The organism is Raineyella fluvialis, assembly GCF_009646095.1.
GTDB classification, from domain to species: Bacteria; Actinomycetota; Actinomycetes; order Propionibacteriales; family Propionibacteriaceae; genus Raineyella; species Raineyella fluvialis.
On sequence record NZ_CP045725.1, the window covers coordinates 2,617,593 to 2,845,786 of the forward strand.

Sequence of the window (228,194 nt, forward strand, 5' to 3'; positions counted from 1 at the left end):
TCCGCGACGTACGTCGACTCCATCGTCACCCAGGCGTTCACCGCCGTACGTCCTGACGTGATGGCGTCGTCGACCCGGTTCGTACGGAGCATCGGTGGTCCTCTCGATCCGCGGGGAACCGCGGCCTTCGCGAGCCCCTCCCAGGACCGGCGGCTGAGCGGCCCCGCGATATCTTACCGCTTGTCGGAGTGGGGTACCCCGCCTGCGAGTCCGGTGGGAGGCCTTATTAGGCTTAGTCATGTCCGTCAGGGTGGACGGGCTCACCCCTCATCCACCAGTAGTCTTTTCTAGGAGACACACACATGACCGTCAAGGTTGGCATCAACGGTTTCGGCCGCATCGGCCGTAACTTCTACCGAGCCCTGGTCGCCTCCGGCGCTGATGTCGAGGTCGTCGGCGTCAACGACCTGACCGACAACAAGACCCTCGCCCACCTGCTCAAGTACGACTCGATCCTCGGTCGCTTCGACGGCGAGATCACGTACGACGACGAGTCCCTCACGGTCGACGGCAAGAAGATCATGGCGTACGCCGAGAAGGACCCGACCCAGCTCCCGTGGGGCCAGATCGGTGCCGACATCGTCATCGAGTCGACCGGTCGCTTCACCGACGCCACCAAGGCCCAGGCCCACATCCAGGCCGGCGCCAAGAAGGTCATCATCTCCGCCCCGGCGAAGAACGAGGACAAGACCATCGTCATCGGCGTGAACGACGGCGAGTACGACGCGGAGCAGCACAACATCATCTCCAACGCGTCCTGCACCACCAACTGCCTGGCGCCGATCGCCAAGGTGCTGAACGACGAGTTCGGCATCGTCAAGGGCCTGATGACCACCATCCACGCCTACACCGCCGACCAGAACCTGCAGGACGGCCCGCACTCCGACCTGCGTCGCTCGCGCGCCGCCGCCCTGAACATCGTCCCCACCAAGACCGGTGCCGCCCAGGCCGTCGCCCTGGTCCTGCCGGAGCTGAAGGGCAAGTTCGACGGTTACGCCCTGCGCGTGCCGACCCCGACCGGCTCGGTCGTCGACCTGACCTTCGAGGCCGGTCGTGAGACCACCGTGGCCGAGGTCAACGCCGCGGTGAAGAAGGCCGCCGAGGCCAACCCGGGCGTCATCGCCTACACCGAGGACCCGATCGTCTCCAAGGACATCGAGACCGACCCGCACTCGACCATCTTCGACTCGGGCCTGACCAAGGTCATCGGCAACCAGGTCAAGATCGTCACCTGGTACGACAACGAGTGGGGCTACTCCAACCGCCTCGTCGACCTGGCCGTCCTGGTCGGTTCGAAGCTCTGATCTGATTCGGTCCCCGGCCGACAGTGCACACCGCAACGGGGTTGGCCACCGGCCAACCCCGTTGTTGCACGTCCACCCCGGCCGTATGCCCGTCCGTCGTCACGCGCGCGGGAACCACAGCAGCTCCCCACATTCCTGAGGAAGGTTCGAAGTGAAGTCAATCGAAGATCTGGGTGATCTCCAGGGCAAGCGGGTCGTCATCCGCTGCGACCTGAACGTGCCCCTGGACGGTGACACCATCACCGATGACGGCCGCATCCGTGCATCCCTGCCCACCCTCAACGCGCTGCGCGAGGCCGGCGCCAAGGTCGTCGTGCTGGCTCACCTCGGCCGCCCCAAGGGTCAGGTGAACCCCAAGTACTCCCTCGCTCCCGCCGCCAAGCGGATGGCCGAGCTGCTCGGCGTCGAGGTGAAGCTGGCCGAGGACGTCGTCGGCCCCTCCGCCCAGGCCCTCGTCGACGGCATGTCCGCCGGTGACGTGGTCATGCTGGAGAACGTCCGCTACGAGCCGGGCGAGGAGTCCAAGGACGAGGCCGAGCGCCAGGCGCTGGCCGAGAAGTACGCCGCTTTCGGTGACGTCTTCGTGTCCGACGGCTTCGGTGTCGTCCACCGCAAGCAGGCCTCGGTCTACGACCTCGCCAAGAAGCTCCCGAACGCCGCCGGCAAGCTGGTCAAGGCTGAGATCGACGTCCTCAAGCAGCTCACCGAGGAGCCGGCCCGTCCGTACGTCGTCGTCCTCGGCGGCGCCAAGGTCGCGGACAAGCTCGCCGTGATCGACAACCTGCTCAAGACCGCCGACACCCTGGTGATCGGCGGCGGCATGGCCTACACGTTCCTCAAGGCCAAGGGCTACGAGGTCGGCACCTCCCTCCTCGACGAGGAGAAGGTCGAGGTCTGCAAGCAGTACCTGGAGCAGGCCACCGCCGCGGGCAAGCAGATCCTGCTGCCCGTCGACACCGTCGTCTCCCCGGCGTTCCCCTCGGGTGAGGGACCGTTCGAGTCCACCGTGATCGACTCCGACAAGCTCCCCGCGGACCAGATGGGCCTCGACATCGGCCCGAAGACGGCGGAGCTCTTCGCCGAGGCCGTCAAGGGCGCCAAGACCGTGTTCTGGAACGGCCCGATGGGCGTCTTCGAGGTCGCCGACTTCTCCAAGGGCACCAAGGCCGTCGCGCAGGCGCTGACCGAGGTCGACGGGCTGTCCGTCGTCGGTGGCGGCGACTCCGCGGCCGCCGTGCGTGAGCTCGGCTTCAGCGACGACCAGTTCGGCCACATCTCCACCGGCGGTGGCGCCTCGCTGGAGTACCTCGAGGGCAAGACCCTGCCGGGTCTCGACGTCCTCGGCTGAGAAAGGAACCACACCATGGCAGCACGCAAGCCCCTGATGGCGGGCAACTGGAAGATGAACCTGGACCACTTCGAGGCCACCGCCTTGGTCCAGAAGCTCGCCTGGGCCCTCGCCGACGCGAACTACGACCCCCAGCAGGCGGAGGCCGTCGTCCTGACGCCCTTCACCGACATCCGTTCCGTGCAGACCCTGATCGAGTCGGACAAGCTCCCGCTCGGCTTCGGTGCGCAGGACGTCTCCGAGCACGACTCGGGCGCCTACACCGGTGAGGTGTCCGCGACGATGCTGAAGAAGCTCGACTGCACGTACGTGGCCGTCGGCCACTCCGAGCGCCGTCAGTACCACGCGGAGACCGACGAGATCGTCAACACCAAGTCCCGCAAGGCTCTCGAGGCCGGCATCACGCCGATCGTCTGCGTGGGTGAGGGTCTGGACATCCGCAAGGAGGGGCGCCACGTCCCCTACACGGTTGCCCAGGTCGAGGGTGCCTTCGCCGGCTGGACCGCCGACGAGGTCGCCAAGGTCGTCATCGCGTACGAGCCCGTCTGGGCCATCGGCACCGGTGAGGTCGCCACCCCGAGGACGCACAGGAGGTGTGTGCGGCCATCCGCGCCAGCCTGGCTTCGTCCTTCGGGGCCGATGTCGCCGACGCCGTCCGCGTGCTCTACGGCGGCTCGGTGAAGGCAGGCAACGTCAAGGAGATCATGGCCCAGGCCGACGTCGACGGGGCTCTCGTAGGCGGCGCCAGCCTCAAGGTCGACGACTTCGTGCCGATCGTCACCTTCTACGCCTGAGCAATCGGCCTGATCCGACGTAGGCCCGGGGCCGTGACTGGCCCTCGGGCGCGTCAGGTCTTTCGGCTCGTCGGCTCGTCGGCTCGTCGGCCCATCGGCTCGTCGGCCTGTCGGCCTGTCGGCCCATCGGCCTGTCGGGTCCGAGGCGGGTGCCCGGTTCTCCGGGTGCCCGCCTTCGTCGTATCGGCGGGAGTGGACAGACACATTTGCTCAGCTCTGCATTTCGCCCGTGCAAAAGTGCGGGTCATTCAGCAACTTTGCACGGGCAGGGGCGCTCAGTGTCCACACCCGTCTGACGCGGGAGGGCCCGGCTCCACACACTGGCGCCACAGCGGCCCACCCCGTACCGCCGCGTCTCACGCTCATCGCATGAAACGACCGGCTCAACCCTCATCGGCGCTCACCGACATCATCCGCAGCCAGAACGGCGTCATCACTGTCCGGCAAGCCCTCGACGAGGGATTCCCGTACGCCTCCATCCGTCGTCACGTCCGGTCCGGCACCTGGCAGCGCATGGCACCGGGGATCCTGCTGACGGGCCAGGGCGAACCCACCCTGGAGCAGCTCTGCACCGTCGGCGTGATCCGAGGTGGCCCGGGCGCCGCCATCGGTGGCCCTGCCGGCGCGAAACTCTGCGGCCTCAGGCCGACGGGCGAATTGCCGACAACGATCGACGTCTGGGTACCCGAAGGGTGCAACCGACGCCCGACGGGTAGATGGCGGTTCCATGAGGACGGCCAAGGGAGGCTCGCCGGCGTCTCCGGACGGCCACCCGTCGTTCCCGTTGAACACCTGGTCTGTGACCTGACCGTGGATCTCAGCGAAACAGAGATCGTCGCCCTCGTGACCAGCTGCCTGAGTCAGCGCCTGACGGACGAACGTACGCTTCTCGCGGTGGTGGAACGCCGGCCGCGGTTGGCCGGGCGGAGGTTCCTCCTCGACCTTCTCCGCGAGAGTGGGGGGCTCGACAGCGTCCTCGAGTACCGGTTCGATGACCGGGTGCTCAAACCCCATGATCTGCCCGTGGGGGTACGGCAGGCGGCCCGTTCCGGCTTCTTCCACGACCTCCTGTACGAGGCATTCGCGCTCATCGTCGAGCTCGACGGGCGGCTGGGGCACACCGGGGCAGGGAAGTTCCGCGACTTCCGCCGTGACAATGTCGGTGCGGTGAACGGCTGGGTGACCTTGCGGTACGGATGGGACGACGTCATGTCGCGGCCATGCGCTGTGGCTGGCGAACTCGCCACCGTGCTCCGACGCCAGGGCTGGGAGGGCCGTCGAGGATGCTGTCCCCGCTGCCGATAAGTTCCAGGTGCACTCGGACACAATTGGACTGCTCTACGTTTCGCCCGTGCAAAGGTGCGCGTCATTAAGCAGTTTTGCACGGCCAACCACCCATGGGGGGTCGGCCAACCACCCAACGGGAGTCGGCCGGGTGCCGGGCGGGAGTCGGGAACACCCGCCGACCCCGACGAATGTCATCGTCCGTCGGGACCGCCGTTTTCTGGCCGGACCACCGGCTGGGTTAGGGTATTCGCTATGTGGTGGCCCATCCTGACGCTCTCCATCGTGCTCGTGATCCTGAGCGTGATCCTCACCGGGTTCATTCTCCTTCACAAGAACCGCGGTGGCGGATTGTCGGACCTCTTCGGCGGAGGTATGTCCTCGTCGATGGGTGGTTCGTCGATGGCCGAACGCAATCTCGACCGATTGACCCTCGTCATCGGCATCATCTGGCTGGCGTGCATCGTCGGTCTGCTGGTGCTCTACCGCACCCACCCGGGCGCGTGACGGGGCGCACGAAACACCATGGGACAGGGGAGTACATCAAGTGATCGGTGGTAGCGCGATCCGCGGCAGCCGTGTCGGGGCCGGACCCATGGGGGAGGCCGATCGAGGGGACACCGCACCGCGGCGGTACGTCTCCTACTTCTGCGCGAACGGGCACGAGACCCGCCCGGCGTTCGCCGCGGAGGCCGAGATCCCGGCGGAGTGGGACTGTCCCCGGTGCGGCCTGCCGTCCAACACCGATGAGCTGAACCCGCCGCCGCCGCCCCGGACGGCCGTCTACAAGACCCACCTGGCGTACGTCAAGGAGCGCCGCTCCGACGACGAGGCCAAGGAGATCCTCGCCGAGGCGCTGCAGTCGCTCCGCGCCCGACGGGCCGCCGGCGAGGTCATCTACTGACAGGTAGCAGTCCCCTCGCGAAGCGCAACGGTAGCGCCCGGGACGCACTGATCGACTGTTCGAATCACCCCGAGGGTGTTGTCACCCTCGGGGTGATTCGCGTCGCCTGGCTCTCGACGGCCTGACGGTTCGACGTCCGAGCCCGGTCTCGGCCTCCCGGCCCCGTCAGGCGGACTGCCCCGTCAGGCGGACTCCCGCCGTCCCAGGTCGAGGGCACACTGGCCCTCCTGCCGGACCATTTCCGCCAGCACTTCGGCCAGGACGACGTCATCGTCCATCCGCCGCAGTTCCTCGGTGATCAGCTCGTCGACAGCGCGACGGCGCAGGGCCACCGTCCGCTCGGGCTGTCCCGGCATCCGGTAGACGGTCTCCTCGACGGCGGTGCGGACGATCTCGACCGTGCCGGCCGGGGTCGCCAGCCGGGCGGCAGTGATGCCTGGCCCTTCGGTCTGGATCACCTTCACGTCCACGCCCAGCCTCAGGCGCAGCCACGCGGCCAGCAGGCTGGCCGGGGCGTTGTCGGTGGCGGCCTCGACGGTGGCCGCCGTCACCGGCTGGCGCACCTGGTCGAGCCCCGCCGCGAGCAGCGCCCGCCAGGTGGTGGTCCGCGTCCACGCCAGGTCGGTGTCACCCGCGGAGTGGTAGTAGGCGCGGTGGATGATCGCCTGGGTGGGATTCTCGGCTCCCAGCGCATCGGTGATCCGACGGTTCGCCAACTTGCCGATCCGGTCCGTCAGCAGGTCCTCGGGGGCCTCGTTCGGCCACCACACGACGACCGGCAGATCGGGCACCAGCAGCGGGCGGAGCACCGACCCCGGATGCTCCACGGTGCGACCCCGCATGGTCAGCACCAGGACGTCACCGCGCGCCTCTGCCTCGGTGTGGATCTCCGCGTCCAGGCCGTCCTCCGCCTCCGGCTCGCGGACCACGATGAGGATCCGCGAAGGGTGCTCACGGTTCGCGGCCAGCGCCGCGCCATAGGCCTCCTGGTAGTCGTCCCGGTCGGTGGCGACGATGAACGTGTGCACCATGCCGGTGCCCACGTTGCCCAGCTCGTGGTGGTGGTCCAGGAGGGCGCGCGTCACCTTGCCGGCGGTGGTGTTCTTCATCTCGATGGTCATCACGGACTCCTCGTCAGCAAGCGGTGGTCAGGGCCGGCGCCACGCGACGCCGTCGCGGGCCAGCATGTCGATAGCCGACTTGGGCCCCCAGGTGCCGGGACGGTACGGCTCCGGCTGGGTCTTCAGACCGGCCCAGTAGTCGAGGACCGGATCGAGGATGCGCCAGGACTCCTCGACCTCCTTGTTCCGCGGGAAGAGCGGCGGATCGCCGAGCAGCACGTCGATGATCAGGCGTTCGTACGCCTCCGGGCTGGACTCGGTGAAGGACGAGCCGTACTCGAAGTCCATGTTGACGTCACGCACCTCCATCTGCGTGCCCGGCACCTTCGCGCCGAACCGCAGGGTGACGCCCTCGTCGGGCTGGATCCGCAACACCAGGGCGTTCGCGCCCAGGGTGGCGGTGTCGTGCGCGTTGAACGGGACGTAGGGCAGCGGCTTGAACTGCAGCGCGATCTCGGTCACCCGGGTCGGCATCCGCTTGCCGGTGCGCAGGTAGAACGGCACGCCCGCCCAGCGTCGGTTGTGCACGTCGACGCGGATGGCGGCGTACGTCTCGGTCGTGGAACCCGCGGGGATGCCGTCCTCCTCGAGGTAGCCCTTGACGAGTTCGCCGCCGGACCAGCCACCCTCGTAGATGCCGCGCGCGGTGTGTTGGTCGAAGCGGCGGGTGGCGCTGGTCGCCTCGAGCACCTTCTCCTTCTCGACGCGCAGCGCATCGGCGCCCATGCCGGTCGGCTCCTCCATCGCGGTGAGCGCGAAGAGCTGGAGCAGGTGGTTCTGGATGACGTCGCGGGCTGCCCCGACACCGTCGTAGTAGCCGGCCCGGCCACCGATGCCGATGTCCTCGGCCATGGTGATCTGCACGTGGGAGACGTAGTTGTTGTTCCACAGCGGCTCGAACATGGTGTTGGCGAAGCGGAGGGCCAGCAGGTTCTGCACGGTCTCCTTGCCGAGATAGTGGTCGATCCGGAAGACCTGCTCCTCGGTGAAGCCCGACGCCACCACACGCTCGAGCTGCTTGGCGCTGGCCAGGTCGTGGCCGAACGGCTTCTCGATCACCACCCGCTTCCAGGAGCCGTTCGACTCCTCGGCCAGGCCGTGCTCCTTGAGCTTGTTGATCACCACGTCGAAGAACTTGGGCGGCACCGAGAGGTAGAACGCGTGGTTACCACCGGTGCCCTGGGTGCGATCGAGGTCGTCGAGCGTCGCCTTGAGGCGGTCGAAGGCCTGGTCGTCGGTGAACTCCCCCTGGACGAAGCGGATACCGGCGAGCAGCTGCTGCCAGACCTCTTCCCGGTACGGCGTGCGGGCGTGCTCGCGTACCGCCTCCCCGACCACCTGGGCGAAGTCCTGGTCCTCCCAGTCGCGCCGGGCGAAGCCGACGAATGCGAACCCCGGCGGTAGCAGGCCGCGGTTGGCCAGGTCGTAGACGGCGGGCATCAGCTTCTTGCGGGCCAGATCGCCGGTGACACCGAACATCACGAGGACCGAGGGTCCGGCGATGCGGGGGAGGCGCCGGTCGCGCGGGTCACGCAACGGGTTCGTGTACGGGGCCTCCTGCGGCGTGATCACCGCTGCGCTGTCCTGGGTCATTCTGCTCCTTACGTCGGAGGGTCGCTCCCACCGTACAGGTGATTCAGTATTCAACAACGTTCGGTTCCGCTGGATCTGCTCTCGGGCGGAGCGCCGGGTCGGTCTACCGCCGGGTACGCCACAGGGGCTGGCACCATCGTGCCAGCCCCTGTGGTGTCGGGCGAGGGTCAGGCGTTGACGAGAGCGTTCTCCACGGTCTCGAGCAACTCCTTCCAGGAGGCGATGAACTTGTCCACGCCCTCCGTCTCGAGGACGCGGTAGACGTCGTCCATGTCCACGCCGGCGGCGGTCAGGTCGTCGAAGACCTGCTGGGACTCCGCGTAGTGACCGGTGATGGTGTCGGGCTGGGTCTCCCCGTGGTCGCCGAACGCCATCATGGTCTTCTCCGGCATCGTGTTCACCACGCCGTCGACGATCAGCTCGGCGACGTACATCGTGTCGGGGTAGGCCGGGTTCTTCACCCCGGTCGAGGCCCACAGCGGCCGCTGCGGGTTGGCTCCCTGCGCGGCCAGGGCCTGCCAGCGGTCCGAGGCGATGGTCTGCTCGAACAGCTGGTACGCCAGCCGGGCGTTGGCCAGGCCGGCCTTGCCCTTGAGCGCGGCGGCGGCGTCGGTGCCGATGGCGTCGAGGCGCTTGTCGATCTCGCTGTCCACCCGGGACACGAAGAAGGACGCCACGGAGTGGATCTTCGACAGGTCCTTGCCCGCGGCGGCGGCCTGCTCCAGGCCGGTCAGGTACGCGTCGATGACCTGCTCGTAGCGGGTGACGGAGAAGATCAGGGTCACATTGACGCTGATCCCCTCAGCTGTGGCGGCCGTGATGGCCGGCAGGCCGGCGAGCGTGGCCGGGATCTTGATCAGGACGTTCTCCCGGTCGACCAGGTCGTGGAGCTCCTTGGCCTGGGTGATGGTCGCGTCGGTCTCGTTCGCCAGGCGCGGGTCGACCTCGATCGAGACGCGGCCGTCGAAGCCCTTCGAGGAGACGTACAGGTCGGTGAACAGGTCGCAGGCGTTACGGACGTCGTCGGTCGTGGCGACGCGGATGACGCCCTCGACGTCGTGGCCCGCGGTCTTCAGCGCGGAGACCTGGTCGGCGTAGTCGTCGCCCTTGGACATCGCGGCGGCGAAGATCGTCGGGTTGCTGGTCACCCCGCGCACAGAGTAGTTGTCGATCAGGTCCTTGAGGTTGCCCGACGTCAGCCGGGCGCGGGACAGGTCGTCGAGCCAGATGGACACCCCGGCGTCAGCCAGGGACTTCAGTCGTTCGTTCATGGTCTTCCTTCGTGATGGAGTCGTGGGCTCAGGCGCCGAGGTGAGCGCGGCCCGAGGGGGCGCGCAGGTTGCGCAGGACGTTCCCGGCGGCCGCTGCCTCGAGGGAATCCTTCGCCGCGCCGACGACCGCCTCGGGGGTGAAGCCGAACTTCTCGAACAGCAGCTTCCCGTCGGCGGAGGCGCCGTAGTGGTCGAGCGAGACGGTGCGACCGGCATTGCCGATCAGGCTGTGCCAACCCTGGGCGATGCCGGCTTCGACGACCACGCGGGCGTGTACCTCGGTCGGCAGCACGGAGTCGCGGTAGGCGTCGGTCTGCTCGTCGAACCATTCGCGGCAGGGCATCGAGACGACCCGGGCGCGGATGCCCTCGGCGGCGAGCTTCTCCTGTGCTGCGACGCAGTACTGCACCTCGGAGCCGGTGCCGATCAGGATCACCTGGGGCACACCCTCGCAGTCCTTCAGCACGTAGCCGCCCTTGGCGACCATGGAGGCGTCGGCGAAGCCGTCGGTGCCGCGGGGGACGGTCGGCAGGTTCTGGCGCGAGAGCACCAGGGCGGCCGGCCGATCGTTGTTGCGCAGTATCTGGGCCCACGCCTGGGCCGTCTCGTTGGCGTCCGCGGGGCGGACGACGTCGAGACCGATGATGGCCCGGACGGCGGCCAGCGTCTCGATCGGCTGGTGCGTCGGGCCGTCCTCGCCGACGCCGACGGAGTCGTGCGTCCACACGTAGGTGACCGGCAGCTTCATCAGCGCGGCCAGCCGGACGGCGGGGCGCATGTAGTCGGAGAACACGAAGAAGGTGCCGCCGTAGACGCGGGTCCCGCCGTGGCTGGCGATGCCGTTCATGATGGCGCCCATGGCGTGCTCGCGGATGCCGAAGTGCAGCACGCGTCCGTACGGGCCGCCGCTGAACTTCTTCGACTGGCGGTTCTCCGGCAGGAAGCTCGGCTGGCCGTCGGGGGTGGTGTTGTTGGAGCCGGCGAGGTCGGCCGAACCGCCCCACAGCTCGGGCATCACCGGGGCGAGGGCGGAGAGCACCTTGCCGGAGGCGGCGCGGGTCGCGACACCCTTGGCGTCGGCCGGGAAGGTCGGCAGGACGTCCTCCCAGCCGGCCGGCAGCTCGCGCTCCTGCATGCGGTCGTAGAGGGCCTTGTTCTCGGGGTTCGCCTCGGCCCAGGCGTCGAACTTCTCCTGCCAGGCGGCGCGGGCGGCCTGCCCGCGGGCGACCAGGTCACGGGTGTGGCGGATGACGTCGTCGTCGACGGCGAAGTGCTGGTCGGGGTCGAAGCCCATCAGCTCCTTGGTGGCGCGGACCTCGTCCTCGCCGAGGGCGGAGCCGTGCGAGCCGCCGGTGCCCTGCTTGTTCGGGGCCGGCCAGCCGATGATGGTGCGCAGGCGGATGAAGGACGGCTTGTCGGTCACGGCCTTGGCGGCATTGATGGCTTCGTACAGGCCCTGCACGTCCTCGACGTAGTCCTCGCCGGGCTTGCGCCAGTCGAGGGTCTGGACATGCCAGCCGTACGCCTCGTAGCGCAGGGCGACGTCTTCGTTGAAGGCGATGACGGTGTCGTCCTCGATGGAGATCTGGTTCTCGTCGTAGATGACGACGAGGTTGCCCAACTGCTGGGTGCCGGCGATGGAGGAGGCCTCGCCGGACACGCCCTCCTCCAGGTCGCCCTCGGAGCAGATCACGTACACGTGGTGGTCGAAGGGCGATTCACCCGGCGCCGCCTCGGGATCGAACAGGCCGCGCTCGCGACGCGTGGCCATCGCCATGCCGACGGCGTTGCTGATGCCCTGCCCGAGCGGGCCGGTGGTGGTCTCGATGCCGGACGTGTGCCCGTACTCGGGGTGACCCGGGGTCCGGGAGCCCCAGGTGCGCAATGCCTCCAGGTCGGACAGCTCGAGGCCGAAGCCACCGAGGTAGAGCTGGATGTACTGGGTGAGGGAACTGTGTCCGGCGCTCAGGACGAAGCGGTCACGACCGGCCCAGTCGGTGTCGGCCGGGTCGTGCGTCATCACCTTCTGGTAGAGGGTGTACGCGACCGGGGCGAGGCTCATCGCGGTGCCGGGGTGGCCGTTACCCACCTTCTGCACGGCGTCGGCGGCGAGCAGGCGGGCAGTGTCTACCGCCTTGTCGTCCAGGGCGCTCCATTCGAGAGCAGTGGGGGTGGAGGTAACGGTCATTACTTCGTCCTTCTTTCCGGCGGCCCTGCCGGGGGTGGTGTCCCCGACGTCACACCCCGAGCCTACGCAGCCCCTCGAAACACTCGACATGGGGTTGCCAGGTATTGCGAGCGCGCGGTGCGCAGCACTTTGTGAGATGGCCGGAACGACCCGTGACCGGGCGTGCCGCAGGTGGTACGAACGGTGGGGCCTGTCGGGCCTTCCCGGGTAGGGTGAACCGGAGCAGGTCCGCCGGTCGCGGACCGCCGGAAGGGAATCGTGACAGTAGTGGATGCCCAGTCGAGGCCGGACTCCCACGACGGGGGGACATTGACCGTTCCTGCGCGGGCCGGTGTTGTCGATGTCGTCGGGGCGTACGTACGGCTCACGAAACCCCGGGTCATCGAACTGCTGCTGATCACCGCGGTGCCCGCGATGTTCCTGGCCGCGCGAGGACTGCCGCGATGGCAGGACGTCCTCGTCGTCCTCGTCGGAGGCTACGCCGCCGCGGGGTCAGCCAACGTCTTCAACAACGTCTACGACCGCGACATCGACGAGCAGATGCGCCGGACCCGTCGCCGTCCGATCCCGCGCCACGAGATCTCCGGCCCATCCGCGCTCGTCTTCGGGGTGGCCCTCGGGCTCGTCGCCCTGGCCGTGCTCGGACTGGGCGGCAATCCCTTGTCGGGCGCACTCGGACTGGCCGCGATCCTCTTCTACGTCTTCGTCTACACCATGCTGCTGAAGCGTCGTACGGCCCAGAACATCGTCTGGGGTGGCATCGCCGGCTGCTTCCCGCCCCTGATCGCGTGGACAGTGGTCACCGGCTCGGTCGGCTGGGCTCCGCTGGTGATGTTCCTGATCGTCTTCTTCTGGACGCCGCCGCACACCTGGGCGCTCGCCATCCGCTACCGCGAGGACTACGCGACGGTGGACGTGCCGATGCTGCCGGTGGTCAAGCCGGCCACCGCTGTGGCCGACCAGATCGTCGTCTACTCCGTCATCACCGTCGTGACCACGCTCGCCCTGTGGCCCATCGGGAGCACGGGTTGGCTGTACCCGGTCATCGCCACGGCCGGCGGGGTCGCCTTCCTGTGGGAGGCGGTCGCCCTGTGGCGGCGAGCGCATCGCGGGCTGACCGACGCCGCCCTCAAGCCGATGCGGTTGTTCCACTGGTCGAACTCCTACCTCGCGCTCGTCTTCCTCGCGCTGGCACTCGACCCGCTGCTCTTCTGAATCTCCCCGGATCGGCCCCACAGGGCGCGATCGGACGGCCCGGCTGCTGAGCACCGGGCCGTCTCGTGGCTCCCGGAGGCCTGGACCCGCACCCGTCGGCAGGGGCCGAATCGGTGCGTCGAGATGGCACGCCCGGTTTCCTGTGGAATAATTGCGCCCAGGTCGGGGCACCGCCGGTGCCCCAGGCCGGTGAGGCAGTGCCCGTGGTGACAGGACGGGCCCCGCTCCTCGAGACCGCGACGACCACGATTCGGATCGACCGCGGCGGGGTAGGCGGGCCGCCGTCTCCCGGAGACCACCAGCTTGGTGACGCGTCCCACGTCCGCCCGCCGAACCCGATCGGTGCCGGTGCCGGAGACAGCTCGCGACACCCGTCTCACCGGTGCGCCCAGCGCTCCGGGTGAAGGAGAGCCATGCTCGAGAACGAGCACACCCCCACCGCCGATGATCTGCCCAAGCCGCCGGCGGGACGCCGATCCCGCCGCCGCCCTGCCGGACCACCTGTCGAAGCCCAGATTCCGATCGCGCCCACCGCCGAGATCCCGGCCGCGCAGGAGGCCGAACCGGAGGGCGCTGCGCCCGAAGAAGTCGCGCCCGAGGAAGCCGCACCCGAAGCGGGCACCGCGCAAGCGGTCGCGCCTGCGGAGGCCCCCCGGCGCCGGACACCAGCCTGACCTCCGAGGTCGAGGCCAATGAACTCCTCGAGATCGAAACGGTCGCCGAGCACGCCGACGAGGCCGCCACCGAGCAGCCCGATGACGAGGCGGAGGCGCCCCACCGCGTCCCCCAGGCCGCTGAGCCCGAGGCCGACGACGAGGGCGCGGCTGATGAGGAGCCGGACGAGATCGAGGCCGGCGACGAGGAACGGGCCCAGTCCGGTCAGCCTCGTCGGCGTCGTCGTCGCCGCGGTGGGCGACGCCGCCACGGTGCGGAGGGCGGTCAGCCGGGAGCCGGCGCCGAGGAGGGCGAGGAGCCCGAGGAGACCGAGGGCGAGGAGTCCCCGGCGGAGCCCACCGGCGCCGCCGAGGCCGATCGTGCCTCGACCGAGGTCGAGGAGGAGGAGTCCGGCGACCAGACAGACGAGGAAGGCGCGTCCGGCGCCTCCCGGCGTCGCCGGCGTCGTCGCCGCCGTCGCGGTGAGGACACGAGCACCGGCGCCGAGGACGATCCGACCGAGGTCGTCGTCAAGGTCCGCGAGCCGCATGCTGCGGCCGACGACCAGATCCACGCCGTCCAGGGTTCGACCCGGCTGGAAGCCAAGCGCCAGCGCCGCCGCGAGGGACGCGCCGCCGGCCGTCGCCGCGCCCCGATCGTGTCCGAGTCGGAGTTCCTGGCCCGCCGCGAGTCGGTGCGTCGGCAGATGGTGCTGCGCCAGGGCGAGGAATACTCACAGATCGCGGTGCTCGAGGATGGCGTGCTCGTCGAGCACTATGTGGACCGGGAGTCGTCCTCCTCGCTGATCGGCAACATCTACCTCGGCAAGGTCCAGAACGTGCTGCCTTCGATGGAGGCCGCCTTCATCGACATCGGCCGGGGCCGCAACGCCGTGCTGTACGCCGGTGAGGTCGACTGGGATGCCTACGGTGCCGCGAACTCCGAGCGGCGCATCGAGAGCGTCCTGAAGTCGGGTCAGCAGATCGTCGTCCAGGTGACGAAGGACCCGGTCGGGGCCAAGGGCGCCCGGCTCACCAACCACGTCTCCATCCCCGGCCGCTACGTGGTGTACGCGCCCGGTGGCCACCTCTCCGGGATCTCTCGCAAGCTGCCCGATGTCGAGCGCAAGCGTCTGAAGCACATCCTTGCCGAGCTGATCGAGGAGAGCGCCAGCGTCATCGTGCGGACGGCCGCGGAGGGTGCCACCCGCGAGCAGTTGGTGCACGACGTCACCCGACTGAAGTCGCAGTGGGACGCCGTCGAGAAGCGCGCCAAGAGCGGTGGCGCCCCGCAGTTGCTCTACAGCGAGCCCGACCTGACGATCCGGACCGTGCGGGACCTCTTCACCGAGGACTTCGCCGAGCTGATCGTCGATGGCAACGGTGAGGAGAACGACGCGTACGACGCCCTCGCCGACTACCTGGAGCGGGTGGCGCCCCATCTGCGCGAACGCCTCGTCGAGTGGGACAGCGAGGCCAAGGGGGACGTCTTCGCGCACTACCGCCTCGACGAGCAGATCGCCAAGGCACTGGAGCGCAAGGTGTACCTGCCGTCCGGTGGGTCCCTGGTCATCGACCGCACCGAGGCGATGACCGTCATCGACGTCAACACCGGGAAGTTCACCGGCCACGGCGGCAATCTCGAGGCGACGGTCACGGCCAACAACCTCGAGGCGGCGGAGGAGATCGTCCGCCAGCTGCGGCTGCGTGACATCGGCGGCATCATCGTCGTCGACTTCATCGACATGGTGCTGCCGAGCAACCGGGAGCTGCTGCTCCGGCGGCTCGTCGAGTGCCTCGGCCGAGACCGTACGCGTCACCAGGTGGCCGAGGTGACCAGCCTCGGTCTGGTCCAGATGACCCGCAAGAAGATCGGCACCGGCCTTGCCGAGGCCTTCACGGAACCGTGCGAGGCCTGCGACAACCGCGGCTACCTCATCCACGACATGCCGGTGGCCACCCAGGCCCCGGCCGACGGTGGGGACCGCCAGGGTCGCAACAGCCGCAAGCGCAACCGGGGCAAGTCGGCGGCGTCCACCGCGGCGGTTCCCGCTCCGGTCAAGGAGGCCGACAAGGAGTCGATGTCGGTGGAGGCCAGGGCCGCCGCCCAGGCGGCCATGAGCGCCGTTGCGCACGCCGGGTCGAAGCCCCGGGCCGAGGAGCCTGAGGTGGCCGGCGGCCTGCCCGCGGCGGCCGAGTCGATCCAGGATGAGCGAGGGACGCAGCCGTCGGCTCCCGCCACCGCTGCGACGACGTCCGGCACGGCGGAGCCCCGCGCTCGGCGATCCGCGCGTTCACGCGGCAGCCGCCGCGCCGCCGGTGCCCCCGCGACGGAGTCGGTGGAGGTCGGCGTGACCGCCGCCACCGAGGCGCCGCTCCTCCCGGCAGAGCCCGCCCGCGAGGCGCCGTCCGCGACGGAACCACAGGCCGTCCCTGGCGATGCCCTGGCCGAGATCGTGGCGGCGCTGGTCGCCTCCGACGGTGAGGCCCCGGCCGTGCCCGAGGCGTTCGGGGAGCCTGAGTCCGTGACCGCTCCGACAGCCAAGAAGACGACCCGCAAGACCGCGGCCAAGAAGACGACCGTCACCAAGGCGGCCGCCACCAAGGCGCCGGCCAAGAAGACGACGACCCGCAAGACCGCCGCCTCGAAGGGCGCGGCCCCGGAGGCCGTCGCCGAGGAGGTCCCGGCGGACCAGACGCCGACAGCAACGGCGGGAGCCGAGCCGGCAGCCGCCGCGAAGGCGCCGGCCAAGCGCGCGTCCACGAAGCGTGCGACGGCCAAGCGGACGACGACCAAGCGGGCCTCGGCGGCGCCGTCCGACGCCACCGCGACGGCGGAGGATGCCGAAGCATCGGTCACCGCACCCTCGGTCCGGAGCCCCCGCAAGGCGGCGGCCAAGAGCACAGCAGGGACCGGGACGCGGTCCCGGACCCGTAAGTCCGCCTCGGCACCGCAGGGTGAGACGGCTGGTGCCGCCCCGGTGAGTGAGCCGGCAGCGGACGCCGTCGTGCCCGAACCGTCCCCGCAGGAAGCCTCCTCGGAGGCGTCCGCCGACTGAGCGGTTTGACCGGGACCGTCCCGACTGCGTAGTCTTGACCCTCGGTGCACTGAGGATCCCAGGGCTGTTCCAGTCGGGAGTTCCGGTCGCCGCACGACGGATTGATGACAGCCGGGCCGTTCCGACCCGGCATGACGTAAGTCTCCGGGCCCCCGTACGGATGCGGGCACGGCGGGACGCGGTCCGGGTGAGACAGATTCGACGAAGAGAGAAGGATAGGCGTGTACGCGATCGTGCGCAGTGGCGGCCGCCAGCACAAGGTTGCCGTGGGTGACGTTGTCGAGATCGACAAGGTCACCGACGAGGTCGGTTCCTCCGTTCAGCTCCAGCCGATGCTGGTGGTCGACGGGGACAAGGTGACCTCGGATTCGGCCGCCCTCGGCAAGGTCAAGATCACCGCCGAGGTGCTCGCCGAGACCAAGGGCCCGAAGATCCGGATCCTGAAGTTCAAGAACAAGACCGGTTACACCAAGCGCCAGGGGCACCGCCAGCGGTACACCCAGGTCAAGGTCACCGACATCAAGGCCTGAGGGAGGACCGAGCATGGCACACAAGAAAGGCGCGTCCTCGACGCGCAACGGTCGTGATTCCAACGCGCAGCGCCTCGGCGTGAAGCGCTTCGGTGGCGAGTCCGTCAACGCGGGCGAGATCATCCTGCGCCAGCGCGGCACCCACTTCCACCCCGGTGACGGTGTGGGCCGCGGCAAGGACGACACGCTGTTCGCCCTCGTCCCGGGCAAGGTCGAGTTCGGCACCCGTCGCGGGCGCCGCGTGATCAACGTGATGCCGGTGGAGGTCGCCGCGAGCGCCGAGTGAGGCGACGCAGGCTCTCTCCAGCACACACGGAAGGGTCGTCCCCGCGGGGGCGGCCCTTTCCGCTGTTTCCCCCTCGTCCCTCGTCCCCGTGTCCCGTATTTCCCCCTCGGCCGGCGCCGCCCCCTTGGTAGGCTGGCGGCCCGTCCCCTCCCAGTCAGGAAGTCCCATGGCGATTCCCTCCTTCGTCGATCGCGTCACCCTCGAGGTGGCCGGCGGTAACGGGGGCCACGGGTGTGCCTCCATCCACCGCGAGAAGTTCAAGCCCCTGGGGGGCCCCGACGGTGGCAACGGCGGCGACGGAGGGTCGGTCATCCTGCGCGTCGACCCAGGACTGACGACGCTGGTCGAGTTCCATCGCCAGCACAAGCGCCATGCCCCGAACGGTGAGCCGGGCCGCGGTGACCACCAGAACGGGTCCAACGGTGACGACATCGTCCTGCGTGTCCCGCAGGGCACCGTCATCAGCGACAGGGCCACCGGCGAGATGATGGCGGACCTCTCCACCCCCGACGCCGAGGTGGTCGTCGCGCAGGGCGGCAAGGGCGGGCTCGGGAACGCGGCGCTCGCCTCGTCGACGCGTAAGGCCCCCGGCTTCGCCCTGCTGGGCGAGGAGGGCGATGCCCGGGAGGTCGTCCTCGAACTCAAGGTGGTCGCCGACATCGGTCTGGTCGGCTTCCCCAGCGCCGGCAAGTCCTCGCTCGTCGCCGCCATCTCCGCGGCACGTCCCAAGATCGCCGACTACCCCTTCACCACACTGGTCCCCAACCTCGGCGTCGTCGTCGCGGGGGACATCACGTACACAGTGGCGGATGTCCCGGGCCTGATCGAGGGCGCCTCCGAGGGTAAGGGACTCGGCCTGGACTTCCTGCGGCACATCGAACGCTGTGCGGCCATCGTGCACGTCATCGACTGCGCCACCTTCGAGCCGGGGCGTGACCCCCTGAGCGACCTGGACATCATCGAGGGCGAACTACGCGCCCACGGCGGACTGGAGGATCGTCCCCGCCTGGTCGCGCTGAACAAGATCGATGTGCCGGACGCCCATGACCTCGTAGACCTCGTCCGGGCCGACATCGAGGAGCGCGGCCTGCGCGTGTTCCCGATCTCCACCAAGACGGGCGAGGGACTCACCGCCCTGCGCTTCGCGATGGCCCAGCTGGTCGCAGAGCGTCGCGCGGCCCAGCCGGCACCCGCGGCACCGCGGATCGTGCTGCATCCGCCAGCCATCGGGGAGACCGGTGAGCAGTTCACCGTCCGCAAGATCGGCGACGGCGCGGGCGGTTTCCTCTGGCGCGTCCGTGGCGCGAAGCCCGAACGCTGGGTCCGCCAGACTGACTTCAAGAACGCCGAGGCAGTCGGCTACCTCGCCGATCGCCTCAACCGCCTCGGCATCGAGGAGAAACTGCTCGACCTCGGGGCCATCGCCGGGGACGCCGTCGCCATCGGCGGCGACGATGCGGTGATCTTCGACTTCGCCCCGCAGGTCGACACCGGCGCCGAGATCCTGGCCCGGCGTGGCCGCGACCAGCGACTCGAGGAGCAGCGGCCCGCAGTCTCCCGTCGCCGTGACAAGGACGCCGCCTACCACGCCGCCCAGGACGAGGAGGCGTACGTCTTCGGCCCCCGGACCGTGCCCGAACACCCCGAGCCGGTCGACGAGGCGGATGCCGAGGAGCCCGAGAGGTGAGCAACGGCGCGGAGTCCTCCCTCGACCGGACCGCCCTCGCCTCCTGCGGCCGGCTGGTGATCAAGGTCGGCTCGTCGTCTCTGACCCGCGAGGACGGCCATCTGGACGTCATGCACATCGCCATCCTGGTGGACGCCATCGGAGCCGCCCGCGCCCGAGGGCAGGAGGTGGCCCTGGTCTCCTCCGGCGCCATCGCCGCCGGTCTGCTGCCCCTCGGCCTCACCCACCGCCCGTACGACCTGCCGACCCAGCAGGCCGCTGCAGCCGTCGGCCAGGGCCAGTTGTTGGAGCTCTACACCGCGTTGTTCCGCCGGTTCGGTCTCTCCGCCGCCCAGGTGCTGCTCACCACGGCCGATCTGGAGTACCAGGAGCGCTACCACAACGCCCGGGCCACGATGGATCGGCTGCTCGAACTGGGCGTCGTGCCGATCGTCAACGAAAACGACACCGTGGCCACCCAGGAACTGCGGTTCGGGGACAACGACCGGCTGGCGGCCCTCACCTCCCACCTCGTCCACGCCGACGCGCTACTGCTCGTCTCCGACGTGGACGCGCTCTACACCGCTCATCCGGAGACGCCGGGCGCCCGGCGCATCGGCGTCGTCCGCTCGGCCGACGACGTGGCCGGCATCGACATCTCGCGCCGGGGCAGCGAGGTGGGCACCGGCGGCATGGTCACCAAGCTCGAGGCGGCCCGGATCGCCACCGGTGCCGGGATCGCGGTGGGCCTGACCGACCTGGAGCACCTGCCGCGGCTGCTGACGGGCGAGGACGTGGGAACGTTCTTCGTCCCCACCGGCAAGCGCCGGCCCGCCCGGCTGCTCTGGCTCGCCCACATCAGTGATCCGGACGGCGCCCTGGTGCTCGACGCCGGAGCGGTCCGCGCCGTCACCGAGCGCAAGGCCTCGCTGCTGCCGGCCGGCATCACCGCCGTACGAGGCAGCTTCGACACCGGTGACCCCGTCGATCTGGTCGACGAGCGCGGCAAGGTCGTCGCCCGGGGGCTGGTCACGTACGCCTCGGCTGACCTGAAGAGCATGATCGGTCACCACACCTGGGACCTCGCCGCCTCGTACGGGGAGCGGTTCCAGCGGGCCGCCGTCCATCGCGACTCCTTGGTGGTGCTGCGTTGATCCGAGCACGGGCGGGGCTGGCCGTCCTGGCCGGCACCCTGCTCGTCGGGCTCTCCTCCTGCGCCACACCGGGCACCACGCCGGCCCCGTCCGGCAGTGCCGCCGCCACCGGCCAGGGCACCTTCGTCGTCGCCGCGGCCGTCGACCCCTTGTCCCTCGATCCGGCTCTGGTCAGCGATCCCGACAGTCTGAGGATCACCCGGCAGATCTTCGAGACCCTGGTGACCCTGCCCGAGGGCGCCACGGCTGCGACGCCCTCGCCGGCCGCCTCGACCACCACACAGACGGGCGGCGCGCAGGCCGATCCGAACGCCTCGGCGGCCGCCCAGGTCGACGACGCGGTCGCCCCCGGACTCGCCACATCGTGGAAGGCCACCCGCGGCGGCCGGACCTACACCTTCACCCTCCGGCAGGGGGTCAAGTTCCAGGACGGCACCGCTTTCGGTCCCTCGGCCGTTTGCGTGAACGTCGACCGCTGGCTGACCCTGTCGGGGCGGGCGGCGGACACGGACGTCTCCGCCGCCTACCAGGAGGTCTTCGGCGGCTTCATCGACCAGCAGGGGACCCGGCTCGCCGGCTGCACCGTGCTCGGCGCCCAGCAGGTCCGGATCGATCTCACCACGCCGATGCCCGGTCTGCTCACGCAGCTCGCGCGCCCGCAGTTCGGCATCCAGAGCCCGACGGCGATGGCGACGTACGGGGCGTACGACACCGGGGCGGACCCGCGGGCGAGCGCGTACGCCACCGCTCATCCCACCGGCACCGGACCGTTCCGCTTCGCGGCCTGGGAGCCCGGCGTCCAGGTGGTCCTGGTGCGCAACGCGGACTACTGGGGCGCCAAGGCGAGCGTCGAGCGGGTGCTGGTGAAGACCATCAATGACCCCAAGGCACGTGGCGACGCGCTGACCAAGGGCACCATCGACGCCTACGACCAGATCACGCCGCTGGAGGCGGGTTCGCTGACGACGGATCCGAAGACGAACACCCGGGTCACCTCCCGGGCCCAGCGCGACCTCACCTACCTCGGTATCGACCGGAGCGCCAAGGCCATGCAGGACACCCGGGTGCGGCAGGCGATCGCGATGGCGATCGATCCCAAGGCGCTGGTCGTGCGCACCATGCCGCCCGGTTCCCAGGTGGCCGACGGCCTGATGCCCGGCCGCGCCCGCCCACGCGCCTACAGCTACGACCCCACCGCAGCCAAACGGCTGCTCGCCGAGGCCGGGGTGAGCGGACTGAAGGTCCGGATCGCCTACCCCAGCGGCGTGCAGCAGAGCTACCTGCCGGCTCCCGAAGACCTCTACGTGGCCGTGGCGGACCAGCTGAAGGCGGTGGGCATCACCGCCGAGCCGGTGGCGATGTCGTGGCCGGCGTACCTGCAGATGCTCGGGACCGCGTCGGACACTGCCAACCGGCCCGACCTCCAGCTGATGGGGGTGGCGATGGACACCCCGGAACACTCCTCGACGCTCACCCGGTTGCTGTCCGGGGGGGCCGAGGAGTTCGGGCTCGCCTCCACCTGGACCGGCTCGACACTCGACGGGATCGACGGGCTGCCCGCCGGGTCCGGGCGAGACTCCGCGCTCGCTGCCGCGGAGGACCGGCTGCTGACCGATCCGGTGGTGGTGCCGCTGGCCGTCCCCGCGGATCGCCTCGCCGTGGGCCGCAGGGTCAAGGAGTTGGGCGTACGCCCCTATGCCGACGAGGTGTGGACCTCCGTCCGGCTCAGCGGCTGACCTGTTCGAGGCCGGCGGGTGGGGGAGTGGATACCCGACGGACCGGCGATACCGGCGGATTATCCTTGCCGGCATGGAGTTCCGTGACCAGGCCCTTGCCGCTCGTGACGCCGCCCAGGTGCTCGCCGTGACCCCGACCGGGGTGAAGAACGCCGCCCTGCACGCGATGGCGGATGCCCTGCTGGCCTGCACCGAAGCGATCCTGGCCGCCAATGCCGAGGATGTCCGTACGGCTGAGGCCAACGGCACCTCGGCCTCGCTGATCGACCGACTCCGGCTCACCCCGGAGCGGATCGGCGGGATGGCCGACGGACTGCGCCAGATGGCGGGTCTGGCCGACCCGGTCGGTGACGTCGTCCGCGGCTGGACCGCTGACAACGGACTGCGGATCCGCCAGGTGCGGGTGCCGTTCGGCGTCATCGGCATCATCTACGAGGCGCGTCCCAACGTCACCGCGGACGCCGGCGGCATCTGCCTGAAGTCCGGCAACGCCGCCCTGCTGCGCGGTTCGTCGTCGACGTACGCCTCCAACCTGGCGGTCGTCGAGGCGCTGCACCAGGGCCTTCGTGCGGTCGGCCTGCCGGAGACGGCCGTCCAGCTGGTCGCCGGGCCCCGCGAGGTCACCGATGTGATGATGACCGCCCGCGGTCTGGTCGACCTGTTGATTCCTCGCGGTGGGGCGGGCCTGATCAACCACGTCGTGCAGGGGTCCACCGTGCCCGTCATCGAGACCGGCACCGGCAACTGTCACCTGTACGTGGACGTGGACGCCGATCTGGACGTCGCCTACGCGATCATGCTGAACGCCAAGACCCAGCGGCCCAGCGTCTGCAACGCGCTGGAGACGCTGCTCGTCCACCGTGACGTGGCCGACGCCTTCCTGCCGCGGGCGCTGCGGGGACTGGATGAGGCCGGCGTCACCGTCCACGGCGACGAACGGACGGCGCGCGTGAGCAAGGCTGTCGTTCCGGTGGAGGAGGGTGACTTCGAGGAGGAGTGGCTGTCCCTGGACCTGTCGGTGAAGGTGGTCCATTCGCTGGACGAGGCGATCAGTCACATCCGCCGCTACACCTCCGGGCACTCCGAGACGATCGTCACCGACTCTCGGACCGCGGCGGACCGTTTCGTCGCTGCCGTCGACGCGGCGGCCGTGCTGGTCAACGCGAGCAGCCGTTTCGTCGACGGCGGGGAGTTCGGCTTCGGCGCCGAGATCGGCATCTCGACCCAGAAGCTGCACGCCCGCGGTCCGATGGCGCTGCTGGAGATGACCTCCACGAAGTACGTGGTGGAGGGCAACGGGCAGGTCCGCGCCTGAGTACGCGTGGGCGGCCCTCGGTGTTCCGCCCCCGGGCCACACCGGGACACCTTCGCGGCGAGCCGCTAGCATGACCGCCATGACCAATGTGCTCCTCATGCCGGCGGCCGAAGTCGTCAACACGCTGCCCATGCCCGAGTGGGCGTTCTTCCTGATCCCCTTCGCGATCCTGGTGGGACTCCTGCTCGCCGTCCAGCTCATCGGCCGGACACACCCGCACAGCTGACCACTCGATTGGCCACTACCCAGACCGGCCTGGCGCGCCGCCGTGACGTTGCGTACGGACGGCGGTACCGCCTGGGCGTGATGGGCGGCACGTTCGATCCCATCCACCACGGCCACCTGGTCGCGGCGAGTGAGGTCGCCGCCCGGTTCGCGCTGGACGAGGTCGTATTCGTCCCGACGGGCACACCTTGGCAGAAGAAGGACCGCAAGGTCTCCTCCGGCGAGGACCGCTACATCATGTCGGCGATCGCGACGTCGTCGAACCCCCGCTTCACCGTGAGCCGGGTCGACATCGAGCGACGCGGCGACACGTACACCGTCGACACGTTGAAGGATCTGCGGGCCGAGCGGGGGGACGACGTCGACCTCTTCTTCATCACCGGCGCCGACGCCCTCGCCCAGATCCTCACCTGGCGCGGGGCGAACGAACTCTTCGAGTTGGCCCACTTCATCGGCGTCAGCCGGCCGGGCATGTCGCTCGAGGCCCGTCGGTCGAGCACCTGCCGGCCGATCGCATCACTCTGCTCAACGTGCCCGCGCTGGCGATCTCGTCCACGGATTGCCGCCAGCGGGTCCGCGACGGGCTGCCGATCTGGTACCTCGTACCCGACGGCATCGTGAACTACATCAACAAACGTGGTCTCTACCAGGAGCTGTGATTCTTTGACCGCCACCGACCAGTCCGTCCACCTCGCCACGATCGCCGCGCGGGCCGCCGCCGACAAACTCGCCACCAATCTGGTGGCGTTCGACGTGTCGGAGAAGTTGGCGATCACCGACATCTTCCTCGTCGCCACGGCGGCCAACGACCGTCAGGTCGGCGCCGTGGTCGAGGCGATCGAGGAGGCGCTGCATCGGCAGAACGTGAAGCGGACCCGGATCGAGGGCGACCGGGAGCAGCGTTGGGTCCTGGTCGACTTCCTCGACCTGGTCGTCCACGTGATGCAGCCCGAGGAGCGGTCGCTCTACTCGCTGGAGCGGCTCTGGGCCGACTGCCCACGGATCGCGCTGGACGTCGAGGAAACGCGGTGACCGCCGCTCGGCTGATCATCTGGCGCCACGGCGAGACGGACTGGAACGTCACCGGGCGCTTCCAGGGACACCACGACATCCCGCTGAATGCGGTGGGGGAGCAGCAGGCCCGGACGGCGGCGCCGTTCCTGGCCGAATGGGGGCCGACCTCGATCGTCTCCTCCGACCTGTCGCGGGCGAAGGGTACGGCGCAGGCCCTGGCCGAGCTGACCGACCTGCCGATCACCCTCGACGAGCGGCTCCGGGAGATCAACGTCGGCGACTGGGTCGGCCGTACGATCCAGGAGATCGTCGACGAGGACCCGGAGATCGGCGAGCGGATGCGCAACGGCGAGGACGTCCGGCGCTCCGCCACCGGTGAGACCGGCGCCGAGATGGGCGAGCGGATCGCGGCCGCTCTCGGCGACATCGCCGAGGAGGCTGAGGACGGCGAGACGGTCGTCGTCGTCACCCACGGCATGGCCGCCCGGATCGGGACGGTGTCCTTCGTCGGGGGGTCCTTCTTCGACACCAGGCTCTTCGGCGGCATCCGTAACTGCGCCTGGATCGTGATGGACCCCGGTCGCGACGGCGTGTGGCGGATCCGCCAGTACAACGTGCACGTCTGACCCTTCGCCGGGCGCCCGCACTGATTTGGCGCGATGGGCGATCCGCGCTAAGGTTCTCTGGTCGGTCCGGGCCGGATCGGCGCCTGCAAGGGGCATTGGCGCAGTTGGTAGCGCGCTTCCATGGCATGGAAGAGGTCAGGGGTTCGAATCCCCTATGCTCCACTCTCTGTCTGTTCGGAGCTGTCTCCGAGCGGCGGTCTGGTCTCCACTGGGGACCGCCGGTGGCAGACGTGCGGGGCATTGGCGCAGTTGGTAGCGCGCTTCCATGGCATGGAAGAGGTCAGGGGTTCGAATCCCCTATGCTCCACCACAGTGATCAGGTGGGTTTCCGGGCGGCCAGGATGGCCGCCCGTTGTGCGTCACTGAGTGGCTTGACCGCTTCACGTACGGTCACCCCGGAGGCGCGCGACGCGCGGGGCAGTAGCCACGCGTAAACCAGATCGGGGCGGCGTCGTCCGGTGTCGCGGAGCACCCAGCCGATGGCCTTCCGGATGAAGAACTCCTTCTCCGCCAGCATCGCATCGGCGTAACGGCCGAAGCGATCGAAGTCCCCCGCGCCCTGGCGCAGCGGGACCAGTAGCGCCAGGAGCGCGGCCCGACGGATCCAGTGGTCTGCGTCCACCGCCCACCGGTCCAGGACGGGGCCCATTCCAGGGGCCCGCTCGACCAGCGGCCCCACCACGTTCGCCGCCAGACCGTCGACGAGCGCCCACGTACGGCTCTCCCGCAGAAGCCGCTCGAGAAGATCGACGTCGTCGGTGGAGAGCAGATGGACGTAGGAAGCCAGGAGTTCAACCGCGGCCACCCGGCATTCGTGCACCGGCATCGCCCACAGGGCCGCCACGAGCGTGCGCAGGTCGTCGTGGTTGAGACCCTCAACGCCCACGGTCCGGCGTACAGTCGAGCGGATCGCCGGCACCGAGGTGCCGTAGTGCCGCAAGTGGCTCTTGAGATAGGCCTTCTCCGACGCAGCTCGCTCGGGCCGCGCCTCGGCTCGCAGGCCGGCGTCGACCTCGTGCGCCAGCGTCAGGGGATCGGTCACGCTGCCATTGTTCATCGCGGTCAGATCCTTGCCGAACGTTCCCCGCCGGTTTCCGATTCAGCCTCCGGGGACCTGCTCTGGTCCGGTCAGATCCTGAGCCCCTGCCCGGCCTCGGCCTCGACAGCGATGGTGCGGTAGCGCCGGTTGCGCGCGATGAGTGTGATCGAGGCCAGCGCGGCCGCGATCACGGAGGCGCTGAGGATCGCGACCTTGGCGTGATCGTGGGCCGTGCTCCCAGGAGCGAAGGAGAGCTCGGCCACCAACAGGGACACCGTGAAGCCGATACCGGCCAGCTGGCCGACCCCGACCAGATCGACCCACCGCAGCGTGGGGTCGAGCCGTACGCGCAGCACTTTGGTCATCACCCAGGTCGTGGCGAGGATACCGAGGGGCTTGCCCACCACCAGGGCTGCCACGATCGCGTACGTCACCGGGTCGCGCAGGGCGGAGCCCAGACCCTGGAGCCCGCCGAGCGCGACACCGGCGGAGAAGAACGCGAAGATCGGTACGGCCACGCCCGTGGACAGTGGCCGGAGCTGGTGCTCGATCTGTTCGGCGAGACCGGGACCGGCGAGGGGCCCCCGGTCGCGGCGATGGTGCAGCACGGGGATCGTGAAGCCCAGCAGCACCCCGGCGATAGTCGCGTGTACGCCCGAGGCGTGCATGAACCCCAGGCGACGGCTCCGATCGGCAACAGGACGAGCCATACGGCCGCCGGGTGGTCACCGAGGAACCTGCGTCGTGTCTGGGCAACCAGGCCGTAGAGCGCGATGGTGGCCAGGGCGAGCAGCAGCGGCTGCGGATGGATGGCATCGGTGTAGACGATCGCGATGATCCCGATCGCGATCAGATCGTCGACGACGGCCAGGGTGAGCAGGAAGATGCGCAGCGAGTTGGGCAGGTGCGAACCGATGAGCGCGAGCACAGCCACGGCGAAGGCGATGTCCGTGGCGGTCGGGATGGCCCAGCCGTGCCGCAGGGCCGGGTCGCGCCCGATCAGGGCAAGGTAGATCAGGGCGGGGACGGCCACCCCTCCGGCGGCCGCGGCGATCGGCGTGACGGCGGTGCCGAAACGGCGAAGATCCCCGGCGACGAACTCGCGTTTGAGCTCCAGTCCGACGAGGAAGAAGAAGACGCTCAGCAGTCCGTCGGCTGCCCAGGACCCCAGACTGAGGTCGAGGTGCCAGGGCGCATAGCCGATCATGAGGTCGCGCAGGGCGACGTACGTCATCCCGGCGGGGGAGTTGGCCCACACCAGAGCCACGGTGGCCATGGCGACCAGTAGTGCTCCGCCGACGGTCTCCTTGCGCAGCAACTCGTCGACTCGCAGGGCCTCGGCGGCGCTACTGCGCCACGGGAAGAGCCAGGCGAGGCGGGGGTGCACGTGCGCGCGGCGGAGGTTCATCGGGCGAGTCTCCCAGGGGTCGGTCGAAGGGATGCCGACCAGACTTCCCGACGCACCGCAGCCCACTCTACGCGAGTGTCCCCGTCAATGGGTGGCTCAGGTAGGCGCCCCACTGCGTTCCGCGGTGGGGGCGGATGCGTCACCGAGAGATCGAGCGAAGTCACGGACAGCTCGCTCGAACTCTGCGGGCCGGGTGGCATACGTCGCGTGACCCGCTCCTTCGAGGGTCTGCAAGCGGGCGCCGGGGATGGCGCCCGCGACGATGGCGGCAATGTCGTGGAACCAGGAGAGGCTCTCCGAGCCGGAGAGCACCAGGCAGGGACGGTCGATCCGGGCCAGGTCGTCCGTGCTGAGCTGATAGGTGGGCATCTGCAGATCGGCCATCATCGCCGGGAGGTTCTGGCGGTACATCGCCTTGCGTTCCTCGGGGGCGGAGGACCAGAAGGGTGGGTCGATGATGCCGAAGAAGGCATCGAGCGCCGAGCTGGGGTCGTCGCTGCCCAATGCCTGGCCGACGGCGGGCTTGACCCGTGCCATGAACGCTTCGCCGATGGCGGGGGAGAGGGCGAACACCGGCGGTTCGGAGAGCACGGCGCCACGGACGAGTTCGGGGTAGCGGCGCAGGATGTCGAGGCAGATCCGCGCCCCGCCGCTCGAGCCGACCAGGATCACCGGTGCCAGTTCAAGGGCTCGGATCAGAGCGGCCGCGTCATCGGCGTGCAGCTCGACCGACTCGGCGGGGGAGTCGGCGGGCTTGGGGCTGCGGGTGTGGCCACGTCGGTCGTACGCCACGGAGTGGAACGCATCGCTCAACCTGGCCTGCTGGTCCGCCCACACTCCCGCAAATCCCGCCATCCCGTGGATGAAGAGCATTGCCGGTCCGCTGCCCGCCCCCTCGTAGTACAGAGTGGTGCCGTTGACCTCGACCCTGCTCATGGCGACTCCTCCGCTGACGGGGCGTTCCGGTACTGGTTGTGTCCCCCTTCAGATTGTGACCCACCTCACGAAGGTTCGGCTGAGTCCTTTGGGTAGCCGGAGGGCGTGAGCGACCACGGCGCGGGGCGCGGCGGCCGCGGCCTGGCTCGGGCCGGGCCTTATCACCCGCCCATGCCCTCGGCCCAGTGGACGACCTTGACCCGGGTGAACTCATCGAGCAACTCCGGGCCGTAGCCGAATCCCGACCCGCTGTCGCCTCGGGGCTGGGCCGATCCTCCGGGTGCCCCGCCGAAGACGGCGTTGACCTTGACCGTCCCGACCGGGAGTTCAGCGGCGGCACGCTGGGCATGCGTCAGATCGGGGGTGAGCACCGTTGAGGCCAGACCGTACCTGCCGGTGGCCGCCGCGGCGAGTCCGTCGTCGAAGCTGTCCACCACCATGACCGGGGCCACGGGACCGAACGTCTCCTCCACCATCACCTCCATCGTCGGGGTGCAGTCGGCCAGCACCGTCGCCGGGTAATGCGCCCCCGGACCTGGGGGCACCCGACCGCCCTCGAGGCGACGGGCGCCACCCTGGATGGCCGCGTCCACCTGTGCGGCGACTGTGCGGCGGAGCCGCCGGTCGACCAGCGGTGCCATCGCCCGGGTCTGGTTCAGCTGACGGGCTCGCGCGGCGAGTTCACTCAGGAAGGCGTCGGCCACCTCCCGGTGGACGTAGATCCTCTCCACGGACGTGCAGATCTGGCCGCTGTTCGCGAAGGCACCCAGGGCAGCCTGCGAGGCGGCCCAGGACGGATCGACACCGGCATCGACGAGCAGCGGATCCTTGCCGCCGTTCTCCCGGATCACGTGGGCTCCGGTGACGACGGCAGACTGGCTGATGTCTCGGCCGCTGGCGGTCGACCCGACATGGGCGACGACACCGATTCCGCGGTGTGCTGCCAGCAGCTCCCCCACCTCCGGGCCGCCGAGGACTGTCGTCATCACGCCCTCGGGGAACACCGGTCCCAAGATCTCGCCCAGCAGGCGGCCGAGGTGCGGGCAGCGCTCGCTCGGCTTGTGCAGCACGGTGTTGCCGGTGACCAGGGCGGCGCCGATCAGTCCGGCGGCGACTGCGACGGGATCGTTCCATGGGGTGAAGAGCGCCGCGACCCCGTACGGCTCGGCGATGCTGTAGTCGACGGCGCCGTAGTCGCCGAGGAGGCGGTGCCCTCGGTGCAGGGGACCCAGTTCGGCGTACTGACGCAGCGTCGCGGCGGCGGCCGCGATGCCACCCTCGGCCTCCTCGACGGGACGGCCCGTCTCCCTGAGGTTGAGGACGGCGAGGTCGTGGCTGTGCTCCTCGACCGCCTCAGCGGCCCGGGTCAGCAGTGCCCCGCGCTCTGCGGGAGCCGTCCGTCGCCACGTCTCGCAGGCCGCCCGCGCCCCTCGCACGGCTTCGTGCACCTCCGTCCGTGATGCCGACTCGACGGTGCCGACGACGGCACCGTCGCGCGGGTCCAGGATCGTCATCGCCGTGGATGACGGATCCTCCCACCCGGACATGGCGTCAGGGACCAGATACAGCATCAGGCGGCCTCCCGCCCGGGGCTCTCCAGCTGGAAGAAGACGCCCAAGGGGTCGCCGTGCTCGGTACCTTCGGCCCCGGCGGGCGTCGTGCCGCGGGTCTCGGCCCACTGGCGGATCACGTCACGATGCGTGGTCACAAGGCTGCGGCCGGGGTGCTCGGGATCCTGGTCGGGGGAAGAGATCTCCTGGGAGTACGTGAGGGAAGAGGACGACTCCGGGCCCGTACGGACCTTTCCCTCGTCCGGGCCCGCGTCCGTGTGCTGTGAAGTGTTCTTGGTGTCATCACCGCGTCGGTCCGCCATGGGTGTCCCTTTCGGCTCGGTTCTCGTGATGGTCTGGACTGCATCATCCGGCGGCCGTTCGGCCGCTCGATTGCTCTTACCCAGCACCGCAGGGGTCACACCATCGGCCCGGGTTCAGCCCTCAGGACCCTGCCCGGCTCGGAACGCCCGGCTGTAGCGCCCCTCGGCCTCTTCGAGGAGGCCCTCGGACAATCGGGCGACGGGCACGGCCTCCCCCAGAAGGGCTCGGCCTCCGGACCCCGCCCGACCGGGCGACCGGTCAGCACCCAGGCGAACCGCTCAGGGTTCTGCGGAGCCGCCGACCCCCTCCCCATGATCACCGTGTTCGACAAGCATCTGACCCTGCGGACGGGCCAGTGCAACGTCCGGCACTGGGTCCCCGACTTGCTGCCGCTGGTCGAGGACCCGGCCGACCCTTTGGGCACCCAGGACCTGGTCACGCACCGGGTCCCGCTGGAGGAAGCGCCCCGGCGGTACGACGTCTTCCGGCGCAAGGCCGACGGCTGTGTGAAGGTGGTGCTGACGCCGCAGTGATGGCCAGCGTGAGCCGGCCTCAGAAGTCGTCGATCACCAGCTTCTTCATGCCCATCATGTGCTGGTAGGCGTTGGGGCGGCTCAGGAGCTCGTCGAAATGGGCGGGGACGATCTGCCAGCTGACTCCGAACTGGTCCTTGCACCAGCCGCACGCCTCCGCCTCGGGGACGCTGGACAGGTGCTCCCAGAGGGTGTCGATCTCGGCCTGGTCCTCGCACTTCACCATGAACGAGACCGCCTCGTTGAAGGTGAACGGCTGCGGGGCTCCCGAGTCCATCGCGGCGAACCAGACGCCGGCAAGCTCGATGTCGCCGAACATCACCGAGCCCACCTCGGCGGGTCCCGCCGGTTCGGTGTACGGCACCAGCTGTCCGGGCCGGGAATCGGGGAAGACCCTGCCGTAGAACTGCAGTGCCTCGCGGGCCCGGTTCTGCGCGACGTTGCCGAACAACAGGCAGGGAACGATGGTCGGGCGCCAGTCTCCCTCGGGGTTGCCGAGGATCAACTGCCAGGTCAGCCCGAAGCGGTCCTGCACCCATCCGTAGTACTGGCTGAACGGGTACTCCTGGAGCGGCATCAGCACCTCGCCGCCGTCGGCCAGTGCCCCCAGAGGGCGTCCAGCTGCTCTCGTGCCCGGGGGTCCTTGCCGGTGTCGAAGCCGACGAAGAACGAGATGGCGGGCGTGAAGGGGAACTCCGACCCGGCGTTGATCGCCGTGAAGGGCTGGCCCGCCAGTTCGAACTCGACGGTCAGTACCTGGCCGGCGTAGTCCTTCTGGAAATCGGGGAGGTCCTCCGTCGGGTAGCGCATCAGGTTGACGATGCGGGCGTCGGGGAAAACAGAGGTATAGAAGGTGACGGCCTCCTCGGCCGCATGGTCGAACCACAGACAGGGGACGATCTTCTGCACGGCCACTCCTCGGGGCTCGCGGTCAGGTCTCCTGTGACCCTACTGGCCGCCGGCTCTGTGCGGCAGGGGCGGATGCTGTGGATCGCGGGATGGTGAACATCCGGGCTGCCCCGACAATTCACCCAAGCGGCTGATCCCGGCCTCTGGCAGGTCGCGGGTTCGCTCGCTTAGAGTGGACACGGGCCCTTCCCGCTGGGGCCCGCTCGGCACCGTGGGTGCCGGGGAGCGTGTCCCCCCTCGGTCGCTCCGGGGCCCGGGTCCTGCACCGATCGCGCTGCCGAAGGCGTGACGATCGATGTCCCCTTATCGATTGCCGTCGTGCGACCCGAACGGGACACACTGATGAAGCTTCCACGACCCGACCTCGGCGCCCTTCGCCGCGGCGTCGCCCGGACCGGCGCCGCGCTCGTTCTGGTGCTGACCGGTGGTGCGATGCCACTCGCGCCGGCGGCCGTGTCCACCAACCTCCGGCCTGCCGATGGTAAGGCGTCCACGACGCCGGCGTCGGTCGTGTACTTCGCGAGCCCGCGCTGGGGCGTCCCTTGGGAGGTCGCCCCGACGGGAGGCTTCTCGGTGACGTCGTCGCCGTTGGGTGTGGGAGTCTCCGGCTCGACGATGCCTGCCGCGGGCTCCGCGGTGGCTGCTGGTGGCACCTTTTCGTTGGCCGATCCGCTCCTGCCGCAGGTGCCGAGTGTCCTGGCGCAGGCGTACGCCTCGGCCGTCCGCTCGGCGCCGGCCTCCTGCCACCTGCCGGTGACCTTGCTGGCTGCGATCGGGGAGGTGGAGTCGGGCTCCGTTCGTGGGCACGGCATCACCGCGGACCATCGTGTCGTCCCGGGCGTCTATGGGCCGATCCTCGACGGGAACGGATTCGCGGCGATCCCTGACACCGACCATGGTGTCCTCGACGGCGACCCGGTGTGGGACCGTGCCGTGGGGCCGATGCAGTTCATCCCGTCGACCTGGCGCGCCTATGGGGTCGACGGTGACGGTGACGGGAGGGCCGACCCGCAGAACGTTTACGACGCCGCGGCCTCGACCGGTCGCTACCTCTGCGTGGGGGGCCGCGACCTGTCCACGGATGCCGGGCTCAGGTCGGCGATCCTCTCGTACAACTACTCGCAGTCCTACCTGCAGACCGTGTTGCGCTGGAAGGCGACCTTTGAGCGTGGGGGGTCGACGGCCGTTGCGGCCGCATTGCCCCTCGTCGTGGCACCCTCGACGCCCGTGATGTCGGGGGCGCCGTCACCCGCGGCGAGCCCCTCGCGTACGCCGACGCCTTCGCCCACGCCGAGCCCGAGCCCCACGCCGTCACCCGCGGCGAGCCCCTCGCGGACGCCTTCGCCCACGCCATCGCCGAGCCCGAGCCCGAGCCCGAGCCCGAGCCCGAGCCCGAGTCCCAAGTCAACTCCGAGCGTCGGTCCGACCCCGACGACCTCGCCGTCGCTCGGCCCGAGCGCGTCGCCGAGTACAACCGCCGTGGCTTCGCACGCACCGGGCCCCACGGCCACCGAGACGTCTGCCGCGGGGACGACGCCGAGTGTCGCGGCTGCCTCCTGCTCGCCAACCCCGACACCGACACCGACACCGACACCGACACCGACGCCCTCTCCGTCCCCGACACCGTCGCCCTCGCCGAGTCCGACCCCGACACCGGCGCCGCCGACTGCTGGATGCCCGTGACGTAACGCCTCCGTTACACGAGGTCAGCGTCGCCGAAATACCCGCGCGGCAGTCTGTCCCCAAGACAGTCGGAGCCCGTCCGCGCGATGGGCCGGCAGGGAGGGGTTGCCATAGCCATCACCGCCGCACCAGTCGGCTCGCCCACGGACCCCCTGACTGCGCTCGACGACCGTTGCGTACGCCGTTCGCGGCTGCCTTCCCAAGGGGAAGGGTCAGTGGCGCGGGGACACGTCCTCGCCGTACCGGTCAATACAGAACGTCTCGAGGCGACGACACAGCGACTCCAGTTGCCCGCGCGCATGGTGGTGGGGATCCCACGCGCCGCACAGGTGGATCCGCAAGGGCCCCTCGGGCGTGAGGATCCGCAGGGCCTCGAGGCCGAAGCGCGGGTCATCGGTCACCACCGCGATTCCCCGCCCCGCGGCCGCGACGGCCATCGCCACCTCCGGGCTGAAGAACCGGTGGGTCCGGCGTGGGGCGCTGCGGATCAATTCCGCCGCCGAGTCCAGCGCACGGCGCGCCGGGAAGTCCTTGTCCAGGACGAGCAACTCGTGATCCAGGAGATCGGCGAGCTCCACAGCTCCCCGCCCTGACAAGGGATGGTCCGCGCGGACGCAGGCGAAGACCGGCAGTTCCGCGATCGGGCGCGACTCGAGCCAGGGCGGTGGGGCCGCGGCGGCGATGTAGAGGTCGGTGCTGCTCGGGGCGTCGAACAGCCTGTCCAGGCCGACGGTGCGTACTGACGGCATCGGGTCCTCGGGCGTGAAGGTGACCAGGAACGGAGCGATGACGTCGGTCAGCGTCGTCCCCAAGGTGGTGATCGCGATGTCCTGCATGGCACCGCTGGCGAGATATCCGGCCGCCCTGCGCGCCTTCTCCTCACGGGCCAGTAGGTCCCGCGCCATCGGGAGGAACGCGCGTCCTGCCGCGGTGAGCTGCAGCCGACCACCCTGGCGGCTGAACAACGTCAGGCGCAGCTCCCGCTCCAACGCCTGGATCTGGCGCGAGACCGACGGCTGACTCACGTGCACGGCCTGTGCGCCCGCGGTCACGCTGCCGCCGTCCGCGGCTGCCACGAAGTACCTCAGAACGGTGAAGTCCACACCCACCTCCATACGTAAACCGTATGAACTACATGATCAATCGGCATTGGACAGCATAGGACTCGCCAGTCCACTCTCTTGTCATTCCACCTTGCGGGATATCACTTGACCCGCATGACCCCCACGCCACCAGCGGTGACGTGCAGACGGGAGCCACTCAATGACCAACATCACCCAGCAACGAAAGATCGTCACCGAGGTCCCCGGGCCCCGTTCGCGTGAGCTCCATGCTCGGACCACGCGTGCGGTGAGCGCCGGTGTGGGAATCGGTTTCGCGGCCTACATCGAACGGGCCGGCGGCGGGCTCCTGACCGATGTCGACGGCAACGAACTCATCGACCTGGGGGCCGGAATCGCCGTCACCACGGTCGGCAACGCGGCCCCGCGCGTCGTACAGCGGGTCCAGCAGCAGGTCGCGGACTTCACCCACACCTGCTTCATGGTGAACCCGTACGAGGAGTACGTGGACGTCTGTGAAGCGCTCAACGAGCTCACCCCCGGCGACCACGAGAAGCGCTCCGCTCTGTTCAACTCCGGCGCCGAAGCCGTCGAGAACGCTGTCAAGGTCGCGCGCTCCTACACCGGACGCGACGCTGTCATCGCGTTCGACCACGCCTACCACGGCCGGACCAACCTCACGATGGCTCTGACCGCGAAGAGCCAGCCGTACAAGCAGGGCTTCGGGCCGTTCGCCGGGGAGATCTACCGCGCACCCATGGCCTACCCCTACCGTTGGGCCGGCGGCCCCGAGGCGTGCGCGGAGGAGGCCTTCTCCACCTTCGTCGCGCAGGTGCACACCCAGGTGGGTGAGCAGAACGTCGCCGCGGTGGTCCTCGAGCCCATCCAGGGCGAGGGAGGCTTCATCGTGCCGCCGCCCGGCTTCCTCGGCGCGCTGGCCGAGTGGTGCACCAGGAACGGCATCGTCTTCGTGGCCGATGAGGTCCAGACCGGCTTCTGCCGCACCGGCGACTGGTTCGCCTGTGACCACGAGGACATCGTCCCCGACATCATCACCACCGCGAAGGGAATCGCCGGCGGCCTGCCGCTCTCGGCGGTCACCGGTCGAGCCGAGATCATGGACGGCGTCCAGTCCGGCGGGCTGGGCGGAACGTACGGTGGCAACCCGATCGCCTGCGCCGCCGCCCTCGGCGCGATCGAGACCATGCGTGAGGACGACCTGGTCGGCCGGGCCCGCGAGATCGGCGACATCCTCAGCCTGCGCCTGGGTGAGCTGGCGGAGCGGTTCCCGGTCGTCGGTGAAGCGCGGGGACGCGGCGCGATGCAGGCGATCGAGCTGATCGCCGGTGGCGACGACCACAGCCCGAACGCCGCCCTGACCAAGGCCGTCAGCGCATACGCCCAGACCGAGGGGGTCGTGACGCTCACCTGCGGCACGTACGGCAACGTCATCCGCTTCCTGCCGCCGCTGGACATCACCGACGATCTCCTCCACGAGGGCCTCGACGTCGTCGCCGCCGGTCTGGAGAAGCTCGCATGACCGCTGAGCTCCAGACCCAGGCCCCGGACTTCCTCGGCGACGTCCCCACCGGCCTACTGATAAACGGCCAGTGGCGGCCCGCCGCCTCCGGGGAGACCCTGCCCGTGCTGGACCCGGCCACCGGCGCCGTGCTCGCCGAGGTCGCCGCGGCCGACGCGACGGATGCGCTCGAGGCGCTCGCGGCAGCCTCCGCCGCCCAGCCCGCCTGGGCCGCGGTCGCGCCGCGGGAGCGGGCGGAACTGCTGCGTGCCGCGTACGAGGCGATCATCGCCCGTGCCGAGGAGTTCGCCCAGTGCATGACGTACGAGATGGGCAAGCCGCTGGCCGAGGCCCGTGGCGAGGTCACGTACGGGGCGGAGTTCTTCCGGTGGTTCTCCGAGGAGGCCTGCCGGGTCGACGGACGGTGGACGACGGCGCCGGACGGCAAGACGCGGCTCCTGACGATGAAGCAGCCGGTGGGTCCCACGCTGATGATCCTGCCGTGGAACTTCCCCCTGGCCATGGGCACGAGGAAGATCGGACCGGCCATCGCCGCCGGCTGCACCATGGTGGTGAAACCCGCCCAGCAGACCCCCTTGACCACCCTCCTGCTCGCCAAGGTCCTGCAGGAGGTGGGCCTGCCGGACGGCGTACTGAACGTCATCACGACGCGCCGGACCGGCGAGACGATGGCGCCGGTCATCGCCGACCGTCGCCTGCGCAAGGTGACCTTCACCGGGTCGACGGCCGTCGGCACCCGCCTGCTGGAACAGTGCGCCCCGCGGGTCCTCCGCGTCTCCATGGAGCTCGGCGGCAATGCGCCGTTCATCGTCTTCGAGGACGCCGACATCGACAGCGCCGTCCGGGGCGCCATGCTCGCCAAGATGCGCAACACCGGCGAGGCCTGCACTGCCGCCAACCGATTCCTGGTCCAGGACACGGTGGCGGAGGCCTTCTCGGCCAAGCTCACCGCCGTCATGCAGGAACAGCGCCTCGGACACGGCGCCGCGGAGGGCACCCAGGTGGGCCCCCTGATCGACGGGCGGGCCCGCGACGGCGTGGACGCGCTGGTCCAGGACGCCGTGGCGCACGGCGCCACGCTGCGCACCGGCGGCGCGAGTGTCGAGGGTCCCGGTTACTTCTACGAGCCCACGGTCCTGACCGACGTCCCCTCGGATTCACGTATCGCCGTCGAGGAGATCTTCGGTCCCGTCGTGGCGATCTCGACGTTCGCCACGGAGGAAGAAGCGATCCGGCGGGCCAACGACACCGATTACGGGCTGGCCTCATACGTGTTCACCAAGGACCTGGGCCGGGCGGTCCGGGTGAGCGAGGCACTGGAGTACGGCATGGTCGGCGTCAACACCGGGATCGTCTCCAACCCCGCCGCACCCTTCGGCGGAGTCAAGCTCAGCGGCCTCGGCCGCGAGGGCAGCCACGAAGGGATCGAGGAGTACCTCGAGACCAAGTACGTGGGCCTGGCCACATGACAGCCGGCCCGCTCTCCGTCCTGGCGGCGCAGGTTCCTCTCCTGCGCGGCCAGGACGCGGTGGACCAGTTCGCCTCCGAGGTCGCGGCCATGGCCGACGACTTCCCCCGGGCCGGGCTGCTGGTCTTCCCGGAGCTGCACACCGTCCCGGCCGCCGGTGGCACTCCGGAGCACCTGCGTGCTGCGGCCGAACGTCTCGAGGGGCCCTGGGTCGAGGCCATGAGCGGGATCGCCCGCCGCCACGGCATCCATCTCCTGCCCGGTTCCTTCTGCGAGGCCGGTCCGGACGGGGAACTCTTCAACACCGCCGTCATGTTCGGTCCCGACGGGGACATCCTGGGGACCTACCGGAAGATCTTCCCGTGGCGGCCGAGCGAACCGTTCACCCCCGGTGGCGCGTTCACCGTCGTCGACGTCGAGGGCGTCCGGATCGGGCTGTCGATCTGCTACGACGCCTGGTTCCCCGAGCACAGCCGCCAACTCGGCTGGCTGGGCGCCGACGTCATCGTCAACATCGTCCACACCACGACCTGCGACCGTACGGCCGAGGTCGTCCTGGCCCAGGCGAACGCCATCACCAATCAGGTCTACGTGGTGAGTGTGAACTCCGCCGGCCCGGAGGGTGTGGGCCGCAGCCTGATCGTCGATCCCGAGGGGATCGTCCGCACTGCGGCACCCGCCGCCGAACGCCTGATGCTGACCGACGTCCTCGATCCGGCTGCCTGCCGGCGGGTGCGCCGCTTCGGGACCTCGGGTCTCAACCGTCTGTGGTCCCAGTTCACTCCAGCCGACCATCCGCTCACACTCCCGGCCTACAACGGGCAGATCGAGCCCGAGCGGTGGTCGATCAACCAGAAGGGAGACTGAAGTGACGAACTCATCCCACAAGCCCCCCACCACCCGCACCAGTCGGCACCTCGAGCGCCGCCTGGGCCTCGGCTCCGTTGTCCTGTTCGGGGTGTCGTACATGGCCCCGCTGATCGTGCTCGGCACGTTCGGCATCGTCGCGGTCGCCACCCACGGCACCGTCGCCGGTGGCTACGTACTGGCCCTGGTCGCCATGCTCTTCACCGCCCTCAGCTACGGCAAGATGTCCCGCGTCTTCCCTGCCGCTGGATCCGCCTACACCTACGTCCGCAAGACCCAGAACGGCCATCTTGGCCTCCTGGTCGGCTGGGCGGCACTGCTCGACTACTTCTTCCTGCCGATGGTCATCTGGCTGATCGGGGCGTCGTTCCTCAACGCCGAGTTCCCGGCCGTCCCCAACGCGGTGTGGATCCTCGGCTTCATCGTGACCACCACCATCCTCAACCTGCTCGGGATCGTGGTCGCGGAGCGGGCCACCCTGCTGCTGATGGCGTTCCAGGTCCTGGTCATCGTGATCTTCCTGGCCCTGTCGATCGTCCACCTCAGCCAGCACCACGCCGGCTTCGTCGATCCGGCACCCTTCTGGCACGCGGGAACGACACTGGGGGCGGTCTCCGCCGGTGCCGCCATCGCCGCCTACTCGTTCCTCGGGTTCGACGCCGTCACCACGATGGCCGAGGAGACCCGCAACCCGCAGCGGGTCATCCCCCGCGCGATCCTGCTGGTCGCCCTGATCGGCGGCGGCATCTTCATCGTCATCAGCTACGCCGCGCAACTGGTGCATCCCGGCGCCCAGTTCGCTGACCCCGACTCGGCCTCGTTCGAGATCGCCAAGCAGATCGGCGGCGACCTCTTCTCGGCGCTGTTCATCGCCGGCCTCGTGGTCACCCAGTTCGGCTCGGGCATCGCCGCGCAGTCGAGCGCCGCCCGCCTGACGTACGCGATGGGCCGCGACGGCGTCCTGCCGAGGCGATTCTTCGGCTACATCCATCCGCGCTACCACACGCCCGCGCTGAACATCCTCCTGTCGGCCCTGGTCGGGCTCCTGGCCCTGTTCATGAACGTCACCACGTCCACGTCGTTCATCAACTTCGGCGCCTTCACCGCCTTCACCATGGTGAACGTCTCCGTCGTCGCCTACTGGGTCCGGGAGCGGCGAGCGGGCCGGACGCACAACCCATGGGGCTACGTGGTCGCGCCCGCGGTCGGCGCCCTGATCTCCTTCTTCCTGCTGACCCAGTTGGACCGCAACGCCCTGACGCTGGGGGTGAGCTGGCTGTGCATCGGCGTCGTCTGGACGGCCATCCTGACCAAGGGCTTCCGTCAGGCCCCGCCCGAGATGCACTTCGAGGAGGTCGACCCGGAGGCCACCCTCGACCGGGTCGAGGATCCCCTCGAGGGGGACCTGACCCGGTGAGCTCCCGCAGGTGAGCTCGCCTGGATGAACTCGCCTGGATCAACACCGCGCGCACACAGCGGGGCCGGTCGTCCTCGGACGACCGGCCCCGCTGTGCCTCGTGCTCCGCGACGGGCTGGAGCCCTCAGCTGCCGGCTGGGGTCACTGGCCGTAGACGTTCTGGTAGCGGTCGTACAGCCGGTCGATGTCGGCCTGCTCCATCGGCACCGGGGTGCCGAGCTGACGGGCGAAGTGCACCGTGCGGGCGACGTCCTCCAGCATCACGGCGGCCTTCACGGCCTCGCGGGCGCTCGCGCCGATGGTGAACGGGCCGTGGTTGGCCATCAGCACCGCGCGGGAACGGCTGGCGCGCAGCGTCTCCACGATGCCCTGACCGATCGAGTCGTCGCCGATCAGCGCGAACGGGCCCACCGGGATCTCCCCGCCGAACTCGTCGGCCATCATCGTCAGCACGCAGGGGATCGGCTCGCGCCGGGCCGACCAGGCGGTGGCGTAGTCGGAGTGGGTGTGCACCACGCCGCCGATCTCGGGCATGTGCCGGTAGACGTACGCGTGGGCCGCGGTGTCGGAGGAGGGCTTGCGGTCGCCCTCGACCAGGGTCCCGTCGAGATCGCACACGACCATCGCCTCGGGGGTGAGGTCGTCGTACGACACGCCGGACGGCTTGATCACCATCAGGTCGGCGCCGGGAACGCGCGCGGACACGTTGCCCGCCGTCCACACGACGAGGGCGTTGCGGGGGAGTTCGGCGTGCAGCGCGGCGACCTCGGTCTTGAGGCGGTCGACGACGGCGCGCAGCTCGTCGGGCACTCCGTCGGGGGCTGTCGAGCTGGCCGCGGTGGTCTGGGACATGGGTGCCTCCCTGTGCCGGGCTCCGATGCCCGGTCTCGTATCGGTCCGGGACGGAGGCGGCCCCTGCACTTCTTGTCCGGGGGACTGTTCCTCCGCTCATGTGAACGGTAACATTGTCGACGACCGAGGTCCAGTGCACCCCTGTGCAGAACGGGTGTGCCGACGTGACATGCTCGGACCACCGGCCGACCACGCGGCGCCGGCACCAGAACGACCAGGAGGATCAACGATGATCGACCCCACCACCGACCGCGCCCGTGAGGCGATCAGCGCGGGGACGGCAGTGCTCGGCATGGAGCTGGGCTCGACCCGGATCAAGGCCGTGCTGATCGGTCCCGACCACGAGCCGATCGCCGTGGGGAGCCACGCCTGGGAGAACCAGTTCGTCGACCGACGATGGACGTATTCCCTGGACGCCGTGTGGGAGGGTGTGCAGGCCTGCTACGCCGACCTTGCCGCGGACGTCCGGCGCCGCTACGACCTCGAACTGACCGCGCTCGGCGCGATGGGCGTCTCGGCGATGATGCACGGCTACCTCGCCTTCGATGAGGGCGGCGAACTGCTCGTCCCCTTCCGCACGTGGCGCAACACCTCCACCGGGCCGGCCGCGGACGAACTGACCCAGCTCTTCGACTTCCATGTCCCGCAGCGGTGGAGCATCGCTCATCTGCGCCAGGCGATGCTCGACGGCGAGGAACACGTCTCCCGGGTCGCCCAGCTGACCACGCTGGCCGGTTACGTGCACTGGCGCCTGACTGGGCAGCGGGTGCTCGGCGTCGGGGACGCCAGCGGCATGTTCCCGATCGACTCCACCACCGGGTCGTACGTGGCCGCGATGGTCGACCGGTTCGATGAGGTGGCCACCGCCGAGGGAATGCCGTGGCACCTGAGCGACCTGCTGCCGAGGGTGCTGTCGGCCGGTGAGGACGCCGGTGCCCTGACCCCCGAGGGGGCTCTCCTGCTCGACCCGACCGGTGCCCTGCGGCCCGGAGCCCCGCTCTGCCCGCCGGAGGGTGACGCCGGCACCGGCATGGTGGCCACTGGTTCGGTCGCTCCGCTGACCGGCAACGTCAGCGCCGGCACCAGCATCTTCGCGATGGTGGTGCTCGACCACGCGCTGGGTCAGATGCACCCTGAGCTGGACATGGTCACCACCCCCTCCGGCGACCCGGTCGCGATGGTGCACTGCAACAACGGCGCCAGCGAGGTCGACGCTTGGGCCGGGGTCTTCGGCGAGTTCGCGACCGCGCTGGGCGTGCAGGCCGACCCGTCGCAGGTCTTCGGCACGCTGTTTCGGGCGGCGCTCACCGGTGACGCCGACGGTGGCGGCCTGCTGGCCTACAACTTCCTCTCCGGGGAGCACAACGTCGGGCTGGCCGAGGGACGCCCGATGGTCGTCCGCACTCCCGACAGCACCCTCAACCTGGCGAACTTCATGCGCGCCCAGCTCTTCGGCATGCTGGGGACCCTGCGCCTCGGCATGGACGTGCTGACCGGCGAGGGCGTACGGATCACCTCGATGTTCGGCCACGGCGGGTTTTTCCGGACCGAGGGCGTGGGGCAGCGGATCCTCGCCGCGGCCCTCGATGCGCCGGTGACCGTCGGCTCGAGTGCGGGTGAGGGTGGAGCCTGGGGCATCGCCGTGCTGGCGGCCTTCCTGCGCGATCGCGGCGCCGAGGAGTCGCTGCCGGACTACCTGCGGACGAAGGTCTTCGCCGGAGCCCACTTGGCGGCGATGGACCCGGACCCGGCCGACGTCGCCGGCTTCGCGGCATTCATGGAGCGCTTCGAGCGTGGGCTCGAGGTCGAGCGGCTGGCCGTCGAGCGGCTCTGACACACCACGGCTGACACACCACGGCTGACTCCGCAGGGCCGCTACGCGTGAGCCCTGCGGAGCACCGCGGCCTCAGCGCCAGAACTCGGCGAGCTGCTCGGCCCGTGCCAGGCCCTGTCGCTGGCCGGCGCGAGCAGCTGCCGGCCGTAGCGACAGGTCCATGGCGTGGGCGCCGAACAGGTGCTCGGAGTCGGCGTCGGGGAAGATCGTCTCGACCCTGCTGCCGTGCGCTCGCAGGTCGTCCACCTGGGTCGACAGATGCGTGCCCCACTCCTTCGGATGGAGCGACCTGCCACCGAAGGGCGACAGCACCAGCACCCGCGCACACCCGGCCGCCAGATCGGCGTTCTCGGCGTTGGCTCGGTAGCCGCCGTCGATGTAGCGGCCGCCGCCGATCCCGTAGGCGAAGCCGCTGGAACAACTGGCGGCCACGGCGTCCACCAGGTCGATCCCGCTGTGGCGGTCGAACACGACAGGGACGCCGGTACAGGCATCGACTGCGGTGATGAGCAGCGGACGTTCCGGCCAGTGCCGGCTGGGCAGCCGAGCGGCGACGGTCGCGCGCCAGCGTTCCTGCTGGGAGCTGTCCGCCGCGTCCTCCCGCTCGAGCGCCGCCGCGCCCATCCGGCGGCGCAGGTCGGCGGCATCCTCGGCGGCAGCGATGAGGGCTGTCATCCGCTCCAGATGGTCGCTCACCGGGCGAACGCTCCCGCGTCCACCGGAGGATCCTCCCGACCTGGCCGGTGGCTGCTGTGGTGCGGCGGTGAGGATGGCGTCCAGCATTTCGGTGGGGGTCGCGCCGGCGAGCTGCGCCGCGGCCGTTGAGCCGGCCGACGTGCCGATGGTCAGATCGGCGCCGGTCACGTCCAGACCGGCTTCGTACAGACCGGCGACGACGCCGATCAGCCAGGCGTTGCCGGTGGATCCTCCGCCGCCGAGGACCAGTGCGCGTTCGCCGTGGGGCACTCGCCCGGTCGCGTCGACCTGCGGCTTGTTCTGGCCGGGCGTCGGCGCGTGGGAGGTCCCTCGCTCGGGGCTTGTCGAGCCGCCGTGCGGGACAGGAGAAGGTGTGGTGTTCATGGGAGTCGCCTTTCGCGAGGTGCCTGTCGGGCGCTCCCGGTGGCGACTACCTCAGTCGCGCGATCGTGGCCGGCGGGGGAGCACCCACTGCGGAAACTGCGTTCATGGGTCTCACCTCCTACCGATGCATCACGATCGTCGAAAAGTTAGCACGCCGGCGACGCCGTACGCCACTGTCGGCAGGCCGGTGAGGGGCGATCCGCGCACCGCGCACTCGGCGCCACTACAGCACCCGGGTGGACTCCCGGATGACCAGGGTGGGATCGATCCGGCGCGGCATCGCCGGGACGTCCTCGCCGAGCAGTGCGAGCAGCACGGCCACGCCGGCGACACCCAGCGTCTCGAAGTCCTGGTGGACCGTCGTCAGGGGCGGGCGGAAATGTGGGCTCTCCGGGATGTCGTCGAAGCCCACCACGCTGATGTCCTCGGGGATCCGCAGTCCTCGGTCCGAGAGCGCGTGGATCAGCCCCAGCGCCATCTGGTCGTTCGCCGCGAAGACCGCGGTCAGGTCGGGGATCTCCAGCAACTGGTCGGCGGCGGCGTAGCCGGCGTCGGGGCTCCAGTCCCCGCGCACGGGCGTCGGGGTCGCCAGCCCGGCCTGCTCCAGGACGAAGCGCCACTCCGCCTCACGGGCGCAGGAATCGAGCCAGTCCACGGGGCCGGTGACGTGGCCGATGACCTGATGGCCCTGGTCGAGCAGGTGCTGGACCGCGAGCCGGGCGCCCTTGGCCTGGTCGACACCGACGCGGGGGAGCCCGAGGTTGCGGGCCGGGTCGTTCGCCCGGCCGGGGAGCGAACCGAGGAGTACGCAGGAGTCCGGCAGGTCCAGCTGGCCGAGCAGCTCAAGCGTCTCGGTCCTGGGCACGATCACCACCAGCCCCTCGACGTCCTGCCCGGTGAGGAAGTCCACGCCCTCCCGGAAGTCCTCGATCGAATCAGGGGTGACCGTGTACGTCGTGGACGAGTAGCCGGCCTTGCGGGCGGCGACCTCACTGCCGCGGAGCATGCTCACCGGGCCGTAGTGGCTGGAGGATTCGATGATCATCCCGATCCGGCGGGTCCGGCCGTGGGCGAGGGCCCGGGCGACGGCGCTGGGACGATACCCGAGCTCGTCGATGGCGGCCTGGACCCGTTCGCGGGTCTCCGGCCGGATCCGTGGGCTGTCGTTGATCACCCGCGACACCGTCTGGTGCGAGACGCCCGCCACGCGGGCGACGTCGCGCATGCTCGGTGCCCTGCCACCCTCAGCCGGCATCGTACGATCCTCTCCCTGAGCGGGCGGGCCCCGGAGCGTCAGTCGACGCGCCGGGACCCACAGGTTGTTGTCACATTACGCGATACCGGCCGGCGTCGGGCCGCCTCGGAAGGTCGCTTCCAGCTGCAGGCTCCGCTCGAACACCGGCATGGTGGTGTGCTCATCGATCAGCGCGATCTCGACTCCGGCCATCCGAGCGAAGTCGACGAACACCTCCGGGCTGAGCGCGGTGCTCATCACGGTGTGGTGTGCCGCGCCCGAAGCGAGCCACGCGTTCGCCGAGGTGACGAAGTCCGGCAGCGGCTTCCAGAGGGCCCGGCCGACGGGCAGCTGGGGGAGTGCGGCCCGGGGCTCGACCAGGTTGATGGCGTTGGCGATCAGCCGGAAGCGGTTGCGGACATCGACCATCGCCACGACGACGCCCGGGCCCGGATCGGCGGTGAAGACCAGCCGGCACGGATCCTCCTTGCCGCCGATACCCAGCGGGTGGATCTCCAGGGTCGGGCGGGCCGTGGTGAGGTTGGGCGAGACCTCGAGCATGTGCGCACCGAGGATGACCTCGTCACCGGGGGTGAGGTCGTACGTGTAGTCCTCCATCAGGGAGGCGCCGCCGGGCAGCCCGGCACCCATCACCGCGGCGAGGTGGATGAGGATGGCGGTCTTCCAGTCGCCCTCGGCTCCGAACCCGTAGCCGTCGGCCATCAGTCGCTGCACCCCGATGCCGGGCAGCTGGCGCAGCGTGCCGAGGTCCTCGAAGCTGTCGGTGAACGCCTGGAAACCGCCCTCCTCGAGGAAGTCCCGCAGACCCAGCTCCTGCTGGGCGGCGACGCGCAGCGACTCGCGGCGATCGCCGTCGGGCCCGAGCTCGGGGACGACGTCGTAGAGCTCGTCGTACTCGGCGACCAGCGCGTCGATGCGCTCCTCGCTCACCGCGTCGACGCGGGCGATCAGGTCGTTCACCGGCCAGGTGTTGATGGAGGCACCGAAGATGGTCTCCGCCTCGGTCTTGTCACCCTCGGTGACGGCGACGTAGCGCATGTTGTCGCCGAACCGGGCGACCTTCATCCCCTTGAGGGCGGCCAGGCCGGCGGCGGCCCGGGACCAGGCACCGATCTCGGCGGCGACCCGCGGATCGGAGGCGTGGCCGATGACCGACTTCCGCTGCACGCCGAGGCGGGACAGGATGTAGCCGAACTCCCGGTCGCCATGGGCGGACTGGTTGAGGTTCATGAAGTCGAAGTCGAGGTCGGCGTACGGCAGCTCGATGTTCGCCTGGGTGTGCAGGTGCAACAGCGGCTTCTGGAGCGTACGCAGCCCGCGGATCCACATCTTCGCCGGCGAGAACGTGTGCATCCAGGTCATCACGCCGATGACCTCGGGATCGGCGTTCGCCTCGCGGACGGCCGCGACGATGCCCTCGGTGTCCTTGAGGACGGGCTTCCAGATCACCTCGACGGGGATCTGGGTGGCGGCGTTGAGCTGGGCGACGATCGCCTGGGACTGCTCGGCCACGCGCCGCAGCACATCCTCCCCGTACAGCTCCTGACTACCGATCAGGAACCAGACCTTGCGCGTCGACAGATCCGGGATGATGCTACGTCCGGCCATGGGAAATTCCTTCGTCAGTTGGTTGCACCGCGGCCGGTGGTCTCGGCCCGCTCCGTGCGGGCGGCCGTGCCGCAGCGACAGAGGCCGCGAAGGGGCCCGGGATGATGGTCGTGCAGCCAAAAGGACGCGTCGCGGATACCCTCGCCGGGTTGCGACGCATGACTGACTCCCTTGTCCGGACCCTTGCGGGGCCTGCGTCATCTGCGATGTTACCGGTAACATTTTCTGCGAGTCAAGCGTCCTCGAGGGGCTTCGCCACAGAACTGCCGCTGACTCGCCGCCACGGCCGGACACGGGGATGGGTTGCGCCGCGAGGTCATAGGGCAGGCCTATGACCCAATCGAGCAAGGAATACCTGGGTCGCCGCGCCAAAGGCCCCGGCCCACAACGCAGGCGGCAGGCGCTGAGGGTCAGCCGGAAGGAAGCAAGAAACCCCTGGCCGAAGGCATCTGACTTTCATCAAGATGCCCCGGGCCAGGGGTTCCGTTCGTGGCGGGGACAGGATTTGAACCTGCGACCTCTGGGTTATGAGCCCAGCGAGCTACCGAACTGCTCCACCCCGCGTCGGCGACAAGACACCACTGTAGTCCGGATCCGCCGTAGGACCAAACCGGCGGTCTCCGTGGTCCCGGGAGGCTCCCTCGGCCCTATCCCGCTCCGAGGTCGACCGCGAGGATCCGGTCGTCGTCGGGTCCTGGGCTGCCGCGGCCGTCGGTGTTGTCGGTGAGGATCCACAGTCGGCCGTCGGGGGCGGCGGTGACGTCGCGGAGGCGTCCGTACGTGTGGTCGTAGTACGGGGTCGAGGTCGACGGGGCAGCGACTGGGATCGCGCGCAGGACCTGGCCGCGCAGGGTGGCCAGGAACAGCGTCCCGCCGATCCGGGTGAGGCCACTGGGACTCGCATCGCCCGGATGCCATTGCTGGACGGGATCGCGGAAGCCGCGGTCCGTCCCGCCGCGGCCCTCCACCACCGGCCAGCCGTAGTTGCCCCCGGCGACGATGACGTTCAGTTCGTCCCAGGTGTTGAGGCCCAGCTCCGAGGCGAACATCTGCCCGTCCGCGGTCCAGGCGAGGCCCTCCACGTTGCGGTGGCCGTAGCTGTAGACGAGCGAGCCGGGGAAGGGATTGTCATGCGGGACCGTTCCGTCGGGGGTCATCCGCAGGATCTTGCCGCCGAGCGAGCCGAGGTCCTGGGCCAGGGCGCCGTTCCCGGTGTCCCCGACGCCCGCGTACAGCATGCCGTCGGGCCCGAACGCGAGGCGGCCGCCGTTGTGGATCGCGCCGGACGGGAGGTGGTCCAGGAGAGTCTGTGCCGGCCCCAGCCCGTACGATCCCGGCGTCCCGGTGAGCCCGAAACGCTGGATCCGGTTGCCATTTGGGCCCGTCGAGTATGCATAGAGCCGGTTCTGGCTGTCGACGGCGAGCCCCAGCAGCCCGCCCTCACCACCGTGCACCACGCCGGGAACGCTGCCGACCTCGCGGTGCGACCCGTCGGTGAGGAGCTCGACGATGCGGCCCGAGTCCCGTTCGCTCACCAGGGCGGTCCGCCCTGCGAAGGCGATCGACCACGGCGACTGCAGGCGGGAGGCGATCACCTGGGGCTCGCCGCGTGGTGCCTCGGCGGTCGTGCTTTCCGGTGCGGGCGTGGAGGGTGCCCCGGGCGTGGTGCAGCCGACGAGGAACACGATCAGGGCGACGACCAGGAAGGCGGCCGCCCTGACCCCCGGGCGGACCGACCTACGCGATCGAATCGTCATGCTTGGAGTATGGGCCGGGCGGTCACCCCCTGGGGAGTCAGATGCGGCTCAGAAGACGAGCACCTTGTCGGGCGCCAGGACGTGCCACCCCGGGCGGGCTACCGCTTCGCCCTGCCGGCCCGGTCGTCGCTGCGCTCCGCTGTGCGGGGGCGGTCAGTTCTGCGCTCCGGTGCGGTCTCGGTCTCCTCCGGCGAGGAGTCCGCTGCCTGCTCGGCGTGCTGGAGCCGCAGGTCGCGACCGGTCGCCTGGAGCCGGTCCCGGGTCGCCTTCATCTTCTCGACCATCCGGGTGTCGCGCGGGGGCAGCAGGATGTTCGACTCGGCCTCGATGCCGCCCTGCAGTTCGCGCGCCCGTTCCACCTCCGCGTCCACCTCGGCCCCGAGCAGCAGCATGATGTTGAACATCCAGAGCACCAGCATCAGCGCCATGACCGAGCCGATCGCTCCGTAGGAGCTGTAGGCGGCGAACTGGGTGAGGTAGATCGACAACAGCACTCCGGTCACCGCGATGCCCACGATCGCCACGCCGGAGCCGAGGCTGACCCACTTGAACTTCGGCTGGCGCACGTTGGGGGTGAAGTAGTAGAGCACGGCGACCATCACGACCACCAGGATCAGGATCACCGGCCACTTCACCCAGGCCCAGATCGGCAGGAAGGTGCCCATCAGGAAGTTCAGGGTCCCGGTCAGGCCCAGCGGTGCCGCGATGGGCCCCAGTACTCCGGCGACCAGGGTCTGGTTCGCGGCGAGGGCGATCAGGATGAGGACGATCCCGATCAGCATGACCAGCGTGGTCAGGAGCATCGTGCCGGTCTGCTTCACCAGGCTGCGGCCCTCTACCCGCCCGTAGACGGTGTTCATGCAGCGGGAGAACGCCTTGACGTAGGCAGAGGCCGACCACAGGGCGACGGCGGTACCGATGATGAGGGCGATCACGCCGCCGGAGGACGACCCCGTGATGCTCTGCACCAGATCCCCCACCTGCCCCTGGTACTTCGGCGGCACGTACTGCTGGACCAGGCGGTCCACTGCGGTGGTCACCGTGCCGGCGTTGTTGCTCAGGACCAGGGAGATGATGGAGAAGGTCGCCAGCAGCGCGGGGGCCAGGGACAGGACGGTGTAGTAGGTGAGCATGGCGGCCAGGTCCGGTCCGCCGTCGCTCAGGAATTCCCTGCCGGCGCGCTTCGCCGCGTACTTCCGGCTGGGGCCGGTAAGGCGGTGCGGCGTCGGCGGCTTTTCCTTGGCATCCGGGGGCGGTGCATCCGAAGCGCCGAGGGTCAGGTCGATGAAGTCGTTGGGTGGCACTGGAGTTACCTCTCGTCGTCCTGGCGCTGTGTGGTGGGGATCGGGCGTTCTCTCGGTCAGGGCCAACTGCGGTCCCTTTGGTGCGACGGGCACTCCTGCCTTACCCAGTCCCTCCGGGTGCATACCTGTCCAGACTGGTTGAGGGCTGGGAGGGGTGCCGAGGCACGCCGGTGGTCTCTTGACCGAGAAGGAAGGGTAGCCTAACCTAATTCTCAGGAACAGCGTGTATGGCCGGTTGTCCGGCCGTTCCTCCGCGTGCAGTTGGTGTGTGGTTTCTCGACGGTGGGGGGTCGGGATGACGTCCTCAGGACCTGCTTCAGGGCCGGCGGCGTCGCCGAGCGCCTGTATCGCCGATCAGCCTCGGGGCCCACCGATCACGGGCCAACGTGTCCACCGCAGTTGCGAGCCGGCATGCCGTCGTCACCGAGACGCTTGGGGGGTCCCGGCGTCGAGGGTCCTGCTCGTCAGGCATTCCCCCTGCTCCGGCGGAACCCAGAGTTCCGCGACGTTTTCTCCGATGTCGTCCCGTGTCAGAGGCATCCGTAGGGCGGCATCATCGCGCGGGTCCGGTTGGAAACTCCCATGTCCAAGAAGTTCATCAAGCTCCTCACCTCACTCTTCGTCGCCCTGGTCGCGACGCTCAGCTTCTCCGCGACGGCCGCTTACGCGGACAGCCCGCACTACGTCAAGGGACCGACTGCCACGGTCAGCGGCAACAGTCTCGTCGTCGCCTGGAAGGCGGCGGGACTGGGCAACGCCCAGTACGCCGACTTCACCCTCACCGGCACCGTCACCGCGACGGCCCAGTGCTTCACCAAGAGCGGTAACCCTGTGAATGGGGTTCCCAAGAGCGACACCACCAGCGTCAACGCGTCGGGGACCTTCCCCGTGCGCAACGGCCAGGTGACCGGCTCCTTCACGGTGTCCCCGCTCACCACGCTCAAGTGCACTGGTAATCAGCAAGTGCGCATCCTCAGCGTGTCGTACGACCTGTATCTCAACGGTGCCGGATTGCCGCAGGTCCACCTGGTCTCCTGATCCGCAGTGCCCCATCCCCTGGGTCGGCCAACTGGTCTCGTTCTCGAGACCAATGGCCGGCCCCTTCGCGTCGGGCTCCGCGTCGATGACCCCCACCATGATCGGGCAGGACAATGGTGAGCAGAGTCACCGACACTGACGCGCCCGGCCTCCGCATCGGTGACAAGGAAGGGATCAGCAATGACCCAGAAGCAGCCCCTCATGGGGGACGATCGGACGGTCCTGGTCGTCGGGGCGACCGGCGACGTCGGCGGCAAGGTTGTCCGTGCCCTGTTGACCCGGGACACGACCCTCCGGGCGCTCGTACGGCCGACGACCGATGCCAGCACCCTGGAGGCGCTCGGTGTCCGGATCGCCCGCGGCGACATGCTGGACCTCGAGTCACTGGTGGCGGCGATGACCGGAGTGGACGCAGTGGTGACGACGGCGGCCGGCTACACCCGCCGGCTTCCGAACGCGCTCGAGGTCGACACCGTCGGCCAGGCGAACCTGGCCGAGGCCGCTGCTCGGACAGGGGTCCGCCGGTTCGTGCAGACCAGCATCCTGACCTGCGACCAGACACCGGACGTCCCCCACTTCTGGCACAAGAAGCTGGCCGAGGACGCGCTGGAATCCCGCGGCGTGCCGTTCGTCGCGCTGCGGCCGGGAGCGTTCCTGGACAACTTCACCCGTTACGGCGGGGATCCGTTCGCGTCCGGTCGGTTGGCGCCGATGGGGCCGGTCTCGACGCCGATGACGTACGTCCTCATCGCCGACCTGGCCCGCTATCTGGCGGAGGCCGTCGACGTTCCCGGGGTGGAGGGGGAGCGAATCGACATCGGCTGGACCAGGCCGGTCACCGTCGAGGAGGTCGCCCGGATCGCCTCCGACCTCCTCGGGCGGCAGATCGAGGTCGGTGGTGCTCCCGATGCTGGTCGTACGCCCGGCAGCGGGGTCGGGGACGAGCGTTTCCGGTCCATGGATGCGGACATGAGGGCGATGGTCGAGTGGTTCGGGTCGGGGAGGTATGTGGCCGACACGACCCGGCAGGGGGAGGTCTTCGAGCATGTGCCGACGCCCGAGGACGCGATAGCCAGGTTCCTGACCGGTCTGGGGCACACGGTTCAGCGCTGACGTCTCTGTGAGACCCTGCGGCGTCAGGGCCGTCAGCGTGTCGCGGCTGTGGCCGTGTTGTCAGTCGAGGAAGGCGTCCGGGACAAGGTCCTCCTCGGCGACGCCGGGGGAGTAGCGGGACAGATCGGTGATCCCTGCCTCGGCCAGCACGTCCTCGACCAGCAGCGTCCGGCCGGTCTGGCGGAGCGGATCGGTGAGAACGAGGTAGGCGGCGTCGGCATAGATGTCCGGTGTCCGGCTGTGCCGCAGTACCTCATCGCCACCCAGCAGGTTGGCCACGGCGGCCGTGCGGATGGTCGTGCGCGGCCACAGGCAGTTGGCTCTCACTCCGGCGTGCTCGAACTCGGCAGCCAGTCCGAGCGTGGCGAGGGTCATGCCGTACTTGGAGATCATGTAGCCGGGATAGGCGCCGAGCCAGTGTGGGCTGAGGTTGAGTGGTGGGGAGAGGCTGAGGATCTGGGGGTGCTCGGCCTTCAGCAAGTGGGGGAGTGCGGCACGGGAGAGTTGGAAGGTACCGCGGACGTTGATGTCCTGCATCAGGTCGTAGCGCTTGGGGTTGAGCTCGAGCGAGCCGGACAGGTCAATGGCGCTGGCGTTGTTGATGACGATGTCGATGCCGCCGAACTCGGTGACCGTCGCGTCCACGGCTCGGGCGATCGCCTCGTCGTTACGTACGTCCCCGACGATCGGCAGGGCTCGGCCGCCCGCGTCCCGGATGGCAGCGGCAGCGGTCTGGATCGTGCCCTCGAGGCGAGGGTGCGGTCGGTCGGTCTTGGCCAGCAGGGCGATATTGGCGCCGTCTTGAGCGGCGCGGAGGGCGATGGCGAGGCCGATGCCACGGCTGCCGCCCGACATCAGGAGCGTACGCCCGGCGAGTGTCTCGGTCATGGCATCTCCCTTGCCTGTGGATCAGCGTGGCGACGGCTCCCTCTCACCATTCATAGTGCCCCGCGGAACCCCTGCGGTCGGCAATCGGCCCACGTGACCCCCGCATCTCAAGCCTTCCCACGGGGCGCCCAAGTTCTTGAGCACACGATGAAGCTGCAGAGGGCGACCTGTGAAGGAATGGGTAGATCGCCATTGCGATGAAAGAGACTGTCAGAATAACTGTGTGTAGGGGCCCGGTCTGATCAGAGAGGAGATGGCCATGTCGGACCCGACCGGAGCAGACCGGAGGAAATGATCGATGTCGGCGGCAATCGATCCCGTGCCCGGGGCGATCATCGATCAGACCGGCTTGGCCTTGCTGCTCGCGCAGGCCAGGGATACGGGCGTGAGATTCGACAATCTCGCGGGGCCGAACAGCGAACCGAGGTGACGAGAATCAGTCGGTCCCGATGAGCTGCAGCATTCGGGTACGGTCCGTTGTGTACGTGATCGTTAACTCACCAACAGAAAGCACGTCCCCCTCGAACAGCGTCCCCGTTGCCCGCTCCACTCCAGACGAGGCGCGCACGGAGACTCCCATCTGCCCGTCGGCCCCCTTGGCAGGAAGCAGACCGATCGATGCCAAGCCGTCGCCAAGATTCAAGGACGACTTGCGGCCGCTGAGCAAGCGCTCGTCGACCACCGCGCCATTTCGCAGGAGCGAGAGTGTGCCTGTCATGCGCGGGCGGGTTGCCAGCCAGCCTCCCCATGCGCCGCCGATCAGCACCATCACGACGACCCCGATGCCGCCCACGCGAACGAGCGGGCTATCCATGACCGCTCCGGCCTCCGCGGTGGCATTGGGGGAGACGGTGAGACTCAGGCGGGAAGGCTTGACATCTGCCTTCCATGTAAGTCCCAGATCATTCGTGATCACGTGCTGCCAGGGGCTGCCGACCTTCCCCATGACCTGCAGGGAGACTATGCCACGAAGCTGTGCGGAAGCGCTCAACTGCACGTCCGCCTTAACGGTTCCACCGGCGGGAATGTCGAGGGATCCTGGGACACCGGTAACTGTGACGGCTGGATTGGGCTCCGACGTGATGGCCAGATCCGTCACCTGGACGGGTACAACATTGTTGGCGTTGTGAAGGGTCAGTGTCGCGGAGCCACTGGAGAGTTCCAGGGGCTGGTCGATAGACACGTTGACCGACTCTGCGAGATGGTCCTGCAATTGGCTGACGGCGGCCGCCTTCATTACATCTGTCGATACCTGTGGCAGGAAGGTGCCCAGCTCGGACGATGACACGTCCTTGACGTTGGAGAACACCTGCTTGAGAACGGCGGCATCGGTGTTCGATGTCAGCGCGATCGCCAGGGGGCGATGTCGTGACTGTCCTGCAGCTTGACAGCTCGTTGCTTCAGTGGCCCCCAGCCGGATGAGTTGACCGTTGCATACGGAGACGACGGATTGGTGTCTATCTGGCCGTCCGTGAAGAGCAGCACTGCGCCCCGCTTCTTGATCTCTCCCCGCTCCATGACATCGAGGGCGGTGGCGAGGGCAGCACCGATGTCCGTGGCCTGACCTGTGGGGGCGGCTGGCAGCGAGGATATGCTGCCCTGCCTGTCGGATCCCAGAGCGGTGAGCGATCGTCGGACCTGGGGCGTCGAGTCGAAGGTGATGAGGGCGACTCGATCGTCTGGGCCGAGAGCCTTGACCATGTCCGAGAGTCCAGACCGTACGCGCTGGTAACGACCTTGGTCCGTCATGGACGCGGAAGTGTCCACGATCACGACGTAGTCGGCGGGCTCCTGTTTCACCGACAGGGCGGTCAACACGTCCTGGAGGGATGACTGCTCGGGCGCCGCCAAAGCTGGAATGGGGCCGAAGAGCACCACGGCCACCAGCAGCGGCAGGAGGAGGGCGGCCGTGATCGATCGGGCGATCCGACGTCGCTGTGCCTGACGTCTCATGCTCCGTACCCCCTGACAAACCGACGTTGGCGGCAGGCTAGCAGGCCGAGGGGGAGCCGCCTGTCGGCGACGGTCGAATTCTGGGCCGGTTTCAAACCGCTGGTCCGCCGCGGACATACGCGACCTGTCCGCTCGCGGCGACCTTGGCGCTCCGATGTGAGTCCAGGACAACCTCCAGGTCGATGCTTTCAGATGACTACGAGTACGTCATCGGTCCTGCCTCGGACAGGGACACCATCGACCCGGCGGTACTGGACACCGTCACCGGCGCGCCCGCGCACATAGGGCCTCGGCGGACCCAACGGGTGTGCGCGGTTGATCGCTGCGGTTGCCGCCCACGCCCCGGGTGGGGTCTGGGTAAGGAAACGAACTGGGGGTCTCGCGGCTGGGCTGGCCGACCCATTGACCAGGTCCGGTGGGAACGGCCGCAGTCGATCACGGGATAACCACCCTGAGGTATGCAGTCGATCACTGCCCCGACCCGGTTCCTCACGGAAGGCTCGAGGGGGTTCCAATCGGTTCTCCCCGGTCGAACGACAGAAGCAGCATCATTCTGCACTTTCGGTTGGGAACATCCATGTCCACCGAAATTCCGTACAGCTCATCAACTCTCTCTTTGTGGCCCGCAGCGCGAGGTACGAATTCGCCGCGACCGCGGCCTAAGCGGGCTCTTCGCAGTTGAGGGTGTAGGTGCGCACTGAACTGGGGCCGACTCTGGGACATGGGCGTGAAGAAGGGCCCTGGGTTGGAAGATGGAGGTTCTCTACGCCGTCATCGCCAAGCCCAAGGCCCGTATGTCCCAGCCTACGTCACCCCTGTCCACTCCTTGCCTGGACGAGTTCTGCCGCCTCGATCGTCTCGGCCTGACGGTGGTCGGCCAGCAGGTCGCTCCCGACCACACCGTTCTGGTCTGCCACGTCGTCGCGCCCGGTGACGTGTGTCCCGCGTGCGGGCAACGCGGGACTGCCCGCGACATGGTGACCCGCCGACTGGCGCATGTCCCGTTCGGCTGGTGGCCGACGATCCTGCACGTGCGGGTGCGCCGCTACCGGTGCTCGCAGTGCCGCAAGGTGTGGCGCCAGGACCTGCGGCCGGCCGCCTCGGCGCGGGCGAAGCTGTCGCGTGACGCGGTGACGTGGGCCTTGCGCGCGTTGGTGATCGATCGGATGTCGGTCGCCCGGATCGCCCAGGCGCTGGGCGTGGCGTGGAACACCGCGAACAAGGCCGTCCTCGCCGCAGGCCGCCAGCTGTTGATCGCCGACCCTGCCCGTCTGGGCGGGGTGGAGGTGATCGGGGTCGATGAGCACGTGTGGCGCCACACCCGCCACGGCGAGCGCTACGTCACGGTGATCATCGACCTGACCCCGATCCGTGACCACACGGGCCCGGCGCGCCTCCTCGACATGGTCGAGGGACGTTCGAAGAAGGTGTTCAAGGCCTGGCTCGCCGACCAGACCGCAGCGTTCCGCGCCCGGGTGGAGGTCGTCGCGATGGACGGGTTCACTGGCTTCAAGACCGCCGCTGTCGAGGAACTGCCCGACGCGGCGGAGGTGATGGACCCCTTCCACGTCGTCGCCCTCGCCGGAGACAAGCTCGACCAGACCAGACAGCGGATCCAGCAGGCCACCCGCGGGCATCGGGGCCGGTCGGGTGACCCGCTCTACGGCATCCGCCGGGCGTTGCGGACCAGCGCCGGCCTGCTCACCGACAGGCAGATTGCCCGGATCGGAGCGGTGTTCGCCGACGACGCCCACGTCGCCGTCGAGGCCACCTGGGGCGTCTACCAGCGGGTGATCGAGGCCTACCGACAGCCGTCACGGGCCGACGGCAAGCAGATGATGACAGCGCTGATCGCCTCGATCTCCCACGGGGTCCCGAAGGCGTTGGGTGAGGTGATCACGCTGGGACGGACACTGAAACGCCGCCGCACCGACATCTTGGCCTACTTCGACCATCCCGGCACCTCGAACGGGCCGACGGAGGCGATCAACGGCCGACTGGAACACCTACGCGGCACCGCCCTCGGCTTCCGGAACCTTGTCCACTACCGGCTACGAGCACTGCTCGACACCGGGGGCTTCAGACCCCGACTCCACTCTCTTTTGTGAAGAGCCCCTAAGCGGCCACCCGACGAGGCCAATGGCCGACGGGCACGGTCAGCGGCAACAGTCTCGTCGATCGCCTCAGGCTGGTCGTGCAGGCCAAGACTACGACACGGCTTCGGTGAAAATGAAGTCCGGGGGCTCGGGGTTCCATTGGTGCGTACCACATGCCCGCCAGGACCGCGCGAGCACGACGGTCGTTTATCCTGAATGAATACCCGTCTCGGCCTCGGCGATTCACGGCAACGTCGGAAGTCAGGGCCGGCCGCACAGTGCCCAAGAACTCACGCAGCTTGCGCTGCGAGGTTCCGTCTAACCATCGCATCCACGACCACGCGGGGGCTTGGTATTGACTCGTCAAGCGGCTTTGGCAAGTTCATAAGAATGTGCTTGAGAACTACCGAACTGTGAGTATCGCATGTCTTCAAGGAGGAACGGTTTGGCAAAGATTGCGCGTCATATTCCCGGATGAAGCTTCCGCAGAATGAGCGGCCAGGTCGAGCAAGTGAGTAATCGCAAAGAGGGGAGCGGATTCCAGAATCAGAACAGGCCGGGAACGAATCTCTTCGTCCATGTCATATACTCTGCGTACTCTGGAAGGTGTGCTGAAATCAGACGCTCCTCCTGAATGGCGCGATACATCTGGAGAGTCACAATCATTATCAGGATCGCCATCTTCTGCCACGACGGCCCCATCAAAACGGCGCCGATCAAAACGACAGTCTCACCGACGTAGAGGGGATGCCGAATATATCGATACGGGCCCTTCCGTACCAGCGTGCGAACTTGAGGAGCAACGCCGAAGTTCCTGCGTAAGGCGGCCAGCGAGTAAAGCGTGAAGCCAAGCCCCAGGGCCTGAATGGACACCGCGATCACCGACAGACTTGGCGGAACCGTCATACTTTCAGCGAATGCAAGCAGGAAGGGGGCGAACGTCCCCGCATAGGCGGCGATCCGTGGCAGGATCTCTGGGCTCGCCGCCTTGGCATCACTTCGCGTGAGCAGCAATGCCACAAACAACACATAGAAGGCGACTAGCATGCCCCCATATAGCATTGTGAGAACTTTGACGATGCCCCCTGTGTGAAGCGAAGCGCTCCCTTGAGTCAAGAGGTTACGGGCAGAAATAACAATCATGCCTGAGAAGATCGGGGTTAAGGCGATCCGTTCTAGGTCCATCGATCTCAAGGATTCCCGTAGCGCCATTGGGTGACGGCCTTTCTAAGAAGACACACCTTGTTGGAGTGGCGTCCTGCCGAGCTTGTTCAATCACCAATCAGTCGCCCTCGAAAGCTCCCTGCCGGCATGAGACGAGCGGACCAGTGGCATCCGTAGGAACGCAGACCTTCCGAGGCGGATGGCTACAGGTCGACGAGCGAGACGCTGGCCCGAGCCACACCTCATGCCTCATTCTTACGACGCCTTCGTGATGACGGCAGGGTAGCACTCGCGAACCTGTGTGACTGATGATCAAATCTGTGAACGGCGGCTGACAGTCACGGCAGGGTGAGGTTGAGCACAGCTGTTTGACAGGAGCCCGTTGGGCGCGCAAGAGTGAGTCCGAACCCCCATCCGGGGGAGAGCCGCACGGGGGGTCGAGCTCTCGACCCGGAACCAGAGAGGGTATCTTAATGACGAAGTTCGCCGCATTCATGACCACCACGCTGTTCATGCTCAAGCAACGCCACGAGGACAACGACAAGGGCGCCACGCTTGTCGAGTACGCTCTGCTGGTCGGGCTGATCGCTCTCGCTGTTATTGTCGGCGTTACGGCCTTCGGTAATCAGGTTAACACCTTCTTTAACGGCCTCGCTGCCAAGCTTGGCATCGTCGCCGGCTGAGCCGTCGAGTGCTCGGTCTCTAGGAGCGGACGGCGGCGCCGTCCGCTCCTACTCACTTGCTGGCGCGACGGTATGGGGGTTCATGCGTAAGTCAGATCGCGGTGCTGAAGTGGTCGAGTTCGCACTCTTGGCGCCGATCCTGATGGCTTTGATCCTGGGGACCATCGAGTTCGGGTTCGCCTTCCTGGCTCAGGCTACGATTGCTGGGGCGGCACGCGAGGCCGCCAGGGACATGGCGATCCACAACAACCCTGATCAGGCCCGAATGGTAGCAGTGAATGCGGCAGTTCCTGTCGTAGTCTTTGCCAACCCGACTGAGGAGATTGGCATCGCCGCGACCTGTCCTACGGGAGCGGCCGGACAAGTCGTGGTGACCATCAACCACCCTTACGTGGGCCTCACCGGTTGGTTGGCGACCGTCGCCCCGACTGGAGTCACACTCGGGGGCAAGGGAGTCATGAGATGCGGTGGCTGAGGGGGCAAGCGTCTGATCGCGGGGCGACGGCCATCCTGGTGGCAATCACCATGGTCGTCCTGGCCAGTTTTACAGCGCTGGCCATCGATGGCGGGGCCCTTTGGAGCGACAAGAAACAGCTCCAGAACGGCGCGGACGCGGGGTCCTTGGCGATTGCTCAGAGCTGCGCAAAGGGCGATTGTGGTGCTTACACAACGACGGCGGACGAATACGCCAAGGCAAACAAGCTTGACGCAAATGCGGCTGGTGAGGTCACTACCCTCGACACCTCTGCAGGTACCGTTACCGTCCGCGATTTCTCGACTCGCAGCCTCTGGTTCGCACCAGTCTTGGGTATCAACACGGCCGATGTTGCTGCTGCGGCGACGGCTAAATGGCGGACGATGACGTCCGGCACTGTGCTGCCGCTGGCGCTGTCCCTTTGCTCGTTCTACCAGCAGTCCGGCACCGTGATGGGGGATCCTGGCGAGTCGGGTACGGAGATGGTTCTGTACTACAAGACCAGCAGCTCTGCGACCACGGCCATCACCTCCGACAACGCCTCGACAATGTGTGTCCCTCCAGCGAACATGGCTGCCAACGACGTCTCGGGTGGTTTCGGCTGGCTCGGCGTGGACCCCATTACCTGTGAGGCGGCCGTCAGTGCCGGTGGGACGGTGCCTGTGTCTCCCGGTCTGGCTCCGCCTTCGTGCTTCGATCCCACGAAACTGCAAAACGCCATCGTCCAGGTCCCCGTATTTTCGGACTGCAACCGTGCCACCACCGGCGTCGACAAAGGTCAATGTACCAATGGAAACAACGGCAAGTATCAGATTTATGGCCTAGCGAGCTTCTTGGTGACGGGTTATTGCTTCAGCCCGAATACCGAGGAATGGAACGTCGGCGGCAATTGCACGAGCGCCAAGGATTCCCCTCAGGGTCCCAGGATCGTCGGGAAGTTCGTGGGATTCGCTTCGCTTGACTCGTCGAGCACCAACCCACCTGGCCCTGACATGGGGACCGATCAAGTTGCCCTCATCCAGTAGGAACAAAGAGATCTGAGTATGACGAAACGTCGCATAACAGCCGCAGTCGTCGCGGGCGTCCTCACTGTGATCGCCCTGGTCGTCCTGATCGCCTACGTCGGTGGGGCGGATAGGCGCGCCCTTCGCACACTGCAACCGGAGTCCGTGTTGGTTGTCGTGCAACCGGTCGCCAAGGGCACGGCGGCGGATGCGCTGGGCAATGCTGTGCAAGTGAAGCAAATTCCGCACTCAGCCAAGGCTCAGGGCGCAGTCTCCGCCGTCAGCGAACTCGGCAAGCGCGTCTCAGCGGTAGATCTCGTTCCCGGTGAACAGGTCCTTAGCTCGCGGTTCGTGGATCAAGCCAACCTTCAGTCCGCTCAGGTGCCAGCCGGTATGCAAGAGGTTACTGTGCTCCTGACCAGTCAGCGTGTCTACGGTGGCCGACCAACGCCCGGAGACAAGGTCGGCATATTCCTGACCGACAATCAGGCGAAGACGACCAAGCTCGGGTTGAACGGGGTGCTGGTCACTAGGGTCCAAGGAGGTGCACAGTTGCAGGCGTCCACTCCAGCCGCAGGGTCGGCATCCGCGGCACAGTCTAGCTCGGCCTCGGAGGTGAATATCATGATCACTGTAGCGCTGAACACCCACGACGCGGAGCGGCTCGTTTGGGCCGCCGAGAACGGTAAGGTGTGGATGTCCCTGCAGAACAAGGCGACCGATACTGCGGGCTCGAGCGTCGTCAACCCGGATAACTTTGCCCGATGAGCCGCTTTCTTGTGGTCACCAACACACCTGACCTCGCCCGGAATGTCGCCTACGCGACAGGGGCTGCTGACGTCGCCACACGCCCGGCCACCCCGATGCCGTCCCATTGTGCCGAATTGCTAGGGCGTGACCCGGAACGTCCGATCGTCGTGCTCGACGCACGTCCCGACTCGGAGGCGGCACTGCGTCTGACCAGCCGCTGCACCGAGGCCGGCATCGTCGTGGTCTTGGCCTCGGACGTGCCGGAACAGATTGGTTTTTCGGCCCTTAAGGCCGGTGCCACGGACGTGGTCTCCGCCTTCGCGTCCATTCCGGAATGGCGAATCTCGCTGTCCCGAGCCGAGAGCTTCGCTGGACAACGAGCCCTCGCCGAGCGTGGCGAAAGGGTCGGCGCCCCAGCGCAACAAACCACCCTCGGGCGCGTAATTACCGTCACCTCACCCAAGGGAGGCGTCGGCAAGACTACGGTTGCCACAAACCTAGCCGTTGGCCTAGCCCGGCGCTTCGCGCAGTCGACTGTTCTGGTCGACCTTGATGTCCAGTACGGGGACGTGGCCACGGCCTTGGGGCTGGCACCTCAGTACACATTGGTAGACGCCACCCGGGGCCATACTGCGACAGATCCGCTCTCTTTGAAGAGCCTGCTCACCCAGCACTCGACCGGGCTCTTCGTGATCCCGGGATCGGAATCGCCCGGTGACGCCGAGGCCGTGGGCGCCCGCGAGGTCGGCGTCCTACTGCACACCCTCGCTGGTGCCTTCCAGTACGTGGTCGTCGACACCGCTCCCGGACTCAGCGAGCACACGCTCACGGCGCTCGACAACTCGAGCGATCTGGTGCTGGTCACCAGCCTCGACGTTCCCGGCGTCCGCGGGCTGCGGAAGGAGATGGACACTCTGCGTCAGGTCGACCTTATGATCTCGCACCATGTGGTCCTCAACTTCACAGATCCCCACCGTGGCATCACGGTCAAAGACGTCGAGGCCAACATCGGTGAAGCCGTTAGTGTGTCCCTTCCGGTGGCCAAGGAGGTTCCTTTGTCGGTGAACCAGGGCATTCCACTGCTGCAGGGTAACGGGCGTGACCAGGCTTCCAAGCAGCTTCAGTTCCTCGTCGACCTTGTCGTGGGAGTGGAAGAGGCTACGAGCTCGAAGCACACGAGACGTTGGGGTAGTAGGGCATGAGACTCTCAGATCGGCTCGCAGCAAACCATAGTTCGTCTGTGGAGGGACGCGCCCCATCCGAATCTGAACCCGTCGTGGCCGCGGATGCCGCCGCTTTCGTGGCACCGGAAGTTCCGATTGCGCTGCCTATCCCACGAACACCCGCTCGGGGCTTTCTGGACTTTCCCCGATAACCCATCCGCCCCAGCGAGCCATGGGACCGGACCCACTCGCCGCCCTGAAATCAGCTGCGGCCGACACGCTGTACGAGCGCCTTGGCGCGCGGCTGAGTGACTCGAGTCTGGACGAGCAAACACTCCGGACGCTGGTTCGCAACGAACTGAATACGATCATCGAGTCGTCAGGTACACCGTTGACAGTTGTCGAACGTCGCCGGGTAATCGATGAGGTCCAAGCCCAAGTGCTGGGTCTCGGGATCCTGGAGCCGTTCTTGGCTGACGACACCGTCACCGAAATCATGGTCAATGGCCCCGACAACATCTACATCGAACGGGCGGGGCGACTGGCCCCTGCCGACGTCACATTCGAGAACGAATTGGCTCTGCGTCGGGTAATCGACCGGATCGTCTCCAGGGTTGGACGCCACATTGACGAGGCAACTCCTCTGGTCGATGCCCGCCTGGCGGACGGTTCACGTGTCAACGCAATCGTTCCGCCACTGGCTGTCAGCGGCCCAACTTTGACGATCCGGAAGTTCTCCACAGAGGTGCTGACGGTGCCGGACATGATCGGGCTGGGTACTCTCATCCCTGAAACGGCTGAACTGTTGGAGGCCTGTGTCCGTGCACGACTCAATATTCTCGTCTCGGGCGGCACTGGTACTGGTAAGACGACCATGCTTAATGTCTTGTCGTCGTTCATTCCTAACGACGAGCGGATAATCACAATTGAGGACACTGTCGAACTGCAGCTCCAGCAGCGACACGTGGTACGCCTCGAGGCGCGTAACGCCAACACCGAAGGTCGGGGCGCAGTCAGTATCCGGGATCTCGTGCGCAACTCTCTGCGTATGCGGCCCGATAGGATCGTCGTCGGCGAGGTTCGTGACGCCGAGGCCCTCGACATGCTCCAAGCTATGAACACCGGCCACGACGGTTCACTATCTACCGTGCACTCTAATTCGCCGCGTGACACGCTCGCCCGCCTCGAGACCCTGGTGTTGATGGCTGGCATCGAGTTGCCTCTGCGGGCCATCCGCGAGCAGGTGTCTTCGGCGGTCGACCTGATCGTTCATCTCGGACGGCTGCGTGACGGCACCCGCCGAGTCGTGAACGTGACCGAGGTGCTCGGTATGGAAGGCCAGACGATCACGTTACAGGACATTTTCGAGTTCGACTACGCTGCAGGCGTGGATCGTGACGGACGATTCCGCGGGCACCTTAAGCCCACCGGCGTACGCCCACGGTTTATGGACCGGTTCGACGAGCTCGGCATCGCTCTCCCTTCCGCCGTCTTCGGCGGCTACTCACCCCGATAGGCGCCATGTCACTCTTCGACTCTCCCGCCATCATGTGGATGGGAATCAGCCTGCTTATCGCGGCTATAGCCCTAGCCTTTGCAGCGTTGGCTCCTCGACGTTACGACCTGCCCATGTCGCGCCGTCGGCCTGACGTACCGCCACCACCCGGACTGCTGGCCCGGCTGACTGCAGCCGCCACCCGGGGCGTCGGTCGTCTCATGGCTGGGCGCGGCGACGGACTCCAGGAGATGTTGTACCTGGCAGGAGTCCGGTCCGACCCCCGGGACTTCGTCCTCCTAGTCCTGAGCGCCTCCGTCCTCGCACTTGCCGCAGGACTGGTCGCTGCCAATTTCGTCATTGGCCTGCTGCTGGCGTTGATCGTCCCAGTTGTGGCTCGCCTCGGAGTTTCTTTTCAGGTGTCTCGCAGGCGTGCTGCCTTTTCCAATCAGCTCGATGAAATCTTACAGACGCTGGCAGCCAACCTCCGAGCTGGCACCTCATTACCACAGGCTATGCAGGTACTGGCTCAGGAGGCGGATGAGCCGGCTCAGGGCGAGTTCGTTCGCGTCGGCAATGAATTGCGGGTGGGTCGACCGATGAACAGTGCCCTGGAAGCTGTGGCGGACCGGATGCAGAGTACAGACTTCTCTTGGGTGGCGCAAGCCATATCCATCAACCGCGAGGTCGGTGGTAATCTCGCTGACGTTCTCGATGGCATCGCCGAGACAATGCGTCAGCGCGGTGCATTACGTCGCCAAGTGGATGCCCTTAGCGCCGAAGGGAAAATGTCCGGGTGGGTGCTGATGGCTCTACCTTTCGGAATGTTCCTTCTTGTCTCTCTGACCAACCCGCACTACTTCGATTCTCTTATCCATGACCCTCTCGGTTGGCTGATGATAGCTGCAGGTGTGGTTCTGCTGGTTATCGGCGGCGTATGGCTTCGAGCCGCCACCTCGGTGAAGTACTAGGAGACAGTATGAATCCGGTATTGATGTTGACGATCGTCGCCGCCTGCTCGGGGCTCGGACTGCTGAGCTACCTGGTGATTGCCGGTCCAGACCCAACCCGATCGCGGACCCTGAGGAACCTCAGCTTGGGTCGTCGCGCCGAGGTCGACGAACTCAAGATGTCCGAAGGGTTGTCGAACCGAGACCGACACCGTCTCTCGGGGGCCCGCTGGGTACCCCGCGGGGAACTCAAGCTTTTGGACCGCCTGCTCTCGGAGGCAGGACGGCCGGCCGAATGGCCACTTGACCGCGTTGTGGCCCTCAAAGTGTGGACCACACTCGTCGTCGCAGTGCTGGCGCTCTTGACTGTGATTCGTATGCCTACCGGCCGCACGTTCATCGTGGCCATCGCCTTTGTGGTCTTGGTCTATGCCGCTCCCGAGATTCGGCTCCATGGGATCGGCGCGTCTCGCAGAGAGAAGATCGGCCGCGAGCTTGCCGACATTCTGGACCAAATGAGCATTGCTGTCGAGGCCGGGCTGGGCTTCGAGGCGGCGCTTGTGCGCGTGGCTCGGAATAGTGATGGCGTGCTGGCCGGGGAACTGCAACGCACGGTGCAAGACATGCAGGTCGGTCAACCCCGCAGGGAGGCTTATTTGTCGTTGGCTGACCGGACCAAGGTTCCGGAGTTGCGCCGGTTTATCCGAACCATCATCCAGGCCGAGCAGAGCGGCCTAGCCCTGACTGACGTGCTTAGGACCCAGGCCGATGAGATGCGGCTCGTGCGTCGACAGAAGGCGGAGGAGAAGGCACAGCGGATCCCAGTCAAAGTGACTTTTCCACTGGTGTTCTGCATCATGCCGACGATCTTCATCGTGGTCCTAGGCCCTGTCATGTTGAACATTCTGGCCGCCTTCAACAAGTGATGGGTCCCTTGCCGCTCCTTGCTTATATCGGGACCGCTTCAGTGGCCTCGCTCGCTGGCTGGTTCCTGTCCGGTTGGGGCCGTCGCGTCTGTGACTCCACCAGCAGTTGGTTAGTGGGCTGGGTTGTCGGTCTCGTGGCCAGTCTGCTAGCGGGTGCCGCTGCGACCCGGGCTGGCAGTTGGTGGGAGGTTCCCGCTTTCTGGACCCTCGGCGTCGTTTGCGCCCTGTTGGTTTGCTGCGATCTCGCCGTGATGCGCCTGCCAGACCCCGTCATGGTGTGGGCCTATCCCGCCTTCCTAGGGCTGCTGGTGATGGCGGCTGCGGGGGCCGGTCAGTGGGTCAGGTTGGGCTGGGCGCTCCTCATGGGTCTCGCCCTGTTGATCTTTTACCTGATCAATGCCTTGGTCTTCCCAAGCGGGATCTATCTCGGCGACGTGAAGTTCGCCGGCCTGCTCGGGACGTGGCTGGGTTGGTTCGGTTGGCTGTATGTGGTCTGGGGGACGTTGCTGGCGGCGATCCTCGGCGGAGTTGTCGGTTTGGCGGTCATCATCTCCCGCAAGGGTGGACGTAAGACCGAGTACCCCTACGGCCCCATGATGGCCGCTGGGGCGTGGATAGCCGCCTTATGGTTGCTTTGATCGCTGACCTTAGACATCGACCGGCGGCTGGGAACTGCGGACCATCGCTCTGAAGTACCGGTGCAGCCGAACATCCGCCGTCAGTTCCGGATGGAACGACGTCGCCAACAGGTTCCCCTGACGTACGGCCACCACCGGCCCGTCGCCACCGGTCCGCGCCAGCACCTCAACGTCCGGCCCCAACTCGACCACCTGAGGTGCCCGGATGAAAACGGCCGGGAAGGCAGGTCCATCCATCCCGGCCACCGAAAGATCCTCGGTGAACGACGCCAACTGACCGCCGAACGCATTGCGCCGCGCCGTGATGTCCAGCCCACCGACGGTCGCAAACCCGTCCAGTGCCGCGCCGTCCTCGACCCGCTCGCTGAGCAGGATCAGCCCCGCGCAGGTGCCGAAGATCGGGAGCCCCGCCGCCCGCCGCGCCGCCAGCTCCTCGAACAGCCCCACCTTCGCCGCGGCGCGGGCCATCGCGGTGCTCTCACCGCCCGGCAGGACAACCCCGTCGACGCCCTCCAGTTGGTCCGGCGTACGGACCTCGCGGACGGATGCGCCGAGGGCGGTGAGCATTGCGACGTGCTCGCTCACCGCCCCTTGCAGTGCAATGACGCCGATCAACGTCACCAGCCACGCTCCGCGAGCCGGTGCGGCGCCGGGACGTCGGCGACGTTGATGCCGACCATGGCCTCACCGAGCCCGCGGGAGGCGTCGGCGATCACCTGGGGGTCGTTGAAGTGGGTGGTCGCGCGGACGATGGCCGCGGCACGCTTGGCCGGGTTGCCGGACTTGAAGATGCCCGAGCCGACGAAGACGCCATCGGCGCCGAGCTGCATCATCATCGCGGCGTCGGCCGGGGTGGCGATGCCGCCGGCGACGAAGAGCACGACCGGGAGCTTGCCCTCGCGGGCGACCTGGCGGACCAGCTCGTACGGCGCCTGCAGCTCCTTGGCCGCGACGTAGAGCTCGTCGTCGGACTTGGCGCCGAGGCCGCGGATCTCGCCCTTGATGGTGCGCAGGTGCTTCATCGCCTCGGACACGTCACCGGTGCCGGCCTCGCCCTTGGAGCGGATCATCGAGGCGCCCTCGGTGATCCGGCGCAGCGCCTCACCGAGGTTGGTCGCGCCGCAGACGAAGGGGACGCTGAACTGGGTCTTGTCGATGTGGTTCACGAAGTCGGCGGGGGAGAGAACCTCGGACTCGTCGATGTAGTCGACCTTGAGCGCCTCGAGCACCTGGGCCTCGACGAAGTGGCCGATCCGGGCCTTGGCCATCACCGGGATGGAGACGGCCTCGATGATGCCCTCGATCAGGTCCGGGTCGCTCATCCGGGCCACGCCACCCTGGGCGCGGATGTCGGCAGGGACCCGCTCCAGAGCCATCACCGCGACGGCGCCGGCCTCCTCGGCGATCTTCGCCTGCTCGGGCGTGACGACGTCCATGATGACGCCACCCTTGAGCATCCGGGCGAGTCCGGTGTTGACCGCGACGCGGTCGTCGAGGGTCGGGGCGCCCGTGGTGGGGACGGTCGGGGAGAGCGTGTCAGTCATGGGTCCTCGTCGGATCGAGCGGTCTACGTACGGTGCCCCATGATTCCGTACGCATCTGGCCCACAACAGAGCCAGTTCATAGTAAGTTCAGTGGGCCAGTTGCTAGGCTGGCGGTCATGGAACGTACGGTGCGGGACTGGAGCCTCGCGCTCGACCCCGCCTCGGCCCTGAACCTACCGGCCCAGATCGCCGCGGGGGTCCGCCGGGATGTCGGCGCAGGCACGCTGCGCCCCGGCGAACCGATGCCCTCCAGTCGCGCCCTGGCCCAGACACTCGGCGTCTCCCGGGGGACCGTGGAGGCGGCGTACGACCAACTCGTGGCGGAGGGCTACCTGCTGTCGCGGCCCCGGTCCGGGATGCTGGTCAACCCCCGCTTGCGGGCGACCGTCCCCGCACCGCGTGAGGGCGCCGGGCAGTCGCGCGCAGAAGACCCCGCACCCGGCACCGACCTCGACCTGGTGCCAGGTCACGACAGCAACAGTCCGCTGGTCGACCCCGCCTGGCGATCGGCCTGGCGCAGGGCTGCCGACACCGAGCGGTTGCCCGATCAGCGCACCATCGACCCGACGGGGGACCCGGTCCTGCGTCGCGCGGTGGCCGAACATCTTCGCCTCATGCGCGGCCTGCTGGTCGATCCCGCGCAGGTGGTGGTGACGGCAGGCTCTCGAGAAGGCCTGGCCCTGCTGTTGGCCGGGCTCGTGGCAGACGGTCGATCCGGGCCGTTGCGGGTCGGGGTGGAGGATCCAGGCTTCCCTGGGCTCCGGCGGACCCTGGCCAGGCTTGGTGTGGCCACCGTGCCGCTGCCGGTGGACGGCTCGGGCCTGGTGGTGCCGACGGCCGACGACGTGCCCGGTGTTGTCCTGGTGACGCCGAACCACCAATACCCGTACGGCTCCGCGATGCCCGCCACCCGGCGGACGGAACTGTTGGACTGGGCCTCCACCACCGGCACCTTGGTGGTCGAGGACGACTATGACAGCGAGTTCCGTTACGTCGGCTCCCCGCCTCCGGCCCTCTACGGGCTGTCGCCGGGGGCGCCGGTGGTCCACCTGGCCACGTTCTCCGCCGTGCTGTCGCGCGACGTCGGCACCGGGTACCTGCTGCTGCCCGAGTCGTTGGTCGGGCCGGTGACGAGGATCAGACAGGACCTCGGCTGCCCGGTGGCGCCGATTCTGCAACGCGCGGTGGCTCACTACCTCGACGACGGGGGACTGCGGCGCCGACTGCAGCGCTCCCGGCGGCGGCTGGCCGCCACGCATCGACTGGTCGCCGAGGTCCTGGAGCGGATACCCGGTGCGGTGGACCAGGGGCGGATGCTGGTGGTCGAGCGCCCCCCCGAGGTCGCCGCGGCCGTCCTGGCCGGCTGTGCCGAGCGTGGCCTGCTGTTGGGGGACCTGGCCGATGGATGGTCGGGCACCCCGCACAGCACCGGCGTCGTCCTCGGCTACGGCGCCGTCGACGAAGCCCCGCTGGCGCGCGGCCTCACGATCCTCGAGGACGTGCTCGCCACGACTCCCGATCCGGTCGCCCCGACTCATCGGCGAAGCGACATCCCGGAAACCTTGTGAGCCAACTCACATCTGATGAGACTGGAAGGACGAGAATGCCGGCCGCCCTCGGCCGGTGCCCGGACCCGAAGGAGTAGTCGTGACAGCAGAGAACGATCCCCTGGAGCAGGACCCGACCACGCGGCGCGGAGACGGCGGTGCCGACTCCGGTGCCGACGCCGGCGGCGACGGTGGTGCCGACGGGGGCGCGGACCTCGGCGGCGCAGTCGGCCAGTGGGGTGCAGGCCAGGGACACGGAGACGGCGGGGCGGATTCCGATGCCGGAGCATCGCGAGGCGGTGACGGCGGGGCCGACGGTGGTGCCGACTCCGGCGGCGATGGTGGTGCTGATGGTGGCGCTGACGGTGGTGCTGATGGTGGCGCGGACGGCGGCGCTGATGGTGGCGCGGACGGCGGCGCTGATGGTGGCGCGGACGGCGGCGCACGCTGACCACTGAACGCCCCGCGCGTTCGTCGGATCCCTCCCGTTCGGCGCTCGACCGTCTCGTCCCCTCCGGAGGAGCGGTCTTCGCCGAGCGGTTCTGGGGACGCGCGCCGCTGCTCGCCACCGTGGAGGAACGCTCCGGTGACACGTTCGCGGACCTCTTCGACGTCGCGGCGGCCGACGAACTGCTCACCCACCGGGGGCTGCGCACACCCTTCCTGCGGATGGCCAAACAGGGCACCACGGTGCCGGAGTCCGCGTTCACGGCGCGTGGGGGCGTTGGGGCGGGGATCGCCGATCAGGTCGATCCGGACAAGGTGCGGCGGTTGTTCGCCGACGGCACCAGCATCGTGCTGCAGGCATTGCACCGGACCTGGGAGCCGGTGGCCCGATTCGCGCAGGACCTGGCGGCCGAGCTCGGCCACCCCACCCAGGTCAACAGCTACATCACTCCTGCAGACAACCGCGGGTTCGAGGCCCATTACGACGTCCACGACGTCTTCGTACTGCAGATCCACGGGACCAAGCACTGGGTCATCCACCCGCCGGTGCTGGACCGCCCCCAGCGCGACGAGCCCTGGAACGATCGCGCCGGACGGGTGCGCGAGGCCTCTAGCGCCGCACCGCTGCTGGACACGGTCCTCCGCCCCGGCGACGTGCTCTACCTCCCCCGTGGCTTCATCCACTCCGCCCGGGCCTGCGGAGGGACGAGCGTCCACCTGACCATCGGCATCCACCCCTGGACCGGCCAGCACGTCACGTCGGCACTGCTGACGGCGACGGGCCGCCGCCTGCACGATGACCCACGCGTCCGCACGAGCCTGCCGGTAGGGATCGACCCCGGCGAGGGCGAGGCGCTGCGTCCCGAGGTGGAGCGTCTTCGCGAGGTGCTCCTCGACGCCGTGCGTACGCTCGACGCCGATGCCGTCCTGGACACCCTCGCCGAACAGGCCCGCGACGCCCAGCGGGCCGACGCCCTGCCCCCGCTGGCACAGCTCGACGCCGCGGATACGCTGGCGCCCACCTCGCGCGTACGGCTGCGGCGTCACCTCCTGGTGCGCCTCGAGGACACCGATGACGGCACGCTCGTCACCAGCCGGATCGGCGTCGTACGCCTCGAGGCCGACGCGGCTGCGGTGCTGCAGCGGCTCCTCGAGGGCCGGGAGCTGACCGCGCGGGAGGCCGGACACGGCGGGGGCATCAGTGCCGTCGCCGACCTGGTCCGCCAAGGGCTCCTTGAGGTGCTGCCGTGAGCGAGGCTCCGTGCTCTGACGCCGCCCGTCGGCGCGGCGACCGGTGGGTGGGTACGGCTCCGCCGGCCCGGCGCTGGTTCCTCGTCACTAAGACGGGCGACTGGGATGTCGACGCCTGGCAGGGCCTGCACGCCGACCCGGACACGAAGGCCGTGCTGCGCGAGATGCTCGCCGCCGCCGGCGCTCGGCTGATGCTGATCCGTCGGCCCGGTCGCCACCAGGAACAGCCGTCCTTGTGGGGCATCGTCGATTCCGCCTCGACGCCTCGGATCCGCTGGGGCGCGCAGGGCGGCGACGATGACCTGCTCCTCGCCGCGCGCAGCCTGCTGGCGGCAGCTCCGCACCCCCACCCCGGTGGCTCCGGGAGTGAGGAGGGTCCGTTGCTGTTGGTCTGCACGCACGGCCGCAAGGACCGCTGCTGCGCGGTCCGGGGTCGTCCGGTCGCCGCAGCGGCCGCCGAGCAGTGGCCCGACGCGACGTGGGAATGCACCCACACCGGCGGTGACCGTTTCGCCGGCAACCTGATCGTCCTGCCCGACGGCGCCTGCTACGGCGGCCTCGACGCGTCCGACGTGGGTCCTGTTGTCGCAGCGCATCTGGCCGGGCGGGTCGACCCTGCCCACCTGCGTGGTCCCACCGGCATGACCCCTGCCACGCAGGCGGCCGTCGTCGCCGTCCATGAGCGCTGGGGGCCGCTGGCGTGGTCTGACGTCGTGGCCGCCCGCCAGTCCGGAGACGCGGCGCGGTGGAGTGTCCACCTGCGGGTCACCTCGATCGGCCGTGTCCGGGTCACCGGCCACACCGAACTCACCCCGCCACACCTACTCACCTGTGATGCCGTCCGGCCGTCGCCGATGGCGCTGCCCGTCGTCGACGCCGTGGAGCGCCTGACGTCCGAGGAGGCGGCGGAACGCTGGGTCAGGCCTCCAGTTCGGTGACCACCTGTGGCACCACCGCCAGCAACTCGTGCGCCAGGTAGCCGCGCCGCCCGTACGCCGAGGCCAGCCGTTCGCCGCATCGGCCGTGTACGTACGCCGCCCAGACGGCGGCCTGCTTCGGGTCCGCGCCCCGGGCCAGCAGGCCGGTGATGATCCCGGACTTCACGTCCCCGCTGCCGGCCACCGCCATGCTCGGGCCACCGGAGTCATCGGCCCAGGCTCGGCCTTCGGGGGTGACCACGTAGGAGGTGGCGGCCCCCGATACCACGACCGCACCCGTTCGTGCTGCCAGCTGGCCGGTCGCCGCGGCGAGGTCGGTGGGCCGCTCGCCGTCGAGACCCAGCGTGAAGGAGAGCTCGTTGGCGTTGGGGGAGAGGACGGCCCGCCCGGCCAGATGGGCCACCGCGTCGCCGTTCTCGGTCACGTACGCCATGCCCAACGCGTCGAGACACAGCGTCCCCTGCAGCGCCGGGATCACCGCGCCGGCCAACGCCACGGCCGCGTCCACGTCGTTCATCCCGGGACCGAACAGCACTGCGTCGACCCGCCCGGCCTCCTCGATGATCCGCTGCGCTCCCTCGACGGAGAGATTGCCGTCCGCGTTCGTGGGCAGCCCCAGCACGTACGCCTCGGGAAAGGTGACGGCCATCGTCGGTGCCACCTGGTGGGCGGTGAGAATGCGGACCTTGCCGGCACCCGCCCGGAAGGCCGCCTCACCAGCCAATCGGACGGCACCGGGAGTGGCGACGCTGCCGCCGACGACCAGCACGCGCCCCTGGCTGTCCTTGTCGCCGTCGCTGAAGGGCAGCGGCCACCGACGCAGCAGACCGGACGTGACCACCTGGGGTGCCTCGACGGTGCCTCCCTGCTCGGTGTCATGGGTCGCGCTCACCCGGGCGCCATCCCGGCTGCCGGCTCGCGCGTGGACGTGGCGGGGGAGCGCTCGATCGGGCCGCTGTCGGCGTACGACTCCAGCTCCAGCGTTCCGCCCTCCTCGCGTACGTAGGTGGTCAGCGAGCAGTTCGGCAACGGGACGGTGGAGTCGATCTCCAGCAGCGAGGCTTCCTGCAGGCCCTCGATCACCAGCCGGAAGGACATGATCACGGCCTGGTGGGAGAACACCCAGACGTTGGCGTCGTGGTACTCGGCGCGGATGTCGCCGAGCACGCTACGCACGCGCAGTGCCACGTCGGTCCAGCTCTCCCCGCCGGGTGGGCGGTAGTAGAACTTGCCGGTCCGGGCCCGGCGTGCGGCCTCCTCCGGGAACTTCTCGGTGATGCCCTTGTGGGTGTAGCCCTCCCAGCTGCCCAGGTCGCGCTCCCGCAGCCGCTCGTCCACCGCCAGCAGTTCCGTCATCCCGGCCGCGGCGAGGCAGATCTCGGCGGTGGTCCGGGCCCGCAGGTAGGGGGAGGACAACACCGCGTCGGGTCGCTCCGCGCGCGGCAGGGCCGCGAAGTAGGCGCCGAGGGCCTCGGCCTGTGCCCGCCCGTTGTCGGAGAGCGGAGTGTCCGGATCGCGTGTGGCCAGGTCCAACTGGCCCAGTCCGGCGGCGCCCGCCCGACGGTCGGCGACGTTGCCGACACTCTCGCCGTGGCGGACCAGCACCAGCCGCTCGGGGGCACGCAATCGACCGGCGGACAGGGGTGGGGTATCGGTCGGGTCGGACATGGTGCTCCTTCCTCGCCCGTACGGGCTGTCGTTGTGGGCGCACTTCCACGCAAGCACCCTCTGCCCACATCGGCACCGTCCCAAACGTCGCCCGCTCTAGACTGGCGACGTGCCCGTCGTGCCCCTGATCGTCCTGCCCGAGGACGAGTGGCGCTCTCGGGTCGAGGTCCATGAGATGCGGGTCGACGAACGTGTCGCCGGCCATCGGTGGCGTGCCGAACGAGGCATCGCCCACCCTGTCGACGACTTCCTGTGGCAGTACTACCGCTTCCGGCCGGCCGACCTGCGGCGCTGGCATCCGGGCCATGGCGTCGTCCTCGCCGGGAACGCTTCCGACGTCCTGACCCGGCCGGACTACCACCGCGTCGAGGGAGGGGTCGCCCTCGACAGTGCGGCCGTGCTGGAGCGCCGGGCCTCGACCGTCCGTCGGTCGCGTGACCTGCTCACCGCGGTCATGTCACGGCCCGGGCGGTACGGCTGCTTCGGCATGCATGAATGGGCGATGGTCCATGGCGCAGGCGAGCGGCGCCATCCGCTGCCGCTGCGTCTGGGACAGCGGGAGACCGATCGTGTCGTCGAGGAGCTCGGGGCCCGCTGCACCCACGTCGACGCCTACCGGTTCTTCACGCCCAGCGGCCGCCCGCTCAACGACCGTGCGCTGACCCGCGAGGACCAACTCGCCTACGAACAGCCGGGTTGTCTGCACGCGAACATGGATCTCTACCGGATCGCCTACAAGCTGTCCCCGCTGGTCGACTCCGGGCTCGTGTTCGAGTGCTTCGAACTCGCCCGCGCCATCCGTGACCTCGACATGGCCGCCTCCCCGTATGACGTGAGCGGCTTCGGCATCGCGCCGGTGCCGGTCGAGACCGCGGCGGGCCGGGCGACGTACGTCACCGCACAGCGTGCTTTCCAGCAGCGAGCCGAGCCCCTGCGCCGCCGCCTCCTCACCGCGGTCGACGGCCTGCTCACCCCGCAGGCTGTGGACCCGCTGTCGAACTGACCTCAGGTCTTGCCCGGCATGGTGCCGGCTGCTATGGGCCTGGTCCTCGTATGCTGGGGCCTCGGACGGACGTCGACCAGGGGTGGGGGAAGCGATGAGGAACGTCGGGGCCGCGATCGCGACGGGCCTTGCGCTCGTGACAGCAGTCGCGGTGACGGGCTGTGCCCCCGCGGTCAGGGACGCCGTCCCCGCCCCCCTGGCGGAGCAGCAGCTCGTCGGTTCGGAGGCCTCCCCGAGCGCCACGCCCTCGACCACACCCGAGGCCACCCGCTCCGCGACGCCCCTGTCGGCGGTGGCATTCAGGGCCACCCCCAGGCCGACGCCCAGCACCGAGGCGACCATGGACGCCGCCGCCAACGCCGCTGCCGCGGCCAAGCAGGCCGAGGCTGACAAGGCGAGGGCCGACAAGGCGCGAGCTGACAAGGCGAGGGCCGACAAGGCGCGAGCGGACCAGGCGAAGGCAGACCTGGCGAGGGCCTCCGCCAGCGCCATCCAGGCGGCCCCGGACACCGACCCTCGCTGCGGCTACGGCACCGTGATGTGCGTGTCGAAGAGCGCCCGGAAGCTCTGGTTCATGAAGGACGGTCAGATCATCCGTACGGTCGATGTGCGGTTCGGCCTGGAGAGTGACCCGGAGCGGCGTACCCGCGAGGGCAACTTCCTGGTCTTCCGCAAGGAGGCCGAGTGGACCTCCAACCTCTACGGCTCCGATATGCCGTACGCCATGTTCTTCTCCGGCGGCGAGGCCGTCCATTTCTCCTCCGACTTCGCTGCCCGCGGGTATGCCGGCAACTCGCACGGCTGTGTGAACGTCCGCGACAAGGCGGCCCTGGCCGCCATCTTCGACCAGGTCGAGGTCGGTACCACGCGCGTCGTCGTCTACTGACGTCGCCCGTCATCCCCTGGGCCGCCCGGCCCCACCCCCGGACCGAGCACACGGAGGACATCACCCGCATGGGTACGCGCATCATCGGATGGATCACCGGCCTGATGGACTCCGTGGGGGGCCCGGGGGTCTTCCTGGCGATCCTGCTCGAGAACGTGTTCCCGCCGATCCCCAGCGAGGTGATCCTTCCACTGGCGGGCTTCACCGCGGCCCGACCCGACGCACCGTACGGAGTGGTCGAGGCCATCCTCTGGGCCACCGCCGGGTCACTCCTCGGCGCGGTGCTCCTCTACGGACTCGGCGCGGCCATCGGCGCGGATCGGCTGCGCCGGATCGCCGAGCGGATGCCGCTGGTCGACGCCCGAGACGTCGACGCGTCGATCGACTGGTTCACCCGCTACGGGTCGATCGCCGTGCTGGTCGGGCGGCTCGTCCCCGGCGTACGATCCCTCATCTCGATCCCGGCCGGCATCGACCGGATGCCACCCCTCACCTTCGGGGCGTTCACCCTGCTCGGCAGCCTGCTCTGGAACTCCGCCCTCGTTGTCGCGGGCTACCTGCTGGGGGACAACTGGCACGTCGTAACCGACTGGATGGACCGCTTCTCCACCGTCGCGTACGTGCTCCTGGCACTGGGCCTGATCGGCGTCACCGTCTGGCTGATCCGCCGATCCGTACGCCGCAGGTCCGCGCCCGGCGCCGCGCAGAGGCCGCAGGATTCGCCGGAGGAGACCCCCGAGTCCCGCTGACGGCGACTCGGGCCGGATCGCGTCCTCGATCAGTCGATCCGCAGGGCCGCGACGGACTCGTCGCGATCATTGCGCAGCACCAGCGTCAGGGCCCCACTCGGTGCGGCGAAGGAGAGCCGTCCACTCACCGTCTCACCGGCGGCGAGGACCCCGGACTCCAGCCCCGCACCCGACCCTCTGCCCGCCTCCGGCAGGTAGCGGTAGCCGTCGTCGTCGTAGGCCAGCAGGTCGTACGACTGGTAGCCGCTGGTCGCGGCGAGCGTGACGTCCAGCTCGGTGAGCCGTCCGTTGCGCCGATGCCCGGTCACGGCCAGCCGACCGGTGCCCTCGGAGGACTGGTAGTCGATCCATCGGCCGGACGACGGCAGGCCCGTCGCCGATGGGGTGGCGGCGGGGAAGGGGCCGCGCGGGACAGCCCCCGCGCTCGGTCCCGCCGTCGTGGCCGGGCCGGCGGCGGACTGCGTGGTCGGCGCCCTCGACGGGATCGAGGACGATCGGTCCAGCCGGCTCCCGATCACGGCAGCGACGATGACCAGCGCGATCAGCACCGCACCGGTGAGGTAGGTACGGACGCTCGATCCGTCCCGAATGGCCACCGTTCGAGTCTAGGTGTCCACAGCCGACAGGCCACTGGTGTGGTTGTCCACAGGCCTTCTGGCTGGTGCCGTGAGGGGTGGTGCCGGTCCCATCCTCCGCGCATGGACCCGCACACCGCAGAAGCCACCGGCGCGCCCGACCCCGCCGAGACCGTCGTGCTCCGACCCCACGGACTCCAGGGCCTGCTGGCCACCGTTCCCTACCTGCTCGGCTTCCACCCCCGCGAATCGCTCGTCGCCGTCCTCTTCGAGGACCGCCGGGTGGTGCTGACCCTGCGGCTCGACAGCGACGACCTCGTCGCGCATCCACCCGACGTCGAGGACTTCCTGCTGACCCAGTTGCGCCGACTCGAGGCCACCGGGGTGCTGCTCGTCGCCTACACCGACGAGGAGGCACAGGACGTGGCCGCGGCCCTGACCGCCGTCTGCCTCGGCCTGGAGGTGGTCGGCCTCCTCGACCCCGACGGTGCGGAGGTCCTCGATGCCGTCCACGTCGCCGCAGGCCGCTACCGCTCACTCACCTGCGACGACACCACCTGTTGCCCGCCGGAGGGGCGCGACTATGCGAACGTCCTCTCCGACGCGGCCGCCGCCGACGCCGTCGTCCACGGGCTGCCGGCCTGGTCCGATCGCGAGGACCTGCGTCGCAGCGTCCTGCCCTCCGGATCCGGACCCGACGCGAGGAGCGAGGCCTTCGACCAGGCCCTCGTGCGTGCCCTGATGCAGGCCGGCACCCTCGGACCCCGCGACGTCGCCGAGGCGATGGACCGACTACTCACCCGGATCGAGACCACGGGCACCGACCCGGATCCGACCACATTGGGACACCTCGTCGCCCTCGCCGGCCTGTCCGACGCTCGGGACGTGGCGACCCTGCGGATCGAGCGGGAATCGGCAGCACTGTGGTCGCGGGTCTGGTCGGCCGCCGCCCGGCTCAGCACCGGCCTGGCGGCGGTGGCACCCCTCGGGCTCGTCGGTGTCAGCGCCTGGGCCCGGGGGACGGAGCACTGGTGTGCATCTGCCTCGAGGAGGCGGAGAAGCTCTGCGGGAAACACGGTCTGGTCGACCTGTTGCGCACCGTCGTGGAGCACGGGATCCACCCCGATGAGTGGCACCGGATGCGGCGCGAGAGCCTGGAGCGCTACGGTCCTCTCGGCCCGGCGTCGGCCCCTGAGCAGGAGGAAGGGGGAGAACGGGCGGTGGGCTAGAATCGCCGGGTGCCTGAGGACATGACGACGTATGACGCGGTAGCCGCTCAGGAGCGCTGGCAGGCGTTCTGGGAGCAGGACGGGACCTTCGTCCCCCTTGACGACGGTTCCCGGGAACGGCGCTACGTCCTCGACATGTTCCCCTACCCGTCCGGCGACCTCCACATGGGGCATGCCGAGGCCTTCGTGATGGGTGATGTGGTCGCCCGCTACTGGAAGCTGCGCGGCTACGACGTCATGCACCCCATCGGCTGGGACTCCTTCGGCCTCCCGGCGGAGAACGCCGCCATCAAGCGCAACGCCCACCCCGCCGAGTGGACCTACAAGAACATTGAGACCCAGGCGCGCTCCTTCAAGCGCTACGGCCTGAGCCTCGACTGGAGCCGTCGCCTCCACACCTCCGACACCGAGTACTACCGCTGGACGCAGTGGCTGTTCCTCCGCTTCTTCGAGCGGGGCCTGGCCTACCGCAAGGACTCGATGGTCAACTGGTGCCCGAATGACCAGACCGTTCTCGCCAACGAACAGGTCGTCCAGGGCCACTGCGAACGGTGCGGGGCGGCCGTCACCAAGCGCAAGCTCAATCAGTGGTACTTCAAGACCACGGAGTACGCCCAGCGGCTCCTCGACGACATGGAGCAGCTCGAGGGGCATTGGCCCGACCGGGTGCTGGCGATGCAGCGCAACTGGATCGGCCGCTCCGAGGGCGCCTACGTCGACTTCGACGTCGAGGGCCACGACGGGCCGGTCACGGTGTTCACCACTCGCCCCGACACCCTCTTCGGTGCCACCTTCTTCGTCGTCGCGCCCGAGTCCGAGCTCGCCGACCAGATCTGTGCCCCGGAGCAGCGCGGCGCCTTCGAGGAGTACCTCGAGGCGACCAAGCGGATCTCCGACATAGAGCGGCAGTCAACGGAGCGCCCCAAGACCGGTGTCTTCCTCGGCCGCTACGCGATCAACCCTGTCAACGACGAGAAGTTGCCGGTCTACGCGGCCGACTACGTGCTGGCCGACTACGGCACCGGCGCCGTGATGGCCGTGCCGGCGCATGACCAGCGCGACCTCGACTTCGCCCGCACCTTCGACGTGCCCGTTCGGATGGTCGTCGACACCGGCCAGCCCGATCCGGCCGAGACCGGCATCGCCACCGCGGGCGACGGGACGTACGTCAACTCCGGCGACCTCGACGGGCTGACCGACAAGGCCTCCGGAGTCACCACGATGATCGACCGGCTCGAGGCCGCCGGGCGCGGCCGACGGGCGATCACCTACCGCCTGCGCGACTGGCTGCTGAGCCGGCAGCGCTTCTGGGGCGCCCCGATCCCGATCGTACACTGCCCCCAGTGCGGTGACGTCGCCGTGCCGGACGATCAGCTCCCCGTCCAGCTGCCCGACCTGCGGGGCGAGGACCTGGCACCGAAGGGCACCTCCCCGCTGGCAGGCCCCGCGGCGACCGCCTGGCGCGAGGTGGCCTGTCCCTCCTGTGGTGGTCCCGCTGAGCGCGACACCGACACGATGGACACCTTCGTCGACTCGTCCTGGTACTTCTTCCGCTACTGCTCCCCGGGCTTCGCGGACGGCCCGTTCGACGAAGCCGACCTCGCGCGCTGGATGCCCGTCGACCAGTACGTCGGCGGCGTCGAGCACGCCACCCTGCACCTGATGTACTCGCGGTTCTTCACCAAGGTCCTCTTCGACATGGGCATGGTGACGTTCACCGAACCCTTCCGGCGCCTGCTCAACCAGGGCCAGGTGATCAACGAGGGCAAGGCGATGTCGAAGTCGCTCGGCAACGGGGTCGACCTCGGTGAGCAGATCGACCGCTTCGGCGTCGACGCCATCCGCCTCACCGTCGTCTTCGCCGGCCCGCCGGACGAGGACATCGACTGGGCCGACATGTCCCCGGCGAGCTCGCTGAAGTTCCTCCAGCGCGCCTACCGCCTCGCCGCCGAGGTGACATCGGCGCCCGGCACCGACCCCGCCGGCGGTGACAAGGACCTGCGCCACATCACCCACCGGACCATCGCGGACGTCACCCAACTGCTCGACGACCAGCGCTTCAACGTCGTCGTCGCCCGCATCATGGAGCTCGTCAACGCCGCCCGCAAGACGGTCGACACCGGGACAGGGACCTCCGATCCCGCCGTGCGGGAGGCCGCCGAGTTCGTCACGCTGGCTCTGAGCACCATCGCCCCGTACGTGGCCGAGGAGATGTGGGCGGCACTGGGCGGTGCGCCGTCGGTGGCCAACGCCAGCTGGCCCAGCGCCGATCCGGCACTGCTCGTGGTCGACTCCGTCACCTGCGTCGTTCAGGTCCAGGGCAAGGTCCGGGCCAAGCTCGCCGTCGCCCCCGACATCTCCGACACCGATCTCGAAGCCATCGCGCTCGCCGACCCAGGGGTCCAGCGATCCCTCGACGGCCGCGAGGTCCGCAAGATCATCGTGCGGGCGCCCAAGCTGGTGAGCATCGTCCCGGCCTGATCCGACTCCCTGTGGCCTCCGCCGCAGGTGTGACGAACAACCGCTCGAACGAAGACGACTTTGTTTTGTACGATGATCTTGTGAGAAAGACCGAGCCGGACGCCGACATGAGCGCCACGGTCGCCATGGGACCCCTGCCCGCGGCGATCGCGACGCCGCTGTCGAGCGCTCGCGCCGCCGTGCTGGCACAACTGGCCGAAGCGGACGGACAGCCGCTTCGGGCCCAGGAGATCGCCAAGGCGCTCGGGCAGCATGTCAACACCACGCGTGAGCACCTGGAGGGTCTGGTCGCCGATCACCTGGCCGAGGCGACGACCGAGAAGCCGAGAGGCCGCGGCCGGCCGGCCACGCTCTACCGGTCGCTGCCCGGGGCCTCCATGTCCCCGATCGGGCGTCAGTACGCAGCCCTGGCCGACGTCTTGGTCGAGCAGGTGCTCGAGTCGGTCGACAACCCCCAGCAGGCCGCCTTCCGGGCGGGCCAGCGGTGGGGTCGCAAGCTCCTCGACGGCGTGCCGGAGGGGGCTCCCCGCAGGAGGCGGTGGATCGACAGCTCGCCGAGGTCGGTTTCGCCCCGGAGCGCACCGCCGAGGGTGAGTGGCACCTGTATCGCTGTCCGCTGCTGGCGGCGGCTCGACGACATCCCGAGGTTGTCTGCAACGTGCATCGAGGGGTCGTCGCGACCATGCTCGAGGGACTGGGGGAGCCTTCGGACGTGCGGATCTTCCCCTTCAGCGAGCCTGGCGCCTGCGTGATCACCGCGCGACCCGAGGCGTCATCGGCCTGAGGGCCTGTCCACAGGTCCTGGAGCCTTCCTCGGCTCCTGTCCACAGGCCCGTCGGCCACCGCCGACGGGACCCGGTCCGTGACCACACTCGTGCATGAGTCCCCGACGGCTACCGCAACCCTCACCCGAGGCGACCCGCCAACGCCTGGCGGGGCTGATCGACGCGTCGCCCGACGCAGCCTGGGAGGAGAGCTTGCCTCCCGACCCTTCCGAGGAAGCCATTGCGACTGCGGGCGGACGGGGCCTGCCCTGGCGGCGTGAGTCGGTCCTGGTCGTCTGTTCGATCCTGCTCGTGGGTCTGCTGGTCGGTGGATTCACCCTGCTGCGCTCCCGACCCGTCGCCGTCCCTTCCACCACCGTCCCGCTCGCGGCTCCCTCCAGCGGCGGCTTCGCTGCCGCCCGTAGCTCGTCCCCCACACCGAGCCTCACCGCCACGCCCTCTCCCCGCGGCTCCATCGCCGCCCACGTGATCGGGGAGGTGAAGCATCCGGGCCTCGTCGCCCTGGCATCGGGTGCGCGCGTCGACGATGCGATCACCGCCGCCGGTGGGCTCACCTCCCGAGCCAACACCGGCGACCTCAATCTGGCCCAGCCACTCCTGGACGGCCAGCAGGTGCGCATCGGCTCGACGGCCGAGCCGGGCGGTGAGGTGAGAGGGCCTGCCGCCACTCCTGCCGTGTCCACGGCACCGGGGCCTCACGGCAGCACGCCGGCGGCGGCGACGATCCGGCTGAATTCCGCCACCTCCGCCGAGTTGGAGGAGCTGCCCGGCATCGGGCCGGCGTCCGCGAAGAAGATCATCGCGTGGCGGGACCAGCACGGTGGCTTCCGGACGGTCGATCAGTTGCAGGACGTTCCTGGGATCGGGCCGAAAACGTATGCCGACATCGCGCCCCGCGTCACGCTCTGACACCGCGACCGGCTCTCCTGCGATCGACCCCGCCGCGGTGTTTCCCGGATCGGGGCGTCCTCGGCTCGACCTGCGGCTCGTCCCGGTTGCCCTCGCCGCCTGGAGCGGCAGCTGGCTCGGCACTTCAGGACAGCACTGGTGGCAAGCGGCAGGGATCCTCGTCGCCGTGACCGGTCTGCTGGTCGCCCGACGCCGGCGCGGACCGTCAGTCCTCGCAACTACCGCAGCCCTGCTGGGCTGCCTTCTCGTCGGTGGTCTGCACAATCTCGCGGTCAGCACCGGACCGGTCGCGGCGCTCGCCACCGGTCATCGCACTGCCGAGCTGGACCTTGTCCTCCTCCACGATCCCGTCACCGTGGCCGCACCAGGGTCATCCGACGGCGCCGACTCCCGGGCCGGACGGATGTGGGTACGGGCTCGCGTCGTGGCGATCCACACCGGCGAGACCGCCATCCGGGTCCGGGCCCCGATCCTCGTCACCATCACCGCCTCCGAAGCCCCGGCCTGGAAGGAGGCCATCGCCGGCAGCACGGTGGCGGTGCGCGCCACGCTCGCCGAGCCCGACCCGGGATCAGACCTGGCCGCGATGGCGAGGGCCAGTGGACCCGTACGACGCGTGGCGGCCCCTTCCTGGGACCAGCGGGTCGTCCACCGGGTCCACGACGGGCTCCGCGAGGCGGTCGCGCAGCGTGCGCCCCGGGCGCGGGCACTTGTTCCCGCCCTCGTCGTCGGCGACACGAGCGGGGTCGATGCGGTGATGGAGCAGGAGTTCCGCGACGCCGGTCTGCTGCACGTGATGGCGGTCTCGGGCAGCAACCTCACGCTGTTGCTCGCCTTCCTCCTCACGGGCGCCAAGCTGCTCGGCGTCCGGGGCCGGTCCCTGCACGCCATCACCGTCGTCGGGGTCGTCGTCTTCGTCGCTCTGTGCCGCACCGAGCCGAGCGTCGTGCGGGCCGCCGCGATGGGCACGGTCACCCTCTCCGCCCTGATGACGGGTGCCGCCGACGGTCCCCGCCGGGGCCTGCGCTCCCTCGCGGTGGCGGTCATCGGCCTGCTGGTCCTCGACCCATGGCTCGCGCGTTCCGCTGGGTTCGTCCTGTCCACCGCCGCTACCGCGGGCATCGTGATCTGGGCCGGGCCCTGGGCGGAGCGGATGGCCCGCTGGGCGCCGCACTGGCTGGCCGATGCCGTCTGCGTTCCCCTCGCCGCCCAGTTGGCCACCGGCCCGTTCGCCGTCCCACTGTCGGGGACGGTCAGTCTGGTCGGGCTCCTGGCGAACATGGCTGTCGGCCCGCTGGTGGGCCCGGCGACCGTGGCCGGGTTCGCCGCAGCCGGGCTGGGCGTCATCTGGCCCGCGGCGGCCGTGGTCGTCGCCTGGCCCGCCGCGCTCGCCGCCCGCTGCATCGCGGCGGTCGCCTCGGCGGCCTCCGCGGCTCCCGGTGCGACCGTGTGGTGGCCACCTGGCCCGCTAGGTGTGCTGCTCCTCGTGGTCGCGACCGGCGCGGTGGTTCTCGCGGTCCCGGCCTGCCTGGCGCGCTGGTGGCTCTCGCTGCTGGTGGCCCTGGTGCTCCTCGCCCTGGTGCTACGAGGGCCGGTCCTGGCCGGCTGGCCACCGCCCGAGTGGAGCCTGGCCGTCTGCGACGTCGGTCAGGGCAACGCCATCGTGCTCTCCTCGGGACCCCACGAAGCCGTCCTGGTCGACACCGGCGGCGACGGGCCGGCGGTGCTCGGGTGCCTGCGTGAGCTCGGCGTCCGGCGCCTCTCCCTGATCGTCCTGAGCCACCTGCACGCCGACCACGCCGGAGCACTTCCTGATGTCTTGGCACGAGTGCCGACCGAGGCGGTGGTGACCGCGCCCGGACAGTTCCCCGATACGGGTCGGGTGCCACACTTGGAGTCGACCGCCGGCGACGTCGTCCGCGTCGGCGACGTGGTGTGGGAGTCCATCGCGCCACCGCCGGGCCAGCCGCCACCGCTCGACCCGGCCGACGAGAACGACGGCAGTCTCGTCGGGCGAGCCCGCATCGGCGCGATGGCCGTCCTGCTCCCGGGCGATCTCCAGGCCGAGGGTCAGGACCGGTTGCTCCGCAGCGGGGCCGACGTCGCCGCCACCTTCCTCGTCGTCCCGCACCACGGGTCTCGCGACCAGTCGGAGGACTTCCTGCGCGCCACCCGCGCCCGGGTCGCCCTGGTCAGTGTCGGGCGGGACAACCCCTACGGTCACCCCCACCCCCGCACGCTGGACGCCCTGACCCGGCTGGGGATGTCGGTGATCCGTACCGACCGCAGCGGTCACATCGCCGTCTCCTGCCGCGAGGACGGCTGCCGTGCGGCGGCCGTGCACTGACGGGGACGCGGCCAGCGCTCGCGACGCGACCACAGCAGCCCGAGTGTCGGTGGAGGCTGCAATAGTGGGTGGGTGGCCACCACCAGACAACTCCGCGTCGATGACCTCGGCTCCCCCTACGGCAAGGTCGTCCTGATCCAGGGGCCGGAGGAGATGCTTGCCGCGCGCCTGGTCGAGCAGGTCGTGGCCGTCGCTCGGGCCGAGGACCCGTCGGTCGAGGTGGTGCGTACCGGTGCTGCCGGTCTTGAGGGGGGCGACTTCGCCCAGATGACCTCCGGATCCCTGTTCGCCGCCAGGTCGGCCGTGGTGATCGAGGATCTGGCGGAAGCATCTGACTCCCTGGCGCAGGCCCTGCTCGCGGCGGCAGCCGATCCCGCGCCCGACATCGCCCTCGTCCTCGTCCACCGGGGCGGCAACAAGGGCAAGGGGGTGGTCGACAAGCTGAAGAAGGCGAAGGCCGCCCACTTCCCTGTCACCGCGCTGAAGCCGCGCGAGCTGGTGGGCTTCGTCGAGCACGAGGCCCGCACCCGAGGGGCGCGGCTCGACCCCCAAGTGGCCCAGCAGCTCGTCGACAGCGTCGGCACGGACCTGAGGTCCCTCGTCGGAGCGGTCGATCAGCTCGCCCAGGACAGCGAGGACGGCCTCATCCGCGAGGACCTCGTCCGGAGGTTCTTCCAGGGCCGCGCTGAGGTCAAGGGGTTCACCATTGCCGACGCCGCCCTGGCGGGTCAGACCACGCGAGCCCTGGAGGAGCTCCGCTGGGCGCTGGCGTCGGGCACCGCCCCGGTGCTCATCACCAGCGCGATGGCCTCAGGCGTACGCGGATTGGGGCGGCTGAGCGGGGTCCGGGGACGGGGAAATGACAACGAGGTGGCGGCTGACATCGGAGTGCCGCCGTGGAAGCTGCGGACCATGCGCCAGCAGCTCCAGCGGTGGGACGACCTGCGGCTGGCGCGGGCCGTCCGTCTCGTGGCGCGCGCCGACGCCGACGTCAAGGGCGCAGCGGACGACGCCGCCTACGCCTTGGATACGATGGTGCTCCAGGTCAGCCGGCTCGCCGGCCGCTGATCGCTCGGTCGCTCCGGCCAGCGATGCTTTCGCTACCCCGCCGGCCGATGACGGCCGCAGCGAGGACGCCGCCGAAGACGCCACCGAGGTGGGCCTGCCAGGAGATGCCCGAACTCGTCGGCAGCACCCCCAGATCATGCCGCCGTACACGACGACAAGACCGACGGCGATGAGGATCTGGCGCCAGTCCCGGGTCCACAGGCCCCGGACCACCAGGAAGGCGAACCAGCCGAAGATCAGACCGCTCGCCCCGGCGACGTACGCTCCGGCAGGCGTGAAGGCCCAGGCGAAGAGCCCGGAGACGACGACGATCAGCAGGGTGCTGATCACCCACTGGGCCCGCCCGGAGATGTAGACGAACCACCCCAGGACGAAGAACGGGACGGTGTTGGAGATGAGGTGCTCCCAGCCGAAATGCAGCAGGGGAGCGGTGAAGATGAACAGCACAGCCTGCGGGTCATGGGCACGGATCGCGAAGTAGTCCAGCAGGTTGCCGCTGAGCTGGTCGACCAGTTCGATCAGCCAGAGCAGTGCGACCCATCCGACCATGAACCGGGCTGCAGCCCCGGCCGTGACGCTGCGCCGGGCGACGGTCTTCGTCAAGGGACGGGGGACGGGTCGCTGACCGCCGTACATACTCATGGCCTCCAGTCTGCCAATAAGGGGCAATCGGGGAGAACCCCGAGGACGACGACCAGCGCCCCGACCTCCGAGGATCGGGGCGCTGGTGCAGCGTCAAGGAGGGCACGCACCCGAGGGAGACATGACCCGTGCGGGACGACAGCGTGCGGGACCGAGGCCCGGGCGTCGACACCGATGCCGCACTCCCGTCTGCGACACCGCGACGAGCGGGACGCAGGGGAGTGACGCGGCGGTCAGACCAGAGCGGCGGCCTTCTTGGCGATGGCCGACTTGCGGTTGGCCGCCTGGTTCTTGTGGATGACACCCTTGGTCACGGCCTTGTCCAGGTGACGCAGCGCGACGCGGGCGGCCTTCTCGGCCTTCTCGGTGTCACCGGCCTCGACAGCCTCGGAGAAGCGACGGGTGTAGGTGCGCAGGGCGGACTTGACCGCCTTGTTGCGCTGACGAGCCTTCTCGTTCGTCTTGATGCGCTTCTGCTGGGACTTGATGTTTGCCACGGGGCAGGCCTCTGTACTCTCGGACGTTAAGAATCTGTGTGGTGTGTGTCCGGTGGCCGGAACACAACGCAAGCAAGCACTCTACCAGTCGGCCTCTCAACCGCCAAAACCCCGGCTGGGCGCCGTTCGGGGGGCCTCCTCGTGGGATCGCGGGCGGGGCGCCGCCGTGAGAGACTGGGGATCCAGCCCGTACGTACGCTGGTACGCCCTCGTCCAGGAGAATGCACCCCACCGTGACTGACAGTGTCCTCGAGCCCGGCCGGACTGACCCGTCCCTGCTGCGCAACTTCTCCATCATCGCGCACATCGACCATGGCAAGTCCACCCTCGCCGACCGGATGCTGCAGTTGACGAAGCTGGTCGACGAACGCAGCATGCGAGCCCAGTACCTCGACCGGATGGACATCGAGCGCGAGCGTGGGATCACCATCAAGTCCCAGGCGGTTCGGCTGCCGTGGTCGGTCGACGGCCAGGTGTACGCCCTCAACATGATCGACACCCCCGGCCACGTCGACTTCACCTACGAGGTGTCCCGCTCGCTCGAGGCCTGTGAGGGCGCGCTGCTGCTCGTGGACGCCGCTCAGGGCATCGAGGCGCAGACGCTGGCCAACCTCTACCTGGCGCTCAACGCGGACCTGGAGATCATCCCGGTCCTCAACAAGATCGACCTGCCGGGCGCCGAGCCCGACAAGCATGCCGAGGAGCTCGCCGGGATCATCGGTTGCGACCCCTCCGACGTGCTGAGGGTCTCCGCGAAGACCGGTGTCGGCGTCCCGGACCTGCTGGACCGGATCGTCGAGCGGGTGCCCGCTCCGCAGGGAGCCGCCGACGGGCCGGCCCGGGCACTGATCTTCGACTCCGTCTACGACGTCTACCGGGGTGTCGTCACCTACGTCCGGGTCGTCGACGGGCAGCTGAGGGCGCGCGAGAAGATCCAGATGATGTCGACCGGCGCGACCCACGAACTCCTCGAGATCGGCGTCATCGCCCCCGAGCCGACCAAGGGCACCGCGCTCGGCGTCGGCGAGGTCGGCTACCTGATCACCGGCGTGAAGGACGTCCGTCAGTCCCGGGTCGGCGACACCGTGACCTCGGCCACGAAGCCGGCGACCCAGGCCCTCTCGGGCTACCAGCACCCGAACCCGATGGTCTATTCGGGCCTCTATCCGATCGACGCCTCCGATTATCCCGAACTGCGCGAGGCCCTGGACAAGCTCCAGCTCAACGACGCCGCCCTCGTCTACGAGCCGGAGACGTCGACCGCCCTCGGCTTCGGCTTCCGCGTCGGCTTCCTCGGTCTGTTGCACATGGAGATCGTGCGTGAGCGCCTGGAACGCGAGTTTGGCCTCGACCTGATCTCCACCGCCCCCAACGTCGTCTACCGGGTGGACATGGAGAACCGCGAGGAGCGTACGGTCACCAACCCGTCGGAATACCCGACCGACGGCAAGATCGCCGCGGTCCACGAGCCGGTCGTCGACGCGACGATCCTTGCCCCGGCGGAGTACATCGGCACGATCCTCGAGCTGTGCCAGACCAAGCGCGGAGTCCAACAGGGGATGGACTACCTGTCCTCGGACCGGGTCGAGATCCGCTACACCCTGCCGCTGGCCGAGATCGTCTTCGACTTCTTCGACCAGTTGAAGTCGCGGACCAAGGGCTACGCCTCGCTGGACTACCACGAGTCGGGGGAGCAGGAGGCGGATCTGGTCAAGGTCGACATCCTGCTCCAGGGTGAACCGGTCGACGCGTTCTCCGCCATCGTTCACCGCGACAACGCCTACTCCTACGGCACGATGATGGCTTCCAAGCTCAAGGAACTCATCCCGCGTCAGCAATTCGAGGTGCCGATCCAGGCCGCCATCGGTGCGCGGGTGATCGCGCGGGAGACGATCCGTGCCATGCGCAAGGACGTCCTGGCCAAGTGCTACGGCGGTGACATCAGCCGCAAGCGCAAGCTGCTGGAGAAGCAGAAGGAGGGCAAGAAGCGGATGAAGACGATCGGCCGCGTCGAGGTCCCGCAGGAGGCCTTTGTGGCGGCGCTCTCCACCACGGAGGCGGACAAGAAGGACAAGTAGGCACCGTTGGTGTGACCTGAACGTCGTGCCACCGCGTTTCGATACGGCGGGCCGACGTGGCAAGGTGGACGCACGGGGCCAACGGCGGTCCGCCTTCAGGAATCGATGAACGACGTGGGGTGCACCATTTCCATGAGGATGACCGGCCGAGACACGAACACGACCACGGCCCCCGGATCCACGGGCGGCGGCGATCAGGACGCCCCCCGCGGGATCCCGGAGGCCGCACCCTTCGGCTCCCCCTCGGCGTCATCCGCTATCGGTGCCCCGGCGCCGGACACCCGCGTGCTGACCAGGGTCGGTGCGGACCGGCCGGAGTCACCGACCGCGCCGCAGGCCGCTGAGCTGCCTCCCGCCACCGAGCCGCTGGCCCTGCCCGCCGGGCCCGGTGCGGCCGGCACGACCACCGGCAAGGCCAAGGACAACTCCGGCTGGACCCACCCCAAGATGACCAGCATCCTCGCGGGCGCCGGGGCTGCGGCGACCTCCACCGTGGTCGGCGGGCACCTCGGCGCCGCCGGGACGGTGATCGGTGCCGCGCTGGCCAGTATCATCACCACTCTGGCGCTCAACATCTACGAGAACACGTTACGCAACGGCACCCGCCGTCTGTACAGCGCCTGGCTCGCACGTCGTGGCGATCCGAAGGCGGCCGCCGCAGCGGCCGTCGCCGCGGGCAGCGCCGTCCCGGTCGCCACGGGGGCCGCGGAGGGCACGGCGAAGGGCGGCCTCCCGGTCCGGATCAGCCGGCGGATGGTCGTCGTCACCGGGCTGACCGCCGTCCTCGCCACCGCTCTGGGACTGGGCGTGATGGTCGGACTCGAACACAGCTCGGCGACCCCGATCACCCCGGGGACCAGCCAGCTCGCAGGCACCGGCCACTCGACCCGCACACCCGGCGACACCCCGACCACCACCGCGACGCGACCGAGCTCTACCCCCACCACCTCCCTGGGCGGTTCTACGACCACCTCGACCAAGGCGACGCCGTCCACGACCCCGAGGCCGTCGACGGCCACGTCGACCAGCTCGGCGACCGGCTCCTCCAGCACCGGGACGACGTCCGGCGGTGGCGGCACCGGCTCGGGAACGACCGGCTCCGGCACCACGGGGTCGGGTTCCGGCACCACCTCCGGCTCCGGGACATCTGGCACCACCTCGGGCAGCGGGACGACCGGCACTCTCGGCGGGACAACCAGCAGCACCGGCTAGCAGCCGGCCGAACTCACCCGACCGACCCCTGCGGCGGGACCGGCCCGGTCCGTTCGGTGAACGGGGCTGGATCGCGGGGCTAGCATGGCTGGCATGCCCGGCCTGCCCCGACACGTGCACATGCTGTCGATGCACACCTCGCCGATGGCCCAGCCGGGGGTCGGGGACGCCGGTGGCATGAACGTGTACGTCGCTCACCTCGCCGCCATGCTGGCCGCGCAGGGCATCGACGTCACCCTCTGGGCGGCCCGGCTGCACGACGGGGAACCCTCCCGGCGTCGTCTCGGCGAGCGCCTCGAGATCCGCCACGTGGACCTGCCTGGCGGCCCTCACCGGGACAAGAACGGCCTGCGCCACCACCTCGGCGCCTTCGCCGAGGCCGTCGTCGAGGGCGCCGGGCCAGGGCCGGGCCAGGTGGTCCACGCCCACTACTGGCTGTCGGCGATGGCCGGTGCCGAGGTGGCCGACCGGCTGGGGGCACCCCTGGTCACCAGCCTGCACACCAGCGCCTTGGTGAAGAACCTGCGCGCGTCCGTGGGGGAGAGGCCGGAGCCGGCGTTCCGGATCGCCGGTGAGCGGTCCGTCGTCGAGGCGTCGGATGCACTGGTGGTCAACACGCCGACCGAGGCCCGCCAGATGCACGAGCTCTACGGCGCGCCCTTGGACCGGCTGCACGTGATCACTCCAGGGATCGACCCGCACGTCCACCACCCGCCACGCAACGATCCGCGCGACACCAGGCCGGGGGTCGACGACCCGATCGAGATCCTGATGGCGGCCCGCCTCCAGCCGCTCAAGGGGCCGGAGCTGCTGATCGAGGCGATGCGGTTGCTGGCCCCCGACAGACTCCCCGTGCACGCCACCATCATCGGCGACGGCAACGCCGACTACCTGGCTCGGCTGAGGGAGCTGGTGGACCGTTATGACCTGGGGGCCGCGATCGCCTTCGAGCCGGCGGTCCCGGGAGCCGTCCTCGCCGAGCGGATGCGGGCGGCGGACATCGTCGCGGTGCCGTCGTCCTCCGAGACGTTCGGGCTGGTCGCGCTGGAGGCGCAGGCCTGCGGGGCGCCGGTCGTGGCGAGCCGGATCGACGGGCTCGCCGAGGCGGTTCGTGATCGCCGCACCGGCGTGCTTGTCGCGGACCGTACGCCCCGGGCCTGGGCCGACGCCCTGCGTGCCCTCGCGCTCGACCCCGCCCACCGTCGGGCCCTCGGCCGCGCCGGTGCCGTCCGGGCCGCCGGGATGACCTGGGCCGTCACCGCCGAGCGCGTCGCGGAGGTCTACTCCTCAGTGCTGCGCCACGGCCACCGGGCGGCTCCCGCCCTGGCCCACTGAGCTGCTCCTCCCGGCGGCAGGCCCGGACGCGACGCGGCGGCCACCCGGATGCTCCGGATGACCGCCGTACGTGGCGTGCTCGGCGAGGCCGACCTGCGGGTCAGCGGTCGCGCTCGCCCCGGATGTAGGCCTCGAGGTCGGCGCGCGCGATGTCGTCGGGGCGCTGCTCCGGCGGCGACTTCATCAGGTAAGCGGCCGCCGAGGTCAGCGGTCCGCCGATGCCGCGGTCGAGACCGATCTTCGCGGCCCGGATCGCGTCGATGATGACGCCGGCGGAGTTCGGTGAGTCCCACACCTCGAGCTTGTACTCCAGGCTGATCGGGGCGTTACCGAAGCCGTGGCCCTCCAGCCGGACGAAGGCGAACTTGCGGTCGTCCAGCCAGCCGACGTAGTCGGAGGGGCCGATGTGGACGTCCTTCTCGGCGAACTTGTGCTCGACGTTCGACGTGACGGCCTGGGTCTTGGAGATCTTCTTCGACTCCAGCCGGTCGCGCTCGAGCATGTTCTTGAAGTCCATGTTGCCGCCGACGTTCAGCTGGTACGTACGGTCGACCGTGTAGCCGCGCTGCTCGAAGAGGTGCGCGAGGACCCGGTGGGTGATGGTCGCGCCGACCTGGGACTTGATGTCGTCGCCGATGATGGGGAGCCCGGCGTCCTCGAACTTCTTCGCCCACTCGGGCGTCCCGGCGATGAACACCGGCAGCGCGTTGACGAAAGCGCACCCCGCGTCGATGGCGCACTGCGCATAGAAGAGGTCCGCCTCCTCCGATCCGACGGGGAGGTAGGAGACGACCACGTCGACCTCGGCGGCCTTCAGCGCGGCGACCACGTCGACCGGCTCGGCGTCGGACTCGGTGATGGTCTCGCGGTAGTACTTCCCCAGGCCGTCGAGGGTGTGGCCGCGCTGGACGATGACACCGGTGGTCGGGACCTCGGCGATCGTCATGGTGTTGTTCTCGCTGGCCGTGATCGCGTCGGCGAGGTCGAGGCCCACCTTGGCGTTGTCGACGTCGAACGCCGCGACGAACCGGACGTCATTGACGTGGTAGTCGCCGAACCTGACGTGCATGAGGCCGGGGACGGTGTCGCACGGGTCGGCATCGCGGTAGAAGTGCACACCCTGGACCAGGGACGATGCACAGTTACCGACGCCGACGATGGCGACACGGATCGGGTGATCGGACACGTTTCTCCTTGCAGTTCGGGGTTCCAGCGGTGCCCGGTCCCGGGCGCGGCCGATACCCCGGTCGATAGGATGCTCCAAAAGTGAAGTATCGCACGGTGTTTCGGGCGCGGCAGAATGGTCCGGATGAGGGAGGACTCCTGATGCCATCCACGCTGCCCGACGGCGATCCCGTCCCCGACGACGGCACCTTGCCGCCGTCCGCGCTCGCCGAGGTGACCCGCCGGCCGCTGGAGATCTACCTCCACGTGCCCTTCTGCACGACGCGCTGCGGCTACTGCGACTTCAACACCTACACCGCCGACCAGTTGGGCACCGATCCGGGCGCCACCCGGGCCGGCTACATCGACGGGGCCCTGACCGAGCTGGAGCTGGCCCGGCGCGTGCTCGGTCCCCAGGCCCCGGCGGTCTCGACGGTGTTCGTCGGCGGTGGGACCCCGACGCTGCTGCCCCCGCGTGACCTGGTCCGCTTCCTCGACGGTGTGCGCGCCACCTTCGGCCTCGCCGAGGGGGCCGAGGTGACCACCGAGTCCAATCCTGAGTCGATCGGGGCCGAAGGACTGGCGGAACTGGCCGAGGGCGGCTTCACCCGCATCTCCTTCGGTATGCAGTCCGCCGACGAGCAGGTGCTGGCGCTGCTCGACCGGGTGCACACCCCGGGACGGGCGGCCGAGATGGTCGGTCTGGCCCGCGCGGCCGGCTTCCGGCATGTCTCGCTCGACCTCATCTACGGCACGCCGGGGGAGAGCCTCGACTCCTGGCGCACCAGTCTGCGTACGGCCCTCGACGCCGGTCCCGACCACGTCTCCGCGTACGCCCTCATCGTCGAGGAGGGCACCCGGTTCGCCGCCCGGGTGCGACGGGGCGAGATCGCGATGACCGATGACGACGACCTGGCCGACAAGTACCTGCTCGCCGAGGAGGAACTCACCGCCGGCGGCCTGTCGTGGTACGAGGTGAGCAACTGGGCCAGGACCGAGGACGACCGCTGCCGCCACAACCTCGGCTACTGGCAGGCGGCCGACTGGTGGGGGATCGGCCCCGGCGCCCACAGCCACATCGGCGGCGTCCGGTTCTGGAACCGCAAGCACCCCGCCGCGTACGCGCGGGCGCTCGCGGAGGGGCGCACCCCCGCCCAGGGCCGCGAACTGCTCACCGGCGACCAGCGGCGCGTCGAACGGGTGCTGCTCGAGTTGCGCCTCGCCGACGGACTGCCGCTGGAGGTGCTCACCGGCTCGGAGCGGCGTCGGGTCCCGGACCTCGTGTCCCGTGGCCTGGCCGAGCTGCGCCCAGCAGAGGTCGAGGGTCCGGGGGGCGACGAGCGGCTCGTGCTCACCCTGCGCGGGCGGCTGCTGGCCGACGGCATCGTCCGCGACCTGCTGGACTGACCCACGAGCCGGCTGACGCACAGTCGCGGTGTGTCGCGCCCGAGCAGTGTCGGTGCAGGGGCTTAGCCTCAGGGCCATGCCCAGCAGTAGATATCCCACCGACGTGCTCGCCGCCGGGTTCGAACGGGCCAACCGGAAGAAGGCCTCCCGAGACCAGGTCCTGCGTGCCGGTCTGGTGGTCGAGGATCCGGCCAGCGGCTTCTGCGGTGCCGTCCTGCGCTGGGAGAACGGCCTGGTGATCCTCGAGGACCGCAAGGGCCGCCGCCGCTCGTTCCCGTTGGGTCCGGGCTTCCTGCTCGAGGGTGAACCGGTCACCCTCAAGGTCCCCCCGCGCACCTCGGCGAAGCCGTCGCACACCCGTTCCGGGTCACGGGTCGGGCCGGCGGAGGCCGCCAAGGTCGCCCTGCCCAGCCGGATCTACGTGGAGGGCCGCCACGACGCCGAGCTGGTCGAGAAGGTCTGGGGCGACGACCTGCGCCACGTCGGCGTCGTCGTGGAGTACATGGGGGGAATGGACGACCTGCCGGCGATCGTCACCGAGTTCGCCCCGGGCAAGGGGCGTCGGCTGGGTGTGCTGGTCGACCACCTGGTGGCGGGGACGAAGGAGTCGCGCGTCGTCGAGCAGGTGGCCGCCGGCCCCTGGGGCGACTATGTCTTCGTCACCGGCCACCGCTACATCGACATCTGGGAGGCGGTGAAGCCCGCCCGGCTGGGGTTGGAGGAGTGGCCGCGGATCCCCCGGGGCACCGACTGGAAGCACGGCATCTGTGCCGCGATGGGCTGGCCGCACAAGGACCAGGCCGACATCGCGCGTGCCTGGCAGTTCATCCTGTCGCGGGTCGGCAACTGGAACGACCTCGACCCCGGCCTGCTGCGCGAGGTGGAGCGACTCATCGACTTCGTCACCCAGGACCACGTGGGGCCCGAGGACTGACGGTCGGCCGCCCCTGTCGGGTCGTCCGTGACGTATGAAACAGTGGTGCCCATGGTCGCACCGCGTGAGCTGTCCACTGCACAGGTCCTCGAGATCATCCAGCAGGTCGCTGACGAGGTGATCCGGCCCCGGTTCCGGGCGCTGACCAGCGACCAGATCGCGGAGAAGGGACCGGGTGACCTGGTCACGATCGCGGACCGCGAGTCCGAGCTGCGACTCACCGAGATCCTCTCCCACGCCTACCCCGACGCCCTGATCATCGGCGAAGAGGCGACCGCCGCCAATCCGGGCCTGCCACCGCACCTGGTCGGCGCCGAGCACGGCTTCACCATCGACCCGGTCGACGGCACCAAGAATTTCGTCAACGGCAGCATCGACTACGCCGTGATGGTCGGGGAGGTCCGCCACGGTCGTACGGTGCGGGCCTGGATCTGGCAGCCGGAGCACCAGGTGGCGTACGTCGCCGTCCGCGGTGAAGGGGTCACCCGCAACGGCGAGCAGGTCGTCCGGGCCCAGCCCTCGCCCGATCCCGCCCAGTGGCGGGGGCGCTCGGCCAGGGTCGTGATCCGGGAGCGCGAGGCCGACGCGGCCCTGCCCCAGATCTCCATCAGCGCACTGTGCTGCGGCGTCGACTACCCCAAGCTCGTCACCGGTGAGACCGACTTCCTCGTCTACGGCCGGCCCCGCCCCTGGGACCACGTCCCGGGCCTGCTGATGGTCGAGGAGGTGGGCGGCACCGGCCTGCTCACCGACGGGTCGACGTACGTTCCGGGCGTGGACGGCTTCGGGATGGTCGTCGGCGCCACCGGCTCCGTCGCCGCGTCGGTCCGCGACGCCCTCGGGGCCCGGTTGGGCACCCGGCCGACCCGGACCCAGCCGGAGTGACACTCCTGCTCGACCGACGCGTCAGTCCTCGCGGATGTCCTTGCGGATGATCGGCAGCTGGGCACGCGGAGCGAATCCGCGCGCTGCCAGCACGTCGTAGGCGCGCCGTACGCCGGGGGCGATCCGTTCCCAGGGGAACGGCCAGTCACCGCGCGTCGCCGCCTCCTCGTAAGCGATGCCGTCGGAGACGAGGTTGGTCACCTCGCCGAGGATCGACGCGATCCAGCCACGCTGCAGGGTGATGTCGGCCATCTCCATCGGTTCGCCGTGACCCGGGTAGGCACGCCACCCTGGACGCAGCATCAGGCCGATCAGGTGGTCGAGGGCGCCCGGCCACGTCTCCGGGTCGGCGTCGGCGCCGATCTGAGGGCCGGCCGGCTCGATGATGTCGCCGGCGAAGACGATCTTCGCGTCGGCGACCACGGCGATCACGTCATGGTCGGTGTGGGCATGGCCGACCGAGAGCAGCTCCACCACCCGGTCGCCCAGGTCCACGGCCCGGGCCACCCCGAACGTCGCGGTCGGCTCCGGCAGCTCCCCGGCTCCCACGCCGTACGGCGCCAGGTCGGCCAGCAGTTGCTGATCGGCCAGATGCCCGCCGAGGTGCTCGTGCGCGACGATGGGGAGGTCCCGGAAGGCCGCCAGGCCCCCGACATGGTCGTAGTGCGCATGGGTGAGGGCCACCGCGACCACCGGTACCCCGGCCAGCGCCTCGGCGGTGCGCCGGATCTCCTCTCCTTGGGCCGGGGTGCTGCCGGTGTCGATGACCAGGGCACCTCCGGTCCCGGCGACCAGTCCCACGGTGACCGTCTCGGGTTCGGCGAGCGCGCGCCACGTACGGTCGCCGATCGGCTCCCACCTCCCGAGGCGGGCGGAAGGAACGGTAAGGGACGGTCCATCACTCATGGCGCTAGACTGGCACTCGGAGCGGCGGAGTGCCAACAGGGCCCCGCGGAGTCGGGAGGGTGAGGAGGGGACGTGCTCGACGATCGCAAGCTGACCGTGCTACGCGCCATCGTCACCGACTACGTCTCCAGTCAGGAGCCGGTGGGGTCGAAGGCGCTGGTCGAGCGGTACCGGCTCGGGGTCTCGCCGGCGACGGTCCGCAACGACATGGCCGTGCTGGAGGACGAGGGTTACATCACCCAGCCGCACACCAGTGCGGGCCGGATCCCCACCGACAAGGGCTATCGACTCTTCGTCGACCAGATCGGCGAGATCAAACCGCTGTCGACCCCGGAGCGGCGGGCGATCGAGACCTTTATGTCCGGCGCCGTCGACATGGACGACGTGGTGGCCCGCACGGTGCGCCTGCTCGCCCGGTTGACCCACCAGGTCGCCATCGTCCAGTACCCGGTGATCTCCGCGACGGTGATCCGTCACGTCGACCTGATCCGGCTCGGTGACGACGACCTGATGGTGATCGTGGTGAGCTCCAACGGGCACGTCGAACAGCACACCCTGACACTCACCGTCGACGACGAGCAACTGGCGCAGCTGCGCACCCGACTCGCCGCGGCTGTGGTGGACCGCACCGCCCAGCGAGCGGTCGAGGCACTCGCATCGATCGACGAGGAGTTCCCGCCGCAGGACCGGGCGGCGGCCCAGGTGGCCGTCGCCACCCTGCTCGAGCTGCTCGGCACCCCGCCCAGCACCCGGGTGGTCGTCGGCGGTGTTCCGAACCTGGCGCGTTTCGCCAGCGAGTTCGAGTCGACCGTCGGGCCGGTCCTGGAGGCGCTCGAGGAGCAGGTCGTGCTCCTCAAGCTCCTCGGCGAGGCCGCGACCTCGGACGACGTGCTCGTCCGGATCGGCCAGGAAGTCCCCTATCAGGGGTTGCAGTCGACCTCGATGGTCGCCAGTGCCTATGGCAGTCAGCAGGATGTCTGGGCCACGCTCGGTATTGTCGGACCGACCCGGATGGACTATCCGTCGATGATGGCGTCGGTGCGCGCAGTCGCACGCTACGTGGGCCGTTTCCTGGCCTGAGGATGACGAGGACATGAGCAAGGACTATTACGAGATCCTGGGTGTGGGCCACGATGCCGACGCCGAGACGATCAAGAAGGCCTACCGCAAGCGCGCCATGAAGGTGCACCCCGATGTGGCCCAGACCGAGGACGCTGCCGAGCAGTTCAAGGAACTGAACGAGGCCTACGAGGTGCTGAAGGATCCCCAGAAGCGGGCGATGTACGACCGCGGCGGTGATCCGATGGGCCCCGGCGGCATGGGCGGCGGATTCGGCGGGATGCCAGGTTTCGGTGGCGCCGGCGGGTTCGACTTCACCGATCTGATCGGGTCCATGTTCGGCCAGGCCACCTCCCGTGGTCCCCGGTCCCGTGTCCGCAAGGGCCAGGACGCCCTCGTCGGGATGTCCCTGACGTTGGCCGAGGCGGCTTTCGGAGTCACCAAGCCGCTCCAGGTCGACACCGCCGTGCTCTGCTCGCGGTGTGCCGGTTCCGGCTCGGCCGAGGGCAACGCGCCGGTCACCTGCCGTACGTGTCACGGGGCCGGCGAGGTGACCCAGGTGCAGCGGTCCTTCCTCGGTGACATCCGCACCTCATCGCCCTGCCCGGCCTGCCGTGGCTACGGCACGGTGATCCCGGACCCCTGCCCGGAGTGCTCCGGGGAGGGTCGCGTGCGCACCACCCGTACGCTCAACGTCAAGGTTCCGGCGGGCGTCGACTCGGGCAACCGCATCCACCTGGCGGCCCAAGGCGAGGTCGGGCCCGGCGGCGGCCCCGCCGGTGACCTCTACGTCGAGCTGCGTGTCGAGGCGCACGAAAACTTCACCCGCAAGGGCAGCGATCTGGAGACGGTCGTCCGTGTCCCGATGACCGCCGCCGCGCTGGGCACCTCCGTCAAGGTGCCGACACTGGACGCCGAGAAGGAGGGCGCGACCGAGGAAGAGGCCCTCGTCGACGTGGAGATCCCCGCGGGCACCCAGTCCGGCACGCGGATCACAGTGCGCGGTCGGGGTGTGCCGAAGCTGCGGTCCAACAGCCGGGGCGACATGGGCGTGACCTTCCTCGTCCAGACGCCGACGAAGCTGGATCCGGAGCAGCGCGATCTGCTGCGTCAGTTGGCCGATCTGCGGGGCGAGCACGAGGTCAGGGTCGGGCATGCCAAGGAGAAGGGCTTCTTCGGCAAGCTGCGCGACGCGTTCGAGGGCTGAGGCGGACCGGTGACCGATCCGGTCTTCCTGCACGACTTCGGGGCCGACCCCGCCCTCGGTGACGTGGTCACCCTGGCGGGGGAGGAGGGGCACCACGCCGCTGTCGTCCGCCGGATCCGGCTCGGCGAGGTCGTCGTCCTGACCGACGGCCAGGGCACGGGCGTCCGCGGTGAGGTCGTCGCGGTCAGCAAGAAGAGCATCGACGTGCGCGCCGACGAAGTGCTGCACGCCCCGCGATCGGCGGTCCACTGGATCGTCGCCCAGGCCCTGGCGAAGGGCGGCCACGACGAACAGGCCGTCGACATGATGACCCAGGCGGGCATGGACGAGGTGGTGCCGTGGCAGTCGGCCCGCGCCATCGTCCGCTGGTCCGGCGACAAGGCGGTCAAGGGTGCCGAGAAGTGGCGACGGACGGTCCGCGAGGCCGCCAAGCAGTCGCGTCGACTGCACGTACCGGCCGTGCACGACGTGCTCGACACCGCCGGACTGGCCCGCCTCGTGGCGACGGTCGACGCCGCGTACGTGTTGCACGAGTCGGCCGAGCGGTGGCTCGCCGCCCTGGACCTGCCCTCCGCCGGCAGCGTCCTGCTGATCGTCGGCCCGGAGGGCGGCATCGCCCCCGAGGAACTCGACGTCCTCGTCGCGGCCGGGGCGGTGCCCGTCCTGGTCAACGACGGGGTGCTGCGGAGCTCCAGTGCCGGGATCGTCGGGCTCGCCCAGGCCCAGGCCCTGGTGGCTCGAGCGGCGGGAGACTGAGCTCCTGGGCTCCCACCAGGATGGTGCGGTCGGAGGGTCGATCAGCCGCCGCGCCCTCGGTGAGCCGCCGCGGTTTCACTCAGGCGCCGCCGGTTTCCCTCAGGCGCCGCCCGTCGGCGCGCCGCGCCTGAATCGGACGGGGGCGGCTTCCCGAAGGCGCAGCGGCTGGACGCGACGCCTTGCGCCGGAGACCGAGCGCCACGCCGGTGATGGCGGTGGCCGGGACGAACGGCTGACGCCACACCCGGGAGTCGTCCGACTCCGCGACGTTGTCGCCCACGACGAACCACTGTCCGGAGGGGACCCGCCAGGTCTCGATGTAGGCACCGGAGGGCGGGGGCCCGTTCACGCTCAACCGGCCCGCCCCCATCCGGACCACGTCGCCGGGGCCCGCGGCCAGCCGTTTGACCAGCCGGCCGCCATCCGGGGCGGCGATCACCACGACATCACCCACCCGGAGTCGGCCGACCGGCGGTCTGGTGACCAGTACCCGGCCCGGCCGGAGGGTGGGCAGCATCGATCGGCCCTCCACCCGGACCAGCGGCGACCAGCGCCGCCGCCGAGACGATCTGCTCGAGTCAGTGCGCATGCTCGTGCTCGGCATGCTGGTGCTCGGCATGCTCATGCCCGTGGTGCTCGTGGCCGTGGTGCTCGTGCTCCTCACCCTCGGCGTACTTGAAGTAGCTGACGTAGGCGGCGACGAAGTCGCGGGCGGCGTCCACATCGTCGATGTCGAAGTCCTTCTTGGCCAGAGCGATCCCGAAGCGCCGATGCAGCTCGTCGCTGCGGGCGGCGGGTACGAGGCCGCGCACCTCGGTGTCGTCGCCGATGTCGAGGGCCCGGTCAGCCGCGACGACGACGGCGGGAAGCTCGGTGCCGGTGGGCTGGATACCGGTGAACCCGACGCCCTCGCCCATCCGGTGCAGGCGGACCAGCGTCTCGAGGAAGAGCCGGTCGGCGACCCATCGGGCGTCCGTCCCCAGCCGTCGGACGGCGAGGCTGCGCGTGAAGACCTCGACGAGTTCGGCCTCCGCGTCGGCCTGGATCCACTTGAGGGCGAAGTTGACGTTGCCCGTCTCAAGAGCGCGGCGTCCGTCGGTGACGGCGGGCCCGTCGGCGGTGTCGCAGTGTGCGCGGACGGTCGGGACGACCGTCTCGACGAGCGATCGGAGAAGCGTACGCAGGGACATGGCCGCAGCCTCCTGTGTCGGGGATCAGTGATGTCTTCGACGGTAGGACGACGGAAGGTCCGGCGCATTGATCCGGGTCAAGTCCCGCGACCGGGCCTCCTCACTGCGAGTCAACGTGCTTCCTGCGGCCATGTCTCGCGCGGGCCAACAGGACAAGGTAGACGACGGCGGTGGCACTGCTGGCGTACCCGAACAGCGAAGCGACGAGCACCACGGGATTGTTCAACGGCAGGTCGGCACCGAAGGCCCCCGTCGCGTAGTGGACGACGTAGAAGGCGACTTCCGTGACCAGGAAGGCGACGAGTGCCGCCCGGCCGCGCGACCTGCCCTGGAGGGTGGCCACGATCGCGACGCCGAACCAGATGCCGGTGAGGATCAGCGGTATCGACAGACCGGCCAACACGCCCCACCGGGCGCCGTATTGATGCAAGGCATAGGGGATCTGCCACAGGTAGTTGCCGGTGGTCACGACGACCAGAGGCCACCATCTCAGCGTTGATTGATGCGTACGTGTCTGCCGCGTTGCGTGCGGGACCTCAGGATGGCTCATCGAGCCTCTCTCTCCTCTACGGGGGGCACGCGCGAGCCGTCTGTGATGGACGGTTCGCCCTGTCCGGGTGCTCCGACAGCCGAGCAGCGTAGGCTATCGGGACTCCAGCCCGCTGGGCCGCAGGGCGGATTAGCATGAGTGCGCCCAACCATAGCCATCTCATCGGAGGAATCCTGTCCAGTCGCCCCGCCGCCGTCGAGTCAGGGGAATCCTGCGCGTTCGGCTTCCGCCCGCAGACCGAGCTGGCCAACGGCCGGGGCCGCACCGGAGTGATCGGCACACCCCACGGGGAGATCCACACCCCGCCTTCGTGGCCGTGGGGACCAAGGCCACCGTGAAGGCAGTCACCCCCGCGCACGTGGAGGAACTGGGCGCCCAGGCGGTGCTGGCGAACGCCTATCACCTCTTCCTCCAGCCGGGTGCCGACATCGTCGACGAGGCCGGGGGCCTGGGCCGCTTCATGAACTGGCCAGGGCCTACCTTCACCGATTCCGGGGGCTTCCAGGTGATGAGCCTCGGCGCGGGCTTCAAGAAGGTCCTCGCGATGGACACCTCCGGCCTGCAGAACGACGACGTGATCGCGGAGGGCAAGACCCGCCGGGCCTTCGTCGACGACGATGGGGTGACTTTCCACTCCCACCTCAACGGGGACGTGCACCGGTTCACCCCGGAGGTGTCGATGCGGATCCAGCATCAGTTGGGCGCCGACATCATGTTCGCCTTCGACGAGCTGACCACCCTGATGAACACCAGGGCGTACCAGGAGGAGTCCGTCGAGCGGACCCGCCTGTGGGCCGAGCGCTGCCTCGTCGAGCACCGGCGGCTCACCGCGGAGCGGGTCGGCAAGCCGTACCAGGCTCTCTTCGGGGTCGTCCAGGGGGCACAGTACGAGGACCTGCGGCGCTCCGCGGCGCGTGGCCTGGCGCAGATGGAGGTCGACGGGCAGGGCTTCGACGGCTTCGGGATCGGCGGCGCGCTGGAGAAGGCCAACCTCGGCACCATCGTCGGCTGGGTCAGTGATGAGCTCCCCGCGGACAAGCCCCGGCACCTGCTGGGGATCTCGGAGCCCGACGACTTCTTCACCGCGATCGAGAACGGGGCGGACACCTTCGACTGCGTCCAGCCCTCGCGAGTGGCCCGCAACGCCGCGCTCTACAGCCGCGACGGGCGGTTCAACATCACGAGGGCGGAGAACCGGCGCGATTTCGGGCCGATCGACGAGGACTGCGACTGCTACACCTGCACGCATTACACCCGGGCCTACCTGCACCACCTGTTCAAGGCGAAGGAGATCCTCTCGTCGACGCTCGCGACGATCCACAACGAGCGCTTCACGGTGCGGTTGGTGGACGACATCCGTACGTCGATCGAGGAGGGTCGGTTCGCGGAGTACCGCGCTGAGGTGCTCGGCCGGTTCTACGCGACACGACATCGGCACTGACGGAGGATCACCGTACGGCGAGGATCACCGTAGGGCGCCCGATCTCGGCGTTGGACAGCAGGGACCCTGACCACCAGGATCGGGACCGAACGGCGCCGATAACGCCGCAGGGCCCCGATCCGGGTGCCCCCCTCAGGGCTCAGACCGGGCGGGTGGCCAGGTCGAGCAGCTCCAGGATGTGGTGGTACGTCTCCCCGGTCGCCCGGGACATCCCCACCTCACAGGTGCGGTTGGCCGAGGCGTAGGCCGTCCGGCCGGTGCCGCCCTGCCCGGTCCGGGCCGCCACCTCGCCGGCTTCGGCCTTCGTCGCCGAGGCGGTCAGCTCCGGGTGGAGCATGCCACGGTCGCCGGCGAACGCGCAGCAACCCGTCGCCACCGGCACGATGACCGACGTCGCGATCTTCTCGGCGATGGCGCGAGCAGCGGCATTGAGGCCCAGATGGGTCATCGAGCACGTGTTGTGCAACACCACCGTGTCGTACGGCTGGGTGACGACGAGGTCGTCCAGCAGCTGGTCGGCGACGAACTCCACCGCGTCGATGATCGTCAGGTCCCCGTACTTCTGGTCGGGATCCTTGTGCTGGAACTTCAGCACCCCCTCGGTGCAGGACGCACCGTCGACGACGACGGGCAGCCGGCCGTGGTCGGTCGCCTCCCAGAGGATCGGCAGGGCCTTTTCCCGCATGGTCGCGTGACCGCGGGTGAAGCCCTTGGACGACCACGGAGTGCCGCAGCACAGCCCGTTGATCCCCTCCGGAATGTCCACACTGACGCCGGTCCGGGTGAGCAGGGCATCGATCGCCGGGCCGACGCCCGGACCGCCCTCCGCCGCGCCGAACAGGTTGTGGATGCAGGCGGGGAACCAGACCGCGGCAGCGCTGTCGGAGTGCCGCGGTGTGCGACGCCGTCCACCCTTGGGCAGGTCCTTGGTCCAGCGCTGGAGATTGTCGTGGCCGACCACGGCACGACCGACGTCGGTGGCCGTTGTGGCCAGCGGCGCGACTGCTGCGGCGACGTTCATCGCGATCCCGCCCACCGCTGTGAGGCCTCCCCAGTTGCGGGCGAGGGCGTCCCAGGCGGCCTGGCTGGCGTTGCCATGGCCCTCGGCCCGGAGCCGTCGGACCAGGTCTCCGGTGTTGATGTCCAGGGGGCAGTTGACCGAGCAGAGGCCGTCGACGGCGCACGTCTCGATGCCCTGGTAGCGGTAGGTCTTGCTCAGCTCGTCGGCCAGTCCCGTGTTACCCGCCTGCTGGGCGGCGGTGATCTCCCGGCGCAGCGCGATCCGCTTGCGTGGCGTGAGGGTGAGGTCGCGGCTGGGGCAGATCGGCTCGCAGTAGCCGCACTCGACGCACCGGTCGACCTCCTCCTCGACGGCGGGAGCATCCTTCAGGTCCTGCACGTAGGAGCGGGGGACCTCGGACAGCACGACGCCCGGGTTCAGCACGCCGTCGGGGTCGCACAACTGCTTGACCCCGACCATCACCTCGTACAGCTCCTGCCCGTACTGGCGGGCCACGAAGGGCGCCATGATCCGGCCGGTGCCGTGCTCCGCCTTCAGCGAACCCTGGTGTCCGAGCACGACGTCGACCATGTCATCGGTGAACGCCTCGTAACGCCCGGTGTTCCGGCCGCCCTGGAAGTGCTCGTTGAGCATGAAGTGGATGTTGCCGTCCTTGGCGTGGCCGAAGATCACCGATTCCTCGTAGCCGTGCTTGACGAACAGCTCGGCGAGCTCGGAGCAGGTCCGCCCGAGCGCGCCCACCGGCACGACGACGTCCTCGAGAAGTGCGGTCGTGCCACTCGGGCGGTGACCGGCGATGGCGGCGTAGAGGCCCTTGCGGACCGTCCACAGTTCGGCGGCGCGCTTCGCGTCCTGGGCCATCCCGAACGGCACGGCCAGCGGGAGCCCGTCGGTCAGCGGTCGGGCGGCGCTGACCATGTCGGCCAGTTCCTCCGGGGTGTGGCCGTGGAACTCCACCAGCAGGGCAGAGTGGTCCCGGACGTTCAGTGAGGTGATCGCCTGGGGGCTGCCGGAGAGTCGCTGGGCGACGCGCAGGCTGACGGAGTCCATCAGTTCGACGGTGGCGAATCCGGCCGCGACCAGGTCGGGGAGGGCGGTCATCGCCTCGTCGATGGTGCTGAAGACCATCAGGCCGGTGGTGACTGCGGGGAGCACCTCGATGGTGCGCAGCGTGGCGGACGCGACGAAGCCGAGGGTCCCCTCCGAGCCGATCATCAGGTGCGCGAGGATGTCGGCCGGCAGGTCGTGGTCGAGCAGCGAGTTGAGCCCGTAGCCCATGGTGTTCTTCATCGAGAACTGCTGGCGGATGGTGTCGACCGAGTCCTGGCGGGACCTGACCCGATCGCGCAGCTGGCTGAGGCCGGCGTAGAGGGCGGGCTCGAGCTGGCGGAGCTTGTCGTCAGCGTCTGCAGCCCCGGTGTCGAGGACGGTGCCCGAGGGCAGGACCAGGACCATCGACTCCAGCGTCCGATAGGTGTTGAACTCGGTGCCGCAGGCCATCCCGGAGGAATTGTTGGCCACCACGCCGCCGATGGTGCAGGCCACCTCGGACGCCGGGTCGGGCCCGATCTTGCGACCGTACGGACGCAAGGCCATGTTCACGGCCCGAACCGTGGCCCCCGGCTGGACGCGGACCCGCGCGCCGCCGTCGAGGACCTCGATGCCCCGGAAGTTGGCCCGGGTGTCGGCCAGGATGCCGCCACCCTGGGCCTGTCCGGAGAGGCTGGTGCCGCCGGAGCGGAAGGTCAGGGGCAGGCCGCTGCTGCGGGCCGCGCGGAACAATGTGCCGATGTCTGCGGCGGACTGGGGCGTGGCCACGATCTGCGGCACGACAAGGTAATGGGAGGCATCGTGTGCCAAGGCGCGCCGGTCGAACTCACTCTCGGAATACATCCCGGCCGTGCCGGGCAGAGTGGGGTGGGCGGCCGTCACCGTCGTCATGGGGACTCCTGGTCATCGTTGACTGAGATGACGTGAGCGTACCTCAATGGTCTGACCATCGGAAGGGATGGTCAGACCATTGAGGTGATGCTGGTCATCGGCTCAGCCGAGTGCCGGGACCGTCGCGTGGGCTGCGGATGCGCGACGGGCCGTGGCTGGCGGTGCCAGGGGGCCAGGACTGCACCCGGGATCGGATGGATCCAAACTCGGTGGACGGAGTTCAGTCCCTTCTCGACGGCCTCGCGCCGGGTGAGCGTGACCAGCGTGGGTGCCTCGTCCTGGTCCACCTCGACCTCGACCTGCACGTCGAAGCCGACCCGATTGATTCGCTTCACCCAGCCGCCCTGCTCGCCTGGGCGGTTGGTCGGGTGCACGCTCAAGCCGATGTCATGTGGGCGGATCAGCCTGCCTCCCAGCATCGTCACCGGTCCGAGGAATCCCATCACGAAGGCGTTGGCCGGCTCGTCGTAGAGCTCGTCGGGGCTGCCGATCTGTTCGATCCGGCCCTGGTTGACCACGACCAGGCGATGTGCCACGTCGAGGGCCTCCTCCTGGTCATGGGTGACGAAGACCGTGGTGACGTGCACCTCGTCATGCAGCCTGCGCAGCCACTCCCGCAGTTCCCGGCGGACCTTCGCGTCGAGGGCGCCGAAGGGTTCGTCGAGCAGAAGGACCCGGGGCCGGATGGCGAGAGCACGGGCCAGGGCCATGCGCTGGCGCTGGCCGCCGGACAGTTGGGCCGGCAGCCGGTCGGCGAACTGCTGAAGATGGACGAGTTCGAGCATCTCCTCGACCCGGGCGGCGATGGCCTGCTTCGACTGTCTGCGGATGGTGAGACCGAAGGCGATGTTCTGCGCGACCGTGAGGTGGCGGAACGCGGCGTAGTGCTGGAAGACGAAGCCGACGTCGCGCTTGCGGGCGGGGATCCCCGTCGCGTCGGTCCCGGCGATGGCGACGGTGCCGGTGTCGGCGGTCTCCAGCCCGGCGATGATCCGCAGCAGGGTGGACTTCCCCCCGCCGCTGGGACCGAGCAGGGCTGTCAGGTCGCCGGTGGGGATGGTCAGGTCGATGTCGGCCAGGGCGCGGAAGTCGCCGAAGTTCTTCGAGACGCCGCGGATCTCGATGCTCATGCTCGCTTCTCCTCGGACGGGCGCAGCACCGTCACTACGACGAGCGCCACCAGGGCGGTCACGGTGAGGAGCAGTGCGGCGGTGTAGGCGGTGGTGGTGTGGGCGGCGCCGAACTGCTGGTAGCGCTCCTCGACCAAGAGGGTGGCCGTCTGCGTACGGAACGCGACACCGCCGGAGACGATCTTGACGGCGCCGAACTCGCCCAGGGCGCGGGCGAAACTCAGTACGACCCCGTAGACGACGGCCCACCTGATGGTAGGCAGGGTGATGCGGCCGAAGACCTGCCAGCGGTTCGCCCCGAGAGTCTGGGCCGCCTGCTCGGCCTCCGTGCCCGCCTCGAGGAGGACCGGCACCACCTCGCGGATGACCAGCGGCAGGCAGACGAACGTGGTGGCCAGGACGATGCCGGGCGGGGCGTAGATCACCTGGAGGCCGGCAGCGCGCAGCGCCGGCCCGAACCAGCCGCTGGTCCCGCCGTAGACCAGCAGGAGGGCCAGGCCGACCACGACGGGGGACACCGACATCGGCAGGTCGACCAGCGCCGACAGCACCCGGCGTCCGGGGAACCTGTGCCGGACCAGCAGGAGGGAGATGCCGACCCCGAAGACGGTGTTCAGCGCGACGGCCCACACCGCAGTGACGAGGGTGAGTTGGAAGGCGAACACCAGCGCCGGGTCGCGGAGCGCGGCGACCACCGGACCGATCCCGCCGGAGAAGGTCTGCCGGGCGACGAGCGCGACGGGCCAGATGACCAGGAACGTCAGGTAGAGGACGACGACGGCCCGCAGCAGGTAGCGGGCCCAAGGCAGTCCCGGTGTCCTAGTCGACATGGCGGGTGACCTTTCCGGAGAAGACGTCGAGGAGCACGATGGCCACCAGCGCGACGAGCAGGAGGACGGAGGCCACCGCCGCCGCGCTGTGCAGGTTGTCACCCTCGACGTAGCCGAGGATGCGGACCGCGGCGACCTCGGTGTGCATCGGAAGGTTGCCCGACAGGAGCACCAAGGAGCCGAACTCGGACAGGCCACGCGCGAAGGACATCGCCGCACCGGAGGCGATGGCGGGCACGAGGCTCGGCAGGACGATCCGTCGGAAGACGGTCAGCGGCCCCGCACCGAGAGAGGCGGCCGCCTCCTCGGCTTCCGGCTCGAGTTCCAGCAGGACCGGCTGCACCGTACGGACCACGAAGGGGAGCGTGACGAAGAGGAAGGCCAGCGCGACGGCCATCCTGGTGTTCGCCCAGTTCACCCCGAGGGGTGAGCGTGGGCCGTAGAGGCTGAGCAGCACCAGTCCGGCCACGATGGTGGGCAGGGCGAACGGCAGGTCGATGACGACCTCGAGGATGCGCTTGCCCGGGAAGGCGTCGCGGACGAGCACCCAGGCGATGAGGGTGCCGATCACCACGTCGACGGCGGTCACCACGAGGGAGATCCCGACGGTGAGGCGGATCGCGGCAGCGGTCTGGGGATCGGTGAGGGCGACCCAGTAGGCGTGCCGGCCCCCTCCGAGGCCTTCACGAGCACCGCGATCAGGGGGAGCAGCACGAGCAGGCCGAACCAGATCATGGCCAGTCCGAGTCCGGTGCCGGACACCCGGTCCAGGGTGCTGGACCACGGGGGCGCACTCCGGGCCCGGCGCCCATGGGTGGCGTCGGGCCGGCGGGTGGAGAGGACCTGCGTCATCGGGTCTTCCCCGTCGCCTGCTGGATGCGCGGCACCAAGCCGGTGGACTCGGCGAAGAACTTCTTGTTCACCGCCGACCAGCCCCCCAGGTCATCGTTGACGGTGAACAGCCGGGCGGGCCGGGGGAACGGATTCCTCGGGTCGTTCGCTCCCTTCACCTCCGGGATGGTCACCCCGGATATGACGGGTCGGAAGCCCTTCGCGGCGAACTCGACCTGGCCCTCGGGGCCAGGACGAAGTCGAGGTAGGCCTTCGCCTTGGGGTCGGCGTTCTTGGTCACAGCGCCGGGGTTCTCGATCAGCACCGTGCTGGCGGGCACGATGTAGTCGAAGTCCTCGCCGGACTGGCGGGCCAGGATCGCCTCGTTCTCGTACGAGATGAGCACGTCGGCTGTGCCCTGCAGGAAGGCGTTGGTGGCATCGCGCCCGCTGCCGGGCAGCGCCACGACGTTCCTGAAGAACGACGTGAGGTAGTCCTCGGCCTGGGCGTCCGTGCCGCCCTGGCTCACCACCTGCTGGTAGGCGGCGATGATGTTCCAACGGGCCGAGCCGGAACTGGCGGGGTTGGGCGTGACGATCCGGATGCCCGGCCTGATGAGGTCGGACCAGTCATGGATGTTCTTGGGGTTGCCCTTGGGGACCACGAGGACGACCACCGAGTCGGAGACGATGCCCTTGGTCGGGCCGTTCTTCCAGCTCGGGTCGACGAGGCCCGCGTCGACAAGGCGGGTGACGTCGCCCTCGAGGGAGAAGTTGACGTAGTCGGCCGCCAGTCCGTTGACCACCGCGCGGCTCTGGTCACCGGAGGCACCGTACGACTCCTGCCAGACGACCCCGCGTCCGGCGTCCGTCGCGGCGAACTTGGCCTGGATGGCGTTGTTCGCCTCCTTGGGGACGGCGTACCCGACCAGGTGCAGCGTGGTCGCCGGCGCGGTGGAAGCGTGGCCGTCGGCACCGGCCGTAGTTGCTGCGCCGCCGACGCAGCCCGACAGGGTCAGACCGGCAGCGGCGATGCCGCCGAGAGACAGCAGCGTGCGGCGGGAGAACGTGGGCGTCATGGGGGTGTCCCTTCGTGGACTCGCGGACGAGCGTTGACGATTAAACAGGTAGGTTTGATAAGGTATAGGGAGAACTTATACATGAACGGGGTGCCCGTCCGCAAACTCCTGGGGGCATCGCATCGCGCCAAGCGCTCCACAGCAGCGGATCGAAAGGAGCACACTGAGGTCATGGCCACCAATGACGACGACAGCACCATTGATCCCTCCGAGGTCGTGGACCAGCTCGACCCCGAGCAGAGCCTGGTCGAGCGTGGTGTGGACGACCCTCTCGACGAGGGGATCATCGCCCCCGACGATTGGTCGGGCGCCATGACCGAGGCCCTGGAAGGTCCGGAGGGGCTGAGAGAACGGATCAAGCGCGAGGACCCCGAACGGGAGCGCTTCGAGGAGCCGGACTGGGACAGTGACGGACCCGAACAGGCCGAGTACCACCGGGCGGGTCGTCTCGTCGACGACAACTCCGGCTATGACGGCGAGGATCGCGAGGCCGGGCTCATCGGTCACGACGTCGGGATCTCCGGCGGTGCGGCGAGTGCCGAGGAGGCCGCTGTGCAGATCGTGGACGAGGACCTGCTGCGCGAAGCGGAACGACGTGACGACTGACCGTCCGCACGAGAGCCATCGGCTGTCCGACCGTCTACGCTGGATGTATCAGGTCGTCCCGTCCCGGGACGTCCAGTCCGGCGAACTTCGGAGGCATTCCTGTCCAGCGTGCGCACCCTCGACGTGATCGACGACGACAAGGGCCGGGGGGTCCGGACACTGATCGTGCCCGCTTCGATCGACATGGTGTCGGTCCTCGGCCCGCGTGACGAGTTCCTGCGGATCCTCGAGCGAGTGCTCGACGCCGACATCCACGTCCGTGGCAACGAGATCCACCTGTCCGGTGACGAGGCCGCCCTCCGGGCCGGCACGGAAGCCCTCACCGAGATGGTCACCATCGTCCGTACGGGGCAGGGCCTGACCAGTGACGCCGTCGAGAGGCTGGTGGGGATGCTCGCCGGCGAGGCCGAGGTGCGGCCGGCCGAGGTCCTGACCCATTCGATCCTGTCCAACCGTGGCCGGACGATCCGCCCCAAGACGCTCAACCAGAAGCACTACGTCGACGCGATCGACCGGCACACGGTCGTCTTCGGTATCGGCCCGGCGGGCACCGGCAAGACCTACCTCGCGGTCGCCAAGGCCGTCCAGGCGCTGCAGCGCAAGGAGGTCAACCGGCTCATCCTGACCCGGCCGGCGGTGGAGGCGGGCGAGCACCTCGGCTATCTCCCTGGCACGCTCAGCGACAAGATCGATCCGTACGTCCGTCCGCTCTACGACGCGCTCCACGACATGGTCGATCCGGACTCGATCCCGCGGCTGTTGACCGCCGGCACGATCGAGGTCGCCCCTTTGGCGTACATGCGCGGTCGTACGCTCAATGACGCGTTCATCATCCTCGACGAGGCTCAGAACACCACCGCCGAGCAGATGAAGATGTTCCTCACTCGCCTCGGCTTCGGCTCCAAGATGGTGGTCACCGGCGACGTCACGCAGGTCGACCTGCCCGGCGGCCAGCGATCGGGGCTGCGGGTGGTCAGCAACATCCTCCACGACGTGGAGGACATCGCCTTCTGCCAGTTGACCAGCAAGGACGTCGTCCGGCACCGGCTGGTGGGGCGCATCGTCGCCGCGTACGACCGGTTCGAGTCGGCCAACGCCCAGGACAACCAGGAGAAGGGGACCAAGCGCCGGTGAGCGTCGAACTGAACAACGAGTCCGGCGACGAGGCGGACGAGAAGGGTCTGGCCGCCCTGGCGACCTGGGTGTTGTCGGAGCTGCGGATCCATCCGCAGGCGGAGCTCTCTATCGTCCTTGTCGACGAGGAGACAATGACCGCCTACCACGTCAAGTACATGGATCTGCCGGGCCCCACCGACGTGCTGTCGTTCCCGATGGACGAGCTGCGCATCCCGGACCCGGACGAGCCCGAGACCGAGGGAATCCTCGGTGACATCGTGCTGTGTCCCGCGGTGACGGCCCGTCAGGCCGCCGAGAACAACCGGACGCCTGACCAGGAGGCGGAGTACCTGCTGGTGCACGGCATCCTGCACCTGCTCGGGTACGACCACGCCACGCCGGAGGAGCATGCCGAGATGTTCGGGCTGCACGACCGGCTGATGGCGGCGTACGAGAACCATCGGGCGGGTGACGTGCGTTCATGAGCGAGCCGGACGTCGTCCAGCTGGTCATCGCCCTCGTCCTCGCCATCGCCGTCGGCTTCCTCGCCGCGATCGAGACCGCGCTGCACTCCTTCTCCCATGCCAGGGCGCAGAACCTGGTCGAGGAGGGTGTGTCCGGCGCCAAGCGCCTCGAGCTGATCACCGAGGACCCTGCTCCCGCGGTGAACGCCGTGCTGTTCATCCGCACCATCCTCGAGGTCACCTCGATCGTCCTGGTGGCCCGGGTCGTGATGGGACTCAACCTCCGCGACTGGGCGGAGCTCCTGTTGGCGATCGGGTCGATGGTGATCGTCTCCTTCATCGCGTGGGGAGTGGCACCACGTACCCTCGGCCGCCAGCGTGCCGACAGCATCGCCACCCGATCCTCGGGCCTGGTCGTCCTGCTCACCACGGTGCTCGGGCCGGTCCCGCAGCTCCTGATCGCCATCGGCAACATCCTCACCCCGGGACGCGGCTTCGACGACGGCCCGTTCTCCTCGGAGGCCGAGCTGCGCGAACTGGTCGACCGGGCCGAGGAGTCCGACGTGATCGAGGCCGGTGAGCGCCGGATGATCCACTCCGTCTTCGAGCTCGGCGACACCATGGTCAAGGAGGTGATGGTGCCCCGGACGGACATCGTCTCCATCGAGGACTCCAAGACCCTGCGGCAGGCGACCTCACTGGCCCTGCGCTCCGGCTTCAGCCGGATCCCCGTGGTCGGGGAGGGCGGACTGGACAACATCGTGGGCATCGTCTTCCTCAAGGACCTGATGAAGCGGACCTACGACAATCCGCAGTCCCAGACGACGGAGCGGGTCTCCTCCCTGATGCGCCCGCCGATCTGGTGCCCCGACTCCAAGCCGGTCGACGATCTGCTCAAGGAGATGCAATCGACCCACTCCCACCTGGTCGTGGTGGTCGACGAATTCGGCGGCACCGCGGGCCTGGCCACGATCGAGGACATCCTCGAGGAGATCGTCGGTGAGATCGTCGACGAGTACGACGAGGCCGAGGTCGCCCCGATCGTACGGTTGTCGGAGGACCGCTACCGGGTGTCGGCGCGCCTGGCCGTCGACGAACTGGGGGAGCTATTCGGGCGCAAGCTCGACGATGAGGACGTCGACACGGTCGGTGGACTGATGGCCAAGCTGCTCAACATGGTCCCGATCGCCGGTTCCGTGGTCCGCTGGGAGGGCCTCGAGCTCGTCGCCGAACGCGCCCAGGGCCGGCGCAACCAGATCGGCACCATCCTGGTCACCCAGGTCGGTGAGGACGAGGAAGCGGGGGACGCCCGGGCGACAGCGGCCGTTCTCCGTGTCGCACAGACCAAGGAGGAGAAGTGATGGCTGAGCCGATGACCGCCGACGACGGCGATGAGTTCCGTTCCGGCTTCGTGTGTTTCGTCGGCCGGCCGAACGCCGGCAAGTCCACCCTGACGAACGCCCTGGTCGGGCAGAAGATCGCCATCTCTTCCGACAAGCCGCAGACGACCAGGCACGTCGTGCGGGGCATCATCACCCGGCCCGACGGCCAGCTGGTGCTCATCGACACCCCCGGACTGCACAAGCCGCGGACGCTGTTGGGGGAGCGACTGAACGACCTGGTGAGGGACACCTGGTCGGAGGTCGACGTGGTGGCTGTCTGCCTGCCCTCCGACCAGCGGATCGGGCCCGGCGACAGCTACCTCGTCGAGCAGATCGCCCACCTGCGCAGCCGCCCGACGCTGGTCGCGCTGGCCACGAAGTCCGACCTCGTCAGCGGGGAGCGGCTGCGACAGCATCTGGTCTCGATCCAGGGGTTGGAGGACAAGCTCGGCCTCTCCTGGGCCCACATCATCCCGGTGTCCGCGGTCACCGGGGACCAGGTCGAGGAGCTGGGGGACATCCTGCTGAGTCTGTTGCCGCCCGGGCCGAAGTATTACCCGGACGACGAGTTCACCGACGAGCCGGAGGAACAGCTCGTTGCCGAACTCATCCGGGAGGCTGTCCTGGAGGGGGTCCGCGACGAACTGCCCCACTCGATCGCTGTCGTGGTGGAGGAAATGCGCATGCGCGCCGATCGGCCCGAGGACAAGCCGTTGCTCGACATCTATGCCTCGATGGTCGTCGAACGCGACTCGCAGAAGGGCATCGTCATCGGTCACAAGGGGGAGCGACTGCGCCAGGTCGGCACCGCCGCCCGTCAGCAGATCGCTCACCTGCTGGGAGTCCCGGTCTTCCTGGATCTCAAGGTCAAGGTGATGAAGGACTGGCAGCGCGATCCCAAGTACCTGAACCGCCTCGGTTTCTGAGCCCTGGGTGGTCCGGACATCCCGCCGATGGTGTCGGCCGGGACGATAGGCTGACCCTCATGTCCAAGGTTCTGACTTCCCTGCCTGTCGGCGAGCGCGTCGGCCTCGCCTTCTCCGGAGGTCTCGACACCTCCGTCGCCGTCGCATGGATGCGCGAGAAGGGCGCGATCCCCTGCACGTACACGGCTGACATCGGTCAGTACGACGAGCCGGACATCGCTTCCGTCCCGGGACGGGCCGGAGCGTACGGAGCCGAGCTCTCGCGCTTGGTGGACTGCCGGGCGGCCCTGGTCGAGGAGGGCCTGTCCGCGCTCCAGTGCGGCGCCTTCCACATCCGCAGTGCCGGCAAGGCCTACTTCAACACGACCCCGCTGGGGCGCGCCGTCACGGGCACGCTGCTGGTCCGGGCGATGAAGGAGGACGACGTCAACATCTGGGGTGACGGGTCCACCTACAAGGGCAACGACATCGAGCGCTTCTACCGCTACGGGCTGATGGCCAACCCGCAGCTGCAGATCTACAAGCCCTGGCTCGACGTGGACTTCGTCAACGAGCTGGGCGGGCGCGACGAGATGTCCCAGTGGCTGGGCGAACGGGACCTGCCCTACCGCGACTCGAAGGAGAAGGCCTACTCGACCGACGCCAACATCTGGGGTGCCACCCATGAGGCGAAGCAGCTCGAGATGCTCGACACCGGCCTGGACATCGTCGAGCCGATCATGGGCGTCAAGGCCTGGGACGAGAACGTCGAGGTGAAGACCGAGGAGGTCACCGTACGGTTCGAGCAGGGCCGCCCGGTCGAGATCAACGGTGCGACCTTCGCGAATGCCATCGACCTGGTGCTGGAGGCCAACGCCGTCGGTGGCCGGCACGGGCTCGGGGCGTCCGACCAGATCGAGAACCGGATCATCGAGGCCAAGTCGCGCGGCATCTACGAGGCGCCCGGCATGGCTCTGCTGCACATCGTCTACGAGCGGCTGGTGAACGCGATCCACAACGAGGACACGGTCGCCAACTACCACAACGAGGGGCGCCGGCTCGGGCGGCTGATGTACGAGGGCCGCTGGCTCGATCCCCAGTCGCTGATGCTGCGCGAGTCGCTGCAGCGCTGGGTCGGCTCCGCCATCACCGGCTCGGTGACGCTGCGACTGCGCCGGGGCGACGACTACACCATCCTCGACACCGAGGGTCCCGCCCTGAGCTACCACCCGGAGAAGCTCTCGATGGAGCGGGTCCAGGACGCGGCGTTCGGTCCGCAGGATCGGATCGGCCAGCTGACCATGCGCAACCTCGACATCGCCGACTCCCGGGCCCGACTCGAGCTGTACGCCCAGCAGGGCATCGTCGGTGGTGCGACGGCCGACCTCGTCGGGGCGTTGGAGGGCGGCGGATCGAAGGCCATCGCCGGCGGCAAGGGACCCGACGACGAGGGCGAGGCGCTTGACCGCGCAGCCTTCGACCAGGGCACCGACTGAGCGGAGGCGGCAGGCGCCGCCGGAGCAGGCAGGGCGAAGCGGCCCACGGGTGAACCCGTGGGCCGCTTGCCGTTCCGCTGCCCCCCAACAGCGGAGGCTGTGGGATCAGGAAAGTGAGATCTTCTTCTCGGCCCCGAACATCCCGCCGCGCACACCGAGCTGGGTGGGCTGCACGTCCTTCGGAATGTCGAACACCAGCAGGCCCTTGACGGTGTTGCCCGGATTCACCTGCTCGAGAAAGGTGTGGTTCTGATCGTTCGCGTAGATCTCAGCGGTGCTGTCGGAGCTATATTCGATGGCGTCCTTGTCGTACAGCTTGACCAAGTTGGAGTCGAACGTCTTCGATGACTTGCCGGTGTTCTTGACGTTCACGCTGACGAGTACGTACTGGCCCTGCGCCGACTGGTTGAGGTAGTCGGAGCCGACCTTACTGACGCCCTTCTGGACCTTGGTCACGGTGTACTGCAGGTCGCCGGCGTCGACCGCCTCGTTCAGGCCGGCGAGCTTCTCCTCCTGCTTGGCCGCCGGCGCCACCGCCTGGGTGGACGCCTGGACCGGGGTGGTCGCGAGCGGGGAGGAGGCCGCCGCAGGGGCCTGCGACGCCGTGGAGCCGGCAGTGACCTTGGCGCCCTTGTTGCCACCGCCGTTCGCGGCGAACGCGATGATGACGATGACCGTCACGACCCACACCCACGGCCGCTTGTACCACTTCTTGCGCGGCTTCATCGGCGGCTGCGGGGGATAGGGCTGGCCCGGGACCTGCTGGTAGGGCTGGTTCTGGTACTGCGGGTTCTGCGACTGGGGGAAGGGGGGCTGGGACATTTCCGTCTCCTGTCTGGTGCTGCTGACAGGTTCCATGGAACCGGTCGGGCCACTGACGCCACATCGGCCGATCGGCGCGGCCGACTCAGCGATTCGGACGAGGCGAGAGTCGCGGCATCATCCGATCGGCTGATTCCCGGACGGGGAATCGAACGTATGATCAACCGCGTGCAGAAGCCCTCGGAAGTCCCGCCCACCCTGGTGACGGTGCGCCGCGTGGCGTGGACGGTCCTGGGCGGTTCACTCGCGGTGCTGGTGTGTCTGGTCGCTCTCGTGGGTTCGTTGAGCGTCGTTCCCGCCTACCAGTCGCATGTCGGCCTCGGTGGTCAGCTGACGAGTGTCGGTGTGCTGGCGCTGCTGGCCTGGCTCGTCGCGATGGCCACCCTGTTCGCCCGCCGCGCGCACCCCTGGGTGCCGATGGTGGCCGGTGTCCTGCTCACGGTGGTGCTCCAGCTCGACAGCCTGCTGCTGCTGTTCGGGGCGGCGTCGGTGGTCGTGCATCGCGGTCGCCGTCAGGGCGCCATCGCCTCCACCGTCGCAGGGGCGCTCACGCTGGTGGCAGGGCTGCGCGACGGGCTGCGCCCCTGGCGGGACAGCGCCTGGGCTGCCGCGTTGAGCTCGTCGTCCCCGCTGTCTGCGACGCCGGATCCGCAACTTCAACTCGGCGTGAGCCTCGGGATCGCCTTCGTCTCCGGTGTGGTGGTCCTCGGCAGCGCCTGGCTGGTCCGTTCGCGACAGGACCTGGGGGAGACAGAGGAAGCCCGGGCGCAGGCGGAGGACCGCAGCGAACGACTCGCGACGGCGACCGTGCGCCTGGAGGAACGTGAGCGTCTGGCCCGCGAGGTCCATGACACCTTGGCGCATCGCCTGTCGCTGATCTCGCTGAACTCGGGGGCGCTCGAGACTGCCGCCCTGGACGGCTCCCCCAGGTGGCGCAAGCAGCCGAGGCCCTGCGGGAGAGTGCTCATCGCTCGTTGGAGGATCTGCGTGAACTGGTCGGCGCACTGCGACAGCCGCCGACTCCCGATCGCGCTCCGATGGCAGGCGACCCGGACCTCGCTCCTCGGGTGGGGCTCGCCACCCTGCCCGAGCTGATCGAGTCGGCGAGGTCTTCCGGGGCTCGCATCGAGGCCACGATCATGGTCCAGGACGCTGATCAGGCGGGGGACCTGCTGAATCGAGCCACCTATCGCATCATGCAGGAGGCCCTGACGAACGCCTTCAAGCATGCACCAGGCCAGCCCATCCGCGTCGATCTCATAGCCGGCCCCACGACGGGCATCCACGTCACGGTGACGAATGCGCTCGGCCCGGATTCCGGCCTTCCCGGGTCGGGCAACGGCCTCATCGGCATGCAGGAGCGTGCTGCCCTCCTCGGCGGGATCCTCAGCGCTGAACCGGATGACCGAGGGAACTTCGTGGTCGAGGCATCCCTGCCGTGGCAAGGTCGAACGAGCCGCTGAGGAGGGGCGGGCCGAGCTGCGGGCGGCCGATGTCAGAGGCTTCTCCTAGCCTCATCGATGTGACACAGAGTGATGCGGGGGACACCCGGCCCATCCGGGTGATGCTGGTCGACGACGACGCGATGGCGCGCAACGGCGTTCGGATGATCCTGGAGAGCGCGCGCGATATTCGGGTGGTCGCTGAGGCTTCCGACGGTGGGAAGGTGATCGACGCCGTCCATGCCCACCACCCCGATGTGGTGCTGATGGACCTGCACATGCCGACGGTGAACGGCATCGCGGTCACGGCCCGCCTACAGCGAGAGATCAATCCGCCGAAGGTCATCGCCCTGACCTCGATCGACCTGGACAGCTACGTCTTCGACGCCCTGGAGGCAGGGGCGAGCGGGTTCCTGCTCAAGGACGTGGCGCCGGTCGATCTGCAGCAGGCGGTGCGTACGGTGCACCACGGGGATGCCGTTCTTTCCCCGCGCAGCATCGCCCACCTCATCCGGCAGTTCGTCGACGCAGGCCACCGCGAGCAGAACAGCCGCGCGCTCGGTCTGCTGGCGCTGCTGACGCCCCGGGAACTGGAGGTCGCCCACTGCGTCCACGAGGATCTGAGCAACCAGCAGATCGCCCGGAGACTCGGCTGCAGCGAGGCCACCGTGAAGACGCACCTCAGTCACATCATGGCCAAGCTCGACGTGCCGAGCCGTGTCCAGGTCGCCCTGCTGGTTGAGCGTGCGGCCTCCTCCCGCAGCGCGATGGTCCCCGCCCCGATGGGATGACCTGTTGACACAGTGGATCCATCAGCTAGAGTCGACGACGTGGTCAAGGTCATGATTCTCCTTCCTTGCCGCAGCGAGGCCTACTGAGTTCGGCCTCCTCGCTGCGGAGTCGAAGCGTGCCGTCCGCCACTCATGACAGCGAGGAAATGATGACCACCACCAATACCGTTCCCCAGGCCACCGGTCCGCAGTCGACCGTCGCCGCCCCCACGTTCACCGGAGCATTCGGCACTGTGCCGCAGACTCGCCCCGTGCAACAGCCCAGCGGTATGCCGATCCGGCGCTACCACGCTTTCGAGCCCGTCGCCCTGCCCGACCGTACGTGGCCGGACAACAAGCTGACCAAGGCCCCGCGCTGGCTCTCCACCGATCTGCGAGACGGCAACCAGGCCCTGATCGATCCGATGACGCCCAGCCGCAAGCAGAAGATGTTCGACATGCTGGTGCGGATGGGCTACAAGGAGATCGAGATCGGTTTCCCGTCGGCCTCCCAGACTGACTTCGACTTCGTCCGGCAGTTGATCGACAACGACCGCATCCCCGACGACGTCACCATCACCGTGCTGACCCAGGCGCGCGAGGACCTGATCGAGCGCACCGCTCAGTCCCTGCAGGGCGCCGCCCGCGCCAATATCCACATGTACAACGCGCTGGCGCCGATGTTCCGCCGGGTCGTCTTCAAGATGGACGAGGACGAGGCGAAGGACCTGGCGTGCCGCGGCACGGATCTGGTGATGAAGTACGCCGAGCAGTACCTGGGCGACGTACGTTTCGGCTACGAGTACAGCCCGGAGATCTTCACCCAGACGCCGACCGACTACGCCGTCGAGGTCTGCAACGCGGTGATGGACCGCTGGCAGCCGGACGCGGACCGGGAGATCATCCTCAACCTGCCCGCGACGGTCGAGATGTCGACGCCGAACGTGTACGCCGACCAGATCGAGTACTTCTGCCGCAACGTCAACCACCGGGAGTTCGTCACCGTCTCGCTGCACGCGCACAATGATCGCGGCACGGCCGTCGCCGCGACCGAGCTGGCGCTGATGGCCGGCGCCGACCGTGTCGAGGGCTGCCTGTTCGGGCACGGCGAGCGGACCGGCAACGTCGACCTGGTCACCATGGCGATGAACCTGTTCAGCCAGGGCATCGACCCGATGATCGACTTCTCCGACATGGACGAGATCCGTCGCACCGTCGAGTACTGCACCGGCCTGCCGGTGCACCCGCGCCACCCGTACGCGGGCGACCTGGTCTACACCGCCTTCTCCGGCTCCCACCAGGACGCCATCAAGAAGGGCCTGGAGGACCTGGAGAAGCAGGCGAAGGTCACCGGCACCCCCATGCGGGACAACGCCTGGGAGGCCCCGTACCTGCCGATCGACCCGCACGACGTCGGTCGCACCTACGAGGCCGTCATCCGGGTGAACTCGCAGTCCGGCAAGGGCGGCATGGCGTACCTGATGAAGGCCGACTACAAGCTGGACCTGCCGCGGCGACTGCAGATCGAGTTCTCCCGCGTCGTCCAGCAGGCGACCGATGCCTCGGGCGCCGAGATCAGCTCCCGGCAGCTGTGGGACATTTTCAACAACGAGTACATCGAGACCGCCGGGCCGCTGCAGGTCCTGGGCGTGCGCACCCAGAACAACGGTGTGGACACCATCGACGCGACCGTCACGATGAACGGCCAGGAGCTGGTGATCCACGGCGAGGGCAACGGCCCGGTGTCCGCCTACGTCGACGCGCTGTCGAGCTTCGGCACCCGGTCGGTCCGCGTCCTGGACTACTCCGAGCACGCGATGGCCGCCGGTGGCGACGCCAAGGCGGCCGCGTACGTCGAGTGCGAGATCGGCGACGGTGACGACGCCCAGATCATGTGGGGCGTAGGCATCCACGAGAACATCATCACCGCCTCCCTGCAGGCGGTCACCCACGCGGTCAACCGCGCCATCCGCTGACGGCACCGCACCCCTGGACTCCGGGCAGTCGCCACCCCTGACCCGCCCGGAAACACGAAGCCCTGCCTCCCACAAGGAGAGAGCAGGGCTTCGTGGCGTTCAGTGCCGTGTGGCGATCACTCGCCCTGGACGAGCCACAGGTCCGGGCCGAAGATCTCGTAGAAGACCTGCTCCGACGGGTGGCCCGACGAGATGACCTGCGAGCGGACGGCCTTCAGGAAGGGCAGCGGGCCACACATGACGACGTTCGCCTCCCACGGGATCGACACACCGCTGATGTCCATGTAGCCCTCGTGGTCGCCGTCGCCGCCCTCCTCGAACCAGGTCTCGATCCGCGCATTCGGCAGGTCCGCGACGAGCTGCTTCATCTCGTCCGCCAGCGGCCACTCGGCCGAGGACCGGTCGGCGTGCAGCACGATGACCTCGCGCTGCGACCCGCGCTCGCACAGGGCGTGGAGCAGGGCGAGCATCGGGGTGACGCCGATACCTGCCGAGGCCAGGACAAGCGGGACCTGCGTGTCGCGCAGGACGAGATCTCCATACGGGTTGGACAGGTCGTAGACGTCGCCGACCCGGAGCTTCTCGTGGATCAGCGGGGTCACCTCGCCGTTCGGGTCGAGCTTGACCGCGATCCGGCGGGTGCCGGCCGGGGCGGGAATCAGGGTGAACTGGCGCGGCTGGCGGATGCCGTCGGGCGTCGGGACCTCGATGGAGACGTACTGGCCGGGCCTAGCCGGTGCCACAGCGGTGTCATCGGCGGGCTCGAAACTGATCACGGCGACATTGCCGCCGGTCATCTCCTTCTTGGTCACCCGCCACGGGGAGAAGGGCTTGTCGTTGGGCTGGCTCGCGTAGAGGTTCTTCTCCATCGAGATGAGGGCGTGGGCCATCAGCCAGTAGACCTCGGTCCAGGCCTCGACGACCTCGGGGGTGGCGGCGTCGCCGAGATCGGCCGCGATGGCACCGAAGAGGTGCTCGTAGACGGTCGGGTACTCGTCCTCCTTGAGTCCCAGCGAGGCATGCTTGTGGGCGATCCGGGAGAGCACCGACTCCGGGTAGGAGTCCGGGTGCTGCAGCAGCCAGATCGCGAACGCGGCGATCGATCCCGCCAGCGCCTTCGGCTGCTCACCGGTGATCTGGTTCGAGCGGCTGAACATCCCGTCGAGCAGGTCGGGGCGTGCCCCGAACATCCGCTTGTAGAACTCCGGGGTGATGAAGGGGATGCGTTCCGCGACGACGGCAGCGGTGGCCGCGATGATCGGGCGGGAGGTGTCCGACAGCATGGGGTGTACTCCTTCGTTGGGGTTGCCGGAACAGTAATCGATTGATTCGGACTATCCGTTGAAAACGATCGTGATCCAGGTCACCGACGAGGTCATCGCTAGGCTTTGACCATGATCGTCAACGACCTGCTCATCGACGGCATCGAGCGCAGCCGGGAGGTCTGTCACGAGGTATTGCGCGGATTGACGCCCGATCAGGCGAATGCCCGTCCGGGCGGGGACCACAACTCGATCTCCTGGCTGGTGTGGCACATCGCTCGCGAACAGGACGTGCAGATCGCACCACTCTGCGGCACGCCACAGGTCTGGACCTCCCAGGGGTGGTTCGAACGGTTCGATCTCGACCTGCCGGCCCGCTCGATGGGGTACGGCCATGACGTCTCCACCGCAGGCAAGGTCGTGGTCGACGACACCGACCTGTTGCTGGGTTACCTGGACGCCGCGGTCGACGCCACCCGGGCCTACATCGCCTCGGTCGGGGCCGACCAGTTCGACGACATCGTCGACGACCGCTGGGACCCGCCGGTGACACGGGGGGTGCGGCTCGTCAGCGTCATCGACGACGCCGCCCAGCACGCGGGGCAGGCGGCGTACGTCCGGGGACTGCTCTTCGGCTGAACGGGCCCTGGTGCTCTGGGGCGTTCGGTCAGCCCAGCGCCCCGTCGTCGGGTTCGGCGTCCTCCTCCTCGGGGATGACGTCGGTCCGGACGCCCGGGGCCACCGGCTCCGCCCAGGCGTACGGCGTCTTGTCCACGTGCAGGGCGTTCGGGTGCAGGGCGCTTGCCTGCTCCGTCCGGCCCTCGATGTTCGGTACCGCGCCCCCGAGCCGACGATCCCGGCCGGCGAACGACTCGATGGCGGCCCACAGGTCCCGCCGGTCGAAATCCGGCCACAGGGTGTCGAGGAACACCATCTCGGCATAGGCGGACTGCCAGACCAGGAAGTTCGACGTCCGCTGCTCGCCGGAGGAACGGATGAACAGGTCGACGTCGGGGATGTCCGGTTCGTCGAGGAACCGGTGGAACGACGACTCGGTGATGTCCTCAGGGCGCAGCTGGCCGTCGCGGGCCAACCGGGCGATCTGCCGGGCGGCATCGACGATCTCGGCGCGCCCGCCGTAGTTCATGCAGAACTGCAGGGTGAGGGTGTCGTTGTCGCGGGTCCGTTCCTCGGCCGTCTCCAACTCACGGATCACCGAGCGCCACAGCCGGGGGCGCCGACCGGCCCATCGGATGCGTACGCCCATGGCGTCCAGTTCGTCCCGGCGCCTGCCGATGACATTGCGGTTGAAGCCCATCAGCCAGCGCACCTCGTCGGGGGAGCGTTTCCAGTTCTCCGTGGAGAAGGCGTACGCCGAGACGTACTTCACGCCGATCTCGATCGCACCGGCGAGCACGTCCATCAGCACCGCCTCGCCACGGGCGTGACCCTCGATCCGCTTCAGTCCGCGTTCCTTGGCCCACCGTCCGTTGCCATCCATCACGATCGCGACGTGGCGGGGAACCTTCCCGGCCGGAATCTCCGGCGGACGGGCGCCGGAGGGATGGGGTGGCGGAGGGGCCGGCGTGTGACGCGACATGGGATCAGCCTAGTGGGGCCGCGTCACCCGGTGCGGCCTCCGATCGCGCCGTAGAATGAAGCGGTGCCGACCTACCGCGACCAAGCCGTGGTGCTGCGGACGCACAAGCTCGGCGAGGCCGACCGCATCATCACGATGCTCACGCGCGCCCACGGCAAGGTGCGTGCGGTGGCCCGGGGGGTGCGCCGGACAGGATCGAAGTTCGGAGCCCGGCTCGAGCCGTTCAGCCATGTCGACCTGCAGTTGGCCAGCGGGCGCAACCTGCACTACGTCGACCAGGTCGAGACCATCCAGGCCTACGGCGGTCGGCTGGCGGCCGATTACCCGGCCTGGACGGCGGGGCAGGTGATGGTCGAGACGGCCGACAAGCTGGTCGGTGAAGAACATCAGCCTGCGTTGCAGCAGTACCGGCTGCTCGTCGGGGCCCTGGCGGTGCTGGTGCGAGGGACCACCGACGGCCCCCGCCCCGCCGCGATGGTGCTGGACTCCTACCTGCTGCGGTCGATGGCGGTGGCCGGTTACGCGCCCACCTTCACCGACTGCGCCTCCTGCGGCGCTCCCGGCCCGCACACCGCGTTCTCCCCGGCGGCGGGCGGTGTGGTGTGCCGCTTCTGTCGCCCCCCGGCCAGCGCCCATCCCCAAGTGGCCACCCTCAACCTGCTCAGCGCCCTGTTGGTGGGGGACTGGGCCGCGACGAGTGCGGTGGAGGCCACGGTCCAGCGGGAGGCGAGCGGTCTGACCGCGGCGTTCGTCAACTGGCACATGGAGCGTGGGCTGCGGTCCCTCTCCCTGGTCGAGAGGTAGTAGCTCCGCCGGGGTTGCGGCCGGCTCACGACTGGGGCTGGGCCTGCGGCTCGATCGGAAGGATCGCGTAGGCGGCCCGGATGTGGCTCTCCATCGCCGTCGCGGCCCGCTTCTGGTCCCGCGCGAGCAGAGCCTCGTACACCTCTTGGTGGTCCGCCATCGTCGCGCGCCGGAAGGCCGGCCAGTCCCGCATGTTCTTCTCCGCGGTCACGATCGGCCGGCGCAACGACTCGCGGATGGCGATTGTCATGTCCGTTGCGAGGGTGTTGCGGCCGGTGTTGGCGATGGCGACGTGGAAGCGGGTGTCGAGATCGTTGAAGGTGTCGGGGTCTTGGGCCACCGCCATCTCGTCGAGGATGTCGCGCAGTTCCTCGAGGTGCTCCTCGGTGATGTCGCGGCAGGCGGCGGCGATGGTCGTACGCTCCAACGCGATCCTCACCTCGGTGACGTCCTCGACCGGGAAGTCCGCCAGGGCGACCTGCAACCGCAGTACCTTCTTCAGCGCCTCGGTGCGGAAGGCCGCGACCCGCGTCCCGCCGCGGGGGCCCACCGAGGCGGAGAGCACACCCTGCGCGACCAGGGCATGGATCGCCTCGCGTACGGCGGCACGGCTCACCCCCAGTTGGGTCGCCAGGTCCCGCTCCGGCGGGAGCTGCTGGCCGATCACGAGGGAACCGCCGAGGATGGCTTCCTCGATGTGATTGAGGACCACCTCGTAGGCTCGGCTGCCTTCAGTCACGTCATCGCCTCTCGATACGGTCATGGGGAGAGTCTAGAAGACACACCTTGACCATTGGTCTGACCAATGATTACTGTACTTTCTGTTGGTCAGACCAATGCTGACCTTCCATGAACGTAGTGACAGAGGACAAAGGTGTTCCCTATGACTCCCTTCCAGCCGACGCTCAGCCCACTCGGCAGCGTCACCGCCTCCGCACTGGTGGCGCTGGTTCCCATTCTGGTCATGCTCATCACCCTGGGCGTGCTGAAATGGAAAGCTTATCTCGCGGGTCTGGCCTCGTTGTTGGCCGCGCTGCTGGTGGCGGTCCTCGCCTTCCACATGCCGGTGACCATGGCGGGGCTGTCCGCCCTCCAGGGTGCGGCGTTCGGTATCTTCCCGATCACCTGGATCCTGCTGGCCGCCATCTGGATGTACGACATCACGGTGGTCAGCGGCCGGTTCGAGGATCTCCGTTCGACCTTCTCGTTGATCACCGACGACCCCCGCGTCCTCGGCATCCTGGTGGCCTTCTGCTTCGGCGGCCTGCTCGAGGCGCTGGCCGGATTCGGCGCGCCCGTCGCGATCACCTCGGTGATGCTCGTCGCCATCGGCTACTCGCCGCTCCGCTCGGCCATGACCGTGCTGTTGGCCAACACCGCCCCGGTCGCGTTCGGCGCCATCGCCACCCCGATCATCATGGCCGGCAACGTCTCCGGTCTCGACTACCACCGGATCGGCGCCTTCGTCGGTCGCCAGACCGCCATCCTGGCCTTCATCGTGCCGTTCCTGATGCTGCTGCTGATCGACGGGCGCAAGGGGCTCAAGCAGGTGTGGCCCGCAGCCGTCGTCATCGGTGGTGTCTTCTCCGTCGCCAAGTGGATCACCTCCTCCTACGTGTCCGTCGAACTGACCGACGTGATCGCCTCGCTGCTCGGCATTGCCGCCGGTGTCGTCCTGATGCGCTTCTGGAAGCCCGCCGGCTCGGCCGAGGCGATGGAGCGGATCTCACGGCGGATGATGGGGGAGCCCGACTCCGTGCTGGAACGCGACTCCCACGCCCCCGCGGACCCCAAGAGCCTCACCGCCGGCAAGATCACCATGGCGCTGCTCCCGTACATCCTCGTGGTCGCCCTGTTCTCGATCGTCAATCTGATCCCGCCGATCGCCAACGCCCTGGCCGCGACCGACATCAAGTTCGGCTGGCCGGGCCTGGCCGGCAACATCCTGGACGCCGCCGGTCACAAGGTCACCCGCACCACGTTCAAGCTCGCGCTCCTCTCGTCCCCCGGCACTCTGCTCGCCGTGATCGCCATCATCACGGCTGCCATCTACCGGGTGCCCCCGCGCGCCGTGGTCGGGACCTTGGGCCGCAACGCCCACAAGCTGCGCTTCACCGCCCTCACCATCGCCTCGGTCGTCGCCCTGGCGTACGTGATGGACTTCTCCGGCCAGACCGTCACGATCGGCACCTGGATCGCCGGCACCGGTGCGGTGTTCGCCTTCCTCTCCCCGGTGCTCGGCTGGATCGGGACCTACGTCACCGGCTCCGACACGACGGCGAACGCCCTCTTCAGCGGCCTGCAGGCCACCGTCGGCAAGAAAATCGGCCTCGATCCCTTCCTCACCGTCTCCGCGAACGCCTCCGGTGGCGTGCTCGGCAAGATGATCAGCCCGCAGAACCTGGCGATCGCCGCCACGTCGGTCGGCCTGATCGGCCAGGAGTCACTGATCCTGCGCCGGATCGTCGGCTGGAGCTTCGCCCTGCTCGCCTTCCTCTGCGTGCTCGTCGGACTGATGTCCACGCCGGTCCTCGGCTGGCTGCTCCCGGCCTGACCCTCCGTTCCTCATCCCCATGAAGGAAAGACAATGACGTCCCCCTCCTCTACTGGTCTTCCCGGTGCCGGGAAGACGGTGGCACTCTTCGCCACCTGTGCCAATGACGTGATGTTCCCCGACACCCCCAAGGCGGTGGTCACGCTCCTGGAGCGGCTCGGCTGCCGGGTGGTGTTCCCCGAGGAACAGACCTGCTGCGGCCAGGTGTTCACCAACACCGGGTACTACCCCGAGGCCCTGCCGAGCGTGAAGACGTACGTCAAGGCGTTCAGCGACTACGACTACGTCGTCGGCCCCTCCGGCTCCTGTGTCGGCGCCGTCCGCCACCAGCACGCGATGCTCGCCGAGGAGGCTGGGGACCACGGACTGGCCCGGGAGGCCACCGCGGTCGCCGCGCGGACCTTCGACATCTCCGAGTTCCTGGTCAACGTGCTGGGCGTGACCGACGTCGGGGCCTACTTCCCGCACCGGGTCACCTACCACCCGACCTGTCACTCCATGCGCGTCGCCAAGGTCGGGGATGCGCCCCTGCAGCTGCTCAGGGCCGTCCGCGGCCTGCAGCTGATCGAGCTCGAGTTCGCCGAGCAGTGCTGCGGTTTCGGCGGCACCTTCTCGTTGAAGAATCCGGACGTGTCCCGGGCCATGGTCAACGACAAGGCGCGCCACGTCATGGACACCGGCGCCGAATACCTCGTCACCGGCGACAACCTCTGCGCACTCAACATCTCCGGAGTGATCCACCGCAACCGCGGCGGGGTCAAGCCGATCCATCTCGCCGAGATCCTGGCCCGGACCGAAGGAGGCAACCAGTGACCGCCACCGAGCAGCCGCGCCGCGACAAGGACGGGCGTCTCACCCCCGCGCCGCCCGAGTGGACGACGCGCCCCGCAGCGCCGTTCCCCGAGGCCGCCGTCAAGGGCCTGGAGAACCAGGTCCAGCGGGCCAACCTGCGCCACGCGACCGGGACCATCCGCGCCAAGCGCGCCCGGGTCGTCGCCGAGGTCGACAACTGGCAGGACCTCAGGTCGGCCGGTGAAGCGATCAAGAACCGTACGCTGCGCCACCTCGACCAGCATCTGGTGACGCTCGAGGAGTCCCTCACGAAGGCGGGTGCGACGGTCCACTGGGCCCGCGACGCGGCCGACGCCAACCGGATCATCGTCGACCTGGTCAAGGCGACCGGGGAACAGGAGGTGACCAAGGTCAAGTCCATGGTCACCCAGGAGATCGGCATGAACGAGGCCCTGGAGGAGGCCGGGATCGCCGCCTGGGAGACCGACCTCGCCGAGCTGATCGTCCAGCTGGGCCACGACTTCCCGAGCCACATCCTGGTGCCGGCGATCCACCGCAACCGCGGCGAGATCCGCGAGATCTTCCGCGAGGAGATGGGCGTCTACGGCACCCCGGCGCCCGAGGGACTGTCCGAGCAGCCCGCCGAACTCGCCGGCGCCGCCCGCACCCACCTCCGCAACAAGTTCCTCCGGACAAAGGTCGCCATCTCCGGGGCCAACTTCGCCGTCGCCGAGACCGGCACCCTGGTGGTCGTGGAGTCCGAGGGCAACGGGCGAATGAACCTCACCCTGCCCGAGACCCTGATCTCGGTCGTCGGCATCGAGAAGGTGCTGCCGACGGTCGAGGACCTCGAGGTCTTCCTGCGCCTGCTCCCGCGCTCCTCCACGGGGGAGCGGATGAACCCGTACACCTCCATGTGGACCGGCCCCTCCGCCGGTGACGGCCCCCAGGACGTGCACGTCATCCTGCTCGACAACGGCCGGACGAACGCGCTGGCCGACCCGAAGGGCCGCGAGGCGCTGCGGTGCATCCGCTGTTCCGCCTGCCTCAACATCTGCCCCGTCTACGAGCGGGTCGGCGGGCATGCGTACGGCTCGGTCTACCCGGGCCCGATCGGGGCGATCCTCAACCCACAGCTGCGCGGGGTGGAGAACCCGATCGACAAGTCGCTGCCGTTCGCCTCGTCGCTGTGTGGGGCCTGCAACGAGGTCTGCCCGGTGAAGATCCCGATCTCCGACCTGCTGGTGCACGAGCGCCACCGTGTGGTGGAGGAGAAGAAGCGTCATCAGCTGAACCAGTTCGAGCCGGCCATGATGAAGGCGGCGAGCTGGGTGATGGCCGACCACAAGCATCTCGAGGCCGCGGGCACCGCCAGTTCGCTGGCCGGCAAGTTGCTCCCGATCCGGACGATCGGCCCCCTGCCGGGACCACTGTCGCGATGGACGCAGAACCGTGATGTCCCGATGGTCCCGGCCCAGACGTTCCGCCAGTGGTGGAAGGAGAACCATGATGAGCGCGCGTGACGACGTGTTGGCCCGGGTGCGGGCCTCGTTGACCGATGTGGCCGAGCCGGACGGCCCGGTGGACTGGGCGTACGGCCTGCCCACGGCGATGGCCGACGTGGTCGACCGGTTCGTGGAGACGGTCACCGACTACAAGGCCACCGTCGTGCGCTGCGGAGCGTCCGAGCTGCCCGGCCAGGTGATGCGCGGGCTGATGGAGACCGGCGCCCGGACTGTCGTCCTGCCGGCCGGCACCGACGAGATGCTGCATCGTACGCTCGAGATGGCGGCGGACCTGTCCGTACGGGTCGATGACGGGTCCCTCACCGCGGCGGATCTCGACGCCACCGATGCAGTGGTCACCGCGAGCTCCGTCGGCATCGCCGAGACCGGGACGATCGTCCTCGACCACGGTCCGGGCCAGGGGCGCCGGGCGCTGTCGCTGGTGCCTGACCGGCACATCTGTGTTGTTCGCGCTGCGGACGTCGTCTCCGACGTCCCGGAGGCCGTCGCGAGGCTCGCGACGTCGGTCCGGGCGGGCCGGCCGCTGACCTGGATCAGCGGCCCGTCGGCCACCTCCGACATCGAGCTGAGCCGCGTCGAGGGTGTGCACGGCCCACGTCACCTGTGGGTCATCCTCGTCGAGGGTTGATTCAGGCAGGGTTGATTCAGGCAGGTTGATTCAGGAGCGGGCGGCCCAGCACTCCGCGCAGACGCCGTAGATCTCCAGATCGTGGCGGATGTCGTGGAAGCCGTGCTGGGCCCCCACCCGCTGGGTCCAGGCGTGGACGTCGGGATCCTCGATCTCGACCGTGCGCCCGCATCGGCTGCACACCAGGTGATGGTGGTGGTGTTCGGTCGTGCAGCGGCGGTAGGCGACCTCCCCGTCGTTCGTGCGCAGCGCATCCACCTCGCCGCCGTCCGCCATCGCCTGCAGGGTGCGGTAGACCGTCGTCAGACCGACCTGGTCACCCCGTTCCCGTAGCAGGTCATGTACCTGCTGTGCGGTGCGGAACTCCTCGACCTCGTCCATCGCCCGGCGCACCGCTTCACGCTGCCGGGTCGTCCGCTGGCCCACGGCCATCCTGTCTCCTCCTGCCGTTCCCACGGTGTCAGTGCTCGTCGTAGTGGTCGCCGTGCATCGCGTGCCGATGACCGTCGTGGACGTAGTCGAGGTGGTCACCGTGCTGCACCGTGGGGTGGTGACACTCGGGACCCCCGTGCACGTGGGGGTGCCCCTCCTCGTGGTCGTGCGGTGCCGGGACGGCCTCCGGGACCACCGGGAGCTCGCGTCCCGACCGTCGCCGCCGGGTCAGGACCTCCCCGATCGGCAGCGACACGATGAACACACCGATCGCGATCAGGACGATCAGCGCGCCGGGCGGGGCATTCCAGTAGTACGACCCGAGGATGCCACCGGTGGCGGCGACCACACCGACGCCCATGCCGACCACCATGGTCATCCAGAACCCCGTGACCAGATTGCGGCTGGCGGCGATCGGGACGACCATCAGGGCGCTCACCAGCAGCAGCCCGACCGTCCGCATGGACAGCGAGATCGCCACGGCGGCCAGGACGACGGTGAGGTAGTTGTAGAAGCGGATCGGCAGGCCGAGGGTGTGGGCGTACTCCTCGTCCGTCGACACCGCGAACAGCCGGTCCGCGAGCCCGACCGACACCACCAGGGCGATGACCGTGAGCACGACGATCATCACCAGGTCGCCGTTGCTGATGGTGGTGATCGAGCCGAAGAGGTACTGGTTGAGGCCACCGGAGCCGGCCAGTCCGGACATGAACACGCCTCCGGCCAGACCGCCGTAGAAGAGGATGGCCAGGCCGACGTCGCCCGACGCGCGCTGGTGCTGGCGCAGGTACTCGATCAGGACGGCGCCGATGGTGGCCACCGTGATCGCGACCGGCAACGGGGTGGTGCCGGTGAGCAGGGCGAGGCCGACGCCGGCGATGGCCACGTGGCCCAGACCGTCGCCGAGCAGGCTGAGCCGCTTCTGGACGATGTAGATGCCGATCGTCGGGGCGATCAGCCCGGTGAGGAGCGCCGCGACGAGCGCCCGCACCATGAACGGGTAGCTGAGGATCGTCGTCATCAGTCCTCCTGGTCGGGTTCGGCCACGGACGGGTAGGCCGGCACCCAGTCGTTGTGCGAGGAGACGTGCTCGGGCGGCAGGTGGTGCTCGTGGGGGAGGCGTGGGGTGGAGCCGGCGCTCTCGAACCCGGCGCCGTCGAACACCAGCCGACCGTCCTGCAGCAGCAGGCTGCGGCTGACGAGGTCGGCGAACGGGCCGTGCTCGTGCAGCACGACGAGCACGGTGAGCTGATGCGCGGCGGTCAGGGTCCGCATCAGCGAGGCCAGCGACTCCTGAGTGGCGATGTCCACCCCGGCCAGCGGCTCGTCCATCACCAGCAGATCCGGATCGGTGGCGAGTGCCCGGGCGATCAGCGCGCGCCGGCGCTGGCCGCCGGAGAGATGGGCCAGCTGGGATCCCGCCTTGGCCGACAGGTCCACCTCGGCCAGTGCCCGCTCCACCGCCTGCCGGTCGCGACGCCGCGTCAGCTGGAAGGGCCGTCGCAGCGGCAGCCGACCCGTCGCCACGACTTCGCGCACGGTGGCGCTGAGCAGGCCGGGGTCCACGTGTTGGGGGACATAGCCGATCCGGTGCCAGTCCCGGAAGGACTCCTGCCGCTCGCCGAACAACTCGATGGAGCCTCGTCGGCGGGGGACCAGTCCGAGCACGGCGCGCAGCAGGGTGGTCTTGCCCGAGCCGTTTGCGCCGAGGAGCGCGACGAACTCGCCTCGGCCGATGTCGGCGGTGACGCCACGGACGATCGGCAGGCCGCCGAGGGTCACCGAGACGTCCCGCAGGCCGATGATGGTCGTCGGGTCACCCGTCATCATCGGCACCCGTTCGCGGTGCGCAGGGACTGGAGGTTCGCCCGCATCACCCCGAGGTAGTCCGCGCCGCGAGTGGTGTCGGTGGGCTTGGCCTCGAGCGGGTCGAGGACGTCGGTCCGCAGGCCGGCGTCGCGGGCGATCGCCTGGGAGACGGCGGGCGAGACGGCCGTCTCGTAGAAGATCGTCGTGATGCCCTCCCGCTTGGCCAGGTCGGAGACCTCGGCGATCCGGGCGGCTGTCGGCTCGACGCTGGCATCCATGCCCGGATGGAGATCTGCTGGAGGGTGTAGCGGCGGGCCAGATAGCCGAACGCCTCGTGGGAGGTGACGAACCCGCGTCGCTCGCATGTGGTCAGGCCGGAGGAGTACTCCGTGTCCACCGCCTTGAGATCGGCCACGACGGCGTCGTTGTTGGCCCGGTAGGAGTCGGCGCCGGCTGGATCGAGCGCGGTCAGTTGGTCGCGCACGGCGTTCGCGACGGTGACCATGTTCGTCGGGTCGAGCCACAGATGCGGATCGGCCTTGGCGTCGTGCGGGTCGGTGGGGGTCTCGGTGTCGTGGCCCCGGCCGCCTCGGTGGTGTCGAGGTTCTGCACCAGGGTGCGGGTGTCCAGGGCCCGACCCTTCGTGCCCTGACCTACGGCGGCGTCGACCGCCGCCTGGAAGTGGGACTCGTAGATGACCAGGTCGCTGCCGGTGGTCACCTCGCCGACCTGCTGGGGAGTGAGCTCGAGGTCATGGGCCTCCCCGCCGGGTGGCAGGAGGCCCTGCACCGTGACCCGGTCGCCGCCGATCCGCTGGGCCAGCCACTCGTACGGGTAGATCGCCGCCGCCACCCGGACCGTTCCACCAGGCTTCGAGGCCGACGGAGAGGCGGTGCAGGCGCCCAGGAGGGCGACGGCGACGAGTCCGGACGCGAGGGCGAGTGGGCCTGACATCTTCATGACAATCATTGTCAACAAGGTGAGAATGATTGTCAAAACCAGACGGGTAGGCTTCCGCATGTGCTCGTCATCCATCGCTTCCACGTCCCCGAGGGGCGTACGGCGGACTTCGAGACCGCGGCGGGGGCCGCGGTCGCCCATTTCCGTACCCGGCCCGGGGTGGACGGGGTCGACCTCGTCCGCAACCTCGACGAACCGGGGCTGTGGGCCCTCGTCACCCGCTGGGCGGATCCCGGCAGCTACCGCCGCGCGATCAGTGGTGCGGCGGCGACGTACGCGCTGATGCCGGTGATGGCGTACGCCCTGGATGAGCCGTCCGCTTACCTGCCGGCCGAGGAGTTGGGGGAGAACGTCCCCCGGGGTGCCGACTGACGTCGGCCGGGGGCCGTTCGGCTAGGCTGACCGGCGGTGGCATCAGCCGGATGCCCCCGGACAGACAGACGGAGTGAACACACGTGGCCCCGAGCAAGCTCGACAATGTCATTTCCCTCGCCAAGCGGCGCGGCTTCGTTTTCCCCAGCGGCGAGATCTACGGTGGTACGAGGTCCGCGTGGGACTACGGGCCCTACGGCGTGGAGCTGAAGGAGAACATCAAGCGCCAGTGGTGGAAGTGGATGGTCACCGGGCGTGAGGACATCGTCGGGTTGGACTCCTCGATCATCCTGCCGCGTGACGTCTGGGTCGCCTCCGGCCATGTGGGTGTCTTCACCGACCCGCTCACCGAGTGTCTCTCCTGCCACAAGCGGATGCGCGCCGACCACCTGCAGGAGGAGCACGCCGCCAAGCACGGCATCGCCGACCCCGACCAGGTGCCGCTGGCCGAGGTGAACTGCCCGAACTGTGGGGTCAAGGGCCGCTGGACCGAGCCGCGCGACTTCAACATGATGCTGAAGACGTACCTCGGCCCGGTAGAGGACGAGTCCGGCCTGCACTACCTGCGCCCGGAGACCGCCCAGGGCATCTTCGTGAACTTCAAGAACGTGATGACCGCGGCGCGCAAGAAGCCGCCGTTCGGGATCGGCCAGGTCGGCAAGTCCTTCCGCAACGAGATCACCCCGGGGAACTTCATCTTCCGCACCCGCGAGTTCGAGCAGATGGAGATGGAGTTCTTCGTCGAGCCCGGCAGTGACGAGGAATGGCACCAGTACTGGATCGACAACCGCCACCGGTGGTACGTCGAGCTGGGGATCGACCCGGCCAACCTGCGTTTCTACGAGCACCCCAAGGAGAAGCTCTCGCACTACTCCAAGCGGACCGTCGACATCGAGTACCGCTTCGGTTTCCAGGGCTCCGACTGGGGCGAACTCGAGGGCATCGCGAACCGCACCGACTTCGACCTGGGCACCCACTCGAAGCACTCGGGCACCGTCCTGGAGTACTTCGACCAGGCCAAGGGCGAGCACTACACGCCGTACGTGATCGAGCCGGCCGCTGGCCTGACCCGCTCGCTGATGGCCTTCCTCACCGATGCGTACGTCGAGGACGAGGCCCCAATGCCAAGGGGGGCGTCGACAAGCGGACGGTGCTGAAGCTCGACCCGCGCCTGTCACCGGTCAAGGTCGCCGTGCTGCCGCTGTCCCGCAACGAGAACCTGACGCCGAAGGCCAAGGAACTCGCCGCCGAGCTGCGCAAGTACTGGAACGTGGACTTCGACGACGCCCAGGCCATCGGCAAGCGCTACCGGCGCCAGGACGAGATCGGCACGCCCTACTGCGTGACCGTCGACTTCGACACCCTCGAGGACCAGGCCGTGACCGTCCGGGAGCGCGACACCATGACCCAGCAGCGCATCGCGATCTCGCAGGTTGCCTCCTATCTGGGTGGCAAGCTCGTAGGCTGCTGACATGGCGCAATCGTCGAATCCGGCCCGTGAGGCCGAGAAGATGCGGGTGATGGGGGAGTGGCTCGACGCGGTGAGTGCCGAGCTCGGCCTCGATCCCGCGCTGCTGGAGCAGGTGCGTACGCCCATGCTCGACATGATCGCCGAGGTGGCGCACGGTCCGAGTCGGCCGGGCGCGCCGATGACGGCGATGCTGGTCGGGTTGGCCTCGGATCCGCAGGACCCGGCGGCGATGCTCGACCGTGTCGCCCGGATCCGTGAACTGGCCGCCGGGTGGGTGGTCGAGGAGGCCCAGCCCGCCCAGGACTGAGCCGGCGTCAGGTCAACGGTCCGAGCCGGGTCTCGGGGCGGTCCTCCAGGACCACCCGGACCCGGCTCGCGTGCACGTCGTCCATCGGCGGCAACCGGTCGATCGGGAAGAACCGGGCCTGGCTCGTCTCGTCGTGGTCGGGCCGGGGCTCACCGGAGACCCAGCGGCACCGGAAGGTGTGGTCGATGTACTGCGAGCGGTCCCCGTTCGCGTACGTGATCACGTCCGTCACGGTGAGCCAGGCCAGCCGCTCCACTTCCGCGACGATCCCCGCCTCCTCCGCGACCTCCCGCAGTGCGGCGTCGTGGGGTTGCTCGCCCGGATCGATGATCCCGGCGACCGGCGTCCACATGCCGTCGTCGGCCCGCTGGACCAGGAGAGTCTCCGGCCCATCGGCGCCGTCGCGCAACACCACGGCCGTGCAACCGGAGAGCCACAGCAGCTCGTGACCGAGCTTCTCGCGTTGTCGCAGGATGAAGTCCGGGGTGGCCATCAGCGCAGCCCCTCCACCAGGTCGACGGTCAGCGAGTCGAGATCCGCCACCACGGCGTCGGCCAGCGCCAGCGCGTCCCCCGCCGGGGGGAAGTCCGGACGCGGCACCGCGATCACTGCCATCCCGGCCGCGGCGGCGGCCCGCAGGCCGTTGCTCGAATCCTCGATCGCGACGCAGGTCGCCGGGTCGACGCCCAGCAGCTCGCACGCCCGCAGGTAGCCGTCGGGCGACGGCTTGCCCCTGCCGACCTCCTCGGTCGACACGGTGACGGTGAACGCGTCACTGATCCCCAATGTTTCCAGGCTGACGTCGATGAGTCGCCGCGGCGATGACGAGGCCAGACCCAACGGCCATCGTGCGGCGAGCCGGCGGACCGCGTCGACCGCTCCGGCCAACTCCGGCAGGTCGTGCGCGTAGCGAGCGACGAGGGCGTCGATCGTCCGGCGGGCGGCCTCCTCGGGGGTGCCACTGAGGCCGACGGTGCCGACCAGGTAGCTCGACCACTCCTGGGTGCTCATCCCCATCATCGCGAGGGTCGCCTCCGGCGGCCAGGGGATCCCCTCGTCGGCCGCAAGGCCTCGGCGCACCTCGTCCCAGATGATCTCGGTGTCGGTGAGGACGCCGTCCATGTCGAAGACGACTGCGCGGGGGCTCATGGTGCCATCCTGTCACGTGACGATTGCGGTCGATGCCGGGCGGTCGCGTAGAATCTGTCGGTGCCCCCGACCGCTCCGCCCAGCCTGACCGCCCCCCTGCGGCTGTCCGCGCCGTCCCGACCGGACGCTCTGGTCGTGGACGCCCCGGTGGTGCTCGCGCCGATGGCGGGGGTGACCAACGCCGCATTCCGTGAGCTCTGCGCCGAGCAGGGGCGGGACTGTACGTCTGCGAGATGATCACCTCCCGCGGCCTGGTCGAGCGGGACCGCAAGTCCCTGGAGATGCTGACCTTCTCACCCGCGGAGACCGTACGTTCCGTGCAGCTGTACGGCGTCGATCCCGCGACGATGGCCACCGCGACCGAGATCCTCTGCGGCGAGTTCGGGGTGGACCACGTCGACCTCAACTTCGGCTGCCCGGTGCCGAAGGTCACCCGCAAGGGTGGCGGCGGCGTGCTGCCCTGGAAGCGTGACCTGCTCGGGGAGATCCTCCGGGCGACGGTGCGGGCCGCCGACCGGTACGGCGTCCCGGTGACCATGAAGACCCGGATCGGCATCGACGACGACCACCGCTACTTCCTCGACGCCGGTCGCATCGCCGAGGATGCCGGCATCGCCGCGATCTGCCTGCACGGCCGTACGGTCGCCCAGGCCTACTCCTCGGACGCCGACCGCGACGCGATGGCCGACCTGGTGGCGCACGTCTCCGTCCCGGTGCTCGGCAACGGTGACATCTGGGAGGCGGCCGACGCCCTCGAGATGGTCGAGCAGACCGGCGTCGCCGGTGTCGAGGTCGGGCGCGGCTGTCTGGGGCGTCCCTGGCTCTTCCGCGACCTGGCCGATGCCTTCGCCGGCCGGGTGACGCGTACGCTGCCCACCCTGGGGGAGGTCGCCGCCATGTTCCGTCGTCACGGCGAGCTCCTTGCCGGCCTGATGGGGGAGCGTCGCGGCCTGACCGACCTGCGCAAACACGTCGCCTGGTACTTCAAGGGCTTCCCGGTGGGCGGTGATGTCCGCCGTGGACTGGCGATGGTCACCTCGTTCGCCGAACTCGACGACCTGCTCGGCCGGCTCGACCCGAGCGTCGGGTTCCCCGACACCGCCGTCGGCGCACCGCGCGGCCGCCAGGGCTCCCCGCGGGACAAGGTCGCCATGCCGGAAGGGTGGCTGGCCGACACCTGTGGACTCGGCCAGGACCTGTCCGCGGCCGAACTGGGCGTTTCCGGGGGCTGACATCTCGGGGAGGGGCAGCGTCGGAGGGTGCTGGCAGGATGGGGGCATGGACGTCGAGGACGTGCCCGTGGACCCTTCCGCACCGCTGCCGCGCGCTCGGCAGTGGGCCAGCACCATGGCCGGCCACAGCCGTGCCGGGCGTGACGAGGGGACGCGCGTGGTCCGCGCCCATGCCGATTCCTCAGCCCCCATCAGGGGTGGCGAGGTCATCGACCGTGAGGCGCGTGAGGCCTGGGAGCGGGTCACGCTACGTCCCGGGGCGGCGCTGTCCCACGGTGCCGGGGACCGTCCCCGCGAGGAGGAACCGGACGCCGAGCGGACCTGCTTCGAACGCGACCGGGACCGCATCGTCCATGCCACCGCCTTCCGCCGACTGGCCGGCAAGACCCAGGTCGTCGTCCATCCGACCGACCACCAGCGCACCCGGTTGACCCATGCCCTCGAGGTCGCCCAGGTCGCGTCGTCGATCGCCCGCGGAGTGGGTGCGAACGTCGCCCTGACCGAGGCCATCGCACTGGGCCATGACTGTGGCCACGGGCCGGGCGGGCATGCCTCCGAGGACGCGTTCGACCCGTACCTTCCGGAGGGTTACGACCACGGACCGTGGGGGCTGATGTGGCCCTCGCCGATCTGAACCTCTGCGCGGAGACGTCCGACGGCATCCGCAACCACTCCTGGTCGCGACCCGCCCCCGCACGATCGAGGGCGAGATCGTCTCCTGGGCCGACCGGATCGCCTACTGTGCCCATGATCTGGAGGACGCCGCCCGCGCCGGCATCGTGTCACCGGCCGACCTTCCGGCGCAGCTGGCGGCCGTCTGCGGCCGCGATCGCCGGGCCCAGATCCGTACCTTCGTCCGTGCGGTCGTCCGGACCGTCGCCGAGTGCGGCGAGGTGGCGATGGGGGCGGACGAGGCGGCGGCCCTGGCCGGCCTGCGCTCCTTCAATTACGAGCGGATCTACACCCGCCCCGAGTCGGTGGCCCAGTCCCGTGCCGTCGTCGACGTCCTGCGGGCGCTGGTCGAGCACTACGCGCACCGCCCCGAGCGGCTGCCCGGCGCACCGGATGCACCCGCCGACTCCCCCGAGGTCGTCCGCGCCGCCATCACCTGGATCGGCGGGATGACCGATCGGTACGCCTTCGACATCGCCACCCGTGAGCTGCGCTGGGACCCCGGCAGATTGCCGAAAGCGATCCGGGAACTTGCCTAGGTCCCTCGGTATGACGCGGCCGGTACTGTTCCTGGTGGACGAACCCCGTTCCGCATACGGGAACGGCTGTGGCGGCCGCCACACGGCTCGAGGACAGTTCTAGATATCGCACGAGGAGCGATCCTCCCGGATCTCTCGCAGCGTCGACGCGAAGGAGCGCCATGACGAAGGTTACTGTGCACCCCACCGGTGAGGTGGTCGAGGTGCGCGACGGTGAGACCATCATGGGCGCCTTCTACCGCACCGGCTACGCGATGAGGATCGGCTGCAAGCGCGGTGGCTGCGGCTTCTGCAAGATCGACGTCCATGACGGTGCCTTCGAGTACGAGCGGCCGGTGTCCGACGAGGTCGTCACCCCGGCCGAGGCGGCTGACGGTGTTTGCCTGCCCTGCCGGGCGGTGCCGACGGGGGACATGGTCGTCGAGTTCCGCGAGAACTCGCTGCGTCTGGTCAACCCGCTGATGCGTTACATGCTCTCGAGCAAGGAAGTCCCCGCTCGTCCGTCCCACCTCTCCACCACGGTGTGACGTACCTCTCGTCGCACCCCTGATCCCGATCCACCACCTAGCATCCGATTCAGTACCGCCACGACAACAAAGGAGTTACTCATGGCGATCATGCGAATGGGCTACGCACACGTCCGCGTCACGGACCTGGCCGAAGCCCGTCAGCACTACACCCAGACGCTGGGCCTGAACGAGGTCGCAGCCGATGGCAACAAGGTCTACTTCAAGGGCTGGGACGAGTGGGACCACCACTCGGTCGTCCTCGAAGAGGGCGGTGTCGGCCTGGTGAAGTTCGGCTTCAAGGCCCAGTACGAGGACGATCTGGCCGACATCGAGAAGAAGGCCCAGGCCTTCGGCGCCACCACCGAGCGGATCTCGAAGGGTGAGGAACTCGAGGTCGGTGAGATCCTTCGGATCCACACCCCCTCCAACCACATCTTCGACGTGTACCACGAGATGACCTCGGGCCAGGTCGACGTCGGCAACGTCAACCCGGAGGCCTTCCCGCGCGACCTGCGCGGCGTCGGCGCCCCCGCACTGGACCACGCTCTCATCACCGCTGAGGACGCCGGTCTGATGGAGCGCTTCCTGCACGAGTGCTTCGGCTACTGGACCGCGGAGAAGGTCGCCACCTCGCTCGATCCGGCCGATCAGCACACCATCGCCGTGTGGATGACCGCGACGACGCAGATCCACCAGTTGGCCGTCCTCGAGGGCCCGCAGTCCAAGCTGCACCACTTCGCGTTCCGACTCGAGGAGGGCTGGGAGGTCAACCGGGCCGCCGACCTGTTCGCCATGGACGACGTGCCGATCGATGTCGGCCCGACCCGCCACGGCATCACCCGCGGCAAGACCGTCTACTTCTTCGATCCGGCCGGCAACCGCAACGAGGTCTTCGCCGGCGGCTACCTCTCCTTCCCGGACCGCCCGATGGTCACCTGGACCCCGGACGTCCTCGGCAAGGCGATCTTCTACCACGCCCGCGAGCTGAACGAGCGTTTCACCACCGTCCTCACCTAGTCGGTAGCTGTGTCCGGCGCCCGGGGCCCCGCGACGGGTTCCGGGGCCGGGCGCGGACCCTCACCCACCCGTACGCCCCGGAAGGAGCCCCCATGTCCGTCACCCGCCCGCAGAGCGTCATCTCGCTCGAAGGTGCCCGCCGAGCGATCGCCGGAGCCTTCGCCAAGGCCACCGACCTCGGCGTCGCCGTCAACATCGCCGTGGCGGATGCGGGCGGCAACCTGGTCAGCTTCGACCGGATGGACGGGGCGGCGCTGATGTCGGCCTCGATCGCCCAGGACAAGGCGATCTCGGTGGTCTCCTTCAAGGGCCTGCCCACCCACGCCTGGACGGACCTCTTCGCCGGCGACGACGAGTCGGTCGGCGCGGGCATCCCGCACCGGCCCGGTCTGGTCATCTTCGGCGGCGGCATCCCGATCGAGATCGAGGGCGAGCTGGTCGGCGCCGTCGGCTGCTCGGGCGGCTCGTCGCAGGAGGATCGGCTGATCGCCGAGGCCGGTGCCGCCGCGGTGCTCGGTCGATGACGGCCGTGGTGAACAAGCCCGCACCGGGCGGGTCGGTCCCGAGCAGCCGGACCTGGGAGGTCACCACCCTTGCCCGCACCAAGGGGGACCGCCAGCAGTCCCGTCAGGGTGAGCTGAAGTCCGTCGGCACCGCGCTCGATGTCCTCGAGTGCTTCTCGGTGGACGGCGAGCTGGGCGTCTCCGACATCGCCCGTCGCCTCGACATCGCCAAGAGCACGGCCCACCGGCTGCTCACGACGATGGCGTCACGCCGGATCGTTGAGCAGAACCCGCACACCGGGCGGTACCGCCTGGGTGTCCACCTGTTCGAACTGGGCGCTCTGGCCCAGGCGCGGTTCGACCTGCGCCAAGTCGCGATGCCGACGATGCTGGAGTTGAGCCGCCAGACCGGTTACGTCGTCAACCTCTCCGTCCCGGACGGGCCGGACGTCGTCTACATCGAGCGACTCGAGACCGGACCCGGTGCGAAGCTGCTCGCGAAGTCCGGTCGTCGCCTGCCGAGCCATGCCACGAGCTCGGGCAAGGTGATGGCCGCCTACAACGCCGAGGCCGCCCGAGCCCGGGTGGAGGCGGGGTTCCCGCCGAGAGTGAGTCACACGATCCGCAGCCGCGCCGAGTGGGAGTCGACTCTCGACGAGGTCCGGCGCCTGGGCTACGCCCATGCCGACCACGAATCGTACGAGGGCATCTCGACGGTCGCCGTCCCGCTGTTGGATCTGCAGCAGCAGGCGTACGCCGCCCTCTCCCTGCTCGGACCGGCCGAACGCCTGTCACCCCAGGTGCCGAACCTGGCCCGACTGCTGCACACCGCGGCGCAGCGGATCAGCCGCTCGCTCGGGCGTTGACCACTCTCCCCATCACCGACAACCAACGGAAGGACACCAACGTGGATCCGATCAGCCGGACCAGTGCCGCGGAGGCGCTGCTCGAGGCCAACCGTAGTGGGGTGTCGATCCCGCCGTTGCGCGAGACCTACCCCGACCTCACCATCGAGGACGCCTACGAGATCCAGATGCTGACCGTGCGCAGCTGGCTCGCCGCGGGACGGACGGTGGGCGGTTACAAGGTCGGGCTGACCTCGCCGGCGATGCAGAAGCAGTTGGGCGTCGCCCAGCCGGACTTCGGCCACATCTTCACCGACCAGTTCTACCTCGAGAACATGCCGATGGACCTGAGCGGGCACATCCTGCCCCGGGTCGAGCCGGAGATCGCGTTCGTCCTCAAGGAGGACCTCTGCGGTCCGGGCGTGACCGTCGTCGACGCCATCCGCGCCGTCGACTACGTGCTGCCGGCCCTCGAAGTCGTCGACTCCCGGGTCCGCGACTGGGACATCCAGATCGGTGACACCGTCGCCGACAACGCCTCCGGCGGCGGCGTGGTCCTCGGGTCCACCCCGACCTACCTGGGTGACGCCGACCTGCGCCTGGTCGGCTGCACGATGTACAAGAACGGCCAGGTGGCCGGGACGGGTGCCGGTGGCGCTGTCCTCGGGTCGCCGATCAACGCCCTCGTCTGGCTGGCCAACACCGTCGGCCCGCTCGGCACCGTCCTCGAGGCGGGCAAGGTCGTCCTGCCCGGATCGGTCACCAAGATGGTCCCGGTCGCCCCCGGTGACCGTGTCACCGCCAACTTCGGCAGCGGTCTCGGTTCGGTGACCGCCCTGATCGCCACCACCTCGAAGGAGAACTGACCCATGGCCTGGGATTACGACAGCGTCGCCACGGAGCTGCTCGCCTGCGAGGCGGAGGTCCGTGAGCGCGAGCCGATCAGCGACGAGTGGCCGGAACTGGCCTCCGACATCGAGGGCGCGTACCGGATCCAGGACGCGAATCTCCAGAAGCGCATCGAACGCGGCGAGAAGCTGATCGGTGTCAAGCTGGGCCTCACCTCGCGGGCCAAGCAGCAGCGGATGGGCGTCGACACCCCGTTCGTCGCCTGGCTGACCGACCAGATGATCCTGCCCGCGGGTGATCCCGTGCCGCAGCAGCGCCTGATCCACCCGCGGATCGAGCCGGAGATCGTCTTCGTGATGAAGGACCGCCTCGAGGGTCCGGGTGTCACCGCCGCGCAGGCCATGGCAGCCGTCGGCCAGGTGCTCGGAGGTGGCGAGGTCATCGACTCGCGCTACCGCAACTTCCGCTTCACGGCTGGCGACGTGATCGCCGACAACGCCTCGTCGGGTGCCTTCTCGATCGGCGGAGTCTCGGTCAAGCCTGAGGACATCGACCTCGGCACCGAAGGGATCCTCGTCGAGGTCAACGGCGCCATCGTCGACACCTCCACCGGCGCGGCCGTCCAGGGACACCCGGGCGAGGCCCTCGCGCTGGCGGCGAACGACTTGGCCAAGCGCGGCCTGGCCATCGAAGCCGGATGGATCATCCTCACCGGTGGGATCACCGACGCCTACTTCGCCACGCCGGGGACCTCGATCGGCTTCCACTTCACCAACCTCGGCTCGCTCTACTTCTATGGCGGGGATGAGTGATGCCGATCATCGAGGTCACCCTCGCCGAGGGACGTACGCCCGAGAAGCTGCGGGCACTGATCCACGAGCTCACCGAGTCCGTGGTGCGCACCGGGGTCGCGAAGAAGGAGAGCGTCCGCGTCATCCTTCGCGAAGTCCCCTCGACGCACTTCGCCGCCGCGGACGAGACGCTCGCCGAGCGCGCCGTCCGCGTCGGTGAGGCCGAGAAGGCCTGACCCCTATCACTTCCGGGCACGAACATCCGGGCTCAGAAACACAAAGAACAGGAACACTGGGAATGCGCAAGGTCATCACCCCCCGCAACGTGGCCAACTTCATCAACGGACAGTACGTCGAGACGGGCGACACCTTCGACGTCCTCTACCCGGTGACCGGCGAGGTCACCGCCAAGGTCCACACGGCCGGTCAGGCCGAGGTCGACGCCGCTGTCGCCGCCGCCCGCGCCGCCCTCTGCGGCCCGTGGGGCCAGCTCAGCACCGATGAGCGCATCGGCATGGTGATCGACATCGCCAACGGCATCACCAAGCGCTTCGACGACTTCCTCGAGCTCGAGGTCCTCGACACCGGCAAGCCCTACTCGGTCGCCTCGCACGTCGACATCCCGCGGGGTGCCGCCAACTTCAAGGCCTTCGCGCACACCCTGAAGGAGCACGCCACCGAGGCGTTCCGGATGGACACCCCGGACGGCAACGGGGCACTGAACTACGGCGTGCGTCGTCCCCGCGGTGTCATCGGCATCATCTCGCCCTGGAACCTCCCGCTGCTGCTGATGACCTGGAAGGCCGGGCCGGCCCTGGCGATGGGCAACACCGTCGTCGTCAAGCCGTCCGAGGTCACCCCGTCCACGGCCTCGCTGCTCGGTGAGGTGATGAACGAGGTCGGCGTGCCCGCCGGTGTCTACAACGTGGTCAACGGCTTCGGCAAGACCGGCGCGATGATCACCTCGCACCCCGACGTCGACGGCATCACCTTCACCGGTGAGACCGTGACCGGCTCGATCATCATCAAAGCGACCGCGGACACCCTGAAGGCCACCTCGATGGAGATGGGCGGCAAGAACGCCGGCATCGTCTTCGAGGACGCCGACCTCGACATCGCGGTCAAGGAGCTGGGTCGTTCCTGCTTCCTCAACACGGGCCAGGTCTGCCTCGGCACCGAGCGCGTCTACGTCCACGAGTCGATCTTCGACGAGGTCCGCGACCGGCTGAAGGACTACGCCGAGAACGAGCTGAAGTACGGCTACCCGGACGACGACACGATGAACTTCGGCCCGGTCGTCTCCGACGAGCACCGCGACAAGGTGCTGTCCTACTACAAGCTCGCCGAGGAGGAGGGCGCCACGGTTGTCACCGGCGGCGGCGCCCCGAAGTTCGGCGACGAGCGCGACGGAGGCTCCTGGGTCGAGCCCACCATCTGGACCGGCTTGGGGCACGAATCGCGGGTCGCCACCGAGGAGATCTTCGGTCCGGCCGTGGCCCTCATCCCGTTCTCGGATGAGGACGAGGTGATCAGGCTGGCCAACGACACCCGCTACGGTCTGTCGGCGACCTTCTTCACCCGCGACATGTCCCGCGCGCTGCGGGTGGCCCCGCAGCTGGAGGCCGGCATCGTCTGGGTGAACTCCTGGTTCCTCCGTGACCTGCGGACGTCCTTCGGTGGGATGAAGCAGTCCGGCATCGGCCGCGAGGGCGGCGTGCACGGCCTCGAGTTCTACACCGAGATCTCGAACGTCTGCATCAAGATCTGACCTGATCGGTCCTCACCGACGCACACGGAAGGGCGGCCCCGGCGGGGCCGCCCTTCCGCACTCAGGGGCACAGAGCCTCCTTCAGGTCCGGCGGGAGCAGCTTCCCGGCGGCGGCGAGCCGTTCGACCAGGACCGCGACGCCGGCGTTGGCGGCCATGATGCCGATCAGCACCAGCACCTGGGAGGCGCCGGCCTGGAGGGGGGAGCCTCCCCCGAGCAGGACACCGATGAAGGCGCCGGGCAACGTCACCAACCCGACCGTGCGGGTGGTGTCGATGTTCGGCATCAGTGCCTCGCCCGTCCCGGCGTGGATGATCTGGCGGATCGCCCAGGGCCGTTCGAACCCGAGGGCCAGTGCGGCCTCGTACTGTCCTCGCTGGTCGCGCAGCGCGGGGAAGGCCCGACGGGTGACCAGGGTGTGAGCGTTCATCGCGTTGCCGACGACGATGCTCACGATCGGGATGATCGCCGCCCCACTCCAGGGGGAGGCGCCCGACAGGAACACCAGGGCCGACACCGGCACCACACCGCCGGCGATGGCCAACGCCACCCACGGGATGGCGTTGCGTACGCCGGCCCGCCCGGCCGCTGTCCACGTCGCGATGCAGAACATCAGCAGCACGAAGAGCAGGGCCGTCCAGACGAACCGGACCGCCCCGACGATGACGAAAGAGACGACGGCAAGCTGCAGCACGGCGCGCAGGGACGCCACGACCTGTTGACGGGCCAGCCCGAGTTCCCCCAGGCGTGACAGCACGACGGACAGCAGGACGAGTGCGACCAGCGCGATCGCCAGTCCCCACCCCAGATCGACAGTCACGGGGCCACCCTACTCACCGGGTGTCACTTGCTGGCGAGCGTCACCTTGACCTGCTGGCTGCCGCCGTTGCGGCTCACGTCCAGGGTGACGACATCGCCGACCTGCTGGCTGCGGACCCTCGCCGCCAGACTGACCGACCCGGTGATCGGCACCCCGTCCATCGCCGTGATGACATCGCCGGTCCTGATCCCGCCCTTGTCGGCGGCGGATCCGGAGGTGACGGACTTGACCTGCGCGCCGACGACCTGCTGGCCGTTGACGTTGCCGACCCCGTCGGTGGTGGAGACGCCCAGGAGGGGGGTGGTGGCGCTGCCCTTGCTGATCAGTTCGCTGGTCACCGAACGCACCTGGTCGGCCCGGATCGCGAAGCCGATGCCGATGTTGCCGGACTGGCTGCCGGACGAACTGCCGAGCGTCGCGATCGACGAGGTGAGGCCGATCAGCTGCCCGCTGGCGTTGATCAGCGCACCGCCGGAGTTGCCCGGGTTGATCGCGGCCGAGGTCTGGATGGCGTCGGTGACCACGGTGGTGTCCGTCGACTGGCCCTGGGAGAAGGGTGACTGCTGCTGTTGTTCGTTGGCGGAGGAGCGCACCGGCCGGTGCAGAGCCGAGACGATGCCGGTGGTGACACTGCCGGACAGGCCGAGCGGGTTGCCGATCGCCATGACCGGGTCGCCGACCGCCACCTTCGTCACGTCGCCGAAGGCGATCGGCGTGAGGTCACTGGGCGGATCGGTCAGCTTGATCACCGCCAGGTCGGTACCCGGGTCGGTGCCGACGATCGTCGCCTTGTGGATCGTGTTGTTGTTGAGAGTGACCTGGATCTGCCCGTTCTGGCCGCCGCTCACCACGTGGTTGTTGGTGGCGATGTGCCCCTGGGCGTCGAGGATGACGCCCGACCCTTCCGCGCCGCTCGATCCGCTGCTCACGGTGATGGAGACCACAGCGGGCTCCACGGACTTCGCCACGGTCGTCCAGTCCACGGCATTGCCGCTGCCCTGGACGACGGGGGTCGTGGTGCCGCCTCCGGTGATCACCTTGGACTGTGACCCCGAGACCGCCATCGTGGCCGCCGATCCGACGCCGCCGCCGAGCAGGGCGGCGATCAGGACGAGGGCGACGAGCCTGCCCGAACCGCTCCTCGGCTTACGGGGACCCGGAGCGGTGACCTGTCCGGGGGCGGGCTGCCAAGCCGGTGAGGAGGACCACGGCTGCCCGTACGGAGGCTGCTGAGGGGCCCCGTACGGTGCCTGCTGAGTGCCAGGGAGCGGACCGGGCCGGTCTGACGACGGCGACGAGCCGGCGGGGGGCTCGAACGACGGGGGACCGGGACGCTCCGACATGGCTCTCCTCAAGGATCGCTGACGCTTGCTGGTGCTGGTACCCACCATGTTCGCCGCTGATTCAAGGAAGCTGATCGTTTCCTGTGAGCGCCATGAGAACCGGGGACCCGCTCCGGCCACGTACACTGACACCTTGTGGCTGGCCGGATCAATGAGGAGGATATCGCTCTGGTGCGGGAGCGATCCCGCATCGACGACGTGGTGAGTCCGTACGTGACGCTACGCCGGGCCGGAGCGGGATCCCTCAAGGGCCTGTGCCCCTTCCATGACGAGAAGACCCCCAGCTTCCAGGTCACCCCAGCACGCGGTCTCTACTACTGCTTCGGCTGCGGGGAGGGCGGCGACGCCATCTCGTTCCTGCAGAAGAAGGAGAATCTCTCCTTCGTCGAGGCGGTCGAGCGGCTGGCCGACCAGTTCAACGTCCAGCTCCGTTACATCGACGACGGGAGTCGTACGGCCGAGACGGGTAACCGCCGCCGGATCACCGAGGCGAACCGGTTGGCGGCCGAGTTCTACGCCCACCAGTTGACCTCGCCGGACGCCCTCGTCGGCCGACGGTTCCTGGACGGGCGCGGCTTCGACCGGCAGGCGGCCGAACACTTCGGCATCGGGTTCGCGCCGCGAGGCGGCCGCGACCTGCACGCGTTCCTGCGCCAGCGCGGCTTCCGCGACGATGAACTGGTCCGGGCCGGCCTCGTTCGCGAGAACGGAGGCTGGGACTTCTTCCAGGGGCGCCTGCTCTGGCCGATCCGGGACGCCGGGGGCGTGGTGCTCGGATTCGGCGCTCGCCGGCTGTTCGACGACGACCGGATGCCGGCGAAGTACCTCAACACCCCCGAGACGGCGGTGTACAAGAAGTCGCACGTCCTCTACGGCCTCGACCTGGCCCGCCAGCCGATCGCCAAGAAGTCACAGGCGGTGGTGGTCGAGGGCTACACCGACGTGATGGCAGCCCACCTCTCCGGAGTCGACACCGCGGTCGCCTCCTGCGGCACAGCCTTCGGTGACGACCATGCCCGGATCCTGCAGCGCCTGCTGGGCCAGACGTCGGCGACCCAGGGCGAGGTGATCTTCACCTTCGACGGTGACGCCGCCGGGCAGGCGGCCGCGTTGAAGGTCTTCAAGGGCGACCAGAACTTCATCACCCAGACCTACGTCGCCGTCGAGCCACACGGCTGGGATCCCTGTGACCTGCGGATCAACGAGGGCGACGCGGCGGTCCGGGAGCTGGTCGGCCGGCGGGTCCCTCTCTATCGGTTCGTGATGGACAACGTTATCGGGGAGTTCGACCTCGACCGGGCGGACGGGCGGGTGGCGGCGCTACGTGCGGCCGCGCCGTTGGTCGCCGCGATCCGGGACCGCTCGCTGGTCGCGGCGTACGTCCACGAACTGGCCGGGCTGCTGGGGCTGGACCTGGAGGACGTCCGCCGCGAGGTGGCCCGCGCGGAGCGCGGTGGCCAGGGTGCCCAGCGGCAGGGCGGACAGCGCGACGGATCCGGGAGCGTCGACGTGGTCACCGAGCCGATGGTCGGTCAGCCGGGCCCGGCCGGTGGGATCCCTGGAGAGACCGCTGTCACGCCTCTGCTGCCACTGCCGGACCCTCGTGACCCCCGGCTGGTCGTGGAGCGCGGGACCGTTCAGCTGCTGGTCCAGGTGCCGTGGATGTTCAGCCCGGACTGGGGCGGGCTGGAGGCCGACGATTTCGCGCATCCCGCCTACCGCCGGATCGCCCAGACGGCCCGGCTGGTCTTCTCGATGTACGGCGAGCCGAGCGGTGAGGTCCCGGACGGTTTCGACCCGGCCGCCTGGATCCACCTGCTGCGCGAGGGCTGCGACGACGCCAACGCCGAGCAGGTGCTGATCGCGCTGTCGGTCGAGCCGCTGCTGCGTGACCCCGATCCCCTCTACGCCGACGCGTACGCCGCCAGACTGCAGCTGCAGCGGGTCAACGAGGCGATCGGCGCCCTGAAGGGCCGGATGCAGCGGACGAATCCGATCGAACAGGCCGAGGAGCATCGGCGGATGTTCACCGACCTGCTCGCCTGGGAGACTGCCCGCAAGGATCTCCAAGCCAGGTCCTTCGCGGTCCCGGACTGATCGAGCCATGCTCGATCGCGCCCGCGACGCCTTCGGCTCTGACCGCGATGACCGCGATGACCGGGACGACCGCGCCTGATCCTCCCTCGGGGAAGTTCTCCCCAGCCCCTCCTGCGCGGGCTCCGGCTCGTCCACAGGGCTGATCTGAGCGGGGTCGACACGCCGCCTGCGGTCCGAGGCTGGGGGCATGACGCAGCCAGAGAACCCTGTCCGGGACCGCCCCCGCCTGCTGACGGGCGACGAGGAACGCCGCCTCGCCCGCATGATCGAGGCGGGCGTCATCGCCCGTCACTTCCTCGACACCGCCACCCCCTGCCCCCTCGGTACCCCCGACGAGTTGCGCGCCGTCGTCGAGGAGGGTCTGAGGGCACGGGAGCGCTTCCTGTCGGCCAATATCGGGCTCGTCGTGCACCTCGTCCGTCGTGACGCCGGGACGTCGGCACCGGAGCGGGAGGACCTCGTCCAAGAGGGGTGTGTCGGCCTTGCCGAAGCGCTGGCCACCTTCGATTGGGCCCGTGGCACCCGCTTCTCCACGTGGGCGGTGCCGTACGTACGCTCCCGGATCGCGGAGGCCCGTCGGCTGGACCGCGGGGGAATCCGCATCCCGGTCCGACGGCTCCGCCAGGCCGCGGCCGCCGGCGAGCAGGTGCTCAGCACCTCCTCCATCCACGGGGTCGAGGAGTTGGAGACGACGTGGTGGCGCGACGACCCCCTCTGCGAGGACGATGGTCCGCCCTGGGAGGAGCTCGTGGCAGGCTGGCGGGACCTGTCCGATGAGCAACGGGCGGTGCTCTCGCATCGCTACGGTCTGGCGGGCGGGCCCGCCGGCACCCAACTCGCGACCGCGGCGGCACTCGGGATGCCGGTGAAACGCGTCCGGGCCACCGAGGCCGCCGCGCTCGAGTACCTGCGTGACGTGTGCCTCGCGGGCTTGTGACGCCGCAGCCTTTGCCGACAGCATCCTCGTGTCCGCGGTCATCGTCATCGTCCCCGGTTGCCTCCCGATGGTGGAATGCCCACGGCGGGGCTACTGTCAGGGCACTGTCCCGGCGCGGCGGAAGCCGGTGAGAACCCGGCCGGCCGCGCCGCTGAGCCCTGTCAGAGGGACGCGAGATGCCGTAGGAGGCCGTGATGTCATCCACCCCGCCGGCGCGGTCCCCAGGCACGTCAGCACCCAGCGTGTGGCAGACCCTGCTGACGTCGTGGACGCGTGCGGACCGGATGCGTGTCGCGGGGGTGCTGGCTGTGGTGGTCCTGATGCACCTGCTGGCGTTCGGGGTGCTGTTCGGCGTGCTCGTCCCGGCGCATTACCACGTGGGCACCCGAGCCTTCGGCGTCGGACTGGGACTGACGGCGTACACGTACGGTCTGCGGCACGCCTTCGACGCCGACCACATCGCGGCGATCGACAACACCACCCGCAAGCTCCGCGGCGAGGGTACGCGGTCCACCTCGGTGGGATTCTGGTTCTCCCTGGGACATTCCACGATCGTGGCGGTGCTGGCGGCCCTCGCCGCCGCGGGATCCCAGATGGTCACTGCGTTGACCAGGGACGGGAATGCGGCACCGCGGATCCTCGGGTTGGTCGGGACGACTGTCTCGGGCGGCTTCCTCTACCTCATCGCGGCGCTCAACCTGGTGGCCCTGGTCGGGATCCTGCGGGTCTGGCAGGCGATGCGGCGCGGCGAGTACGACGAGAGCCGACTGGAGGAGCACCTCGACTCCCGCGGAGTCGTGGCGCGCATCCTGCGCCGGTTGAACCGCACGATCAGCCATCCGGGGCAGATGTACCTGGTGGGCATGCTCTTCGGCCTCGGCTTCGACACCGCGACCGAGGTGGTGCTGCTCGTCATCGCGGGCAGCGGTGCGGCCTCGGGCCTGCCGTGGTACGCCATCATGGTGCTGCCGTTGCTGTTTGCGGCGGGGATGAGTCTGCTGGACACCCTCGACGGGCTGTTCATGAGCGTGGCGTACGACTGGGCGTTCCTCGATCCGGTCCGGAAGGTCTACTACAACCTCTCGATCACCGGATTGTCCATCGCCGTGGCCCTCGTCATCGGGACGATCGACTTCGTCGGGGTGCTGCACGACGACGTCGGCTGGGTGAACCCCTTCAGCACGTGGATCAGTGGCATCGGGCTCAACAATGTGGGCTTCGTCGTGGTGGGCCTCTTCGTCCTTGTGTGGGTCGTCGCTGTCGCTTACTGGCGCGCGACGAGGGTGGGGGATCGGTGGGTCGTCGAGGAGGAGGTCCGGCGCTGACCAGCCAGCTGGTCAGGCCCGCTCGATCGCGGCGAGTCCTCGGCGGAACGATGCCGCGACAGGTCTGCCGCCGGACAGCCGGATCATCCAGCACATCAGCCGTCCCCGCACGGTGCTGCCGGTTCGGTTCCAGGTGATGTGCACCGAACTGCCTCCGCCGGGAGTCGGCCGGATCGCAGCGGAGACATAGCTGCCGGGGCGGCAGAAGTTGCTTTCCCGCACCGTCCAACGCACAGTGACGGGATCGGACCAGTCGTAGTGCTCGAGAGCCCAGACGTTCCCGCCGGGGCCTCGGCTGCCCTCGCGGACATCGGCGGTGGTGTCACCGACCGCCACGACCTCGTACAGCGACGGCTCGATGCCGGGCCACAGCCCGGTGCGGTCATCGGAGAAATCGATCAGCGCGGCGCGCATCTTCTCGGGAGCCGCCGCCGTCTCCAGGTCAAAGGCGACCTCGCCACCCCTGGTCATCATGTGGCCAGTGTCACACGAGGCGGCTGTGAGCGAAGGAAGTCGTGAAACGAAGAACGCTCCGACAGGGCATTTACCCTTGTCGAAGCGTGTTTCGCGTGGCTCCCCCGACTGGACTCGAACCAGTAACCCTTCGATTAACAGTCGAATGCTCTGCCAATTGAGCTACGGAGGATCAGGCACCTGCTGGCGCTGGCGCCGAGAAAGAACACTAGCATCGGAACGCCGACCGGCCAAATCGAGGACGGTTCGTCCGGCCCGATCCGGACGGCTCAACGTCCCCCGTACGGGTCGTACTCCGACCTCAGCTCGGCCAGCGCCGCTTCGGCTGCCTCCCTGGCGCCCGGGTCGGACCACCGGGTGCCCTTGTTGACCGAGGCGTGCCACTCGAACACCGGCGGCTCCGCGCCCAGCACCCGCCGTCCGACGACCATGACACCGTGCTTGGTCCCCGGCACTACGACCTGGCGGCGGACCATGATGCTGGCCTCCACCCGTTCCTTGAAGAGCTCCGGCATGCTCCCGGGCTCCTCGAGGGCGAGATCGCCCCGTCCGCCGTCGTAGTCGACCCAGCTGAGCCGTTGGGTGTCCTTGTCCCAACCACCACGGAGGATCCGATGCCAGGCCAGCGCGTGCCACCCGTTCCCGTCGTCGTACACGAGGTGGCCCGGGAATCCGATGACGTACCGGTCGCCGTCGCGGCCCCAGGCGAGCAGGCGCGTACGGTCAGGACCGTCGTCCGGCACCATCGCGACGGCCGCCCGGCGAACCTCGACCGGGAGAGCCTGTCGACGCCACCTCATGCCTGTGGCCCTGACGACGGCGCCTGTGCCGGGGGAAGGGCGGCCAGGTCGTCGAGGAACGAGGTCGCCCAGGCGTCGATGTCATGGGTGAACACCTGACGACGCAGCGCCCGCATCCGCCGGCGCTTGTTCTGCACCGTGTCGTTCATCGCCAGGGTCATGCCGTGCTTCATGCTGTTGATGTCGTAGGGGTTGATCATGTACGCCTGGCGCAGCTCACCGGCTGCCCCGGTGAACTCGCTGAGCACCAGGGCCCCGTCCGTGTTGCTGCGGCAGGCGACGTACTCCTTGCACACCAGGTTCATCCCGTCCCGCAGCGGTGTGACCACGCAGACGTCCGCGGCTGTGTACATCGCCGCCAACTCGGCGCGGGGGAACGACGCGTGCAGGTAGGTGATCGCCGGTCGCCGGACGTCGCCCAGGTCGCCGTTGATGCGCCCGACCAGCATGTTCACCTCGTCGCGGAGGCGCTTGTACTCCTCGACCCGTTCGCGCGACGGCGTCGCCACCTGGAGGAACGCCACCTTCCTGGGATCGACGATCCCGTCGGCGACGAGCTCCCCGTAGGCGCGGAGCCGGTGGTAGATGCCCTTGGTGTAGTCGAGCCGGTCGACCCCGAGGAAGAGCACCTCAGGGTCGCCCAGTTCCCGGCGCAACTCGGCGGCCCGTTCAAGGGTGGCCTGGGATTGCGCGAGCGACTCCAGTCCTTTGGCGTCGATCGAGATCGGGTACGCCTTGGCGCGGGTCGAGCGTCCCGTGGGGAGGGTGACGACCTCACGATGGGTCTCCATCTTCAGCCGGTGACGGCAGATCCGGGTGAAGTTCTGGGCACCGCCGGGGGTTTGGAACCCGATGATATCGGCCCCGAGGAGACCCTCGATGATCTGGCGCCGCCACGGCAGCTGCTGGAAGAGCTCGATCGGGGGGAACGGGATGTGCAGGAAGTATCCGATCCGCAGGTCCGGGCGACGCTGGCGCAGCATCTGCGGCACCAGCTGCAACTGGTAGTCCTGGACCCATACCGTGGCGCCCTGGGCGGCCACCTGGGCCGTCGCCTCCGCGAATCGCTCGTTGACGGCGTGGTAGGCGTCCCACCATTCACGGTGGTACTCCGGCTTGGCCACCACGTCGTGGTAGAGCGGCCACAGGGTGCCGTTGGAGAAGCCCTCGTAGTACTCCTCGACCTCCTGCGCGCTCAATTGCACCGGGACGAGGTGATAGCCGTCGTAGTCGAAGGGGTCGAGCGCCTCGTCGGGGGCGCCATGCCATCCGACCCAGGCGCCCTGCCGGTCCCGCATGACGGGCTCGAGCGCGGTGACGAGGCCCCCCGGCGCCGTGCGCCAGGCGGTGCCGCCCCCACCGTCGCTCGCCCGGTCCACCGGAAGCCGGTTGGCCACCACAACGAAGTCGGCCGGGTGGGACTCTGCTGCTTCTGCTGATTCTGCTGACATGCGCGATCATCCTCCCATCGGTGTCACCCAATCTATCCCGTGCAAGAGTGGGACCCATGGACAAGCTCGACGCCGTGCTCGCCGCACCGGACCGTACGATCCTCGCCCTCGACTTCGACGGCACCCTAGCGCCGATCGTTCCCGACCCCGATCGCGCGTTCGCGGACCCGGTGGCGATCGCCGCATTGCGCCGCCTCTCGCCCCTGCTCCTGCGGGTCGCCGTCGTCACCGGCCGTCCTGCCCTGAAGGCCGTCGAGCTCGGCAGCCTGGCCGGCGGCGCTGGGCTGGAGCATCTCATCGTGATGGGCCAGTACGGCATCGAACGCTGGGAGGCGTCGAGCGGGGAGGTCGTCGCGCCCGCGTTGCCGGAGGAGATCATCGCCGTCAAGGAGGCGTTGCCGGCGCTGCTGGCCGCCGCTGGCCACCCCGACGCCTGGATCGAGGACAAGGGGAGAGCGGTCGCCGTCCACACCCGTCGACTGGCGGATCCCGCAGTGGCGCAGGCGGACCTGTCCGAACCGGTCCAACGGCTCGCCGAAGAGCACGGTCTGCGGGTCGAACCGGGTAAGAACGTCCTGGAGATCCGTGCCGGGGGTTTCGACAAGGGCGACGCGATCCGGGACCTGGTGCAGCGCTTCGATCCGGCCACCGTCGTCTACGCCGGAGACGATCTGGGCGACCTCGCCGCCTATGACGCGGTGGCCGCCCTTGCCGAGGAGGGGCGAACGCCGGTGCTGGTGTTCCCCCGGATGCCGGGGGAGGACAGTCCGCTGGCCGACCGGGCCGACATCATCCTCGAGGGCACGGACGGGATGGCGGAGTGGCTGACCGTGCTGGCCGATCGGCTGGAGACGCGACGGGAGACCTCACCCGACCCCCTAGAATCGTGAGGGCGTGCCAGTAGCTCAGCCGGTCAGAGCAGCGGACTCATAATCCGTCGGTCGTGGGTTCAAGCCCCACCTGGCGCACTCATCGTCTGCGTCGCCCGCCAAACGATCGCCTGCCGGTCCTGAGGATCGGCCCCGGCGTACGTGTGATCGGTTGATGTCTGTGGCCTGCCCTAGCGTTGGTTTCATGCAAGGAGAACTGTTCGACGGGCCCGATCCGGGCCCGGAGCGTACGGGCCGGGAGTTGGATACCGGCCCGGTCGACGCGGCCGATCCGACGATGCTGGACGTGGTCACCCCGCTGGCGTTGAGCCCGCAACGGCTGCTGCCCGCCACCATCGGGGAGGCGATGGAGGAGATAGACGCCCTACGCACCCTGCAGGCCACGGTGGAGGCCCGCCAGTTCGCGATCACCGCCCACCTCGCCGCCCTCACCCCCACCCCCGCGCCCGAGCAGGCCCTGCTGCCCGGCGGGGAAGCAGTGGTCGACCTCGGCGGGGACGGCTGCCCCCTGGTCGCGGAGTTCGCCGTCCTGGAGATCGCCGCCCTGCTCCACACCACCCACCAGGCCACCCGCGGCCAGATCGCCGACGCCCTCTCCGTGCGCTGGCGCCACCCCCGCATGTGGCAAGCCGTGATGGGCGCCCACCTACCCGTATGGCAGGCCCGCAAGATCGCCCAAGCCGTCCGCTGGGCCGGCCTCGACCGGGCCCAGGCCCTCCGCGTCGACAAAGCCATCGCCCCCGCCCTGGGCGCCCTGTCCTGGACCCGCCTGGAGCAGCTCGTCGAGGGCGAGATCGTCGCCGCCGACCCCGCCCGTGCCGCCCAGGCCGAGGAACGCGCCCGCACCGGCCGCTACGCCCACGTCCACCGCGACGAAACCGGCACCGCCGGCGTCCGCACCGTCCTCGCCCGGATCGCGACCCCCGACGCGACCCAACTCGACGCGACCCTCACCCGCCTCGCCACCACCATCGCCACCACCGACGAGGGGCACGGGGAGAGCCTGGACGAGCGCCGCGCCCGCGCCCTGGGCATCCTCGCCACCCCCGAACGCGCCGCCGCCCTCCTCGCCGGCAACACCACCACCGCCGACCGACTCAAAGCCCCCGTCCGTCTCTACGTCCACGTCAACGCCGACCGCCTCGGCCCCGACGGCGTCGCCCGCCTCGAAGGCGAAGGCGCCGTCCCCGTCGCGAGCCTGCGGGCGTTGCTCGCGGACTCCACCGTGCGGGTCACCGGCGTGATCGACCACCGCGCCTCCGAGCCCGTCGACGCCTACGAGATCCCCGAACGCATGCGCGAACAAGTCATCCTCGCCAACCCCTACGAAATCTTCCCCTGGGGATCACGCCGGGCCCGCCACACCGACCTCGACCACACCACCCCCACAGCCAAGGCGGAGAAACCAGCCCCGCCAACCTCGGCCCGCTGGGCCGGACCGCGCACCGGGCGAAAACCCACGCCGGCTGGCGCTGCCACCAAACCCGCCCCGGCCACTGGCTCTGGCGCACCCCCTACGGCCGCACCTACCACGTCGACAACTGGGGCACCCACACCCCCGACAACCCCACCACCGACCAGCACTCCACCACCGAACTCGACGCCCTCCTCCGCCTTTCGTCGGTGCGCGGCCAAAGTGGCGTCAGCCTCCCAGCTTCGCCCCCACGATCGCCCCGCCGCCGGCGGCCCAGGCCGGGGGCACGTAGGCGCAGCTCGGGTCGGAGGCGAGCGGGTCGCCCAGCATTGCGTAGGCGCGGGCCCGGGAACCGCCGCAGATCCAGTTGAACTCGCAGACGCCGCATTTGCCGGAGTACTGCGACGGCTTCCGCAGCGCCTGCATCATCGGCGCCTCGGCGTAGATCTCGTGGAAAGGCCGGTCCCGGACGTTCCCACAGTCGAAGGGAAGGAACCCGCTGGGATAGACGTCCCCCACGTGGTCGATGAACGCGAAGCCGCTCCCGGAGTTGACCCCGATAGCCGGGCGGGGCGGGCGACGGTGGCCGCCATCGCCGAGGAGTTCGATGGTGCGCTCCATCAGTCGGGCGTGGAGAGGGCCCGTCGCTGGCAGGGGAAGGCCCGCCTCGAGCGCGTCGTCCCGTTGGATCGCCACGCGCCGGTACGTCTGCCCTTCGGTGGTCTTGATCGCGATGCGGTCGGAGATGTCGTGCAGCCAGTGCATGACATCCTCCATCTCCTCGGGGGAGAGTCCCTCGAGGTCGGAGCCGCGGCCCATCGGCACGAGGAAGAGCAGGTACCAGAGGTGGGCGCCCATCCCCATGACGGTCTGGAGGATCCCGGGCAGCTCATCGAGGTTGTTGCGACAGATGGTCGTGTTCACCTGGAACCGGAAGCCGTGCTTCACCACCAGCTTCGCGGCCTCGAGCGTGGCGTCGAAGGTGCCCTCGATGCCACGGAAGGAGTCGTGCGTTGCGGCGGTCGCGCCGTCCAATGACAGCGAGAACGCCTTGACCCCGGCGGAGCGTACGGACGCCAGTCGCTCGTCTGTCAGCAGCGGGGTGACCGACGGTGACAGGGCGATCGGCAGCCCGATCGACGTACCGTACGCGATCAGCTCCTCCAGATCGGGGCGTTCGAACGCATCCCCGCCCGACAGGATGACGATGGGGCGTGGAGTCCCGTAACTGGCGAAGTCGTCGAGCAGCGCCTTGCCCTCAGCCGTGGTCAACTGCCGCGGATCGGGACGGGTGAAGGCGTCGGCGCGACAGTGGCGGCAGGCCAGCTGACAGGCTCGGGTCACCTCCCAGACCAGGACGTGGGGGCGCTCCCCGGCGTCGTGATGGAGTGTGCGGACGACGCCCGGGTGTGCGGCCGTGTGCATGGACATGCGTCCACGGTACATGTAGTACGAGGTTGGCCGTAGTCAGCCGTCGAGGTCGGCCAAGGGCTCGTGGGACGACACGGCCTCCGGGATGTGCGGCTCCGGACGGGGGATCGGCTTCATCCGGTGCGGGATCCGGTCGCGGGCGTAGGTGATCTCCGAGTAGCCGTGCTCCAAGGGGCGGCCCTGGTCGTCGAGGGACACCATGACGATCTTGTCGACCGTGATGATCGACTCGCGCGTCACCATGTTGCGGACGTTGCAGCGCAAGGTCAGCGAGGTCCGGCCGAACTTCACCGGGAAGATGCCCAGTTCGATGATGTCGCCCTGCCAGGCGGACGAGACGAAGTTGATCTCCGACATGTACTTCGTCACGACGCGCTCGTTGCCGAGCTGCACGATCGAGTACAGCGCCACCTGCTCGTCGATCCAGGAGAGCAGATGTCCTCCGAACAGGGTCCCGTTCGCATTGAGGTTCTCGGGGCGGACCCACATCCTGGAGTGATAACGCATCCCTTGCTCGTCCATGGGGTCAGTCTAGGGACGCCTGATCCATCACGCCGGTCAGCGTGCTCCCGCGGACGCCGTTGAACCATTCGAGGATCGTGCGCCCCACACCGTCCTCGGAGCAGGACCGCTCGACCGCCCGGCCGATGCCGGCCAGCAGGGGATGCCGAGGTGGCATCACGTACGCGCGACCCGCCCAACTGAGCATCTCCAGGTCGTTCGGCATGTCGCCGAAAGCGGCGACGTCGCCGGCGTCCAGCCCGAGCGTGGCACAGTAGCGGGCCAGCATGGCGGCCTTGTCCACGCCGCGGGCGCCGACCTCGACCAGCACCCGTTCCCCGGTGTCGGCTCCGCGCGTCGACCAGGTGAGGGTGAGTTCCTCCCCGGCCACCTCCCGCAACGCAGTCAGTACGTCGTCCAGCGGGGCACGGTAGGACTGCACCAGCACCTTGAGGACGGGGCCACCGACCAGCAGGTCCTCCAGCGGCGCGCAGCGATAACCCGGAACGGTAGGTGGGGACTCCAGGTAGCCCGGCTCGTAGCCGAACGAATCCCCACGTTGCAGCCCCAGCGTGACACCGGGCAGGACCTCGCGCACCCGCTGGCCCAGGGTCGCGATCAGCGCGGGGTCGATGTCCACGACCTCGGCGACCTCGCCCGTCGCCAGGTCATAGCGGATGGCCCCGTTGCACCCGATCACCGGCGCGGTGGGCAGGCCGAGGTCGGCGATCGGCTGCATCCAGGTCGGCGGCCGTCCCGTGGCGAACACCACGTGCACGCCCTCGTCCAGGGCTGCCCGGACGGCGCGCGCGTTGGTCTGGGAGACGACCCCGTCGGGATGGAGGAAGGTGCCGTCCAGATCGGTGGCGATGAGGCGGGGAATCACAGCTTCGACCTTTCAGGGATGCCGGACGCGGAGGCGGTCGGCGATGCCGAGGGTGATGCCGAGCGTGGTGACGGTGAGGGTGAGGGTGTCGCGGACGCCGACGACGGGGAGGGGGACGGCGATGCCGAGGCCGACTGCGGTTGCGGGGGCGGAGGGGACTGCGGGGGCTCGTGGCGGAACAGCAGGATGGCGATCGCTATCGCAAGAGCGGTCAGCAGCACCATCAGCAGCCAGGAGACGAAGAGCGTCACCCATCCCGCCCGGTCATGGCGTCCGGGCCAGGGCAGCGGCCACTGGGATGTACGTCCGGGTGTGGTGTCGTCGGCCCAGGGCAGCCGATAGTCGGGCCCGGCCGGCGGAGGCGTCACCGAGGGCAGAGCGAGGCCGACGTCGGCCAGGATCGACTCGGCGAGCGGTAACTGGCCGGCGGCCAGCGCCACCCAGGGGGCTTCGGGCTCGGCATCGGCGACCGGTGCGGCCGAAGGACGCAACCTCGACGTGAGGCGACCGCTGTCCTGGCCATGCCCGCCGCGGGCCACGACAAGATCGACGTGCAGACGGTCCACCCGACCGGTGAAGCGGTCGCGCGCCACCCGCTCGGCCGCTGCCCCCCGGGACAGCAGGACCAGCACCACCTCGCGCGGCCCGCCGTCCTGCCCCTCGCCTACCTCCCGCCCGCCGGACCGCTCATGGTCGCGGTACTCATGGGCGGCGTACGCCACCCCGGAAGCCTCGTCCGCCAGGCGCGCATCCAACCAGAACCCGCCGACTCGAGGCGGATCCTCAGGACGGAGGGGCCGGGCGAGCGGCTCGGGGGCGGCGTCAGTGGTCATCGTCCCCATCTCACCACACCCTGCCAAGCCCGGCGGTCTGCTTGCGCGGTGGCCGATGATGGACGTGCGGTCTGCGAGGATGGTCCGCACCGGACGACGGGAGGCAGAGGTGGACAACCAGGAGGCGGCCCGACTGGTCGACGAGGCCCTGACGCAGGTGCGGCGGGTCATCGTCGGCCAGGAGCACATGGTGGAGCGGCTGATGGTCGCTCTCCTCGCCCGTGGCCACTGTCTCCTCGAGGGGGTGCCGGGTACGGCCAAGACGCTGGCGGTGAGGACCTTCGCCACCGTCGTCGGCGGCGACTTCGCCCGGGTCCAGTTCACACCCGACCTGGTCCCCTCCGACATTGTCGGCACCCGCATCTACAAGCCCTCCGAGGAGGGATTCGACGTCGAGCTCGGCCCGATCTTCGTGAACTTCCTGCTCGCCGACGAGATCAACCGGGCGCCGGCCAAGGTGCAGTCGGCGATGCTGGAGGTGATGGGGGAGCGGCAGGTCTCCATCGGCGGGACGACGTTCCCCGCCCCGAGCCCCTACATCGTCATCGCGACCCAGAACCCGATCGAGTCCGAGGGCGTCTACCCCCTGCCCGAGGCCCAGCGCGACCGGTTCCTGCTGAAGGTGGACGTCCCCTACCCCCACGGCGACGAGGAGTTCGAGATCCTGCGCCGGATGAGCGTCGACGTGCCGGTGGCCCGGCCGGTGCTCGACAACGCCTCGGTGCTCGAACTCCAGCAGCGGACCAGCCACGTCTTCGTCCACCAGCTGGTCGCCGAGTACATCGTCCGGCTGGTCCTTGCCACGCGGTCGCCGGCGGACTTCGGACTGCCCGACCTCGCCGACGTCATCTCCATCGGCTGCTCGCCACGCGCCACCCTCGGGCTGGTCGGAGCCGCCCGCGCCCTCGCCCTCATCCACGGTCGTGACTACGTCCTGCCGACCGACGTCCAGGCCGTGGCCCGCGACGTGATGTCCCACCGGCTCCAGTTGGGTTTCGACGCCGTGGCTGACAACGTCGACCCGGCGGAGGTCATCGACCGGGTGGTGGCGATGGTGCCGGCGCCCACTCCGGTCTGGGAGGAGCAGCCGAGCTTCCATGGCTGACGATGCCGCCTCCTCCCTGGTCCGCCCCCCGGACCACCCGACGCTGCCGCTCGATCGGCTCGCGCCGGAGGCGGCTCTGCGCCGGCTCGAACTCACCGTCGTACGGCGCCTCGAGGGGTACCTCCAGGGCGACCACCTCGGCGTGCTGCCCGGACCGGGCAGCGACCCCAACGACGCGCGGCCCTACCGTCCGGGCGAGGACGACGTCCGCAAGATCGACTGGCCCGTGACGGCCCGCACCCAGGTCACCCAAGTCCGTGACACCATCGCCGATCGCGAGCTCGAGGTGTGGGCGCTGCTCGACATGACCCCATCGATGAACTGGGGCACCGCCGGCATCACCAAACGCGACCTCGGCATCGCCGCCCTCGCCACCTTCGGGTTCCTCTCGCAGCGGATGGGCGACCGGTTCGGCGGCATGGTGATGCGTCCCGAGGGTGTTCGCCTCGTCCCGGCCCGATCCGGCCGGACGGCCCTGTACGGGCTGTTGCGCTCGCTCCTCGAGGAACCCATCGTCCCCGACGCCACCGACCCGGGGCTGCCCCTCGCGGACGCCATCGATGACCTCGGCCGGGCCCAGCGGCGGCGTGGGCTGCGGATCATCGTCTCGGACTTCCTCACCCCAGGTGACACTGAGGTGGACCCCGACGTACCCCCGCCGTGGGAGCGCGCGTTGCGACGCCTCTCGGTGCGCAACCAGGTGATCGCCGTCGAGGTGATCGACCGCCGGGAGGTGGAGTTCCCCGACCTCGGCGACATCCTCGTCCGCTCGCCCGAGACCTCGTTCCAGCGCTACGTCAACACGGGTGACGCCCGGTTGCGACGGGCCATGGATGCCGCCGCAGCACGGCAGCGGGAACGCACCCGCCTCGCCCTGCGCCGAGCAGGCGTCGGTCACCTGCTGCTGCGTACGGACGGTGACTGGGTCTCCGAGATCGCGAGGTTCGTCCTCGGGTACCGGCGCACGGCCGGCTTCCTGCACCGGCCACCGCGCGGGGTGGCACGATGATTGCCGGGCGCCTGATGTGCGGGGGCGTCTGATGAAGGGACTGGCCGAGTTCTGGCGCGAGCTCGCCTTCGACCAGCCCTGGCGGCTGCTCTTCCTGCTGCTCGTGCCGGCGATCGTCGGCCTCTACGTCTGGGCCTCCCACCGGCCGGGCCGGCGTGGCGTACGTCTCACCACGACCGCCCTGCTTGATCTGGTCGGCGGCCGCCGCTCGCAGTGGCGGCGCCACCTGGCGGTCGCCCTGTCACTGCTGGCACTCACCGCGGCCATCGCCGGCTGGGCCCAGCCCACCACGCTCGCCAACGTGCCCCGGGAGCGGGCCACCGTCGTCCTGGTGATGGACGTGTCACTGTCCATGGAGGCCAAGGACGTGACACCGACCCGGCTGGCCGCCGCCGTCAGCGCCGCCACCACCTTCGTCGGGGACATCCCACCGGCCTACAACGTCGCACTCGTCACGCTGTCGGGCAATCCGTCGGTCGTCGTGCCGCCCACGCTCGACCACGCGGCCATCACCCGGGCCCTCGCCGGGCTGAAGCCCCAGGAGTCCACCGCCATCGGCGATGCGATCCTGGCCGGATTGCGCGCGCTGGAACAGGCCCGCGGGACCCGGCCCATCCCGGTCAGCTCGCGCCCGGGGCGATCGTGCTGCTCTCGGACGGCGACAACACCGCGGGGACCAGCGCGGTCCAGGGTGCCCAGAAGGCGGCCGAGGCCAAGGTGCCGGTGCACACCATCGCCTTCGGCACCGAGAACGGCTACGTGGACGTCGACGGCAAGCGGGAGTCGGTGCCGCCCGACCCGGCGGTCCTGGCGGAGGTCTCCCGGATCACCGGGGGCCAGACCTTCAGTGCGGACTCCACCCGGGGCCTCGACCGGGTGTACCGCAACATCCGTTCGGACGTGGGGATGGAGAAGAAGTCCACCGACGTCAGCTCGACGTTCGCCGGCTACGCCATGATCGCCGCCGTGCTCGCCACCCTGGCGGCCATCACCCTGGGGGCCCGACGCCGATGAGTCCGATGATCCCGATGATCCAGTTCCTCTCCCCGGGGCGCCTGTGGTGGCTGCTCCTCGTGCCGCTGCTGCTCCTCGTGCACCTCGTGGTCTCCGGTCTGGCTGCCCGCGGCCGAGGGGCCCACGACCCGCTGCTGGCCGCCGTACGCGTCGAACGGTCCTGGCAGGTGCACCTGGCGGTCATCCTCGCCGCGCTGAGCCTGGTCGCCCTGACCGTGGCTTTCGCCCGGCCCAAGCAGGACGTCCTGCAGCCCCGCGAGAGGGCGACGATCGTGGTCGCGATCGACGTGTCGTTGTCGATGCAGGCCGACGACGTCACGCCCACCCGGCTGGGAGCCTCCAAGGAGGCGGCCATGGACTTCGTCCGCTCCCTCCCGCCGAAGTTCAACGTGGCCCTGGTGTCCTTCGCCGGCACCGCGACGGTCGTCGTCCCCCCGACCCAGGACCGCGGGGTGGTGACCTCGGCCATCGACGGCCTGCGCCTGCAGCCCTCCACCGCGATCGGCGAGGGGATCTACACCGCCCTGAGCGCGCTGAACCAGGTCCCGCCCGACCCCGAGCACCCGAACGACCCGCCTCCCGCGCGGATCGTGCTGCTCTCCGACGGGTTCACCACGATCGGGCGCCCCGCGGCGGAGGCCGCGCAGCAGGCCCGCAGCCAGTCGGTGCCCATCTACAGCATCGCGTACGGCACCCTCGGCGGCTCGATCATGATCGAGGGCAGTCGCCAGCCCGTTCCCGTCGACTACAACGAGCTCGCCACGGTCGCCCGGATCTCCGGAGGCAAGGCCTATCGAGCCACCACCGCCAATCAGCTCAAGGAGGTCTACCGCGACATCGGTTCGTCGGTCGGCAAGGTGGCTGTCCCCGTCGACGTCTCCAACCGCTACGTCGGTGTCGCCGCGGCCTTCGCCCTGCTGGCGTCCCTCGGGGTGGTGTCGCTCGCCGCCCGCTGGCCGTGAGTAGGGTGCGTGCCATGGCAGAGGGTCCCACGACAGACGGTCCGGCGCCGGACGTACGCGGCAATCTCGTGGCGGTCCGGGCGCGGATCGACGCCGCCTGCCGTGCCGCGGGGAGGGATCCGGGCGAGGTCCGCCTGCTGCCGGTGAGCAAGACCCGCGGACTGGAGCTGATCCGCGAGGCGTACGACGCCGGTTACCGCCGGATGGGGGAGAACCGTGTCCAGGAGGCCCTCGGCAAGTGGGAGGGCAGCAAGGACTGGCCCGGAGTCGAGTGGGCGGTCATCGGCCACCTCCAGACGAACAAGGCGCGCGACGTCGCCCGTTTCGCGGCGGAGTTCCAGGCACTCGACTCGTTGCGGCTCGCCCGCGAGCTCGACCGCCGGCTGCAGGCCGAGGGCCGCGGGCTGGACGTCCTGATCGAGGTCAACTCCTCGGGTGAGCCGCAGAAGGCGGGAGTGGCCCCGAGGAGGCTCCGGCCCTGGCGCAGGAGCTGGCGGCGTTCGACTCCCTGCGCGTCAGGGGCCTGATGACGGTGGCGGTGCGCTCCGAGGACCTCGCCCAGGTGGAGGCCTGCTTCCGGGTGATGCGGCGGCTGCAGGAGCGCCTGCGACAGACCGACCGCGCAGCGGGCAGCTACGACGAGCTGTCGATGGGGATGTCGGGCGACTTCGAGGCGGCCATCAGGCATGGTTCCACCTGCGTACGCCTCGGCCGGGCGATCTTCGGGCCCAGGCCGGTCCACCCGGAACCGGGCCGACTGGCGCACTGACCCCCGTTCGGCAAGAATGGGCACTGTTCCGACGTGGACACGAGGTTGCTGGGGAAGGCGTATCTCGTACCAGGGAGGAACGAACATGACGAACACCAGGGGCGTCCTGTACGTCCACTCCGCACCGGCGGCTCTGCGTCCACACCTCGAGTGGGCGGTCGGCGGGGCCTTCGGCGTACCCGTCCACTTCGAGTGGTGCTCACAGCCCGCCGAGCCGGGCCTGCACCGGTGCGAGCACTCCTGGGTCGGGCCCGTGGGGCTCGGCGCCAAGGTGACGTCCGCGCTGCGCGGATGGGACCACCTGCGGTTCGAGCTGACCGAGGAACCCACCTCGGTCAGTGACGGGCAGCGGTGGATGTGGACGCCCCGGCTGGGGCTGTTCCGTGGCCAGGTGGGCCACAGTGGCGACATCGTGCTGCCCGAGGAACGGGTCCGCTGGGCGATGACCCAGGACAACCCCCAGACGGCCCTGCTCGATCTGCTCGGCGAGCCGTGGGATGCCGAACTGGAGGTGTTCCGCTGGGCGGGCGAGGGTGCGCCGGTGCGCTGGCTGCATCGCGCGGTCTAGCGCTAGGCCCGTCGCAGACCACGACCGACACCGCCCTCCCGTGGACCGTACGTGGTCCGCGGGAGGGCGGTGGTCTCAGCAGTCGATCAGCCGAGATCAGTCGATCAGTCGGTGATGTTGGCGCTGGTGAACGTCAGAGCGACGTTGTGGCCGCCGAAACCGAACGAGTTGTTGATCGCCGCGATGTCGCCCTGGGGCAGCTCGCGAGCGGTCGTGGCGATGTCGATCCCCAGACCGTCCTCGGGATCCTCGAGGTTGATCGTCGGGGGGACGAGGCGGTTCTTCAGCGCCAGCACGGTGAACATCGATTCCATCGCACCGGCAGCACCCAGCAGGTGGCCGGTCTGCGACTTCGTGCCGGTGAAGATGACCTCGTCGGTGGCGTCGCCGAGGGCGCGGCGCACCGAGTTCACCTCGGTGACGTCGCCGGCCGGGGTGGAGGTCGCGTGGGCGTTGACGTGCTTGACGTCGCTCGGCTGCAGACCGGCGTCCAGCACGGCGAGGCGGACCGCCTCCGACTGGCCGAAGCCGTCGGGGTCAGGGGCCACCATGTCGTACGCGTCGGAGCTGATGCCAGCCCCGGCGAGGGTGGCGTAGATGGTGGCGCCGCGGGCGATGGCATGCTCCAGCGACTCCAGCACGAGCACCGCGGCACCCTCACCGAGGACGAAGCCGTCGCGGTTCTTGTCCCAGGGGCGGGAGGCCTTCTCAGGCTCGTCGTTGCGGCGCGACAGCGCCTGCATCTGGCCGAACGCGGCGACCGGCAGCGGGTGGATGACGCCCTCGGCGCCACCGGCGACGACGACGTCGGCCCGGCCCAGCCGGATGATGTCCAGGCCCTGGGCGATCGCCTCGTTGCCGGAGGCGCACGCGGAGACCGGGGTGTGGATGCCGGCGCGGGCGCGCAGCCGCAGGCCGATCGTCGCGGCCGGCGCGTTGGCCATCAGCTTGGGGATGGTGAACGGGCTGACCCGGCGGGCGCCCTTGTCCTTCTGCACGTCCCACTGACCCAGCAGGGTGTGCAGACCGCCGATGCCGGTACCGACGGACACGGCCAGGCGGGTGGGGTCGAGGGTGTTCTCGTCGTCCAGCCCGAAGCCGGCATGCCGCCAGGCCTCGAGGGCGGCGACGGTGCCGAGCTGGGTGGAGCGATCCATCTTGCGGGCCTCGACCCGGTCGATCAGGGTGGCGGGGTCGACGGCGGCCTCCGCGGCGATCCGGGTCGACAGGTCCTGCGCCCAGTCGTACGACAGCGCGTGGACACCCGAGGTGCCCTTGACGACATTGGCCCACGAGGTGGCGGCGTCGCCGCCCAGAGGGGTCGTGGCACCGAACCCGGTGACGACAACGGTGGAGGACATGGTTCAGGCTCCTAGGATCGCGAAAGTGTTCTGCAGGCGTGGGACCGACCGGCAGCCGGCCCCACGCCGGGTGCGTGCGTCAGTTGGAGGCGCGCTCGATGTAGGCGACGGCGTCGCCGACGGTCTTGAGGTTCTTCGACTCCTCGTCGGGGATCGAGACGCCGAACTTCTCCTCGGCGGCGTAGATGATCTCGACCATCGACAGCGAGTCGATGTCCAGGTCGTCGGTGAACGACTTGTCCAGCTGGACGTCCTCGACGGGGATGCCCGCGACCTCGTTCACGATCTCGCCCATGGCAGCGGTGATCTCTTCGGTGGTAGCCATACTTGTCTCCTTGTGATGGGTGGCTTGGTCAGGTTGGAAGGTATCAGGGGAGGACGATGACCTGGCCCGAGTAGACCAGTCCGGCGCCGAAACCGATGATCAGGCACGTCTCACCCGAGTGCACCTGACCGTCCTCGTACAGGGCCTCGATCGCCATCGGGATCGAGGCGGCCGACGAGTTGCCGGTGTGCGCGATGTTGTGCGACACCAGCACGGACTCCGGCAGCTTCAGCGTGCGGACCATCGCCTGGGTGATCCGGTCGTTGGCCTGGTGCGGCACGAAGACGTCGAGGTCCTCGGGGGCCAGCCCGGCGGCGGCCAGCGCCTGCTCGGCGTAGTGGCAGACGGTGAACGCGGCCCACTTGAAGACCGGGTTGCCGTTCATCACCAGGACGGGATGCTTGCCCTCGGCGACGGCCTGGGGCCAGTGCGGCACCTGCTGGATGAGGTCGCCCTGCTCGGCGTCGGAACCCCAGACGACCGGGCCGATGCCCGGCTCGTCGGAGGGGCCGACGACGGCCGCGCCGGCGCCGTCACCGAAGATGAAGGCGGTGGAGCGATCGTTCTGGTCGGTCAGGTCGGAGAGTCGCTCGACGCCGATCGCCAGCACGTACTTCGCCGCGCCGGAACGCACCAACGCATCGGCCTGGGCCAGGGCGTACGAGTAGCCGGCGCAGGCGGCGGAGATGTCGTACGCCGCGGCCTTGCTGCCCAGGTCGCCGGCGATGACACAGGCGAGGCTGGGGGTCTGGGTGAACCAGCCGACGGTGGAGACGATGATCGCGCCGAGCTCCTCCACCGGGACGCCGGAGCGCTCGATGGCCTTCTTGGCGGCCTCGGCCGCCATGTACTCGACGGTCTCCTCACCGGTCGCCCAGTGCCGCTCGGTGATGCCGGACCGGGTGCGGATCCACTCGTCGGAGGACTCGATCCAGGTGCAGACCTCCTCGTTCGTGACGATCCGTGAGGGGGAGTAGCCGGACATCCCGTAGATCCGGGCGTACGGCGACCCTACGGACGCCTTGATCGGGTGGCGGGACTGGCTCATCGGGTGACCTCCGTGGCGTCGGCGTTCTCGGTGGACTGGGTGGCGTGCCGGGCGACGAACTCGCGGGCTGCGGGCAGTTCGTCGGGCGTGTTCAGGGCGAAGACCTCGACACCCTTGAGGTTGCGCTTGGCGATCCCGGTCAGGGTGCCGGCCGGCGGCAGCTCGAGAAGGCCGGTCACACCCAGAGTGCGCAGGGACTCCATGCACAGGTCCCAGCGGACGGGTGCCTCGACCTGACCGACCAGGCGCTGGAGCATGTCGGTGCCGGACTCGACGACCTGACCGTCACGGTTCTGCAGCAGCTTCGTGCGGGGTGCGTGCGTCGCGATCGCCCGGGACAGGCGCTCGAGGCGCGCGGTCGCCGGGGCCATGTGCACGGTGTGGAAGGCGCCGGCCACGCTCAGCGGGATGAACCGGGTGCGCTGCGGGAGGTTCTCCTTGAGCGCCTCGAGTTCCTCCATCGTGCCGGCGGCGACGATCTGGCCGGAACCGTTGTGGTTGGCCGGGGTGAGTCCCGCGGCCGCGATGGCGGCCAGGACCTCCTCCTCCTTGCCGCCGATGACGGCTGCCATCGAGGTCGGGCGTACGGCCGAGGCCTCTGCCATCCCCTTGCCGCGCTCGCGGACGAAGACCATCGCCTGCTCAGCCGACAGCACCCCGACGAACGCGGCGGCCGTGATTTCGCCGACGGAATGGCCGGCGACGACGCCGACCCCACGCAGGTCCTCGGGGAGGAGAACAGGGACGGGGCGGATGCCAGGCCGGCGGCGACCAACAGCGGCTGGGCGATCGCGGTGTCGCGAATGGTGTCCTCGTCGGCCTTCGTCCCGTAGTACTCGAGATCCAGGCCGCCGACCGCAGACAGCCAGTTCAGGCGATCGGCGAAAGCGGGGTCCGCCAGCCACGGTTCGAGGAATCCTGGTTTCTGAGCGCCTTGTCCCGGCGCGACGACTGCGAGCACGCTTCCACTCTCCCGCCTCGGGGCCACGGATGCGGCAGGCGCGGCAGACGAAATCGGACGTCCCAAGTTTGTCGGAATCCCACAAGGGCCCGCCATGGCGGGGGCTGCAGGGGTCAACCGACGTGGTCCCCGAACAGGCGACCCAGGGTGAGGGCCAGCCTCAGCGTGTACGAGTCGCGCGGGTCGGTGGGTGAATATCCGGTCACCTCGTGGATCCGCTTGAGCCGGTAGCGGACCGTGTTGGCATGGACGAAGAGCGCTCGTGCCGAGGCCTCGATCGACAGGCCCTCGTCCAGGAAGCAGGTGAGGGTCTCCAACAGGCCGCCGCCCGACTCCACCAGCGGCCCGTACACGTCCCGGGCCAGGGCCCGGCGGGCGTGCCCGTCTCCGGACAGCGCCCGCTCGGGCAGCAGGTCGTCGGCGTGGACCGGACGGGGGGCGGCCGGCCAGCCAGGGGCGGCGCGCAGTCCGGACAGTGCGGCCCGGGCGCTCCCACTGGCCAGGGACAGCTGGTCCACCCGGGGCCCGACCACCACCGGCCCGTCGCCGAAGCGGTCGGCCAAGGGGGCGACGATCGGTAGCGGGTCGGCGTCAGGGGCCAGGCGATCCCCACCCAGCACCACGACCAGACGGTCGCTGTGCACCGCGGCCAGGCAGTCCAGCCCGCGGGTGCGCGCCATCCTGCGGGTGTCCTCGATCTTGCCCTCCGCCTCGGCGCCCGGGGCGGAGCCGACCATCACCAGCGCTCCCGCGGTGGAGCGCCACCCGAGGGTGGCCACCCGTGACATCACGGAGTCGTCGACCTCCCCGCGCATGACCGCATCGACGACGGTCGCCTCCTGGCGGATATCCCAGGCGCCCCGCACCTCCGCCGCCGCCGCGTAGACCTCGGCGGCGGCGAAAGCGACGTCCCGGCTGTACTCGTTGAGCGCGGCATGCAGGTAGGGGCGATCGGCTCGCGGCATCAGTTCGTCGATCTGGGCGTCGACCGTGTCGATGACGCTGCGGGTCAGGTCGACCGTCTGCTTCAGGGTCACGTGGCGGGACAGCTCCCGCGGTGCCCGGTCGAAGATCTGGACCCGGGCCGAGCCCCCTCGCCGAACCAGTTGATGAAGCCGTCGACGCCCGCACGGGCGACGAGGGTCACCGAGGCCCGGTGCTCCGGACTGAGTCGTCCGAACCACTCGTAGCGCGCATCCACCTCCGCGATGGCGGCGGTCGTCATCTTGGCCGCCACCTGCCGCAAACGGCGGGCGATCGAGGCGCGGGAACGGGTCGAGGGGAGCTGGATCCAGGTCAGGGCCATGGTCAGGCGCCGGCGCCTTCCTGGGCGACGTGCGCCACCGCGGTCGGGTCGTCGATGCCGTACGTCGTGAACGCCTCGGCGGCGGCACCGGCGCGGTAGGAGCCCTGTGCCTCCAGTGCCTCCAGGGCCGCGACCACCATCGACTGGGCGTCGATCTGGAAGTAGCGGCGCGCGGCGGCACGGGTGTCGGCGAAGCCGAAACCGTCCGCGCCGAGCGAGGTGAACGGCCCCGGGACGTACGGCCGGATCTGCTCCTGGACGGCCCGCATGTAGTCGCTGACCGCGACCACCGGGCCGGTGGTCGTCGACAGCTTCTGCGTGACGTACGGGACCCGTCGTTCGGACGCCGGGTGGCCGAGGTTCCACTTGGCGCACTCGATGGCGTCGCGGTTCAGTTCGTTCCACGAGGTCACCGACCAGACGTCCGCGTCGACGTGCCACTCCTCGGCGAGGATCCGCTGGGCTTCGAGGGCCTGGGGGACCGACACGCCGGAGGCGAGCAGGCGTACCCGGGCATAACCGTGGTCCTCGGCGGGCCGGAACAGGTGTAGGCCCTTGAGCACCCCTCGACGTCGAGGTTCTCCTCGGGGCCGGGCTGCTGCACCGGCTCGTTGTAGACCGTCAGGTAGTAGATGACGTTCTCGCCGTCCGGATGCTTCGGGTCGTCGTGCCCGTACATCCGGCGCAGCCCGTCCTGGACGATGAGGGCCAACTCGAAGGCGAACGCGGGGTCGTAGTGGACGACCGCCGGGTTCGTCGACGCGATCAGCGGGGAGTGCCCGTCGGCGTGCTGCAGGCCCTCGCCCGTCAGGGTCGTGCGGCCGGCGGTGGCGCCGAGCAGGAAGCCGCGCGCCATCTGGTCACTGGCCGCCCAGATGAAGTCGCCCACGCGCTGGAAGCCGAACATCGAGTAGAAGATGAACACCGGGATCATCGGCTCGCCGTGCGTGGCGTACGCGCTGCCCGCCGCGGTGAACGAGCCCAGACCGCCGGCCTCGGAGATGCCCTCGTGCAGCAACTGACCCGCGGGCGAGGACTTCCAGGCCAGCAGCAGCTTGCGGTCGACCGACTCGTAGGTCTGGCCCTTCGGGTCGTACAGCTTGGCCGTCGGGAACATCGAGTCCATGCCGAAGGTCCGGAACTCGTCCGGGGCGATCGGGACGATCCGCTTGCCGATCTCCGCATCGCGCATCAGGTCACGCAGCAGCCGGACGAACGCCTGCGTGGTGGCGACCTTGGCCTTCGGGTTGCCCGGCGCCATCAGCTCCTTGTAGACGCTGTCGCCCGGCAGTTTGAGGGCGCGCGGCTTCACCCGACGCTCGGGAACGGCGCCACCGAGCGCGGCGCGGCGCTCGCGCATGTACTGCATCGCCGGGGAGTCATCCGCCGGCTTGAAGTACGGCGGGTGGTAGGCGTCCTCGAGGGCAGAGTCCGGGATCGGCAGGTGCAGCCGGTCGCGGAACGCCTTGAGGTCGGCCGAGGTGAGCTTCTTCATCTGGTGCGTGGCGTTCTTCGCCTCGAGGGCGTCGATCGTCCAGCCCTTCACCGTCTGGGCCAGGATCACGGTCGGCTGGCCGACGTGCTCCATGGCCGCCTTGTACGCCGCGTAGACCTTGCGGTAGTCGTGGCCACCGCGGCCGAGGCGCTGCAGCTGCCGGTCGGAGTAGCCCTCGACCATCCGCTTCAGGGTGGGGGTGTCGAAGAACTTCTCCCGGATGTAGGAGCCGTCCGCGATCGAGTAGGTCTGGAACTGGCCGTCCGGAGTGCTGTTCATCTTGTGCAGCAGCGAGCCGTCGTGGTCCGCCGCCAGCAGCGGGTCCCAGTCGCGCGACCAGAGGACCTTGATGACGTTCCAGCCTGCCCCGCGGAAGAAGGACTCCAGGTCCTGGATGACCTTGCCGTTGCCGTCGACCGGCCCGTCGAGCTGCTGCAGGTTGCAGTTGATGACGAAGGTGAGGTTGTCGAGCTCCTCGCGGGCCGCGCGGCCGATGGCGCCGAGGGACTCGGGCTCGCCCATCTCACCGTCGCCGAGGAAGGCCCAGACGTGCTGCTGCGAGGTGTCCTTGATGCCGCGGTTGTGCAGGTAGCGGTTGAACCGGGCCTGGTAGATCGCGTTCAGCGGGCCGATGCCCATCGACACCGTGGGGAACTCCCAGAACTCCGGCATCAGGCGCGGGTGCGGGTAGGACGACAGCCCGTTGTGCGGCCCGCGCGAGACCTCCTGGCGGAACCCGTCCAGGTCGTACTCGGTCAGTCGGCCCTCGAGGAAGGCGCGGGAGTACATACCGGGCGAGGCGTGGCCCTGGAAGTAGATCTGGTCGCCACCTCCGGGGTGGTCCTTGCCGCGGAAGAAGTGGTTGAAGCCCACCTCGTAGAGGCTGGCGGCGCTCTGGTAGGTGGCGATGTGGCCGCCGACCTCGAGGCCCTTGCGGTTCGCCTTGGACACCATCACGGCGGCGTTCCAGCGCAGGGCCCGACGGATCTCGCGCTCGGTCTCCTCATCTCCCGGGAACAGCGGCTCGTCGGCCGTGCTGATCGTGTTGATGTAGTCCGTGGACCGGAGCGAGGGCAGTCCCACCTGGCGCTGCCGCGCGCGGGCGAGGAGCTCAAGCATGATGTAGCGAGCTCGGTGGGGACCCTTCTGCTCGAGGAGCCCGTCGAAGGAGGAGATCCATTCCTCTGTTTCTTCGGGGTCCACATCGGGGAGCTGGCTGGGGAGGCCCTTGGCGCTGGGCGCCGGGCGGTCACCGGGATTGGCCATGCATCGTCCTATCCGTTCATGCCGACCTTGGTCGTCGTCCTGAAATGTCGATCCTTGTGCGATCAGCCACAGCGTACGTTCGGCGTGCCTCCCCAGCCTAGTGGTCCACTTCGGGCCGTGGGACGGCCTTGGGGACGGGGAAGTCGCGGAGGTGTGGGCGTGACGTCGGGCCTGGGGTCTGGCAAGGTGGTGTCCACACTTCGTGTGTGCCACTTTGACGTACCAATGAAAGGGGAAACCTCCGTGGCCAGCGACGCCGCAGGCCGTCTGGGCCTTGCCGCCGGCCAGCTCGTTCAGGAGCTGGGCTGGGATGAGGACGTGGACGACACGTTACGCATCGCGATCGAGGACGCCGTTGACGGCGAACTCGTCGAGGACGCCGTCGAGGCGGTCGATGTCGTGTTGTTGTGGTGGCGGGACAGTGACGGCGACATCGCCGACGGTCTCGTCGACGCGTTGACGGACCTCAAGAACGATGGGGTGATCTGGCTGCTGACCCCGAAGGTCGGTCGGGACGGGCACGTCGATCCCGCCGACATCGCCGAGGCGGCGCTGACGTCAGGGCTCGCCCAGACGTCCACCACCACCAGCATCTCGGGCGACTGGAGTGCCAGCAAGCTCGTGCGTCCGCGGGGCAGCCGGCGCTGATGCTGCCGCCGTCCCCGTGGTCGGGCGGGTGGTCCCGGAGTTCCACGGCTTTGACCAGCGCGGGGATGATTTCGATCTGAGTGCGTGGCGCGGTCGCCCGGTGCTGCTGTTCTTCTTCGCCTTCGCCTTCAGCTCCGTCTGTCGTGACGAGCTGGAGAACCTCCGCGACATGGCGTATCTGTTCGACGCGGCCGGCTGCCGGATCGTGGCCGTGTCGACGGACACCACGTTCGCCCTGCGCGAGCTCGACCGGCAGTTGGGGCTGGGGTTCAGCCTGGTCTCCGACCACTGGCCGCACGGGTCCATCGGGCGTGCCTACGGTGCGTTCGACGACAGGTTGGGCTGTGACCGTCGGCAGTCGTTCCTGCTCGGGCCGGACGGCACACTGGTCTGGAACAAGGAGGGGGACTTGCCGTCGATACGCGACATCGGCGAACACCTGTCCGCCGTCCACTACCATTTCCCGCAGTGATTGCGGTTATAGTTTCTGCTTGCCCATCGGGGTGTACGAATCGGGGCGCATAGCTCAGTTGGTCAGAGCGCCTGCCTTACAAGCAGGATGTCGGGGGTTCAAGTCCCTCTGCGCCCACCATTGCCGCGAGTGCTGCCTGCCTCCTCGTGTTTCGTTCGCGCTCAGGCGGGTCCGTCCGGGTGGGCTTATGATGAGTGACGGAGATCACACGAGTACGGGTGGGCCGTGGGGTCGTCTCCCACGCCACTCTGCCGAAGGCAGCCATCGCTGTCCTCAGGTCACCGCGTTCAGCGAGGCAACCATGTACGCCAGAGTGTCCAATCAGAAGGTTCCTTTCGACAGGGACGACATCGTCACGCAGATCCGCTCGGTCGTCGACAAGCTCAATGACCAACGGGGGTTCGTCATGTTCTCGAGCAGCTACGACCATGAGGCCGGGATCCTGGGTGCCATGAGCGTGTGGGAGACCGAGGACGATTTCCGGGCCAGCCTCGGCACGACGCTCGCCGCGCGCTCCGAAGCCCTGTCGGCTCTGGGTGGCCAGGCCCTCGACGAACCCCGTATGTACGAGGTCGTCTTCTCCGAACTCAATGGCGGGCCCGCTCCGGGGGCGATGCTCATGCTGACGCCGGGCAACGTGGAGGCGGCCAACTTCGACAGCGCAATGGCAGACTTCCGTGACCGGGTCGTGCCGAGGCTCAAGCAGTTGCCCGGATTCCTGGGAGTCCAGCAGCTCGTCGACCGGACCACCGGGGAAGGGATGACGGGCACCGTCTGGAAGGACTCCGAGTCGTTGGAGAAGGCCTGGGAGGCGACGGAACCGATGCGCGCCAAGAGCGCCGCCCAAGGGGTGGCCTTCGGTACGTCGTCACGCCGGGAGGTGCTCTTCGCGACGACCAGGTGACGGGCCTTTCTCAGCGGAGCCGTCCCGGTGGTCGGGTGCGTCACCATGGAGGTCATGACCACCGAATGGCCCGATATCGCCCCGATCCGCACTGCCGTCGCCCCCCGCTCCGAGGGTCCTGACGGGCGGCCCCTGCTTCTGCTGCTGCACGGCTTCGGGTCGAACGAGAACGACCTGCCCGGGATCGTCCCGCACCTGGGCGCCGGCTGGGACTGGGTGTCCTTGCGCGGGCCGTACGACACCGACGGAGGTGGAGCGGCCTGGTTCCCGATCAGCGTCCCGGGGCGCCCGGAGCGGGGCCCGGTGGAGGCTGCCGTGGCCGGATTGTTGGCCTGGCTCGACGCGGCCACGCAGGGCCAGCCGATCGTTCCGGTCGGGTTCTCCCAGGGCGGGATGATGGTCACCGAACTGCTCCGTCACCGTCCGGAGGCCTTCCCGGGTGGGGTCGTGATGTCCGGCTTCGTGGCGCCCGAGCCGATGCCCGGTGACGACCGGCTGGCGGAGCGCAGGCCCCCGCTGTTCTTCGGACGGGGGGAGGAGGACCGGGGCATCATCCCGCTCGAGGCGTTCGAACGGACCGCGGCCTGGGCCGAGGGCCACACCACCCCGACGGTCCGGGTCTACCCCGGACTGGGCCACGCCATCATCGGTGAGGAACTCGCGGACGTGGCGGCGTTCCTGGATGGTCTGGGCCTCACCGAGTGAGTCGCGAACGGCCGGTGGCGGACCTCCAAGGCCCGTCGCCGGCCGTTCAGTGTGACAGGAGGGTCAGAGGACGCGCATCCGCTCGCCGTTGATGTAGACGCCGGAGGAGGTGGGCTCCTCGGTGCCCTCCACCCGGTAGACCTTGGCCTCGGTGTCCTCGGCCAGGAAGGCCTTCGGCTTGCCGCCGACCCAGTGGATCGCCGCACCGTCGTCGACGCCGTAACCGCTGGGCAGGCTGCCCTCGCCGATCGCCTCGGCGAAGATCGGGGCGCGGTCGCCCTCGGAGTGGTAGTGCGAGCAGAAGGATCCGGGCAGCACGCCAAGGCCACCCTTCCAGGCCAGGATGGGGCCGAACGAATCCGTGGTGGACCCCTCGTAGAAGGCACCGCCGCCGGCGGCGTAGCCCGCGATGACGACATCGCGATCCGACTCGATCATCCGACGCAATCGGGCGGACACCCCGTGGGCCTCCCAGAGTGCGAGCAGGTTCACGGTCAGCCCGCCACCGACCACCACCACGTCGGCCTCCTCCAGGCGCGACACCGAGCGAGCCGCGTCATGCCAGAGCGTGGCGACGATCGGGCGAATGCCGAGGGCGCCGTACGCCGTGAGGAACCTGTTGATGTAGCGCGGGTCGTCGGCCGACGCCGTGGGGAGGAAGCAGACCACCGGATTCGGCTTGCCCGCAAGGTCCACCACGTACTTGTCCAGCTTCGTTGCTGCACCGGTGGGCGATGTGGAGAAGCCCCCGCCCCCATGGTCACGATGTGAGTCGTCATGGGGTCAGCTTCTCATGGGGCCGGCTCGCCGACGGCGGGAGTCGTGGCGGCGTTATAGACTTCACGTTCGTGGCAGCCGCAGACATCAACGAGACCATCGCCGACCTCGAGCGTGCCCTCGGGCAGATCGAAGCGGTGTCCGACCCGGCCGCCATGCGAGGCGAGATCGCCGAGCTCGAGGAGCAGGTCTCGGCCCCGACCTGTGGAACGACCAGGAGAACGCTCAGCGGGTCACGTCCCGCCTGTCGGCATTGCAGGCCGAGGTGAAGCGCCTCAGCGGTCTGCGCCAGCGCCTCGAGGACCTCTCGGTGATGGTCGAACTGGCCGAGGAGGAGAACGACGCCTCGGTCCTGGACGACGCCCAGAAGGAGGCCGACGCCCTGCGCGAGACCCTCGACGCGCTCGAGGTGCGCACCCTGCTGTCGGGGGAGTACGACGAGCGGGATGCGGTCGTGACCATCCGTTCCGAGGCCGGTGGCGTCGATGCAGCGGACTTCGCCGAGATGCTGATGCGGATGTACCTGCGCTGGTGTGAGCGGCACGCCTACTCGACCGAGGTCTACGACATCTCGTACGCCGAAGAAGCCGGCATCAAGTCCGCCACCTTCCAGGTGAAGGCGCCGTACGCGTACGGCACCCTCTCGGTCGAGCAGGGCACCCACCGGCTGGTCCGCATCTCCCCGTTCGACAACCAAGGGCGCCGCCAGACCTCCTTCGCCGGCGTGGAGGTGTTGCCGGTGGTGGAGGAGACCGACCACATCGACATCCCGGAGCAGGACATCCGCGTGGACGTCTTCCGCTCCTCGGGCCCGGGTGGCCAGTCGGTCAACACGACCGACTCGGCGGTCCGGATCACCCACCTGCCCACCGGCCTGGTCGTCTCCTGCCAGAACGAGAAGTCCCAGATCCAGAACAAGGCGGCGGCCCTGCGGGTGCTGCAGGCCCGGCTGCTGGAGAAGGCGCGCAAGGACCGCGAAGCCGAGATGAACGCGCTGAAGAGCGACGGCGGCAACTCCTGGGGCTCCCAGATGCGCTCCTACGTCCTCCACCCCTACCAGATGGTGAAGGACCTGCGCACCGACTTCGAGGTCGGCAACCCGGACGGCGTCTTCGACGGTGACATCGACGACTTCATCGACGCCGGGATCCGGTGGCGCAAGCAGCAGGAGCAGCTCACCGCCTGACCGCCGACGGCGTGACGCGCCCGGCGATTCTGGTTGCCGGGAAAGGGCGGCGTGCCCGGCTTAGACTCGGCGCGGGCCACCCTTCCCCCTGTCCTCCAGCCGGCCCGCCTGCCATGATTCGTTTTGACAACGTCAGCAAGAAGTACCCGGGGCAGACGCGCGCTGCCCTGAGGAACGTCACCCTCGACATCGACACCGGCGAGTTCGTCTTCCTGGTCGGCCGCTCCGGCTCCGGGAAGTCCACCTTCGTCCGGCTCGTCCTGCGGGAGCTACGGCCGACGCGCGGTGCCGTCCTCGTCGACGGCAGGGACACCTCCGGGCTGCCCGCCTGGCGCGTGCCCAAACTGCGCCGCCAGATCGGAACGGTCTTCCAGGACTTCCGTCTTCTGCCGGGCAAGACCGTCCGCGAGAACGTGGCGTTCGCCCTGCAGGTGACCGGCTACTCACGCCGTGACATCCGCACCCTCGTGCCCGCGTCGCTCGAGATGGTCGGACTGGCCGACAAGCAGGACCGGCTGACCGACGAACTCTCCGGCGGGGAACAGCAGCGGGTGGCCATCGCCCGCGCCGTGGTGAACCGACCGAAGATCCTCATCGCCGATGAGCCCACCGGCAATCTCGACCCGACCACGAGCGTCGGCATCATGAAGGTCCTCGACCGGATCAACCGGCTCGGGACGACCGTGGTGATGGCCACCCATGACTCCACCATCGTCGACCAGCTGCGCAAGCGGGTCATCGAGCTCGACGACGGTGACCTGGTCCGTGACCAGGGCAAGGGCACCTACGGATACCAGGCCTGAGGAGGGTGGGGATGCGATTCCGCCATACGCTGTCGGAGACCTTCTCGGGGGTCCGGAACAATGCCTCGATGATGGTCGCGATCATCGTGACCATGTGGGTCTCGCTGACCCTGTTCGGCGGCAGCCTGCTCGCCGCGCAGCAGATCCAACTGATGAAGGGGCGCTGGTACGACAAGGTCGAGATCTCGATCTTCCTGTGCACCAAGGACACGACGGGCAGCAATTGCACCCCCGGCCAGGACGCGACGCCTCAGCAGATCGCCACCCTCGAGCGGACCCTTCGCTCCGACCCGGAGGTGAAGGAGGTCTACCACGAGTCGAAACAGCAGGCGTACGACGATTTCGCCGCCAGCTATCAGGAGAGTCCGCTCAAGGGGACACTCACGGTGGACCAGATGCAGGAATCGTTCCGGGTGAAGTTGGTCGATCCCGAGCAGTACCGCAGCGTCGTGACCTCGGTGGCGGGAATGCCGGGAGTCCAGGCGGTGCAGGATCTTCGGGAGATCTTCGACCCGCTCTTCCAATGGCTCCGGACCGCGCAATATCTTGCCCTGGGCACCAGCGGACTGCTGTTGCTGGCCGCGGCACTGCAGATCGGCAACACCATCCGACTGGCGATCTTCGCCCGGCGCCGCGAGATCGCCATCATGCGCCTGGTCGGTGCCTCCAATACCTACATCACCCTGCCATTCGTCCTCGAGACGCTCATCGCGGGGGTCGTCGGAGCCCTCTTCGCGGGCGGGACTCTGGTGGCCGGCGTCTATTCGCTCATCATCCGAAAAGCTGAAGTCTCGATCCAGACTTTGCCCTGGATCGGCTGGTCAGAAACGGCAATTGCGGTCGCGGGACTTGCCATTGTCGCGATTCTGCTCTCTATCATTCCCACATTGATAGCAACCACCAAGTATCTGCGCGTGTGATGGGGCACCCGCGCGTCGAGGACAGGGGACAGACAGTGACCACGCCTTCACGGGTCCGGGGATGGGGCCGCCGTTTGGCGGCGGCCGGCCTGGTCGCGGCCCTGGGTCTGGGGTACGCGATCCCCGCCTCGGCCGACCAGCTCGACGACCGCAAACAGCAACTGACCACACAACTGGGCGACGCCAACGATGCCCTCGGCGAATCGAGCAAGGCGCTCGAGGATGCCCTCGCCAAGCTGAAGGCCTCGCAGGGCGAGCTCGCCGCGGCGCAGGCGGCACTCGCCGCGACGCAGGACAAGGTGAGCGCTGCCAAGGCGGAGGACGCCAGGCTCGCCGGTGAGCTGCGCTCCTCGCAGGCGGCATTGGACGAGGCGACGGGCGCCGTCGAGGCCGGCCACCTGGCCATCGACGCGCAGCGCTCGACGATCGGCGAGATCGCGCGCGATCAGGTCCAGCAGCAGCACAACCTGATGGGCGTCGCGGTCCTGGTCCAGCAGGGGTCCGTCGCGGGCTTGCAGACCCGGATCCAACTGTCGACCACGATGATGGAGACCAGCTCGGCCCAGCTCGAGCGGCTCAACCAGCTCCAGGCCCAGTTGGAGGCCGCCGAGGCGGCCCAGGCCGCCGCGACGGCGAAGGTCGCCGCCGACAGGGCCGCTGCCGCCCAGGTCGTGGTCTCGCTGAACGCGCTGATGGCGACCCAGACCGATCAGCAGTCGGCGCTGGCCGCTGCGGTGCAGAAGAACCAGTCCGCCCAGGCTGCCGCCCAGTCCGAGGTGGCCCAGGACACGAAGGCCTACCAGGACCTCTCGAGCGAGCGGGACAAGGTCAACGCCGATATCGCCGCCCGGGACGAGGCCGCCCGCAAGGCCGCCGAGGCGCAGGCCGAGGCGGACCGCAAGGCCCGTGAGGCGGCCGCGGCCCAGGCCGCCGCCGCTGCGGCCGCCGCCGCGAAGAGCAACTCGAGCGGCGGCTCGGGCGCCACGGCCACCGCGGGCAGCAAGTCGAGCAGCTCCTCAGCCACGTCGAGCAATCGCGTCTCGTCAGCCGGGCTGGCGTCGCCGATCCCCGGCGCGCCCATCACGTCGCCGTACGGCATGCGCGTCCACCCCATCACCGGGGTGTACAAGCTCCACGACGGTACCGACTTCGGCGCCGGCTGTGGAACGCCGATCCGGGCGGCGGCCGCCGGCAGGGTGACCCAGCGCTACTACAACGCCGGGTACGGCAACCGGCTCTTCCTCGACCACGGCTCGCTCGGCGGCGCCCGCACTGTCACCTCGTACAACCACCTGTCGAGTTACGCGGTATCGGTGGGTCAGTGGGTCAACCAGGGCCAGGTGATCGGGTACGTGGGGGCGACCGGCTACGCCACCGGGTGCCACCTGCATTTCATGGTGTGGCGCAACGGCCAGATGGTGAACCCTGCGACGGTTCTCTGATCCTCAGCCCCGTCTCCCGGCGTCGCTTGGCGGTTCTGGGATGATGGGGCCATGGTGAAGGAGACGGGGACGAAACTGGTGGCGCAGAACAAGAAGGCGCGCCACGATTACACGATCCACCAGACCTACGAGGCGGGGATCGTGCTGCAGGGCACAGAGGTCAAGTCGCTCCGCAACGGCCACGCCTCGCTCGTCGACTCCTTCGCGACCGTGGATGACGGCGAGGTGTGGCTGCGCCAGGCCACCATCCCGGAGTACAGCCACGGCACCTGGACCAATCACTCCGCCCGGCGCACCCGCAAGCTGCTGCTCAACCGCAAGGAGATCGACCGGATCGAGCGTGACCTCGGAGGCTCCGGGAGCACCTTGGTGCCGCTGAAGATCTACTTCAAGGACGGTTACGCCAAGGTCGAGATCGGCGTCGCGACGGGCAAGCGCGAGTATGACAAGCGGCAGGCGCTGGCCGAGCGCGATGCCCGCCGCGAGACCGACCGTGCACTGGCCGCCCGTCAGAAGGGCCGCCGATGAGCACCCCCGGACCGCGCCGAGTGCTGATGACCCGGCCGATCGGCCTGGTCGTCGCGCTGATGGCGGTGCTGGCCGTCGTCGTTCCGGGTGCGTTCGCCACCCCGGCCCGCGCCGCCGGTGACCAGATCGACTCCTACTCGCTGGACTACGTCGTCCACGAGGACGGCACGGTGGCGGTCACCGAGAAGCTCGTCTACCGCTTCGGCAGCTCCTCCGGACGCCATGGCATCCAGCGCCAACTGGTGACCCGCGAGCCGGAGAAGGACGACACCGCCCACGACATCGCCTACACCTACAGCGACATCAGGGTGAGCAGCCCGGACGCGCCCGCGACCGTCACCACGTCCACCCTCACCTCGTCCTCGGATCCCCGCCGCCAGGACCTGCTCATCCGGGTCGGCGACGCGAACCGTACGATCAGCTCGGCCACGGCCAGCTACGAACTGGACTACACGATCACCGGGGGGATGCGGCACCAGCAGGCCTACGACGAGTTCTTCTGGGACGCGATCGGGACCGGATGGACCGCGACGGTGAACAACATCGCGGTGTCGGTCACCGTTCCGGGCGGGGCGACCGACAAGGCGTGCTTCGCAGGCTCGACCCGGAGCACCACGCCGTGCGACCGGCTGAGCCTCGACGCGGGGGTCGTGCATGCCGGCCAGTCCACGCTGGCCCCAGGCCAGGGCCTGACCGTGTCCGCCCAGATCCGCTCCGGGCTGGTCTCCGACAACCAGCCCCATCTGGTGCCGAGCGCCACCGCGGAGCGCAACCGTGGCCTGGCTGCTGCGGGCGGCCTCACCGTGCTGGTCGCCGCCCTCTCGGCGTTCGTCGGGGCCCGCATCGTCCGCTCCCGCCGGGACCGGCGCTTCCTCGACCTCCCGCCGGGGGTGTTGCCGCCCACCGGGGTGGAGGGAAATGTCGGGGCCTCTCCCCGTGAGCTGACGATCCCGGTGGCGTTCGCCCCTCCCTCCGTCTCCGTCGCCGAAGCGGGCTACCTGCTCGACGGCAGGCTCGACACGCGAGAGACGGCCGCGACACTGATCGACCTCGCCGTCCGCGGCGCCCTCACCGTGTCGGGGGAGGCCGCGAGCGGCTACCGGATCACCCTCGTCGACGCGAGCAGGGCATCGGCCCCCATGAGCGCGCCTTGCTGCAGTCGCTGTTCGCCGGCTACGGGCCGGGCGCCACCGTCGACCTGGGTGAGCCCGGGGGAATGACGGCGGCCCACGACATGATGGTGGCGGTCGTGCGCCGCGAGGTCGGTGAGCGCGGCTGGTTCGTGCACCTGCCCGGGGGCCATGGCGCCCGGCGCGGCGGCGGTTTCGGGCGCGGCTGGCTCATTCTGGCCGTGGGTGGTGCCTTCCTGGGCTCGGCCGGTGGGACCGCCAGACTGCTGTTCCTGGTGCCCCTGCTGCCCGTCGTGATCGTGGCCCTGGTCGTGCGCAGCAGGCTCAGCCGCGGCCAGCGCAGCCCGGTCGGCCGGGCGCTCACCGACCAGGTCGAGGGCTTCCGCGAGTACCTGGCGACCGCGGAGGCCGACCAGATCCGCTTCGAGGAGGGCGAGGACATCTTCTCGCGCTACTTGCCCTGGGCGATCAGCTTCGACCTCGCCGACCGCTGGGCCAGGATCTGCCAGGACCTGGTGGCGGCCGGGCGGCTGCCCGAGGTGCACCCGCTGTGGTACGTCGGGCCGTTCTACCTGCCCGACTTCTCCTGGATCGGCTTCACCGACGCCGTCGCCACGACCGTCGCGCCGGTGCCGACCGTCTCCAGTGGCGACACCGGCTTCGGCAGCGGAGGATCGGCGTTCGGTGGGGGCGGCGGCTTCGTCGGTGGTGGCGGCGGTGGCGGCGGGGGTGGGTCGTGGTGAGCGCTCCCTGAGCAAGGTCAGGGAGGGGTTCAGGGCTGCACCCCATTGGGTCGACCGGCCGCCGGTGGCATCGTGGGGGCATGACCTCGGCGTACGAACACCCCAGTCTCAACCTCCTCGTCTCCGACGAGCAGCGTGACCGCGCCGTCGACTGGCTGCAGCGTGCGTACGCCGATGGCCGGCTGACCGAGATCGAGCTCGACCAACGGCTCGACCAGGTCTTCGCGGCCCGCACCCGCAAGGATCTCAACCTCGCCTTCTACGGACTCGTGCAGCCGTCGCCCACCGCCCAGGCACTGGGGACCCATCCCGCGTACGCGCCGCTGGTCAGCGCCCAGGCACGCGACTCCGCCGGGCGCGGGATCGCGGCGTTCAGCTACTTCTCGGCGCTGTTCACCTGGATCTTCGGCCCCCTGATCGGCTACCTCGTGGCGCCGATGGGATCGGAGGCGAAGCGGCAGGCCGCCAGCGCCTTCGACTTCACCCTCCTCAGCACCGGCGGCATGATCGCCGGCGGCATTCTCTCGGAGATCTGGTCACCGCTGGGAATCATCGCGGGCGTCTCGGCCCTCGCCTGGTTCCTGCTGATGATCGTCGGCGGCGCCAAGGCCGCGGCGGGCGAGCCCTGGGAGAACCCGCTGATGAAGATCTCGCCGATCCGGGTCCTGTCGAAGCCGGCGCCCCGGGCTCTCGGTCGGTGACCCCCAGATCCTGCCGGGGCAGCCGGGAATGAGGACACGCCGGCGTGCGTTATGATGGATGTCTCGCGTGGCTCGTCCTCACCTCAGGGTGCGGCGCACGGGAGCACAACTCAACAGGGGATGATCGGTTTCGACATGGGAGAGTTGTCCCAGGAGAAGCGGGCCGAGGAGCCAGGGTCAACTCGTTAACGACCCCTGGAAACCAATAAGTGCCAACAACAAGCGCACTGACTTCGCTCTCGCTGCCTGAGCAGTGATCGAAGGGTCAGCCCGGGAGTGTTTCCGACCCGGGATCTGGCCTCATCAAGGAGACTTACCCGTCATCTCGCGTCACAGGGCGTGAACGGGGACATTTACTGTGACTGGGCTCGTCCACCACTTGCTGGCGTGAGGGTGGGAGCCGAGCAGAACGTCTAGCCAGCTGCGCCCGGAGAATGTCTGAGCTGCCTTTCATGGACCGGGGTTCGATTCCCCGCATCTCCACCACCCTTGTTGACGAACGGGTGTCCCGCCTCGGCGGGACACCCGTTTCTTGCTGTCCGGCGGGCCGCACATAGAATCGCGCCGTGCCCGACTTCCTGGTCCTCGCTCCGCTCGTCGTCGCCGTCACGTTGGTGGTGGCAGCCGTCGGGAAGTGGCGCCATCCCGATGCCGGCCAGACCGCCTTCGAAGGGGCCGGCCTCCCTGCGTGGATCGGGTCGGGGTTCGTGCGGCGCTGGCATCCGGTCGCCGAGCTGGTGCTCGGCCTGGGGATCGTGCTCCTGCCAACGCCCTGGAACCTTCTCGCCGTGCTGGGTGGCGCCGTCCTCGTGCTCGCCTATCTCGTCCTGGTGATCATCGCCGTCCGGGCCCCCGGCCCGGTGTCCTGCGGCTGTTTCGGTGCCGAGGACACGGCCCCGGTCTCCGGGCGCACCCTGGCCCGCAACATCCTGCTCGTCGTCGCTGCCGTCATCGCCCTCGTCGATGCCGCCCTCGGTGGCTCGGTGATCGGTCGTCTCGGTTCCCTGGCCGTCTGGGGCTGGCTGCTGGGGCTGCACTGGCCGTCGCCGTCGCGGTGCTGGCGACGGCCTCCGGTCCCACCGGGGCAGCGGAGCCCGAGCCGATGGCGGTCGCCGACGTGGCGGACGACGACGAGGAACTCGAGGACTACGAGCGCGAGGAGATCCCCGACGTGATGGTGCAGGACCCCGACGGTCATGCTGTGCCGTTGCGGTCCTTGGTCGCGACCGGTGCCCAGCTGCTGCTCTTCCTGTCGCCGGGTTGCGGTTCGTGTGCGGGGATCGCCCGGGACCTGCCCCGCTGGCGGGCCCGGGAGCTGCCGCTCGGCATCCGCGTCGTGGTCTCCGCGGGTGCCCTCGACCTGCCGGGCGCGCCGGCCTGGGTCGAAACCGCACTGGTCGACCCCGCCGGCGAGGTCGGCCGTACGCTCGGGATCCACGGCACGCCGGGCGCGGTACTGCTCGGCACCGACGGTCTGCTCGCCGGGGGCCCGGTGCTGGGGTCAGGTCCCGTCCGGGAGTTCTACGTGCAGATCGCCGAGCAACTGGAAGAAGCGGCCAACGTTTCCTGACGCAGGCCACAATGGTCCGGTGGAGGTACGTCGACCGCGACGCGGTGACTTGTTGGTGTCGACCGTCGATGTGCGCGACGGCGGCGTCTTCGAGCAGTCCGTGATCTTCCTCGTCGACGCCGACGACGACGGCGCCCTGGGCGTCGTGCTCAACAAGCGGGCGGACCTCTCCCTGGAGCGGGTGCTTCCCGACTGGGTCGACGTGGTCAGCACGCCCCGCGTCCTCTACCAAGGGGGGCCGGTGCTCCCGGAGGGCGCCGTCTGCCTGGCCAGTGTGAAGGATCCCGAGGAGGAGCCGCCCGGGTGGCGGTCCGTGGTCGGCCGGATCGGGCTGCTGCACCTGGACACACCGGTGGAACTCGTCTCCGGAACGTACGACGACATCCGGATCTTCGCCGGCTACGCGGGCTGGTCTCCGTGGCAGTTGGAGACCGAGATCGGCCGCGGCCTGTGGTACGTGGTGCCCGCGACCTACACCGACGTCTTCGGTCAGTCCCCGTGGACGCTGTGGCGCGAGGTGCTGCACCGGCAGGGTGGTGACCTCGCCGTGTACGCCACCTGGACCGACGTTCCGCACCTCAACTGATCGGTCCGGGGAGGAGCCATGGCTTGCGCTTAGGATGGTGCCACCCGGCGGAGGACAAGGAGTACCAACTGTGGCGTACGGAGCCCGGCCTGCGGTGTCGCGGGCGACGATCCTGGTGGTCGACGACGACGCGGCGCTGGCGGAGATGTTGCAGCTCGTACTCCAGCAGGAGGGGTTCGCCACCAGTTGGGTCGGCCGCGGTGATGAGGCCATGAACACTCTGCGCGAGGTCCAGCCCGACCTTGTCCTCCTCGACGTGATGCTGCCCGGCAAGGATGGTGTCGAGATCTGCCGGGAGATCCGCGCGGAGTCCGACGTGCCGGTGGTGATGCTCACGGCGAAGTCCGACACCACCGATGTGGTCGCCGGACTGGAGGCGGGCGCGGACGACTACATCGCCAAGCCGTTCAAGGCCAAGGAACTCATCGCCCGGGTCCGGACCCGGCTGCGCCGGCTGCCCAGCGAACCCACCGCCGAGACGCTGACGATCGGCGACCTGGAGATCAGCGTCGAGTCGCACACGGTGCGACGCGGCACCACGGAGATCTCACTCACGCCCCTCGAGTTCGACCTGCTGCTGGCCCTCGCCCGCAAGCCGCGGCAGGTCTTCAGCCGCGAGGTGCTGCTCGAGCAGGTCTGGGGCTACCGCCACGCCGCGGACACCCGACTGGTCAACGTCCACGTGCAGCGGCTCCGGTCCAAGATCGAGAAGGACCCGGAACACCCCTTGATCGTTCTCACCGTCCGAGGCGTCGGTTACAAGGCCGGCGTGGCGGGCGAGGGGAACGACTGAAGCGATGACCCGCTGGCACGTCACCCGCGTGGCCACGGCGTTGCGATGGTTCGGCCAGGCGCTCCGCCGCTTCCTGCGCCATCCACTGGACGTCTGGCGCGGATCACTGCCGATGCGAGTGGTCACCAGCACCGTACTGGCCTCCATGGCGGTCCTGGTGGCGGCCGGATTCCTGCTGATGCAGCAGGCAAGTGACGGGGTCGTCCAGGGCAAACACCGCGCCGCCCTGGCGGAGGCCGAGGTCGCCTTCGACACCGCGCAGACGCAGATGCTGACCAGTGACCTGGCGGCAGGCAACCTCAACGAGATCCTCAGCAAGGTCACCATCGACCTCGACAACAGGGGCACGGTCAGCGGGCAGTACCACGTGCTGGTCCAGGGACCCGTGTCGAGCTTCCGGTCCGGCGGCATGCAGGCCCAGTCGGTTCCGGCGGCTCTGGCGGACAAGGTCTCGCGGAACAGCGGGGTGTGGGCCTCGCCCACTCTCATCGTCTACGAGGACGGCCATACGGAGCCCGGCTTCGCGGTGGGATCCGCGCTCAACGCGGCGGGGGCCGGTCGGTTCCCCGTCTACCTCGTCTTCCCGCAGACCCAGGAGATGCAGACGCTTCAGGTGCTGCGGAGCGCGGTGATCACCACCTGGGTGATCCTGCTCGTCGCACTGGGTCTGGTCTCCGCGTTCGTCGCGCGTCAGGTGGTCATCCCCGTCCGGGCGGCCCGGGAAGCCGCCGAGGCGCTTGCGTCGGGCAACATGGCCGACCGGATGCCGGTACGTGGCTCCGACGACGTTGCTCGCCTCGCGACCTCGATGAACAACATGGCCTCCGAGCTGCAGACCCGGATCAGTCAGCTGGAGAACCTTTCCCAGGTGCAGCAGCAGTTCGTCGCCGACGTGTCCCATGAGCTGCGCACGCCGCTGACGACGGTGCGGATGGCGGGGGACTTCATCTATGAGGCGCGTGACGAGTTCGACCCCGCGACCCGGCGGTCCACGGAGTTGCTGCACGATGAGCTGGACCGTTTCGCGTCGCTGCTGGACGACCTGCTGGAGATCTCCCGCTTCGATGCCGGTGCGGCGGTGCTCAACGCCACCAAGGCGGACCTGGTCGGCATCGTCCTGGCGGAGGTGGAGGCCCAGCGGCCGTTCGCGGAGAGCAAGTCCACCCCGATCGTGGTCCACGCCGAGGAGCCCGCGTACGCCGAGGTCGACCCGCGTCGCATCCAGCGAATCCTGCGCAATCTGATCACCAACGCCATCGAGCACGGCGAGTCGAAGCCGATCGAGATCACCGTGGTGGGCGACGACCGCTCGGTCGCCATCACCGTACGCGATCATGGTGTCGGATTCGCCGCCGATCAGGCGCGGATGGTCTTCCACCGCTTCTGGCGGGCGGATCCGTCCCGGGCCCGGACGGTCGGCGGGTCAGGGCTCGGGCTGGCCATCTCGATGGAGGACGCCCGCCTTCACGGCGGCACGCTGAACGCCTGGGGCCGCCCCGGGCAGGGGACCCAATTCCGACTGACGGTACCCCGCCGGCCCGGCGGTCTGGTGGAGGTGTCGCCGTTGCCGATCGTCCCCCGGGATTTCCTCCTCGCCCAGGCCGAGGCGGCTGCGCGGCAGCACGCAGCCGAGTTGGAGGGGGCGCCGACGGTGAGTGGGGAGGTCCAGGAATGACGTCATCCAGGCCATCGCGCGCACAGCGATCCGCCCGTACCCTCGCGGCCCTGGCCACGGTGCTGCTGCTCGGCGCCTGCGTGTCCATGCCCACCAGCGGGCCCATCGTCCCGGGGGCCCAGTCCAGCACCCGAGCGACCTCGAAGGTCGAGATCGCCGCCCAGCCGCCCGCCGCCAACAGTTCGCCCCGAGCGGTGGTGGACGGCTTCCTGCAGGCGATGGCGGCGTACGAGCCCAACTATGCGACGGCCCGGCTCTATCTGGCGCCGTCGGTACGCAACAGTTGGCAGCCGATGTCGGGGGTCACCGTGTATGCCGACGGGCATGCCGTGACGGAGTCCGACGGCAGGGTCACGCTCAGCGCCCCGGTCACCGGCCAGGTCGACGCCAGGGGCAGCTTCTCCCCGGTCAAGCAGCAGCTCACCACCGACTTCGGCCTCCAGCGTGGCACCGACGGGCAGTGGCGCATCACCTCTCCGCCGCAAGGCCTGCTGGTGTCACAGTTCATCTTCGACAACTTCTTCCAGCATCCGAACCTCTACTGGCCCGAACCGGGTGGCCAGTACCTCGTCCCGGACCCGGTGTCGATGGCACAGCGGCGGCTGACCCCCTCCACCCTGGTGCGGGCGCTGCTGTCCGGGCCGGGCGATTGGATCGCCCCCGCCGTGAGCAGCGCCGTCCCCGGCGGAGCCACACTCCTCGATGACGTCACCGCCGACGCGAACGGTCTCGCCACGGTCAACCTCGGCGGCCCGATCGAGACGCTCGACATGCAGCAGCGCCGGCTGCTCGCCGGCCAGCTCACGTGGACGCTGGCCCAGTTCCCGACGGTGACAGGGATCAGGGTGCTGCACAACGGGGCGGCGTACGCCCTGGGCGATCTCGCCGGGCAGAACGGGGTCGTCCCGGTGAGGGCGCTGCCAGGCCTGTCCCCGGTGCCCACGCTGGACTCCCGGCTCTTCGCCATCGTCGATCACCGGGTCGCCCGGGTCGACCAGAGCGAGCAGACCAGCACCGTTGTCCCCGTCCCCGGACCTTTCGGCCAAGGTGGCGTCGTCCCCGACAGCCTCGCCGTGACCTCGTCGGGCGACAGTGCGGCGGTCGTCACCGCCTCGGGCACCAAGGTCACCACCCTCAATCTCTCCGCCGGCACCACCACGGCCACCTTCACCGGGTTCAGCCGCCTGCTGCGGCCGCAGTACGCGCGCACGGGCGAACTGTGGCTGGTCTCGGGCGAGCCGGGTCACCAGAAGCTCCAGATCGCCCAAGGGGACCAATTGCGCGAGGTGGACGCCGGCCCACTAGCCGGTGAACACATCACCAACTTCCGCCTCGCCCCCGACGGTGTGCGGATGGCCGTGGTGATCGAGCGCGACGGCCACACCACGTTGGCCCTGGCCCGCGTGGACCGGCACACCGCCGCGCTGCGGGTCGAGGGGCTGGAGGTCATCCCACTGGCCACGAGCGGTCAGGCCCAACTGACCTCGATCAGTGACGTGGGCTGGATCGGCCCGACCGGTCTCGCCGTGCTTGGGGCGAGCCAGGAGAGCACCCAACCGAGCCCCTACCGCGTCGACCTGAGCACCGTCGCCGTCCAGCAGATCGGGCAACCCGACGGCTGGCAGGCCAAGTCCATCGCCACCTTGCCGAACCCGGAGAGCACCCGGATGGTCGTCGTCGGTGAACAGGGAGGGGCCTGGCGGTACGAGGACTCCTTCACCTGGCCACACCTGTCGAGCACGATGACGGCGGCGGTGTACCCGGGCTGATCGATCCTCGAACGTCGGCTCGCTGTCCACAGCGCGGCCCGGTCGGTGACGACCCTGCACAGCCCTCCCGCTCCTGCGCCCAGCCGGCACGCGTCCGACTCACCTTGAAGCCCATGGATGTCCTCGCGGGGCGAGATCGGATCGGGCTGTCGCAGGCGGCCGCCGACCTGCTGCTCGGTCGCACCTGCGCCGGCTGCGGGCGCGGCGGCCCCTTGGTGTGCGACGGCTGCCTTCGCTGGCTGGAGGCGTACGGCCCCCGAATCGTACGGCCCCGCCCGACTCCGCCGGGACTGCCGATGACGGTGTCGTCCGCGCCCTATACGGGGCCGATGCGCGGCCTCATCCACCGCTACAAGGAGGCATCGGCGTGGGGGCTGGCCGACCTCCTGGGCAGCCGGCTCGCGCTGGCGGTGGTCACCCTGTTGCATCGGTGCGCCGAGGACGGCATCTGGGAGCCCGGTCCGGTCGTTCTTGTCCCCGCGCCTTCCCGTCGCGCCGCCGTGCTGCGCAGGGGCAGCGATGTCACCGCCCGCCTGGCCGCGCGGGCAGCGACCCTGGTCCGTGAGGGCACCGGCCTCCCGGTGACCGTACAAGGGCTGGTGCGGATGCGCGGGGCGACGGCAGACCAGGCGGGGCTCGACGCGCAGGAGCGGACGGCGAACCTGCGTGGCAGTCTCGTCGTGCGGCCCCAGGCTGTGACCATGGCCACCGGTTCGGTCGCCGTGCCCGTCGACGACGTCATCACCAGTGGAGCCACCATGGCCGAGTTCGGCGGCGTGCTCCGGGCAGAGGGGATCCGCGTCCTCGGAGCGGCGACGGTAGCCGCCACGCCGCGACGGCGACCGGTCAGCGAGCCGACTGCGCGAGCCTCCAGCGGGCCGCCGTGACGAACTGGTGGGCCCGCTCGGCCCGCCAGGTGGTCCACACGCCCGGACCGGTCGCCCGGGCATCGGCCTCGGTCAGGGCGGCCAGCTCCTCCAGCCGCTCCGGATCCTCGTGCACGATCGCGCAGAGCCGGGCGATGGCTGTGGGGTCCTCCGGGTCCTCCCGCGAGGCGAGCGCGGCCAGGGCGAGGTGGTCACGGACGAGCGCCACGACGGCGTCCGCGGTGTCGGGGGCGGCGCCCAGGCGGGCGAGAGCGTCCTCGGTGATGACCGCTCCGGTGGTGCTGTGGTCCCGTGCCCCGGCGATCTTGCCGATGTCGTGGAAGAGTGCCGCCAGCAGCAGGATGTCAGGTCGTCGCACCCGTGCGGTCATCCCGGCGGCGAGGACGACGCACTCCAGGATGTGGCGGTCCACCGTCCAGCGGTGGACGCTGTTGCGCTGGTGGCGGGAGCGGATGGCGTCCCAGGCGGGGATCCAGCGGCTGATCAGGCCGGCGTCGTCCAGGGCGTCCCAGACGGCGAGCAGGGGCTCCCCGGTGCCGAGCAGCGCGACGAACGACGCGAGGGCGGGAGCCGGCCACGGGACGGCCAGGTCCGGCGTGTGGGCGGCGAGGTTGCGGGCGGTGATGTCGGAGATGGGCAGGTCCTCGGTCGCGGCGTGCTGGGCCAGGATCAGGGGGAGCAGCGGATCCTCCTGATCAGCACCCTTCCCCAGCACCACCTCACCCTCGTGGACGTAGCAGCCGTCGCCGAGCATCCGCAGCTCGGGCTTGCGCCGGGGGATCCCGCGGCGAGGAGCCCGGGCCTGGAGGGCGCGGCGCAGGGTCGCCTGGAGCTCGTGGGCCACCGTATGGCCGCTGGCCGAGACCCGTCGCAGCATCTCGTCGGTGTCCAGGCCGAGCTGGGCGGCGACCGCGTCGTGCTCCTGGAGGACGAGTTCGTTGCGGGCCCGGCCGGTCACCACCTGGAGGGCGTCGCGGGTGTCGAGCAGCACGTGGTGGGCGACTTCGGCCCGGTCATGGGCATAGTCGGCCAGCCACGAGGCGGCGAGCGCCCGTAGCACCGTCATGTCCCGTAGCCCTCCGTTGCCCTCCTTGAGATCGGGGTCGAGGGTCTGGTCGAGATCGCCGTTGCGGGCGTGCCGGGCCCGGATCGACTCCTCGAGTTCGGGCAGTCGCTTGCGGGCATCCGTGCGCCAGTCCGCCGCCAGGATCCCACGTAGCGTGCTCACCACCCGGTCGTCCCCGGCGATGCAGCGGACATCCAGGGCGGAGGCGGCGGTGGCTAGGTCCTTGCGTGCCGCGGAGCGTGATTCGTCGATTGTGCGCACGGTGTGGTCCATGCCCAGCTTGCTGTCCCAGATGGGATACCAGAGGCGCTCGGCGATCCGGGCGACCTCGTCGCGCCGCAGGGTGCAGCGGTTGTCGAGGAGAAGTTCCAGGTCCAGGTCGCTCAGCGGCCCTGATTCCCGCCGGGCCAGGCTGCCGGAGCAGGCCAGCGCGATCCCTGGCCCGGGCGTCAGGGGCTCGGCGTTGCCGGTCGTGGCGGCGATCCACAGGTCCCGCAGCCACTCCTCGGTCAGGGCCGTGATGTGGGCCCGGAACAAGGCGCCGGCGCCCCGGCCCGAAGGTCGCGGGGCGCCGGCGAGACCGAGTCGCTCGGAGCGGATGGTGGAGGTGTCAGCCATGTCAGATCCGAAGCGGGTCAGATCACGAGGTGTCGGATCACAAGGCGTCGACGCCGCGTTCACCGGTGCGGACCCGGACCACGTCCTCCACGGGGGTGGTCCAGATCTTGCCGTCCCCGATCTTGCCGGTGTCGGCCTCGGTGACGATCGTCTGGACGACCCGATCGACGTCGGCGTCCTCGATCACGACCTCGAGGCGGATCTTCGGGACGAAGTCCACGGTGTACTCCGCGCCGCGGTAGACCTCGCTGTGGCCGCGCTGGCGTCCGTACCCCGCGACCTCCGAGACGGTCATCCCGGAGACGCCCAGGGCGATCAGGGCCTCCTTGACGGGGTCGAGGCGGTGGGGCTTGATGATGGCGGTGACGAGCTTCATGACAGGTGCTCCTTGGTGGTGATACCGGTGCTGGAGACGTGACCGACGTGCATGGGGGAGCCGCCGGCCGGGGCAGTGAAGTCGTACGCCTGCTCAGCATGGGTCACGATATCGAGGCCGACCCGTTCGGTCTCCTCATCGACACGGATCCCCATGGTCTTCTTGATCGCCAGCGCGATCACGAGGGAGAGGACGAACGAGAAGGCGAGGACCGAGATCGCCCCGATGAACTGACGGCCGAGCTGGTCGAAGCCGCCGCCGTAGAACAGACCGGCGACTCCTGCGGGGGAGCTGGGGTCGGCCAGCAGGCCGATCAGGATCGTGCCGGCGAAGCCACCGACGAGGTGGACACCGACGACGTCGAGGGCGTCGTCGTAGCCGAGGCGGAACTTCAGCGGGACGGCCAGCGCGCAGAGGGCGCCGACGACGACCCCGAGGAGCAGGGCGCCCATCGGGGAGACCGAGTGGGCGGCGGGCGTGATGCCGACCAGACCGGCCACCATACCGGAGGCGGCGCCCAGCGTGGTGGCGTGCCCGTCACGGATACGTTCCACGAGCAGCCAGCCGATGACGGCGGCGGCCGTGGCGGACAGGGTGTTGACGAACGCGGTGGCGGCGATCCAGTTGGCGCCCAGGGCGGACCCGGCGTTGAAACCGAACCAGCCGACGAACAGCAGGGCGGCGCCGAGCATCACGGAGACAAGGTTGCCCGGGCGGATCGGGGTCTTGCCGAAGCCCTGACGCTTGCCGAGGACGAGCGCGAGGGCCAGACCGGCCGCACCCGCGTTGATGTGGATCGCGGTGCCACCCGCGAAGTCGATGGCCTTGAGCTGGTTGGCGATCCAGCCGCCGACGACGCTGCCGTCGGAGGAGCTGAACGCGAAGACCCAGTGGGCGACGGGGAAGTAGACGACGGTGGCCCAGATCAGGCTGAACACGATCCACGCGCTGAACTTCATCCGATCGGCGACCGATCCGGAGATCAGCGCGACGGCGATGACGGCGAAGGCCGCCTGGAACGCGACGAAGGCCAGGGCTGGGACGGTGCCTGCCACGGCACCCTTGTCCATCAGGCTGTGCAGCCCGGCGGCTTCGAGGGGATTGCCGAGGAGCCCCAGGCCCCCAGCGAGTTGCCGAATGATGCCGAGTACCCGAAGAGCACCCACAGCACTCCGACCCCGGCGAGGGCGGAGAACGACATCATCATCATGTTCAGCGTGTTCTTCGTGCGGCTCATGCCGCCGTAGAAGAGGGCGAGGGCGGGTGTCGTCATCAGCAACACCAGCGCGGCACTGATCAGTACCCAGGCGGTGTCGCCGGTATCGATGGGAGTGTTCATGGCCATCAGTGAACAGGCCGTCTGTTTCCGCGGTCCTGCGGCAGTGTTACGGCCGGATGAGGAGTACGACCCCATGTGTCGATCCGATGTCGGACCCCTCGAGCAGGGCCTTTGTCACAGGGATCTGACGAGCAGGTGACGGTCGGTGTGACTTGCGGCAACGGGCTGGTGAGGACTCAGGGGCGCGAGTACCGTAGGTGCATGGCACCGGTTCCCCAATGATTCCGGCAGGCAGGACCCCCGCGGTCCTGCCGCACGGCGAGGGGGACGCGGTGCTTTTTCGCATGTCATGGCCGATACGGAGCCCGTCAGCCGACGGGCGGTCGGCCGTTGCAGAGACTGGAGGTTGCCATGGACGTCAACGTCACTGGCCGGCACACGAAGGTCCCGAGGACTACAGGCTGCACGTGCTGGACAAGATCGGGAAGATCGAGCGGCTCAGGGATCGCGTGATCCGCGTCGACGTACAGCTCTCTTCCTATGGGACCGAGAAGCAGCCCAACCAGACCTACCGCACCGAGATCACCCTCCTCTCCAAAGGCCCCGTCGTCCGATCGGAAGCCGCGGATCCCGACAAGTTCGCCTCCTTCGAGCTGGCGATGGACCGGCTGCGGGCCCAGCTGCGCCGCGCGTCCGACCGCCGCAAGGTGCACCACGGCCGGCGGCGTCCCACCGCGCTGTACGAGGCCGCCATGGAGCTGCCCGAGCTGACCCTCACCTCGTCCGATGAGGTGGGCGAGGACGAGACCCGCAACGTGGCCGGTATCGAGGTCACCGGCGAAGGCCCGCTGGTCGTGCGCGAGAAGTCGCACCCCAAGACCCCGATGACCCTGGCCCAGGCCCTCGACCAGATGGAGCTGGTCGGCCACGATTTCTTCCTCTTCCAGGACGCGGATGCAGGGGTGCCCAGCGTCGTCTACCGCCGCAAGGGGTACAGCTATGGCGTGCTGCGCCTGGACGGTGAGGTGACCGAGGAGGAGAGGGTCGGCTGACGTCGACCATCTCGTCCTGATCGCGTGACGAAGGGGGCCGGTCCGTGGTGGACCGGCCCCCTTCCTCATCCCCTTCGATGATCAGTCGACCTTGGACTCCGAACGGTCGCCCGACCACTCGATGTGGAAGGTGCCCTCCTCATCGACCCGCCGGTAGGTGTGGGCGCCGAAGAAGTCCCGCTGCCCCTGGATCAGGAACGCGGGCAGGCGCGGAGAGCGGGCGCTGTCGTAGTAGGCGAGGGCGGCGGAGAACACCGGGGTGGGAACACCCGCGGCGATGGCCTGCCCGAGCGTACGACGCCAGCCGGCTTGGACGTTGCCCATGTCCTCGACCAGCGAGGGGGCCTCGAGCAGGTTGGTCAGGCTGTTGGCCGCGTACTCGTTGGAGATGCGGTCGAGCAGCTTCGCGCGGATGATGCAGCCCGCGCGCCAGATCTTGGCGACCGCGGCCACGTCGATCTCCCAGCCGTACTCCTTGGCGCCGACGCGGATCAGGTCGAGGCCCTGGGAGTAGGCCACCACCTTCGAGGCCCACAGCGCCTGGCGCACATCCTCGACGAAGGCCGCGCGGTCCTCGACCGCGATCGTCTGGTCCGGCCCCTGGAGCAGCGGCTGCAGCGCCGCGCGCAGGTCGGGGGAGGAGGACACGGAACGGGCGAACACCGACTCGGCGATCGCGTTCAGGTCCACGCTGAGCTCCAGCGCGATCTGGGCGGTCCAGGTACCGGTGCCCTTCTGGCCGGCGGCGTCGACGACGACGTCGATCAGTGGCTTGCCCGTCTTGGCGTCGACCTGGTCGAGCACCTCGGAGGTGATCTCGATCAGGTAGGAGTCGAGTTCACCGGTGTTCCACTCGCGGAAGATGTCGGAGATCTCCGGGACGCTCAGTCCGGCGGCGCGCAGTAGGCTGAAGGCCTCGCCGATGCCCTGCATGTCGGAGTACTCGATGCCGTTGTGCACCATCTTGACGAAGTGGCCGGCGCCGTCGGTGCCGATGTAGGTGCAGCACGGCTCACCGTTGAACTTGGCGGAGATGTCCTCCAGCAGCGGGCCGAGGAACTCGTAGGAGTGGGCCGAGCCGCCCGGCATGATCGAGGGTCCGTGGAGGGCACCCTCCTCGCCGCCCGACACGCCGACGCCGACGAAGTGGATCCCCTTGTCGCGGAGCGCCACCTCGCGGCGCTGGGTGTCCTTGTAGTACGCGTTGCCGCCGTCGATGAGGATGTCGCCGTCCTCCAGCAGAGGGACGAAGGTCTCGATCGTCGCATCGGTCGCGGCACCGGCCTTCACCATCATCATGATCCGGCGCGGCTTCTCGAGGCTGGCGACGAGCTCCTCCGGCGTCCGGGCGGCGATGAAGCCGCCCTCCTCGCCGTGCTCGGCCATGACCTTCTCGGTCTTCTCGTAGCTGCGGTTGAAGATGGCGACTCGGTGACCGTGGCTCGCGAAGTTGCGAGCGAGGTTGGAACCCATCACCGCCATCCCGACGACGCCGATGCTTGCGAGTTCGCTCATGTGGAGCTGCCTTTCGTGTGCGTTCCGGCAGGGTGTTCGGCCTGCGTCCGGTCCCGGGGCCGCAAGGTCGGCTGCGACTCCTGCCTCGATGATGGCTCATCCATGAGGAGGTGCGGGTGCTTGTTGCCAGGTGTTCCCGCCCGGGTCCGGTGCCCAACGGGCGCTTGGGACCCCGCGGACCGCAGGACGCCATTAGTCTGGCACTGACCCGAAACTCCTCAGCGGCGACGGAGGTGACGCACCATGGCGGTGCCCGGAGACGACCCCTCCACCGATGCGATCCCCGGCATCCCCACGATCTACGACGTCGCACGGGAGGCCGGCGTCTCGCCGTCCACCGTCTCACGGGCCCTGTCCCGGCCGGGCCGGGTGAGTTTCGACACCGCCGAGCGGATCCGCAAAGTGGCGGCCGAGCTGGGCTACCACACCAAGGCCATCAGTCGTACGTTGCCCGAGCGGGTGACAAAGATGCTCGGCCTGGTCGTGGCCGACATCGCCAATCCCGTCTACCTCGGCATGATCCGCGGTGCGGAGCGGACGGCCCGGGAGCTGGACTACTCGCTGGTGCTCGTGGAGACCCAGGAGAGTGAGCGGCTGGAGTCGGAGCTGCTCGAACGGCTGATGCCGCTCGTCGACGGGGTGATCCTCGGTGCCTCGCGGCTCCCCGACGTCGACATCCGCCGGCTGGCGAAGCAGACCCCCTTGGTGGTGCTGAACCGGCAGGTCGGCCAGGTGACGTCGGTGAGCAGCGACAACCTGCGCGCGGTGAAGCGTGCCGCGGAGTACCTCGGTGGTCTGGGGCACCGGTCCATCGCCTACCTGGCCGGCCCGGAGAACTCCTGGTCGGACGGCATCCGCTGGCGTGGGCTGCTGGAGGCCGGGTTGGAGCTCGACATCCGGGTGCGCCGAGCGGGCCCGTACGTCCCCTCGATCAAGGGCGGCGCCGCGGCGGCCCAGGACTGGTTGCAGCACCGGACGGGAGCGGTGCTCGCCTACAACGACCTGATGGCGATCGGGTTCATGCGCCAGCTCGCCCTCAGCGGGGTCGAGGTGCCGAGGGACGTCAGCGTGATCGGCTTCGACAACATCTCCGACGCGTCGCTGATCCGGCCGCGGCTCACCACCATGGCCGCTCCCCAGGTCACGCTCGGGGCGACCGCCGTGAACCACCTGTTACGCCAGCGCCGACACGTGGCCGAGACGGGCGACCCGGTGTTGCTCCCGGTCCGGCTGATGGTCCGGGAGTCGACCGGGCCGGCTCCCGGACGCCAGCCCGGCGCGGCTCACACCCCGGGGCGCTCCGACTCCAGGCGGTAGAGCACCTCGCCGGCGTGCGGTTCGACGAACGTGTCGGGGTCCTCCGCCAGCTTCGCCAGGTCCAGGGTGGCCGGATCGATGTACTCCAGGGCGACCGATTCGACCACCTCGCGCGGGATCCCCGTCGCCAGCGCCACCCGCACCCGGTCGGTCTCCACACCCGTCTCGGCGTCGTACGATCCGGGGCCGCGCAGGTGCGTGGAGTGGGCCAGCTCGCCCCAGGAATGGTCCTTGAACCGGTCCCACTGCTTCACGAAGTAGTCGATGGTGTGGTAGCCGATGTCCTTCAGCCCGGGGTGCATCACCGCGATCTCGGTGATGTGCGGGGCGTAGATGACCAGCAGGCCACCGTCTGCGACGATCGGCTCGAGCTTGTAGAAGCCCTTCGCGGCGGTCCAGATGTCCTCGTACTTCTCCGGCATCACTGAGATGACGGTGCCGTACGCCTTCTCCTTGTACACGACGTGGGTCTGCACCGTGACGTCCGCGCAGGCGGCCCAGGAGTCCTCGCAGCCGCCGAAGGACACCGCGTGCAGCACCTCGGAGTTGGACTTGACGACGAAGCACAGGGCATAGCGCTGCGCCGGGATGAGCTGGCACGCCTCGTTGATCAGCGCCCGGACCGGGCTCACGGGGCGGGTGCCGATCATCGCGTGGGTGCCGATCAGGGCGCCGACCCAGTGGGACACGTCGATCACCTCGTGGACCGACAGCCCCGGGAAGAAGTACTTGTTGCCGCCCGAGACCCCCACCACCTCGTGGGGGAAGATCGGACCGATGACGATGTCGACGTCCGCCTCGGCGGCATGCCGGTTGAGCTCGACCTTCATCGGGACGTCGTGCAGCCGCCCGCCGGAGAGCTCGGTCACCCGTTCGGCGGGGACGGTGCCGAGGTTGACGATCTGGGTCGGGTCGTGGTGCTCGTGGTTGAGGATCTCCAGACCCGGATACACCTCGTCGGCGTGCCCCGGCCGGAAGCCGAAGAACCTGGCGATGTGCTTCTCGTCCATGGCCTGATGGGTGCCGAGCGCGATGACCGCCTTCATCGACTTCACCCGGCCCTGCAGAGCCCGGTGCGCGGGCTTCAGCAGCATCGGCAGCGGGCAGGTGCGGGTACCGTCCGGGACGATGAGGCAGACGTCCTTGCCGTCCACGTCCAGAGCGGAGATCGCCTCGAAGACGAAGGACTCCACCTGCTCGGCGGTGAGCACCTGGTCGGCGCCGCCGAGGAAGGCGGCCTTGCTGGGGTCCCCGGCGTACGTGCCGTACGCGTCGTCCACGATCTGGGAAGCGGTCATGGCACCAACGTTCCACCAACCGCAGACGGTGCACAAGCAGATCGCGTCAACCCGCCCGAAGAGGGGCAACACCCGGCAACCCGTTGCCGCTGCACAAGGCTGTCGGGAGCATGGAAGTCATGTCTGAGCCAGCGCTGGAACTGCATCCCGACCGCCTCCTTCCCCCCGAGCCCGGCGTCCGGGACATCGCGCGCCGGCTGTACGCCTCGGTGCAGGACCTGCCGATCATCTCGCCCCACGGGCACGTGCCGCCGAGCTGGATCGCCGACGACATCCACTTCGACGACCCGACGTCGTTGCTCATCACGCCGGACCACTACGTCAACCGGCTGCTGCACGCCCACGGCGTCGAGCTGTCGACCCTGGGCGTCAACCAGCAGGACTTCGGCGCCGACCAGCGGCGTGAGGCCTTCCGGGCGCTCTGCGCCAACTGGCACGTCTTCCGCGGGACGCCGGTGAGGTACTGGTTCGAACACACCTTCGCGGAGGTCTTCGGCATCACCGTCGCACCCTCCGCCGCGACGGCGGACAGGATCTACGACGAGATCGCGGCCGCGCTGCCGACCCCGGACTACTCGGTCCGGTCGCTGTACCGCCGGTTCGGCATCGAGGTGATGGCTACCACCGACGACCCGTGTGACGACCTCCACTGGCATCAGCGGTTGATCGACGACCCGACCTGGGAGGGCCGGGTGCTGCCCGCCTTCCGTCCCGACCGCTACCTCGAACCGGCCCGGCCGGACTGGAACGCCGACGTCGACCGGTTGGGAGAGATCTCGGGCGTGGACACCGCCACCTGGCCGGGCTGGGTGGCCGCCATGGAGGAGCGGCGAGCGTACTTCAAGGCCCATGGCGCGACGTCGACCGACCACAGTCACGCCGACGCAGGCACCGAGGTGCTGGCGCAGCAGGAGGCCGAGCGGATCTACCTCGCCGCGCGGGCCGGCACCGCGACGGCCGCCGAGTGCACGGCGCTGCGCCGGCACATGGTCACCGAACAGGCCCGGATGGCCTGCGAGGACGGCCTGACGATGACCATCCACCCGGCCGTCGCCCGCAATCACGATCCGGAGGCCTTCGGGACGTACGGGGCCGACGTCGGCGGGGACATCCCGCACGCCGTGGAGTTCACCCGGGCCCTGCAGCCCCTGCTGCAGCGCTACGGCAACCATCCGAACTTCACCTTCGTCGTCTTCACGATGGACGAAACCGTCTACAACCGGGAACTCGGACCGCTCGCGGGCTACTACCGTTCCGTCTACGTGGGGGCACCCTGGTGGTTCATCGACGCCCCCGAGACGATCGCCCGGTTCCGGGAGAACGTCACCATCTCCGCGGGCCTGCTGAAGACCTCCGGCTTCATCGACGACACCCGGGCCTTCTGCTCGATCCCCGCCCGCCATGACATGAATCGCCGTCTCGACGCCGGGTACCTCGCTCGGCTGGTGGCCACCCATCGGCTGACCGAGGACGAGGCCCTCGGCGGCATGTACGACACCGTTGTCACCTGCCCCCGAAAGGCCTTCAAGCTGTGAACACCTCGCCCCGCCTCAGCCGCTCCCTGCCCGGCATGCCGCCGGCCCCGCCGGTACGGATGATCCATCTCGGTATCGGCAACTTCCACCGCGCCCACCAGGCCTGGTACACCGCCCACGCCGAGGACGCAGCCGACTGGGGCTATGCCGGCTTCACCGGCAACAGCCCCCGCATCTCCGACGCCCTGGCCCCGCAGGACGGCCTCTACACCCTGGTCACCCAGGGCGCCGACGGGGATCACCCCGAGGTGATCGGTTGTCTGGCGGAGGTGCACCCCGCCGCCGACCACGAGGCGCTGCTGACCGCCTTCGCCGACCCGAAGGTCGCGGTGGTCACCATCACGGTGACCGAACAGGGCTACCTGCGCGGCCCCGACGGGCGACTCGACACCAGCCAGGACGTCGTCACCGACGACATCGCGACCGCGGGGAGCGACCCGCGGGCCGCCGTCGTGTCCGCGCCGGCGCGGATCGCCATGGGCCTGGCCGCCCGCCGGGCCGCCGGGGCAGGGGCGATCACCATCCTGTCCTGCGACAATCTGCCCGCCAACGGTGAGGCGGCCCGGCAGGTCGTGATCGACTTCGCCGAGGCGGTGGACCCCGAGCTCGCCGCCTGGATTGCCGCGACCGTCGACTTCGCGACCTCGATGGTCGATCGGATCACGCCTGCCACCACGCCCGCCCTGGCAGCGCGGGTGGAGGAGCTGTGCGGTTGGGTGGACGCCTCCCCGGTGCCGACCGAGCCGTTCCATGAGTGGGTCGTCGCCGGGCGGTTCCCGGCGGGCCGCCCGCGATGGGAGACTGCGGGTGCGCGGATGGTCGACGACGTCGAGCCGTACGAGCAGCGCAAACTGTGGTTGCTCAACGGTTCACACTCGCTGCTCGCCTACGCCGGATCGATCCGTGGACACGAGACCGTCGAGCAGGCGATCAAGGACCCGGTCTGCCGGGGCTGGGTCGAGCTGTTCTGGGCGGAGGCGAGCCGCCACCTCGTCCTCCCGCAGGAGGAGAACGTCGCCTACCGCCAGGCGCTGGTGGAGCGGTTCGAGAACCCGAACATACGCCACAACCTCGCCCAGATCGCCCACGACGGATCGACCAAGCTCGTCGTCCGTACCCTCCCCACCATCCGCGAGGAGCGGGCCGCCGGCCGGGTGCCCCGCGGTTGCGCCACCGCCCTGGCCGCGTGGACCCTGCACCTGCGAGGGCTCGGTGCGCCGGTGGCCGACCGACTCGCCGGGCCGGCGCTGGAAGCGGCGACCTCGGGCCCGCTGGACGCGGTCGTGCCGAAGGTGCTGGACACCCTGGCACCGGGCCTGGGCTCCGACACCGCCCTGGTCGCCTGCGTCCTGGAGCAGGCGGCGCTGCTCGATCCGGAGGTCGTGCAGGCGGGGTGACGCCCCTGGTGTCGGTCGATGCTTGTACGCTCGGGACGTGGAGGAAGCCGGGGCAACGCGAGTGCCCGGTCCCCACCGCGACCCGCACCGCCCACGACACGAAGGAGTACCGATGGAGCGCGAGCGCATGGAGGAGTTGACCCCCGAGGCGTGCTGGGAGGTCCTGGCCGAGCAGCAGATCGGCCGGCTGGCGTACGTGCTCGACGGCGAGGTCAACATCGTCCCGATCAACCACGCCGTACGGGAGGGCCAGATCATCTTCGAGACCGGCCAGGGCTCGAAGCTGGTCGCCCTCGACGAGCAGGGCACCGTGGCGTACGAGGTCGACCGGATCGACGAGCACGAGAGCGTCAGCGTCGTCGTCCGGGGTTTCGCCACCGAACTGGAGGGCGAGGAGGCCCGCACGGCCGCCAGCGGCGTCCACCCCTGGATCGAGGGCGACAAGCCCGACGTGATGGTGATCGTGCCCTCCGTGGTGACCGGGCGCGTCTATCGGTTCGACCGCCCCTGACGGCCAGTCGGCGGATGTCCGCCGACCCCCTACGATGGGGTACGTCCGCTGTGAGGTGGACGTACCCCATCGTCACCGTGAGAAAGAGCTGATTGGCGTGGCAGTCCTGGACACGATCCTGCACATGGGTGAAGGCCGCCTCCTTCGCCGGCTCAAGACCGTCTCGGAGCGGGTCAACCTGATCGAGCCGGACTTCGTCGCGATGGACGACGACGAGCTGCGGGGCCAGACCAACGACTTCCGCCAGCGCCTGGACAACGGTGAGTCGCTCGATTCGCTGATGCCGGAGGCCTTCGCGACCGTTCGTGAGGCCGCCAAGCGGGTGATGGACAAGCGCCACTACGACGTACAGATCCAGGGTGGCGCCGCGCTGCACTGGGGCAACATCGCCGAGATGAAGACCGGCGAGGGCAAGACCCTCGTCTCGACCCTTCCGGTCTACCTCAACGCCCTCACCGGTGAGGGCGTCCACGTGGTCACCGTGAACGACTACCTGGCCCGCCGCGACGCCGAGTGGATGGGCCGGGTGCACCAGTGGCTGGGGCTGTCCGTCGGCACGATCCTGGCCAACATGGATCCCGACGACCGGCGCCGGGCGTACGGCTGTGACATCACCTACGGCACCAACAACGAGTTCGGCTTCGACTACCTGCGCGACAACATGGCGCTGACCCTGGACGCCTGCGTCCAGCGCGGTCACCACTTCGCCATCGTCGACGAGGTGGACTCGATCCTGGTCGACGAGGCCCGCACGCCGCTGATCATCTCCGGCCCCGCCGAGGAGAACCGGCAGTGGTACCCGGTCTTCGCGGCGCTCACCGCGCGCAAGCTGAAGGTCGACCGTGACTACGAGGTCGACGAGAAGAAGCGCACCGTCGCGATCCTCGAGCCCGGTATCGACCGGGTCGAGGACGAACTCGGCATCGACAACCTCTACGAGTCGGCCAACACCCCGCTCATCTCGTACCTGAACAACGCCATCCGGGCCAAGGAACTGTTCAAGAAGGACAAGGACTACGTCGTGCTCAACGGCGAGGTCCTGATCGTCGACGAGCACACCGGCCGTACGCTGCCGGGCCGGCGCTACAACGAGGGCCTGCACCAGGCGATCGAGGCGAAGGAGCACGTCGAGGTCCGCGACGAGTACCAGACGCTGGCGACGATCACCCTGCAGAACTACTTCCGGATGTACGACAAGCTTGCCGGGATGACGGGCACGGCGAAGACCGAGGAGTCCGAGTTCCAGAAGATCTACGGTCTGTCGGTGCTGCCGATCGCGACGAACAAGCCGCTGGTCCGCCTCGACCAGAAGGACCTGATCTATCGCACCGAGCAGGCCAAGTTCGCGGCGATCGTCACCGACGTCGTCGAGCGCCACGAGAAGGGGCAGCCGGTCCTCATCGGCACCGCCTCCGTCGCCAAGTCGGAGGTGCTGTCGGCACTCCTGAAGCATGTCGGCGTGCCCCACGAGGTGCTGAACGCCAAGAACCACGAGCGTGAGGCTGCGATCGTCGCCGAGGCGGGCCGCAAGGGTGCCGTCACCGTCGCGACCAACATGGCCGGCCGTGGTACCGACATCATCCTCGGGGCAACTCCGAGTTCCTCGCCGACAAGGCCCTGCAGGACCGTGGCGTCGACCCGCTGGAGAACTCCGAGGAGTACGAGGCCGCCTACCCGGCGATGCTGAGGAAGTTCGAGGGGCAGTCGAAGGTCGAGCACGAAGAGGTCGTCGACCTGGGCGGTCTGTACGTGCTGGGGTCGGAGCGTCACGAGTCGCGGCGTATCGACAACCAGCTGCGCGGACGTTCGGGGCGCCAGGGCGACCCGGGTGAGTCCCGGTTCTACCTGTCCCTCGAGGACGACCTGATGCGTCTGTTCAAGTCCGACATCGTGGACTGGGTGATGCAGGCACTGAAGATCCCCGACGACCAGCCGATCGAGAACAAGCGTGTCTCGAAGTCGATCCAGCAGGCCCAGGAACAGGTCGAGTCGCAGAACTTCGAGATGCGCAAGAACGTCCTGCGCTACGACGATGTGATGAACCGGCAGCGCCACGCCATCTACGGCGACCGGCGCAAGGTGCTCGAGGGCGAGGACGTCTCGGAGCGCCTGCGCGCGGCGACCGACGAGGTGGTCGAGGGCTACGTGCTGGCGGCCACCGCGACAGGCTTCGCGGAGGACTGGGACCTGGACGCGCTCTGGGCACAGATGCGCACGCTCTACCCGGTCACCCTCCCGCTGGAGGACTACCGCGGCGTCAACCTCACTCCCGCCGAGCTCGTCGAGGACTTCCAGGCCGACGCCCGGGAGGCGTACGACGCCCGGGAGGCGCAGCTCGGCGCGGAAACGATGCGCGAGCTGGAGCGCCGCGTGCTGCTCACCGTGCTGGACCGCAAGTGGCGCGAGCACCTCTACGAGATGGACTACCTGCGCGAGGGCATCGGCCTGCGCGCGATGGCGCAGCGCGATCCGCTGGTGGAGTACCAACGCGAGGGCGCGGAGTTGTTCACCGCGATGATGGACGCCTTCATGGAGGAGGTCGTCGGCTACCTCTTCAACCTCGAGGTTTCCCTGCCCGACCAGCCGCGTGTCGGCATCGTCCGCGACGAGGAGGGACGGGCGATCACCGTCGGCGCGGCGGCGGGCCAGCCGCGGGAGTCCGGGACGGCGCCGCTGGCGGCACCGCGGTTCTCGGCCGCTGGTCTCGAGGAGCACCCGGAGGCCCCGTTGGCGTACTCGGCCCCGGACGAGGACGGCAAGGCCAAGCAGGTGAACGAGTCACGGGCGACGGTGCGGGGGCGGACGGCGTCCGTCGAGGACCCCTACGCAGGGGTTGGCCGCAACGACCCGTGCCCGTGCGGCTCGGGGAAGAAGTTCAAGTACTGCCACGGCAAGAAGTCCTAGCAGCGGCCTCATCCGGCTCCCGGACGGCGGGGCGGGCCGGCGATCCAGCCGAGGTGACAGCAGTGCCACCGGTCGGCGTACGGCTCGACCCGGGCGGTGAGGACCCGCAGCGGGGCCCAGTCGCCGCGCGCCGGCCGACAGGGGACGACGATCTCGGCGGCGTGGTCCGCCACCACCTGCACATATGGTGATCCCGTCCGCACCGGATGGCGGCGGGTGGCCCGGGCGAGCAGCACCAGATCCGCCATGACCTCCTCGGTGGTCCACCGGGCCAGCTGGTGCGGAGCGCGGCGCCCAGCCAGGACGTCGATCAGGGCGGCCGTGCACGCCTCACCCGCGCCGGCCAGCATCCGGGCGCGGGCACTGCCGACCCTCGGGCTCGGGAGGGTCGTCGGGAGCGTGTCGAACAGGCCGGCCTGCGGGCACTCCGGCGCCGAAGGGGCCAGGAGGTCGAGTTGCGGCGGTCGGGTCTCGGGCAGCAGCAGTGTGAGCACGTCTCCACAGTGCCGGTACCGGGCAGCGAGCGGCAGTCCCGGACAACACATCTGTGGACAGTTCGACACCGGGACAACACCGCGCCGCTCCTGCCACCGGGCGGGGCGCCCGGCACCGCTCGCCGGAAGGCACTAGCCTGACAGCCATGGCGAGCGTACGTACCAGGACCGTGTACCTGCCCTCGGCGCCCGGGGGCGCGCAGGAGTTCCGGCGCAGCGGACGCCTGGAGCAGGCCGAGGGGATCAGCGTGGACGTGGCGTACGCCCGGGCCCGCGAGCTGGACCTCGACGTGCCGGACGACGCGGAGGAGGCCGACTTCTGGGCCCTCACGGATGCCGCGATGAGGAGTCTGGCCGCCTCCCCCGACGGGCCCCGGTTCGTCGTGGCGGTGCGGGTGCGGCCGGACCAGATCGTGTCCGCCGACGAGGCGGGATCCGGCCGGGTCACCGTCTCCGGGGTCGAATGGTCACAGGTCAGTGCCCTGTTCGTCGACGAGGAGGCGGCGCTGCCGGTCGTGCGTGCGGCGCGGGCTGCGCTGGCCGATCCGGAGGCCTTCGCCCGGGAGTCGGCGACCCTGCTCGACGAGCACGACCTGCTCTGGTACGCCCCTGATGAACTGGACGCGCTGCTCGGCTGAAGCGTAGCGACGGCTCAGGCCAGGTAGCCCCGGGCGACTGTTTCCTGCACCTCGATGCCGGCGGTCAGGGCGGGGGCCGCGGCCTGCTCGAGCTTCCTGCCGACGAGAGGGATCCGCACCACCAGGTCGCCGGACACCTCGATCTGGCTGCCGAGGGCAGTGGGGGACAGCACCGCGGCGCCGTTCATGCTCCCCGGGGTGCCGGGCACGTCGACGGTCAGGTCAGCGGTGCGGGTGCCGTCGTCGGAGGGCTCTCCCCACACGTACGTCTCGACGACGGTGATGGTCTCGCCGACGAACTTCTTGGCGAGATCGGGCGCCGGCATGCTCCGCGACATCCGGGTCCGGTTGCCGTCGGCCTCGACCTCGTACGCCACCGCACCGCCGGAGCGGCAGACCTCCTCGAGGAAGGCCCGATCGGTCTGCATCGCAAAGACGCGGGCCGGGTCGGCGGGGAACTGTGCGATGGCGGAGATCTGCATGGGATCCATGGTGCCATCCCCGTACGATGGCTTCCATGAGCGTCCGGGGAGGCATCGACCTGCACACGCACTCGTCCCGGTCCGACGGGACGGAGGCACCGGCGGCTCTCGTCCGGGCCGCGGCTGCGGCCGGGCTGGCCGTGGTGGCACTCACCGACCACGACACCTGGGACGGACTGGACGAAGCCGAGGGGGCCGCGGCAGCGATCGGACTGGGGTTCGTCCGCGGCGTGGAGCTGTCCTGCGAGCACCACGGTCACTCGGTCCACCTGCTGGGCTACGGCGGCGACCCGGGCGACCCTGGGCTGGTCAGCGAGACGGCCCGCATCCGGGCGGGACGGACCGGGCGGATCCCGGCCATCCTGCGCCGCCTGGCGGCATTGGGGATGCCGCTGACCGAGGCGGAGGTGGCGAGGCAGGCACGCGACACCCCCTCGGTCGGGCGTCCGCATGTGGCCGATGCCCTCGTCGCGGCCGGCTACGTGGCGGATCGTGACGAGGCGTTCGCGAAGTACCTGGCGGAGGGAGGGCCCGCGTACGTCGATCGTTACGCGCCCGATGTGTTCGAGGGGGTCCGGTTGCTCCGGGCGGCCGGAGCGGTGCCGGTCCTCGCTCATCCGTGGGGGCGCGACTCGAAGCGGGTGCTGCCGCTCGAGGTGCTCGTGGCGCTGCTGGAGGCGGGCGCGGCCGGCTGGGAGGTCGACCATGTCGAGCACGATCCGGAGGAGCGACGGGTGTTGCGCGATCTCGCGACCTCACGCGGCGCCCTGATCACCGGTTCCAGCGACTATCACGGCACCGGCAAGACCCGCAATCCACTGGGCTGCGAGGTCACGGATCCGGCGTCCTACGCCCGCCTGCGCGAACTGATGGGCGGCTGAGCCGCCGCTGGCTCGATCAGTCGAGCTCGAGGAAGTTCTGCACCAGGGCCCGGGCCGTCGCCTCCGGACGATCCTCCGCGGGATGGTCGGAACAGCCCTTCAGGACGACGGGGTCGGCGCCGAACTTGCGCGCCATCGCCACCTGGGCGGGGACGGGCCACGAGTCGGCGTACTCGCCGTACACGACATGGAAGTCGATCCCGGTCGCACAGAGCGCGGCCGAGCGGTCCGGGGTGTTCTCCGCCGCATCGATCATCGCCGCGACCGCCCGGGGATCGGTCGCCGAGAGCCGCTCGGTGATGAAGGTCGAGGGATGTTCCTCGGTGAGACCGAGGATCTCGAGGAACTCCCGGTGGATATCCACCAGTGGACGCTCGGCGTCCAGCGCATCCTCGACGAAGCGGAGCGGTCGGGTGCGGCCCAGGCCGCCCGGACCGGAGCTGACGAGGGTGACGGAGTCCCAGAAGTGCGGCTCGAGCAGGGCCGCCTCCTCGGCGACCAGGCCACCGAAGCCCTGCCCGACCAGATGGACCGGGATGTCGGAGCCGATCTCGGCGACCAGGGCGATGACGTCCTCGGCGAAGACCTCCAAGGAGAACGGTCCGGGCGAGGTGGACTCGAAGCAGCCGCGCAGGTCGAGCGCGCACCCGGTGAAGCCCTCCTCGGCGAGGGCCGGCAGCACCGTGTCGAAGTCCTCCTTGGATCCGAAGATCCCATGGACGAGCACGACGACACCGCGCTCGTCATCGGGCGTGCAGGTGTGCAGCGCCAAGGATGTGCCGTCGTCCAGGTCGACGACGGCAGCCTCGATCGGCCAGGAGCGGCCCTCGGTCATCCCGTCCTCACTCCGCGGGGGCGGGGGACGACTCGGCGCCCCCACCCTCGCGACGGATCCGGCGTCGGCGCCGCCGGCGGGGCGCCACGGCCTCGCCGGTGGCGGTGTCCGCCGGGGTCGCTGGGGTGTCGACGGTGGCCCGGGTGCTCTCGGGCCGGCCTTCGGTGCGCGTGTGCCGGGGAGCAGCGGAGCGGGTCGGGGAGCGGTGTCCCGCGTGGCGTGCGCCGGTCACCGGGGCGGCGGTCGTCTTGCCACCCTTGTGCCCGGCCGCACCACTGGTGGGCTTCGGCGGCCCGACCTGGCTGGTGGCCGCGGGGTCGATGCCGAGTTCCGTGAACAGGTGCTCCGAGGTCGAGTACGTCTCCTGGGGCTCGGGCAGGTCGAGGCCGAGGGTCTTGTTGATCACCTTCCATCGCGTCAGGTCGGCCCAGTCGACCAGCGTCACGGCGACGCCCTCGGCGCCGGCGCGCCCGGTCCGGCCGATCCGGTGGACGTAGGTGCTGGAGTCCTCCGGGCACTCGTAGTTGATCACGTGGGTGACGCCGGTGACGTCAATCCCGCGGGCCGCGACATCGGTGGCCACCAGGACGTCGATCCGCCCCTCGCGGAACCGGCGCAGGGCCTGTTCCCGCGCCGCCTGGGTGCGATCGCCGTGGATGGCGGCGGCGGAGAACCCACGCTCGCACAGGTCGTCGGCCAGCCGCTGGGCCCCACGCTTGGTGCGGCAGAAGATCATCACCCGGTCGCGGTCCTTCGCCTGGAGGATGCGCGCGATGACCTCGGGCTTGTCCAGCGGATGGGCCTGGTAGATGAACTGTCGGGTGGCGGGGACGGTCTGCACGTCCTCCTGGTGCTCGGCGCGGATGTTGACCGGGGCATGCAGGTGAGCGCGGGCGAGGGCGACGATCGGGGCGGGCATCGTCGCGGAGAACATCAGCGTCTGACGGTTCTTCGCCGTCTTCGCCATCAGCCGCTCCACATCGGGAAGGAACCCCAGGTCGAGCATTTCGTCGGCCTCGTCGAGGACGGCGATGCGGACGCGGGACAGGTCGAGGGCGCGACGGTTGGCGAGGTCGAGCAGCCGTCCAGGGGTGCCGACGACCACGTCGATCCCGGCGGCGAGGGCCTCGAGCTGGGGTTCGTACGGCGTACCGCCGTAGACGGTGAGGATCCGCGCGGTCGTCTTGGCCGATGCGGTGACCAGGTCCTTGCCGACCTGGTTGGCGAGTTCGCGGGTGGGAGCGATCACGAGGGCCTGCGGGCTGGTGCCGTGGCCCTCGTCGGTGTCGGTCGGCAGATCGATGCGTTGCAGCAGGGGAAGACCGAACGCGAGGGTCTTGCCCGTTCCGGTGCGGGCCTGTCCGATCAGGTCGGTGCCCTGGAGAGCGATCGGGATCGCCATCTCCTGGATCGGGAAGGGATGCACGATGCCGTGCTCGGCGAGGGCGTCACCGAAAGCGGCGTCGACCCCCAGGTCCGTGAACGTGGTGGTGTTGTCTGACAGGGCTCTGGCCTTTGCAGTCTCGGGCGCTGCGCACGACGGTGCGGCACCCTGCTTGGACGCGCTCTTCGGCTCGGCACGCCCGGGAGGTACGGTGGCGCCCCGATGAGGGGCTCGTCACCCGACCAGTCTAACCCAGTTCCCGGGCGCGCCCCGAAAAGCGCGGTCCGTCACAGACTGCCGAAGCCCACGGGTCGCGCGTTGGGCTGCCCGATCTCCACGTAGGCGACGGCGTCGGCGGGGATGATCACCTGGCGACCGTGCGTGTCCGTGAGGGAGAGGACCGTGCCGTCGGCGAGGGCCTTCTCGAACGTCGCCTTGAACGCCTCCGCTGTCTGGTCGAGGTCGACGACGACCTCACGGGCAAGATTCTTCACGCCGATCTTGATCTCCACCGCTGTGCCTCCCTGTTACGGATGTCGTAGGCCTCCACCCTGCCACGCCCGTGCGGCCGGGACGACACTCGTTCGCTGACGGCGGAGACCGGCGCGTGGCTGACGGGCACACGCCGGGAGCCGCCTCCCGGGAATTGTCTGTGGGCTCTGGTGGGATGAATCGCATGGACGGAACGGCAGGCGCATCCTCGATCGCCCTCGCGGAGCAGGTCGCCGCGGAGGACCGGCGGCTGGGCGGCGTACGACTCCTCGACGCCGGCCCGGTCCTTGACGTCGACCAGCAGGTCGTGGTGGACCACGAGCGCGGACCGCTGCTGGTGCTGGGGGCGAGCGGCACCGGCAAGACGACGGCCCTGGTCGAGAGTGCCGTCTCCCTCGTCCGCCACCGCGGCGTCCCGCCCGAGTGTGTCCTGGTGCTCACGTTCTCGCGTGGGGCGACCCGAACGCTCGCCGAGCGGATCGCCGGCCGCCTGGGAGAGGTCGCTGCCGCCGTGCCGGTCCTCAGTGTCCATGGCCTGTGCCACGCGCTGTGGGCCGAGGCGCATCGCACCGACCCGTGGCGCGTACTGACCGCGCCCGAGCAGGAGCTGCGGCTACGTGAAGTCCTCGAGGGATCCGCCGAGCCGTGGCCGGAGGACCTGCGTGAGGCGGTCGGCACCCGCGTCTTCACCCGCGAGTTGCGCGACCTGGTGGCACGAGCCCGGCAGCTGGGCCTGGACCCCGCCGATGTGGCCGACTTCGGGGAGCAGGACGGAAGACCGGCCTGGGTCCGTGCCGCCCACCTCTTCGAGGAGTACCTCGACGTCCTCGACGCCGAGCGCGTCCTGGACTACGACGAACTGGTGCACCGAGTGAGGATCATGCTCGCCGACCCGCGCTCGGGTGACCCGTTGCGGTCACGATGGGACCACGTCCTGGTCGACGACCTGCAGGACGCGGTGCCGGCACACGCCGCGCTGTTGCGTGATCTGGTGCCTCCCTCCTCCAGTGCGGGGCTGGTGGTGACGGCCGATCCTGACCGTGCGGTCTACTCGTTCCGTGGCGCCGACGGCGGCGTCGTCGCCCGCTTCGGCACCGACCATGCCGGTCCGGGTGGTGAGCCCGCCGCGGTGCACGTCCTGGGCACCGATCATCGCGGGGCCCCCGTCGTCTCCCGGTCCGTGCACGGTCTCACCGCCGCGATGGCTCGACCTTTCGGGCTGCCCGACTGGCGCGCCCCTCGGCCCGGTCGGGTCCGGGATGGGGCGGCCCGGCTCGTGCTCTGCGCCGATGCTCGTGAGGAGGCGACGGCGGTCGCCGCGACGCTGCTCGCCGCCCACGCGGAGCGCGGCATCGCTTGGCACCGGATGGCTGTCGTCGTCCGTTCCCGCGGACCGGAGGAGGCACTGCTCCGCCGCCGCCTGGGCCGGGCGGGCGTCCCGATCGCCGTCCCCGACGACACCCCGCTGGTGGACGAGCCGGCGGTACGGGTGCTGCTGGAGGTGCTGGAGACCGCTCTCGGTCCCGACGAAGTCGGAGCGGAGGAGTTGGACAGGCTCGCGCTCAGCCCGTTGGGCGGGGTGGACCCGATGGAGCTGCGACGCCACCGGAAGTTCCTCGGCGCATCGGACCGGGATCGCGCGGAGGGCGGTCTGGCTCGCGTCCGGCGGCGGCTGGACGCCGTCCAGGGGCCGTCGAGGCGACCCGGGAGGCGATCGCGGCGGGTGGCAGCGCGGAGGAGGTGCTGTGGGCGGCCTGGTCGGCCACAGACTGGCCGCAGCGCCTCCGGGCGGCCGCGCTCGGTGGTGGCAGCGAGGCCCAGCGGGCCGATCGCGACCTGGACGCGGTGGTGGCCCTGTTCGACCTGGCCGGTCGTAGCGGCACGCGTCGGGGCAGTGCCGCCGCCGCAGACCTCGTCGAGGAGGTCCGCCATCAGGAGATCGCGGCCGATGCACGGATGACGCGCCGGCTCCAGCCCGACGTCGTCGAGGTCGTCACGCCCCATCGCTGTGGTGGGCGGGAGTGGCAGCTGGTGGTGGTCGCGGGAGTCCAGGAGGGACGGTGGCCGGCGGTTCGGCGCAGCCGTTCGCTGCTGGGCGCCGACCGTCTGGGCCCCGAGGGGGCGACGCCTCCCACCACTGCTGGCGAGGTTCTGGCCGAGGAACGGCGGCTGTTCCATCTGGCCTGCTCGCGGGCCCGCGACGAACTCGTGGTCAGCGCCGTCGACGAAGCCGGGGGAGAGGCCGGTCCGCCGTCACGGTTCGTCCGGGAGTTGGGGCTCGAGCCGATCTCGTACGATCCAGTCGCTGAGCCGGTGCCGAGCGCCGCGTCGCTCATCGGCGAACTGCGGACCGTGGGCACCGATCCGGCCGCGAGTCCTTTGCTCCGCGAGCAGGCGGCGATCGCCCTCGCCCGGCTCGCCGACGACCTGCCCGGCGCGGCGCCCCGCACGTGGTGGGCGGTCCGGGAGACAACTCATCGATCCGCCCCCCTGGTGGGCCCTGACGCCCCGATCGTCCTGTCACCCAGCGGCGTCGACGCGCTGCGGCGGTGTCCGCGCCAATGGTTCCTGGAACGGCGGGCGGGGGCGACCCAGGGGGTTCCGAGGCGACGGCGGTGGGCACCCTGATCCATGAGCTGGCGCGGCGGGCGAGCGCCGGGGAGGTCGGACCTGAGGGGCTGCGCGCGGCCTTCGATGAAGCCTGGGCGGCCCTCCCGGCTGGACCGGCCTGGCGTCAGGACGCGAGGCGCGAGCGTGCCTGGAGCATGGTGCAGGCCTGGAGCGGCTGGGACGCCGATCGCCCCAGGGACCAGCTCGTGGGGGTCGAGGTGCCGTTCCGCTGCGACTTGACCGTTGAGCTGCCCGATGGTCGCCCGGAGACCGTCACGCTCCGCGGAGTTGTCGATCGGCTGGAGCTGGTCGATGACACTCTCGTCGTGGTCGACTACAAGACGGGGAGGAAGGCGACGGCTGGCCAGGTGCAGACACTGGGGCAGCTGGGCGTCTACCAGTTGGCGGTCCGCGCCGGCGCCTTCGACGAGCTGATCGGTGCCGCTGTCCACCGGCCGGGCAAGGCGCTCGCCGTCTACCTGGACGCCGGCGAGGGGGCGGCCCGGGCCGCGACGCTCGTCCAGCCGTCCCTCGACGATGTGCCCGTGCCGGACGGCATCGATGTCGGGTCCGCACCGGACTGGGCTTCGGCCGCCGTCGCGGAGGCAGCCCGGATCGTGCGGGACGAGGACTTCGTGGCACGCCGGGGATCGCATTGCCGCGGATGCCCGTTCGCCACCGATTGCCCGCCGAGGGGAGCCCGCCGATGACGCTCATCGATGACAGCACGCTGGCTGAACTCGTCGGTATCCCCTTCTCGACCGAGCAGTTGGCGGCGATCACCGCCCCGCTGGCGCCAGGCGTCATCATCGCCGGTGCCGGCACCGGCAAGACCACGGTGATGGCCGCTCGTGTCGTCTGGCTGGTGGCCTCCGGGCTCGTCCGCCCTGAGCAGGTGTTGGGGCTGACCTTCACCCGCAAGGCGGCGCGTGAGCTCGCCGCCCGGATCTCGACGTCGCTGGAGGCCGCCGGGCTGCTCGGCGATACGGAGATGTCCGGGGCCCCGACGGTCGCCACGTACGACGCCTTCGCCGGCATGCTCTGCACGGAGCACGGCCCCCGCTTGGGGGTCGAGGGCGACCTGCGGCTCGTCGACTCCGCGGAGCTCTACGCCCTCGCCGATCGGGTCGTCGCCGCGGGGGCGACGTCGGCGCCCGCGCTGTCGGGACTGTCGGTGGCCACCGTCGTGGAACGGGTGGTCGCGCTGAGCGGTCAGATGCTCGCCAATGGAGTCACCGCGGCGCAGCTGGCCGAGCAGTCCCGGGCGTTCCGGGCGGAGCTGGAGGAGGCGCCGCTGTATCGCGGCAAGCCGTACAAGGACGTCACCGACGCCCTCGGTGTTCTCGAGGCACGCCAGGAGCTCCTGGGCTTCGTCAGCGCCCTGTGGGCGGCGAAGGCACGCGACGGTGTCGTCGAGTTCGCTGACCGGACGGCCCTCGCGGCCCGGCTCGCGGCGGAGGTCCCGGGCGTCGGACGTCAGCTCCGCGAGGAGTTCCGGGTCGTGCTGCTCGACGAGTACCAGGACACTTCCGCGGCCCAGACGGCGATGCTGGCGGGCCTCTTCTCGGGCCCGGAGCCGGCATCGGGGCGAGGGTTTCCCGTCACCGCTGTCGGCGATCCCTTGCAGGCCATCTACGAGTGGCGAGGTGCAGCCGTCGGGACGATCGCTGCCTTCCCGGAGGTCTTCCGCGCTGCGGACGGGACACCTGCCCACCGGTTCACGCTGCGGACCAACCGCCGGTCGGGCACCGCCATCCTGGACGTCGCGAACCTGGTCTCCGCCCCGTTGCGCGCCGCCGGCGGCCCGGCCTGCCCCGAGTCGCTCGTCGGACCGGCGCAGGCCGGGCCCGGGGAGGTCACCGCCCACCGGGCCCGCAGCTGGGACGACGAGCAGCGCCACGTTGTCCGCACGCTCCTGGCCGAGCACGACCGGGGTGTGAGCTGGGCTGACATCGCCGTCCTGGGGCGGCGCCGGGCCGACCTCGGTGTCCTGCACCGAGTGCTGGAGGACGCGGGCATCCCTGCGGTCCTGGTGGGGCTGGGCGGCCTGCTGGAACTGCCAGAGTGTGCCCAGGTCATCGCCGTCCTGCGGCTGGTGCACGACGTGACGGACAACCGGGCGGCGGTGGCCGTGCTGTCTGGTCCACGGTGGCGGCTCGGCGCCCGCGATCTGGACGCCGTCGCGCGTCGGGCTGCCCACCTCGCGGGGGAGGGGGGTGATCCGTGCCTGCTGGACGCCGTCGACGACCCGGGGCCGGATGGCTTGTCCGTCGCCGCACGCGAGCGACTGCTGGCCCTGTCGGGGGAGTTCACCCGCCTCCGCAGCCACCTCGACGAGCCCGTCGGGGACCTCGTGGCGCGGGTGATCCGGGTCAGTGGGATCGTCCCCGAGCTCCTCGCCGAGCGCGGCCCCGACGGTGCCCGGCAGCTGGACGCGCTGATCGAAGCCGTCGAGGAGTACGGGGCACGTCGGCCCTCGGTCGGGCTGGGGGGTCTGCTCGCCTGGTTCGATGCCGAAATCAGGGTGGGCCGGGGCATGGAACAGGCCCCGCCGACGGCCCGCGATGCCGTCACCCTGCTCACCGTGCACGCGTCCAAGGGTCTGGAGTGGGACGTGGTCCTCCTGCCGGCCACGGTCGACGGGGTGTTCCCAGGGTCGCCGGACCCGGACGACTGGACCCGTGCCGCGCAGGTCCTGCCCTTCGAGCTTCGCGGCGACGCGGCCGGCTTGCCCGCGCTTGGCGAAGTGTCCCGACAGGGGCTGGCGCAGATGCGGGCCGAGCTGAAGGACCTGGCCCGCGACGGGGAGAAGCGACTCGGATACGTGGCCGTGTCGCGCGCGCGGCACCGGTTGCATGTGTCCGGGCATCGCTGGCACCCCGACACCATCCGCGAGCGGTCGGAGTCGCCGTTCCTCCGCGCGGCCCGGACCGTGCTCGACCTCAAGGAGGACGAACCCGCCGAAGAGGTCAACCCGTACACGGAGGGGGACGAGCGGGCCGCCTCTGCCCGGGTGGAGAGCATCGCCGACCCGATGAGTGTCGAGCTGGCCGCTCAGGTGGACCGTTGGCGGACGGTGTTCGCGGCCGGCGGGCGGCCGGTCCTGGCACCGGACGCCGACGTCGCCGAGCGAGCTTCGCGGTGGCGGACCGATGGCGAGCGGTTGCTCGCCCGCGCCCGGGCCCGACGAACACCCGTCGACGCTGACCTGCCCGGGCGCCTGTCGGTCACCGAGATCGTCCGGGGGGTGGCCGATCCCGACGTGCTGCGTGACGAGGTGCGCCGCCCGATGCCCGTGCAGCCCTCGCGCCGGGCCACGCTGGGCACCATGTTCCATGCCTGGGTGGAGGAGAGGTTCCGTCACCAGGGCACCCTTGACGTCCACTTCGAGGACGAGGCGGGCATCGCGGTCGGACCGGTCCATCGCTCGGCCGCCGATGAAGAGATGCTGGCCGAACTCGAGGGACTGCGCCGCGCGTTCGACGCGGGACGGTTCTCCGATCGGCAGCCGCTCGCCCTTGAGGTGCCGTTCGCCCTGTCGCTGGGCGGCAGACTCGTCCGTGGGCGGATCGACGCCGTCTACCGTCAGCCCCCCGGATCGGGCTCCGACTACCTGGTGGTGGACTGGAAGACCCACCGCGGCGGGACGGCCGATCCGCTGCAGCTTGCGCTGTACCGGCTGGCGGCCGCCCGGACGTACGGTGTCGACGTGGAGCGGGTGGCCGCCGGCTTCTACTACGTCCGTCGCGACCGGTGGGACCCGGTCGTGGACCTGCCTGGCGCCGAGGAGCTGGTCGCCCACGTGTCCCGGCTCACGGCGTCCCTGGGCGGGACTAGTCTGGCGCCGTGATGGACTGGTCGTCTGACAGCACGTTGGACCGCGTGGAGGAGCACCGCGACGACGCAGCCTGGCTGCATGAACAGTGGCACTCACCGACGGCCCGGGTCCTCCCGGTCGGCCCCGGCGGGCGACTGCCCGTCGCCTCCGACGCGACGTTGCGCTACGCACCGGCCGCCGGCGAGCTGGACCCGATGACGACCCACCTGCTGGGACTCGCCGACGGGGAGCCGATCTTCTGCCAGGTGGTGGACACGGTCGCGGGTGACACGGCTACGGTGCGCGAGATCGGACACCGCCTCACCGCGACCCAGTCCGACGTGGCCTTCAGCGCGACCGCCCTGGCCAACTGGCACCGGATCGAACCGCGCTGCAGCGCCTGCGGAGCCCTGACCGAGCCCCGGCGTGCCGGCCTGATGCGGCACTGTCCCGAGTGCGGGCGGGACAGTTGGCCGCGGACGGACCCCGCGGTGATCGTCGCCGTCACCAACGGCGACGACGAGATCCTGCTCGCCCACCAGACCGCTTGGCCCCCGGCCGTGTGTCGGTGCTCGCAGGCTTCGTCGAGACAGGTGAATCGCTGGAACAGGCCATCCATCGCGAGATCCTCGAGGAATCAGGCGTACGGCTGGGAGAGCTGCGCTACATCGGCAGCCAACCCTGGCCCTATCCCCGTTCGCTGATGTTGGGTTTCCGGGCTCGCGCCACTTCCAGGGAGATCATTGTCGACGCCGACGAGCTGGCTTGGGGTCGCTGGTATAGCCGGGCTGCCGTCCGGGCTGGCCAGGCGGACGGCACCCTCGTCCTGCCGCCCCAGTCCTCGATCGGCCGGCGCCTGATCGAGGACTGGCTGGGCGAGGACGGCGGCGGACCCCTGGGGCCGGTTCCTGGCTCGGAGTGGGGTGGGCTCTGACCCGCGGGCGTTCGTCAGCGCTGGCGATCGGCCAGTCCGGATGCGCGGTTGGCCCGGCGGGAGACCGCCTCGCGTAGCGCGTCCCGGGTGCCGTAGAGGTGCACGCCTTGTGACGCCCTGGTGATCGCCGTGTAGAGCAGTTCCCGCGTGAGCAGCGCCGATCCCCGATCAGGGAGGATCACCGACACCTCCTGGAACTGGCTGCCCTGCGCCTTGTGGATGGTGCTGGCGTACATCGGGACCAGCCCGGTCAGCTGCACCGGCGCGAGGAACCGTACGCTGCGCTGGTGCAGGTCCGCGAGGGCGAGCCGTCGGCCTGCGCCGGTGCGGACGACGGCTCCCACATCGCCGTTGTACACCTGCAGGGCCTTGTCCCGGCGGGTGACGAGGAGCGGCTCTCCGAGAGCCATCGGCTCCTCCCCGCTGCGCCCGAGCCAGGCGCGGGCGATGCGGTTCCACGTCGCTACGCCGGCAGGTCCTCGCCGGTGGGCGCACAGCAGCCGGTGCCGGTCGAGCACCTCGAGGGCACCGTGGGCATCTCCGGCCTCGGCTCGTTCCTCCAGGGCGGTGCCCCACGCCTCGACCCGCTGCCGCAACGAGTCGTACGCCTGATCTGCCGGGCCTCGGGAAACGGGGGTGAAGGACACGTTGTCCTCAGGCCCCAGAGCATCGATCAGGGCGTCCACGCGACCGGTGTCGCCGTCCCGGATCGCCATCGCGAGGTCGGCGATGCGGCCCTGGAACCGCCAGGTGTGGGTGAGGCGTACCAATCCGGGCTTGGCCACGGCCGGCCGGTCGACGGGGGCGATGAGGTCATCCAGCATTCGGTGGGTCGCAGTGGAGGCCGGCAGAGTCTGATCCTGGGCCCGCACCAGGGCGCCGATGTCGGAGAACACCGCTCCCGCCTCCACTGAGGCGAGCTGGTCGGGATCACCCACCAGCAGCAGCCGCGCATCCGGCCGGGTCGCCTCGAGTAGCCGGGCCATCAACGACAGTGACACCATCGACATCTCGTCCACCACGATCAGGTCGTACGGCAGCGGCCGCGTACGGTCATGGGCGAAGCGCGTCGTGCTGTCGCGCCGCCAGCCGAGCAGACCGTGCACGGTCGTGGCCTGCAGACGTCCGAGCCGGGCCACGACGGCGGGATCGGCGGCTCCGGGGGCGGTGGGTTCCAGAGCGGCGAGGGCATCCTTGACGGCCTCCCCCATCCGAGCCGCCGCCTTGCCCGTCGGGGCGGCCAGCCCGATGTGGAGGTCGGGCTCCAGGGTCGCCAGCACCACGAGGATGCGGGCGACGGTCGACGTCTTGCCGGTGCCCGGACCGCCCTGCAACACGCAGAGTCGGGTGGCGACGGTCGTGGCGGCGGCCGCGAGCTGGTGGTCCGGCTCGCCGGGTGCGAGCGCGGCCGGTCCCTCGACCCTCGGGAAGACGGAACGCAGCACGCCCACCACCCGGTCCCGGTCCAGGTCCACACCGGACATCGGCGTGCTGCGACGGATCTCGACGTCGGCCCGGACGAGTTGCTCGTCGCGCCAGTACCGATCGAGGTACAGCAGGGTGCCGACCAGCCGGAGCGGGCGACCGGGCGGACCGTCGGCGCCGACACTCACCAAGGGGCAATCTCGCAGGGTGGACAGCCATCCCTCAAGATCGGGCCAGTCGAGGGCCGAGACATCGACGGCGCTCTCGTCGCTCTCGAAGACGGCCTGCCGCACAGTGGCCAGGTCGACGCACACCGAGCCTGCGCGGACGGCCCGGACGGCCAAGGCGATCGCGAGCGGGATCCGCGGATCGCTGGCCCCGCCGAGGAAGGCCAACTGCTGGGCGACCTGGACGTCGGCGAAACCGAGGACACCCGCCGCGTCGAAGGCGGCGACCAGGCCGGTCCCGATCACGCTCGTCATGGTCGTGTCCTTCCCTCGGTGACCATTCGGCTGATCTCCACGATCAGGGCGGCCGGCGGTCGCCAGGCGAAGACGCCGTACGGCACGCCCTCCTCGGTCGGTGTGGCGGGCCCTGTCATCCCCCGCAGGAAGAGGTAACGGATGCCGCCCAGATGGTCCTCCGGACGGTAGGCGGGTAGCCGCCAGGAGAGGAAACGGTGCAGGGCGACCGAGTAGAGCAGGGCCTGCAGGGGGTAGTGGGCGGTCATCATCGCGCCGGCCAGAGCCGAGGGGGCGTACGCCGCCAGCGGGAGCGTGCCGTCCGACGGCGGGCCGCCGAGCCAGTTCGTCTTGTAGTCCACCACCACGAACCGGGGGTCCCTCCCACCGACCCGCAGCACGGCATCGATGCTACCGGTGAGGAATCCGCGCAGTGTCTGGTCACCCAGTCCCGGTTGCCGCAGCCGCTCAGCGTACGCGGCCAGTGGGTCCTCGGGGGAAAGGTGCCGGTCGAGGGCGTCCGCGATGTCGGCGAGCAGGGCCGGCGCACCGGGCTGGTCGCCACCCCCGAGGGGCAGCTCGAAGTCGAGCTCACTGAGGCGGTCGGTGAGGGCGATGTCGGCCAGCGCCAGCTCGGCCAGGTCGGCTCCCAGAGGAGTGCGCACCGCACCGTCGAGACTGGCCGCCAGGACCCGGTGATCGAGCCCTTCCAGAGGTGACGCGGCGGCGACGCTGTCGACGAGGGCGTCGAACGGTGGACCGGCGGGGTCCCAGGACTCGAGAACGGCATGGACGAGCGTCCCGAAGCGGGCGCCGGTCGGGAGCGGACCCCAGGGCGAGAGCTGCCGCTCGACGGGCGCCTCGGCACCGCCCTCTGCCAGGGCCGGTGCGGTGGTGTCGTCGACCGCCGGCTCGTCATCGGGACGGCCATCACCGGTGCCGGCCGCCCCGTGCGATCCGTCGTGGAGTGAGGCGGTCAGGCCGGTGTAGGAGGTGCGTCGCCAGGTGGTGTCGAGCGGGCGGTCGAACCGTCGCAGGTGCGGCGCTGGCAGCGCGACGGGTAGCGCCGGCGGCTCGACGGGCTCGGCCTCGTCGGCCACGTACGCGAGGGCGACTCCCGGCAGGGCGGGAGGATCCTGGTCCGGCGCGACGGGCACCGTGCGCGGCAGCGTGCCGTCGCCGCCCCGGTCACCGAAGAGCACCCGCTGCAACGGTGAGGCAGGGGCATACCCCTGGTGCGGGGCCCACCAGGCGATGATCTGGGAGGCAGCCCGGGTCATCGCGACGTACAGGACACGCAACTGCTCCCCGGCGCTCTCCTCCAGGGCGAGGCGGTGGCGGGCCCGCGAGGACGCATCCCGACGCCCGCCGACGTCGACGAGCCGGTCCCCGGCGCGGTCGTGCACGGTGAAGGCCTCAGGAACGGCGTCGTCCTGGGCCGGCTTCTGGTCGGTCATGTCGGGCAGGAGGACGATCGGGAACTCCAGCCCCTTGGCGGAGTGCACCGTGATGACCTGAACGGCCTCCGCCTCCGTCTCCAGGCGCAGGGCCTGGGCATCGTCGCCCGTACGGCTCGCGACGGCGATGGCCTCGTCGAGCCAGGTGAGGAGCCGTCGCGGAGCGAGGTGACCGCCGGTCTCCGCCTCATGGAGCAGTTGGCCCAGATGACGAAGGTCGGTGATCTCCCGCTCCGAGCCGGTGCGGGTGATGGATCGGCCGGCGAGGTCAGCCTCGTCGAGGGCGGCGTCGAGCACAGCTGCGACACCGTGCTCCGTCCACAGCCGCCCCCAGGAGCGGACCCGGATGAACAGGCTGGCCCGGTCGTCCTCGTCAGCGCGGATCAGCTCGTCGAGCCCCCAGCCGACGAAAGGGCCGAGCGCGAGCCGGTGGACCGCGCTGGGCTGGGGGTCGAGCAGGGTGGCGAGCAGCTCGCGCCACGCGGTGGCCGACGGCGACCGCAGGACGCTGTCCGCCCCGTTGACCACCGCCGGGATGCCAGCGGCGATCAGGGCGCGGGCCATCCGGGTGGCGGCGTGGTTGAACCGTACGAGCACGGCGATGTCGCGAGGACGTAGCGGGCGGGTCACGTCGCCTTCCTCGAGGGTGGTGCCATCGCTCAGCAGGCGGGCCACCACGGCCACGGCGTCGCGCCGGATCCGCTCCCGCTGCGCGCTGATGCTGGTGTAGGGGCGGGTGACCCGGCGCAGCTCCAGTCCCGGGCACGGGGTCCCGACCGGATCCCGGAGCCGTGAGCCGGCGTGCTTGGCCCGGACCTCGCCGAGGGTGATGCCGGGATCGCCGAGGGCCGTGCGGCCCAGGACGGAGTCGATGGCTCGGACGACGGTCTCGTCGGAGCGCCAGTTGGTGGCCAGGGTCAGGCGACGGTCCGCCTCCCGGGCGGCAGCCAGGTAGGTTTGTACGTCCCCGCCGCGGAAGCCGTAGATGGCCTGTTTGGGGTCGCCGATGAGGAACAGGTCGCTGTGGCCGTGGAAGGCCGTCCGGAGGATCTCCCACTGGCGGGGATCGGTGTCCTGGAACTCGTCGACCATCACCACCCCGAAGGCGTCCCGCAGCCGCTTCGCCGTTGCTGCGGCCGTCGCCGGGTGCCGCAGGGCGGAGGCGAGGCGCCCGATCAGGTCGTCGTACGTGTAGAGGCCCCGGTCCCTCAGCCGGCGGTCGACCTCCTGGCGGGCCCGGACGGCGAAGTCGACCCGGGCCCTCGTCAGGTCGTCATCGGTCGGATCCGGCACGATCGGCGCGGCGGGCGTTCCCACCGCGGTCGCGGCGAGAAGCCTCGCCACTTGTGGTTCGAACGGCGGGCGCGCGAGGCTGCCGAAGCGCGCCAGGAAGAGGTCGTCGCAGACCTCCGCGGTGATGGCGTGGTGGTCGGGCAGCAGGACGGCGTCCCGCCGGTGGCCCGAGAGCAGGCCGAGCCGGTCGAGCATCGTCCCGGCGAACTCGTGGATCGTCGCGATGGTCGCGGCGTCGAAATCGGTGAGCGCCTCACGCAGGCGGTGCTGGGTCGTCCGCGGCAGACCTGCTCGCAGGGCCTGCCACACCGGTTCCTCGTCCGGCGTGGGAGGAGCACTGAGCATCTGGAGTGCCTCGGCCAGCCGGGCCCGGACCCGGGTACGCAGTTCACGTGCAGCCTTGCGCGTGAACGTGATCAGCAGCATCGAGCGCAAAGGCGTCCCGCGGGCGACGGAGAGGACGACGAGGGAGGCGATGGTGTGGGTCTTGCCCGTGCCGGCGCTCGCCTCGAGCAGCGTCGTGCCGCTCGGCAGGGGCGCGGCCAGGTCGAGCGCGGGGGAGACCTCGGCGTGCAGGGGGATGGTGCTCATCGTTGCCGCTCCGCCTCGTCGATGGGTGACCACAGCCCTCTGGCCAGATCGGCGATCCAGTCCGCCTCGTCGCCGATCGCCGTCAGTAGCGGGGGCGGGGCGTGGTGACCAGGGACTGCAGGTCCGATCCCCACAGCAGCTCCCAGTTCTCGTCGCGGTCCTCGTCCCAGGCCTGGCGCAGGGCGCGGTGACCCCACAGCTCCGCGCCCCTCGTCCCCGGGCGTACGCCGGCCGCCAGAGCCACCCCGGTCTTCAGAGGCAGCGGCAGGGGAGTGCTGAGCCCGATCGTCGCCACCCGCACCCACCGGTCGAGCAGGAACCGGGCCACGTCCGGTTCGGGCGCGTCCATCGAGACCAGGTCACCCCGCCCGACGAGGTGTGCTCGCGGGCGTTCGACCGTGCCGGAGGCGGCCAGGGCGAGCAGGTCGAACCAGGCGGTCAGACGATGGCGGGCCCGGACCCGGCCGTACGACACCTGGACCAAGGCCGAGCCCCGCGTCGTCACGTCGGCACTCAGCATCAGGCCGTCCGGCAGCGGCACCCGCAGGTGGCGGGTCGACGGCGCTTCGGCGCGCAACGCCGACGACTCCCGCAGGACCTGCTCCACCGTGTGCCGGACCCGGTCGAGGATGCCGGTACCGGCGGCGCCGGGAGGCAGTGTGCCGCGGAGGAACTCTGCCCGCAGGGCCTCGTCCAGTCCGTCACCCCGCAGGGTCGCCTCGAGGACACGGGAACCGGCGCCCCAGACACCCAGTCCGTCGAGCCCCAGGGGAACCGCGTCGGCAGGGAGATCCTCGTCGTGCCAGATGGTGAAGCCCGCCCTGCGCCGCAGGAACCCCCGCGCCGGATGCGCGAGGACGTCCACCACGTCCGGCAGCGGCACCACCCCGCCGTCCCAGCTCCACGGGGGCACCTCCAGCCGGCGGGCGAGGGGCACGTCCTCGGGGAGGCGACGGGGGCCCGGTACCGCCGCGACCGACGCCGCGGCGCCGGCGGCGGCCGCCGCGTCGAACCCGGACAGTGCCGACGCCCGGAACGGGGCGTCGGCAGGATCGCCGAACGACAGGGGCGCGTACGGCTGCAGGGGGTGGCGGGCCAGCAACGCATCCTCGACCGGGCGAGCGTCCGGCAGCTGCACCATCGGCCGCAACGTGTCGAGCAATTCGCTGACGACCACGGTGGGCGGCCGGGACTCGCCGGTGTGGGGATCGGCCCCGGTCCAGGTGAGCACGAGGTGCTGCCGGGCCGCTCGGATGAGGTCGAGGAAGACCTGACGATCGCGGTGACGTGGGCCGGGCGCCCCGGGGTCCGGCGCGAGGTCGAGGAGATTGTCGCCGTCGGCGCGCTCCGGGCGGGGCACCGTTCCGTCGTCGAGGCCGACGAGGCAGACGACCCTGAACGGGACGTGGCGGGCGGGGGTCAGGGAACAGACCGTCATGGCGCCGGAACGGAAGGCCGAGCGGGGCAGCCGGCCCCGCAGGGCCTCATCGAGCAGCTCCAGCAGGTCGTCGAGGGTGAGGTCGGGGGCATCGGCGGAAGCGCCCTCGGCGACCTCGGCGAGGACGCCCCAGGCATGGTCCAATTGCCAGCCGCGGTCCGGGGCAGGGGCCATCAGTTGCCCGATGGCCTCGCGGCAGATTTCCCCCCACTCGGAGGCGGGATGCGGCAGTTCAGCGGCTCGGGCGAGCCGGATCAGCCGGGCCATCACCTCGGCGACCGCCCCCACCACCTCGATATCGGAGGAGCCGACGTCATCGAGCGGGAGGCCGCTGCGGACGGCATGTGACCCTTCCTCGGTCATCGCGATCCCGACCAGCATCCGATTCAGGCCGCTCAGCCAGGTGTTCGCGCCGACCCCGCCCAGGCCGAATCGGTCGCGGTGCGCCGCGTTCATGCCCCAGCGCACGCCGGCGGCCGTGATCAGGTCGTGCGCGCGGGTGAGGTCGTCCTCGTCGAGGCCGAATTGCCGGGCGACGGGATCGGCGCCCAGGAAGGCCTCGAGTTCCGTGGCACCGGCCCGGCCGCGCCCCATGCTCAGGGCGTCCACCAGGCAGGTGAGCAGCTCGTTGTGCTCGCGGCGGTCGGGGTCGGCGAAGCGTACGGGGATCGACCGGGCGGGGTGGCCTCCGGGCCGTTCCGGGGCCGCGCCGGCGAAGGCAGCCTCGAGGAGGGGCATCATCGCCGGGTCGGCGCAGGCGACGAGGACGTCACGCGGCTGCAGGGTCGGGTCGTCGTCGAGCAGTCCGCACAGGACGTCGCGGAGCACCTCCGCCTGACGATCGCGCCCATGGCAGGCGTGCAGGGAGATGCTCGTGTCACCCGGATCGAACGGTGCGCCCGGACCCGGTTCGCCCCGATCCAGGTCGTCGCGAAGCCGGTCCAGCAGCGTCACCCGGGCCGGCGCGGCAGTCACTGGCCCGAGTCTCGGATGAGTGGTCAGTGCGGCCCCCGCCTCCAGCAGGGCGGCCAGGGTCGCCTCGGACTCCCGGTCGAGCGAGAGTGACAGGGGATGGGCGGACTGCTCGGCCGCCCCGGGCAGCCACACCGCGACCCGGCGACGCCGGGACAGCGCGTCGAGGAGCCGCACGTCGGTCTCGGTGAGCCAGCCGGGCGCCCAGACGTTCACCGTCGCTGGCACGTCGGCCTCGAGGGCCCCGCCGGGGGTCTCCAGATCGTCGAGGGCGAGGCCCACCCGTGTCACCGGGTCGGGGACGGTCCGGATCCCGGGGCGTGCGAGCAACGCCCGCCACAGGGGTGGTTGCCAGGCGAGTTCATCCGGTACGCCGCTGTCGTCGCCCAGGCTCCAGGCCCGGAGCAGCGCCGGACGGCGACGAGCGTAGTCGTGGAACACCTCGGCCACGTGCCGGCCGAGCCACACGGTGCCGCCCGCTGGGCCCTGAGCCGCACGCCAGGCCCCAAGTGGCGTCCCCGCCCATCGCTCGTCCTGCTCGAGCAGCGCGGCCACATGCCAGCCCAGGGGACCGAGCCGCCACGGGTCGGTCTGCTGATCGACACCGGCGGCACGCCCGGTCAGCTGATGAAGCCAGGACGCCAACGGAGGCATGGCGATGCCCGCGCTGATCCCCAGCGTGCGGGTGAGCCGATGGGCCAACCAGCGCTGGGTCCCCGGACCCTCGCAGGTGACCAGCAAGGGGTCGAACACATCGGCCGGGGGTTGCGCCATCGTCGCCGCCAGCGCGTCGGCCAGCAGCTCGACGTCCGCCGCCACATGGACGATGAGGCGGCCGCTGGGCGTGGGGTTCGTCATGATGGCCACCACTGTAGAGGAGGGCACTGACACCGGAAGGCCGACGGCGTGGGCGGCCGGGGAGGGGCGATGTCACTCGGGCGACCTACAGTGTGGGACATGCCCACCACCCCGTCCCCGCTCGATCCACGGCCGAATCCCTCCTCGACCACTTGGATCCCGAGCAGCGCGCGGTGGCGACCAGCCTGGCGGGGCCGGTCGTGGTCATCGCCGGCGCCGGCACGGGCAAGACCCGGGCGATCACGCATCGGATCGCGTACGGCTGCGCCGTCGGGGCGTTCGTCCCTCCCGAGTCCTCGCGGTGACGTTCACCACGCGGGCGGCGGGCGAGATGCGTGGCCGGCTCCAGGAGTTGGGCGCCCGGGGCGTACAGGCGCGGACGTTCCATTCCGCGGCCCTGCGCCAGGCACAGTACTTCTGGCCCAAGGCGTACAGGCGCCCGCTGCCCCCGCTGGCCGACAACCGCTACGGGCTGGTGGTTGAGGCCGCCCGTCGGCTGCGGCTGGAGACTGACCAGGGCATGGTGCGCGACCTGCTCGGCGAAATCGGCTGGGCCAAGGTCTCCAATGCCGACGCCGACTCCTATCCGGCGGTGGCGCGGCGGACTGGCCGGGAGGTGTCCGGGCTGGAGCCGGAGACGATCGCCCGGGTGTTCGCCGGCTACGAGCGGCTGAAGGCCGATCACGGGGTGATCGA

202 protein-coding genes, 6 tRNA genes, 1 other RNA gene and 19 pseudogenes (2 of these 228 cut by a window edge) are annotated in these 228,194 nt (G+C 69.6%); 140 read left to right on the plus strand and 88 right to left on the minus strand.

Annotation, left to right across the window (positions count from 1 at the left end; translation table 11 throughout):
- A protein-coding gene (locus Rai3103_RS11930) for an HpcH/HpaI aldolase family protein (RefSeq protein ID WP_153572784.1) crosses the window boundary here: on the minus strand, nt 1–92 show its 5' portion. The gene continues 775 nt to the left of window position 1, outside the view; 92 of the gene's 867 nt are visible here — the first part of the coding sequence; it begins with the start codon at nt 90–92; the stop codon falls past the left edge of the window.
- Nucleotides 93–302: 210 nt separating this feature from the next.
- Between Rai3103_RS11930 and gap the strand changes: the two genes are divergently transcribed.
- From gap to Rai3103_RS11960, 6 genes and pseudogenes are all read left to right on the plus strand, one after another.
- Nucleotides 303–1,304: a type I glyceraldehyde-3-phosphate dehydrogenase gene (gene gap, locus Rai3103_RS11935; protein ID WP_153572785.1), complete on the plus strand. Its 1,002-nt coding sequence runs from the start codon at nt 303–305 to the stop codon at nt 1,302–1,304.
- A gap of 151 nt (nt 1,305–1,455) precedes the next feature.
- Nucleotides 1,456–2,652, plus strand: a complete 1,197-nt coding sequence (locus Rai3103_RS11940; protein WP_153572786.1) for a phosphoglycerate kinase — start codon at nt 1,456–1,458, stop codon at nt 2,650–2,652.
- 15 nt (nt 2,653–2,667) lie between these two features.
- Nucleotides 2,668–3,446 (plus strand): annotated as a pseudogene (tpiA, locus tag Rai3103_RS11945) (triose-phosphate isomerase).
- Between the two features lie 369 nt (nt 3,447–3,815).
- Nucleotides 3,816–4,751, plus strand: coding sequence for a type IV toxin-antitoxin system AbiEi family antitoxin domain-containing protein (locus Rai3103_RS11950; protein WP_153572787.1), 936 nt, complete (start codon nt 3,816–3,818; stop codon nt 4,749–4,751).
- 234 nt (nt 4,752–4,985) lie between these two features.
- The gene (gene secG / locus Rai3103_RS11955; protein ID WP_153572788.1) at nt 4,986–5,237 is read left to right on the plus strand and encodes a preprotein translocase subunit SecG; all 252 of its coding nucleotides are present in this window, start codon (nt 4,986–4,988) and stop codon (nt 5,235–5,237) included.
- 40 nt (nt 5,238–5,277) lie between these two features.
- Complete coding sequence (locus Rai3103_RS11960) at nt 5,278–5,634, plus strand: RNA polymerase-binding protein RbpA (RefSeq protein WP_153572789.1); 357 nt, start codon at nt 5,278–5,280, stop codon at nt 5,632–5,634.
- Nucleotides 5,635–5,816: 182 nt separating this feature from the next.
- On the opposite strand, the gene Rai3103_RS11965 is transcribed toward Rai3103_RS11960, so the two are convergent.
- The 4 genes from Rai3103_RS11965 to tkt all read right to left on the minus strand — a co-directional run bounded on the left by Rai3103_RS11965 (nt 5,817) and on the right by tkt (nt 11,807).
- Complete coding sequence (locus tag Rai3103_RS11965; RefSeq protein WP_153572790.1) at nt 5,817–6,755, minus strand: glucose-6-phosphate dehydrogenase assembly protein OpcA; 939 nt, start codon at nt 6,753–6,755, stop codon at nt 5,817–5,819.
- Between the two features lie 27 nt (nt 6,756–6,782).
- Entirely contained in the window at nt 6,783–8,348 is a 1,566-nt protein-coding gene (gene zwf / locus Rai3103_RS11970) for a glucose-6-phosphate dehydrogenase (RefSeq protein WP_153572791.1), read from the minus strand.
- A 167-nt stretch (nt 8,349–8,515) separates the two neighbouring features.
- Nucleotides 8,516–9,619, minus strand: a complete 1,104-nt coding sequence (gene tal, locus Rai3103_RS11975; protein WP_153572792.1) for a transaldolase — start codon at nt 9,617–9,619, stop codon at nt 8,516–8,518.
- 28 nt (nt 9,620–9,647) lie between these two features.
- Nucleotides 9,648–11,807, minus strand: a complete 2,160-nt coding sequence (tkt, locus tag Rai3103_RS11980) for a transketolase (RefSeq protein WP_153572793.1) — start codon at nt 11,805–11,807, stop codon at nt 9,648–9,650.
- Nucleotides 11,808–12,074: 267 nt separating this feature from the next.
- Here tkt and Rai3103_RS11985 point away from each other — a divergent pair, with 267 nt between their 5' ends.
- From Rai3103_RS11985 to Rai3103_RS12045, 14 genes and pseudogenes are all read left to right on the plus strand, one after another.
- Complete coding sequence (locus tag Rai3103_RS11985) at nt 12,075–13,022, plus strand: heme o synthase (RefSeq protein ID WP_422396047.1); 948 nt, start codon at nt 12,075–12,077, stop codon at nt 13,020–13,022.
- 754 nt (nt 13,023–13,776) lie between these two features.
- Nucleotides 13,777–15,711, plus strand: a pseudogene (locus Rai3103_RS17860) (Rne/Rng family ribonuclease); the annotation flags it as partial.
- A 1,244-nt stretch (nt 15,712–16,955) separates the two neighbouring features.
- Entirely contained in the window at nt 16,956–17,264 is a 309-nt protein-coding gene (gene rplU, locus Rai3103_RS11995) for a 50S ribosomal protein L21 (protein ID WP_153572795.1), read from the plus strand.
- Between the two features lie 13 nt (nt 17,265–17,277).
- Entirely contained in the window at nt 17,278–17,550 is a 273-nt protein-coding gene (gene rpmA, locus Rai3103_RS12000) for a 50S ribosomal protein L27 (RefSeq protein WP_153572796.1), read from the plus strand.
- 166 nt (nt 17,551–17,716) lie between these two features.
- Nucleotides 17,717–19,237 carry a GTPase ObgE gene (gene obgE / locus Rai3103_RS12005; protein ID WP_153572797.1) on the plus strand — a complete coding sequence of 507 codons (1,521 nt, stop codon included), beginning with the start codon at nt 17,717–17,719 and terminating at the stop codon, nt 19,235–19,237.
- Nucleotides 19,234–20,370, plus strand: a complete 1,137-nt coding sequence (gene proB / locus Rai3103_RS12010; protein WP_153572798.1) for a glutamate 5-kinase — start codon at nt 19,234–19,236, stop codon at nt 20,368–20,370. Before obgE ends, proB begins: the two co-directional genes overlap by 4 nt.
- The gene (locus Rai3103_RS12015) at nt 20,367–22,106 is read left to right on the plus strand and encodes an ABC transporter substrate-binding protein (RefSeq protein ID WP_153572799.1); all 1,740 of its coding nucleotides are present in this window, start codon (nt 20,367–20,369) and stop codon (nt 22,104–22,106) included. The genes proB and Rai3103_RS12015 overlap by 4 nt, the downstream gene beginning before the upstream one ends.
- Before the next feature lie 73 nt (nt 22,107–22,179).
- Nucleotides 22,180–23,421, plus strand: a complete 1,242-nt coding sequence (locus Rai3103_RS12020) for a glutamate-5-semialdehyde dehydrogenase (protein ID WP_153572800.1) — start codon at nt 22,180–22,182, stop codon at nt 23,419–23,421.
- A gap of 79 nt (nt 23,422–23,500) precedes the next feature.
- Entirely contained in the window at nt 23,501–23,647 is a 147-nt protein-coding gene (locus tag Rai3103_RS17015) for a hypothetical protein (protein ID WP_194793114.1), read from the plus strand.
- Between the two features lie 80 nt (nt 23,648–23,727).
- Nucleotides 23,728–24,305 (plus strand): annotated as a pseudogene (gene nadD / locus Rai3103_RS12025) (nicotinate-nucleotide adenylyltransferase).
- A 4-nt stretch (nt 24,306–24,309) separates the two neighbouring features.
- Entirely contained in the window at nt 24,310–24,678 is a 369-nt protein-coding gene (gene rsfS, locus Rai3103_RS12030; protein WP_153572801.1) for a ribosome silencing factor, read from the plus strand.
- Entirely contained in the window at nt 24,675–25,286 is a 612-nt protein-coding gene (locus tag Rai3103_RS12035) for a histidine phosphatase family protein (RefSeq protein ID WP_153572802.1), read from the plus strand. Before rsfS ends, Rai3103_RS12035 begins: the two co-directional genes overlap by 4 nt.
- A gap of 89 nt (nt 25,287–25,375) precedes the next feature.
- Nucleotides 25,376–25,448, plus strand: a tRNA-Ala gene (locus Rai3103_RS12040).
- A 72-nt stretch (nt 25,449–25,520) separates the two neighbouring features.
- Nucleotides 25,521–25,596, plus strand: a tRNA-Ala gene (locus Rai3103_RS12045).
- A gap of 6 nt (nt 25,597–25,602) precedes the next feature.
- Here Rai3103_RS12045 and Rai3103_RS12050 read toward each other — a convergent pair.
- The 6 genes and pseudogenes from Rai3103_RS12050 to Rai3103_RS12070 form a co-directional block, all read right to left on the minus strand.
- The gene (locus Rai3103_RS12050; protein WP_228488888.1) at nt 25,603–26,328 is read right to left on the minus strand and encodes a DNA alkylation repair protein; all 726 of its coding nucleotides are present in this window, start codon (nt 26,326–26,328) and stop codon (nt 25,603–25,605) included.
- 86 nt (nt 26,329–26,414) lie between these two features.
- Nucleotides 26,415–27,035: a Na+/H+ antiporter NhaA gene (locus tag Rai3103_RS18565; protein ID WP_338420022.1), complete on the minus strand. Its 621-nt coding sequence runs from the start codon at nt 27,033–27,035 to the stop codon at nt 26,415–26,417.
- Nucleotides 27,011–27,733: pseudogene (locus Rai3103_RS18570) on the minus strand (Na+/H+ antiporter NhaA); the annotation flags it as partial. The gene Rai3103_RS18565 and the pseudogene Rai3103_RS18570, both read right to left, overlap by 25 nt.
- Nucleotides 27,734–27,829: 96 nt before the next feature.
- Complete coding sequence (locus Rai3103_RS12060; protein WP_153572804.1) at nt 27,830–28,669, minus strand: alpha/beta fold hydrolase; 840 nt, start codon at nt 28,667–28,669, stop codon at nt 27,830–27,832.
- Between the two features lie 161 nt (nt 28,670–28,830).
- Nucleotides 28,831–30,240, minus strand: coding sequence for an aldehyde dehydrogenase family protein (locus Rai3103_RS12065; protein WP_228488889.1), 1,410 nt, complete (start codon nt 30,238–30,240; stop codon nt 28,831–28,833).
- Nucleotides 30,240–30,542, minus strand: coding sequence for a hypothetical protein (locus tag Rai3103_RS12070; RefSeq protein ID WP_153572805.1), 303 nt, complete (start codon nt 30,540–30,542; stop codon nt 30,240–30,242). Before Rai3103_RS12070 ends, Rai3103_RS12065 begins: the two co-directional genes overlap by 1 nt.
- A 312-nt stretch (nt 30,543–30,854) precedes the next feature.
- Here Rai3103_RS12070 and Rai3103_RS12075 point away from each other — a divergent pair, with 312 nt between their 5' ends.
- Entirely contained in the window at nt 30,855–31,076 is a 222-nt protein-coding gene (locus Rai3103_RS12075; RefSeq protein ID WP_153572806.1) for a hypothetical protein, read from the plus strand.
- Between the two features lie 19 nt (nt 31,077–31,095).
- Here Rai3103_RS12075 and Rai3103_RS17865 read toward each other — a convergent pair whose 3' ends face one another.
- Entirely contained in the window at nt 31,096–31,653 is a 558-nt protein-coding gene (locus Rai3103_RS17865; RefSeq protein WP_239022344.1) for a VOC family protein, read from the minus strand.
- Nucleotides 31,653–31,985 (minus strand): VOC family protein, encoded by a 333-nt coding sequence (locus Rai3103_RS17870; protein WP_239022345.1) that lies wholly within the window; start codon nt 31,983–31,985, stop codon nt 31,653–31,655. Before Rai3103_RS17870 ends, Rai3103_RS17865 begins: the two co-directional genes overlap by 1 nt.
- A gap of 342 nt (nt 31,986–32,327) precedes the next feature.
- On the opposite strand from Rai3103_RS17870, the gene Rai3103_RS12085 reads away from it, so the two are divergent.
- Nucleotides 32,328–33,668 carry a lytic transglycosylase domain-containing protein gene (locus tag Rai3103_RS12085; RefSeq protein ID WP_153572807.1) on the plus strand — a complete coding sequence of 447 codons (1,341 nt, stop codon included), beginning with the start codon at nt 32,328–32,330 and terminating at the stop codon, nt 33,666–33,668.
- A gap of 212 nt (nt 33,669–33,880) precedes the next feature.
- Here the strand turns inward: Rai3103_RS12085 and Rai3103_RS12090 are convergent, their stop codons facing one another.
- Nucleotides 33,881–34,783, minus strand: a complete 903-nt coding sequence (locus tag Rai3103_RS12090; RefSeq protein WP_153572808.1) for a LysR family transcriptional regulator — start codon at nt 34,781–34,783, stop codon at nt 33,881–33,883.
- A 148-nt stretch (nt 34,784–34,931) separates the two neighbouring features.
- Here Rai3103_RS12090 and gabT point away from each other — a divergent pair, with 148 nt between their 5' ends.
- The 4 genes from gabT to Rai3103_RS12110 are packed head-to-tail and all read left to right on the plus strand — an operon-like array spanning nt 34,932 to nt 40,021.
- Nucleotides 34,932–36,269 (plus strand): 4-aminobutyrate--2-oxoglutarate transaminase, encoded by a 1,338-nt coding sequence (gabT, locus tag Rai3103_RS12095; protein ID WP_153572809.1) that lies wholly within the window; start codon nt 34,932–34,934, stop codon nt 36,267–36,269.
- Nucleotides 36,266–37,738, plus strand: coding sequence for an NAD-dependent succinate-semialdehyde dehydrogenase (locus tag Rai3103_RS12100; protein ID WP_153572810.1), 1,473 nt, complete (start codon nt 36,266–36,268; stop codon nt 37,736–37,738). The genes gabT and Rai3103_RS12100 overlap by 4 nt, the downstream gene beginning before the upstream one ends.
- The gene (locus Rai3103_RS12105) at nt 37,735–38,604 is read left to right on the plus strand and encodes a carbon-nitrogen hydrolase family protein (protein WP_194793115.1); all 870 of its coding nucleotides are present in this window, start codon (nt 37,735–37,737) and stop codon (nt 38,602–38,604) included. Before Rai3103_RS12100 ends, Rai3103_RS12105 begins: the two co-directional genes overlap by 4 nt.
- A 1-nt stretch (nt 38,605) precedes the next feature.
- Complete coding sequence (locus Rai3103_RS12110; protein WP_228488890.1) at nt 38,606–40,021, plus strand: APC family permease; 1,416 nt, start codon at nt 38,606–38,608, stop codon at nt 40,019–40,021.
- A gap of 141 nt (nt 40,022–40,162) precedes the next feature.
- On the opposite strand, the gene Rai3103_RS12115 is transcribed toward Rai3103_RS12110, so the two are convergent.
- Entirely contained in the window at nt 40,163–40,873 is a 711-nt protein-coding gene (locus Rai3103_RS12115; protein ID WP_153572811.1) for an L-ribulose-5-phosphate 4-epimerase, read from the minus strand.
- A gap of 229 nt (nt 40,874–41,102) precedes the next feature.
- On the opposite strand from Rai3103_RS12115, the gene Rai3103_RS12120 reads away from it, so the two are divergent.
- On the plus strand, nt 41,103–42,707 hold the full coding sequence (locus Rai3103_RS12120; RefSeq protein WP_153572812.1) for a xylulokinase: 1,605 nt from the start codon (nt 41,103–41,105) through the stop codon (nt 42,705–42,707).
- 72 nt (nt 42,708–42,779) lie between these two features.
- On the opposite strand, the gene Rai3103_RS12125 is transcribed toward Rai3103_RS12120, so the two are convergent.
- The 6 genes from Rai3103_RS12125 to Rai3103_RS12150 form a co-directional block, all read right to left on the minus strand.
- Nucleotides 42,780–43,787 carry a patatin-like phospholipase family protein gene (locus tag Rai3103_RS12125; RefSeq protein ID WP_153572813.1) on the minus strand — a complete coding sequence of 336 codons (1,008 nt, stop codon included), beginning with the start codon at nt 43,785–43,787 and terminating at the stop codon, nt 42,780–42,782.
- Between the two features lie 223 nt (nt 43,788–44,010).
- Nucleotides 44,011–45,042 (minus strand): LacI family DNA-binding transcriptional regulator, encoded by a 1,032-nt coding sequence (locus Rai3103_RS12130; protein WP_153572814.1) that lies wholly within the window; start codon nt 45,040–45,042, stop codon nt 44,011–44,013.
- A 75-nt stretch (nt 45,043–45,117) separates the two neighbouring features.
- Nucleotides 45,118–46,650 (minus strand): L-arabinose isomerase, encoded by a 1,533-nt coding sequence (gene araA / locus Rai3103_RS12135; protein WP_153572815.1) that lies wholly within the window; start codon nt 46,648–46,650, stop codon nt 45,118–45,120.
- A gap of 490 nt (nt 46,651–47,140) precedes the next feature.
- Nucleotides 47,141–47,214 (minus strand) — tRNA-Met (locus Rai3103_RS12140).
- 83 nt (nt 47,215–47,297) lie between these two features.
- The gene (locus Rai3103_RS12145; protein WP_153572816.1) at nt 47,298–48,407 is read right to left on the minus strand and encodes a PQQ-dependent sugar dehydrogenase; all 1,110 of its coding nucleotides are present in this window, start codon (nt 48,405–48,407) and stop codon (nt 47,298–47,300) included.
- Nucleotides 48,408–48,505: 98 nt separating this feature from the next.
- Nucleotides 48,506–49,711: a YihY/virulence factor BrkB family protein gene (locus tag Rai3103_RS12150; RefSeq protein ID WP_153572817.1), complete on the minus strand. Its 1,206-nt coding sequence runs from the start codon at nt 49,709–49,711 to the stop codon at nt 48,506–48,508.
- Between the two features lie 582 nt (nt 49,712–50,293).
- Here Rai3103_RS12150 and Rai3103_RS12155 point away from each other — a divergent pair.
- Together Rai3103_RS12155 and Rai3103_RS12160 are read left to right on the plus strand one after the other, a co-directional pair.
- On the plus strand, nt 50,294–50,749 hold the full coding sequence (locus Rai3103_RS12155) for a hypothetical protein (protein ID WP_153572818.1): 456 nt from the start codon (nt 50,294–50,296) through the stop codon (nt 50,747–50,749).
- 180 nt (nt 50,750–50,929) lie between these two features.
- Nucleotides 50,930–51,862, plus strand: a complete 933-nt coding sequence (locus tag Rai3103_RS12160) for an SDR family oxidoreductase (RefSeq protein ID WP_228488891.1) — start codon at nt 50,930–50,932, stop codon at nt 51,860–51,862.
- Between the two features lie 60 nt (nt 51,863–51,922).
- On the opposite strand, the gene Rai3103_RS12165 is transcribed toward Rai3103_RS12160, so the two are convergent.
- Nucleotides 51,923–52,750 carry an SDR family oxidoreductase gene (locus Rai3103_RS12165; protein ID WP_153572819.1) on the minus strand — a complete coding sequence of 276 codons (828 nt, stop codon included), beginning with the start codon at nt 52,748–52,750 and terminating at the stop codon, nt 51,923–51,925.
- Between the two features lie 298 nt (nt 52,751–53,048).
- On the opposite strand from Rai3103_RS12165, the gene Rai3103_RS18575 reads away from it, so the two are divergent.
- Nucleotides 53,049–53,180: a hypothetical protein gene (locus Rai3103_RS18575; RefSeq protein WP_277872972.1), complete on the plus strand. Its 132-nt coding sequence runs from the start codon at nt 53,049–53,051 to the stop codon at nt 53,178–53,180.
- Nucleotides 53,181–53,186: 6 nt separating this feature from the next.
- Here the strand turns inward: Rai3103_RS18575 and Rai3103_RS12170 are convergent, their stop codons facing one another.
- Nucleotides 53,187–54,059, minus strand: coding sequence for a hypothetical protein (locus Rai3103_RS12170; protein ID WP_153572820.1), 873 nt, complete (start codon nt 54,057–54,059; stop codon nt 53,187–53,189).
- A 32-nt stretch (nt 54,060–54,091) separates the two neighbouring features.
- Nucleotides 54,092–54,703, minus strand: a complete 612-nt coding sequence (locus tag Rai3103_RS12175; protein WP_194793116.1) for a vWA domain-containing protein — start codon at nt 54,701–54,703, stop codon at nt 54,092–54,094.
- Nucleotides 54,704–55,497: 794 nt separating this feature from the next.
- On the opposite strand from Rai3103_RS12175, the gene Rai3103_RS12180 reads away from it, so the two are divergent.
- Nucleotides 55,498–56,811, plus strand: coding sequence for an ISL3 family transposase (locus Rai3103_RS12180; protein ID WP_153573528.1), 1,314 nt, complete (start codon nt 55,498–55,500; stop codon nt 56,809–56,811).
- A gap of 534 nt (nt 56,812–57,345) precedes the next feature.
- Here Rai3103_RS12180 and Rai3103_RS12185 read toward each other — a convergent pair.
- The gene (locus Rai3103_RS12185) at nt 57,346–57,846 is read right to left on the minus strand and encodes a methyltransferase family protein (RefSeq protein ID WP_194793117.1); all 501 of its coding nucleotides are present in this window, start codon (nt 57,844–57,846) and stop codon (nt 57,346–57,348) included.
- Nucleotides 57,847–58,436: 590 nt separating this feature from the next.
- Here Rai3103_RS12185 and Rai3103_RS12190 point away from each other — a divergent pair.
- The 9 genes from Rai3103_RS12190 to Rai3103_RS18580 all read left to right on the plus strand — a co-directional run bounded on the left by Rai3103_RS12190 (nt 58,437) and on the right by Rai3103_RS18580 (nt 66,047).
- Nucleotides 58,437–58,646: a Flp family type IVb pilin gene (locus tag Rai3103_RS12190; protein ID WP_228488892.1), complete on the plus strand. Its 210-nt coding sequence runs from the start codon at nt 58,437–58,439 to the stop codon at nt 58,644–58,646.
- 82 nt (nt 58,647–58,728) lie between these two features.
- Entirely contained in the window at nt 58,729–59,121 is a 393-nt protein-coding gene (locus tag Rai3103_RS12195) for a TadE/TadG family type IV pilus assembly protein (protein WP_153572823.1), read from the plus strand.
- Nucleotides 59,109–60,146: a pilus assembly protein TadG-related protein gene (locus Rai3103_RS12200; RefSeq protein WP_153572824.1), complete on the plus strand. Its 1,038-nt coding sequence runs from the start codon at nt 59,109–59,111 to the stop codon at nt 60,144–60,146. The genes Rai3103_RS12195 and Rai3103_RS12200 overlap by 13 nt, the downstream gene beginning before the upstream one ends.
- 66 nt (nt 60,147–60,212) lie before the next feature.
- Entirely contained in the window at nt 60,213–60,893 is a 681-nt protein-coding gene (gene cpaB / locus Rai3103_RS12205; RefSeq protein ID WP_194793119.1) for a Flp pilus assembly protein CpaB, read from the plus strand.
- Nucleotides 60,890–62,077 carry a CpaE/TadZ family protein gene (locus tag Rai3103_RS12210; protein WP_153572826.1) on the plus strand — a complete coding sequence of 396 codons (1,188 nt, stop codon included), beginning with the start codon at nt 60,890–60,892 and terminating at the stop codon, nt 62,075–62,077. Before cpaB ends, Rai3103_RS12210 begins: the two co-directional genes overlap by 4 nt.
- Nucleotides 62,078–62,270: 193 nt before the next feature.
- Complete coding sequence (locus Rai3103_RS12215; RefSeq protein ID WP_153572827.1) at nt 62,271–63,554, plus strand: TadA family conjugal transfer-associated ATPase; 1,284 nt, start codon at nt 62,271–62,273, stop codon at nt 63,552–63,554.
- 5 nt (nt 63,555–63,559) lie between these two features.
- A complete protein-coding gene (locus tag Rai3103_RS12220; RefSeq protein ID WP_153572828.1) occupies nt 63,560–64,504 on the plus strand; it encodes a type II secretion system F family protein in 945 nt (314 codons plus the stop codon).
- An 8-nt stretch (nt 64,505–64,512) separates the two neighbouring features.
- Nucleotides 64,513–65,409 carry a type II secretion system F family protein gene (locus Rai3103_RS12225; RefSeq protein WP_153572829.1) on the plus strand — a complete coding sequence of 299 codons (897 nt, stop codon included), beginning with the start codon at nt 64,513–64,515 and terminating at the stop codon, nt 65,407–65,409.
- Nucleotides 65,409–66,047 carry a prepilin peptidase gene (locus Rai3103_RS18580; protein WP_228489341.1) on the plus strand — a complete coding sequence of 213 codons (639 nt, stop codon included), beginning with the start codon at nt 65,409–65,411 and terminating at the stop codon, nt 66,045–66,047. The genes Rai3103_RS12225 and Rai3103_RS18580 overlap by 1 nt, the downstream gene beginning before the upstream one ends.
- A gap of 9 nt (nt 66,048–66,056) precedes the next feature.
- Here the strand turns inward: Rai3103_RS18580 and pdxT are convergent, their stop codons facing one another.
- The gene (gene pdxT / locus Rai3103_RS12235; protein ID WP_422396004.1) at nt 66,057–66,632 is read right to left on the minus strand and encodes a pyridoxal 5'-phosphate synthase glutaminase subunit PdxT; all 576 of its coding nucleotides are present in this window, start codon (nt 66,630–66,632) and stop codon (nt 66,057–66,059) included.
- Between the two features lie 32 nt (nt 66,633–66,664).
- Nucleotides 66,665–67,591 carry a pyridoxal 5'-phosphate synthase lyase subunit PdxS gene (pdxS, locus tag Rai3103_RS12240; RefSeq protein WP_153572832.1) on the minus strand — a complete coding sequence of 309 codons (927 nt, stop codon included), beginning with the start codon at nt 67,589–67,591 and terminating at the stop codon, nt 66,665–66,667.
- Nucleotides 67,592–67,707: 116 nt separating this feature from the next.
- Between pdxS and pdxR the strand changes: the two genes are divergently transcribed.
- The 4 genes from pdxR to Rai3103_RS12260 all read left to right on the plus strand — a co-directional run bounded on the left by pdxR (nt 67,708) and on the right by Rai3103_RS12260 (nt 71,774).
- Nucleotides 67,708–69,159 (plus strand): MocR-like pyridoxine biosynthesis transcription factor PdxR, encoded by a 1,452-nt coding sequence (gene pdxR, locus Rai3103_RS12245; RefSeq protein WP_153572833.1) that lies wholly within the window; start codon nt 67,708–67,710, stop codon nt 69,157–69,159.
- 137 nt (nt 69,160–69,296) lie between these two features.
- Nucleotides 69,297–69,596, plus strand: a complete 300-nt coding sequence (locus Rai3103_RS12250; protein ID WP_153572834.1) for a hypothetical protein — start codon at nt 69,297–69,299, stop codon at nt 69,594–69,596.
- A 112-nt stretch (nt 69,597–69,708) separates the two neighbouring features.
- The gene (locus Rai3103_RS12255; RefSeq protein WP_239022346.1) at nt 69,709–70,836 is read left to right on the plus strand and encodes a cupin domain-containing protein; all 1,128 of its coding nucleotides are present in this window, start codon (nt 69,709–69,711) and stop codon (nt 70,834–70,836) included.
- On the plus strand, nt 70,833–71,774 hold the full coding sequence (locus tag Rai3103_RS12260) for a sucrase ferredoxin (protein WP_153572836.1): 942 nt from the start codon (nt 70,833–70,835) through the stop codon (nt 71,772–71,774). Before Rai3103_RS12255 ends, Rai3103_RS12260 begins: the two co-directional genes overlap by 4 nt.
- On the opposite strand, the gene Rai3103_RS12265 is transcribed toward Rai3103_RS12260, so the two are convergent.
- Both Rai3103_RS12265 and Rai3103_RS12270 read right to left on the minus strand, forming a co-directional pair.
- Nucleotides 71,755–72,666, minus strand: a complete 912-nt coding sequence (locus Rai3103_RS12265; RefSeq protein WP_153572837.1) for an NAD(P)H-hydrate dehydratase — start codon at nt 72,664–72,666, stop codon at nt 71,755–71,757. The two genes, Rai3103_RS12260 and Rai3103_RS12265, sit on opposite strands and share 20 nt — an antisense overlap.
- Nucleotides 72,663–73,442, minus strand: a complete 780-nt coding sequence (locus Rai3103_RS12270) for a histidine phosphatase family protein (protein WP_153572838.1) — start codon at nt 73,440–73,442, stop codon at nt 72,663–72,665. The genes Rai3103_RS12265 and Rai3103_RS12270 overlap by 4 nt, the downstream gene beginning before the upstream one ends.
- A 109-nt stretch (nt 73,443–73,551) precedes the next feature.
- Here Rai3103_RS12270 and Rai3103_RS12275 point away from each other — a divergent pair, with 109 nt between their 5' ends.
- From Rai3103_RS12275 to Rai3103_RS12285, 3 genes are all read left to right on the plus strand, one after another.
- On the plus strand, nt 73,552–74,445 hold the full coding sequence (locus Rai3103_RS12275; RefSeq protein ID WP_228488893.1) for a 3-methyladenine DNA glycosylase: 894 nt from the start codon (nt 73,552–73,554) through the stop codon (nt 74,443–74,445).
- Nucleotides 74,446–74,539: 94 nt separating this feature from the next.
- On the plus strand, nt 74,540–75,331 hold the full coding sequence (locus Rai3103_RS12280; protein ID WP_228488894.1) for a L,D-transpeptidase: 792 nt from the start codon (nt 74,540–74,542) through the stop codon (nt 75,329–75,331).
- A gap of 68 nt (nt 75,332–75,399) precedes the next feature.
- On the plus strand, nt 75,400–76,080 hold the full coding sequence (locus Rai3103_RS12285; protein ID WP_153572839.1) for a DedA family protein: 681 nt from the start codon (nt 75,400–75,402) through the stop codon (nt 76,078–76,080).
- 29 nt (nt 76,081–76,109) lie between these two features.
- On the opposite strand, the gene Rai3103_RS12290 is transcribed toward Rai3103_RS12285, so the two are convergent.
- Complete coding sequence (locus Rai3103_RS12290; protein WP_153572840.1) at nt 76,110–76,676, minus strand: hypothetical protein; 567 nt, start codon at nt 76,674–76,676, stop codon at nt 76,110–76,112.
- Nucleotides 76,677–76,778: 102 nt separating this feature from the next.
- Here Rai3103_RS12290 and Rai3103_RS12295 point away from each other — a divergent pair, with 102 nt between their 5' ends.
- The 6 genes from Rai3103_RS12295 to holA all read left to right on the plus strand — a co-directional run bounded on the left by Rai3103_RS12295 (nt 76,779) and on the right by holA (nt 85,474).
- Nucleotides 76,779–77,909: a DUF4192 domain-containing protein gene (locus Rai3103_RS12295; RefSeq protein ID WP_153572841.1), complete on the plus strand. Its 1,131-nt coding sequence runs from the start codon at nt 76,779–76,781 to the stop codon at nt 77,907–77,909.
- Nucleotides 77,906–80,365: a leucine--tRNA ligase gene (gene leuS / locus Rai3103_RS12300; RefSeq protein ID WP_153573747.1), complete on the plus strand. Its 2,460-nt coding sequence runs from the start codon at nt 77,906–77,908 to the stop codon at nt 80,363–80,365. Before Rai3103_RS12295 ends, leuS begins: the two co-directional genes overlap by 4 nt.
- Before the next feature lie 80 nt (nt 80,366–80,445).
- Nucleotides 80,446–81,117, plus strand: a complete 672-nt coding sequence (locus Rai3103_RS12305) for a helix-turn-helix transcriptional regulator (protein WP_153572842.1) — start codon at nt 80,446–80,448, stop codon at nt 81,115–81,117.
- A 126-nt stretch (nt 81,118–81,243) separates the two neighbouring features.
- Entirely contained in the window at nt 81,244–82,059 is an 816-nt protein-coding gene (locus tag Rai3103_RS12310; RefSeq protein ID WP_153572843.1) for a ComEA family DNA-binding protein, read from the plus strand.
- Nucleotides 82,060–82,096: 37 nt separating this feature from the next.
- A complete protein-coding gene (locus tag Rai3103_RS12315; RefSeq protein ID WP_194793121.1) occupies nt 82,097–84,406 on the plus strand; it encodes a ComEC/Rec2 family competence protein in 2,310 nt (769 codons plus the stop codon).
- Between the two features lie 72 nt (nt 84,407–84,478).
- A complete protein-coding gene (holA, locus tag Rai3103_RS12320) occupies nt 84,479–85,474 on the plus strand; it encodes a DNA polymerase III subunit delta (RefSeq protein WP_228488895.1) in 996 nt (331 codons plus the stop codon).
- Nucleotides 85,475–85,648: 174 nt separating this feature from the next.
- Here the strand turns inward: holA and Rai3103_RS12325 are convergent.
- Together Rai3103_RS12325 and rpsT are read right to left on the minus strand one after the other, a co-directional pair.
- A pseudogene (locus Rai3103_RS12325) lies at nt 85,649–86,116 on the minus strand (rhomboid family intramembrane serine protease); the annotation flags it as partial.
- A gap of 233 nt (nt 86,117–86,349) precedes the next feature.
- Nucleotides 86,350–86,613 carry a 30S ribosomal protein S20 gene (gene rpsT, locus Rai3103_RS12330; protein ID WP_153572845.1) on the minus strand — a complete coding sequence of 88 codons (264 nt, stop codon included), beginning with the start codon at nt 86,611–86,613 and terminating at the stop codon, nt 86,350–86,352.
- Nucleotides 86,614–86,834: 221 nt separating this feature from the next.
- Between rpsT and lepA the strand changes: the two genes are divergently transcribed.
- The 3 genes from lepA (at nt 86,835) to Rai3103_RS12345 (ending at nt 91,238) form a co-directional block, all read left to right on the plus strand.
- Nucleotides 86,835–88,691 (plus strand): translation elongation factor 4, encoded by a 1,857-nt coding sequence (gene lepA, locus Rai3103_RS12335; RefSeq protein ID WP_153572846.1) that lies wholly within the window; start codon nt 86,835–86,837, stop codon nt 88,689–88,691.
- 138 nt (nt 88,692–88,829) lie between these two features.
- On the plus strand, nt 88,830–89,903 hold the full coding sequence (locus Rai3103_RS12340) for a hypothetical protein (RefSeq protein WP_153572847.1): 1,074 nt from the start codon (nt 88,830–88,832) through the stop codon (nt 89,901–89,903).
- A gap of 93 nt (nt 89,904–89,996) precedes the next feature.
- Complete coding sequence (locus Rai3103_RS12345; RefSeq protein WP_194793122.1) at nt 89,997–91,238, plus strand: glycosyltransferase; 1,242 nt, start codon at nt 89,997–89,999, stop codon at nt 91,236–91,238.
- A gap of 100 nt (nt 91,239–91,338) precedes the next feature.
- On the opposite strand, the gene Rai3103_RS12350 is transcribed toward Rai3103_RS12345, so the two are convergent.
- Entirely contained in the window at nt 91,339–92,424 is a 1,086-nt protein-coding gene (locus Rai3103_RS12350) for an inositol-3-phosphate synthase (protein WP_153572849.1), read from the minus strand.
- Nucleotides 92,425–92,564: 140 nt separating this feature from the next.
- Here Rai3103_RS12350 and hemW point away from each other — a divergent pair, with 140 nt between their 5' ends.
- The 3 genes from hemW (at nt 92,565) to Rai3103_RS12365 (ending at nt 95,628) form a co-directional block, all read left to right on the plus strand.
- Nucleotides 92,565–93,809, plus strand: a complete 1,245-nt coding sequence (hemW, locus tag Rai3103_RS12355) for a radical SAM family heme chaperone HemW (protein WP_153572850.1) — start codon at nt 92,565–92,567, stop codon at nt 93,807–93,809.
- A gap of 76 nt (nt 93,810–93,885) precedes the next feature.
- The gene (locus Rai3103_RS12360) at nt 93,886–94,743 is read left to right on the plus strand and encodes a DUF3097 domain-containing protein (protein WP_153572851.1); all 858 of its coding nucleotides are present in this window, start codon (nt 93,886–93,888) and stop codon (nt 94,741–94,743) included.
- A gap of 51 nt (nt 94,744–94,794) precedes the next feature.
- Entirely contained in the window at nt 94,795–95,628 is an 834-nt protein-coding gene (locus Rai3103_RS12365; protein WP_228488896.1) for an inositol monophosphatase family protein, read from the plus strand.
- Between the two features lie 21 nt (nt 95,629–95,649).
- Here the strand turns inward: Rai3103_RS12365 and Rai3103_RS12370 are convergent, their stop codons facing one another.
- Nucleotides 95,650–96,534 (minus strand): MBL fold metallo-hydrolase, encoded by an 885-nt coding sequence (locus Rai3103_RS12370; protein ID WP_153572852.1) that lies wholly within the window; start codon nt 96,532–96,534, stop codon nt 95,650–95,652.
- A gap of 72 nt (nt 96,535–96,606) precedes the next feature.
- Between Rai3103_RS12370 and hrcA the strand changes: the two genes are divergently transcribed.
- From hrcA to Rai3103_RS12385, 3 genes are read left to right on the plus strand one after another with little or no spacing between them, the layout of a single operon-like run.
- On the plus strand, nt 96,607–97,614 hold the full coding sequence (hrcA, locus tag Rai3103_RS12375; protein WP_153572853.1) for a heat-inducible transcriptional repressor HrcA: 1,008 nt from the start codon (nt 96,607–96,609) through the stop codon (nt 97,612–97,614).
- A gap of 13 nt (nt 97,615–97,627) precedes the next feature.
- Nucleotides 97,628–98,800: a molecular chaperone DnaJ gene (gene dnaJ, locus Rai3103_RS12380; protein WP_153572854.1), complete on the plus strand. Its 1,173-nt coding sequence runs from the start codon at nt 97,628–97,630 to the stop codon at nt 98,798–98,800.
- 9 nt (nt 98,801–98,809) lie between these two features.
- A complete protein-coding gene (locus tag Rai3103_RS12385) occupies nt 98,810–99,556 on the plus strand; it encodes a 16S rRNA (uracil(1498)-N(3))-methyltransferase (protein WP_153572855.1) in 747 nt (248 codons plus the stop codon).
- Nucleotides 99,557–99,635: 79 nt separating this feature from the next.
- Here Rai3103_RS12385 and lepB read toward each other — a convergent pair whose 3' ends face one another.
- The 3 genes from lepB to Rai3103_RS12395 all read right to left on the minus strand — a co-directional run bounded on the left by lepB (nt 99,636) and on the right by Rai3103_RS12395 (nt 101,215).
- A complete protein-coding gene (gene lepB, locus Rai3103_RS12390) occupies nt 99,636–100,181 on the minus strand; it encodes a signal peptidase I (RefSeq protein WP_338420023.1) in 546 nt (181 codons plus the stop codon).
- Nucleotides 100,135–100,746: a DUF6448 family protein gene (locus Rai3103_RS17020; RefSeq protein WP_194793124.1), complete on the minus strand. Its 612-nt coding sequence runs from the start codon at nt 100,744–100,746 to the stop codon at nt 100,135–100,137. The genes lepB and Rai3103_RS17020 overlap by 47 nt, the downstream gene beginning before the upstream one ends.
- Before the next feature lie 100 nt (nt 100,747–100,846).
- The gene (locus Rai3103_RS12395; RefSeq protein WP_153572857.1) at nt 100,847–101,215 is read right to left on the minus strand and encodes a hypothetical protein; all 369 of its coding nucleotides are present in this window, start codon (nt 101,213–101,215) and stop codon (nt 100,847–100,849) included.
- Between the two features lie 215 nt (nt 101,216–101,430).
- On the opposite strand from Rai3103_RS12395, the pseudogene tgt reads away from it, so the two are divergent.
- Nucleotides 101,431–102,737 (plus strand): annotated as a pseudogene (gene tgt / locus Rai3103_RS12400) (tRNA guanosine(34) transglycosylase Tgt).
- A 139-nt stretch (nt 102,738–102,876) separates the two neighbouring features.
- Here tgt and Rai3103_RS12405 read toward each other — a convergent pair.
- The 7 genes from Rai3103_RS12405 to Rai3103_RS12425 form a co-directional block, all read right to left on the minus strand.
- Nucleotides 102,877–105,699, minus strand: coding sequence for an FAD-binding and (Fe-S)-binding domain-containing protein (locus tag Rai3103_RS12405; protein ID WP_153572858.1), 2,823 nt, complete (start codon nt 105,697–105,699; stop codon nt 102,877–102,879).
- 71 nt (nt 105,700–105,770) lie between these two features.
- Nucleotides 105,771–106,829, minus strand: a complete 1,059-nt coding sequence (locus tag Rai3103_RS12410) for a sulfate/molybdate ABC transporter ATP-binding protein (RefSeq protein ID WP_153572859.1) — start codon at nt 106,827–106,829, stop codon at nt 105,771–105,773.
- A complete protein-coding gene (locus Rai3103_RS12415; protein WP_153572860.1) occupies nt 106,826–107,659 on the minus strand; it encodes a sulfate ABC transporter permease subunit in 834 nt (277 codons plus the stop codon). Before Rai3103_RS12415 ends, Rai3103_RS12410 begins: the two co-directional genes overlap by 4 nt.
- Nucleotides 107,649–108,251, minus strand: a complete 603-nt coding sequence (locus tag Rai3103_RS12420; protein WP_228488898.1) for an ABC transporter permease — start codon at nt 108,249–108,251, stop codon at nt 107,649–107,651. The genes Rai3103_RS12415 and Rai3103_RS12420 overlap by 11 nt, the downstream gene beginning before the upstream one ends.
- Nucleotides 108,245–108,511, minus strand: a complete 267-nt coding sequence (locus Rai3103_RS17875; RefSeq protein WP_228488899.1) for a hypothetical protein — start codon at nt 108,509–108,511, stop codon at nt 108,245–108,247. Before Rai3103_RS17875 ends, Rai3103_RS12420 begins: the two co-directional genes overlap by 7 nt.
- On the minus strand, nt 108,508–108,669 hold the full coding sequence (locus tag Rai3103_RS17880; protein ID WP_228488900.1) for a hypothetical protein: 162 nt from the start codon (nt 108,667–108,669) through the stop codon (nt 108,508–108,510). The genes Rai3103_RS17875 and Rai3103_RS17880 overlap by 4 nt, the downstream gene beginning before the upstream one ends.
- Nucleotides 108,670–108,680: 11 nt before the next feature.
- The gene (locus Rai3103_RS12425; protein ID WP_228488901.1) at nt 108,681–109,568 is read right to left on the minus strand and encodes a sulfate ABC transporter substrate-binding protein; all 888 of its coding nucleotides are present in this window, start codon (nt 109,566–109,568) and stop codon (nt 108,681–108,683) included.
- Between the two features lie 171 nt (nt 109,569–109,739).
- On the opposite strand from Rai3103_RS12425, the gene Rai3103_RS12430 reads away from it, so the two are divergent.
- The 6 genes from Rai3103_RS12430 to argG all read left to right on the plus strand — a co-directional run bounded on the left by Rai3103_RS12430 (nt 109,740) and on the right by argG (nt 115,537).
- Complete coding sequence (locus Rai3103_RS12430; RefSeq protein ID WP_153572861.1) at nt 109,740–110,174, plus strand: DUF5709 domain-containing protein; 435 nt, start codon at nt 109,740–109,742, stop codon at nt 110,172–110,174.
- A 183-nt stretch (nt 110,175–110,357) separates the two neighbouring features.
- Complete coding sequence (locus Rai3103_RS12435; protein ID WP_153573750.1) at nt 110,358–111,308, plus strand: PhoH family protein; 951 nt, start codon at nt 110,358–110,360, stop codon at nt 111,306–111,308.
- Nucleotides 111,305–111,775, plus strand: coding sequence for an rRNA maturation RNase YbeY (gene ybeY / locus Rai3103_RS12440; RefSeq protein ID WP_153572862.1), 471 nt, complete (start codon nt 111,305–111,307; stop codon nt 111,773–111,775). The genes Rai3103_RS12435 and ybeY overlap by 4 nt, the downstream gene beginning before the upstream one ends.
- A complete protein-coding gene (locus tag Rai3103_RS12445) occupies nt 111,772–113,115 on the plus strand; it encodes a hemolysin family protein (protein ID WP_153572863.1) in 1,344 nt (447 codons plus the stop codon). The genes ybeY and Rai3103_RS12445 overlap by 4 nt, the downstream gene beginning before the upstream one ends.
- The gene (era, locus tag Rai3103_RS12450; protein ID WP_153572864.1) at nt 113,115–114,062 is read left to right on the plus strand and encodes a GTPase Era; all 948 of its coding nucleotides are present in this window, start codon (nt 113,115–113,117) and stop codon (nt 114,060–114,062) included. The genes Rai3103_RS12445 and era overlap by 1 nt, the downstream gene beginning before the upstream one ends.
- 59 nt (nt 114,063–114,121) lie before the next feature.
- Nucleotides 114,122–115,537 carry an argininosuccinate synthase gene (argG, locus tag Rai3103_RS12455; protein ID WP_153572865.1) on the plus strand — a complete coding sequence of 472 codons (1,416 nt, stop codon included), beginning with the start codon at nt 114,122–114,124 and terminating at the stop codon, nt 115,535–115,537.
- A 105-nt stretch (nt 115,538–115,642) separates the two neighbouring features.
- Here the strand turns inward: argG and Rai3103_RS12460 are convergent, their stop codons facing one another.
- Nucleotides 115,643–116,359 carry a DUF4352 domain-containing protein gene (locus Rai3103_RS12460; RefSeq protein WP_194793125.1) on the minus strand — a complete coding sequence of 239 codons (717 nt, stop codon included), beginning with the start codon at nt 116,357–116,359 and terminating at the stop codon, nt 115,643–115,645.
- 168 nt (nt 116,360–116,527) lie between these two features.
- Between Rai3103_RS12460 and Rai3103_RS12465 the strand changes: the two genes are divergently transcribed.
- The 4 genes from Rai3103_RS12465 to leuA all read left to right on the plus strand — a co-directional run bounded on the left by Rai3103_RS12465 (nt 116,528) and on the right by leuA (nt 120,547).
- Nucleotides 116,528–117,454: a histidine kinase gene (locus tag Rai3103_RS12465; RefSeq protein ID WP_194793126.1), complete on the plus strand. Its 927-nt coding sequence runs from the start codon at nt 116,528–116,530 to the stop codon at nt 117,452–117,454.
- Nucleotides 117,427–117,822 carry an ATP-binding protein gene (locus tag Rai3103_RS12470; protein WP_153572868.1) on the plus strand — a complete coding sequence of 132 codons (396 nt, stop codon included), beginning with the start codon at nt 117,427–117,429 and terminating at the stop codon, nt 117,820–117,822. The genes Rai3103_RS12465 and Rai3103_RS12470 overlap by 28 nt, the downstream gene beginning before the upstream one ends.
- 59 nt (nt 117,823–117,881) lie before the next feature.
- Entirely contained in the window at nt 117,882–118,592 is a 711-nt protein-coding gene (locus Rai3103_RS12475) for a response regulator (RefSeq protein ID WP_228488902.1), read from the plus strand.
- A 269-nt stretch (nt 118,593–118,861) separates the two neighbouring features.
- Nucleotides 118,862–120,547: a 2-isopropylmalate synthase gene (gene leuA / locus Rai3103_RS12480; protein ID WP_228489342.1), complete on the plus strand. Its 1,686-nt coding sequence runs from the start codon at nt 118,862–118,864 to the stop codon at nt 120,545–120,547.
- A 116-nt stretch (nt 120,548–120,663) separates the two neighbouring features.
- Here leuA and Rai3103_RS12485 read toward each other — a convergent pair whose 3' ends face one another.
- Nucleotides 120,664–121,830: a globin domain-containing protein gene (locus tag Rai3103_RS12485; RefSeq protein ID WP_153572871.1), complete on the minus strand. Its 1,167-nt coding sequence runs from the start codon at nt 121,828–121,830 to the stop codon at nt 120,664–120,666.
- Between the two features lie 111 nt (nt 121,831–121,941).
- Here Rai3103_RS12485 and Rai3103_RS12490 point away from each other — a divergent pair, with 111 nt between their 5' ends.
- Nucleotides 121,942–122,448: a mycothiol transferase gene (locus Rai3103_RS12490; RefSeq protein WP_153572872.1), complete on the plus strand. Its 507-nt coding sequence runs from the start codon at nt 121,942–121,944 to the stop codon at nt 122,446–122,448.
- Between the two features lie 187 nt (nt 122,449–122,635).
- On the opposite strand, the pseudogene Rai3103_RS12495 reads toward Rai3103_RS12490, so the two are convergent.
- A pseudogene (locus Rai3103_RS12495) lies at nt 122,636–123,409 on the minus strand (isoprenyl transferase); the annotation flags it as partial.
- 63 nt (nt 123,410–123,472) lie between these two features.
- On the opposite strand from Rai3103_RS12495, the gene recO reads away from it, so the two are divergent.
- Entirely contained in the window at nt 123,473–124,213 is a 741-nt protein-coding gene (gene recO, locus Rai3103_RS12500; RefSeq protein WP_153572874.1) for a DNA repair protein RecO, read from the plus strand.
- 25 nt (nt 124,214–124,238) lie between these two features.
- Here recO and Rai3103_RS12505 read toward each other — a convergent pair whose 3' ends face one another.
- Nucleotides 124,239–124,976, minus strand: coding sequence for a FadR/GntR family transcriptional regulator (locus tag Rai3103_RS12505; protein WP_153572875.1), 738 nt, complete (start codon nt 124,974–124,976; stop codon nt 124,239–124,241).
- A 111-nt stretch (nt 124,977–125,087) separates the two neighbouring features.
- On the opposite strand from Rai3103_RS12505, the gene Rai3103_RS12510 reads away from it, so the two are divergent.
- The 4 genes from Rai3103_RS12510 to Rai3103_RS12525 are packed head-to-tail and all read left to right on the plus strand — an operon-like array spanning nt 125,088 to nt 129,713.
- Nucleotides 125,088–126,767: an L-lactate permease gene (locus Rai3103_RS12510; RefSeq protein ID WP_422396005.1), complete on the plus strand. Its 1,680-nt coding sequence runs from the start codon at nt 125,088–125,090 to the stop codon at nt 126,765–126,767.
- Between the two features lie 33 nt (nt 126,768–126,800).
- On the plus strand, nt 126,801–127,580 hold the full coding sequence (locus Rai3103_RS12515) for a (Fe-S)-binding protein (RefSeq protein WP_153572877.1): 780 nt from the start codon (nt 126,801–126,803) through the stop codon (nt 127,578–127,580).
- Nucleotides 127,577–129,082: a LutB/LldF family L-lactate oxidation iron-sulfur protein gene (locus tag Rai3103_RS12520; RefSeq protein ID WP_153572878.1), complete on the plus strand. Its 1,506-nt coding sequence runs from the start codon at nt 127,577–127,579 to the stop codon at nt 129,080–129,082. The genes Rai3103_RS12515 and Rai3103_RS12520 overlap by 4 nt, the downstream gene beginning before the upstream one ends.
- Nucleotides 129,069–129,713, plus strand: coding sequence for a LutC/YkgG family protein (locus Rai3103_RS12525; RefSeq protein WP_153572879.1), 645 nt, complete (start codon nt 129,069–129,071; stop codon nt 129,711–129,713). The genes Rai3103_RS12520 and Rai3103_RS12525 overlap by 14 nt, the downstream gene beginning before the upstream one ends.
- Before the next feature lie 30 nt (nt 129,714–129,743).
- Here Rai3103_RS12525 and Rai3103_RS12530 read toward each other — a convergent pair whose 3' ends face one another.
- From Rai3103_RS12530 to Rai3103_RS18270, 5 genes and pseudogenes are all read right to left on the minus strand, one after another.
- Nucleotides 129,744–130,145, minus strand: coding sequence for a Fur family transcriptional regulator (locus Rai3103_RS12530; RefSeq protein WP_153572880.1), 402 nt, complete (start codon nt 130,143–130,145; stop codon nt 129,744–129,746).
- A gap of 28 nt (nt 130,146–130,173) precedes the next feature.
- Nucleotides 130,174–131,166, minus strand: a complete 993-nt coding sequence (locus Rai3103_RS12535; RefSeq protein WP_194793127.1) for a metal ABC transporter permease — start codon at nt 131,164–131,166, stop codon at nt 130,174–130,176.
- Complete coding sequence (locus Rai3103_RS12540; protein ID WP_153572881.1) at nt 131,166–131,975, minus strand: metal ABC transporter ATP-binding protein; 810 nt, start codon at nt 131,973–131,975, stop codon at nt 131,166–131,168. The genes Rai3103_RS12535 and Rai3103_RS12540 overlap by 1 nt, the downstream gene beginning before the upstream one ends.
- Nucleotides 131,972–132,480 (minus strand): annotated as a pseudogene (locus tag Rai3103_RS19090) (metal ABC transporter substrate-binding protein). Before Rai3103_RS19090 ends, Rai3103_RS12540 begins: the two are co-directional and overlap by 4 nt.
- Nucleotides 132,423–132,914: a metal ABC transporter solute-binding protein, Zn/Mn family gene (locus tag Rai3103_RS18270; RefSeq protein ID WP_194793129.1), complete on the minus strand. Its 492-nt coding sequence runs from the start codon at nt 132,912–132,914 to the stop codon at nt 132,423–132,425. Before Rai3103_RS18270 ends, Rai3103_RS19090 begins: the two are co-directional and overlap by 58 nt.
- A gap of 60 nt (nt 132,915–132,974) precedes the next feature.
- Between Rai3103_RS18270 and Rai3103_RS12560 the strand changes: the two genes are divergently transcribed.
- From Rai3103_RS12560 to Rai3103_RS12570, 3 genes and pseudogenes are all read left to right on the plus strand, one after another.
- Nucleotides 132,975–133,286, plus strand: a complete 312-nt coding sequence (locus tag Rai3103_RS12560; protein WP_153572884.1) for an antibiotic biosynthesis monooxygenase family protein — start codon at nt 132,975–132,977, stop codon at nt 133,284–133,286.
- A gap of 83 nt (nt 133,287–133,369) precedes the next feature.
- A pseudogene (locus tag Rai3103_RS12565) lies at nt 133,370–134,757 on the plus strand (glycine--tRNA ligase).
- Between the two features lies 1 nt (nt 134,758).
- The gene (locus Rai3103_RS12570; RefSeq protein WP_228488903.1) at nt 134,759–135,064 is read left to right on the plus strand and encodes a DUF6457 domain-containing protein; all 306 of its coding nucleotides are present in this window, start codon (nt 134,759–134,761) and stop codon (nt 135,062–135,064) included.
- Between the two features lie 7 nt (nt 135,065–135,071).
- Here the strand turns inward: Rai3103_RS12570 and Rai3103_RS12575 are convergent, their stop codons facing one another.
- Both Rai3103_RS12575 and Rai3103_RS12580 read right to left on the minus strand, forming a co-directional pair.
- Complete coding sequence (locus tag Rai3103_RS12575; protein ID WP_153572885.1) at nt 135,072–135,557, minus strand: NUDIX hydrolase; 486 nt, start codon at nt 135,555–135,557, stop codon at nt 135,072–135,074.
- A complete protein-coding gene (locus tag Rai3103_RS12580) occupies nt 135,557–136,213 on the minus strand; it encodes an HAD family hydrolase (protein WP_153572886.1) in 657 nt (218 codons plus the stop codon). The genes Rai3103_RS12575 and Rai3103_RS12580 overlap by 1 nt, the downstream gene beginning before the upstream one ends.
- A gap of 162 nt (nt 136,214–136,375) precedes the next feature.
- Between Rai3103_RS12580 and dusB the strand changes: the two are divergent.
- The 10 genes and pseudogenes from dusB (at nt 136,376) to Rai3103_RS12630 (ending at nt 144,938) form a co-directional block, all read left to right on the plus strand.
- Nucleotides 136,376–137,445, plus strand: a pseudogene (gene dusB, locus Rai3103_RS12585) (tRNA dihydrouridine synthase DusB).
- 115 nt (nt 137,446–137,560) lie between these two features.
- Nucleotides 137,561–138,656: pseudogene (locus Rai3103_RS12590) on the plus strand (HD domain-containing protein).
- 161 nt (nt 138,657–138,817) lie between these two features.
- Nucleotides 138,818–139,183 carry a 2Fe-2S iron-sulfur cluster-binding protein gene (locus Rai3103_RS12595; RefSeq protein WP_153572887.1) on the plus strand — a complete coding sequence of 122 codons (366 nt, stop codon included), beginning with the start codon at nt 138,818–138,820 and terminating at the stop codon, nt 139,181–139,183.
- Nucleotides 139,184–139,264: 81 nt separating this feature from the next.
- Nucleotides 139,265–140,182, plus strand: coding sequence for a catechol 2,3-dioxygenase (locus Rai3103_RS12600; protein ID WP_153572888.1), 918 nt, complete (start codon nt 139,265–139,267; stop codon nt 140,180–140,182).
- Nucleotides 140,183–140,274: 92 nt separating this feature from the next.
- Nucleotides 140,275–140,706, plus strand: a complete 432-nt coding sequence (locus Rai3103_RS12605; RefSeq protein WP_153572889.1) for a GlcG/HbpS family heme-binding protein — start codon at nt 140,275–140,277, stop codon at nt 140,704–140,706.
- Entirely contained in the window at nt 140,703–141,551 is an 849-nt protein-coding gene (locus Rai3103_RS12610; RefSeq protein ID WP_153572890.1) for an IclR family transcriptional regulator, read from the plus strand. Before Rai3103_RS12605 ends, Rai3103_RS12610 begins: the two co-directional genes overlap by 4 nt.
- 41 nt (nt 141,552–141,592) lie before the next feature.
- Nucleotides 141,593–142,396 carry a 2-keto-4-pentenoate hydratase gene (locus Rai3103_RS12615; protein WP_153572891.1) on the plus strand — a complete coding sequence of 268 codons (804 nt, stop codon included), beginning with the start codon at nt 141,593–141,595 and terminating at the stop codon, nt 142,394–142,396.
- Between the two features lie 3 nt (nt 142,397–142,399).
- The gene (locus Rai3103_RS12620) at nt 142,400–143,191 is read left to right on the plus strand and encodes a 2-keto-4-pentenoate hydratase (RefSeq protein ID WP_153572892.1); all 792 of its coding nucleotides are present in this window, start codon (nt 142,400–142,402) and stop codon (nt 143,189–143,191) included.
- Entirely contained in the window at nt 143,191–143,406 is a 216-nt protein-coding gene (locus tag Rai3103_RS12625) for a tautomerase family protein (RefSeq protein WP_153572893.1), read from the plus strand. Before Rai3103_RS12620 ends, Rai3103_RS12625 begins: the two co-directional genes overlap by 1 nt.
- Before the next feature lie 62 nt (nt 143,407–143,468).
- Nucleotides 143,469–144,938 (plus strand): 2-hydroxymuconic semialdehyde dehydrogenase, encoded by a 1,470-nt coding sequence (locus Rai3103_RS12630; RefSeq protein ID WP_153572894.1) that lies wholly within the window; start codon nt 143,469–143,471, stop codon nt 144,936–144,938.
- A gap of 61 nt (nt 144,939–144,999) precedes the next feature.
- On the opposite strand, the gene Rai3103_RS12635 is transcribed toward Rai3103_RS12630, so the two are convergent.
- Both Rai3103_RS12635 and Rai3103_RS12640 read right to left on the minus strand, forming a co-directional pair.
- Nucleotides 145,000–145,722: an ABC transporter permease gene (locus tag Rai3103_RS12635; protein ID WP_422396048.1), complete on the minus strand. Its 723-nt coding sequence runs from the start codon at nt 145,720–145,722 to the stop codon at nt 145,000–145,002.
- Between the two features lie 59 nt (nt 145,723–145,781).
- Nucleotides 145,782–147,101 (minus strand): trypsin-like peptidase domain-containing protein, encoded by a 1,320-nt coding sequence (locus tag Rai3103_RS12640; protein ID WP_153572896.1) that lies wholly within the window; start codon nt 147,099–147,101, stop codon nt 145,782–145,784.
- Nucleotides 147,102–147,236: 135 nt separating this feature from the next.
- Here Rai3103_RS12640 and dnaG point away from each other — a divergent pair, with 135 nt between their 5' ends.
- The 3 genes from dnaG (at nt 147,237) to nicT (ending at nt 151,460) form a co-directional block, all read left to right on the plus strand.
- The gene (dnaG, locus tag Rai3103_RS12645; protein ID WP_153572897.1) at nt 147,237–149,198 is read left to right on the plus strand and encodes a DNA primase; all 1,962 of its coding nucleotides are present in this window, start codon (nt 147,237–147,239) and stop codon (nt 149,196–149,198) included.
- A gap of 187 nt (nt 149,199–149,385) precedes the next feature.
- Nucleotides 149,386–150,135, plus strand: a complete 750-nt coding sequence (locus Rai3103_RS12650) for a sigma factor (protein ID WP_153572898.1) — start codon at nt 149,386–149,388, stop codon at nt 150,133–150,135.
- A gap of 194 nt (nt 150,136–150,329) precedes the next feature.
- A complete protein-coding gene (gene nicT, locus Rai3103_RS12655; RefSeq protein ID WP_153572899.1) occupies nt 150,330–151,460 on the plus strand; it encodes a Nickel transporter NicT in 1,131 nt (376 codons plus the stop codon).
- A gap of 12 nt (nt 151,461–151,472) precedes the next feature.
- On the opposite strand, the gene Rai3103_RS12660 is transcribed toward nicT, so the two are convergent.
- The 4 genes from Rai3103_RS12660 to Rai3103_RS12675 form a co-directional block, all read right to left on the minus strand.
- Nucleotides 151,473–151,934 carry a hypothetical protein gene (locus Rai3103_RS12660; protein ID WP_153572900.1) on the minus strand — a complete coding sequence of 154 codons (462 nt, stop codon included), beginning with the start codon at nt 151,932–151,934 and terminating at the stop codon, nt 151,473–151,475.
- 96 nt (nt 151,935–152,030) lie between these two features.
- A tRNA-Asn gene (locus Rai3103_RS12665) sits at nt 152,031–152,106 on the minus strand.
- 97 nt (nt 152,107–152,203) lie between these two features.
- The gene (locus tag Rai3103_RS12670; protein ID WP_153572901.1) at nt 152,204–152,734 is read right to left on the minus strand and encodes a hypothetical protein; all 531 of its coding nucleotides are present in this window, start codon (nt 152,732–152,734) and stop codon (nt 152,204–152,206) included.
- Nucleotides 152,731–154,185 carry an alpha,alpha-trehalose-phosphate synthase (UDP-forming) gene (locus Rai3103_RS12675; protein ID WP_153572902.1) on the minus strand — a complete coding sequence of 485 codons (1,455 nt, stop codon included), beginning with the start codon at nt 154,183–154,185 and terminating at the stop codon, nt 152,731–152,733. Before Rai3103_RS12675 ends, Rai3103_RS12670 begins: the two co-directional genes overlap by 4 nt.
- Before the next feature lie 56 nt (nt 154,186–154,241).
- On the opposite strand from Rai3103_RS12675, the gene otsB reads away from it, so the two are divergent.
- Together otsB and Rai3103_RS12685 are read left to right on the plus strand one after the other, a co-directional pair.
- Entirely contained in the window at nt 154,242–155,075 is an 834-nt protein-coding gene (gene otsB, locus Rai3103_RS12680) for a trehalose-phosphatase (RefSeq protein WP_153572903.1), read from the plus strand.
- 4 nt (nt 155,076–155,079) lie between these two features.
- Nucleotides 155,080–155,153, plus strand: a tRNA-Ile gene (locus Rai3103_RS12685).
- Between the two features lie 286 nt (nt 155,154–155,439).
- On the opposite strand, the gene Rai3103_RS12690 is transcribed toward Rai3103_RS12685, so the two are convergent.
- The 6 genes from Rai3103_RS12690 to Rai3103_RS12715 all read right to left on the minus strand — a co-directional run bounded on the left by Rai3103_RS12690 (nt 155,440) and on the right by Rai3103_RS12715 (nt 160,140).
- Entirely contained in the window at nt 155,440–155,688 is a 249-nt protein-coding gene (locus Rai3103_RS12690; RefSeq protein ID WP_153572904.1) for a hypothetical protein, read from the minus strand.
- A gap of 33 nt (nt 155,689–155,721) precedes the next feature.
- Nucleotides 155,722–156,327 (minus strand): hypothetical protein, encoded by a 606-nt coding sequence (locus Rai3103_RS12695; RefSeq protein ID WP_153572905.1) that lies wholly within the window; start codon nt 156,325–156,327, stop codon nt 155,722–155,724.
- Between the two features lie 390 nt (nt 156,328–156,717).
- Nucleotides 156,718–157,920: a TIGR04053 family radical SAM/SPASM domain-containing protein gene (locus Rai3103_RS12700; protein ID WP_228488904.1), complete on the minus strand. Its 1,203-nt coding sequence runs from the start codon at nt 157,918–157,920 to the stop codon at nt 156,718–156,720.
- A gap of 36 nt (nt 157,921–157,956) precedes the next feature.
- On the minus strand, nt 157,957–158,442 hold the full coding sequence (locus Rai3103_RS12705; protein WP_153572906.1) for an acyl-CoA thioesterase: 486 nt from the start codon (nt 158,440–158,442) through the stop codon (nt 157,957–157,959).
- A 4-nt stretch (nt 158,443–158,446) separates the two neighbouring features.
- Nucleotides 158,447–159,307: an HAD hydrolase family protein gene (locus Rai3103_RS12710; protein WP_153572907.1), complete on the minus strand. Its 861-nt coding sequence runs from the start codon at nt 159,305–159,307 to the stop codon at nt 158,447–158,449.
- Complete coding sequence (locus Rai3103_RS12715; protein WP_153572908.1) at nt 159,304–160,140, minus strand: hypothetical protein; 837 nt, start codon at nt 160,138–160,140, stop codon at nt 159,304–159,306. Before Rai3103_RS12715 ends, Rai3103_RS12710 begins: the two co-directional genes overlap by 4 nt.
- A 109-nt stretch (nt 160,141–160,249) precedes the next feature.
- Here Rai3103_RS12715 and Rai3103_RS12720 point away from each other — a divergent pair, with 109 nt between their 5' ends.
- The 7 genes and pseudogenes from Rai3103_RS12720 (at nt 160,250) to Rai3103_RS12745 (ending at nt 165,567) form a co-directional block, all read left to right on the plus strand.
- Nucleotides 160,250–161,245, plus strand: a complete 996-nt coding sequence (locus Rai3103_RS12720; protein ID WP_422396006.1) for an AAA family ATPase — start codon at nt 160,250–160,252, stop codon at nt 161,243–161,245.
- Complete coding sequence (locus tag Rai3103_RS12725; RefSeq protein ID WP_153572909.1) at nt 161,238–162,254, plus strand: DUF58 domain-containing protein; 1,017 nt, start codon at nt 161,238–161,240, stop codon at nt 162,252–162,254. The genes Rai3103_RS12720 and Rai3103_RS12725 overlap by 8 nt, the downstream gene beginning before the upstream one ends.
- A gap of 31 nt (nt 162,255–162,285) precedes the next feature.
- Nucleotides 162,286–162,807: pseudogene (locus Rai3103_RS17890) on the plus strand (VWA domain-containing protein); the annotation flags it as partial.
- Nucleotides 162,808–162,896: 89 nt separating this feature from the next.
- Complete coding sequence (locus Rai3103_RS17895; protein WP_228489375.1) at nt 162,897–163,268, plus strand: vWA domain-containing protein; 372 nt, start codon at nt 162,897–162,899, stop codon at nt 163,266–163,268.
- A 5-nt stretch (nt 163,269–163,273) separates the two neighbouring features.
- Nucleotides 163,274–164,230 (plus strand): VWA domain-containing protein, encoded by a 957-nt coding sequence (locus Rai3103_RS12735; protein WP_153572910.1) that lies wholly within the window; start codon nt 163,274–163,276, stop codon nt 164,228–164,230.
- Between the two features lie 14 nt (nt 164,231–164,244).
- A pseudogene (locus tag Rai3103_RS12740) lies at nt 164,245–164,999 on the plus strand (YggS family pyridoxal phosphate-dependent enzyme).
- An 85-nt stretch (nt 165,000–165,084) separates the two neighbouring features.
- Nucleotides 165,085–165,567 (plus strand): DUF3145 domain-containing protein, encoded by a 483-nt coding sequence (locus Rai3103_RS12745; protein ID WP_153572911.1) that lies wholly within the window; start codon nt 165,085–165,087, stop codon nt 165,565–165,567.
- A gap of 104 nt (nt 165,568–165,671) precedes the next feature.
- Here the strand turns inward: Rai3103_RS12745 and Rai3103_RS12750 are convergent, their stop codons facing one another.
- From Rai3103_RS12750 to aceE, 6 genes and pseudogenes are all read right to left on the minus strand, one after another.
- Complete coding sequence (locus Rai3103_RS12750) at nt 165,672–166,928, minus strand: beta-ketoacyl-[acyl-carrier-protein] synthase family protein (protein WP_153572912.1); 1,257 nt, start codon at nt 166,926–166,928, stop codon at nt 165,672–165,674.
- A gap of 79 nt (nt 166,929–167,007) precedes the next feature.
- On the minus strand, nt 167,008–167,253 hold the full coding sequence (locus Rai3103_RS12755) for an acyl carrier protein (protein ID WP_153572913.1): 246 nt from the start codon (nt 167,251–167,253) through the stop codon (nt 167,008–167,010).
- Nucleotides 167,254–167,296: 43 nt separating this feature from the next.
- Nucleotides 167,297–168,301 carry a beta-ketoacyl-ACP synthase III gene (locus Rai3103_RS12760; protein WP_153572914.1) on the minus strand — a complete coding sequence of 335 codons (1,005 nt, stop codon included), beginning with the start codon at nt 168,299–168,301 and terminating at the stop codon, nt 167,297–167,299.
- Nucleotides 168,298–169,262 (minus strand): annotated as a pseudogene (locus tag Rai3103_RS12765) (ACP S-malonyltransferase). Before Rai3103_RS12765 ends, Rai3103_RS12760 begins: the two are co-directional and overlap by 4 nt.
- A gap of 113 nt (nt 169,263–169,375) precedes the next feature.
- Nucleotides 169,376–170,487, minus strand: a pseudogene (locus Rai3103_RS12770) (PucR family transcriptional regulator).
- A gap of 83 nt (nt 170,488–170,570) precedes the next feature.
- Nucleotides 170,571–173,329: pseudogene (aceE, locus tag Rai3103_RS12775) on the minus strand (pyruvate dehydrogenase (acetyl-transferring), homodimeric type).
- Nucleotides 173,330–173,554: 225 nt separating this feature from the next.
- Here aceE and Rai3103_RS12780 point away from each other — a divergent pair.
- The 5 genes from Rai3103_RS12780 to Rai3103_RS12800 all read left to right on the plus strand — a co-directional run bounded on the left by Rai3103_RS12780 (nt 173,555) and on the right by Rai3103_RS12800 (nt 176,058).
- Nucleotides 173,555–173,977 (plus strand): DUF3052 domain-containing protein, encoded by a 423-nt coding sequence (locus Rai3103_RS12780; protein ID WP_153573755.1) that lies wholly within the window; start codon nt 173,555–173,557, stop codon nt 173,975–173,977.
- 28 nt (nt 173,978–174,005) lie between these two features.
- Nucleotides 174,006–174,449, plus strand: coding sequence for a redoxin domain-containing protein (locus tag Rai3103_RS12785; protein ID WP_194793130.1), 444 nt, complete (start codon nt 174,006–174,008; stop codon nt 174,447–174,449).
- 43 nt (nt 174,450–174,492) lie between these two features.
- A tRNA-Val gene (locus tag Rai3103_RS12790) sits at nt 174,493–174,569 on the plus strand.
- A 193-nt stretch (nt 174,570–174,762) separates the two neighbouring features.
- Nucleotides 174,763–175,353 (plus strand): hypothetical protein, encoded by a 591-nt coding sequence (locus tag Rai3103_RS12795; protein ID WP_153572916.1) that lies wholly within the window; start codon nt 174,763–174,765, stop codon nt 175,351–175,353.
- A gap of 54 nt (nt 175,354–175,407) precedes the next feature.
- Nucleotides 175,408–176,058 carry an alpha/beta hydrolase gene (locus Rai3103_RS12800; protein ID WP_194793131.1) on the plus strand — a complete coding sequence of 217 codons (651 nt, stop codon included), beginning with the start codon at nt 175,408–175,410 and terminating at the stop codon, nt 176,056–176,058.
- 63 nt (nt 176,059–176,121) lie between these two features.
- Here Rai3103_RS12800 and Rai3103_RS12805 read toward each other — a convergent pair.
- Nucleotides 176,122–176,837 (minus strand): annotated as a pseudogene (locus Rai3103_RS12805) (Type 1 glutamine amidotransferase-like domain-containing protein).
- Between the two features lie 69 nt (nt 176,838–176,906).
- Between Rai3103_RS12805 and prfB the strand changes: the two are divergent.
- The 16 genes from prfB to Rai3103_RS12880 all read left to right on the plus strand — a co-directional run bounded on the left by prfB (nt 176,907) and on the right by Rai3103_RS12880 (nt 191,568).
- Nucleotides 176,907–178,021, plus strand: a protein-coding gene (gene prfB / locus Rai3103_RS12810) for a peptide chain release factor 2 (protein WP_194793132.1) whose coding sequence is annotated in 2 segments (ribosomal slippage) — nt 176,907–177,030 and nt 177,030–178,021 — 1,116 coding nt in all. Because the reading frame shifts where the segments join, the coding sequence is not laid out codon by codon here.
- Between the two features lie 113 nt (nt 178,022–178,134).
- The gene (gene ftsE / locus Rai3103_RS12815; RefSeq protein ID WP_153572919.1) at nt 178,135–178,824 is read left to right on the plus strand and encodes a cell division ATP-binding protein FtsE; all 690 of its coding nucleotides are present in this window, start codon (nt 178,135–178,137) and stop codon (nt 178,822–178,824) included.
- Between the two features lie 11 nt (nt 178,825–178,835).
- The gene (gene ftsX, locus Rai3103_RS12820; RefSeq protein ID WP_153572920.1) at nt 178,836–179,744 is read left to right on the plus strand and encodes a permease-like cell division protein FtsX; all 909 of its coding nucleotides are present in this window, start codon (nt 178,836–178,838) and stop codon (nt 179,742–179,744) included.
- Nucleotides 179,745–179,779: 35 nt separating this feature from the next.
- Nucleotides 179,780–181,186: a peptidoglycan DD-metalloendopeptidase family protein gene (locus tag Rai3103_RS12825; protein WP_153572921.1), complete on the plus strand. Its 1,407-nt coding sequence runs from the start codon at nt 179,780–179,782 to the stop codon at nt 181,184–181,186.
- A 51-nt stretch (nt 181,187–181,237) separates the two neighbouring features.
- Nucleotides 181,238–181,714 (plus strand): SsrA-binding protein SmpB, encoded by a 477-nt coding sequence (gene smpB / locus Rai3103_RS12830; RefSeq protein ID WP_153572922.1) that lies wholly within the window; start codon nt 181,238–181,240, stop codon nt 181,712–181,714.
- Nucleotides 181,711–182,934, plus strand: coding sequence for a DUF2207 domain-containing protein (locus Rai3103_RS18585; protein WP_153572923.1), 1,224 nt, complete (start codon nt 181,711–181,713; stop codon nt 182,932–182,934). The genes smpB and Rai3103_RS18585 overlap by 4 nt, the downstream gene beginning before the upstream one ends.
- A complete protein-coding gene (locus tag Rai3103_RS18590; protein WP_194793133.1) occupies nt 182,865–183,587 on the plus strand; it encodes a DUF2207 family protein in 723 nt (240 codons plus the stop codon). The genes Rai3103_RS18585 and Rai3103_RS18590 overlap by 70 nt, the downstream gene beginning before the upstream one ends.
- Before the next feature lie 80 nt (nt 183,588–183,667).
- On the plus strand, nt 183,668–184,288 hold the full coding sequence (locus Rai3103_RS12845) for a DUF1707 and DUF4870 domain-containing protein (RefSeq protein ID WP_153572925.1): 621 nt from the start codon (nt 183,668–183,670) through the stop codon (nt 184,286–184,288).
- Nucleotides 184,289–184,404: 116 nt separating this feature from the next.
- Nucleotides 184,405–184,774, plus strand: a transfer-messenger RNA (tmRNA) gene (ssrA, locus tag Rai3103_RS12850).
- 80 nt (nt 184,775–184,854) lie between these two features.
- Nucleotides 184,855–185,463, plus strand: coding sequence for a MauE/DoxX family redox-associated membrane protein (locus tag Rai3103_RS12855; protein ID WP_153572926.1), 609 nt, complete (start codon nt 184,855–184,857; stop codon nt 185,461–185,463).
- Nucleotides 185,391–185,858 carry a thioredoxin domain-containing protein gene (locus tag Rai3103_RS17905; RefSeq protein ID WP_228488906.1) on the plus strand — a complete coding sequence of 156 codons (468 nt, stop codon included), beginning with the start codon at nt 185,391–185,393 and terminating at the stop codon, nt 185,856–185,858. Before Rai3103_RS12855 ends, Rai3103_RS17905 begins: the two co-directional genes overlap by 73 nt.
- A 19-nt stretch (nt 185,859–185,877) precedes the next feature.
- Entirely contained in the window at nt 185,878–186,444 is a 567-nt protein-coding gene (locus Rai3103_RS17910) for a YqgE/AlgH family protein (protein ID WP_228488907.1), read from the plus strand.
- Nucleotides 186,445–186,589: 145 nt separating this feature from the next.
- Nucleotides 186,590–187,237, plus strand: a complete 648-nt coding sequence (mtrA, locus tag Rai3103_RS12865) for an MtrAB system response regulator MtrA (protein ID WP_239022455.1) — start codon at nt 186,590–186,592, stop codon at nt 187,235–187,237.
- 4 nt (nt 187,238–187,241) lie between these two features.
- Entirely contained in the window at nt 187,242–188,912 is a 1,671-nt protein-coding gene (gene mtrB, locus Rai3103_RS12870; RefSeq protein WP_228488909.1) for an MtrAB system histidine kinase MtrB, read from the plus strand.
- Nucleotides 188,909–190,681 carry an LpqB family beta-propeller domain-containing protein gene (locus Rai3103_RS12875; protein ID WP_153572929.1) on the plus strand — a complete coding sequence of 591 codons (1,773 nt, stop codon included), beginning with the start codon at nt 188,909–188,911 and terminating at the stop codon, nt 190,679–190,681. The genes mtrB and Rai3103_RS12875 overlap by 4 nt, the downstream gene beginning before the upstream one ends.
- Before the next feature lie 113 nt (nt 190,682–190,794).
- Nucleotides 190,795–191,568, plus strand: coding sequence for a ComF family protein (locus tag Rai3103_RS12880; protein ID WP_153572930.1), 774 nt, complete (start codon nt 190,795–190,797; stop codon nt 191,566–191,568).
- Here the strand turns inward: Rai3103_RS12880 and Rai3103_RS12885 are convergent.
- From Rai3103_RS12885 to Rai3103_RS18595, 4 genes are read right to left on the minus strand one after another with little or no spacing between them, the layout of a single operon-like run.
- Nucleotides 191,528–193,252 (minus strand): [protein-PII] uridylyltransferase family protein, encoded by a 1,725-nt coding sequence (locus Rai3103_RS12885; RefSeq protein WP_153572931.1) that lies wholly within the window; start codon nt 193,250–193,252, stop codon nt 191,528–191,530. The two genes, Rai3103_RS12880 and Rai3103_RS12885, sit on opposite strands and share 41 nt — an antisense overlap.
- 37 nt (nt 193,253–193,289) lie before the next feature.
- Nucleotides 193,290–193,628 (minus strand): P-II family nitrogen regulator, encoded by a 339-nt coding sequence (locus tag Rai3103_RS12890; protein WP_153572932.1) that lies wholly within the window; start codon nt 193,626–193,628, stop codon nt 193,290–193,292.
- The gene (locus Rai3103_RS12895; protein WP_277872973.1) at nt 193,625–194,683 is read right to left on the minus strand and encodes an ammonium transporter; all 1,059 of its coding nucleotides are present in this window, start codon (nt 194,681–194,683) and stop codon (nt 193,625–193,627) included. Before Rai3103_RS12895 ends, Rai3103_RS12890 begins: the two co-directional genes overlap by 4 nt.
- Before the next feature lie 14 nt (nt 194,684–194,697).
- The gene (locus Rai3103_RS18595) at nt 194,698–194,967 is read right to left on the minus strand and encodes a hypothetical protein (protein WP_277872974.1); all 270 of its coding nucleotides are present in this window, start codon (nt 194,965–194,967) and stop codon (nt 194,698–194,700) included.
- 407 nt (nt 194,968–195,374) lie between these two features.
- Here Rai3103_RS18595 and hpf point away from each other — a divergent pair, with 407 nt between their 5' ends.
- A complete protein-coding gene (hpf, locus tag Rai3103_RS12900; RefSeq protein WP_239022350.1) occupies nt 195,375–195,959 on the plus strand; it encodes a ribosome hibernation-promoting factor, HPF/YfiA family in 585 nt (194 codons plus the stop codon).
- Between the two features lie 81 nt (nt 195,960–196,040).
- Here the strand turns inward: hpf and gndA are convergent, their stop codons facing one another.
- Nucleotides 196,041–197,474 carry an NADP-dependent phosphogluconate dehydrogenase gene (gene gndA, locus Rai3103_RS12905; RefSeq protein WP_153572933.1) on the minus strand — a complete coding sequence of 478 codons (1,434 nt, stop codon included), beginning with the start codon at nt 197,472–197,474 and terminating at the stop codon, nt 196,041–196,043.
- A 243-nt stretch (nt 197,475–197,717) separates the two neighbouring features.
- On the opposite strand from gndA, the gene Rai3103_RS12910 reads away from it, so the two are divergent.
- The gene (locus Rai3103_RS12910; protein WP_228488910.1) at nt 197,718–198,791 is read left to right on the plus strand and encodes a LacI family DNA-binding transcriptional regulator; all 1,074 of its coding nucleotides are present in this window, start codon (nt 197,718–197,720) and stop codon (nt 198,789–198,791) included.
- On the opposite strand, the gene Rai3103_RS17915 is transcribed toward Rai3103_RS12910, so the two are convergent.
- Entirely contained in the window at nt 198,758–200,089 is a 1,332-nt protein-coding gene (locus Rai3103_RS17915; protein ID WP_228488911.1) for a lactate racemase domain-containing protein, read from the minus strand. The genes Rai3103_RS12910 and Rai3103_RS17915 overlap by 34 nt on opposite strands.
- A gap of 119 nt (nt 200,090–200,208) precedes the next feature.
- Here Rai3103_RS17915 and uxaC point away from each other — a divergent pair, with 119 nt between their 5' ends.
- From uxaC to secA, 4 genes and pseudogenes are all read left to right on the plus strand, one after another.
- Complete coding sequence (gene uxaC / locus Rai3103_RS12920) at nt 200,209–201,624, plus strand: glucuronate isomerase (protein ID WP_153572934.1); 1,416 nt, start codon at nt 200,209–200,211, stop codon at nt 201,622–201,624.
- Nucleotides 201,621–203,021 carry a mannitol dehydrogenase family protein gene (locus tag Rai3103_RS12925; protein WP_228488912.1) on the plus strand — a complete coding sequence of 467 codons (1,401 nt, stop codon included), beginning with the start codon at nt 201,621–201,623 and terminating at the stop codon, nt 203,019–203,021. The genes uxaC and Rai3103_RS12925 overlap by 4 nt, the downstream gene beginning before the upstream one ends.
- A 112-nt stretch (nt 203,022–203,133) precedes the next feature.
- A complete protein-coding gene (locus tag Rai3103_RS12930) occupies nt 203,134–203,532 on the plus strand; it encodes a pyridoxamine 5'-phosphate oxidase family protein (RefSeq protein ID WP_153572935.1) in 399 nt (132 codons plus the stop codon).
- A gap of 97 nt (nt 203,533–203,629) precedes the next feature.
- Nucleotides 203,630–206,436 (plus strand): annotated as a pseudogene (secA, locus tag Rai3103_RS12935) (preprotein translocase subunit SecA).
- 8 nt (nt 206,437–206,444) lie between these two features.
- Here the strand turns inward: secA and Rai3103_RS12940 are convergent.
- Nucleotides 206,445–206,930: an Rv3235 family protein gene (locus tag Rai3103_RS12940; RefSeq protein WP_153572936.1), complete on the minus strand. Its 486-nt coding sequence runs from the start codon at nt 206,928–206,930 to the stop codon at nt 206,445–206,447.
- A 146-nt stretch (nt 206,931–207,076) separates the two neighbouring features.
- On the opposite strand from Rai3103_RS12940, the gene Rai3103_RS12945 reads away from it, so the two are divergent.
- Complete coding sequence (locus Rai3103_RS12945; RefSeq protein ID WP_153572937.1) at nt 207,077–207,568, plus strand: DUF6912 family protein; 492 nt, start codon at nt 207,077–207,079, stop codon at nt 207,566–207,568.
- 14 nt (nt 207,569–207,582) lie between these two features.
- On the opposite strand, the gene Rai3103_RS12950 is transcribed toward Rai3103_RS12945, so the two are convergent.
- Nucleotides 207,583–208,059, minus strand: a complete 477-nt coding sequence (locus Rai3103_RS12950; protein ID WP_153572938.1) for a DUF2505 domain-containing protein — start codon at nt 208,057–208,059, stop codon at nt 207,583–207,585.
- Nucleotides 208,060–208,085: 26 nt separating this feature from the next.
- Here Rai3103_RS12950 and Rai3103_RS12955 point away from each other — a divergent pair, with 26 nt between their 5' ends.
- Nucleotides 208,086–208,931, plus strand: a complete 846-nt coding sequence (locus Rai3103_RS12955; RefSeq protein WP_153572939.1) for a PHP domain-containing protein — start codon at nt 208,086–208,088, stop codon at nt 208,929–208,931.
- A gap of 16 nt (nt 208,932–208,947) precedes the next feature.
- Here Rai3103_RS12955 and Rai3103_RS12960 read toward each other — a convergent pair whose 3' ends face one another.
- The 3 genes from Rai3103_RS12960 to Rai3103_RS12970 all read right to left on the minus strand — a co-directional run bounded on the left by Rai3103_RS12960 (nt 208,948) and on the right by Rai3103_RS12970 (nt 211,662).
- Nucleotides 208,948–209,766: an alpha/beta fold hydrolase gene (locus Rai3103_RS12960; RefSeq protein ID WP_153572940.1), complete on the minus strand. Its 819-nt coding sequence runs from the start codon at nt 209,764–209,766 to the stop codon at nt 208,948–208,950.
- A 7-nt stretch (nt 209,767–209,773) separates the two neighbouring features.
- Complete coding sequence (locus tag Rai3103_RS12965; protein ID WP_153572941.1) at nt 209,774–211,270, minus strand: DEAD/DEAH box helicase; 1,497 nt, start codon at nt 211,268–211,270, stop codon at nt 209,774–209,776.
- A gap of 167 nt (nt 211,271–211,437) precedes the next feature.
- Complete coding sequence (locus tag Rai3103_RS12970) at nt 211,438–211,662, minus strand: DUF3107 domain-containing protein (RefSeq protein ID WP_153572942.1); 225 nt, start codon at nt 211,660–211,662, stop codon at nt 211,438–211,440.
- A gap of 164 nt (nt 211,663–211,826) precedes the next feature.
- Here Rai3103_RS12970 and Rai3103_RS12975 point away from each other — a divergent pair, with 164 nt between their 5' ends.
- Genes Rai3103_RS12975 through Rai3103_RS17030 form a run of 6 tightly spaced genes read left to right on the plus strand, consistent with a single transcriptional unit; the run spans nt 211,827 to nt 219,003 of the window.
- Entirely contained in the window at nt 211,827–213,602 is a 1,776-nt protein-coding gene (locus Rai3103_RS12975) for a UvrD-helicase domain-containing protein (protein ID WP_194793134.1), read from the plus strand.
- On the plus strand, nt 213,599–214,270 hold the full coding sequence (locus Rai3103_RS17025; RefSeq protein WP_239022351.1) for a 3'-5' exonuclease: 672 nt from the start codon (nt 213,599–213,601) through the stop codon (nt 214,268–214,270). The genes Rai3103_RS12975 and Rai3103_RS17025 overlap by 4 nt, the downstream gene beginning before the upstream one ends.
- The gene (locus Rai3103_RS12985; protein ID WP_194793136.1) at nt 214,258–214,962 is read left to right on the plus strand and encodes a RecB family exonuclease; all 705 of its coding nucleotides are present in this window, start codon (nt 214,258–214,260) and stop codon (nt 214,960–214,962) included. Before Rai3103_RS17025 ends, Rai3103_RS12985 begins: the two co-directional genes overlap by 13 nt.
- Nucleotides 214,959–218,102: an ATP-dependent DNA helicase gene (locus Rai3103_RS12990; protein ID WP_194793137.1), complete on the plus strand. Its 3,144-nt coding sequence runs from the start codon at nt 214,959–214,961 to the stop codon at nt 218,100–218,102. The genes Rai3103_RS12985 and Rai3103_RS12990 overlap by 4 nt, the downstream gene beginning before the upstream one ends.
- Nucleotides 218,102–218,773 (plus strand): NADH pyrophosphatase zinc ribbon domain-containing protein, encoded by a 672-nt coding sequence (locus Rai3103_RS12995; RefSeq protein ID WP_194793138.1) that lies wholly within the window; start codon nt 218,102–218,104, stop codon nt 218,771–218,773. Before Rai3103_RS12990 ends, Rai3103_RS12995 begins: the two co-directional genes overlap by 1 nt.
- Nucleotides 218,671–219,003, plus strand: a complete 333-nt coding sequence (locus tag Rai3103_RS17030; RefSeq protein WP_228489346.1) for an NUDIX domain-containing protein — start codon at nt 218,671–218,673, stop codon at nt 219,001–219,003. Before Rai3103_RS12995 ends, Rai3103_RS17030 begins: the two co-directional genes overlap by 103 nt.
- A 14-nt stretch (nt 219,004–219,017) precedes the next feature.
- On the opposite strand, the gene recD is transcribed toward Rai3103_RS17030, so the two are convergent.
- The 3 genes from recD to Rai3103_RS13015 form a co-directional block, all read right to left on the minus strand.
- A complete protein-coding gene (gene recD / locus Rai3103_RS13005; RefSeq protein ID WP_153572948.1) occupies nt 219,018–220,910 on the minus strand; it encodes an exodeoxyribonuclease V subunit alpha in 1,893 nt (630 codons plus the stop codon).
- The gene (locus Rai3103_RS13010) at nt 220,907–224,230 is read right to left on the minus strand and encodes a UvrD-helicase domain-containing protein (RefSeq protein WP_153572949.1); all 3,324 of its coding nucleotides are present in this window, start codon (nt 224,228–224,230) and stop codon (nt 220,907–220,909) included. Before Rai3103_RS13010 ends, recD begins: the two co-directional genes overlap by 4 nt.
- Nucleotides 224,231–224,312: 82 nt before the next feature.
- Entirely contained in the window at nt 224,313–227,498 is a 3,186-nt protein-coding gene (locus tag Rai3103_RS13015; RefSeq protein ID WP_153572950.1) for an exodeoxyribonuclease V subunit gamma, read from the minus strand.
- A gap of 200 nt (nt 227,499–227,698) precedes the next feature.
- On the opposite strand from Rai3103_RS13015, the pseudogene Rai3103_RS13020 reads away from it, so the two are divergent.
- Nucleotides 227,699–228,194 (plus strand): annotated as a pseudogene (locus Rai3103_RS13020) (ATP-dependent helicase); its annotated part runs 994 nt beyond the window's last position; the annotation flags it as partial.

Coding starts and splice junctions, on each gene's coding strand:
- gap (WP_153572785.1), top strand. CDS start 303: ATGACCGTCAAGGTTGGCATCAACGGTTTCGGCCGCATCGGCCGTAAC.
- Rai3103_RS11950 (WP_153572787.1), top strand. CDS start 3,816: ATGAAACGACCGGCTCAACCCTCATCGGCGCTCACCGACATCATCCGC.
- secG (WP_153572788.1), top strand. CDS start 4,986: ATGTGGTGGCCCATCCTGACGCTCTCCATCGTGCTCGTGATCCTGAGC.
- Rai3103_RS11965 (WP_153572790.1), bottom strand. CDS start 6,755: ATGACCATCGAGATGAAGAACACCACCGCCGGCAAGGTGACGCGCGCC.
- zwf (WP_153572791.1), bottom strand. CDS start 8,348: ATGACCCAGGACAGCGCAGCGGTGATCACGCCGCAGGAGGCCCCGTAC.
- tal (WP_153572792.1), bottom strand. CDS start 9,619: ATGAACGAACGACTGAAGTCCCTGGCTGACGCCGGGGTGTCCATCTGG.
- tkt (WP_153572793.1), bottom strand. CDS start 11,807: ATGACCGTTACCTCCACCCCCACTGCTCTCGAATGGAGCGCCCTGGAC.
- rpmA (WP_153572796.1), top strand. CDS start 17,278: ATGGCACACAAGAAAGGCGCGTCCTCGACGCGCAACGGTCGTGATTCC.
- obgE (WP_153572797.1), top strand. CDS start 17,717: ATGGCGATTCCCTCCTTCGTCGATCGCGTCACCCTCGAGGTGGCCGGC.
- Rai3103_RS12020 (WP_153572800.1), top strand. CDS start 22,180: ATGGAGTTCCGTGACCAGGCCCTTGCCGCTCGTGACGCCGCCCAGGTG.
- Rai3103_RS17015 (WP_194793114.1), top strand. CDS start 23,501: ATGACCAATGTGCTCCTCATGCCGGCGGCCGAAGTCGTCAACACGCTG.
- Rai3103_RS18565 (WP_338420022.1), bottom strand. CDS start 27,035: ATGGCTCGTCCTGTTGCCGATCGGAGCCGTCGCCTGGGGTTCATGCAC.
- Rai3103_RS12060 (WP_153572804.1), bottom strand. CDS start 28,669: ATGAGCAGGGTCGAGGTCAACGGCACCACTCTGTACTACGAGGGGGCG.
- Rai3103_RS12065 (WP_228488889.1), bottom strand. CDS start 30,240: ATGCTGTATCTGGTCCCTGACGCCATGTCCGGGTGGGAGGATCCGTCA.
- Rai3103_RS12070 (WP_153572805.1), bottom strand. CDS start 30,542: ATGGCGGACCGACGCGGTGATGACACCAAGAACACTTCACAGCACACG.
- Rai3103_RS12075 (WP_153572806.1), top strand. CDS start 30,855: ATGATCACCGTGTTCGACAAGCATCTGACCCTGCGGACGGGCCAGTGC.
- Rai3103_RS17865 (WP_239022344.1), bottom strand. CDS start 31,653: ATGCCGCTCCAGGAGTACCCGTTCAGCCAGTACTACGGATGGGTGCAG.
- Rai3103_RS12085 (WP_153572807.1), top strand. CDS start 32,328: ATGAAGCTTCCACGACCCGACCTCGGCGCCCTTCGCCGCGGCGTCGCC.
- Rai3103_RS12090 (WP_153572808.1), bottom strand. CDS start 34,783: ATGGAGGTGGGTGTGGACTTCACCGTTCTGAGGTACTTCGTGGCAGCC.
- gabT (WP_153572809.1), top strand. CDS start 34,932: ATGACCAACATCACCCAGCAACGAAAGATCGTCACCGAGGTCCCCGGG.
- Rai3103_RS12100 (WP_153572810.1), top strand. CDS start 36,266: ATGACCGCTGAGCTCCAGACCCAGGCCCCGGACTTCCTCGGCGACGTC.
- Rai3103_RS12105 (WP_194793115.1), top strand. CDS start 37,735: ATGACAGCCGGCCCGCTCTCCGTCCTGGCGGCGCAGGTTCCTCTCCTG.
- Rai3103_RS12115 (WP_153572811.1), bottom strand. CDS start 40,873: ATGTCCCAGACCACCGCGGCCAGCTCGACAGCCCCCGACGGAGTGCCC.
- Rai3103_RS12120 (WP_153572812.1), top strand. CDS start 41,103: ATGATCGACCCCACCACCGACCGCGCCCGTGAGGCGATCAGCGCGGGG.
- Rai3103_RS12125 (WP_153572813.1), bottom strand. CDS start 43,787: ATGAACACCACACCTTCTCCTGTCCCGCACGGCGGCTCGACAAGCCCC.
- Rai3103_RS12130 (WP_153572814.1), bottom strand. CDS start 45,042: ATGCCGGCTGAGGGTGGCAGGGCACCGAGCATGCGCGACGTCGCCCGC.
- araA (WP_153572815.1), bottom strand. CDS start 46,650: ATGGCCGGACGTAGCATCATCCCGGATCTGTCGACGCGCAAGGTCTGG.
- Rai3103_RS12145 (WP_153572816.1), bottom strand. CDS start 48,407: ATGACGATTCGATCGCGTAGGTCGGTCCGCCCGGGGGTCAGGGCGGCC.
- Rai3103_RS12155 (WP_153572818.1), top strand. CDS start 50,294: ATGTCCAAGAAGTTCATCAAGCTCCTCACCTCACTCTTCGTCGCCCTG.
- Rai3103_RS12160 (WP_228488891.1), top strand. CDS start 50,930: ATGACCCAGAAGCAGCCCCTCATGGGGGACGATCGGACGGTCCTGGTC.
- Rai3103_RS12165 (WP_153572819.1), bottom strand. CDS start 52,750: ATGACCGAGACACTCGCCGGGCGTACGCTCCTGATGTCGGGCGGCAGC.
- Rai3103_RS18575 (WP_277872972.1), top strand. CDS start 53,049: ATGTCGGCGGCAATCGATCCCGTGCCCGGGGCGATCATCGATCAGACC.
- Rai3103_RS12175 (WP_194793116.1), bottom strand. CDS start 54,703: ATGAGACGTCAGGCACAGCGACGTCGGATCGCCCGATCGATCACGGCC.
- Rai3103_RS12180 (WP_153573528.1), top strand. CDS start 55,498: ATGTCCCAGCCTACGTCACCCCTGTCCACTCCTTGCCTGGACGAGTTC.
- Rai3103_RS12185 (WP_194793117.1), bottom strand. CDS start 57,846: ATGCTAGTCGCCTTCTATGTGTTGTTTGTGGCATTGCTGCTCACGCGA.
- Rai3103_RS12190 (WP_228488892.1), top strand. CDS start 58,437: ATGACGAAGTTCGCCGCATTCATGACCACCACGCTGTTCATGCTCAAG.
- Rai3103_RS12195 (WP_153572823.1), top strand. CDS start 58,729: ATGCGTAAGTCAGATCGCGGTGCTGAAGTGGTCGAGTTCGCACTCTTG.
- Rai3103_RS12200 (WP_153572824.1), top strand. CDS start 59,109: ATGCGGTGGCTGAGGGGGCAAGCGTCTGATCGCGGGGCGACGGCCATC.
- Rai3103_RS12210 (WP_153572826.1), top strand. CDS start 60,890: ATGAGCCGCTTTCTTGTGGTCACCAACACACCTGACCTCGCCCGGAAT.
- Rai3103_RS12215 (WP_153572827.1), top strand. CDS start 62,271: ATGGGACCGGACCCACTCGCCGCCCTGAAATCAGCTGCGGCCGACACG.
- Rai3103_RS12220 (WP_153572828.1), top strand. CDS start 63,560: ATGTCACTCTTCGACTCTCCCGCCATCATGTGGATGGGAATCAGCCTG.
- Rai3103_RS12225 (WP_153572829.1), top strand. CDS start 64,513: ATGAATCCGGTATTGATGTTGACGATCGTCGCCGCCTGCTCGGGGCTC.
- Rai3103_RS18580 (WP_228489341.1), top strand. CDS start 65,409: ATGGGTCCCTTGCCGCTCCTTGCTTATATCGGGACCGCTTCAGTGGCC.
- pdxS (WP_153572832.1), bottom strand. CDS start 67,591: ATGACTGACACGCTCTCCCCGACCGTCCCCACCACGGGCGCCCCGACC.
- pdxR (WP_153572833.1), top strand. CDS start 67,708: ATGGAACGTACGGTGCGGGACTGGAGCCTCGCGCTCGACCCCGCCTCG.
- Rai3103_RS12270 (WP_153572838.1), bottom strand. CDS start 73,442: ATGTCCGACCCGACCGATACCCCACCCCTGTCCGCCGGTCGATTGCGT.
- Rai3103_RS12280 (WP_228488894.1), top strand. CDS start 74,540: ATGAGGAACGTCGGGGCCGCGATCGCGACGGGCCTTGCGCTCGTGACA.
- Rai3103_RS12285 (WP_153572839.1), top strand. CDS start 75,400: ATGGGTACGCGCATCATCGGATGGATCACCGGCCTGATGGACTCCGTG.
- Rai3103_RS12295 (WP_153572841.1), top strand. CDS start 76,779: ATGGACCCGCACACCGCAGAAGCCACCGGCGCGCCCGACCCCGCCGAG.
- leuS (WP_153573747.1), top strand. CDS start 77,906: ATGACGACGTATGACGCGGTAGCCGCTCAGGAGCGCTGGCAGGCGTTC.
- Rai3103_RS12310 (WP_153572843.1), top strand. CDS start 81,244: ATGAGTCCCCGACGGCTACCGCAACCCTCACCCGAGGCGACCCGCCAA.
- lepA (WP_153572846.1), top strand. CDS start 86,835: ATGCACCCCACCGTGACTGACAGTGTCCTCGAGCCCGGCCGGACTGAC.
- Rai3103_RS12340 (WP_153572847.1), top strand. CDS start 88,830: ATGACCGGCCGAGACACGAACACGACCACGGCCCCCGGATCCACGGGC.
- Rai3103_RS12345 (WP_194793122.1), top strand. CDS start 89,997: ATGCCCGGCCTGCCCCGACACGTGCACATGCTGTCGATGCACACCTCG.
- hemW (WP_153572850.1), top strand. CDS start 92,565: ATGCCATCCACGCTGCCCGACGGCGATCCCGTCCCCGACGACGGCACC.
- Rai3103_RS12360 (WP_153572851.1), top strand. CDS start 93,886: ATGCCCAGCAGTAGATATCCCACCGACGTGCTCGCCGCCGGGTTCGAA.
- Rai3103_RS12365 (WP_228488896.1), top strand. CDS start 94,795: ATGGTCGCACCGCGTGAGCTGTCCACTGCACAGGTCCTCGAGATCATC.
- Rai3103_RS12370 (WP_153572852.1), bottom strand. CDS start 96,534: ATGAGTGATGGACCGTCCCTTACCGTTCCTTCCGCCCGCCTCGGGAGG.
- dnaJ (WP_153572854.1), top strand. CDS start 97,628: ATGAGCAAGGACTATTACGAGATCCTGGGTGTGGGCCACGATGCCGAC.
- lepB (WP_338420023.1), bottom strand. CDS start 100,181: ATGAGCATGCCGAGCACCAGCATGCCGAGCACGAGCATGCGCACTGAC.
- Rai3103_RS17020 (WP_194793124.1), bottom strand. CDS start 100,746: ATGTCCCTGCGTACGCTTCTCCGATCGCTCGTCGAGACGGTCGTCCCG.
- Rai3103_RS12405 (WP_153572858.1), bottom strand. CDS start 105,699: ATGACGACGGTGACGGCCGCCCACCCCACTCTGCCCGGCACGGCCGGG.
- Rai3103_RS12410 (WP_153572859.1), bottom strand. CDS start 106,829: ATGAGCATCGAGATCCGCGGCGTCTCGAAGAACTTCGGCGACTTCCGC.
- Rai3103_RS12415 (WP_153572860.1), bottom strand. CDS start 107,659: ATGTCGACTAGGACACCGGGACTGCCTTGGGCCCGCTACCTGCTGCGG.
- Rai3103_RS17875 (WP_228488899.1), bottom strand. CDS start 108,511: ATGACGCAGGTCCTCTCCACCCGCCGGCCCGACGCCACCCATGGGCGC.
- Rai3103_RS12425 (WP_228488901.1), bottom strand. CDS start 109,568: ATGACGCCCACGTTCTCCCGCCGCACGCTGCTGTCTCTCGGCGGCATC.
- Rai3103_RS12430 (WP_153572861.1), top strand. CDS start 109,740: ATGGCCACCAATGACGACGACAGCACCATTGATCCCTCCGAGGTCGTG.
- Rai3103_RS12435 (WP_153573750.1), top strand. CDS start 110,358: ATGGTGTCGGTCCTCGGCCCGCGTGACGAGTTCCTGCGGATCCTCGAG.
- Rai3103_RS12445 (WP_153572863.1), top strand. CDS start 111,772: ATGAGCGAGCCGGACGTCGTCCAGCTGGTCATCGCCCTCGTCCTCGCC.
- era (WP_153572864.1), top strand. CDS start 113,115: ATGGCTGAGCCGATGACCGCCGACGACGGCGATGAGTTCCGTTCCGGC.
- argG (WP_153572865.1), top strand. CDS start 114,122: ATGTCCAAGGTTCTGACTTCCCTGCCTGTCGGCGAGCGCGTCGGCCTC.
- Rai3103_RS12460 (WP_194793125.1), bottom strand. CDS start 116,359: ATGTCCCAGCCCCCCTTCCCCCAGTCGCAGAACCCGCAGTACCAGAAC.
- leuA (WP_228489342.1), top strand. CDS start 118,862: ATGCCGATCCGGCGCTACCACGCTTTCGAGCCCGTCGCCCTGCCCGAC.
- Rai3103_RS12485 (WP_153572871.1), bottom strand. CDS start 121,830: ATGCTGTCGGACACCTCCCGCCCGATCATCGCGGCCACCGCTGCCGTC.
- Rai3103_RS12490 (WP_153572872.1), top strand. CDS start 121,942: ATGATCGTCAACGACCTGCTCATCGACGGCATCGAGCGCAGCCGGGAG.
- Rai3103_RS12505 (WP_153572875.1), bottom strand. CDS start 124,976: ATGACCGTATCGAGAGGCGATGACGTGACTGAAGGCAGCCGAGCCTAC.
- Rai3103_RS12515 (WP_153572877.1), top strand. CDS start 126,801: ATGACGTCCCCCTCCTCTACTGGTCTTCCCGGTGCCGGGAAGACGGTG.
- Rai3103_RS12525 (WP_153572879.1), top strand. CDS start 129,069: ATGAGCGCGCGTGACGACGTGTTGGCCCGGGTGCGGGCCTCGTTGACC.
- Rai3103_RS12530 (WP_153572880.1), bottom strand. CDS start 130,145: ATGGCCGTGGGCCAGCGGACGACCCGGCAGCGTGAAGCGGTGCGCCGG.
- Rai3103_RS12535 (WP_194793127.1), bottom strand. CDS start 131,166: ATGACGACGATCCTCAGCTACCCGTTCATGGTGCGGGCGCTCGTCGCG.
- Rai3103_RS12540 (WP_153572881.1), bottom strand. CDS start 131,975: ATGATGACGGGTGACCCGACGACCATCATCGGCCTGCGGGACGTCTCG.
- Rai3103_RS18270 (WP_194793129.1), bottom strand. CDS start 132,914: ATGAAGATGTCAGGCCCACTCGCCCTCGCGTCCGGACTCGTCGCCGTC.
- Rai3103_RS12570 (WP_228488903.1), top strand. CDS start 134,759: ATGGCGCAATCGTCGAATCCGGCCCGTGAGGCCGAGAAGATGCGGGTG.
- Rai3103_RS12575 (WP_153572885.1), bottom strand. CDS start 135,557: ATGGCCACCCCGGACTTCATCCTGCGACAACGCGAGAAGCTCGGTCAC.
- Rai3103_RS12580 (WP_153572886.1), bottom strand. CDS start 136,213: ATGAGCCCCCGCGCAGTCGTCTTCGACATGGACGGCGTCCTCACCGAC.
- Rai3103_RS12595 (WP_153572887.1), top strand. CDS start 138,818: ATGACGAAGGTTACTGTGCACCCCACCGGTGAGGTGGTCGAGGTGCGC.
- Rai3103_RS12600 (WP_153572888.1), top strand. CDS start 139,265: ATGGCGATCATGCGAATGGGCTACGCACACGTCCGCGTCACGGACCTG.
- Rai3103_RS12605 (WP_153572889.1), top strand. CDS start 140,275: ATGTCCGTCACCCGCCCGCAGAGCGTCATCTCGCTCGAAGGTGCCCGC.
- Rai3103_RS12610 (WP_153572890.1), top strand. CDS start 140,703: ATGACGGCCGTGGTGAACAAGCCCGCACCGGGCGGGTCGGTCCCGAGC.
- Rai3103_RS12620 (WP_153572892.1), top strand. CDS start 142,400: ATGGCCTGGGATTACGACAGCGTCGCCACGGAGCTGCTCGCCTGCGAG.
- Rai3103_RS12625 (WP_153572893.1), top strand. CDS start 143,191: ATGCCGATCATCGAGGTCACCCTCGCCGAGGGACGTACGCCCGAGAAG.
- Rai3103_RS12630 (WP_153572894.1), top strand. CDS start 143,469: ATGCGCAAGGTCATCACCCCCCGCAACGTGGCCAACTTCATCAACGGA.
- Rai3103_RS12640 (WP_153572896.1), bottom strand. CDS start 147,101: ATGTCGGAGCGTCCCGGTCCCCCGTCGTTCGAGCCCCCCGCCGGCTCG.
- Rai3103_RS12650 (WP_153572898.1), top strand. CDS start 149,386: ATGACGCAGCCAGAGAACCCTGTCCGGGACCGCCCCCGCCTGCTGACG.
- nicT (WP_153572899.1), top strand. CDS start 150,330: ATGTCATCCACCCCGCCGGCGCGGTCCCCAGGCACGTCAGCACCCAGC.
- Rai3103_RS12660 (WP_153572900.1), bottom strand. CDS start 151,934: ATGATGACCAGGGGTGGCGAGGTCGCCTTTGACCTGGAGACGGCGGCG.
- Rai3103_RS12670 (WP_153572901.1), bottom strand. CDS start 152,734: ATGAGGTGGCGTCGACAGGCTCTCCCGGTCGAGGTTCGCCGGGCGGCC.
- Rai3103_RS12675 (WP_153572902.1), bottom strand. CDS start 154,185: ATGTCAGCAGAATCAGCAGAAGCAGCAGAGTCCCACCCGGCCGACTTC.
- otsB (WP_153572903.1), top strand. CDS start 154,242: ATGGACAAGCTCGACGCCGTGCTCGCCGCACCGGACCGTACGATCCTC.
- Rai3103_RS12700 (WP_228488904.1), bottom strand. CDS start 157,920: ATGTCCATGCACACGGCCGCACACCCGGGCGTCGTCCGCACACTCCAT.
- Rai3103_RS12705 (WP_153572906.1), bottom strand. CDS start 158,442: ATGGACGAGCAAGGGATGCGTTATCACTCCAGGATGTGGGTCCGCCCC.
- Rai3103_RS12715 (WP_153572908.1), bottom strand. CDS start 160,140: ATGACCACTGACGCCGCCCCCGAGCCGCTCGCCCGGCCCCTCCGTCCT.
- Rai3103_RS12725 (WP_153572909.1), top strand. CDS start 161,238: ATGGCTGACGATGCCGCCTCCTCCCTGGTCCGCCCCCCGGACCACCCG.
- Rai3103_RS12735 (WP_153572910.1), top strand. CDS start 163,274: ATGATCCCGATGATCCAGTTCCTCTCCCCGGGGCGCCTGTGGTGGCTG.
- Rai3103_RS12745 (WP_153572911.1), top strand. CDS start 165,085: ATGACGAACACCAGGGGCGTCCTGTACGTCCACTCCGCACCGGCGGCT.
- Rai3103_RS12750 (WP_153572912.1), bottom strand. CDS start 166,928: ATGTCCTCCACCGTTGTCGTCACCGGGTTCGGTGCCACGACCCCTCTG.
- Rai3103_RS12755 (WP_153572913.1), bottom strand. CDS start 167,253: ATGGCTACCACCGAAGAGATCACCGCTGCCATGGGCGAGATCGTGAAC.
- Rai3103_RS12760 (WP_153572914.1), bottom strand. CDS start 168,301: ATGAGCCAGTCCCGCCACCCGATCAAGGCGTCCGTAGGGTCGCCGTAC.
- Rai3103_RS12780 (WP_153573755.1), top strand. CDS start 173,555: ATGAAAGGGGAAACCTCCGTGGCCAGCGACGCCGCAGGCCGTCTGGGC.
- Rai3103_RS12800 (WP_194793131.1), top strand. CDS start 175,408: ATGACCACCGAATGGCCCGATATCGCCCCGATCCGCACTGCCGTCGCC.
- ftsE (WP_153572919.1), top strand. CDS start 178,135: ATGATTCGTTTTGACAACGTCAGCAAGAAGTACCCGGGGCAGACGCGC.
- ftsX (WP_153572920.1), top strand. CDS start 178,836: ATGCGATTCCGCCATACGCTGTCGGAGACCTTCTCGGGGGTCCGGAAC.
- smpB (WP_153572922.1), top strand. CDS start 181,238: ATGGTGAAGGAGACGGGGACGAAACTGGTGGCGCAGAACAAGAAGGCG.
- Rai3103_RS18585 (WP_153572923.1), top strand. CDS start 181,711: ATGAGCACCCCCGGACCGCGCCGAGTGCTGATGACCCGGCCGATCGGC.
- Rai3103_RS12845 (WP_153572925.1), top strand. CDS start 183,668: ATGACCTCGGCGTACGAACACCCCAGTCTCAACCTCCTCGTCTCCGAC.
- Rai3103_RS17905 (WP_228488906.1), top strand. CDS start 185,391: ATGGCGGTCGCCGACGTGGCGGACGACGACGAGGAACTCGAGGACTAC.
- mtrA (WP_239022455.1), top strand. CDS start 186,590: ATGTTGCAGCTCGTACTCCAGCAGGAGGGGTTCGCCACCAGTTGGGTC.
- mtrB (WP_228488909.1), top strand. CDS start 187,242: ATGACCCGCTGGCACGTCACCCGCGTGGCCACGGCGTTGCGATGGTTC.
- Rai3103_RS12875 (WP_153572929.1), top strand. CDS start 188,909: ATGACGTCATCCAGGCCATCGCGCGCACAGCGATCCGCCCGTACCCTC.
- Rai3103_RS12880 (WP_153572930.1), top strand. CDS start 190,795: ATGGATGTCCTCGCGGGGCGAGATCGGATCGGGCTGTCGCAGGCGGCC.
- Rai3103_RS12885 (WP_153572931.1), bottom strand. CDS start 193,252: ATGGCTGACACCTCCACCATCCGCTCCGAGCGACTCGGTCTCGCCGGC.
- Rai3103_RS12890 (WP_153572932.1), bottom strand. CDS start 193,628: ATGAAGCTCGTCACCGCCATCATCAAGCCCCACCGCCTCGACCCCGTC.
- Rai3103_RS18595 (WP_277872974.1), bottom strand. CDS start 194,967: ATGAACACTCCCATCGATACCGGCGACACCGCCTGGGTACTGATCAGT.
- gndA (WP_153572933.1), bottom strand. CDS start 197,474: ATGAGCGAACTCGCAAGCATCGGCGTCGTCGGGATGGCGGTGATGGGT.
- Rai3103_RS12910 (WP_228488910.1), top strand. CDS start 197,718: ATGGCGGTGCCCGGAGACGACCCCTCCACCGATGCGATCCCCGGCATC.
- Rai3103_RS17915 (WP_228488911.1), bottom strand. CDS start 200,089: ATGACCGCTTCCCAGATCGTGGACGACGCGTACGGCACGTACGCCGGG.
- uxaC (WP_153572934.1), top strand. CDS start 200,209: ATGTCTGAGCCAGCGCTGGAACTGCATCCCGACCGCCTCCTTCCCCCC.
- Rai3103_RS12930 (WP_153572935.1), top strand. CDS start 203,134: ATGGAGCGCGAGCGCATGGAGGAGTTGACCCCCGAGGCGTGCTGGGAG.
- Rai3103_RS12945 (WP_153572937.1), top strand. CDS start 207,077: ATGGCGAGCGTACGTACCAGGACCGTGTACCTGCCCTCGGCGCCCGGG.
- Rai3103_RS12950 (WP_153572938.1), bottom strand. CDS start 208,059: ATGGATCCCATGCAGATCTCCGCCATCGCACAGTTCCCCGCCGACCCG.
- Rai3103_RS12955 (WP_153572939.1), top strand. CDS start 208,086: ATGAGCGTCCGGGGAGGCATCGACCTGCACACGCACTCGTCCCGGTCC.
- Rai3103_RS12960 (WP_153572940.1), bottom strand. CDS start 209,766: ATGACCGAGGGCCGCTCCTGGCCGATCGAGGCTGCCGTCGTCGACCTG.
- Rai3103_RS12975 (WP_194793134.1), top strand. CDS start 211,827: ATGGACGGAACGGCAGGCGCATCCTCGATCGCCCTCGCGGAGCAGGTC.
- Rai3103_RS17025 (WP_239022351.1), top strand. CDS start 213,599: ATGACGCGCCGGCTCCAGCCCGACGTCGTCGAGGTCGTCACGCCCCAT.
- Rai3103_RS12990 (WP_194793137.1), top strand. CDS start 214,959: ATGACGCTCATCGATGACAGCACGCTGGCTGAACTCGTCGGTATCCCC.
- Rai3103_RS12995 (WP_194793138.1), top strand. CDS start 218,102: ATGGACTGGTCGTCTGACAGCACGTTGGACCGCGTGGAGGAGCACCGC.
- recD (WP_153572948.1), bottom strand. CDS start 220,910: ATGACGAGCGTGATCGGGACCGGCCTGGTCGCCGCCTTCGACGCGGCG.
- Rai3103_RS13010 (WP_153572949.1), bottom strand. CDS start 224,230: ATGAGCACCATCCCCCTGCACGCCGAGGTCTCCCCCGCGCTCGACCTG.
- Rai3103_RS13015 (WP_153572950.1), bottom strand. CDS start 227,498: ATGACGAACCCCACGCCCAGCGGCCGCCTCATCGTCCATGTGGCGGCG.